Below are 230,686 nucleotides of genomic sequence, written 5' to 3'. Positions count from 1 at the left end.
TAAGCCCCGTCACGGCCAGACGCAGATGGCGGTCAACGCCACGGTTCACCAGTGAATTGATTTCGTTTTTAAGTCGCTTCATCGCCGTCCTTCGTTGCCTGGAAGCCTTGAATGCATGGCTTCAGAATACAATAAATGGGGGCAGATCGTTGATTATCAATTCTTATTTATTGCTATTGCCGTTTTCTCTCCAGTAAGATGAACGGCATTGCTGTCAGTCCGGAGTGAGTAAGGTGTATGTCACCCACCATCTATGATATCGCACGGGTTGCGGGCGTATCGAAATCAACCGTTTCCCGCGTTCTGAATAAACAAACGAATATTTCTCCCGAAGCGCGTGAAAAAGTGCTGAAGGCGATTGACGAATTAAATTATCAGCCCAACAAACTGGCCCGCGCCCTGACCTCTTCAGGCTTCGATGCCATTATGGTTATTTCGACCCGTTCAACCAAAACCACTGCCGGAAATCCTTTTTTCTCAGATGTCCTGCATGCCATTACGGCAAAAGCGGAAGAAGAAGGATTTGACGTTATTTTACAAACGTCAAAAAGCAGCGAAGACGATCTGCTGAAATGTGTGAGTAAAATAAAACAGAAGATGATCAAAGGGATCATTATGCTGAGCTCACCGGCAAATGAATCATTTTTCACCACGCTGGATGCGTATGGCGTACCGGTAGTAGTTATCGGCAAAGTCGAAGGTGAGTTTCAGAATATTTATTCCGTCGACACGGATAATTTCCATGACAGCGCCACGCTGACCGAAACCTTTATTAAAAACGGACGCCGTAAAATTGCCTGTCTGCATGCCCCGCTTGATTATCATGTTTCGATCGATCGTCTTGAGGGCTATAAAGCCAGTCTGGAAAAGTACCATATTGCCCTCAACCCGGACTGGATCAGGGATGGCGGTTATACCCATGAGAGTGCGCTTACGGCGGCGCTGGAATTGTTGTCTTCACCCACGCCGCCTGATGCAGTATTCGCTACCGACAGCATGAAGTTACTTAGCCTCTATCGCGCGGCGGATGAGTTGAACCTGATGATCCCGGAGCAGGTGGTCATCGCCGGATACAGTGACCCGATGCTGTCTCTCATTTTAACGCCCGCACCTGGCGGCTTCGATATCCCGACCCGAAAACTGGGCGAAGAGAGCTGCGATCTTCTTTTCAGGCGTATTGCGGGTCAGCCCGCACCGCAAAAAGTTCTCGTTGATACCCACTTTTTACTGGCGGCCTCGCTGCGCTAAAAGCAGGGGCTTAGCGCCCCTGGCGTGCCCTCGGTCAGAACGCGTAATTTACCCCAACGCCCGCATAGTGGAAGCGGTCGTTTTTACCCTCGTCATGGTTTTCCCATTCATAGGCGTATTCAAGCGTCATGGATAAACCGTTGTTGAAGTCATAGGCATACTGCATACCCAGGCGGTTGAAATCATGTCCTTCACGCTCAGGATCGTCCTGCCAGTCCCAGTTCGACCAGCGATCGAGCCCCAGTCGTGTATAAGGCGTTAAGGTCGTCTGGCCCAATGAAATAGGCAGATAGGCGCGAATTTCCTGGGTGGAGAATTCGCCGTTATTACGCGAACCGTTCATATTGAAACCGCGCTCTAAATAGTAATTCACTTTAGCCGCAAAGGTTTCGTTAATGGTCCAGGTAAAGCCCGTTTCGGTTTCAACGCGGCTATCAGAATAACCGGTTTTCTCCAGATCGTTGGCAAACTGATACATGGCAAACCAGCCGCCAAAGCGCCAGTCATCGGTTAATTTAATATCCCAGTCAGGTTGAACTTTGTAGCGCTGCATATTCGCGCTGCCGTCTTTGGCTCCGTGTTCATCTTTAAAGTGGTAGCCATAATTACGGAAACCACCGGTCAGACCGAAAGTAAAATCATCGGTTCCGATAAAGCGATAGCGTAATTCAAATTCAGGACGGTCGAAATAGGTTCCACGGGTCATACTGCTGTAATCAACCGGCCCCTCCTGATACATCGCCAGCGAAATAGTCCAGGCATCCCAGGTTGCATTAAACCACACGGAAGGTTCATATAATCCATCTTTATCGTCGCCCTGCCCCTCAACGTTTTCGATTTCATACATCGCGCCGATATTAAATTCCCACTGTTTCGCTGTTTCTGATGCTTGTGCACAGCTAACCCCTGCGCACAGCACGAGCGCAGCACTTCTTAGTAGAGTACTCATTTAATTTTCCCTTTATAAGTAACAAACAAAAAAACCGGAAATTTGCATTTCCGGCGAACACCTTTCTTATCTAATAGCCGCTTCAGTTTCAGCGTCGAAGAAATGGCACTTGTTCATATCGAACTGGATGTCGATATTATCCCCAGCGGCATAATCATTCGCCGCGCCAGCGCGCACAACCAGCTCATGGCCCCCAACGGTGGCGTAAAGCATGAACTCCGCGCCGGTCAGTTCGGCTACGCTGACTTTCGCCGCGATATTCTCACCTCGGCTCTGCAGCGTGAGAATATCTTCCGGGCGGATCCCAAAGACCACGGCTTTGCGCTGATACCCTGCGACATTCAGTGAAGCGAGCTTGTCCTCCGGGATCGCCAGACGCAGCGTTTCCGTAACAAAATAGCGATCGTCGATAGCGCCGCGAATAAAGTTCATGGCTGGCGATCCAATAAATCCTGCAACAAACATGTTTGCCGGTTCGTTGTACACCTGCTTCGGTGCACCGACCTGCTGAATAATGCCGTCTTTTAAGATCACGATGCGGGTCGCCATGGTCATGGCTTCCGTCTGATCGTGGGTCACGTAAATCATGGTGGTGTTGAGCTTCTGGTGCAGCTTGCTGATTTCAGCCCGCATCTGCACGCGAAGCTTGGCATCGAGGTTAGAGAGCGGTTCATCCATCAGGAACACCCCCGCCTCGCGCACGATCGCCCTGCCCAACGCCACGCGCTGACGCTGGCCGCCGGACAGCGCGCCGGGTTTGCGCTTGAGGTACTCGCGTAATCCGAGGATCTGTGCCGCCCAGTTAACGCGGTCTTCGATAACCGCAGGCGCAATTTTTTGCATCTTCAGGCCAAACGCCATGTTGTCGTAGACCGTCATATGCGGATAAAGCGCATAGTTCTGGAAGACCATCGCAATATCGCGAGACTTGGCGGGCACGTCATTCATGCATACCCCGCCAATAATCAGTTCACCGGCGCTGATCTCCTCCAGACCGGCAATCATTCGCAGCGTCGTGGATTTACCGCAGCCCGAAGGCCCAACGAAGACGATGAACTCCTTGTCTTCGATTTCGAGACTGAAATCCTTAACCACGTGGACCTGGTTATCATAGATTTTCTGAATGTGTTTCAGGGACAGTTGAGCCATTGTTAATTCCTTAGCAATACGTCCGGGATGCCCAAAACTCGGTCAGGCATTTCCAGGTCAGTTCCCGCGTAGAATGAAGTTGTAATCCCGAATGGTTCAGGCCAGCTCCAATCCCAACCGATAGCATTCCCGCCGCGTTGATCGCCTCAACGCCTGCAGGTGCATCTTCGATACCTATAGCCGCGTCAGGACGCACATTCAGGCCTGCACAGGCGGCGAGGAAGATCTCCGGGTCTGGTTTTGAGCGGCGAATACGGGAAGCATCGGCGCAAAAATCGAAGGCCTGATCAATGCCCAGCGCGTGCAGGATCCCCGGGGCATTCAGGGAAACGGAGGCGAGCCCAATTTTGACCTTCGCCGCACGGATATCCGCCAGCACGTCGCGAATACCGGGAAGCAGTGAATCCTCCGTCAGCGACGCCAGAGACTGGACATAGAGCGCGTTTTTCTTCGTCGCCAGCGCGAGGCACTGCTCATCGCTAAACGTCCCCTCTTTCCCGCCATGCTTCAGGATGCGCTGAAGGGAATCCATGCGGCTAATGCCCTTCAGCTGTTCGTTAAACGCTTCGTCGAAGGTGATGCCGATTTCATCCGCCACTGCACGCCAGGCCAGAAAATGGAGGAGTGCGGTATCGGTGATCACACCGTCCAGATCGAATACAACAGCCTTAAGCATCATGGCGCCTCTCCGTGGTAGCGGTCCCATTTTCAGATGCAAGAAAATCCTTATAAGCGCAAATTTTCCGCCCCGATACATGTAGCGTTTTGCCCCACAGCGTCAGCGTGGCAGGTGCCGAAGCTTCTATGGTTAACACCTCATTTTCATAGGTGAAGTGCAGCGTTGCGTTCCGCCAGCGAAGAGGGAATGTGAGTTTTTGCCAGTGAGCTGGCAGTTTCGGCGCAAGATGCAGCTCCCCTTCAACAATCTGCACACCGGCAAATCCCTGAATGACGCCGGACCAGATAGCGCCGGTCGCAGCGGCGTGAATTCCGTCATCGCAGCTGTGCGGGTCGTCCCCAAGATCAATGGCGACGCCATCGCGCCAGAAGGCGTAGGCACCCTCGACGTCACCACAGCGGGCAGTCACAATGCCGTGAATGGCCTTGCTCAGCGAAGAATCATGGATCGTGCGGGGCTCGTAGAACGCCAGATTGGCGGCGCACTGCTGCGGGGTAAACCGCTCCGGCAACAGGTAGGTAAGCATCACCACATCGGCCTGCTTAAGGATCTGCATGTCGTTGACTTCCGCGCGGGAATAATCGAGCAGAATGGTCTGCTTACCCGCTTTGGCTTTGTAGCGGCTCAGATCGATGGCAGGTTTTGCCATAAAGGTATCATCCTGCGGGATCACACCGTCTGAATTGGCCTCCGGCAGCCATAAGCGCGCCAGGAACCGTGTCGCTTTCTGCGTAAAACCTTCATCCTCGCGCCCAAACATCGTCATAAACTGACGAGCGCAGGCGACGTTGTGCCAGGCCAGATAGTTGGTATAAGCGTTGTTGTTCACATGCTCGGTGTATTCGTCAGGTCCGATAACGTCATGGATTTCGAGACGACCATTAATTTCCGTCGCGCGGCCCATCCAGAACGCAGCGGTTTCCATCAAGAGCGTCAGACCTTCATTCCGCATAAAGGTCTCATCGTGCGTCGCCTGCCAGTAAGCGACGACGGCCCAGGCGATGTCCGCCACGATGTGGTGTTCCGCCAGCGCGGAGGCCACCTTCTGACGCGTGCCGGTTCGGATGTTGATAGCCGCGAACTCCGGCGTCTCTTCCAGCCCGCTGGCGGCGCTTTCCCATGGAAACAACGCGCCGGGCCAGCCGTTGCGACGGGCTTTTTCCCGCGCCCCGGCCAGGTTGAGCCAACGATAGCGCAGCAGGCTACGGGCGGTCTGGGGACGCGTGAAGAGATGGAAAGGCAGCAGGAAAATTTCGGTATCCCAAAAGACGTGGCCTTTATACCCCTCTCCAGTCAGCCCTTTGGCGGCGATACTGCTTCGCTCATCATGGGCTGGCGTCATGGTCGTCAAATGCCAGACGGCGTAATCCAGCGCCATCTGATCCTGATGTTCCGTAGAATCAACCTCCACCCGAGCGTCACGCCAGACCTCTTGCCAGGCACAAGCCGAACTCTCAAGCAAGGCGTCGTAGCCTCTTGCCGCACAGACTTTGAGATCGGCCAGCGCGTTGCGGGCGAAAGAGGCCTGCGACAGTGCCTTATCACTGCGATGTGCAACCCAGACGATTTTTTCAAGCGTGACAGTGTCACCCTTCGCAATCGTCAGCGAATGATGAGCGCTGAGACGACGATTTTTTGCGGTGAAACAGCTGTCGCTCTTGGCTGAGAGCTGACAATACGCTGAAACAACAATCTCAGACGCGCGGTCCTGCGTTTCATACACGCCCTGCATGTATTCCTGATCGAACACTCTGACCGACACTTCATCCAGATGCTGTCTGCCGCTGTTCGTTTGCGTTGCGTCAATGCCGGTTTGCAGCACGGCGTGCGTGACGGCATCGAGCGGCGTGATGGAAAGCTGCATGGCCACTAAGGGCAACTGGACCAGCGACACAAAACGACGGCTCTCCAGACGATAGCGCTTCCCGTCAGACGAGCGCCAGACGACGCTGCGACGAAGTTCGCCATTGGCAAACGCCAGCTCGCGCTGCCACTCGAGGATTTCGCCTGACAGGAGCGTGAAATTGACGCCATCCAGCTCAACATCAATACCGATGATATCCGGCAGATTGACCAGCTCAGTGGTCTCGTTGCGACCAGCACGATGATAGAGACCCGCAAGATACATGCCTCTGGTTTGCTGGGTGTAATCTTCTTCGTGCGCAGCGCGGATACCCATGTAGCCATTACCACAGGCCATAATGGAGGCGTATTTATTCAGGCTGTGTGGACAAAAGCCTGGGTCGGTTAATACAGACACGTTTAGCATAACGTCACGCTTTCCCCTGTTTCTGCAGATTCATACAGCGCGGCGACAAGCTGCTGGATAACCAGCCCCTGCTCTGCATCAGCGATCATGACGGGCTCTCCCTGCACATGCCGCACAAAGGCATCCATACTGCGCATATGACGCCGATCGTCAGCCTCTTCACGCTGCGTGAGGGTGACTAAAGTCCCGGCTTCGTCGTTGTAGATGTGCGCCGGGAACAGCATGGCGCCCGCCTTTTCACCGCAAAATGCGACGTTCATGATGGATTGTTCACGGATATTGAGCGCAAACGACGTGTCCAGACGCAGAATGCCGCCGTTGCAAAATTCAATGGTGCCAAACAGGGCATCTTCAACGGTAAACTGCGTGGGATCCCACGCGCCAAACTGGCCGCTGCTTTTACGGTTTCCCAGCCTCTGGAAGCTGTGTGCCGTCACCTTTTTTACCGCCGGGAACCCCAGCACGTACATCGCGGCATCGAGCATATGGATGCCGATATCAATCAGCGGCCCACCGCCCTGTAGCGTTTTGTTGGTAAAGACGCCCCAGCCGGGAACCCCGCAGCGGCGTAGCGCCTGCGCAGTGGTGTAATAAATTTCTCCCAGCGCCCCCTTCATCACGGCCTCACGCAGCAGTTGCGTATCGAGAGCAAAGCGATGGTGAAAATCATACGCCAGCACTTTTCCCGCCTTGCGCGCGGCCATGCGCATCCGATCGGCCTCCTGCGGCGTCATAGCAGGTGGTTTTTCACACATCACGTGGCAGCCAGCTTCCAGCGCTGCCATGACGTGCTCGAAATGGAACCGGTTAGGCGAACAGACGCTCACCACATCCGGCTTAACCGCCTCGAGCATGTCTCGCGCATCCTGCCATACCGAGGAAATACCATGACGTTCCGCAAACGCCAGAGCCTGTTCAGGATGGCTGTCCATGACAGCCACCATCTGAACATCACTGCGCGTGGCGTAATACGAGGCATGCACTTTATCCGCGACCTGCCCGGCGCCAATGATGGCGACGCGCAGAGGCGAAGGTGTAGAAGCACTCATCACGCTCGTCATCCTTAGCATTCACGCAAGTAAGTGAGCGAATCCCGGTATGCCTGAGCCGGATCCTCGGCGCGAACACGGCACTCATACACCACGTAACCCTGGTAGTTATCGGCACGCAGCTGATCGAACAGGCTGGCAAAATCGAGGCTACCGCTGCCCGGCTGGTAGCGGTGGTTATCTGCAATGTGCACATGGCCCAGCAGATCGCGGTGCTGATGCAGCGCATCCGTCAGCGAGTCTTCTTCGATGTTCATATGATAGAAATCGCCGATGATCTGCACGTGCTTCAGACCGTTCTCTTCGATATAGCGACGCGCGTCAGCCAGGGTGTTGATCATGTGATCCTGATAGCGGTTCAGCGGCTCCAGGTAGACGGTTGTTCCGGTGCGCGCCGCCACCTCATCCAGCCAGCGCAGGGAGGCGCTTACGGCTTTGTGGTCACCGTCCAGGCTGCGTGGAGAGGTCATTGGTGGCAGACGGAAGGTAAACATCCCCCAGGCAGCAGGCACGATAATGCCCTTTCCGCCGACTTCAGCCAGCGCTTCCAGAATGCGTTCGATCTGCTGTAACCCGTTCAGACGGCGTTCTTCGATGAAATCACCGATCCAGCCATCGTATCCGCCACATGCTGTCGTCACCGGCAGACCGGTAGCTTTGATGGCCGCTTTCACTTCATCGAGGTTTTCCACCAGCAGGCGGCCGTCAATTTCGTAGCCATCAAAACCCATTGCTTTGATGTACTCGAATTTCTCCATGATGCTGGTCGGGAAAAAGGCCTGGTTTTGTGTTGCGATCTTCATGATTTGCTGTCCTTAGCTTAAAAAGTGACGCCCAGTTTGATACTGAGTTCCGGGTGCTGATCGACATACTTCATATAGCTTTCCGGGGTGGTGTCGAAGGTCACGACCGGGTCGATCAGATCTTCACAATTCAGATAACCGTTCATCAGCAATTCCCAGCAGGTCTCTTCAATACGCTTGCGGCTCCAGCGCGGGTAGTCCGGGTTGGGTTCGCTGCAGGCGCGGGAGAAGACAATCTTCGCGTTATTGAAATGCGCTTCGCGGCCGAGGTTAAAGCCTTCCGCGAACGGTTTTGCGAAAGCTACATAGGAGATGGTGCCGCCGTAGGCAAGTCCGCGCAGCGCGGACTGCAGCGCATCTGCAAAGCCGCTGGTTTCGATGATCGCGTCCGCGCCCTGCTTCCCGGTCAGCTTTTTGATTTCCAGACCGACATCAGTGCCTATTGGGTTCAGACAGTGGTCTGCCCCATGACGACGGGCGATCTCACAGCGGTGTTCGATTGGATCAACGCCGATAACCACTGACGCACCGGCTTTTTTCGCCAGCTGAATCGCAATCTGCCCAATGGCTCCCAGACCGACCACGACCACAAAGTCGCCCACGCGGACGTTGGCATCACGCACGCCGCTCATGGCGAACTGCGCCGGATCGTAGCAAACGGCGTTTTTCCAGGACGCACCCTGCGGCATTTTGCGCAGCTTGTAGTTGTTCACCGCGTTAACGATCACCGTTTCCTGCAGCGGGCCGTAGCAGCAGACGCTGTCGCCGATCTGATATTCCGTGACGTCATCACCGCATTCGATAATCTCGCCAACAATCATATTGCCCAGCTGAAACTTACCGAATTCGATCCCGCGGGGCGCCCCTTCTTCACGCGGCGTGAACATCTGCCACTCCGCGTTGAACTCTTCGTCAATAAACGGGCTTGCCGCGCGGAAATCCACGACTTCAGTGCCGTGCTTCGGCGCGCCAAAGCGTGAACGAATTTTCACTTCATGTGCTCCCACAGCACGATCTTCATATTCCACCAGCGCCGCCACGCGTGGCGCTGTCGCTACTAATTTTTTCATGACTGACTCCTTGTTAAAATTGGCCGCCTCAGCCCTTCACGCCACCGGCGGTCAAACCACTTTTAATAAAACGTTCAGACAGGGCGTACATGATGACCACCGGAAGCGCCGTCACCAGCGATGCCGCCATCATGCGACCCCAGATGTAATCTGGCGTGCTAAAGAGCGTGTTCAGCCCGACCGGCAAGGTGAAATTGCTGGCGCTGGACAGGAAAATGGACGCAAACAGATAGTCGTTCCACGCCACCATGAAGCAGTAGACAAACACCGATACGAGCCCGGAAATCGCCAGCGGCACGGTGATGCGGAAGATGATTTGCAGGCGGTTAAGGCCGTCCATCATCGCGGCTTCTTCGATTTCGTCCGGGATGGTGTCGAAATAGCTGCGCAGCATGAACACCGCTGTCGGTAACGTTTGGGTCACCATGGTGATAATCAGCGCCAGCTCGGTGTCGTAGATCCCAAGGGCAGTGATGATTTTGAACAGCGGCACCACCAGCAATATTCCGGAGAACATGTAGACGGTGTAAAAACTCGCGTTGATCGTCGTGCGGCCTTTAAAACGCAGTTTGGACAAGGCGTAAGCCCCCAGCGTGCCGAGAAACACGGCAATCACCGAGGAGATCAGCGACACCACCATGCTGTTTTTGAAATAGTCCACAAACGGGAAAATCAGCGGGTTAAAGATGTCGACGTAATGCTGCAGCGTCCACGCCTGCGGCAAAATGGTCGGGTTAAGCGATATGGCCTCTTTCGCGCTCTTGAATGACGTCATCAGCATCACGAAGAACGGGAATAGCGTGATGACCAGGAACACCGCCAGACCGAGATAAAAACCAATACGGCTCAGTACGCGTTTATTTGTTGCCATTGAGGTTTACCCTTTTTCTGGTCAGCAGAATCACCGCGAAGATGATCACGAACAGCACGACGGAGATCGCCGCAGCCTTACCCAAATCATTGAAAGCGAATGCGGTTTTGTAGAGGTAGACGCCCAAAATATCGACCTTGGTCGTCAACAGATAGACATCCGCAAACATGTAGAACATCCAGATAGTGCGGAGCGTCACTACCGTTGCCAGCACCGGCATAATCGCGGGCAGCGTAACGATTCGAAAACGCTGCCACGCATTCGCGCCGTCCATTTCCGCCGCTTCATACAGCGACTTATCAATGGTCTGCAAAATCGCGAGGAACGAAATGAACGCGTACGGGAAGTAGCGCCAGATGGCGAACAGCACCACCAGCACAAAGCTGCTGCCAGGATTGTCGAACCACAGGGGTGCCTGGTCATACAGATGCAGCAGGTCAACGCCCAGATAGTTCACAATGCCGTAGCCGTTGTTGAACATGTATTTCCATGCAAACACCAGCGAAATGGACGGGGTGACGTAGGACAAAATCACCAGTGAACGTGCCGTTTTCCGCAGACGGAATTCACGGTTAAAGAAGATCGCAACCGCCAGCCCCAACCCCGTGCTGCCGATCACCACCAGCGCGGTGTACCAGAACGTCATCCACAGCGAGTGCCAGAATGCTGCATCACTGAGAATGCGAATGTAATTATCCAGCCCGACAAACACAGCGCTAATGCGCGGGTTAAGCGGCAGACGTAAGAAACTGATTTCAATATTGGAAATCATTGGCCACGCCACCAGGCCCCCCAGCAAAATCAGGCTGGGGGCCAACAGCAGCATGGCGAAAGGCATATCTGAACGACCAGAAAACAACGTCTTCATAATTTCCTTCCGCAGAGCGCTCCTATCGTTGTGAAATCAGATCGGTCAGACGCTTCTGGCTGTTACTAAGCGTGTTGCTGAGATCTTTTTTCCCCACCGTGACGTTATGCACCATGGAACTGATGATGCCAGACCCGGTAACATCGCCCATGCGTGTGAAGTTTTTGTCCCCCACCGCGCCAAACACCTGCACATTCGGGAACTGCGCAATCAGTTCGTAAGGCAGTTGTCCAAACGCTTTAATCACATCGTTGTTTTTCCAGGTATCGGTGCCCACCACCAGCTTGTTCACCGGCAGTGCCGCGCCGGGCGACATCATGACCCAGTCGGTTGCGTTTTGAGCCTGCTCCATCCAGGTCACAAATTTCTCAGCCGCCTGAGTCTCATCTTCAGTTTGACCGGTGGTAATCGTCAGCGACGTGACCATGCCGTAAACAGCAGAAGAGGTTTCTGTTGGGACGACGAAGCCCAGATTGGCAGGTTTTCCGTCCTGGAATACCGCCGGCAGGATGTAGGTGGAGTAAACCGCCATCGGCGCAGAACCGTTCATGAAGGCATCTTTGATCTCCATGACGTCGTTTGAACCCGGCATGGTGGTCGCGGCCAGATCTTTATAAAACGCCAGGGCTTTTGCCATTTCAGGGGTATCGATGTCGACGTTCCCTTTGGCATCAAAAACGTTCGCGCCGCCGGAAAGCGCAAACTGGGAGAATGCCTGCTCCGTCATCACGCTTTCGGCGGTGGGCAGCGCAATGCCGTAATGTTTTTTAGCCGGGTCGTTGAGCCTCTGGCTGGCTTTCAGCAGCTGTTCCCAGTTATGCGGCTCCTGGATACCCGCCGCAGCAAGCGCATCTTTGTGATACCAGACGCCGGATAGCCAGGCGCTGACTGGCACTCCCGTCCAGGCAGAACCGTCTTCCGTACGAACAACACGCAAAATGCCGTCATAGAAGGTGTCCTCGCCTACCGCTTTAATGGCTTCGCCGATAGCTTTGCGCTCCAGCAGCTGTTCCTTGTCCATAACTTTCGCGTAGTCATGGCTGACCTCAATCACCTCTGGCAGCGCGCCCGTTCTGGCGAGCGTAATGACCTTGGTGTTGTAGGCATCCTCTTCGACCGGCACCTGTTTCACCGTGATGCCGGGGTTCTCTTTCTCGAACTTTTCGATAAGCTTCGTTATAACCGCCTGGCGCTCCTGCTCGACTGACGAGTGCATAAACTCAATAGTGACAGCAGTCTTTTTGTCGTCCTTGCAGCCTGATAACAAGGCGCACGAAACCAGTGCTGAAATCAGCACAATTCTGGGCATTTTCATTTTTAAGGTCCTTTTTAGTTTTCTTTAATCCACAACACCTGCCATGGATGTAGGGTCAGCTTTTTGTCTGTAATATCGTTTCCGGTGATCAAGTCATTTCCGGATTGAATATCGGATTCCGCCGTTTGAATGCCGTCACTGAAATTAAACAGCGCCGTTATTTTTTCACCACAACCCGCCACGCGAACGATTTTTAAAACATGTTCACCTGACGCGCTAAAATAAGCCTCACTGTCAGGGTGAAATGCTTTCTCCGCCCGACGCAGCGCGATTAACTGGCTTAACGAGCAATAGACCTGAGAACGCAGGCTATTTTTATCTTCAAGCTCGCTATCAATTTGCCCTGCCGTGTATTTCTCTCGATTAATCGCACGGTTGTATCCCAGGCGCTCAACACCTGCATAATCATTACGGGAACCGAGAATGCTCTGGATATAAACCGCAGGCACGCCGGGGAAGCTTAAAAGGACGGCATGCGCCAGAATAAAACGGGCAATCCGTTGGCTGTCAGGACTGTTACGCGTACTTAATGCATCCAGATAGGTCACATTAATTTCATAAGGACTGCGTGTGCCATCCGGGTTATTTTTCCAGTTAACCAACGCCCCTTCAGCCTGAAGTTTTTCCACAAGCGAGAGGATTTCCGGCTCGGGTAAAATTCCGCGTAACGGATTCAGACCAATCCCGTCATGCGAGGCCAGGAAGTTAAACCAGGTGGTTTTCGTGGAAGGCAACGTCAGCGACGCCGCCCACTGGCTCAGCGTCCGGACGTTCTGACAATGCACCGCATGCAGCACCAGCGGGGGCAAAGAGAACTGATAAACCATCTGCGCTTCATTTTCACCGTTACCAAAGTAAGCAACGTTATCTTTATGCGGAACGTTCGTCTCGGTGATAATCACCGTTCCCGGGGCGACAGCCTCGGTAATGGCGCGAAAAAGCTGGATGAGCTGATGGGTTTGCTCAAGGTGGATGCAGTTTGTTCCGGGTAGTTTCCACATGAAGCCTACAGCATCCAGACGAATGTATCGCGCCCCTTCAATCAGGTAATGCAGCAGCACGTCGACCATCGCGATCAGCACCTGCGGAGAGGCGAAATTGAGATCAACCTGGTCCTCGCTGAAGGTGGTCCACAGGTGTCGCACGCTGCCGTCATGCAGCGTGAAAGGCGTAAGAAGCGGTAAAGCACGCGGACGCGTCACCGCGGATAAATCTGTTTCAGGATCGACAGAAATAAAGAAATCGCTATATCCAGGAATTTGCTTCAGGTAATTAGCGAACCATTTACTTTTGGCTGACATATGGTTACAGACGAAATCAAACATTAAACTGGCTGACTGTTTTAATTCGGCAACGTCTCGCCACGTTCCGGTTTCCGGTGCAACCTCATGATAATCAATAACAGAAAACCCGTCGTCCGAAGACCATGGATAAAAAGGCAAGAGATGGACATGAGAAAAAGAATGAGAAAGCCACCTGTTATAAAAACGTGTAAAAACAGGCAGCGCCTTCTCCCCTTTCGCTGAAAACTGATCGGCATAGGTGATCAGGACAACGTCTTTTTCATCCCAACCCGTTTTACGTTTTTCCGTAATAACAGAAGCGGCCTTTGCGATATTTTCCAGCAGCACATTAAGATGGGCTTCAGAAAACGTTTCCCCGTAAACAAAATTAATGATCTCTTTAATTTTTGTATCCATTTCATTTTCCATGGTAGCGGTCCCACGAAGTGGCAATCTACTCCCATGAAAAATATCTGTCAACGGACCAGAAAGGAGAAAAAGGTGATTGCAAAGCAGCTCAGCGCAATATTGTGAGCTGCCGCAAAGAAAGAACGGGGAAAAGAGGAAATGCGGTTAACCGTCGCCAGTCCCTCCCCCGTCAGGGAAAGGGCTAACGCCAACGGGAATTATTGGGATAAGTAGCGGCGAGAAAGCCGTTTTGCCACCTTTTGCAACAGCGGTTCGAGCGCCACGGCCAGCACCATTCTGACCGGCTTGCGGGCAACGGATTTAATTGCCCAACCTGCCACACCTGCCGGGCCGAACCGTAACGCGGTCAGCAGGACCAGTTTACCTGCGATTTTCAGGCCGGGTTTTACCTTCTGACCGGCCTGTTGCCAGTGTTGTTTCATCTCATCTCTCTCTTAAAGCTGACGAAAGCGACTTCTCAGCGTAAAGGTATCCGACGTGACATAGCGTTCCATTTCCCGTAGCCGCTTCTCACCGGCGGCGAGTTGCTCATCAACGGCATTGAGAAGATCGCTGCTGGTCGGGGCTCCCTCCGCAGCCAGTTCTCCTTCCGGCATCGGGTCAAGAACAAACGACAGGACGATGTATGCCACCAGGGTAATAAACGCCAGGCCGAAGAAGATCGATAGCACCGCGACCACGCGGACAAGTTTAACCGGGACATCAAGATAGTGAGCCAGCCCGGCGCAAACGCCGCGCACCATGCCCTGCTGTGGAATTCGCCACAGCTTTTTGTTCAGATTCAGTCCAGACATTAACGGTCCCTCCAGTTTGGGTGCTCAGCATCCAGGATGGCTTCCAGCGCCTGAATGCGTTCGCGCATTTTGTTCGCCTCGTCGGAAAGCTGTACCAGACGCTGTTGTTCACTCTGGGAGAGTTCGCCCCGAGAAGAACGGTTGCTGTAGTGCAGCCATAGCCAAATCGGCAAAACGAACAGCACGAAAATTGTCAGGGGAATGGCCAGAAAAAGCGCGCTCATGTGTACTCCTTGTCTTATGATGCGGCACGCTCAGGTGCCGCAGGAATTATTATTGGTTGTCTTGCTTCATTTTGGCTTTCAGTGCCGCCAGCTGCTCGCTGATTTCATCATCAGCCTTCAGATCGGCGAACTGTTGATCCAGCGACTTCTGCTTGCCGATGCCGTGGCTTTCGGCTTCCGCTTCCATGTGGTCGATACGACGTTCAAACGATTCAAAACGCGCCATCGCTTCATCGAGCTTACCGCTGTCCAGCTGACGACGCACGTCGCGGGAGGAGCTTGCCGCCTGGTGACGCAGGGTCAGCGCCTGCTGACGCGCGCGGGTTTCGCTCAGTTTGTTTTCAAGCTCACCAATCTCTTTCTTCATACGGGTGAGCGTGTCGTCCACCAGCGTCACTTCATGCTCGAGCGTCGCGACCATATCGGCCAGCTTCTGTTTTTCGATCAGCGCCGCACGGGCCAGATCTTCTTTATCTTTGCGCAGCGCAAGTTCCGCTTTTTCCTGCCATTCGTTCAGCTGAGCGGTAGCTTGTTCAATGCGACGCGTAAGCTGTTTTTTCTCCGCCAGCGCGCGGGCGGAGGTTGAACGCACTTCAACCAGCGTGTCTTCCATCTCCTGAATCATCAGACGTACCAGCTTCTGCGGATCTTCCGCTTTCTCAAGCAGTGAGTTGATGTTGGCGTTCACGATGTCGGCAAAACGAGAAAAAATACCCATAATCTAATCCTCATAGTTCTGTTATCGGGCGATGCCCTGCTGTACTGATAATACAAACATCATGCCAGGTTTTTATCTTATTGATTTTACTAAGCATGATTGCTTTTTGCGCAGTGAAGAACTATTCTTCCCTGGTGAATATCGCTAAGGAGTGGTTAATTTCATCATGCCCGGATACAAAGACAATTTACTCGGCGAAGCAAACAGCTTTCTCGAAGTGCTGGAACAGGTCTCTCGCCTGGCGCCGCTCAATAAACCGGTGCTGATCATCGGTGAACGTGGAACGGGGAAAGAGCTGATAGCCAACCGTCTGCATTACCTGTCCGGGCGCTGGGATGGCCCATTTATTTCCCTTAACTGCGCGGCGCTGAATGAAAACCTGCTCGACACCGAGCTCTTCGGCCATGAAGCGGGCGCGTTTACCGGTGCCCAGAAACGCCATCCCGGACGCTTTGAGCGCGCCGACGGCGGTACGCTTTTTCTGGATGAGCTGGCCACCGCCCCCATGCTGGTGCAGGAAAAACTGCTGCGCGTGATTGAGTACGGCGAACTGGAGCGCGTCGGCGGTAGCCAGCCGCTGCAGGTTAACGTGCGCCTGGTGTGCGCCACTAACGCCAACCTGCCGGAGATGGTGACTGAGGAGAAATTCCGTGCCGACCTCCTTGACCGCCTGGCCTTTGACGTCGTTCAACTTCCTCCGCTGCGCGAGCGCAAAAGCGACATCATGCTGCTGGCAGACCAGTTTGCGATTCAGATGTGCCGCGAGCTCGGACTGCCGCTGTTCCCCGGCTTCAGCGATTATGCAAAGGAGACGCTGCTCGCTTACCACTGGCCGGGAAATATCCGCGAACTGAAAAACGTCGTGGAGCGTTCCGTCTATCGCCACGGCAGCAGCGAGACCGAACTGGACAACATCATTATCGATCCTTTTCAGCGCAGCGCGCCGTCGCTACCCACACCAACGTCTTCAGGCGATGCCCCTACTCTTCCCCTTGATTTACGCCAGTTCCAGAACGACCAGGAGAAACAGCTGCTGGATCAAAGCCTGAAGACGGCGAAATATAACCAGAAACGGGCGGCTGAACTGCTGGGTCTGACCTACCATCAGTTAAGGGCATTGCTCAAAAAGCATCAAATGCGCTGACAATATCAGCACTTACCCGCAGACATTTTTACGAAGCATGCGTAAGTGCGATACACTTTGCAGATCAAACCTAAAAACCTTAAAAATTATGCGTCTGGTTTTATCGTCCTTTTTTGCTCTCGGTCTGTTTAGCAGCCTGGCCTTTGCCGCGCCCGGGCTAACTCCGCAGCCTGACATTCGTGACAGCGGCTTCGTCTATTGCGTAAGCGGCCAGGTGGACACCTTCAACCCGCAAAAAGCGGGCAGCGGCCTGATCGTGGATACCCTGGCCGCGCAGCTTTACGACCGTCTGCTTGATGTTGATCCGTACACCTACCGTCTTGTGCCTGAGCTTGCGGAAAGCTGGGAAGTGCTGGATAACGGCGCAACCTACCGTTTTCATCTGCGCGATGACGTCGCATTTCAGCGCACGCCGTGGTTTACCCCCACGCGCAAGCTGAACGCAGATGACGTGGTCTTTACCTTCCAGCGCATCTTTAACCGCAACCACCCGTGGCATAACGTTAACGGCAGCAACTTCCCCTATTTCGACAGCCTGCAGTTTGCCGACACCGTCAAGAGCGTGCGCAAGCTGGACAACCGCACGGTTGAATTTACGCTGACGCGCCCGGATGCCTCCTTCCTCTGGCACCTGGCGACCCACTATGCGTCAGTCATGTCCGCTGAATACGCGGCGAACCTGACAAAAAAAGATCGTCAGGAGTTGCTCGATCGTCAGCCGGTTGGCACCGGTCCGTTCCAGCTCGCCGAATACCGCGCCGGGCAATATATTCGTCTGCAGCGTCATGAGCATTTCTGGCGCGGCACTCCGCTGATGCCGCAGGTGGTGGTCGATCTCGGTTCAGGTGGGACAGGACGTCTGTCAAAACTGCTCACCGGGGAGTGCGACGTACTCGCCTGGCCCGCGGCCAGCCAGCTCACCATTTTGCGCGACGATCCGCGCCTGCGCCTGACGTTACGCCCGGGCATGAATATCGCCTATCTGGCCTTTAACACGGATAAGCCGCCGTTGAATAACCCTGCCGTACGTCACGCTCTGGCGCTGGCGATTAACAACCAGCGTTTAATGCAGTCGATCTACTACGGCACGGCGGAAACCGCCGCCTCAATTTTACCGCGCGCCTCGTGGGCCTATGACGGTGAAGCTAAAATTACGGAATACAATCCGGCAAAAGCGCGTGAACAGCTGAAGGCGCTGGGGGCGGAAAACCTCACGTTGCAGCTTTGGGTGCCAACCAGCTCCCAGGCGTGGAACCCGAGCCCGCTCAAGACCGCCGAACTGCTGCAGGCAGATATGGCGCAGGTGGGCGTCAAAGTGATCATCGTACCGGTTGAGGGCCGTTTCCAGGAGGCGCGCCTGATGGACATGAATCATGATTTAACCCTGACCGGCTGGGCGACCGACAGTAACGATCCGGACAGCTTCTTCCGGCCGCTGTTAAGCTGTGCGGCGATAAATTCGCAGACCAACTACGCCCACTGGTGTAACCGGGAGTTTGACGCCGTGCTGCAAAAAGCGCTGGCTTCCCAGCAGCTGGCCTCACGCATCGACGCCTATGATGAAGCGCAGAAGATCCTTGCCCAGGAACTCCCGGTGCTGCCGCTGGCCTCTTCCCTGCGCCTTCAGGCCTATCGTTATGATATTAAAGGCCTGGTGCTGAGCCCGTTCGGCAACGCCTCGTTCGCCGGCGTGTCGCGTGAAAAAGAACAAGAGGTGAAAAAGCCATGATTATTTTTACCTTACGTCGGCTCCTTTTGCTGCTGGTGACGCTCTTTTTCCTGAACTTTGTCGGCTTCAGCCTGAGCTATTTCACGCCCCACGCCCCGCTCCAGGGGTCGTCGCTGTGGGATGCCTGGCTGTTCTGGTTTAACGGGCTGCTGCACTGGGATTTCGGCGTGTCCAGCATTAACGGGCAGCTGATTTCCCAGCAGCTGAAAGAGGTGTTCCCGGCCACGATGGAGCTGTGCATTCTGGCCTTCGGCTTTGCTCTGATGGTCGGAATCCCCGTGGGCATGCTGGCCGGGATCTATCGCAATAAATGGCAGGATAAGTTTATCAGCGCCCTCGCCCTGTTCGGCTTCTCCATCCCGGTTTTCTGGCTGGCGCTGCTGCTAACGCTGTTCTTCTCGCTGACGATGGGCTGGCTGCCGGTTTCGGGTCGCTTTGACCTGCTCTATACGGTTAAAACGGTGACGGGTTTTGCCATCATTGACGCGTGGCTGTCCGATTCGGTGTGGCGCCATGAGATGATCGTCAGCGCCCTGCGCCATATGGTATTGCCGGTACTGACGCTGGCGGTTGCGCCAACAACCGAAGTGATCCGCCTGATGCGCCTGAGCACCATTGAGGTATTTGACCAGAACTACGTCAAAGCCGCCGCCACGCGCGGGCTGTCGCGCCTGACCATCCTGCGCCGCAACGTCCTGCACAACGCGCTGCCGCCGGTAATTCCGCGTCTGGGATTACAGTTTTCCACCATGCTGACGCTGGCCATGATCACCGAGATGGTCTTTAGCTGGCCGGGCCTGGGGCGATGGCTGATTAACGCCATCCGCCAGCAGGACTACGCCGCTATTTCTGCCGGCGTGATGGTGATTGGTTCGCTGGTGATTATTGTTAACGTGTTGTCCGATATTCTGGGTGCCATGGCTAACCCATTGAAGCATAAGGAATGGTATGCCTTACGATAGCGTATACAGTGAAAAGCGCACGCCCGGCGTGCTGCGTACCGTGTGGCGTAAGTTCTACGGTGACACCACGGCTATGATCGGCCTTTACGGCTGCGCCGGCCTGGTGTTGCTTTGCGTCTTTGGCTCGTGGTTTGCGCCGTACGGCATCGACCAGCAGTTCCTTGGCTATCAGCTGCTGCCACCGTCCTGGTCGCGCTACGGTGAAGTCTCTTTCTTCCTGGGAACGGACGACCTCGGACGTGACGTGTTGAGCCGCCTGCTGAGCGGTGCAGCCCCGACGGTCGGCGGCGCATTTGTGGTGACGCTCGCGGCTACGATCTGCGGGCTGGCGCTCGGTATTTTTGCGGGATCCACCCATGGCCTGCGTTCGGCGGTGCTTAACCACATTCTGGATACCCTGCTGTCGATTCCGTCCCTGCTGCTGGCGATCATCGTTGTTGCCTTTGCCGGTCCGCACCTGTCGCACGCCATGTTCGCCGTCTGGCTGGCTATCCTGCCCCGCATCGTGCGCTCGGTTTACAGCATGGTGCATGATGAACTCGAAAAAGAGTACGTCGTTGCCGCGCGTCTGGACGGCGCGACGACCTTCAACATTCTGTGGTTTGCCGTACTGCCCAACATCGCCGCCGGGCTGGTCACAGAGATCACCCGCGCCCTGTCAATGGCGATCCTGGACATCGCGGCGCTCGGCTTCCTCGATCTCGGTGCACAGCTGCCGTCGCCCGAATGGGGTGCGATGCTCGGCGACGCGCTGGAGTTAATCTACGTGGCACCGTGGACGGTCATGCTGCCGGGTGCGGCCATTATGGTGAGCGTGCTGCTTATCAACCTGCTGGGCGACGGTATTCGCCGTGCAATTAACGCGGGGGTGCAATAATGCCGCTTCTTGATATTCGCAACCTCACCATCGAATTCAAAACCGGTGAAGGCTGGGTTAAAGCCGTCGATCGCATCAGTATCACCCTCGCGGAGGGTGAAATTCGCGGGCTGGTGGGGGAATCCGGCTCGGGAAAAAGCCTGATTGCCAAAGCTATATGCGGCGTGGCGAAAGACAACTGGCGCGTGACGGCAGACCGTATGCGTTTTGACGATATCGATCTGCTGCGCCTCTCCCCCCGCGAGCGGCGTAAGCTGGTTGGGCATAACGTCTCGATGATTTTCCAGGAGCCGCAGTCCTGTCTCGATCCGTCCGAACGCGTGGGTAAACAGCTCATGCAGAACATTCCCGGCTGGACCTATAAAGGCCGCTGGTGGCAACGCGTTGGCTGGCGCAAGCGCCGCGCCATCGAGCTTTTACACCGCGTCGGGATCAAAGATCACAAAGATGCGATGCGCAGCTTCCCTTATGAGCTGACCGACGGCGAATGTCAGAAAGTGATGATTGCCATCGCGCTGGCAAATCAGCCGCGTTTGCTGATTGCGGATGAGCCCACCAACGCGATGGAACCCACCACGCAGGCGCAAATTTTCCGGCTGCTGTCGCGTCTCAACCAGAATAACAACACCACCATTTTGCTGATCAGCCATGACCTGCAAATGCTCAGCAAATGGGCGGATAAAATTGACGTGATGTACTGCGGACAAACGGTCGAAACCGCGCCGAGTGAAGATCTTATCACCGCGCCGCACCACCCGTATACGCAGGCGCTTATTCGCGCCATTCCAGATTTTGGCAGCGCGATGCCGCATAAGAGTCGCCTGAATACCCTGCCGGGGGCGATTCCGCTGCTGGAATCCCTGCCGATAGGCTGTCGTCTGGGGCCGCGGTGTCCCTATGCTCAGCGTAAATGTATCGAGACACCACGCCTGACCGGGGCCAAAAATCATTTATACGCCTGTCATTTCCCGCTGAACATGGAGAGAGAGTGAAATGGTCGAAACCTTACTGGAAGTCCGCAACCTGAGTAAGACCTTTCGCTACCGCACGGGGCTGTTTCATCGTCAAACTGTCGACGCGGTGAAGCCGCTGAGCTTTACGCTGCGTGAAAAACAGACCCTGGCGATCATCGGCGAGAACGGTTCCGGGAAATCCACCCTGGCGAAAATGCTCGCTGGCATGGTTGAACCGACTGCAGGCGAAGTGCTGATTGACGATCATCCTCTGACGTTCGGCGACTACTCTTTCCGCAGCCAGCGCATCCGCATGATCTTCCAGGATCCGTCTACCTCGCTTAACCCGCGCCAGCGCATTTCTCAGATCCTCGATTTTCCGCTGCGTCTGAACACCGACCTGGAGCCAGAGGCGCGCCGTAAGCGCGTATTTGAAACCCTGCGTATGGTTGGGCTGTTGCCGGATCACGAAAGCTACTACCCGCATATGCTGGCACCAGGCCAGAAACAGCGTCTGGGTCTGGCGCGTGCGTTGATTTTGCGGCCAAAAGTGATCATTGCGGATGAAGCGCTTGCCTCGCTGGATATGTCGATGCGCTCGCAGCTGATTAACCTGATGCTGGAATTGCAGGAAAAACAGGGGATCTCGTATATCTACGTCACCCAGCATCTGGGAATGATGAAGCACATCAGCGATCAGGTGATGGTCATGCACCAGGGTGAAGTGGTAGAGCGCGGCAGCACGGCGGATGTGATGGCCTCTCCGCTTCATGAACTGACAAAACGGCTGATTGCCGGTCATTTCGGTGAAGCATTAACCGCCGATGCGTGGAGAAAGGACCGCTAAGCGCGACGCTTCACAAAAACTACCCCATTAAATTAAGGATTAAATAGTCTGCGTGCGCTATTTAATCCTTTAATTTTCGTCTCCATCCCTGCTCCATATTTTAAGCAATATCAATCAACAGTTCTTCTCCAGAATATCCGGACATTACGGAGGAGAAGAAATGAACACCGCCACTTACGTTTTAAAATACACAGAGTATCTCATCAGAAAATGCCGCTCATTTTTAGTGACGGACCTGCATTTTCATACCGTGAGGCTTAAAAAATCAACCGGGGAAACTCCTGACATTAACTCGCCCACGACGTTGAGTGAAAAAATATGTCATCGTCTGGTCTATGACCATAATAACTTCTACACGATGCTTGCGGATAAACTCGCCGTTCGGGCATACGTTTCCTCCAGAACAACGCGCGTGAAAACGGTGCCATTAATTGGCGTTTATACCCGGCCGTCGCAGATTGATTTTTCAATTCTTCCTGACAAATTCGTCCTTAAGTGCAACCATGACAGCGGCAGCACAATAATATGTACAAACAAAGCGCAATTTAATGAAAAAGAAGCGTGTAAAAAGCTGAGCCTCGCGTTAAAGAAAAATCTTTACTACACCACGCGCGAATGGCAGTACAAAAACATTACGCCGAGCATACTTTGCGAGCCGTTTGTCGATCTCTTCGACGATGCTGACAGAAACACAACGCCCGAAATGCTGAGGATCCACTGTTTTCATGGCGTTGCCCACTATGTAGAAGCAGATTTTACGGATGATAACGGCAAAGGGTTTATCAACGTTTATGACAGGCAGTGGAACTTACAACCCTTCCGGATGGAATATCCGAATACTTCAGCAACGCCTGGCGAACCGCTCTTGTTCCGTCAGGCACTGTTGGCCTCCCAGGAGCTGGCGGATGGAATTGACTACTGCCGCGTTGACCTTATGCTAAAAAAAGATGAAATCTATTTCAGCGAAATAACCTTAAGCCCAAGACGCGGTAAACTGACGATTACCCCGCAGGAATGGGATGCTAAGTTAGGAAAAATATGGCATTTATCGCCGGCAGGCAGATTTGACCTGCCGCTGAAGCTCACGAGTCGGGCCAGGTGAGCTTAAATATCGAGTGGTTTTGCGTCGATAAGGTATAGGAAACATCGCCACCATGAGCCAGCATGATGGCTTTTACTACCGACAAGCCCAAGCCACAGCCTTCCGGGTTCACATGTCTGGCGCCATTATCGCGCTGAAAGGGCTGAAACAGGAAATCATGAAACTCTCTGGGGATGCCCGGTCCCCCGTCCTGAATAAGGATATAATTGCCTTTATCAGAAACGCCATTTTTCACGATGAGCGTGCGCGAGGTTGAATAGTGTAAGGCATTATCAAATAAAACGGTCAGACACTGATTGATGCGTAATGGATCGAATACGCACTGCTGCTCCCTCAGGTCTGTATTAACGGTAAATTCCTTACGCCTGAACTCGGGCATGAACGTATCGAGTGCGTTCTGTATTGTCCCTTTTAGATCCGTTCTTGACTGGCATAACGTGTATCCCGCCCCGCCATCCGAACTGACAACCCGGAGATCTTCAATCAGGCGGGTTAACCCTTCCGTCTGTTTGAGAAGATTATTAAACAGCACCGGGTCCGGGGTAAAAACGCCGTCAACCAACCCCTGAAGCCGTCCGCGTAAGATCGTGACCGGGGTTCTCAGCTCATGCGCGATAGCGGCATTCCAGGATTTCCTCTGAATATCCAGCGTCTGTAATTTTTCCGCCATTTCATTGAAATCCGTCACCAGGTGATTGATCTCACCCAGCCGGGAACTGGCGCAAAATGCCCTGGCGTCCAGATCGCCCTGAGAAATCTTTTTCAGGCTGGACGCTACCGCGTTTAGCGGGGTGAGTATCCGCGATGAAAGTTTGACCGTGAAAAAGAGGGCAATAATCATACTGATCGTAGTCGCGGTCCCAATCCATGCCCAGTCCCACATCGTCATCTGCTCGTCATCGCCCGCAGCAGGGCCGCCCGGGAGGTGATCCAGAATAAAGGAGTAAAAAAACCAGGAGCCGAGTATGGCGATGGCAATGATCGTAAACGTCAGCAACAGCATATACGTTAAGATCTGACGACTCAGGACAGACTCTTTGTTCATTTCTTTTCCCCAAGCCGGTAGCCCATGCCTCTGATGCTCTCGGGAACACCGTAAAGGCCGGCCAGCTCCAGTTTTTTACGCAACTTGCTCATGTGGCTATCGACCGTTCTGTCGAGTGTATCCCCTTCCGGCAGACACGCGTTGAGTAGCTCTTCGCGTGAGCAGACCTTTCGCGGATATCTCACCAGGTATGTGAGCAATTTAAATTCGGTCGTCGTTAATACCGGGGAGACAACCTCTGCCCCCACGGTGACTTCCACGTAGAAGTCATCCGGGTAGACCGTAATAAATGGCGTTCTGAGCGGCTGGGAACCCGCCTGCTGAAGCGCGGGTTTTGTCCTGCGCAGCACCGCCTCAACCCGGGCGACGACTTCAGAAGGGTTGAAGGGTTTGATCACGTAATCATCCGCGCCCAGCCTCAGCCCCATGAGCTTATCGACATCCTGATCGAGAGCGGAAACCATAATGACGGGGACAGCGCTTTCCTGACGAAGCGTGGTAAGTACGCTCCAGCCGTCACATACGGGCAGGTGAATGTCCAGCAATATGAGATCCGGTTTATGGAGGCGATTGAGCGCTATGGCCTGTTCGCCCTGCCTGGCTCGGAGCGTTTTCATTCCCGAACGCTCTAAGTAGCTCATCAGTATATCGGCGATTTCGTCTTCATCTTCAACAATAAGGATCAGCGTATTTTTGTGCATTTTATCTCCGTGGGTGAAATCCCTTTGAGCACGCTATCAGATATCTTTAGCACAATAAGACACAGCCTCCGCGAAAAAGTGCCGTGGTCACGAAAATTTCCCGGTTGATTTAAATGCCCGGTTATTTCTCCACACAGCCTACACATTCAGTCAATAAAGACTCGACAATGTCCGCGCATAATCGCTATTGAGGCATAGTCCTTTGTGCATTGCGCGTTGCAAATTACCACTGTTTCTTAAAGATTTTATGAAGTTGGCTGAAATAATGAACATGGAACTTTCTAAATATTTCTCTCCTAAAAAACTGGGTATATACTCCCTGTTCCTGCTGCTGTCGTGGGGATTACTTTATACCTGGCTGGTACTGGTGCACAGAATGGATGAAAAAGTCGCCTCGACGCTGCTCTCTTCACCCATTATCTATGGCTGCATCGCATTATCAGTGGTCTCTCTGATGATCCAACATAAAGCCGGCGCGTTGACTGAGCTACTCGTCGTCGCCTTCTGGCTGATGATGATTTTTGTCTATCTCATTATTACGTTCACCGTACTGTTAAACGCGATGCCCGATATCGAAGATCTGATCTTTTACTACGAGTGTTATTTGATCATTTTTTTTGGCGGAGCACCGCTGTACCTCATTATGAGAATGATTTGAGCCGCTGCTCCACACGTCCTCCATAAACCGCCCATGTCCGCTAAACAGGCGCGCGGTAGAGTCTCTACTTCACTCTTTCACACAAAAATAACTCACTGAAAAGTCTGACATGACTTACCCATAATGATGAACCGTAATAATAATTTTCGTTCTTCTGAACCTGCCGGAGTGATGCACTCGCTAAAAAAACTCGCGATACGGCACCGGAAAAAACTGGCTGTCACTTTTTTCCTGGTGGTGGCCGAAAACGTGACGTTTTTACTTTATCCCGTTCTGGCTGGCATCGCGATAAATGCCATCCTCGCCGGTGAAACGCTTAACGCCGCGCTGTATGGCCTGATGGTGCTTTTCATGTGGTTCATCGGTGCGGCCAGACGAAGCGTAGACACGCGCACGTTTACACGCATTTATGCCGGACTCGCGGTTTCCGTCGTCCTGGCACAGCGCAAATACCAGCTTAACCATTCGGCGATCGCCGCCAGGGTAACGCTCTCGCGCGAATATGTGGATTTCTTTGAAATGCACCTTCCCCTGCTTATTACCTCGCTGAGCTCACTTTTTGGTGCCGCAATCATGTTGCTGTTTATTGAATTTTGGGCCGGCGTCATTTGCTTTGCGATTGTATTTATCCTGCTCGGATTTGTCTCAGGATATGCCCGTAAAAATGAATGGCTGTTCATGCGCCTGAATAATCGGCTGGAAAAAGAAGTGGATTATGTCCATAAGGCGGGCACGGCCACGCTTCACCGACATTACTCCACGCTGGCGCGTTTACGTATCGCATTATCTGACCGCGAGGCGTGGGGCTATTTGTGGGTTGGCGTGCTTGTTGCCGCGCTTTTTACGCTGACCATCGTCTGGATGACGCGCTCAACCGGCATCACCGCCGGACATATTTACTCGGTGATGACCTATATGTGGATGTTCGCAACGAGCCTCGATGACGCGCCGCAGCTTCTTGAGAAATTTTCGCAGCTCAGGGATATCGGCAAGCGCGTATCCACTGATGATGAAATTCACGTAACCGGACGTTAATTTAATGCCGCATTTTTTTATTGAACGCCCCGTTTTCGCCTGGGTAGTAGCGCTTTTTATCGTTCTGGCAGGACTCCTGTCTATTCCCCGTTTACCGGTTGCGCAGTATCCGGCGGTAGCACCGCCTGGAATCATTATTTCCGTCAGTTATCCGGGGGCCAGTCCCGATATCATGAACACGTCGGTGGTATCGTTAATCGAGCGCGAAATCTCTGGCGTAGATAATTTGCTCTACTTTGAATCATCCAGTGACACAACCGGTTCGGCATCGATTACCGTCACGTTTAAACCGGGCACGGACATCAAGCTGGCGCAGATGGATCTGCAAAATCAGATTAAGATCGTCGAGCCTCGTCTACCTCAGGCGGTAAGGCAAAACGGGATTAACGTCGAGGCCGCTAACTCTGGCTTTTTAATGATGGTGGGGCTTAAGTCCGCGACGGGTCAATTTGAGGAAGCCGATTTAAGCGACTATTTTGCCAGAAACGTCAGTGACGAGCTTCGTCGCGTGCCCGGCGTAGGGAAAGTTCAGCTGTTTGGCGGCGAAAAAGCGCTGCGCATCTGGTTGGAACCCATGAAGCTCCACGGCTACGGGCTTTCGGTAAGCGATGTTCTTACCGCCGTTGGCCAGCAAAATGCCCTGGTTTCGCCCGGCAAAACGGGAGATGAGCCCGCCGCTGCAGGACAAGGGGTGACGTATCCCATCACCGTGAAGGGACAGCTCTCCTCGGTAGAGGCGTTCAGGAATATCACCCTGAAATCTGACGCATCCGGCGCCCGCCTGAAACTGTCCGACATTGCGCGGATTGAATCTGGTCTGCAAAGCTACGCTTTTGGTATCCGCGAAAATGGCGTGCCCGCAACGGCGGCGGCAATCCAGCTCTCGCCTGGCGCCAACGCAATGAGTACGGCTTCCGGCGTACGGGCGCGCATCGACGAACTTTCCCGGGTGTTACCCGAAGGAATGGCGTTTACGATCCCCTTCGATACCGCGCCGTTTGTGAAACTTTCTATCATGAAGGTTGTTCAGGCATTTGTGGAAGCGATGGTCCTGGTCTTCCTGGTTATGCTGCTGTTTCTGCACAAGATACGCTGTACGCTTATCCCGGCGATTGTTGCTCCCGTCGCCCTTCTTGGCACCTTCACCGTGATGCTGTTGAGCGGCTACTCCATCAATATTCTGACGATGTTCGGCATGGTGCTGGCGATAGGGATTATCGTTGATGATGCCATTGTGGTCGTAGAAAACGTCGAACGGCTGATGGAGGAAAAAAGCCTGTCCCCGCGTGACGCCACGCGGCAAGCCATGCAGGAAATCACCCCGGCGATTATTGGCATCACGCTGGTGCTGACCGCCGTCTTTATCCCCATGGGGTTTGCTGAAGGATCCGTCGGGATTATCTACCGACAATTTTGTATTTCCATGGCGGTCTCCATACTGCTGTCCGCGTTTCTTGCCCTGACGCTGACGCCTGCCCTGTGCGCAACGTTACTCAAGCCGCATAAGGCAGGAAAGAGCGGAGGTGGAAGGTTCGCGGTCGGGTTTAACGCGCGCTTCCGTTCGCTCACCGTCTGCTACGAAGCCGGGCTGGGTGCCGTTCTGAAGCGAACCGGGCGTATGCTGCTCCTGTACGCTGCGCTTTGCGCTGCGCTGTTTTTGGGATTGTCTTCGCTACCGTCGTCTTTTCTGCCGGATGAAGATCAGGGCTACTTTATGTCCTCAATCCAGCTGCCTTCTGATGCCACGATGCAGCGCACCCTCAACGTGGTTAAAAAATTTGAAGAGGAAATTGCGGCCCGGCCGAATATTGAAAGCAACATTATGATCCTGGGCTTTGGATTTTCAGGTTCAGGGCCAAACTCGGCTATGGCCTTCACCACGCTGAAGGACTGGAAAGATCGGCAGGGCTCGACGGCCCAGGGGGAAGCCGACCTTATACAGGCCAGCATGGCGAACGTCTCTGATGCCGTCACGATGAGCCTGCTCCCGCCGGCCATTTCGGATATGGGCACCTCGTCGGGCTTCACCTGGTACGTGCAGGACAGAGCGGGACTGGGCTACGAGGCGTTAAAGCGCGCTGCCGACGCGCTGGTCCTGCAGGCCAACCAGCGCCCTGAACTGAGTGACGTGTATATAGACGGTCTGCCGGAAGGAACAAACCTTGCGCTCCAGGTGGACAGAGAAAAGGCGGAAGCAATGGGCGTCTCGTTTGATGAAATCAACCAGACGCTCTCCGTCACCCTGGGCTCAAATTACGTTAATGACTATACGAACAACGGCCGCGTTCAGCAGGTGATTGTTCAGGCCGATGCGCCCTACCGAATGCAGCCTGAGCAGATACTGACATTATCAGTGAAAAACCGGATGGGGCAGATGGTGCCGGTATCGACGTTTGCCACGCTTTCCTGGCACGTTGCGCCGCAGCAGTTGACGCGTTATCAGGGATATTCGGCTATTCGCATTACCGGAAATGCGGCGCCGGGAGCGTCCAGCGGCACCGCAATGAAGGTTATGGAGAGTTTGTCCAGAGATTTACCTCAGGGCATGGCGGGCGAGTGGGCAGGGAGTTCATTGCAGGAGAGAAAATCGGAATCTCAGCTTCCGGGCCTTATCGTCCTGTCGATACTGGTCGTGTTTATGGTGCTGGCCGCCCTGTATGAGAGCTGGTCTATTCCATTTGCGGTCATGCTGGTCGTTCCGCTGGGCCTTATCGGCGCGGTGATAGCGGTGTCCGTTGCCGACATGACGAATGACGTTTTCTTCAAGGTCGGCCTGATTACGCTTATCGGCCTGTCGGCCAAAAACGCCATTCTGATTGTTGAATTTGCGAGGCAGCTCCATCGCCAGGGGCAGCCCCTGCTGGCGGCAACCATTCATGCCGCCGGCCAGCGCCTGCGCCCTATTCTGATGACGTCGTTAGCCTTCACCTTAGGGGTTGTTCCGTTGATGCTGGCCCATGGGGCGAGCGATAGTACGCAGCATGCCATCGGTACCGGCGTATTTGGCGGGATGATTAGCGGTACGCTTCTCGCCATTTTCTTCGTACCGGTTTTCTTTATCGTCATCGCGCGCTTCATCGACAACCTCAGGAAAGCGTGAATACCCTCGCGGGATCGCGCTTCCTCGCTGGTTGGATGAGGCGAAGCTGTTGCCGGGTGATATACTGGACGAATGCTGAAATTTTGAGCCCCCGCGAGTCCGCGGCGCATTCTTCGGAGCAGGCGTCTTCGGAGAACAGCGAGAAATATCGTGACACAAGGGGCTGTGAGTGGGCTATAATTTCGAGCTAATTTCGAATGATTTTGAAATACTGCCTGTAACGCTATGAATTACAAGGCAAAATTAGCAATGAATATAAGGATTAAAGCTATGGGTTTTCTTTCCGGTAAGCGCATTCTGGTGACTGGCGTTGCCAGCAAACTGTCCATCGCATACGGCATCGCACAGGCAATGCATCGCGAAGGCGCTGAGCTGGCGTTCACCTACCAGAACGACAAGCTGAAAGGCCGTGTTGAAGAGTTTGCCGCGCAGCTGGGTTCCAGCATCGTTCTGGAATGTGACGTTGCACAAGACGAAAGCATCGACGGCATGTTTGCTGAACTGGCAAAAGCATGGCCGAAATTCGACGGTTTCGTTCACTCCATTGGCTTCGCTCCTGGCGACCAGCTGGACGGCGACTACGTGAACGCGGTTACCCGTGATGGCTTCAAAATCGCTCACGACATCAGCTCCTACAGCTTCGTTGCGATGGCGAAATCCTGCCGCGCGATGCTGAACCCGGGCGCAGCCCTGCTGACTCTGTCCTACCTGGGCGCTGAGCGTGCTATCCCTAACTACAACGTTATGGGCCTGGCGAAAGCCTCTCTGGAAGCCAACGTACGCTACATGGCGAACGCAATGGGTCCTGAAGGCGTGCGCGTTAACGCCATCTCTGCAGGTCCTATCCGCACCCTGGCAGCTTCCGGTATTAAAGATTTCCGTAAAATGCTGGCACACTGCGAAGCGGTTACCCCGATTCGTCGTACCGTTACCATTGAAGATGTGGGTAACTCTGCAGCATTCCTGTGCTCTGACCTTTCCGCTGGTATCTCCGGCGAAGTAGTTCACGTTGACGGCGGCTTCAACATCGCTGCAATGAACGAGCTGGAAATTAAATAAGCTGTGACTCTCTTCCCGCACGGGAAGAGAGTTTCCCCCCGCACCGCCCCTTCGTTATTCCGTTCTGCTATTTGTTATCACCTAACAATATTTTTCCCTTTATCTGCCTTACGCCAGGATATTGATCGCCATTTTGAGATCAAGGAACGCACATGGAACAACGCCGTTTTTCCGGCAAAGGCCACTGGTATCACGAGACCCAGTCGAACCACGCGCAGACAGATGTTCTGCCTCTGGTGCCCGAAGCCGCTAACGTCGACGATCGTTTTTTGCTCGATTTAGCCCTGCCTGATGAGATTGTCGCCGCCTGTTCTGGCTGGCTTACCCCTGCCAGAGCCTTGTGCCACCAGCTGTTTCCGCTCTCGATTCCCGTGAACCGCCTGCATACGCTCAGCGCCTACGATCGGCTCAGCACCGCGCTAACGGTCGCCCAGGCCTGTGGCGTTCAGCGGCTTTGTAACCATTACGCCGCCCTCCTCGCCCCGCTTCCCGGCCCGGACTCCTCGCGTGAAAGCAACCGACGTCTGGCGCAAATTACGCAGTATGCCCGCCAGCTCGCCAGCTCCCCTGATGTCATTGATGATAAAGCGCAGAACCAGCTTGATGAGGTTGGCCTGTCAATATATGACATTGTGGTGATTAACCAGATTATCGGGTTTATTGGTTTTCAGGCGCGCGTGGTCGCGGTTTTTCAGGCGCTGTTAGGACACCCCGTTCGCTGGTTGCCAGGCCATCATATTCAGCCGCACACGCTGCCCGCGAGCCACGCCGCCTGGGTGCCGCTGTTGCCCGTCGTCGAGCTGCGCTATGCGAGTGCGCATCAGCTTGAGTCGCTGTCCCGCTGGCAGGCAGAACCCGCGCTGGAGGCACTGACGCCGGTCCTTTGCCACGAGCCGTCGCTGCTCGACCTGACCGGAGAAATCCTGTTAAACACCCGCGAAGCGATCCCGCTGACGTCCCCCGCACTTTCGGCGGCGGTCGAACTGCTGACGCGCTCTCCGGACCGCTTCAGCGCCGCGCAGTTTACCCCTCTCACGGATCAAGGACTCCCCGGTGAACATGCCATCATGCTGCTTACCCGGAGCGCGTTTGATGGCTGGCTCACTCGTTTGAAAGTCGCGTTTGGTAAAGAGGAATAACCATACTAATTACCCAAAGAGCGCTTGCTGAGACAGTGAGAATCGCGTAAAACTGTCAGCCGCTCAATGGCTACGAAAATAGAACATTATGTTTCAGGACAACCCGCTGCTAGCGCAGCTTAAACAGCAACTGCATTCCCAGACGCCGCGTGCAGAAGGGGTCGTAAAAGCCACGGAAAAGGGCTTTGGCTTCCTTGAGGTTGACGCGCAGAAAAGCTACTTCATTCCGCCTCCGCAGATGAAGAAAGTGATGCATGGCGATCGCGTCATGGCCGTCATTCATACCGAGAAGGACCGCGAGTCTGCCGAGCCGGAAGAACTGATCGAACCGTTCCTGACCCGTTTTGTGGGTAAGGTGCAGAGAAAAGACGATCGTCTTGCTATCGTGCCGGATCATCCCCTGCTGAAAGATGCCATTCCCTGCCGCGCCGCCCGTGGCGTTGAGCATGATTTTAAAGAAGGTGACTGGGCCGTAGCAGAAATGCGCCGTCATCCCCTGAAAGGCGATCGCGGTTTTTATGCTGAACTGACCCAGTTCATCACCTTTGGCGCCGACCATTTCGTGCCATGGTGGGTCACGCTGGCACGCCATAATCTTGAAAAAGAAGCGCCGAACGGCGTAGCGACCGAGATGCAGGACGAAGGTCTGACGCGCCGCGATCTCACCGCACTGGAGTTTGTCACCATCGACAGCGCCAGCACGGAAGATATGGATGACGCGCTGTACGCTGAAGAAGGCGCCGATGGCAAACTCCATTTGACCGTCGCCATTGCCGATCCAACCGCCTGGATTGCCGAAGGCAGCAAGCTGGATGACGCCGCGAAAATCCGTGCATTCACCAACTATCTGCCGGGCTTCAACATTCCGATGCTGCCGCGCGAATTGTCAGACGATCTCTGCTCGCTGCGTCCAAATGAAGTGCGCCCGGTCCTTGCCTGCCGCATGACTATCGCCGCAGATGGCGCGATTGAAGACGATATCGAGTTCTTTGCCGCCACCATCGAATCGAAAGCCAAGCTGGCCTACGATAACGTCTCCGACTGGCTTGAAAATACCGGTAGCTGGAAACCTGAATCAGACGCCATTGCCGCGCAAATCCGTCTGCTGCATCGCATCTGCCTCAACCGCGGCGAGTGGCGTAAAACCCATGCGCTGGTGTTCAAAGACCGCCCGGACTATCGCTTTGTTCTGGGCGAGAAAGGCGAAGTGCTGGACATCGTGGCCGAACCGCGACGCATTGCGAACCGCATCGTTGAAGAGGCGATGATTTCCGCCAACATCTGCGCCGCACGCGTGCTGCGCGACAAGCTGGGCTTTGGCATTTACAACGTCCACACCGGTTTTGATCCGGCGAATACCGAAGCGCTGGCGGCCCTGCTGAAGACTCACGATGTGCACGTTGATCCGGAAGAAGTGCTGACGCTGCCGGGCTTCTGCAAGCTTCGCCGCGAACTGGACGCTCAGCCGTCGGGTTTCCTGGACAGCCGCATTCGTCGCTTCCAGTCCTTCGCGGAAATCAGCACCGAGCCTGGCCCGCACTTTGGTCTTGGCCTCGAAGCTTACGCCACCTGGACATCGCCGATCCGTAAGTATGGCGATATGGTCAACCACCGTCTGCTGAAAGCGATTATCAAAGGTGAAACCATTGCCCGTCCTCAGGAGGACACCACGCTGCAGATGGCCGATCGTCGCCGCCTGAACCGCATGGCGGAACGTGACGTTGGAGACTGGCTGTACGCACGCTTCCTGCAGGATAAAGCCGGTACGGATACCCGTTTCGCCGCAGAGATCATTGATATCAGCCGCGGAGGTATGCGCGTTCGCCTGGTCGATAACGGTGCTGTCGCGTTTATTCCTGCGCCGTTCCTGCATGCGGTTCGTGACGAAATGGTCTGTAGCCAGGAAAACGGCACCGTGCAAATTAAAGGTGAAACAGTTTACAAAGTCACCGACGTGATTGACGTTACTATCGCCGAAGTTCGCATGGAAACCCGCAGTATTATCGCGCGCCCTGTCGCCTGATAACCGGTTCAATTGTCGGCCATTTCCTTTCCGGAAGGGCCGACAATTTTTCTTTTTATCCCCGCCACAAAATCATTATTTTTCCTTACTATTTTCAGTATCCCTTCGCCCAAAATCGCCATAATTATCTACAGTAAAAGAGTGTTGTTATATTCGGTTACGTGAATTTCTATACGCTCAGTATCCTTTTTCACCTGGCTCGTTTTATTATAAGAAAGCAGGGAAAAACAACAGGTTCACTTCGGTTTTGCCGCTGTTTCTCAACGGAAAAGTCGACAGCAAATGAATAATTTGTGCGCTAATGAACAGCTGCAGGAGAAAACATGATGGACGATCTGGAGCAGAATTTGCTGTTTCGCTACATGGGGACTCACAGCCCGTGGTGGCGCCTGTCAGCTGACAGCAACGCTCTGCACCTTTCCACCAGCGAAAATGCCGATGTCACTCAGGTCGTGGCGCTGGACGATGAACAGGCCGATCTCATCCGTCATTTAACCGTTATTACCTCCAGCATTTCCATGTCGCTCTCCCTGTACGGGGAAGATGTCCCGGTTCATCTTGTCGGCCGTAAAATTACCCGCAACGAGTGGGCAGGCACCGCTTCCGCCTGGAATGATACGCCCTCCGTAGCGCGCGATCTGGCTCAGGGGCTCTCTTTTGCGGAACAGGTTGTCTCCGAGGCCAACTCCGTCATTGTTATCCTCGATCAGCACGGCAATATTCAGCGTTTTAACCGGCTTAGCGAAGAGTACACCGGCCTGAAAGAGCAAGAAGTCATTGGTCAGAACGTATTTAAGCTGTTTATGAGCCGCAGCGAAGCGGCAGCCTCAAAGCGCAATATTACCGGTTTTTTTCGCAACGGCAGCTCCTACGAAGTCGAACGCTGGATCAAAACGCGTAAAGGGCAGCGGCTGTTTCTGTTCAGAAACAAATTCGTGCACAGCGGCAGCGGTAAAAATGAAATTTTCCTCATCTGTTCCGGGACAGATATTACCGAGGAGCGCCGCGCTCAGGAGCGGCTGCGCGTGCTGGCCAATACCGATACCATCACAGGCCTGCCAAACCGCAATGCGATCCACGATCTCATTTCTGACGCCATCGACAACCGCGGCGACACGCAGGTGGGCGTGGTGTATCTCGATCTGGATAACTTTAAAAAGGTCAACGACGCTTACGGGCATATGTTTGGCGACCAGCTGTTGCAGGCTGTCGCCCTCGCCATTTTGAGCTGTCTGGATGAAGAACAGGTGCTGGCGCGTCTTGGCGGCGATGAGTTTATCGTCATGGCCACCAATACCTACCTCTCAGGGCTCTCTGGAGGCGATGGCGTCGCGCATTTTAACCCGTCTGCGCCAGCCGTTCCGAATCGGTCTGATTGAGATTTATACCGGCTGCTCTCTGGGTATCGCCCTCGCCCCGCAGCACGGGAACGACCGGGAAAGCGTTATTCGCAACGCCGATACCGCCATGTACACTGCCAAAGAGAACGGCCGGGGCAAGTTCTGCGTCTTCTCACCCGAGATGAACCAGCGCGTGTTTGAGTATCTCTGGCTGGATACCAACCTGCGCAAAGCCCTGGATAACGATCAGCTTCTGATCCACTATCAGCCGAAAATAACCTGGCGCGGAGAAGTCAGAAGCCTTGAAGCGCTGGTCCGCTGGCAATCACCAGAACGCGGCCTGATCCCGCCGCTGGAGTTTATCTCTTATGCCGAGGAGTCGGGGTTGATTGTGCCGCTGGGCCGCTGGGTGATGCTCGATGTGGTTCGCCAGGTGGCAAAATGGCGCGATAAGGGAATAAACCTGCGCGTGGCGGTGAACGTCTCTGCACGCCAGCTGGCCGACCAGACCATCTTCAGCGACTTAAAGCAGGCGCTGAAGGATCTGAATTTTGAATACTGCCCGGTCGACGTTGAGTTGACCGAAAGCTGTCTTATCGAAAATGAAGAGCTGGCGCTGTCCGTGATCCAGCAGTTCAGCCGACTCGGGGCGCAAATTCATCTGGATGATTTTGGCACCGGCTACTCTTCCCTTTCTCAGCTGGCCCGCTTCCCTATCGACGCCATTAAGCTCGATCAATCTTTCGTCAGGGATATTCATAAGCAGTCTATTTCCCAGTCGCTGGTGCGCGCTATCGTCGCGGTGGCGCAGGCGTTAAATCTGCAGGTGATTGCCGAGGGTGTGGAAAATGCAAAAGAAGACGCCTTTCTGACCAAGAACGGCGTCAACGAACGGCAGGGTTTTCTGTTTGCTAAGCCGATGCCCGCTGCCGCATTCGAGCGATGGCTAAAACGATATCAAGCGCGAAATCAACGTTAACTGGCTTTACGCAGGCCCGCCGCGTGATGGCGGTTTTGCAGCGTGGCCAGACGCTCCATGTAGGTGATATCTTTCGGCTCCAGGCAGAAAGCGGCATCAACCCAGTCTTCCGTGATGTCCATCAGTTCACTGCGGGGCAATTGCAGAACGCGCGTACGGGCGCGCAGCATCGCCCTTACGCCATTCAGTTTTGGCCGCAGCGTATCGATGAAGGTTCGGGTAGAGACATAGCTTTGCCCCGGTTCAAACAGGACATCCACCAGCCCGTGCTGTTCGTACCATTCAGCCGTATGGGATTCCCCTTTGTAGATGAGTTCCTCCGCCAGCTTCATGCCTGCACGGCGTGCAACCAGGGGATATCCTCCCATACCCGGAAACAGGTTGAAGGCAATTTCAGGGAAACCTAAACGGGCATCGCGCTGAGCCAGGACGAAATGGTGCGCCAGAGCGGCCTCAAACCCGCCCCCTAACGCACTGCCTTCGACCATTGCCAGAGTGATAGCCCCAGTATCAAACCCCCGCGAGGCCGCATGGACGCAATCAACGCAGGCGCGAGCGTACGCCCGTAACGCTTCCCGACGTCCGTTCTGAATGCACTCGACGAAGAACTGTAAATCACCGCCCGTATTGTACATCTCGGGAACCAGCGATCCGGTTACCCAAAAATCAACCGCAAACCCCGACTGGCGAACCAGCCATGAAAAGTTCATGATCTCCTCTATTAACGCATGGTTAAAGCAAGGACGTGGCTGAGCCCGCAGCATCATCCAGACCGTGTGACGCTCCGCCTCGTAATACCCTGACAGCTGCGTGAACCGTTCAGTATCGGTAAACAGTGTGCAGGTAGGCTGATTGATAACTGTCATAGTCTAATTCCTCTTATAAAAAAGCGCCTTGCGCGCAGTTTTAGACTAATCCACTCATTAAGCCTGCTGCATGAGGGGGAATAAATTTATCACTTACGTTTATGTAATTTAGTTATTGCATTTTTTCCCTTCTCTTTTGATCCTATTTTCTGCATCATTGAAAATATTAACTTTTCGCGCCTGGGGTGAGATTATGTCGACTATTGACGCACAAGCTGTAGCACAACGAATTGATACCGTGCTGGATATCCTGGTGGCGGGCGATTATCACTCTGCTATCCGTAATCTCGAGATCCTGAAGTCTGAACTTCTTGCTCAGAATGGTGCCGACAATGCGCCAGAAAACGGACAGCCAAAAGCGCCGTGGGAAGTTTAATCCCACCGTCTCCGACCTCGTTTCGCTTTATTAAATGGATGCTATGAATTCCCGACAACAACTCATTTTGCAGATGGTCATCGATCAGGGACGCGTAAGCGTAGTCGATCTCGCTAAAACCACTGGCGTGTCTGAGGTTACGATCCGTCAGGATCTTAATCTGCTGGAAAAACAGAGCTACCTTCGTCGCGCGCACGGATATGCTGTCCCGCTGGACAGTGATGACGTTGAGACGCGCATGATGAATAACTACGCGCTCAAACGTGAACTGGCGGAATTTGCCGCGTCACTGGTGAACAACGGCGAGACCGTCTTTATTGAAAACGGCAGCAGTAATGCCCTGCTGGCGCGCACGCTTGCCGATCAAAAAGACGTTACCATCATCACCGTCAGCAGCTATATCGCGCATTTGCTCAAAGAGACGCGCTGCGAGGTGATTCTGCTGGGCGGTATTTACCAGAAAAAAAGTGAAAGCATGGTTGGCCCGCTGACCCGTCAGTATGTTCAGCAGGTTCATTTCAGCAAGGCCTTTATCGGGATTGACGGCTGGCAGCCTGAGACAGGTTTTACCGGCCGGGATATGATGCGCTCTGACGTCGTGAATGCCGTGCTGGAAAAAGAGTGTGAAGCCATTGTATTGACCGACAGCTCTAAATTTGGCGCCGTTCACCCTTATACGATGGGCCCGGTTTCACGCTTTAGCCGCGTGATTACCGATGAACGGTTGAGCGACGCGCACCGTAATAAACTGGAAGATGACGGGCTGATCGTCAATATTATTAAAATGACCGCCTGAGTTCCCTCCGCGCCCGAATTTCGGGCGCATACGCCCTTCTTTCTCTGAGATGATTCCTGGTACTTCTTTAAGAGTTTTTACCTGTTTAACCTGCATTAAAGTCGTAAAATTAATGTTAGCGATATAACAGGAAGTGACTATCACCTGCGTGATTACGTAACGCCTGCGCGACCAGCTTTCACGGAGAACAGAATTAAGTATTCGATTCGTCTATACTTAACGTGTACATCTTTCCGTGAATCGATAATTCAGGAGAAAGTATTATGACCTTAACCAGCAAAAAATTAGCCGCCGCTGTTCTGGCAATCACTGTAGCAATGTCCCTGAGCGCGTGCTCTAACTGGTCTAAACGTGACCGTAACACCGCTATTGGTGCCGGTGCCGGTGCTCTCGGTGGTGCAGTATTAACGGATGGTAGTACGCTGGGTACATTAGGTGGCGCTGCTGTCGGTGGTATTATCGGTCACCAGGTTGGCAAATAATTATTATCTAAGCCTTCCCCGGTATTGCGATATTTGAACGTATTTCAGGTCTGACATACGCACGTATATAACACGAGCCACGGCATTTGCCGTGGCTCATTTATTTTAACCGCCTGCCAGTTTGACTTTCATGCCTTTGGCTTCCAGCAGAGATTTTATTAAATCGCGCTTATCTCCCTGGATTTCAATAATGCCGTCTTTCACGGCGCCGCCGCAGCCACATTTCTTTTTCAACTCGGCCGCCAGCTTTGCCAGTTCAGCATCATCCAGGTCAATGCCGGAGATAAGGCAAACCCCTTTCCCTTTTCGTCCACTGGTCTGGCGCTGGATCCGAACGATGCCGTCCCCCTTAGGACGTTCCACTTTCGCTTTCGGCTCGCCTATACGCCCGCTGTCGGTTGAATAGACCAGACGGCTGTTGGAATCGGTCATTATGCCCCCTTTTTCAGTGATGCGTTGATAGCCTTAAGCGTCTCAGCCGGGTTGGCAGACTGCGTTACCGGACGCCCGATGACCATGTAGTCAACGCCAGCAGCCAGCGCCTGCTCAGGCGTCATAATACGGCGCTGATCGCCCACTTCGCTGCCTGCAGGACGGATACCCGGCGTAACCAGTTTAAAATCCTGGCCCAGCGCTGATTTGAAACGTACCGCTTCCTGCGCGGAGCAGACGACGCCATCCAGGCCGCAATGCTGCGTCAGACGTGCGAGACGTTCGGCATGCTCGGCGGGTGACAACGTCACGCCCAGGTCGCGTAGATCGTTTTCGTCCATACTGGTCAGAACGGTGACCGCAATCAGCAACGGTGCATCTTTACCGAACGGCAGGAGCGCTTCACGGGCTGCCGTCATCATTCTTGCCCCACCCGATGCATGGACGTTGACCATCCATACGCCCAGCTCTGCGGCTGCGGCAACGGCGTGCGCCGTGGTATTCGGGATATCATGGAATTTCAGATCGAGGAAAACGTCAAAGCCGCGCTGCTGCAGATCGCGAACGATTTGCGGTCCAAACAGCGTGAACATCTCTTTGCCAACTTTCAGACGGCAGTCGCGAGGGTCGATGCCGTCGACAAACGCCAGTGCAGCGTCACGCTTATTGTAATCAAGCGCAACAACAACAGGAGAATCCGTAATTACGCGGGAAGTGGAGGATGTAACAGACGTCATGACCAGCCCTTTTCGTCTATGGGCGCGCAGCGGCGCGGAACAGATAAACGGCCAGCATTCTACCTGCCGACGCCGCAAATTGACAGGATCCATTTACGCGCCTGCCAGGCCGACAAACCGCACGGAGTTCAGGATGTGGGAAAAACGATCAGTATGTTGTAACTAAAGTGGAGTCTTTTAAAAAAATTACTGCCCGTCCAGACCACGGATTGGCTTAATGGTGGACCAGGCGCGGCAGGAAGGACAGTGCCAGTAGAGCGTATACGCGGTAAAACCACACTTCTGGCAACGATAGCGCGGCTTGCTGCGCACCTGTTCGCCAACCATGTCGCGCAGCACCATCAGGCTCTCTTTGGCGCGCCCTTCTTCAGCGTCGTTCAGGTGGTAATCCATCAGCTTATGGAACACCCGCATGGTCGGATGGCGCTGCAGCTGACGCGTAATATAAACCTGCGCGGTGTCGCTTCCCTCATACTGCTCAACGACGTCTGAGAGCATCAGTTCAGCGGTGGCACCGGTATTTTCTTCCACGCAGCGACGCAGGAAAGCTACCCACTCTTCCTGCTTGTCCAGCTGTTGATAGCAGGTTTGCAGCATTTCCAGCGTTTCACTGACCAGCTCTTTGTCCTGGTCGATAACCCGCAGCAGGCTTTCAACGGCTTTGGCGTAGTCGCCACTCGCCATAAAGACGCGCCCCATCATGATGGAGATTCGCGCGCTGTTGCGGTCCGCGGCGGCGCCTTTCTTCAGCAGCGCCATGGCTTTATCCATGTCGTCGTTGCCCATCTGCTGAAGAGCAAGTTCACAGTAGAAATGGGCGATCTCAACGCGCTGCTTATCTTTACCCAGCTTCACCAGACGTTCCGCGGTATCAATGGCTTTCTGCCAGTCGCTGGTGGCCTGATAAATCTGCAGGAGCTGCTGCAGCGCGCCGATGCGGAAATCTGTTTCGTCCACCAGCTGCGCGAACATATCTTCTGCGCGATCGTACAACCCTGCGGCCATGTAATCCCGCCCCAGCTGTTGCACCGCAAGGAGACGTTGATCGTAGGTCAGCGAGGCGCTTTCCATCAGGGTCTGGTGAATACGAATGGCACGATCGACCTCGCCGCGCGAGCGGAACAGGTTGCCCAGGGTGAGATGCGCTTCAACCGTCCCCGTATCCTCTTTCAGCATATCGAGGAACAGGTCTACCGCTTTGTCCTGCTGATTGCTCAGAAGGAAGTTCACCCCCGCAACGTAGTCGCGGGAGAGCCGGTTGGCCTCATCCTGTTTTGTTTGTTGCGCACTTCTGCGGCCCATATACCAGCCATAGGCTGCGGCTACAGGCAAAAGCAGAAACAACAACTCCAGCATAGTCGATTATTCCTTCACGACCGGCACACCAGAGCTTTCCGGGATGTCAGACGCAGGGGCAATGTTATTTTCGAGTCGCTTAATTTTACGTTCAGCGCGCGCAAGAGAAACACGGACTTTAAGCCAGAACAGACCGCAAACCAGCCAGCCAATGGCAAATCCGGCAGCAAATAAGACCGCCAGCAGGCTCGAGACGCGATACTCACCCTGAGCCAGCAGATAGTTAAACGTCACCTGCTGATCGTTTTGTGCACCCAACGTGACTGAAATGACAAAAATCGCCAATACCAGTAAGAAAATGAGTAAATATTTCACATTACTTCCCGTTATGTGGTTCAAGCGAATAAAGTGTGTTCAATTCACCGCAATCAGCCTTATAAACTACCATTTTAGCGACGAGCGCGAAACGGAAAAAGTGACGCGCAGGTCATGGATCTATGGGCAAAATGCGGAATATCAACCGTCAGGCGTCTGTCTGGTCCCTTTCGGCAATTTCTTCTTTCTCTTCTGGCGGTGGCGTTAGCGGGCCGCAGAATCGTTCAGTGAGCCAGGTCGCCAGCACGATCAGCAGCCATGAGATGAGCGTGGCGACGACCAGGTCGCGCGGCCAGTGCATCCCCAGCAGCAGGCGGCTGCCCATGACTCCCGTCGCCCAGACCAGTAAAATCACGATAGTGATCGTTCGGCGCCTTGGCCAAAGCAGCCCAACCCCCAGCAACGCCCAGCTGGCCGCAAACATGGTGTGACCGGAAGGAAACGCGAACCCGGTCTCTTTCTGCCAGTGTTTACGCAAGAATTTCGGGATATCCTGCTGTTCCGAAAGCTGTTCTTTCACCAGCGCGCCACGATCTTTTCGCTTTAAATTGTAGAACTCATCCACCGGAACATGATGCGTTTTTTCCAGCCAGACGACAAAAGGACGCGGTTCCTGAACGCGATCTTTAACCCAGGACTTTACGCCCTGGCCGACAAGGATAGCGCCCCCGAGGATCGCAAAGAGCATCAGCGCCGCGCGCAAACGAAAGCGCAGGCACCACAGGAACCAGGCGCAGAGGAGTACGTGGGTAATAATCCCCCACGGCTGGGTGACCGTTTCCGTTATCCAGTATAACGTTTTCAGCCACGTGGCATTATGCCCGGGCTGCCACATCCAGCCTGAAAGCCATACGGCCAGAGGCATAATCAGTAAAATGGCCGCACCTGCTGCCGTACGTCTGGCGATTGAAAGCATGTCTTCTCCTTTTTCGCTAAGCGTCACAATCATAACTGAAATTAATCATCCTGGTGGATATGTCGGATCGTGCGTTTAACGTTCATATAGCATGGTGCCCATTAGGCGAACCTGCTGAGCTTGTGGCAAAATGAACTGATACAGAAAGCAAAACAGGGCAAAGGCACGAAACGTGTCAGCCTACTCTGGAGAATCACATGCAGCTTAAACGTGTGGCAGAAGCCAAACTGCCAACCCCATGGGGCGATTTCCTGATGGTGGGTTTTGAAGAACTGGCAACCGGACAGGATCATGTCGCGCTGGTTTATGGTGACATTTCAGGGCAGACGCCGGTTCTGTCCCGCGTCCATTCAGAGTGTCTTACCGGCGACGCGCTGTTCAGCCTGCGCTGTGATTGTGGTTTCCAGCTGGAAGCCGCTCTGTCTCATATTGCAGAAGAAGGCCGCGGTGTGCTGCTTTATCACCGTCAGGAAGGTCGTAATATTGGTCTGCTGAATAAAATCCGCGCCTACGCGCTTCAGGACCAGGGCTACGATACGGTTGAAGCAAACCATCAGCTTGGCTTTGCCGCTGACGAACGCGACTTCACCTTATGCGCCGATATGTTCAAGCTGCTGGGCGTGGACGAAGTTCGCCTGCTGACCAATAACCCGAAAAAAGTGGAGATCCTGACCGAAGCGGGGATCAACATCGTCGAGCGCGTACCGCTGATTGTCGGCCGTAACCCGAAGAACGCCCACTACCTGGATACCAAAGCCGCCAAAATGGGTCACCTGCTGAAAGAGTAATGCTAAAAAGCCCGGCACGGGTGCCGGGCTCGTTTCATCAATCCAGCATCTTACGAATCACATAATGTAAAATGCCGTCGTTCTGGTAATAGGTCAGCTCGGTTGCCGTATCAATACGGCACCGGCAATCCAGCACCTCGATTTTCCCGTCTGCCCGCGTTAACTTCACCGGCACCGTTTTCCCCGGCTGCAGGTTTTGCAGACCGCTAATCTCAATCTGCTCTTCCCCGGTCAGTCCCAGCGTTTTACGCGTCACGCCCTGCGGAAACTCGAGCGGCAGGATCCCCATACCAATCAGATTCGAGCGGTGAATACGTTCGAACGATTCGGCGATGACCACGCGAACGCCAAGCAGACGCGGACCTTTCGCCGCCCAGTCGCGGCTGGAGCCGGAACCGTACTCTTTCCCGGCGATCACCGCCAGCGGCGTACCTTCCTGTTGATATTTGACCGCCGCATCATAAATCGAAACCACTTCCGTCCCCGGCAGATGGCGCGTCATGCCCCCTTCCACGCCCGGGACCATTTCGTTACGAATGCGGATGTTGGCAAAGGTCCCGCGCATCATGACCTCATGGTTGCCGCGACGCGAGCCGTAGGAGTTAAAATCGCGGCGTTCGACGCCCCGGCTCTGCAGATAACGTCCTGCCGGGCTATCGGCTTTAATACTCCCCGCCGGAGAGATGTGGTCCGTCGTGACGGAATCCCCCAGCATCGCCAGTATGCGCGCGCCGTGGATATCTTTAAGCGGTGCCGGCTCGGCCAGCATCTCATCAAAGAACGGCGACAGACGAATATAGGTCGAGTCATCCTGCCAGTCGTAGGTATCTGAGCCCACGACGTTGATGGTTTTCCACTCCGGCGTGCCTTCAAAGACCTCCGCATACTCTTTGCGGAACATCTCAGTTGAGACCTTTTCAACGGCCAGCGCGATTTCACGCGAAGATGGCCAGATATCTTTCAGGTAGACAGGGTCATTCTTGCGATCGTGCCCAATCGGATCGGTCGCCAGGTTGATATTCATGTTGCCTGCAAGGGCATACGCCACGACCAGCGGCGGCGAGGCAAGCCAGTTGGTTTTCACCAGCGGATGAATACGCCCTTCAAAGTTTCGGTTACCGGACAGGACCGCGCCTACCGTCAGGTCGCCCTGCTTAATCGCCGTTTCAATCGGTTCAGGCAGTGGACCGGAGTTACCAATGCAGGTCGTACAGCCGTAGCCCACGAGGTTAAAGCCCAGTTCGTCAAGGTACGGCGTCAGTTTGGCCTGCGCCAGATAATCCGATACCACTTTGGAACCCGGTGCCAGCGAGGCCTTGACCCATGGCTGAGGTTTTAGCCCAAGCTCTACCGCCTTTTTAGCCAGCAGGCCAGCCGCCATTAATACGCTGGGGTTCGAGGTGTTGGTGCAGGAGGTAATGGCCGCAATAACAACCGCGCCGTCCGGGAGCTGATACTGATGTCCGTTCAGAACATAGTCGACCGGACGATGATCTTTCTGCGCCACATTCACTTCCAGGGCATTGCTGGCGGCAAAGGCTTTTGGCACGTCACTCAGCGCAACCCGATCCTGTGGACGTTTCGGCCCGGCGAGGCTCGCCTCGACGCTTCCCATATCGAGTTCAAGCGTGCTGGTGAAGACAGGTTCATCGCCCGGGTTTCGCCACATGCCCTGCGTTTTGGTATAGGCCTCCACCAGCGCGACCTGCTCTTCGCTGCGCCCGCTAAGGCGCATGTATTCCAGCGTGACGTCATCGATGGGGAAAAAGCCGCAGGTTGCACCATATTCCGGCGCCATATTGGCAATGGTGGCACGGTCGGCAAGCGGCAGCGAATCCAGACCATCACCGTAGAATTCTACAAACTTGCCCACCACACCATGCTTACGCAGCATCTGGGTGACGGTGAGCACCAGATCGGTGGCGGTAATGCCTTCAGACAGCTTGCCGGTGAGCTTGAAGCCCACCACGTCAGGGATAAGCATGGACACCGGCTGGCCGAGCATGGCCGCTTCCGCTTCGATACCCCCGACGCCCCAGCCCAGCACGCCCAGACCGTTGATCATGGTGGTATGGGAGTCCGTGCCCACCAGCGTGTCCGGGTAGGCGACCCACTCTTTATCCTGCAATTCACTCCAGACGGCTTTACCCAGATATTCAAGGTTCACCTGGTGACAAATACCGGTACCCGGCGGGACCACGCTAAACCGGCTGAACGCCTGCTGCCCCCACTTAAGAAACACGTAGCGCTCGTGGTTGCGTTCCATCTCCAGACGCACGTTCTCGCCAAAGGCGTCGTCATCACCAAAGCGGTCAACGGTTACGGAGTGGTCAATGACGAGGTCAACGGGGGAAAGCGGATTCACTTTTGCCGTATCTCCGCCGAGACGCTTAACGGCCTCGCGCATCGCGGCTAAATCAACGACGGCCGGGACACCGGTAAAGTCCTGCATCAGCACCCTGGCCGGGCGGTAGGCGATTTCTCTGTCGGCATGGGCATTTTCCAGCCACCCTGCCAGCGCCTTGATATCATCGAGGGTGACAGAGTCACCGTCCTGCCAGCGCAATAGGTTTTCCAGTAAAACTTTCAATGACTTGGGTAAACGCGAAATGTCCCCAAGCGTTCTGGCAGCCAGCGGCAGGCTGTAGTAATGCCAGGTTTTATTTTCTGCCTGTAACGTATCCTTACTGGCTTCGCGTAGGGTTAACGACATAAGCTCCTCCTTAATCACAGAGATGCCCCGACAATCATCAGGGCCGTAATTAAAGATAACACAAAGATGTCGTAACGTTTTGATAACAACCCAAATTGATAAATTTAGGATTGGTCCAGAAAGGAAAAACAAAAAACCCCGCCGTAGCGAGGTTTTACAATTTAGTGGAGGGCCAACCAGATGAGCTGACTCCAGAACAGAATCGACACGGTAAAAACGCCGATCCATGACCAGTATTTGTGAGACGTCATGTTATTCATCATAGGGACACCAGGCATTATTTATTAAAAGTTCCGAGGTAAGTCCTCAGTGCTATATTGCTGATGTGTATTTATTAAAGAGTACGAAAGTGCAGAGTCGATATTCAGACTATTTGCATCATTACGCAATTAACTAACTTATTGTTTTTTGGGTTCGTCTTCTGCGAACACATCAATAAACGCTTGCTGCTGCGGCGTTAGTTTCCAGGACGCGGGTACAACAGTCGCAGGTGCTTTACGCCCTCTGTGGCCGTTGTCACGATGCTGACACATCTGTTTTACCGTTTCTGTACGTACCGTCACTGCCATATTTAACCCCAATATTTCCAGGCCAGGAGAGCAACCACCACCCAAAACAGGGTAGAGACGAGAAAGACCGCCAGCCAGGCTTTACGCTTGAGCGCAGGATCCCTTTGCGGTTCTTCACTTCCTGAAGGCATTGCTAACCTCATACAATCGACATCGCTTATCATTTAGGACCAAACAATTGGTACAATTAATCATCTGTTGAGATAAATCCTAAAGAAACTTTAGCCGAAAAGCCAGTGAATTTACGCACCGGAAGGTATGAAATATTCAATCTTTTGACCAGAAATAAATAATTGAAAAGAAAAATTTGCGAAGGCGTAAATTAGTTTCTACTTTTGTCGCCAATTCACGACATTATAACCTTACAGATTAAATGGATAATGACATTATATGACAGGGGGTGCGTAGATGATGATAATTCTAATTTAGCTTTGAGGCGTTATTTCGGTATCTTTCCCTAAGGGAAAGATACCGGGTGTGATTATTTTTCGGGGAGTTTGATGTCTTTAAACATCTCTTCAATATCTTCATTTGAGCGTAATGCAACGGCGGTATCAACCACGTCACGCGTTAAATGAGGGGCAAAGCGCTGAATAAAATCATACATATAGCTGCGCAGGAAGGTGCTGCGACGGAAGCCAATCTTTGTGGTGCTATGACTGAAAACATCATGCGCATCAAGACGCACCAGGTCAGGGTCTGACACTGGATCCACCGCCATGCTGGCAATAACGCCCACCCCCAGACCAAGCCGCACATAGGTTTTAATCACGTCGGCATCCGTCGCGGTAAAGACAATGCGCGGCGTCAACCCTGCCCGGTTAAAGGCCGTATCAAGCTCGGACCGTCCGGTAAAGCCAAACGTATACGTCACCAACGGATATTGAGCCAGCTCTTCGATAGTGACCGACCCTTTACCCGCCAGGGGGTGATCGGGGGTCACCACGATAGAACGGTTCCAGTGATAGCATGGAAGCATCACCAGATCGTCATACAGATGAAGCGCTTCGGTGGCGATGGCAAAGTCTGCATTCCCCTTGGATACGGCTTCAGCAATTTGCGTTGGCGAGCCCTGGTGCATATGCAAAGAGACGCGAGGATAACGCTCGATAAAGCCTTTGATCACACCGGGTAGCGCATAGCGCGCCTGGGTGTGCGTCGTGGCAATATACAGCGAACCTTTATCCGGCCAGGTGTGTTCACCCGCCACAGACTTAATTGCATCGACTTTAGAGAGGACTTCCCGCGCAATGCGGATGATTTCCTGCCCCGCAGGCGTCACCTGGGTGAGATGCTTACCGCTGCGGGCAAATATCTGGATACCTAACTCGTCCTCCAGCATACGAACTTGTTTGCTGATGCCCGGTTGCGAGGTATACAACCCCTCGGCGGTAGAAGAGACGTTAAGGTTATGATTCACCACCTCAACGATATAACGAAGCTGCTGTAATTTCATGCCAGACCATCCGATTTAGCGCATGCGGTCAATCGCTTAAGACGATTTAATAATAAGAAACAGGTTAACTATAACCACTATATCATTTATAGCCTGACTGTATAGTACGGAACAAAAAATAATAACAAGGTAATAAAAAAGGGCCGGAAATCCGGCCCTTTTACAGGTAAGTTACGGTAAGGGAAGATTATTTCTTGCCTTCAACCCATTTGCCATCGACAAAGAAGGCTGACCATCCGGTCGCTTTACCCTCTTTCTCTGCCGCAACATACTGCTGCTTAGTTTTACGGCTAAACCGTACCACGGTTTTGTTGCCTTCCGGATCCTGCTGTGGCGCATCGGCCAGATAACGCAGTTTCTCAGGCAGACGATCGCGGAAGCGATGCAGCTCTTCCACCAGCGGCGCGCGCGTTTCACGCGATTTCGGGAAGGTGTTGGCGGCCAGGAAGACACCTGCAGCACCATCACGCAGCACGAAGTACGCGTCTGATTTCTCGCACGGCAGTTCTGGCAGCGGAACCGGATCTTCCTTAGGAGGAGCCACTTCGCCGTTACGCAGAATTTTGCGCGTGTTTTTACACTCGTCGTTGGTACAGGCCATGTACTTACCGAAACGCCCCATTTTCAGGTGCATTTCAGAACCACACTTCTCGCATTCCACAATCGGGCCGTCATAGCCTTTAATGCGGAACTCGCCCTCTTCGATCTCATACCCGTCACACGTTGGGTTATTACCGCAAACGTGCAGCTTACGTTTTGGATCGATCAGGTAGCTGTCCATTGCCGTGCCGCATTTCTTGCAGCGGCGTTTGGCACGCAGAGCGTTAGTTTCCGCATCGTCACCCTCCAGCACGTTGAGAACTTCGTTCTCAGGCACCAGGTTGATGGTGGTTTTGCAGCGCTCTTTTGGTGAAAGCGCATAGCCGGAGCAGCCAAGGAACACGCCTGTGGTTGCGGTGCGGATCCCCATCTTGCGGCCGCAGGTTGGACAGTCGATGCTGGTCAGAACCATCTGGTTAGGCAGCATGCCGCCCTCTTCAGGGTCTTTCTCCGCTTTTTCAAGCTGGTCGGTAAAGTCGCTGAAGAAGCTGTCGAGTACCTTTTTCCATTCCGCCTGATGGCTGGCAACCTGGTCTAGGCTGTCTTCCATTTGCGCGGTGAAATCGTAGTTCATCAACTCGCGGAAGTTTGCTTCCAGACGGTCAGTGACGATCTCACCCATTTTTTCCGCATAGAAACGGCGGTTTTCAACGCGCACGTAGCCGCGGTCCTGAATGGTCGAGATGATGGACGCGTAGGTCGATGGACGACCAATACCGCGTTTTTCCAGCTCTTTCACCAGGGACGCTTCACTGAAGCGCGCAGGTGGCTTGGTGAAGTGCTGTGCCGGAACCAGATCGACAAGCGATAACTCGTCACCTTTATTAACCGCAGGCAGCGTTCTGTCTTCATCGCCTTTACGCAGCGCAGGCATCACCTTCGTCCAGCCGTCGAAGCGCAGAATACGACCGCGCGCCTTCAGGCGGAAATCACCCGCGCCGACGGTCAGCGTGGTGGAGTCGTACTGCGCCGGGGTCATCTGGCACGCCACGAACTGGCGCCAGATCAGCTGATACAGCTTCTGCGCGTCAGCTTCCATGTCTTTCAGCGATTCCGCTAACACCGAGACGTCAGAAGGACGAATCGCTTCGTGAGCTTCCTGAGAGTTCTCTTTGCTGGCGAACTGGTTAGCGCTTTCCGGCAGGTATTTCTTACCGAAATTGTCGCTGATGTAGCCGCGGACCATGTTGACCGCATCCTGGCTCAGGTTGGTTGAGTCGGTACGCATGTAGGTGATGTAGCCCGCTTCATACAGGCGCTGCGCCATCATCATGGTCTTCTTCACGCCATAACCCAGACGCGTGCTTGCAGCCTGCTGCAGCGTAGAGGTAATAAACGGCGCACCCGGCTTGCTGCTGGTCGGTTTGTCTTCACGTTCCAGCACCTGATAGCGTGCTTTTTCCAACAGCGCTACGGCGGCCATGGTCTGGTCGCGGTTTTCCGGACGGAAAGGCTTGTCGTTGTGATGGCTCACCTGCAGCAGCAGAGCGTCACCGCCCGGCGTGGTCACATTGGCATCGACTTCCCAGAACTCTTCCGGCACGAAGGCTTTAATTTCGCGCTCACGCTCAACGACCAGACGCACGGCGACGGACTGCACACGCCCTGCGGACAGGCCACGGGCAATCTTCTTCCACAGCAGTGGAGAGACCATGTAGCCCACAACGCGGTCCATAAAGCGACGTGCCTGCTGTGCGTTTACGCGGTCAATATTCAGCTCGCCCGGCTTCTCAAACGCCTGACGAATCGCATTCTTCGTAATTTCGTTAAACACTACACGGCTGTAGCGTTTGTCATCACCACCGATCACTTCCCGCAGGTGCCACGCAATGGCTTCCCCTTCGCGGTCAAGGTCGGTTGCGAGATAGATGTGGTCTGCTTTTTCAGCAAGCTGCTTCAGTTCGTTAACGACTTTTTCTTTACCGGGCAGCACTTCATATTGTGCATCCCAGTTATGCCATGGGTTAACACCCATGCGGTTGACAAGCGCGCTACGTTCATCCTTTTTAGGCTTTTTAGCCCCTTTGGTGGAGGTAGAGTCTGCGCTCTTTTTGCTGGCTGAGCCACTGGTCGGCAAATCGCGGATATGACCCACGCTGGACTTAACCACGTAGTCATTACCCAGATACTTATTGATCGTTTTGGCTTTTGCCGGGGACTCAACGATGACGAGAGCTTTACCCATATTCACCTTTACCTAATTTAATTCTTCCAGGAATACGCCGCACGTTGATTTCCCTTCCGCTGACGACGAGCCAATGATATTGCGACTGCGTCAGGAGATATCAACCCCTTTGTCTTACCGGACGTTAATGAGAAGACGCCCAGGTGATTGAGTTTTCGGGTATTTTTCTCACATCTCGTGTAATTCGTGACGAATTCCCGGTTGAATGTCAAGCAATTCTGTTGCCAGAATGACGAAAGCGCACACTCTACCTGATAAAATTCGTTACGCAACTTTATTAGCATGCAAAAGCAGATCCCGCCAGCCAGGACCCTGCACCTTATCCCCTCACATTACAGGGAAAATTTGCCCCCAAAGCGCCCTCGGCGTAGACTATTGTCACTGTTTAAGGAGTGGATTATGCAGAATACGACCCAACCTATTGACCGAGCCTCTCTGCTTATCGAAGCAAACAAGCTTATCCGTGACCATGAAGATACGCTGGCGGGCATTGAAGCCACCGGCGTAGAGCAGCGTAATGGCGTGCTGATTTTCAGCGGCGAATACTTCCTTGACGAACAGGGTTTACCGACCCCGAAAAGCACCGCCGTGTTTAACATGTTCAAATACCTGGCGCATACGCTTTCAGAGAAATATCACCTGGTCGATTAACGCAAAGCGCGAGGCATATGCCTCGCGTTTTTGTTTACAGCAGCGGTTTTTGTCCGCGCTGTAGCCAGCGCAGCAGCAGGCGGTCCGCGCTTTCTGCGGCACTGTTGGTAAAGCGGTCAAGGAGTCGCTTACGCTGGGTAAAGCGCACGCCCACCAGTTCCCGACCTTCCATCAGATTGAGCAGCAGATCGTCGCTGGTTCCGACTTCATCCACCAGCCCTTTCTCCTGCGCCTGGACGCCGTACCAGTGCTCGCCCGTCGCGACCTGTTCAATATCGAGCGTTGGGCGCATACGGTGTACAAAATCTTTAAAGAGATGATGCGTTTCATTGAGATCTTCGCGGAATTTTTGACGTCCTTCTTCCGTGTTTTCCCCCAGTAGCGTCAGAGTACGTTTGTACTGACCCGCTGTGTGAAGTTCGATATCGATCTCTTTATTTTTCAGGAAGCGGTTAAAGTTCGGAATCTGCGCGACCACGCCGATCGAGCCAATAATGGAGAACGGCGCGGCAACAATTTTGTCCGCCACGCAGGCCATCATGTAGCCACCGCTCGCCGCCACTTTATCCACGGCCACGGTCAGCGGGATCTGTTTTTCACGCAGGCGCTGCAGCTGTGAGGCGGCCAGTCCGTAACCGTGAACCACCCCGCCCGGGCTTTCAAGACGCACGACAACCTGATCCTGCGGTGTCGCCACGGCCAGAACGGCAGTCACTTCTTCCCGCAGAGAAGACACTTCATGCGCATCCATACTGCCTTTAAAATCGAGCACATAGACGAGCGGCGTGGCCTTATCCTGCGGCGCATTGAGCTTTGCTTTTGCCTTTGCCGCTTTGGCTTCCTGTTTATGCTTTTTCTTCTGCGCTTTCAGCCAGAGTTTCTGTTGATGACTATCAAGCAGCGCCAGAGACATCTCTTCCTGCATCTCTTTATACTGCTCGCTCAGGCGGGTGATGCGTAACTCCCCACGCTGACGCTTGCGCTGCGTCAGGTTGACAATCAGAACGGCTACCACCGCAATGGCAATCACCACCGTCGCGATTTTGGCCAAAAACAACCCATATTGAGAAAGTAATTCCACGCGTTCCACCTTGATTTAACCACGAATCTTTCACGGCAGTGTACAACAGCCCTGCCCATGCGTCTCGCTCGCGACATTACCTCTGCGAGGCGCCTTCAGGAATCCCCGGACCGGAGATTAAATATTTGCAAAATGTTAATTTTACAGTAATGCGTCCTGTAGACTGATTGAATTATCAGGCGAATTCGGGCATAAAGCCGAAAAGTCATTATAAAGGCACCATTGCGTCACCGGTCGCCTGAGGAGTCACCGTGCATTATCAACCGCAAAAAAATCTGCTGCACAACCGGATTATTCTTGTCACCGGTGCCAGCGACGGGATTGGCCGCGAGGCGGCCCTGACATACGCCGAATATGGCGCGAACGTCATTCTGATCGGCCGCAGCGAAGAAAAACTGCAAAACGTCGCTCAGGAGGTTGAGGCTAAATGCGGCACGCCTGCCCCGTGGTATACACTCGATTTACTGACCTGCACGCCCGCGGTGTGCCAGGAATTAGCCCAGCGCATCAGCGCTCACTATCCGAGACTTGACGGCGTGTTGCATAACGCCGGTTTGTTAGGCGAGGTTCGTCCTATGGATGAACAGGATCCTGATATCTGGCAGCAGGTGATGCAGGTCAACGTCAACGGCACGTTTTTCCTGACACAGGCATTGCTTCCTTTATTACTCAAATCCGAGTCCGGGTCCCTGGTCTTTACCTCGTCCAGCGTTGGCCGTGAAGGACGCGCAAACTGGGGAGCCTATGCCGTATCAAAATTCGCGACCGAAGGCATGATGCAGGTGCTGGCGGAGGAGTATCAGAGCCGCCATCTGCGCGTAAACTGCATTAACCCGGGCGGTACGCGCACCAAAATGCGCGCCAGCGCGTTCCCGAGCGAAGATCCGCAGAAGCTGAAAACCCCGGCAGACATTATGCCGCTCTATCTCTGGCTGATGGGCGACGACAGCCGCCGCAAAACCGGGATGACCTTTGACGCCCAGCCGGGACGTAAACCAGGAATTTCGCAATGAGTGAAGAACGTCATCAGCAGCGCCAGCAGCGTCTGAAAGAACAGGTCGATGCACGCGTTGCCGCAGCCCAGGACGAACGTGGGATCGTCATCGTTTTTACCGGCAACGGAAAAGGGAAAACCACCGCCGCATTCGGCACGGCGACACGCGCCGTCGGACACGGGCAAAAAGTGGGCGTCATCCAGTTTATCAAAGGCGAATGGCCCAACGGTGAGCGGAATTTGCTTGAGCCTCACGGCGTTGAGTTTCAGGTGATGGCGACAGGTTTTACGTGGGATACTCAGAATCGGGAAACGGACACCGCAGCCTGTCTCGCCGTCTGGGAGCATGCAAAGAGAATGCTGGCCGATCCCTCGCTGAATATGGTTCTACTGGATGAGATCACCTATATGGTCGCCTACGACTACCTGCCGCTGGAAGCCGTGCTGGATGCTCTGAAGAATCGTCCTGTACACCAGACGGTTATCGTCACGGGGCGCGGGTGTCATCGGGATATTCTGGAGATGGCCGATACCGTCAGCGAGCTGCGTCCGGTCAAACATGCGTTTGATGCAGGCATCAAAGCGCAAATTGGAATTGATTACTAAAGAAAAAAGCCCGGTGCGTTCACCGGGCTTTTATATTAACCGTTGTTGTTACGGCTGCCGGAGCGGCGGCTGCTGCTCACCTGGCTGTGGCGCTTCACCGCGCGACGGATCTGATTCGCCTTCATGCGACGACGATCTTTTTCCACCGCCACTTTTGAGGTGGTTTCCGGCGTCAGGCCAACCAGCTCGCGCAGGTAGTTGGTTTGGGTCAGATCCAGTTCGGTATAACCCCCGCGCGGCAGACCTTTCGGCAGCAGAATGTCGCCGTAACGGACGCGGATCAGACGGCTCACCTGGACGCCTACCGCTTCCCAGAGACGACGCACCTCGCGGTTACGGCCTTCGGTCAGGGTCACGTTGTACCACTGGTTAATGCCTTCCCCACCGGTAAATTTGATGGTTTTGAACGCCGCAGGACCGTCTTCAAGCTGAACGCCACGCGACAGATCGCGCAGTTTATTTTCGTCAACCTGGCCAAATACGCGCACTGCGTATTCACGTTCCACTTCACGGCTTGGGTGCATCAGACGGTTTGCCAGTTCACCATCGGTGGTGAACAGCAGCAGACCGCAGGTGTTCACGTCCAGACGACCGACGGCAATCCAGCGAGCGCCACGCAGTTTAGGCAGACGGTCAAACACCGTCGGACGACCTTCCGGGTCGTTGCGGGTGCACAGCTCGCCTTCCGGCTTGTAGTAAGCCAGCACGCGGCAGATCTGTTCAGCGGACTCTTTCACGGAGATGAGGTGACCGTCGATGCGGATCTTCAGCCCCGGTACGATTTCAACGCGGTCACCCAGCGTGGCGATTTTACCGTCCACACTCACGCGACCCGCTTCAATAATGGCTTCGATTTCACGGCGTGAGCCGTGGCCGGCGCGCGCCAGCACTTTCTGTAACTTCTCGCTCATTGAGCTTCCTCAGGTGTCGCCTTCACAGGCGTCGAATCAGGTCAAAAGAGGGCTGAGCCCTGCTTTGATGGCCGCGTAGTATATCTGCTTATACCTTTACAAGAAAGGCTTTACGTCACCCACGCCTTCACGAATCACTTCCGGTGCATCTTCGGTTAAGTCGACCACGGTGGTCGGCTGCTGGCCGAGATAGCCGCCGTGAATAATCAGCTCGACCACCTTCTCCAGACGATCTTTGATCTCTTCCGGATCGGACTCGGTAAACTCACTTCCGGGCAGCATCAGCGAGGTAGAAAGCATTGGTTCGCCGAGGGTTTCCAGCAGCGCCTGCGCAATCGGGTTCGACGGCACGCGCATACCGATGGTTTTGCGTTTCTCCTGCAGCAGACGACGTGGTACTTCCTTCGTGCCCTTCAGGATGAAGGTGTAGTTGCCCGGCGTGTTGTTCTTAATCAGGCGAAACGCCACGTTATCAACATACGCATAGGTCGACAGCTCAGAGAGATCGCGGCACATCAGAGTAAAGTTATGGCCGTCCGGCAGCTGGCGAATACGGCAAATGCGCTCCATTGCCCCTTTATCTTCAATTTTACAGCCCAGCGCATAGCCTGAATCGGTCGGGTAGACAATCACGCCACCTTTGCGGACGATCTCCACGGCCTGGTTGATCAGACGTGGCTGCGGGTTATCCGGATGGATATAGAAAAACTGACTCATACTTCCCTCTCTTCAATTTGCTGCGGCTGTTCCCAGAGCTGCCAGACCGGCTCAACGCCAGCGGGCAACCAGAGCTTGCGCCCCAGTTCGATCCACGCGCAGGGCTGATGGAAATCAGAGCCCTGTGACCCAAGCAGGCCGAACTGGCGGGCATAGGTCGCGAGCTGCGCGCGCTCGTTGGGCGCCTGCTGACACTGGGCGACTTCCATCGCCTCGCCACCGCATTCGGCAAAGTGTGCCAGCAGCCTTTTCAGCCATTTAGCAGAAAGATTATACCGCCCAGGATGGGCCAGCACGGCCTTACCGCCAGAATGATGAATCACATCAATAGCTTGTTTTATTGTACACCACTGTGGCGGAACGTATCCGGTTTTACCGCGTGCCAGATACTTTTTAAAGACGTCCGCCATGTTCGTCGCTTTGCCCGCGTCGACCAGAAAACGGGCGAAATGACCGCGGGTGACCGCCCCGCCGTTCGCCATCTTTTGCGCGCCTTCCAGCGCGCCCGGAATATGCGCCTTTTCCAGACGCTCGCCGATCATCTCTGCGCGCTGATTGCGGCGCGTTTTTTGTTCTTGCAAAAATGCCGTAAGTGCCGGATGGTCTATATCGATGTTCAGGCCAACAATATGAATCTCATGGTTTTCCCAGACGGTCGAGATCTCGACGCCGGACACCAGATTCAGCGCCAGCCCGCTGCGGGCAATCTCTGCGCGCGCCGCCGGAATGGCATCAGTGGTATCGTGATCGGTTATCGCCAGCGTGCCGACGCGCATTTCAACGGCGCGATGAACCAGGGCTTCGGGTGTCAGCAGGCCGTCAGAGGCCTGAGTATGGCTGTGTAAATCATAAATAATGGCGTAGGTGGTATCGCTCAAAGCACTTCCCATAACAGGTTGGAGACATCCGAAAGCACCATGATACCGACTTAACGCGAAATTCTGAAATCAAGGGTTGACAACTTGCCATCGAACTAGTTAACTAGTACGCAAGTTCACACGAGAAAGGTATCTGAAAATGACAGCACATTTCGCTCTTCACGGCTGGTGGCGCACTTCCTGATCTTCGGGCAGTGTCACGCGTCTGCGAAATGCAAACAGATACCCGCCCGCTACCCAGCGGGCTTTTTTTTGAACAAAATATGAGAACAACAACATGCAAACAGCCAAACCTCATCTCGAACTGCTGACCTGCGAGGCGGCCTATCGCCACAACCCGACCGCGCTGTTTCATCAGGTGTGCGGGGCACGTCCGGCAACGCTGCTGCTGGAATCGGCGGATATCGACAGCAAGGACGATCTCAAGAGCCTGCTGCTGGTCGACAGCGCGCTGCGCATTACCGCTTTAGGTGACACCGTCACCATCAAGGCATTATCAGACAATGGCGCATCGCTGCTGCCGCTGCTGGATGCCGCCCTGCCGTCGGGCATTGAAAATGAACGTCATCCAGAAATGCGCATTCTGCATTTCCCGCCGGTGAGCCAGCTGCTGGACGAAGACGCGCGCCTCTGCTCCCTGTCCGTTTTCGATGCCTTCCGCCTGCTGCAGAATCTGGTCACCGTGCCGGAAGACGAGCGTGAGGCGATGTTCTTCGGCGGGCTGTTTGCTTACGACCTGGTTGCCGGTTTTGAAGATTTGCCGGAAACCGAGCAGGGCAATCGCTGCCCGGATTATTGCTTCTATCTGGCTGAAACGCTGCTGGTGATCGACCACCAGAAGCAATACACCCGCATCCAGGCAAGCCTGTTCACGCCCTCTGCCGCTGAGAAAAACCGTCTTGAGCACCGCATCGCTCAGCTGCAGCAGCAGATGACGGAAGCACCACCCGCGCTGCCGGTGCAGCGCGTGGAGAAAATGACCTGCGACGTTAACCAGACTGACGATCAGTACGGCGCCGTGGTTCGCCAGATGCAAAAAGCGATTCGCGCCGGGGAAATTTTCCAGGTCGTGCCGTCCCGTCGCTTCTCGCTGCCCTGCCCGTCGCCGCTCGCAGCCTACGACGTGCTGAAAAAGAGTAACCCAAGCCCGTACATGTTCTTCATGCAGGACAACGAATTCACGCTGTTCGGCGCCTCGCCGGAAAGCTCGCTGAAATACGACGCCACCAGCCGTCAGATTGAGATCTACCCGATTGCCGGTACCCGTCCGCGCGGACGCCGCGCCGATGGCTCGCTGGACCGCGATCTGGACAGCCGCATCGAACTGGAGATGCGCACCGACCACAAAGAACTCTCCGAGCACCTGATGCTGGTTGACCTGGCGCGTAACGATCTGGCACGCATTTGTACTCCCGGCAGCCGCTACGTGGCGGACCTGACCAAAGTCGACCGCTATTCGTTCGTGATGCACCTGGTCTCCCGCGTGGTCGGCGAGCTGCGCCACGATCTCGACGTGCTGCACGCCTACCGCGCCTGCATGAACATGGGCACCCTCAGCGGCGCGCCGAAAGTACGCGCCATGCAGCTGATTGCTGCCGCCGAAGGACGCCGTCGCGGCAGCTACGGCGGCGCGGTGGGCTACTTCACCGCCCACGGTGACCTCGACACCTGCATCGTAATCCGCTCTGCCTACGTTGAAGACGGTATCGCCACCGTTCAGGCGGGTGCCGGGATTGTTCTTGATTCTGTTCCGCAGTCTGAAGCTGACGAAACGCGCAGTAAAGCCCGTGCGGTCCTTCGCGCCATTGCTACCGCACACCATGCACAGGAGATTTTCTGATGGCTGACATTCTGCTGCTCGATAATATCGACTCCTTTACCTATAACCTGGCAGATCAGCTGCGTGCGAATGGCCACAACGTCGTTATCTACCGCAACCACGTTCCGGCGCAGACCCTGATTGACCGTCTGGCCACCATGCAAAACCCGGTGCTGATGCTCTCCCCGGGGCCAGGCGCGCCGAGCGAAGCGGGCTGTATGCCAGAGCTGCTGACCCGCATGCGCGGGAAACTGCCGATCGTCGGCATCTGCCTTGGCCATCAGGCGATTGTTGAAGCCTACGGCGGCTACGTTGGCCAGGCGGGTGAGATCCTGCACGGTAAAGCGTCCAGCATTGAACATGACGGCCAGGCGATGTTTGCCGGGCTGCCGAACCCGCTCCCGGTCGCGCGCTATCATTCGCTGGTTGGCAGCAATATTCCCGCCGGGCTGACGATCAACGCCTCGTTTGAAGGCATGGTGATGGCGGTGCGCCACGATGCGGACCGCGTCTGCGGCCTGCAGTTCCACCCGGAATCGATCCTGACCTCCCACGGCGCCCGCCTGCTGGAGCAGACGCTCGACTGGGCGTTACAGAAGCTGGAGCAGACCAACACCCTGCAGCCGATTCTGGAAAAACTGTACCAGGCGCAGACCCTGAGCCAGCAGGAGAGCCATCAGCTCTTCTCCGCCGTGGTTCGCGGTGAGCTGAAGCCTGAGCAGCTGGCAGCCGCGCTGGTGAGCATGAAGGTGCGCGGCGAAAGCCCGCAGGAGATCGCCGGTGCCGCCACGGCACTGCTGGAAAATGCCGCCCCGTTCCCGCGCCCGGACTATCAGTTTGCGGATATTGTCGGTACCGGCGGTGACGGCAGTAACAGCATCAATATCTCCACCGCCAGCGCCTTCGTGGCGGCGGCGTGTGGTTTGAAGGTCGCGAAGCACGGCAACCGCAGCGTGTCCAGCCGGTCAGGTTCTTCCGATCTGCTCGCCGCATTCGGTATTAACCTCGATATGAACGCCGAGCGTTCCCGTGAAGCGCTGGATGACCTGGGCGTCTGCTTCCTGTTTGCGCCGAAGTATCACACCGGTTTCCGCCACGCGATGCCGGTTCGTCAGCAGCTTAAAACCCGCACGCTGTTTAACGTGCTCGGCCCGCTGATCAACCCGGCCCACCCGCCGCTGGCGCTGATTGGCGTTTACAGCCCGGAACTGGTTCTGCCGATTGCCGAGACGCTGCGCGTGCTGGGTTATCAGCGTGCCGCCGTGGTGCACAGCGGCGGTATGGATGAGGTTTCTCTTCATGCGCCAACGCTGGTGGCCGAACTGCGCGACGGTGAAATCCTGAGCTATCAGCTGGAGGCTGCCGACTTCGGCCTTGCGCCATACCATCAGGAAGCGCTGGCTGGCGGTACGCCGGAAGAAAACCGTGACATTCTGACGCGCTTATTACAAGGTAAAGGAGAGGTCGCCCATGAGGCCGCCGTTGCTGCCAACGTCGCCATGCTGATGCGTTTGCACGGTGACGAAGACCTGAAAGCCAACGTTCAAAAAGTTCTGGATGTACTGCGCTCCGGTGCAGCTTACGATCGCGTTACCGCACTTGCGGCAAGAGGGTAAAGAATGCAGACCGTTTTAGCGAAAATCGTTGCCGATAAGGCCATCTGGGTGGAAGCCCGCAAGCAACAGCAGCCGCTTGCCAGTTTCCAGAATGACGTCGTCCCGAGCAGCCGTCGTTTCTATGACGCCCTGCGGGGTACGCGCACCGCGTTTATTCTTGAGTGCAAAAAAGCGTCCCCCTCCAAAGGCGTTATTCGTGACGATTTCGACCCGGCACGTATTGCCGGCATTTATAAGCATCATGCTTCAGCCATCTCCGTGCTGACGGATGAGAAATATTTTCAGGGCAGCTTCGATTTTCTGCCCATCGTCAGCGGCATCGCGCCGCAGCCGATCCTGTGCAAAGACTTTATTATCGACCCGTATCAGATCTGGCTGGCACGTTTTTACCAGGCCGACGCCTGCCTGCTGATGCTCTCGGTGCTCGACGATGAGCAGTATCGCCAGCTTTCCGCCGTGGCGCACAGCCTGAATATGGGCGTGCTGACCGAAGTGAGCAACGAAGAGGAGCTGGAGCGCGCGATTGCGCTGGAAGCCAAAGTGGTCGGCATTAACAACCGCGATCTGCGCGACCTGTCCATTGACCTTAACCGTACGCGTCAGCTGGCGCCGCGTCTGGGGTCTGGCGTCACGGTGATCAGCGAATCCGGCATTAACAGCTACGCCCAGGTGCGCGAGCTGAGCCACTTCGCCAACGGTTTCCTGATTGGCTCCGCCATGATGGAACATGACGATCTCAATGCGGCTGTGCGTCGCGTGCTGCTGGGTGAAAACAAAGTCTGCGGCTTAACCCGCGAACAGGATGCTCAGGCCGCGTATGAAGCCGGGGCGATTTATGGCGGGCTGATCTTTGTGGATTCCTCTCCTCGCGCGGTCAGCGTAGAGCAGGCGCGTAAGGTCATCGCAGCGGCTCCGCTCAGCTACGTGGGCGTTTTCCGCAATGCAGATATTGCAGACGTTGCGGCAAAAGCCGACGCGTTATCCCTGAGCGCGGTGCAACTCCACGGCGATGAAGACCAGATCTATATCGACGCCCTGCGCGCCGCGCTGGCACCACAGGTGCAGATCTGGAAAGCGCAAAGCGTTGGCGATACGTTGCCCTCGCGTAACCTGAACCACGTGGATAAATACGTCCTCGATAACGGCCAGGGCGGTACCGGCCAGCGTTTTGACTGGTCGCTGCTGAACGGCGCAAAGCTGGACAACGTTCTGCTGGCGGGTGGATTAGGCCCGGATAACTGCGTAGAAGCCGCTAAAACCGGCTGCGCAGGCCTCGATTTCAATTCAGGCGTAGAGTCCCAGCCGGGTATCAAAGATGCCAGCAAGCTGGCCTCGGTTTTTAAAACTCTGCGTGCATATTAAGGAAGAGAAGATGACGACATTACTTAACCCGTATTTTGGTGAGTTCGGCGGGATGTACGTCCCGCAAATCCTGATGCCCGCGCTGCGCCAGCTGGAAGAAGCGTTTGTCAGCGCGCAGAAAGACCCGGCGTTTCAGGCTGAATTTACCGACCTGCTGAAAAATTACGCCGGTCGTCCGACCGCGCTGACCAAATGCCGCAACCTGACGGAAGGCACCAAAACCACGCTGTATCTGAAGCGTGAAGACCTGCTGCACGGCGGCGCGCATAAAACTAACCAGGTGCTGGGTCAGGCGCTGCTTGCGAAGCGTATGGGCAAAACCGAAATCATCGCCGAAACCGGTGCGGGTCAGCACGGCGTGGCCTCTGCGCTTGCCAGCGCACTGCTCGGCCTGAAATGCCGCATCTATATGGGAGCGAAAGACGTTGAGCGTCAGTCTCCGAACGTCTTTCGTATGCGTCTGATGGGAGCAGAAGTGATCCCGGTGCACAGCGGCTCCGCGACGTTGAAAGACGCCTGTAACGAAGCGCTGCGCGACTGGTCTGGCAGCTATGAAACCGCACACTATATGCTCGGTACCGCGGCGGGCCCGCACCCGTTCCCGACTATCGTGCGCGAATTCCAGCGCATGATCGGTGAAGAGACCAAAGCGCAGATCCTCGAAAAAGAGGGTCGCCTGCCGGATGCGGTGATCGCCTGCGTCGGCGGCGGCTCCAACGCCATCGGTATGTTCGCAGACTTTATCGACGACACCAGCGTGGGCCTGATTGGCGTAGAGCCTGCCGGTCACGGCATTGAATCGGGTGAACACGGCGCGCCGCTGAAGCATGGCCGCGTGGGGATCTACTTCGGGATGAAATCCCCGATGATGCAAACCGATGAGGGTCAGATTGAAGAGTCTTACTCTATTTCTGCCGGCCTCGACTTCCCGTCCGTCGGGCCGCAGCATGCGTATCTGAACAGCACCGGCCGCGCGGACTATGTCTCCATTACCGATGACGAAGCGCTGGAAGCCTTTAAAACGCTGTGCCGCAGCGAAGGGATCATCCCGGCGCTGGAGTCTTCGCACGCGCTGGCGCACGCGCTGAAAATGATGAAAGAAAACCCGGAAAAAGAGCAGCTGCTGGTGGTGAACCTTTCCGGACGCGGTGACAAAGATATCTTCACCGTTCACGATATTCTGAAAGCACGAGGGGAAATCTGATGGAACGCTACGATAACGTATTTGCAGAGCTGAAATCGCGCCAGGAAGGCGCGTTCGTTCCCTTCGTCACCCTGGGCGATCCGGGCCCGGAACAGTCGCTGAAGATTATCGACACCCTGATTGAAGCCGGGGCCGACGCGCTGGAGCTGGGTATTCCGTTCTCCGATCCGCTGGCGGATGGCCCGACCATCCAGAATGCGACGCTGCGCGCATTCGCCTCCGGTGTGACGCCAACCCAGTGCTTCGAGATGCTGGCGGCGATTCGCCAGAAGCACCCGACCATTCCGATCGGCCTGCTGATGTACGCCAACCTGGTCTTTAACCGCGGTATTGATGAGTTCTATGCCGAGTGCGCGCGCGTGGGCGTCGACTCCGTTCTGGTGGCAGACGTGCCGGTTGAGGAGTCTGCGCCATTCCGTCAGGCAGCGATGCGCCATAACGTCGCCCCGATTTTCATCTGCCCGCCGAACGCCGATGACGAACTGCTGCGCCAGATTGCCTCTTACGGACGCGGGTATACCTACCTGCTCTCCCGCGCGGGCGTGACCGGTGCCGAGAATAAAGCCGCCCTGCCGCTGCATCATCTGGTGGAGAAGCTGGCCGAGTACCATGCCGCGCCTCCGCTGCAGGGGTTCGGGATTTCATCCCCGGATCAGGTCACCGCAGCGATTGACGCGAAGGCGGCTGGTGCCATCTCCGGCTCCGCGATTGTGAAGATCATCGAAAAGAACGTGGACAAGCCCGAGCAGATGCTGGCCGAGCTGAAAGCGTTTGTGACCGCAATGAAAGCGGCGACGCGTAAAGCATAACCTCTCTACCGTCTGGCTTCCTGCCAGACGGTTCCCCTTCCTGGTTATCACTCTTCATGCTGCTGGCGTGCGGGCTGCTATTTAAGAACGCAATTGACAGGCCAGTAATGATGAATGCCTCAATTATGCTTTATTAATAACGTTTCCGGGGCGGGCATCGGGACTTACCAATTTGTAAAGTACCGGCAGCATGGACCAAATCAGCTAAAGTACGAACCTGCATTTTATCCATAACCCGACGTCGATGGACCTTCACGGTAATTTCTGATATGCCCAGTTCAGACGCAATTTGTTTGTTTTGCAGGCCATTAATCGCCAACTCAAAGGTCTGCTTCTCGCGCCGTGTCAATGCCTGATAGTTTTTACAAAGCTCGAATATTCTTTGCTGCTCTAAAAAATTATTAGTCGCTTCGATTAGCACATCTTTCACGACATTGATAAATTGTTCCGGTTCGACTGGCTTAGTCAAAAAGTCCCGAACACCTGCTTTCATCGCTTGTACGCAGAGTGGGATTGAGCTGGTCATAGTCAGGATAATTATCGGTATTGTACAGCCACGTTCCTTCAGGGCATCTATCACTTCGAAACCGTTAGTGTCTGGCGTGTTAATTTCCAGTATTAAGCATGAGGGATGATCAACTATGGGGCAGGAGAGAAATTCTTCGGCATTTTTGAAGTCAAAAGTTTGATAACCTTTCGCTATTAACAATTTAACCACAAACAGCCTATATGCATCATCATCATCGATAACATAAACAACATCTTCCATATCACTCTCTCCTCACCAGGCCTTCGACGTACATAATACGAACGGAGGCGTCCATTCACAAAAAATTTTAGAATTGCCAGCTTCTATGTCTGATATCGTTTAATAACCGGAAGTAACAAAATCAAAGACTAACAGTCCATATGCGAATATCCTAATTTAGCAAAGGTAATTAGCATGAGGATATTCTGAAAAAAAGATACATAAAAAGTCGTTTTTGAGCAGCGGTACTGTTAAAACTCTGCTTTCAAGCAAACCCTTTTGTATATATTTGACTCATATCGCGGGAATTATCTTAGCCATGTCGTTTTAAGGTGCAGTTTTTATATCTGTAAGGTGGTTAAGCTGAATAAGAGTGCGTTTTTGGTGTTAACGCCGATTCGGGATCCACCCGCACTCCAGCCAGAGTCTCTGTCAGAGCATCAGGTATATCAACGGCTCTTGCTGCTCTGAATTCCGCAGCCGTGCCGAGAATCCAAACGCAGCACGGTTTAATGACTGAGGTCATAAAAAGAGGCGGTATTTTGGAGAAAAGGTTTTGAGAGGTTTTGAGGCAAACGAAAAAGATATATATTCCAGTCCGTTAAATTCACTTACACCTTCTGAGTTCAGAGGCTTATTCATGTCATGGCACGCCTTCAAACAGACTTACCTGGTTAAGTTCTGGTCACCTGTTCCGGCCGTTATCGCGGCAGGCATTCTCTCTACCTACTATTTCGGCATCACCGGCACCTTCTGGGCCGTGACCGGCGAGTTCACCCGCTGGGGTGGTCAATTGCTACAGCTCGCTGGCGTGCATACCGAAGAGTGGGGTTACTTTAAACTCATTCATCTGGACGGCACGCCGCTCACCCGCATCGACGGGATGATGATCATCGGCATGTTCGGCGGCTGTTTCGCGGCGGCGCTGTGGGCAAACAACGTTAAGTTGCGGATGCCCAAAAGCCGCATTCGTATAATGCAGGCGGTAGTCGGCGGTATCATTGCCGGGTTTGGCGCCCGCCTGGCGATGGGCTGTAACCTGGCCGCTTTCTTTACGGGGATTCCTCAGTTTTCGCTTCACGCCTGGTTCTTTGCTGTCGCCACGGCCATCGGCTCTTACTTCGGTGCAAAATTCACCCTGCTACCGCTGTTCCGCATTCCGGTGAAAATGACAAAAGTCAGCGCAGCGTCTCCGTTAACCCAGAAGCCAGACCAGGCGCGTCGCCGTTTCCGCCTCGGTATGCTGGTCTTTTTGGCTATGGTCGCCTGGGCGCTTTGCACTGCAATGAATCAGCCCAAACTCGGCCTGGCGATGCTGTTCGGCGTGGGTTTTGGTCTGCTCATTGAACGCGCGCAGATCTGCTTTACCTCCGCGTTTCGCGATATGTGGATCACCGGCCGTACGATGATGGCAAAGGCGATTATCGCCGGGATGGCGGTCAGCGCCATCGGTATCTTCAGCTATGTTCAGCTCGGCGTCGAACCGAAAATCATGTGGGCCGGTCCTAACGCGGTCCTTGGCGGCCTGCTGTTCGGCTTCGGGATCGTGCTGGCTGGCGGGTGTGAAACCGGCTGGATGTACCGCGCCGTTGAAGGTCAGGTGCATTACTGGTGGGTGGGCCTGGGAAATGTTATCGGCTCGACGATCCTGGCTTACTTCTGGGACGATCTGTCTCCGGCGCTTGCCACGAGTTGGGACAAGGTAAACCTGTTGAACACCTTCGGGCCTCTCGGCGGCCTGCTGGTCACCTACGCCCTGCTGCTGGTCGCTTTTTTACTGGTTGTCGCGCAGGAGAAACGCTTCTTCCGTCGCGCGAGTGTTAAAACAGAAACCCAGGAGAATGCTGCATGAAAGAGATCGTGCCCGATTACCGTCTGGATATGGTCGGTGAACCCTGCCCTTATCCGGCTGTTGCCACGCTTGAAGCCCTACCGCAGCTCAAAAAAGGGGAAATTCTGGAAGTGGTCAGCGACTGTCCGCAGTCCATCAACAACATTCCGCTGGATGCGAAAAACCACGGCTACACGGTGCTGGATATCCAGCAGGATGGCCCGACCATTCGCTATTTGATTCAAAAATGATCGCTAAGGGCCTCGCGAGGGGCCTTTATCGTATTGAATTATAAGACATCTTGATCCACGGCAAAAACGCGTTTTTTGACTTAAGTAAAATCTCACTTCCCTTTTGAAGGAGGTTTTCGCGGTTTGATGTATTTACGAGCTTTACTGGTTTTCGCCTTATTGATTCCCTTCCATGCGCTGTCCCTGAATTTCTCTTCTACCTTCCTGCGCCTTAATTGTCCGCAAAGAGGACTTGTCGAGGTCATTCTGCACGTTTATGACCATACCCAGGAACGATGGCACGGCCATTTTGAAACCGGCGCGGGACATAAACGTGCAGGTGATACCGAAATCATCCCGTTTGCCAACGGCGATATTCTCTTTCATTCCCTGTCCAGCGACGCTTTCAGCTATTTATATGATGGAGAAAATATCCTGAGGCACTGCGTAAAGCTTGATGAGCGGCCGGTTTATCCGTCGTTTTGAAGTGAGCAAAGCAAACTGGCCACCCTGTGGCCAGTTTGACGGGGGATTAGAAACGATAACCCGCAGAGAACATAAACACCCACGGATCCAGGCGAGTATTGATACTTTGCTGCTGACCGCCCGCTTTGAAGCGTACGTCCGTATCAATATCCATGTACCAGACCGAGGCGTTAATCAGCCAGTCGCGGTTAATCAGATAATCCAGACCGACCTGCCCCGCCATACCCCATGAATCTTTCAGGCTAAGGTCAGTCAAGCCGGCCTCTTTACCGGTATCGTTAAACTTCTCGTCGAAGAAAGTGGTGTAGTTCACACCGGCGCCAATATAAGGACGCACCTTGCTGTTGGCATCACCAAAGTACCATTGCGCCATCAGCGTTGGCGGTAAATGGTGAACCGTAGCGATATCACCGGTTGCGCCCAGACCTACGCGATGACGGAACGGCGTTGCAGCCAGAAGCTCAACACCAACGTTTTCCGTCGCCATATAGGTGAACGTTAACCCTAACTGGGTGTTATTACTGACGTTAAAACCGCCCATACCCAGCACGTTATCCGATCCTTCAGTCGGGCGAACCGTAGCCGAACCGGCACGAATAAAGAATTCGCCTGCTTCATGCGCATACGCGCCGCCAGAGAGACTGCTTAATACAAGGGCTGCCACCGCTAATTTTTTCATATCCGCTCCATCGTTGTGGTTTTAATCGCGGATGAGAATATACTCACAAATGAGTAATAAGTGATCTGCTACAGATCACATTAAAACCAGTAACTTAACATTCATTGATCTGGATTAATTTTTTGTTGCACACCCAAAAGCGATAAGTTGTTTCCATGTCAATTTTTGGCATTTCACGGTTACAAAATTTTCCCTTTTCCCCCTCTTGCTCTTCCTCTGGCGGCTGGATAATTTATCGCTCTCACAAGTTGATTTGATGCGTTCTTCTTTAGCAGGTGTGCCATGAGTGATATCAACCCGTGCATGACGTGCGGAGCCTGTTGTGCGTATTTTCGAGTCTCTTTCTACTGGGCCGAAGCCAGCGATGGCGGCGGTACCGTTCCGGTTCATCTCACAGAGCCGCTAACGCCTTTTCTGCGCTGCATGAGCGGCACAAACCAAAAGCAGGCCCGCTGCGTGGCGCTACAGGGCGAGCCCGGGGTCTCTACCAAGTGTTCCATCTATGAGGATCGGCCCAGCCCGTGCCGGGAATTTGCCATGTCGGGGGAGGATGGGCAGGTCAACGAAGCCTGCAATCGCGCCCGGGCGCGCATTGGATTACCTCCGCTTTACAAAGATATGCTTTTCCATACAAGCCTTGATGCTGCCACAGCAGGTGCATCCGGTGTACAATTGCCGGCTAATTAACACCTGCAATACTCAAGGAGAGTGCATGTCTATCACGGCGAAGTCTGTCTACCGTGACACGGGAAACTTTTTCCGCAATCAGTTCATAACCTTTTTACTGATCGCGTTGCTATGTGCCTTTATCACGGTGGTGCTGGGCCATGCCTTCTCACCGAGTGATGAACAGATTGCCAGCCTGAGCCAGGGCGACCACCTCGCCGGAAGCGTGGGGCTGTTTGAACTGGTGCAAAACATGACGCCGGAGCAGCAGCAGATTCTGCTGCGGGCGTCTGCCGCGTCAACGTTCTCAGGCCTGATTGGTAATGCGGTTCTGGCGGGCGGCGTTTTGCTGATGATTCAGCTGGTCTCGGCGGGTCACCGGGTCAGCGCCTTACGGGCGATTGGTGCGAGTGCGCCAGTCTTACCTAAGCTGTTTATCCTGATCTTTTTAACCACCATGCTGGTGCAAATGGGGATTATGCTGGTCGTGGTGCCGGGCGTGTTACTGGCTATCGTGCTCTCATTTGCGCCTGTGATGGTGGTGCAGGATAAGATGGGGATTTTTACCGCGATGCGCAGCAGCATCAGACTGGCATGGGCGAATATGCGTCTGGTGGCTCCCGCCGTGATCGGCTGGCTGCTCGCCAAAACGCTCCTGCTGTTGTTTGCACCGAATTTTGCGGTATTAACGCCGAACGTTGGCGCGGTAGTGGCGAATACGCTGAGCAATCTGATTTCAGCGTTACTGCTGGTCTATCTGTTCCGCCTGTATATGTTAATTCGTCAGTAATCCTGAGGCGGGCGGCATCGCTGCCACCCGCCCCGTTCAGAAGATGGAATCACAGAATGAAGCAGTTTCTTGATTTTTTACCGCTCGTGGTCTTTTTTGCTTTTTATAAGCTGTATGACATTTATGCCGCGACCACTGCGCTGATCGTTGCAACGGCTGTTGTTCTGATCTACAGCTGGGTTCGCTATCGTAAAGTCGAAAAGATGGCGCTGATAACGTTCGTCCTGGTCGCCGTGTTCGGCGGGCTTACGCTGTTCTTCCACAATGATGAATTTATTAAGTGGAAAGTGACCGTCATTTATGCGCTGTTCGCTGGTGCATTGTTAATTAGCCAGTGGGTCATGAAAAAACCGCTGATCCAGCGCATGCTGGGCAAAGAGCTGACGCTGCCTCAGGAAGTCTGGTCCCGTTTGAATATCGCCTGGGCGGTCTTCTTTATTCTCTGTGGTCTTGCCAATATCTATATCGCCTTCTGGCTGCCGCAGAATATATGGGTCAACTTCAAGGTCTTTGGCCTGACTGCGCTGACCCTTATCTTCACGCTGTTAAGCGGCGTATACATCTATCGCCACATGCCGCAAGACGACAAGCACTGATTAATGACTGACCAGAACGTCAACGACAGGCGTTCTGGTCTATTCTCTCCACTGTAAAATCATAGTAGCATCCCGCCTGAAGTCTTCCGTTACGAGTTAAAACAATGACAACAACTAACGCCCCGCAGGGCGAACTGGTTTTACGCACACTGGCAATGCCCGCTGACACCAATGCCAATGGCGATATTTTTGGCGGCTGGCTGATGTCGCAGATGGATATGGGCGGCGCAATTCTGGCAAAAGAGATTGCCCACGGGCGCGTGGTGACTGTGCGAGTGGACGGCATGACCTTCCTGCGCCCGGTTGCGGTGGGAGATGTGGTTTGCTGCTACGCGCGCTGCGTCAAACGCGGCAACACCTCTATTTCAATCAACATCGAAGTATGGGTTAAGAAAGTCTCTTCTGAACCTATTGGGCAGCGTTATAAGGCCACCGAAGCGCTGTTTATTTATGTCGCAGTGGACAGCGAAGGCAAGCCTCGTCAAATTCCGCAGGCCTGATTGACAGGCAAAAAAAAGCCTCCATCAGGAGGCTTTTTTTATTCCATTTGCGCCCCGCCGTTCAGGCGGAAAACAATATTCACAATCAGTCCGTTGCCCGGTTTCCCGGCCTCATAGCGCCATCTGCGCATCGCCGATTTCACTTCGCGCTCAAACATATTAGAAGGCTGAGCGGACAAGATTTCCACGTTATCCACGCGGCCATCGGCAGTAACGTCAAATTTAACCCGTACGCGGCCTTCAATACGCAAGGCCTGCGCTCGCGCCGGATACTGAGGCTGGTTGCGACTCAGCGCGCGCGGACCCGCAGGGGCACTGATTGTCGGCTTAGGCGCGGCTACGGTGTTATTCATCACCGGACGCGAAGGCGCCGCATTCTCCACCGTCTGGGTCGCGCGCGGTTCAACCGGACGTTCCTCGCGTTTCGGACGCTCCTCGACCTTCTTCACCGGCTTTGGCTTCGGTTCAGGTTTGTGGATCACTACCGGGGCTTCCTTCGGTGGCTCCGGAACGGGCTCGGGTTCTGGCTCAGGCTCTGCCACCGGCTGCGGCGGTGGAGGGGCAACCTGCGGCGGCTCGAGATCCGCTGGCGATACCATCGTCACGGAAATCGGCTGCGCGGGCGCGGGCATTTCAATAACCTGATGAACCGAGGTATACAGCAAACCCGCCACAACGGCACCGTGAATCACGACAGAAAGCAGCGTCGGCCAGGGAAAGCGGCGAGGTAAATCAAGGGTCATCGAAGTCATATTCATCAACGTTAAAAAACCGAACCCTGATTTTAAATGCAAATAGCAATCATATTCAATAAGACACTTTGTTCTGGCGCAACTTTAGCGCCTGAGAGGCCAAAAAAGGCGCATTCAGATCAGGGTATTAACATTGTTTTTATTTTACATTGCAGTCGTTTGCCCTTTCACATAACGTAACTGACACTTTTACCGGTTAAGGAGCTTCGCCGTGTTTTACGTGATTTACTCTGAAGATGTTGCTGATTCGCTCGAAAAACGCCAGTCCGTGCGCCCTGCGCACCTTGCACGTTTGCAGCTGCTCCAGGATGAAGGCCGTTTACTGACCGCTGGCCCCATGCCCGCAGTAGACAGCAACGATCCGGGCGCCGCCGGTTTTGCCGGCTCCACTGTGATTGCTGAGTTTGAATCTCAGGAAAGCGCTCAGGCATGGGCTGACGCAGATCCGTATGTTGCCGCAGGTGTGTATGCGAAAGTAACGGTCAGACCGTATAAGAAAGTGTTCTGATACCAAAGCGGCTCCGAAAGGAGCCTTTTTCATAGTAGAGGTTACGCATCTCTGCGCCGGGTAAACTGTTGCTCCGTTATAAGGGTTCCCCACTGATCGCCCTCCCACTCTTTGGCGAGCGTAAATCCAAACGATTCGTATAAACGTCGTGCGGCGCTCAGCTTATTGAATGTCCAGAGTTGCACGGCAGAAAAACCCACGCTGTCGCAAAAGCGCATCGCTTCGGTCAGCAGTTTTTTCCCCACGCCGTGTCCCCGACAGCCATCATCAAGAATAAACCAGCGAAGATGGGCTTCACTCGGCGCCAGATCCTCGCCATCGATTGCCACCGAGCCGACAATTTTATCGTTGAGCACTGCCAGCCAAATCTGGTTACAGGGCTTCTCCAGTCTTTCACTGAACTCGGCCAGCCCTGAAGCCACTTTGGCCTCGAAGAAGCGACCAAAGTTATGTTCCCGCGAATAATAGCTGCCATGCATCTCCGCAATACGGCCAATCATGCCGGGGATATACCCCTGCACTATCTTCAGCTCGTCGGGCTGCATATCGTTGCCCGCCTCGCGGCATGCCAGCAGCGCGTTGGCATAAAGGGAGAGCCCCTCAGAGATGGTTTGCTGCTGGGCAGGAGCAAGACGCTTTATTGCTGTGACCACGCGCTCATTGCTGAAGGCATTAATTTTGCTGACCGTCTCGTGACCTTTCGCGGTCAGCCTGAGGCTCTTCGCTCTCGCATCTTCAGCTGAAATGACCTCCTCGAGCTCACCCGCGGCAATCAGACGAGCAAGCATACGGCTGACGCTGGACTTATCCAGCCCCAGCAGCTGCACCAGCTGACTCGCCGTCATCTCTTTGCGTAGGGCTATTTCGACCAGGGTATGGACGGCCGACGATGAGTAATTCGTTGAGGCCAGGGTAGACCCCATAAAACCTAACTCTCGCACCATCAGGCGCGAGGAACGTCGAATAACACTGACTACCGGGGTTTCGCTGTGCATGTTGTGTCCTCATCATTTAGTTGTACTATACAACTAAATGATGAGGGATTGTCAAACAGAATTAAAAAGGCTCCCTCAGGAGCCTTTCAAACCATCAATGCAGCGACGCTAGCCTCGCCGCAAACCCGACAAACAGCAGCCCTATGAGCCCGTTCCCCAGCTTTGCCAGTTTCTTTTTCGTTTTCAGATAACGCGTCACAAACGCACCGGAGAAGATCAGGAAGCTCATGTACATAAAGCTTATTAACTCCAGCGTCGTCGCGAGGATCAGGAAAGAAGTGCCGGTGCTCTGTGCATTCACGTCAATGAACTGAACGAAGAACGATACGTAGAACAGGATCGCTTTGGGATTGGTCAGGCTTAATACCAGCGAACGTTTCATGATCATACTGGCCGGTTCAGGGCCGCTCTCATGGGCATTTTTCTGGCGGTTCACCACTGACCAGAGCATTTTGCCGCCCAGCCAGAGCAGATAGAAGGCTCCGAGATAGCGCACGATATTAAACAGTACCGGCGTGGTCTGGATTAATGCCGCGACGCCCGCCCAAGCCAGAAACATCAGCACCGCATCGCCGATAAATACGCCCGTGGCGGCAAGATACCCTTTTTTAACGCCGTGACCGATCCCGGTTTTTAGCACAAACAGGGTATTCGGCCCTGGCACCAGCACGATAAAAAATGCGCCGACAACATACGTCCAGAAATTCAGTACGCCAAACTCCGCAAACACTCCTCCCTCCTTTTGCTAAACACAACAGGAATATCGCTGCAAATACGCTATTCCTAAAAAATCAGACGCTATAAAATCAGCGGGCACCCGTTACGGTGCCCTCATGGTTTCAGATATCCTGGACTGCGAACAGCAACGCATTGCGGTGCCTGGTCAATCCACATTTTCTGATGGCGTGAATACGCATATTGCGGCGGGATTGAGCTTCCAGCCAACGAGCCTTGCGACGACTCACCTGTCGCAACATGCGCCAGCGCCCTACTTCTGTTCTACTGCGCTTCATGTCTACAACTCTTTAACTAACAGAGTCGCCATTATAAACCCAACCCGGCAGCAAACCAGCGCTTTTACCTGGCGTTTTTATTTGCCAGATGAATCCTGATGCGTACACTCATAACAATACGCTTTCAAAAGGATTTTTTTACCTATGACAACCTTCTACACCGTGGTGAGTTGGCTGGTCATTTTGGGATACTGGCTGTTAATCGCGGGTGTGACATTACGCATCCTGATGAAGCGCAGAGCCGTACCCTCTGCCATGGCCTGGCTTCTGATCATTTATATCCTCCCGCTGGTGGGAATTATTGCCTATCTCTCTTTCGGCGAGCTTCATCTGGGTAAACGCCGCGCCGAGCGGGCCCGCGCCATGTGGCCCTCCACCGCGAAGTGGCTGAACGACCTTAAAGCCTGCAAACATATTTTTGCCGAGGAGAACAGCAGCGTCGCCTCCTCACTGTTTAAGCTGTGCGAGCGCCGTCAGGGGATTGGCGGCGTCAAGGGCAATCAACTGCAGCTGCTGACCTCGTCCGACGACGTCATGCAGGCGTTAATCCGCGATATTCAGCTGGCGCGTCATAATATCGAGATGGTTTTTTATATCTGGCAGCCCGGCGGGATGGCTGACCAGGTCGCTGAGTCGCTGATGGCCGCCGCGCGGCGCGGCATTCATTGCCGCCTGATGCTTGACTCCGCGGGTAGCGTGGCATTTTTCCGTAGCCCCTGGGCGGGCATGATGCGTAATGCCGGGATCGAAGTGGTTGAGGCGTTGAAAGTGAATCTCCTGCGCGTATTTCTGCGCCGGATGGATCTTCGTCAGCATCGCAAAATGATCATGATCGATAACTATATTGCCTACACCGGCAGCATGAATATGGTTGACCCGCGCTTCTTCAAACAGGACTCGGGCGTAGGTCAATGGGTTGATTTGATGGCGCGAATGGAGGGGCCGATTGCCACCTCGATGGGCATCGTTTATTCCTGCGACTGGGAAATAGAAACCGGCAAGCGTATTCTGCCGCCACCGCCGGACGGCAATATTATGCCGTTTGAAGAGGCCAGCGGTCACACCATTCATACCATTGCTTCCGGGCCGGGCTTCCCGGAAGACTTAATCCATCAGGCGCTGCTGACGGCAACCTACTCGGCGCGTGAATATCTGATCATGACGACGCCCTACTTTGTCCCCAGCGACGACCTCCTGCACGCGATCTGTACCGCCGCGCAGCGCGGTGTCGATGTGAGCATCATTTTGCCACGCAAAAATGACTCCCTACTGGTGGGCTGGGCCAGCCGGGCATTCTTTAGCGAACTGCTGGCCGCAGGGGTGAAAATTTACCAGTTTGAAGGCGGATTGCTCCACACCAAGAGCGTTCTTGTCGACGGTGAGCTGAGCCTGGTGGGAACGGTCAACCTGGATATGCGCAGCCTGTGGCTAAACTTTGAAATTACGCTGGTCATTGATGATGCCGGCTTTGGCGGCGACCTTGCGGCGGTGCAGGATGATTATATCTCCCGCTCGCGGCTGCTGGATGCCAGACTGTGGGTAAAACGTCCGATGTGGCAGAGAATTGCCGAACGACTGTTTTACTTCTTTAGTCCGTTGCTGTAAAACGTGCCCAACGATGTTAAACAGGTAGTCATCATGGAAATGGATCTGAACAATCGCCTGACCGAAGACGAAACGCTCGAGCAGGCCTATGACATTTTTCTCGAACTGGCGGTTGATAACCTCGATCCCGCAGACGTGATCCTCTTTAATCTGCAGTTCGAAGAGCGCGGCGGCGCTGAATTGTTCGACCCTTCAGAAGACTGGGCTGAGCATGTGGATTTCGACCTGAATCCTGACTTCTTTGCCGAAGTGGTGATTGGGCTGGCCGATGAAGACGGCGGCGAAATTAACGATATTTTCGCCCGCGTCCTGCTCTGTCGGGAAAAAGACCACAAGCTGTGCCATATTCTCTGGCGCGAATAATAAAAAAGGCTGCGATTGCAGCCTTTTTTATTTACTCCGGTAATTCACTGCCGCAGCGGTGACAAAACCGCGCGTCGTGTTCATGTTCACCCTTCTGGCAATGAGGACATTTGCGCTGTTGCTTGCGGCTCTGAAACGCGCTGCTCATGTGTGTGGTAATAAGTCCCGTCGGGATGGCAATAACCGAATAGCCAATCAAAATCAGCACGGACGCTACGATGCGCCCCAGTGGCGTATGGGGCGTAATATCACCGTAACCCACGGTCGTGACGGTCACAATGGCCCAGTAGACGGACGCATTGAGCGTCGTAAAGCCATATTTAGGCCCTTCTATTAAATACATCAGCGCGCCAAAAACAATCATGACGATGGCAATAAACGAGTAGAACAAAATAAGCTGATGGCGGGCGCTGACGATCGCACTCCAGAACACGCGTAATGATGGCATAAAACGCAGTAATTTCAGAATACGTAATACCCGAATCACGCGCATCGCTCGCCAGGCAAAGACATAACTCAGGCTAATCTCCGGCCACAGCCACATAACATAGAGCGGCAGGATGGTGGCTAAATCGATAAATCCCCAGAAGCTGAAAACATATCTGGCCGGGTTGGGCCAGGCTATTACCCGCAGGAGATATTCAGCGGTAAAAACCAGGGTAATCGCCAGCTCAAGCCAGACAAAGATATGCCATTCGTCAAACGTCAGGTGGTATTGCGTCCCGGCACCCGATTCAATAAAGATGACAACCACGCTGAGGAGCGCAAATAAACCGCACAGACCTTCAAAGCGTCGCCCGGAAACCGTTTCAGGATCGAACAAAAAATGATATAGCCGCCGACGGGCTAACGTGAATAAACGCGACACAGTTACCTCGCAAAAAATAAGGGCTGACATCATGTCAGCCCTTGCGATTATAACGGGTCTACTTTCAGGCAGGAAACCGCATGTCGGAAGCTGCCTTCGAGAACCGGTCGCGTTTGAGCACATTCCGGCCCGGCCATCGGGCAGCGCGTGCGGAAGACGCAGCCTGACGGCGGGTTAATCGGCGAAGGTAATTCCCCTTCCAGAAGCTGGATGGTTTTATTCTTTTCCAGATCCGGATCGGGGATCGGCACCGCGGACATCAGCGCTCTGGTGTATGGGTGCAATGGATTATGGTACACCTCGTCATAGGTGCCCAGCTCCACGGCATGCCCCAGATACATCACCAGCACGCGGTCAGAGATGTGTTTCACCACGGCCAGGTCATGCGCGATGAAGATCAGCGACAGCCCCATTTCGCGCTGCAGCTTCTGCAGCAGGTTAACCACCTGCGCCTGAATGGAAACGTCCAGTGCGGAAACCGGCTCATCGCAGATAATCAGCTTCGGTTCGAGGATCAGCGCACGGGCAATACCAATACGCTGGCACTGACCGCCGGAGAACTCATGCGGATAGCGGTTGATGAGGTTCGGCAACAGGCCGACTTTCATCATCATCGCCTTCACGCGGTCGCGCACTTCCTGACGAGACATCTTTGGATGATAGGTCCGCAGCGGCTCGGCAATAATCTCGCCGATGGTCATACGCGGGTTTAATGATGCCAGCGGATCCTGGAAAATCATCTGGATATCGCTGCGCACCTCGCGCCACTCGTCGGGCTTCATGCCCAGCAGATCTTTACCCAGCCAGGCCACTTTACCGTCGGTGGCTTTGACCAGACCGATAATGGCTCGCGCAAAGGTCGATTTACCGCAGCCGGACTCTCCCACCACGCCCAGGGTTTCCCCTTCGTACAGGCGCAGCGTGACGCCGTCCACCGCTTTAAGGGTCTTCGGTGGCTGCCAAAACCACTGTTTGCCGTCTTTGATGTCGAAATGCACTTTAAGATCGGCGATTTCGAGCAGCACGTTGCGTTTTTCATCTAAAGCGTTCATACCAGCTCCTCCTGCGGCTTAAAGCAGGCGCGCAGACGGCCTGGTGCAAACTCTTCCAGCGGCGGAGCGCTGTTACAGATTTCCATCGCGTGCGGGCAGCGCGGCTGGAACGGACAGCCTTTCGGCAGACGCAGCAGGTTTGGCGGGTTGCCCGGAATGGTGAGCAGGGATTCCCCTTCCGCATCAAGACGGGGTACCGCGTTCAGCAGACCAATGGAGTACGGGTGCGCAGGCTGATAGAAGACATCGCGCGCTTTGCCATATTCCATGGTACGACCGGCATACATCACCAGCACTTTGTCGCAGATGCCTGCCACCACGCCCAGGTCGTGGGTGATCATGATAATCGCCGTGTTGAACTCGCGCTTCAGCTCGTTCAACAGGGTCATGATTTGCGCCTGAACGGTAACGTCCAGCGCGGTGGTAGGTTCATCGGCAATCAGCAGCTTTGGCCGGCACAGCAACGCCATTGCAATCATCACGCGCTGACGCATACCGCCAGAAAACTCATGCGGGAACATGCGCATACGCTTACGCGCTTCCGGCATTTTCACCGCGTCCAGCATTTTGACCGACTCTTCAAAGGCTTCCGCTTTGCCAAGGCCTTTGTGCAGCATCAGGACTTCCATCAGCTGCTCGCCTACGCGCATGTACGGGTTCAGCGAGGTCATGGGATCCTGGAAAATCATCGAGATCTGCTCAGCGCGCAGCTTGTTCAGCTCGTGCTCCGGCAGGTTAAGGATTTCACGACCGTTGAATTTCGCAGAGCCGCCAATCACGCCGTTAGCAGCCAGCAGGCCCATCAGCGCAAAGGCAGTCTGGGATTTTCCGGAACCGGATTCCCCCACGATCCCCAGCGTTTCACCCGCGCGCAGGTTGAAGTTGGCTAAATTTGCCCAACGCGCCGAAAATGTAAAGTTAGCTTTATAACTAAGCTCTTGAGCTAAATTAAGCCACTGTTTTTTTTGTTTTTAATGTGGAATTTATCTGGTTACGCTCATTAACACTGAATTTAAGTCGTTACAGCTTACCGGATCATAGTTAATCTGATTTTGGTCCTTTGACTTTCAACGACCTGAACGGTATCCTTACCTAACTCTATATTGTGTTTCTGTATATAGCTAAAAATCAAAATTTTACTCATTTTACCTGTTGTAAGGATAATTTCTGTAATGAGCTTTAAGCCGCATTAGTTTAACCCCCTTCATTTTGGATCGCTCAGATCCGTTCGTAGTATCTACCCTTCGGTAGCTTTTGTTGTACCTCCATAAATCTAATATTGATTCGTCACGTTGACGAAAAAGCTCTTGTCTTTGCACATCTGTGTATATGGCTAGCGTTAGCTTTTGTTATTGATTTAATTTTAATCAGAGTGAGTAACATGATTCAAACCATGAAAAAAGAGTGGTTCTCCAATATACGCGGAGATCTGTTAGCCGGTATTGTGGTAGCGCTGGCGTTAATCCCTGAGGCAATTGCCTTTTCTATTATTGCAGGTGTCGATCCTAAGGTCGGCCTATATGCTTCATTCTGTATCGCTGTGGTTATTGCCTTTACTGGTGGCCGTCCTGGCATGATCTCTGCCGCAACAGGCGCGATGGCACTGTTAATGGTGACCTTAGTAAAGGAACATGGCCTTGAGTATTTACTCGCGGCGACCTTATTAACCGGTGTGCTGCAAATTGCTGCGGGTTACTTAAAACTCGGTAGCTTGATGCGTTTCGTCTCCCGCTCTGTGGTGACGGGTTTTGTGAATGCACTGGCGATTCTGATCTTTATGGCCCAGTTGCCCGAACTGACCAATGTGACTTGGCACGTATATGCGATGACGGTAGCTGGCCTCGGTATCATTTACCTATTCCCACTCATCCCTGTGATTGGTAAATCCGTACCTTCGCCTCTCGTGTGTATTGTCGGATTAACGCTTTTTGCGGTTTATATGGGGTTAGATATTCGTACTGTCGGCGACATGGGACAACTGCCTGATACTTTACCTATTTTCCTCTGGCCTGAAGTGCCCTTGACCCTTGAAACTCTGATGATCATCTTCCCTTACTCGGCCGGCCTTGCCGTGGTGGGCTTGCTGGAATCTATGATGACCGCCACCATAGTTGATGACTTAACCGATACCCAAAGCGATAAGAATCGCGAGTGTAAGGGCCAAGGTATTGCCAATATCGGCGCGGGTTTAATGGGCGGTATGGCTGGTTGCGCTATGATTGGTCAGTCGATCATCAACGTTAAATCGGGTGGTCGCGGACGTTTATCATCCTTCGCTGCAGGCGTTTTTTTACTTGTGATGGTGGTGTTTTTAGGAGAGTGGTTAAAGCTTATTCCTATGGCGGCACTGGTTGCCGTGATGATCATGGTGGCTATCGGTACATTCTCTTGGGATTCAATCCGTAATCTTAAGCATCATCCTATGTCAACCAACCTTGTGATGGTGGCGACGGTTGTGGTCGTGGTCGCTACCCATAACTTAGCAATTGGGGTATTTGTAGGTGTATTACTCGCGTCCCTATTTTTTGCTAATAAAGTGGGACGTTTTATGGTGGTTAAGAGTACAACGACTGCTGCTGACACTGGTCGCCATTATCAGGTTATTGGACAAGTCTTTTTTGCTTCATCAGATAAGTTCAGTAATTCATTCGATTTTAGGGAAGTGGTTGATAAAGTGACTATCGACTTATCTCAAGCACATTTTTGGGATATTACCGCGGTATCGGCCCTCGACAAGGTAGTGATTAAATTCCGCCGCGAGGGGACTGAGGTTGAGTTGATTGGCCTTAACGAAGCCAGTGCCACCATAGTCGATAAATTTGGGGTACACGATAAGCCAGAAGAAGTTGAAAAAATGATGTCTGGTCACTAAGCCATTAGCAACACAACAACAAAGGAATAAAACGATGACAAATGTGATTGCTTGTATTGACGGTTCAAATGTGACATCCGCTGTATGTGATGCCAGTGGCTGGGCCGCCTTTCAACTGAATGCCCCTGTAATCCTATTACATGTATTGGATAAGTCAGCCTATCCGATAGAGTCAGATCTGTCGGGAAATATTGGCCTAGGTACACGGGAGCACTTGCTCAATGAAATGGTTGAGCTCGAAGCGCGCCGGGGCAAGCTGGCACTCGAGCAGGGTAAGTATATGTTGCAAGATGCGCAAACGCGCATCGTGGAGGCACAACCTGCAGTCGTGGTTAAAACCTTGCAGCGTCACGGCGATTTAGTCGAAACCCTGTTAGAGCAAGAATCCCATGCCAGATTGGTGGTGATGGGGCGTCAAGGGGAGCAACATCAAGATCAAGCGCAGGCGATTGGCAGCCATCTAGAAAACGTCATTCGCACAGTTAAGCAGCCTATTTTAGTGGTGATGACAGAGTTTGAAGCACCGAAACGATTTATGATTGCCTACGATGGCAGCATTACTGCGAAAAAAGCCCTTAATCAAGTGCTAACAAGTCCACTCTTAAAAGGGCTTGAATGTCATTTGGTGATGGTGTCTGATGCTCAATCACAGGCGACAGCAGAACTGGCGTTGGTGACCGAATCTCTGATGGCGGCGAATTTCAATGTGGTTACCGCTGTTTGTCAGGGAGAAGTTCAAACGGCTCTTGAGATCTATCAACTTGAGCATCACATCGATCTTATGGTGATGGGGGCCTACGGCCATTCGCGGATAAGAGAGTTTTTTGTGGGAAGCAATACCACAAAGATGATCAGTAAAAGCCATATCCCATTATTATTATTGCGCTAACAGCTATTGATATTGCACTAATCAGTATCCAAGACGCTGGTTAGTGCATAGTAATAGAGATAGGTTCTGACGCTTAAGTTTGGAGGTGAAATGAACGAGCAGCTAAAGCAACAACTGCATTTACAGTTACAGCAAATGCTGGAAAGTTTGTTAGCGCAGATTGCAGCACAAACGAGTGATGTGCAAGTTGTCGAACTTGACCAATCACGACTCGGACGTCTTTCACGTATAGATGCATTGCAAGGACAGCAAATGGAATTAGAAACTGCGAGACGCAAGCAGCATCAGTTACAAGTTATTGAAGGTGCATTATTGCGCATAAATAGCGATGAATATGGCAGCTGTTTTGTCTGTGGTGAAGATATCGATTTGAATCGGCTTATGTTTGATCCTACCGTGACTCGCTGCATTAACTGTTCGTAGAAATATTAATGTTAGGCTAAGGCTCTTTAGATAAGGAAAATTTATCATACCTATTGATGTTACGTTAATACAGTAAGGCTAATTTTAAACGTCAATACATACAATAGTCAGTATCAATCACGTTTTATATTTTCCATAATCTCGCAGCTCTTTAACATCTATCGAGTAGGGGGAAACAATTGATTGCTTAACTGAATTTATTGCCCGATAAATAGAAGCTTCTCCAAGGTGATACTCCTTGGCAAGCTGACCAATAGTGGCCCCCTCAGCTCTTTTATCATAAATTGCTTGTTTTAAGGTGTCCGTAAGTTTTACAGGCCTACCAAATTTAACTCCATTTTCATGTGCTTTTGCGATACCTTCAGCTTGCCTCTCTGTCCGCAAGTCATTTTCAAACTCAGCAATAGCAGCCAACATATTGAACATGAGTCTCCCAGTCGAAGTGCTCGTATCAATGTTCTGATCGATAACGAGCAAATCAATACCTTCACTTTGAAAACGCGAAGCAATCTGGGCTAAGTGGACGACTGAGCGAGCAAGACGATCGAGTCGGGTTACCACTAGGGTATCCCCTTCACGTAAATAACTCATGCAAGATTGAAATTCAGACCGTTCAGCCGTCCTCCCACTGCGTTTTTCTTGATATATCTTATTGCACTCAGCTCGATGTAACTTGCCCAGTTGCACTTCTAAGCTTTGACCCGTGGAACTCACTCGAGCATAACCAACTTTGGACATAAATCACCATATCTCTTTAAAGGTTTTGATAATGCACTTATGATAGTAGTTTTGATAGGTAATAACCAGAGCTATCAAATAGTATACATTTTGATAGGGTGCATTTTTGACTTTTATCGCCCAACTGGTGTAAATTGAGCGAATCGAACGATTCGTTTAAAGGTGATAAATGAACACTCTTTCAGCCAATGAAGCAAAAATTCACTTTGGAGATTTGTTGCTCAAAGCTCAACAAGCTCCAATCCAAATTAATAAAAATGGCAAGCCTGTGGCCGTTGTTATTTCAGCTGATGCATACCAAAGTATCGAGACACTAAAATTACATTTGCTTCAATCCAAAGCGGTGAAAGCCATAACTGACATCAAAATGGGCAATTTGGTTGATGGTAATACCTTTTTTGATGAGCTGGCCGCAGGGCAGTATGACTAATGCCGGTAACTTATCATTTAACGCCCGATGCACAATCTGATCTGATAGGTATTCACCGCTTTACGTTAGCCCAATGGGGAACGACTCAGTCGAAGACCTATTTATCAGGACTTAGACAAACGATTCAACTGCTGGCTGAAACACCCACCCTTGGGAAAAATAGACCCGAGGTACGCATGAATGTGTTTAGCTTCCCTTATTCAAGTCATGTCATCTATTACATCCAACATGAGCATCAATTCGTTGTATTTGGGATCTTACATAAAAGTATGGTTCCACTTGCACATCTCGCGGAGCGGGAAATTATTTGATGTAGTGAAATAGGGAGGGCACCATGAAAAATGATGTTCGGCGGCTATCTATTTTGTCAACTGATGAAATAGATGAACTGTTTGGATTACCTCATTTCTCAGATGATGATCGTCGATTATATTTTGACTTAAGTGCTAAAGAGCGCGAGCTATTCGACAATACCCGAACGTTTTCTGTGGCAGCCCATTTAGTATTGCAACTGGGCTATTTCAAAGCCAAACGGCAGTTTTTCAGTTATGAACAAGAATCGTCAGTACTAAATGACTTGGATTACATTGCCGCGCTGTACTTTCCCACCAAAACGCTTTCAAGACTGAAAAGTCCCTCAAGACCGATTAGGGCTGAACAACAACGAGCAATTCTTGATTTATTCCAGTATAAACAATGTGATAATGAGGTAAAAGTTGATTTGGAAGATAAAGCACAGCGGGTTGCGATGTTATCGACACAACCTATCTTTATCTTTCGTGAATTAACCCAATACTTAGCATTACACCGTATTGTCATGCCCAGTTATCGGTATATGCAAGAGATGATTGGTAGAGTGGTGGCTTATGAACGCACCCGTATTGCTCGATTACTTAGCACTTGCATGACTTCACTTATCGATCAGCAATTAGCGGCTTTGCTTCGGGCTGAGTCAGGAGTATTTCGCGTCAGCGCATTAAAACATGAAGCTAAAGATTTCAGTTATAAAGAATTGCGACATGAAGTCGCACGGCGGCAGTTTTTCCAGCCTCTACATGAGTTTGCCAAGCAGTTCCTCATAACAGCGGGGATCTCCAATGAAAGCGGCAAGTATTATGCTTCTATGGTTAAGTTTTATACCACTTATAAACTTCAACGCATGAAAAAAGAGACTGCACAGTTATATCTGCTGTTTTTTGCTTTTCATCGGTTTCAGCAAATTAATGACAACTTAATTGAAGCATTGCTCCATTGGGTCGATCAATACGAGAAACAGGCCAAGCGTGCCGCTGAAGAAGCAATGAATAATGCGGTTACCAATGCAGCGAAAAATTTACAGGCTGCGGGTCATGTATTGAGCCTGTTTACGGATGACACCATCACCGATGACACACCTTTTTCCATTATTAAAGAAAAAGCCTATGCATTGCTTGAACAAGAGAGATTCCCATTAGTTGCTGATTACTTACGCAATATTGCTTTCGACAAAACGGCATTTGAATGGTCACATTACACAAAATTATCCGCCACATTCAAACGTAACTTAAGGCAACTTTTTACTGATCTGGATTTTGCCGGACGTGTAGAAGACTCTCCTTTGCTTGAAGCTATCGCGTTTTTACAAAACTTATTGCGCACAGAAAAATCACCAAGGCAAACTGACCCTAATTCATTTCCGACTGAGATTATTCCTAAAGGTTTACGCCGATATTTGTTTAGTAAAGAGGGCAAAACATTTAAAACGCTTGATGTAGATCGCTATGAGTTTTTGGTCTATCGCCTACTACGCAACTCACTGGAAGCGGGTGATGTGTACGTTAAACATAGTAATGAATTTCGCCGCTTTGAAGATGACTTAATAAGCGATCTTAGATGGCAGGATAAAGAACGAGTATTGCAAGATATTGGTGCACCCATTTTATTGGCCCCTATCCAAGATACTCTGGCTGTATTTCATACTATGCTAGCAGCACGTTATAGTGCGATTAACCAACATATTTCTGATGGGGTCAACAAACATATTAAAGTAATTGGGGCTGCCGAAAAGCGTCGTTGGAAGCTGCTTTATCCGAGCAGTGATGAATCCGTTAATAGCGATTTTTACAGCCAGTTACCAGGAATTGGTATTGCGGATCTACTGTGGTTTGTTGCGGGTAATACTGGATTTTTAAATGCATTTACCCATGTATTAGATCGTTATGTAAAGCATGAAGCTGATCCCCGTGAAATTTTCGCCTGTATTGTTGCGATGGGAACAAACATGGGGTTAGCAAAAATGGCTGAGGTTTCAGGCCTTAGCTCAGCATCAATGGCGGGGACATCAAGAAATTATCTACGCTTGGAGACATTACGAGCGGCTAATGATGCGATTAGTAATGCGACCAGCCAGCTACCCGCATTTCATCTCTATGATATTCAGGACACACTTCATTCAAGTAGCGATGGTCAGCGGATAGAAACGCAAATTAACACCCTTAACGCTCGATATTCTCCCAAGTATTTTGGTTTACAGAAAGGTGTCAGCGCCTACACGTTGGTTGCAAATCATGTTCCTATAAATGCAAAGATTATTGGGACTCACGAACATGAAAGCCATTACGTTTTCGATTTATTGCATAACAATACCTCTGATATAAAGCCAGAACGGCATTCCACTGACACCCATGGCACCAATCAGGTTAATTTTTGGATTTTGCATGCATTTGGATATCATTTTGCACCTCGTTATCGTGATTTGCATAAGAAAATGGATACGTTAGTCGGCTCACAACATCCCAATGAGTGTGGTGACTGGCTAATAAAGCCTGCCCGAAAAACCAACGATGAATTGATTGAACGTGAATGGCCCAATATTCAACGGATCATGGCATCGCTAGCTCAAAAAGATGTTACTCAAGCCACGATTGTTCGCAAACTCTCGAGCTATTCGCGTCAGAATCAGACCAAGAAAGCATTATGGGAGTTGGAAAACATATGCCGAACGCTATACATTCTCGACTTTGTCGACGATGTTGGCTTACGTCAATGTGTACAAAAAGCATTAAATCGTGGCGAAGCCTATCATCGTCTTAGACGAGCAGTTGCATTTGTTAACGGTGGAAAATTCAGAGTAAAAACAGAAGAGGAGCAGCAAATATGGAATGAATGCTCTCGGCTCATCACCAACGCGGTCATTTACTACAACACAGTGCTGCTATCTCGTGTCTATGAACAGAAGCAAACAGTAGGAGATCAAAATGCACTGGCTCAGCTTCACAGTATTTCGCCCGTTGCATGGCAGCACATCAATATGTATGGCAATTTTGAGTTTAGTCCATCAACCTCAAAAATAGATATCGATGCATTGGTTGCTCGATATGCTGAACCAGAATATTGGAAGCAAGCGCTGATTGAGAACGAGAATTCAAGTGAGTGATTTTAGAATTTAAAGCTAACTTTACATTTTTGGCGCGTTGGGCAAATTTAGCCAAGTTGAGATCGTTGACGGCGGTAACATCCCCGTCCGGCGTTTTAAAGGTCACGCGGAGGTCTTTCACATCCAGCAAAAGGTTATTCTGCTGTTGCGCCTGTGGCGCAGTGGCCGTTTCAATAATTGTCATGACGGCGCTCCTTAACGGTCTTTCGGGTCGAGGGCATCACGCAGGCCATCGCCGATAAAGTTAAAACAAAACAGGGTAACGACCAGGAAACCCGCCGGATAAAGCAGCAGCCACGGTGAAACTTCCATCGAGTTTGCGCCATCGCTCAGCAGCGCGCCCCAGCTGCTCAGAGGCTCTTGTGTGCCGAGACCCAGGAAGCTCAGGAAAGATTCAAACAGGATCATGCTTGGTACCAGCAGTGAGGCATATACCACCACCACGCCCAGCACGTTAGGAACGATATGGCGAACCACGATATTCCCGGTGGACACACCGCCTACCTGCGCGGCTTCGATAAACTCTTTGCGTTTGAGGCTCAGCGTCTGGCCGCGAACAATACGCGCCATATCCAGCCAGGACACCATCCCGATGGCCACGAAGATCAGCAGGATATTCTGGCCGAAGAAGGTCACCAGCAGGATGACGAAGAACATAAACGGGAAGGAGTTCAGGATTTCCAGCAGACGCATCATTACCGAGTCTATTTTGCCGCCGAGGTAGCCGGAAAGTGAGCCATAGAGCGTACCCACGATCACCGCGACCAGCGCGGCAGCAATACCGACCATCAGCGAGATACGGCCACCGATAGCGACACGCACCAGCAGGTCGCGTCCAGAGGAGTCCGTGCCAAAATAGTGGCCTGATTCCATATCCGGCGCGCTGGACATCATGCCCCAGTCAGTGTCGAAATAGGTAAATTGCGACAGCATCGGCGCCAGGGTTACAAACAGCGCGATGATCACCAGAACAACCAGACTGGCAACCGCTGCACGGTTGTGCATAAAGCGACGGCGCGCGTCCTGCCAGAGGCTACGACCTTCTACTTCCAGTTTTTCACTGAAGTTTTCCAGCGCCTCGCTGTTTTTCTTACTCAACATCATGGCGTGCTCCAGCGTTAGTAACGAATTTTCGGGTCGATGACGGCATACAGCACATCGACGATAGCGTTAAAGAGAATGGTCAGCGCACCGACGAGAATCGTCAGGCTCAGCACCAGCGAATAGTCGCGGTTGAGCGCACCGTTAACGAACAGCTGACCAATGCCAGGCAGGCCGTAGATTGTTTCGATAACCATAGAGCCGGTGATGATCCCGACGAATGCCGGTCCCATGTAGGAGAGCACGGGCAACAGCGCCGGTTTGAGCGCGTGGCGGAAGATAATCCGACGCATCGGCAGCCCTTTAGCGCGCGCGGTACGAATGAAGTTCGAGTGCAGCACTTCGATCATTGAACCACGGGTGATACGCGCGATGCTGGCGATGTACGCCAGAGATAATGCCACCATCGGCAATATCATGAACTTCAATGCCCCGCCGTTCCAGCCGCCGCCAGGCAGCCACTTCAGCGTGATGGCAAATATCATCACCAGTAATGGCGCGACAACGAAGCTGGGTATTACTACCCCGGTCATTGCCACCCCCATTACGGCATAATCCCATTTGGTATTTTGTCTGAGCGCGGCGATAACGCCTGCGGTGACACCGAAAACGATGGCCAGAATGAATGCCGCAGCACCCAACTTAGCCGAAACCGGGAAGCTGGACGCGACCAGGTCGTTAACGGAATAGTCTTTATATTTAAATGACGGTCCAAAATCGCCGTGGGCCAGCTGCTTCAGATAATTGAAGTACTGGGTGGAGATAGGATCGTTCAAGTGGTATTTCGCTTCGATATTCGCCATGACTTCAGGCGGCAGCGTACGCTCACCGGTAAATGGACTTCCCGGCGCAAGGCGCATCATGAAGAAGGAAATCGTGATGAGAATAAATAGCGTTGGAATCGCTTCAAGACAGCGACGTAGGATAAATTTCAACATTGCCCGTACCTTCTGGCGTGTGCCTATATTATGTGACGTTGGTTAGACACCGTGGGGCGAGCACGCCCGCCCCACTCATTGCCATTAATGCTTGATAATATACAAGTTTTTAACGTAGATATTATCCATCGGGTCTTTACCGGTATACCCACCTACCCACGGTTTCACCAGACGGGCGTTAACGTAGTAGTAAACCGGAACGATCGCGGAATCTTTATCCAGCTGCTGCTCGGCTTGAGAGTACAGTTCTTTACGCTGTGCTTCGTCAGTGGTTTTCAGCGTGTCGCCAATCAGCTTGTCGAACGCCGGGCTCTTATAGTGAGCGGTGTTGTTCGAGCTGTCGCTCAGCATGGTGTTCAGGAAGGAGGTCGGTTCGTTATAGTCCGCACACCAGCCAGCACGAGCTACATCAAAGGTGCCCTGATGACGGCTGTCGAGGAAGGTTTTCCACTCCTGGTTCTCCAGCTTGACGTTCGCGCCCAGGTTCTTTTTCCAGATTGAGGCAACGGCGATAGCCAGTTTTTTGTGCAGATCGGAAGTGTTGTAGAGCAGGCTGAAGGTCAGCGGCTTATCTGCGGTGTAGCCCGCTTCGGCCAGCAGTTTCTTCGCTTCCGCGTTACGCTGTTCCTGAGTCTGTTTGAACCACTCTGGCTCGGTCAGTTTTGCGCCATCGGTGTATGGAGGGGTATAGCTGTACGCCGGCAGATCGCCCTGGTTTTTCACTTTGTTCACGATGATATCGCGATCCAGAGCCAGTTTCAGCGCGGTACGAACACGTACGTCGGTAAACGGTGCTTTCTGGTTGTTGATTTCATAGTAATAGGTGCACAGGTACGGATCGACGTGAACTTCTTTAGGGATCTCTTTTTTCAGTTTCTGGAACAGTTCAATCGGCATGTTGTTATAGGTCATGTCGATTTCACCGCTGCGGTAGCGGTTAACGTCAGTCACTTCGGACGAAATTGGCAGGTAGGTAACCTGATTAATAACGGTCTTAGCGTTGTCCCAGTATTGTGGGTTACGCTCAAGCACCATACGCTCGTTGACCACCCAGTCTTTCAGCTTATAGGCACCATTGGTGACGATATTGGCAGGCTGCGTCCATTTCTCACCAAATTTTTCCACGGCGGATTTTGGTACCGGAGAAACGGACGGGTGAACCAGCAGCTTATAGAAGTACGGAACAGGTTCGCTCAACGTCACTTCAAAGGTATTGGCATCGATCGCTTTTACGCCCAGGTCGGTAACAGGTTTTTTGCCCGCGATGATGTCATCAATATTGGCAATATGGCCATATTGCAGGTAGCTCGCATACGGAGAGGCGGTATTTGGATTCGCCAGACGCTGCCAGCTATAAACGAAATCTTCGGCCGTAACCGGTGTACCATCGGACCATTTCGCATCTTTACGCAGATGGAATGTCCAGACTTTGAAATCTTTGTTTTCCCATTTTTCTGCTACACCCGGTGCCGGGTGGCCGTCTACGTCTGTCACCAGCAGGCCTTCGAACAGGTCGCGGTTAACGTTAGACTCAGGAACACCTTCAATTTTGTGCGGGTCAAGAGACTGAACTTCCGCACCGTTGTTACGCACCAGCGTCTGTTTCTCCGCCAGTTGAACACCTGCAGGAACGTCCGCAGCCATTGCAGCGTTGCCCGCGATTAGCGCAGTTAAAATCCCCGCCGCTACCAGATTTTTTTTTGTGATGATGGACATTGTGTTGGTACTCCACTCATTATAATGACTGGCCTTCGCCAGCTGTGTAATCCCCTGTTGGGGCCTGTACAGCGCAGGAGTTTTTTTTGCTGCTGTCAGGTTCTTCTTTTACTGCTTGCTATCACCGACTTTTTTATTACTGACCGCTCGTATGGCCGTCTTGCGTCGATTCGTTACAGGCCTCCCCTGTTTGAGACCTGCGCTGGATATCTGAGAAGAGAACCATATGAAAATAATTCTCATCTGCTTGTTTTATGCTGCAAAATATTAGGCCGGAAAGTATCAAATGGCGTAAACGCGCGCCAATACATTTTGCAAATTTGTTAAGCAATTCTCTTTTACGGTGAGTACCGCATCGTTGAGGGCAGCCTTGCCGGACATCGAATTTCAATAAAAAAATATGATATTCAATAAGATAGAGAAAATTTTCTCTACAAGCGCGTCGCTGCGCTATCATCGAGTGATTTTGTACAAAAATTTAACAACTGGTTATTATTTAGCACATTCATCTAGGGGAATGTTGAATTTACTAATATCATTTCGGTTATCTCTCAGCAAGCCCCAGAGTATCATGTGATTAAAATAACAGTTCGATCGAAGGTTTTCTGCGCAGGCGGGTTTGGCGGGAATTAATAACTCATTGAAATACAAGCAATGAACATTATTAGTAGAATTTATTATGATATGTGAGCATTTCAACTTTAGTTATAGGATTTACTGATAATGACGTAAAAAAACGGAGCCGTGGCTCCGTTCTTTCATACGAAATATCAGTGCAGCAAACCGGGGAAAATGCTTTTAATTCCTGTAACGATGAATTCAATCCCTAACGCCATCAACAGCAGGCCCATAATACGCGTTATGACGTTAATGCCCGTCTGCCCCAACAGTCGCACCAGCCAGGGTGCCATGCGGAATACTCCCCAACAGCACAGCGCGAAAAGTGCAATGGCAACGGAAAAGCCAATCAGGTGCATCAGACTATGGTAACGCGTGCCCCAGACAATGGTTGAACTAATGGCGCCAGGGCCAGCCATGAGCGGTAAGGCCAGCGGCACCACGCCAATACTTTCGCGGATGGCAGTTTCTGACTTCTCCTGCTTGTTTTGTTTATCCTCGCCCAGCTTACCGCTGATCATTGACATGGCGATGGTCACGACCAGGATCCCACCCGCTATGCGGAACGAGTCAATCGAAATCCCGAAGAGCTGGAGAATGGCGTCACCCAGGAAAAGGGAGGTGAGCAAGATGATAGCTACTGACAGGTTAGCGGTGAGGTTGGTCTTATTCCTGGCCGCCGCCGTCTGATAACTCGTCATACTAATGAAGACAGGAATGATCCCCACCGGGTTGACCAGGGCAAACAAACCAATAAAAAATTTAAAATACGTTGGAAAATCAAAGAGCGTTTGAATCACGTTTTGCTCCGCTTATACACATGCCCGGGACTGACAATTTGTCATGAGAAATCGCGCTGAAGATACCCTTTTTATTAGCATACTTCACTCGAAATCTGCGGCAAAACGTTACCATTTCAGGATGTTAAATATATGTATAATCAATGACAGCGCCACTTCCATTACTTACGTAATTATTTAACACTTGAAAAACCTCAACGAAATAACCCTGCTGAAAGGTATCAGCTTGGGGGAAAATTGACGCAGATCATGATTTCCGTACTCAGAAGTGAGTAATCTTGGTTACGCCCCCAGGGAGATCACCTGACAAAAAGGGATGATGCTAAGGTAAGGCTCTTTTAGTAAATTAGTGTGCTGACGCAGAAAGTAACTCTTTGTTTTACTTTGTGTTACGCAAGTCGTATCGGCTCTGTCTATACTGTGTGACGTATCGAGCGCTGGTTTACTAAAAGAGTTTAAACATTATCAGGAGAGCATTATGGCTGTTACTAATATCGCTGAACTGAACGCCCTCGTCGAGCGCGTTAAAAAAGCCCAGCGTGAATATGCCAATTTCACCCAAGAACAGGTTGATAAAATCTTCCGCGCGGCCGCACTGGCTGCTGCAGATGCTCGAATCCCTCTCGCTAAAATGGCCGTCGCCGAATCCGGCATGGGCATCGTGGAAGATAAAGTGATTAAAAACCACTTTGCTTCCGAGTATATCTACAACGCCTATAAAGATGAGAAAACCTGTGGCGTGCTGTCCGAAGACGACACCTTCGGTACCATCACCATCGCTGAACCTATCGGCATCATCTGCGGTATTGTTCCGACAACTAACCCAACGTCTACAGCTATCTTCAAATCACTGATTAGCCTGAAGACTCGTAACGCAATCATCTTCTCTCCACACCCACGTGCGAAAGACGCGACTAACAAAGCTGCAGATATCGTCCTGCAGGCGGCGATTGCTGCTGGCGCACCAAAAGATCTGATCGGCTGGATCGACCAACCTTCCGTTGAGCTCTCCAATGCGCTGATGCATCACCCGGACATTAACCTGATCCTGGCGACCGGTGGTCCAGGCATGGTTAAAGCCGCATACAGCTCCGGTAAACCTGCTATCGGCGTGGGCGCGGGTAACACCCCTGTTGTTATCGATGAAACCGCTGATATCAAACGTGCCGTTGCGTCTGTGCTGATGTCTAAAACCTTCGATAACGGCGTGATCTGTGCATCTGAACAATCTGTTGTTGTTGTCGATTCCGTGTACGACGCTGTTCGTGAACGTTTCGCCAGCCACGGCGGCTACCTGCTGCAGGGCAAAGAGCTAAAAGCCGTTCAGGACATTATCCTGAAAAATGGCGCGCTGAACGCCGCTATCGTGGGTCAGCCAGCCTACAAAATTGCTGAACTCGCAGGCTTTACCGTTCCGGCAACAACCAAAATCCTGATCGGTGAAGTGAAAGTTGTTGATGAAAGCGAGCCGTTTGCTCACGAAAAACTGTCTCCAACGCTTGCCATGTACCGTGCGAAAGATTTCGAAGACGCGGTAGAGAAAGCCGAGAAACTGGTTGCCATGGGCGGTATCGGTCACACTTCTTGTCTGTACACCGACCAGGACAACCAGCCAGAACGCGTTGCCCACTTCGGTCAGATGATGAAAACTGCACGTATCCTGATTAACACCCCTGCTTCTCAGGGTGGTATCGGTGATCTGTACAACTTTAAACTCGCACCTTCCCTGACTCTGGGTTGTGGTTCCTGGGGTGGTAACTCCATCTCTGAAAACGTTGGTCCAAAACACCTGATCAACAAGAAAACCGTTGCTAAGCGAGCTGAAAACATGTTGTGGCACAAACTTCCGAAATCTATCTACTTCCGCCGTGGCTCACTGCCAATCGCGCTGGATGAAGTGATTACTGATGGCCACAAACGTGCGCTCATCGTGACTGACCGTTTCCTGTTCAACAACGGCTACGCTGACCAGATCACCTCTGTACTGAAAGCGGCTGGCGTTGAAACTGAAGTGTTCTTTGAAGTTGAAGCTGACCCTACCCTGAGCGTTGTGCGTAAAGGTGCTGAACTGGCTAACTCCTTCAAACCAGATGTGATTATCGCACTGGGTGGTGGTTCCCCAATGGACGCCGCGAAAATCATGTGGGTCATGTATGAGCATCCTGAAACCCACTTCGAAGAACTGGCGCTGCGCTTTATGGACATCCGTAAACGTATCTACAAGTTCCCGAAAATGGGCGTAAAAGCGAAAATGATCGCGGTAACCACCACTTCCGGTACCGGTTCAGAAGTTACGCCATTCGCAGTAGTAACGGACGATGCAACAGGTCAGAAATATCCACTGGCTGACTATGCACTGACCCCAGACATGGCTATCGTTGATGCGAACCTGGTCATGGAGATGCCGAAATCACTGTGTGCGTTCGGTGGTCTGGATGCGGTAACTCACGCCCTGGAAGCTTACGTTTCTGTGCTGGCATCTGAGTTCTCTGACGGTCAGGCTCTGCAGGCTCTGAAACTGCTGAAAGAAAACCTGCCAGCGTCCTACAACGAAGGGTCTAAAAACCCGGTAGCACGTGAACGAGTTCACAGTGCAGCTACCATCGCCGGTATCGCGTTTGCGAACGCCTTCCTGGGTGTTTGCCACTCTATGGCGCACAAACTGGGTTCTCAGTTCCACATTCCTCACGGTCTGGCGAACGCCCTGTTGATCAGCAACGTTATCCGTTATAACGCTAACGACAACCCAACCAAGCAGACTGCTTTCAGCCAGTACGACCGTCCGCAAGCGCGTCGTCGTTACGCTGAAATCGCAGACCACCTTGGTCTGAGCGCACCGGGCGACCGTACTGCTGCGAAGATTGAGAAACTGCTGGCATGGCTGGAAAGCCTGAAAGCTGAGCTGGGTATTCCTAAATCTATCCGTGAAGCAGGCGTTCAGGAAGCTGACTTCCTCGCTCATGTAGATAAGCTGTCTGAAGATGCATTCGATGACCAGTGTACTGGTGCTAACCCGCGCTACCCACTGATCTCCGAGCTGAAGCAGATTCTGCTGGATACCTACTACGGTCGTGAATTCAAAGAAGGTGACGTTGCCGCTGTGAAAACAGAAGTTCCTGTCATCAAAGCGGACAAGAAAGCGAAGAAAAGCGCTTAATTGACCGCAGCAGATGAAAAACCCGCCTTATGGCGGGTTTTTTTTATGCCTGAATAATGAGGCAGATGTTATTTTCGGTTGTCGTGCTGAATCGCCGTCAGCGAGCCTACAACTAACGCTTCTTTATAATGCTTACGACAGACCGAAACATAGCGTTCATTACCGCCTATCACCACCTGCTCACCATCTGCATAAGGTTTTCCGGCCTGGTCGAGGCGAAGCACCATACTGGCTTTGCGACCGCAGAAGCAGATTGTTTTCAATTCGACAAGCTTATCCGACCAGGCGAGCAAATACTGGCTACCGGCAAAGAGCTCACCGCGGAAATCAGTACGCAGGCCGTAACACAGCACGGGAATATCAAGCTCATCGACCACCTCTGAAAGGGCATGAACCTGTTCACGCGTCAGAAACTGGCTTTCATCTACCAGAACACAGTGAATGGGCTGCAAAGCATGTTCTGTACGAATGTCCTCAAACAGATCGGTTTTCGGGTTAAACAGTCTGGCAGGCGACGAGAGCCCTATTCTTGAGCTCACCTTCCCTGCGCCAAAGCGATCGTCAATTTCAGCCGTATAAACAACGGTACGCATCCCACGCTCCTGGTAATTGTACGAGGATTGCAGCAACGCGGTGGATTTCCCGGCATTCATTGCCGAATAGTAGAAATAAAGTTGTGCCATTGGCCGTAAAACCCTATTCAATGTGTAATATTCCCGATGATTCATTGTACCATAATTTGTCTGGTCATCAGCGATGCAGCACACAGAAGAAGCGTTTCAGCGTGGAGTTCACAACCTTCTTTTCATGAAAATAGCCCGTTAAAACATGAAGTAAACTCCTTCTGCCCGGCCAATATGTTATATGTTCAGCCAAACATAACACTGCTTTTTATAGTGGAATCCCTGTTCTTTAAAATTCACTATTTATTAACTATTACAGTCTTAACATCACGGTGGGGAACTAATACAAAAGGCTGATATTTCTCCGCCGCAACTATAATTCCTGCGGTAAATGTCACAAAAAAAAGATGCAATCGACCGGGTCCAGCCGGGTTAGCTGATAACAAACGAGACTGTTGGGTGATGAAATTTAAGTTAGCGTAATTAATAATAGCGGCATTATTTAGTATTTTTTGAATTCCTTACATTCCTGGCTATTGCACAACTGAATTTATGGCTCTATTATTAGGTCAACAAACCACCCCCCATTATAAGTTTGAGATTACTACAATGAGCGAAGCACTTAAAATTCTGAACAACATCCGTACTCTTCGTGCGCAGGCAAGAGAATGCACCCTCGAAACGCTTGAAGAAATGCTGGAAAAATTAGAAGTTGTAGTTAATGAACGTCGTGAAGAAGAAAGCGCAGCTGCTGCTGAAATCGAAGAACGTACTCGTAAACTGCAGCAATATCGTGAAATGCTGATTGCTGATGGTATCGATCCAAATGAATTGCTGAACAGCATGGCTGCAGCTAAAACCGGTACTAAAGCCAAGCGTGCTGCTCGTCCTGCTAAATATAGCTACGTTGACGAGAACGACGAAACTAAAACCTGGACTGGCCAGGGCCGCACTCCTGCTGTTATCAAGAAAGCCATGGACGAACAAGGCAAACAGCTGGACGACTTCCTGATCAAGGATTAATCCAACCGTATTCAGAAAAATCCCGCGTAATGCGGGATTTTTTTTAACCTAAATTTGTCGCAAACAACCCCTTACACTCTGTCATAAAGCATTATTTGGCAATTTTAATAACTGTACTTAGAGACAGGTTTCAGAAGTGTTTAGGGCATAAAAAAACCGGTGGGCAGCGCCTCACCGGTTTCGGACATATGTAACCGTGGCTTATTTCTTAATACCTACGCTCTCTTTGAGCCAGGTTTTAAATTCTTCACCAAGAGTATTGTGGCGAATACCATATTCAACGAACGCCTGCATATAACCAAGCTTATTACCGCAGTCATGGCTCTTACCTTTCATATGGTAAGCCTCAACGGTCTCTTTCTCGATCAGCATATCAATGGCATCCGTCAGCTGAATCTCATCCCCCGCTCCTGGAGGCGTTTTCGCCAGCAGAGGCCAGATTTCAGCGCTCAGGACATAGCGACCTACAACGGCCAGGTTTGAAGGCGCTACGTCGGCTTTAGGCTTCTCTACCACGCCAACCATTGGCACGCTTTCGCCCGGTTCAAGGTTAACGCCTTTGCAGTCAACCACACCGTATGCCGTCACGTCTTCAACAGGCTCAACCATGATCTGGCTGCTGCCGGTTTCGTCGAAACGTTTGATCATCTCAGCAAGGTTATCCTGAGAAAGATCGGATTCGTATTCGTCCAGAATTACGTCAGGCAGAATTACCGCTACAGGCTCATCACCTACAACAGGATGTGCGCACATCACAGCGTGGCCCAGACCTTTAGCCAGGCCCTGACGAACCTGCATAATGGTAACGTGCGGCGGGCAAATAGACTGAACTTCTTCTAACAGCTGACGCTTAACACGCTTTTCCAGCATGGCTTCAAGTTCAAAGCTTGTATCGAAATGGTTTTCGATAGAGTTTTTTGATGAATGCGTAACCAGCACAATTTCAGTGATGCCGGCTGCGATACATTCATTAACGACATACTGGATTAATGGCTTATCAACCAGAGGCAGCATCTCTTTAGGAATTGCCTTAGTTGCTGGTAACATCCTGGTCCCCAATCCCGCTACCGGGATGACGGCCTTTCTGACTTTCGAATTTAGGGCAGCCATTCAAATTCTCCTGAGCTGTTCAAGTTTTGAACTTTTATGCAATAAATAACGCGTTGAGTATATCAGCCTCGTCCCGCAGTTCGGGTCTGAAAAGAACGCGTTGCCGATCAATTAGGATAAATACGCATGAAACTGGGCAGCGATAGTAGCACTCCCCGTAAAACACAGGTAAAGCAATCTTAAAATTAAGATCCAATTGCTTATTCCGTGGACAACATTAAGCGCAGCCGTCCCCCGGCGCCCCAAATTTGGCACTGCCAGGAGGAACAGCGGTGGCTAATTTGATTAAGATACGCCGTACCCAATGTCCCAAGCGGCACACCGTTACTCACCTCAATATGATGTTCACCGGTATTCAGTGAAGCGTTGAGACCCGCTGAGACGAGGATCAGATTCTTTAAACCGCTGTGGTAATAACCGACCAGCAGCGGGAACTGTCCGGGCAAATTAGCCTGACGAAAAAGCTGGTTTACCTGTTTAAGCAAACTGCCTAACTCCGGCAGCCGTTGTCCCTGATGCGATAACTGTTCCTGCAGCAAACCATTAAATAGCGCGCGAAGAAGCAACGCGGCTAATACGCCATTATCCCCCGCACGGGTGACATCCAGAGAATAAAACGCAAGGTCGGAATCAGATAATGGTGCGATATCCAGCACCAGTCCCGGCTGGTCAGCCGCCACCAGCTGGCGATAATTTACGCGGCAGTGCGAAATAGTTTGCTGTACGGGCGGCTGAAGTTCTTGCAACAGTTTCGCCGCAGCAGGAGGATCACTCACCAGTGCATCCCAGTCCTGGAAAAGACGCTCCTCTTCCTCTACCCGGGAATTAAACATATTCGGATAAAGGCACGCTAAGACCGTTTCTCGCAGCCGGTTCAGATCCTTGACCGGCTTAAGCAGAATATCCTGGACGCCAAGACGCAATGCTTTGGCGATATCCGCCATATTCTCTGTGGCAGAGATCACCAGAATCGGCGTCTGGTTGCCTTCGTTACGCAGATGTTCAACCAGCTTCAGTCCATTCATGCGCGGCATCTCAATGTCGCAAATCATCAAATCGGGCGTAATGCTGATCATTTTTTCCAGGGCGTCGATACCATCTTCAGCGAGTGAAGTGATTGCTCCCAGCGAGGATAACCACGAATCCAGTAGCGATCGGAAAACGGGCTCGTCTTCTACAATCAAAATGTGTTTTCCGGCCAATGGCTGCGTCATGGTTCCTCCCCTGGCTGACAGTAACTAAATAGTGGCATGCGATCGGCACTATCGCCTGTCAGATTTTGCTGAAGTAGTCAAAAAAAGGTGCTTAACGTGCTGTTTGCACAAAAGGCAACAATTCGTCCATTTTCTTTTCGACGGCTAACGAGCCCGCTGCGATGGCGGCCTCAGCCCGATGGAAATCAAGAGTAGAGATTTGCGGACAGTAAGGCTGAATAAGAATATCTGGCGGATCGCCTGCCATACGATTGCGCTTAAGGCGGTTCTCCAGAACCTGGATTGACGTGGTCATGATTTCTATCGCCGTCGGCGCGGCAACCGAGCGTCGCGCGGCCATGCGCCCGATTCTGCCGCGCAGGCGCTCATGCCAGGCCAGTTTCTCGCCCTCGGCATCTTCGCTCTGGAGATTGACCGGCATGAGGTCCTGTTGCATCAGGTGGGCGTCGTGCTGGAGGTCGACGGCAATTACGATATCCGCCCCCATTGCACGGGTCAGAGAGATGGGAACCGGGTTCACGACGCCACCGTCGACAAGCCAGTAACCGTTGTGTGGGACAGGCGCCATGAGCCCCGGCATGCTGCAGGAGGCGCGCACGGCAAGATGGATATCCCCTTCGGTTAGCCAAAGCTCGCGTCCCGTGCTGAGGTTCGTCGCGACGGCGCCGAAGGGCATCTGACAATCAGTAAAGTCTTCGAGAGGCATCACCTGGCGGAACTGGTTAAAGACGCGTTCGCCGCGCAACAGCCCACCCCGCTGCCACGAAAGGTCCATCAGACGCAGGACGTCCCAGTAGCTGAAGGAACGCACCCAGGTCTCGAGTTCCGGAAGCTTCCCGCACGCGTAAGCGGAGCCGACAAGCGATCCTATTGAACAACCTGCGACAATATCTACGTTAATGCCCATCTTGTTTAAGGCATTAATCACGCCGATGTGCGACCATCCCCGGGCTGCACCTGAGCCCAGCGCCAGTCCAATTTTAACCTTTCTCATTAGCCCTGTTTTACTTCCCCTGGATTCCTGACATAGCGTCAACGCAACAGCTCAGTTAACATAGTGCTACCCGAAGCGTTTTACGCCTTTATTATTTGTTCCAGGAAGAGAATCGTGTCTCAACTCTGCCCTTGTGGTAGCGCTCTGGAGTATAGCCTATGTTGCCAGCGATATCTGTCTGGCGATCAGGTTGCACCAGACCCGTCACACCTCATGCGTTCACGTTACACTGCTTTTGTGATCAAAGACGCAGACTACCTGATTAAAACCTGGCATCCCTCCTGCCAGGCTGCCGAATTCAGACAGGACATCGAAGCCGGCTTCGCGAACACGCAGTGGCTCGGCCTTACCGTCTATGAATCCTCAACGGGCAGCCATGTTGATGAAGGTTACGTCAGCTTTGTTGCTCGTTTTACCGAGAATAATAAACCTGGCGCCATTATCGAGCGTTCCCGGTTCTTAAAGGAAAGCGGGCAGTGGTATTATATTGACGGAACGCGCCCACAGTTTGGTCGTAACGATCCCTGCCCGTGTGGTTCAGGTAAAAAATTTAAAAAGTGTTGCGGGCAGTAATGCCTGACAACCCAGACTTCGCAAATACAAACAGGATTTCCCGGCGATGCAATCATTACAACGTAAAGTTCTGCGCACCATCTGTCCCGATCAAAAAGGACTGATCGCACGAATTACCAACATTTGCTACAAACATGAACTGAATATCGTGCAGAACAACGAGTTCGTTGACCACCGTACCGGCCGCTTCTTTATGCGTACCGAACTCGAAGGTATTTTCAACGACACCACCCTGCTTGCCGATCTCGACAGCGCGCTTCCGGAAGGTTCCGTACGCGAGCTGACCCCAGCCGGTCGACGCCGCATCGTGATCCTGGTGACAAAAGAAGCACACTGTCTGGGCGACCTGCTGATGAAAGCAAACTACGGCGGTCTGGACGTGGAAATAGCTGCCGTTATTGGCAACCATGAGACGCTGCGCACGCTGGTCGAGCGTTTTGATATTCCGTTTGAGCTGGTTAGCCACGAAGGTCATACCCGTGAAGAACACGACGATCTGATGGCCCAGGCCATTGAAGCGCATAACCCGGACTACGTGGTGCTGGCGAAATACATGCGCGTGTTAACGCCATCCTTCGTGGCGCGTTTCCCGAACAAGATCATCAACATTCACCACTCGTTCCTGCCAGCCTTTATTGGCGCGCGTCCCTACCACCAGGCGTACGAGCGCGGCGTGAAGATCATCGGTGCAACCGCACACTACGTGAATGACAACCTGGACGAAGGTCCAATCATCATGCAGGACGTGATTCACGTGGATCACACCTACACGGCCGAGGACATGATGCGTGCAGGGCGTGACGTTGAGAAGAACGTGCTGAGCCGTGCGCTGTATCAGGTACTGGCGCAGCGTGTCTTTGTCTACGGCAACAGAACCATCATTCTTTAATCTTTCGGAAAATGAATTGATTAGCTTTGCGCCTTTACGGATAAAAAGCAGGCAAACAGCTTCATTTCCCTAAAGGAATGCTTTACAGGGGCGCCTCATTTGATATGATGCGCCCCGCTTCCAGCAGGAAGCAGGCCAGTAAAAAGCATTACCCCGTGGTGGGGTTCCCGAGCGGCCAAAGGGAGCAGACTGTAAATCTGCCGTCATCGACTTCGAAGGTTCGAATCCTTCCCCCACCACCATCTCTCAGCATGACCTCAAAATTTGAATTACCCCTGGTGGGGTTCCCGAGCGGCCAAAGGGAGCAGACTGTAAATCTGCCGTCATCGACTTCGAAGGTTCGAATCCTTCCCCCACCACCATCACTTTCAAATGACTCTGAATCTCCTTTTTGCACCAGGCATCATGCATTTCCGTAACGGGGAAGGATGAGAAGCTTCGACTAAGGTTCGATTCGAGCGTAGCGAGAAAGCGTTGCCGCAGGCAACGACCCGAAGGGCGAGGCGCAACGCGCCGAGTAATCCTTCCCCCACCACCATCACTTTCAAATAACTCCAAACTTTCTGTTCGCACCACGCATCATGCATTTCCGTAACGGGGAAGGATGAGAAGCTTCGATTAAGGTTCGATTCGAGCGTAGCGAGAAAGCGTTGCCGCAGGCAACGACCCGAAGGGCGAGGCGCAACGCGCCGAGTAATCCTTCCCCCACCACCATCACTTTCAAATAACTCCAAACTTTCTGTTCGCACCACGCATCATGCATTTCTGTAACGAGGAAGCCTTTGTAGTCCGGGTAAGGCGCAGCCGCCACCCGGAAACAGAAACCAGAAGCCTACATCGGCGGCAAACGACGCTTCACCGGCGAACTCTTCACAATCGACGTATTGCACTGGGCATGCTCCGCCAGGCCGTCCAGCAACACATCCAGCTGCTCTATCGATCGCACCACCAGCCTAATCACAAAGCAATCTTCCCCGGTGACTTTGTCGCTCTCAATACACTCCGGCATCGCCTGAATGTATTTATCCACCTTATGCAACAACCCCGGCAAAGGCCGCACGCGCACCAGCGCCTGCAGCGTATACCCCAGCGCCGCCAGATTCACCCGTGCGCCATACCCCTGAATCACACCGCGCTCTTCCAGCCTTTTCAGGCGTTCTGCCGTGCTGGGGGAAGTCAGACCGATGCGTCCGCTGAGCACCTTCAAAGACATGCGCGCATCTTCGACCAGACAGGCTAAAATTTGTCGGTCGATATCATCGAGAAGGTATTCCATCCTTTTCACCTAATTTTAAAAAGCCATCACTGCATTTCACCTTATCTCACCCCTGTAAAACCCGACAGCTATTTTCGACAATAGCGTCATACAATCAGGAGGTGGATGATGCGTGATTTCCATAAAGGCGTCTGGCAAATGAGCCTGGCGATGTTAATTTCCGGCTCTATCGGTGCGTTTGTTTTACTCAGCGGTCTGCCGGTGACGGAAGTGGTGTTCTGGCGCTGTCTTATCGGGGCAATGGCGCTTTTTATTTTTATCCGGGTAAGTCAAAAGCCCTTCAGTCCCCTCACCCGCACCACGCTCCTGCTGGCCATTATCGGTGGCGTAGCGCTCGTGGTGAACTGGTTGCTGCTCTTCGCAGCCTATGAGCGGATCTCCATTGGTCTTTCGACGGTGGTCTATAACACCCAGCCGTTTATGCTGGTCCTGATGGGAATGTTTTTAGGTGAACGCGTCAGCCTCGTGAAATGGGGCTGGCTGTTCCTCGCCTTCGGCGGCGTGGTGATCTTGCTCTCCAGCGAGCTGACCGGCGCGCACGGCAGTGAATGGCTCGCCGGAATCGGCCTGGCGATGGCCGCAGCTTTCTTCTATGCGGTCACGGCCATTATTGCCCGCAAGCTCAAATCCGTTGCGCCGCAGCATATTGCCTTTATCCAGGTGCTGACGGGCGTCGTGATGCTTTTGCCGTTTGCCAGCATGCCGTCATTTTCCGGTGATTTCCCCTGGTCGATCCTGCTGATGCTGGGCATCGTCCATACCGGCATTATGTACCAGCTGCTCTACAGCGCGATCCAGAAGCTGCCTACGCCCATTACCGGCTCCCTGTCGTTTATCTATCCCGTAGTGGCGATCGTTGTCGATAATCTGGTGTTCGGACACTCGCTGAACCTGACGCAGCTCGCTGGCGGCGCGCTGATCCTGTTAGCTGCAGCGGGCAACAACCTGGGCTGGGGCGAAAAAAAACCCCGCGAGTGCGGGGTGAGTGTCAAAACGGTGAATTAGCGACGGGCGCGCACAATCTGGTATTTGCGCGTCAGGTACTCCACCGGCGCGCTCCAGATATGCACCAGACGAGAGAACGGGAACAGCACAAACAGCGTCATCCCCAGCACCAGGTGAACGCGGAAGATAAACGCCACGCCGTCCAGGTGCGCGGATGCTCCGCCGTGGAAGGTCACCACGGACTGCGCCCAGCCGACCAGCTTCATCATTTCGCTGCCGTCCATGTGCTGCGCCGAGAATGGAATGGTCAGCAGGCCCAGCGCGCACTGCACCATCAGCAGGGAGAGGATCAGGATGTCCGCTGCGGTGGTAGTGGCACGCACGCGCGGGCTGAACAGACGACGTTTCAGCAGCAGCAGGCCACCGACCAGAGTCATCACGCCGCAGGCACCGCCGGCGATCATCGCCATCTTCTGCTTCACCTCAATCGGCAGCCACGCTTCATACATCCAGTGCGGCGTCAGCATCCCCAGGAAGTGACCGGCAAAAATCCCCAGAATACCGATGTGGAACAGGTTAGAGCCCACATGCATCCCTTTGCGATCCAGCATCTGGCTGGAGGCCGCACGCCAGGTGTACTGGCCGTAGTCGTAACGCAGCCAGCTTCCCACCAGGAACACGGTGCCCGCGATATACGGGTAAATGTCAAAGAAGAACATATTCAGGAAGTGCATTAGTGCCGTCCTCCGTTAGAGATATTCAAATATTGCGGGGCAACCGCGCCGGCAAAACGACGCTGGTGAGCGGAGATTTCAGACTCGCCGCAGTTCTGGTCAGCAAAGAATTTCACCTGCTCTTCTTCCCAGACCGCATCCAGCGCTTGTGGCGTATCATCGCGGGCTTCATCCGCAATTTTCTCCGCCACTTTTTCACTGTCGACCGAGGCGTTGGCCAGCTTCACCAGCAGATCGAACAGCACCGCATAGCGGCTCTCCCGCTGCTGAAGACGCGCGCCGAGCAGCGCCAGGATCGGCGCGATATCCTGCAGACCGCCCAGCGCCTCTTCTTTCGGCAACTGCGCCAGGTACTCCAGATACAGCGGCAGATGATCCGGCAGCTCGCGGCTGTCGAGCTGCAGGCCGTGCTGTTCGTACTGGGCCATCAGGTCCACCATCGCCTGACCGCGGTCACGGGATTCACCGTGAACGTGTTCAAACAGCAGCAGCGAGGTCGCGCGCCCGCGGTCAAACAACTGGCTGTAGTCCGCCTGCGCGTCCAGAAGGTCGCGCGCCAGCAGATCGCGGAGGAAAACACCAAGCCGCTGGGCATCGTCTTTATCCAGGTTTTCAGATGACGCGAGTGCATCAAAGAGTTCCTGCTGATGCTGCGCAAGCGCAGCATCCGGGTACTCGAGCAGACGCGAAACAATGACGAGTTCAATCATTGGCGCGGCTCCGTTTTGCTGGTCACATCCATGGCATCGATGCGGCGGCTGTTGAACAGGTTGAATTTGCTGTCTGACCCGTGGCAGCCGTCGCCAAAGGTAAAGCCACAGCCATTTTTTTCCGGGAAGGCTTCGCGGGCCAGCTCGCGGTGGCTGCTCGGCACCACGAAACGGTCTTCGTAGTTGGCAATCGCCAGATAGCGGTACATCTCCTGCGCCTGCGCTTCGGTCAGACCGACCTCTTCCAGCGCGCGGGTATCGGCCACACCGTCTACGGTTTCCGCGCGTTTGAAGTGACGCATCGCCAGCATACGCTTCAGCGCGAGCAGTACCGGCTGGGTGTCCCCTGCGGTCAACAGGTTCGCCAGGTACTGAACCGGAATACGCAGGCTTTCCACGTCCGGCAGGATGCCGTTGCTGCCCAGTTCGCCCGCGTCAGCCGCGGACTGAATTGGCGACAGCGGCGGCACGTACCAGACCATCGGCAGGGTGCGGTATTCCGGATGCAGCGGCAGCGCGAGCTTCCAGTCCATCGCCATTTTGTACACCGGTGACTGCTGCGCCGCGTCAATCACGCTCTGCGGCACGCCGTCTTTCAGCGCCTGCTCAATCACCTTCGGATCGTTCGGATCGAGGAACACGTCCAGCTGACGCTGATACAGATCTTTCTCGTGCTCGGTGCTCGCGGCGTTTTCAATCGCGTCCGCGTCATACAGCAGCACGCCGAGGTAGCGAATACGGCCTACGCAGCTTTCTGAGCAGACGGTCGGCATTCCGGCTTCAATACGCGGGTAGCAGAAGATGCACTTCTCAGATTTACCGCTCTTCCAGTTGAAGTAGATTTTTTTGTACGGGCAGCCGGTGATGCACATGCGCCAGCCGCGGCACTTGTCCTGGTCAATAAGCACAATGCCGTCTTCTTCACGCTTGTAGATGGCGCCGCTCGGGCAGGTCGCCACGCACGCCGGGTTGAGGCAGTGCTCGCACAGGCGCGGCAGATACATCATGAAGGTATTTTCGAACTGGCCGTACATCGCCTTCTGCATGTTCTCGAAGTTCTGGTCTTTGGCGCGTTTTTCGAACTCGCCGCCCAGAATCTCTTCCCAGTTTGGACCGCTGGTAATTTTGTCCATGCGCTGACCGGTGATCAGCGAGCGAGGACGGGCGATCGGCTGGTGCTTGCTTTCCGGCGCGTTGTGCAGGTTCTGGTAGTCGTAGTCAAACGGCTCGTAGTAATCGTCGATGCCCGGCAGATGCGGGTTAGCGAAGATTTTTCCCAGAAGCCAAGCGCGGTTGCCCATGCGCGGCTGCAGCTTGCCGTTGATTTTGCGGATCCAGCCGCCCTTCCACTTCTCCTGGTTTTCCCAGTCGGTCGGGAAGCCGGTGCCCGGCTTGCTTTCCACGTTGTTGAACCAGGCGTATTCCATACCTTCGCGGCTGGTCCAGACGTTTTTACAGGTGACCGAGCAGGTATGACAGCCGATGCATTTATCCAGATTCAGCACCATGCCGACTTGTGAACGAATTTTCATTTTACGCTCTCCTGTACCTGGTCATTACCTTCGCCGTCTAACCAGTTAATATTCTTCATCTTACGTACCACCACGAACTCATCGCGGTTCGATCCTACGGTGCCGTAGTAGTTAAAGCCGTAGGCCAGCTGCGCATAGCCACCGATCATGTGGGTTGGCTTCGGCGTAATACGGGTCACGGAGTTGTGGATCCCGCCGCGCTGCTCGGTGATCTCTGACCCCGGCAGGTTAACGATACGTTCCTGAGCGTGGTACATCATGGTCATCCCGGCCGGTACGCGCTGGCTCACCACCGCACGCGCCGTCAGGGCACCGTTGCTGTTGAACACTTCGATCCAGTCGTTATCTTCAATGCCCAGATCTTTGGCATCCGTTTCGCTCATCCAGACAATCGGACCGCCGCGCGACAGCGTCAGCATCAGCAGGTTGTCGCTGTAGGTGGAGTGGATACCCCACTTCTGGTGCGGCGTCAGGAAGTTCAGCGCCTTCTCAGGGTTACCGTTCGATTTCGCGCCCATAACTGCGGTTACGGAGCGGGTGTCGATTGGCGGACGGTAGACCAGCAGGCTTTCACCGAAGTCGCGCATCCACTGGTGATCCTGATACAGCGACTGACGACCGGACAGGGTGCGCCATGGGATCAGCTCGTGAACGTTGGTGTAGCCCGCGTTATAGGACACATGCTCATCTTCCAGGCCGGACCAGGTCGGGCTGGAGATAATCTTGCGCGGCTGGGCCTGAATATCGCGGAAGCGGATTTTCTCTTCCTCTTTATTCTTCGCCAGGTGCGTGTGATCGCGTCCGGTAAACTCGCTCAGCGCCGCCCAGGCTTTGACGGCAACGTGGCCGTTGGTTTCCGGAGCCAGGGTCAGGATCATCTCTGCCGCATCAATCGCCGTGTTCAGCATAGGCTGGCCTTTCGCCGGGCCGTCCGCTTTGGTGTAGTTGAGCTTGCGCAGCAGATCCATTTCGCTCTGGGTGTTCCAGGCGATCCCTTTTCCGCCGTTACCGATTTTTTCCATCAGCGGGCCGATAGAGGTAAAGCGCTCGTAGGTTGCCGGGTAGTCGCGTTCAACCGGAATAATGTGCGGCGCGGTCACGCCCGGGATCAGGTCGCATTCCCCTTTTTTCCAGTCCTTCACGTCCAGCGGCTGCGCCAGCTCGGCGGCGGAGTCGTGCTGGATTGGCAGCGTCACCACGTCGGTCTCTTTGCCCAGGTGCCCCACGCAGACTTCGGAGAATTTCTTCGCGATGTCTTTGTAGATATCCCAGTCGCTTTTTGATTCCCACGCCGGGTCAACGGCCGCAGACAGCGGATGAATAAACGGATGCATATCCGAGGTATTCATGTCGTCTTTTTCGTACCAGGTCGCGGTTGGCAGCACGATATCGGAGTACAGGCAGGTGCTGGACAGACGGAAGTCGAGCGTCACCACCAGATCCAGCTTGCCGTCGAGACCGTTGTCTTTCCACTCCACCTCTTCCGGCTTCACGCCGCCCTGCTTGCCAAGATCTTTCCCCTGGATGCCGTTTTCGGTACCGAGCAGGTATTTCAGCATGTACTCGTGGCCTTTACCGGACGAGCCCAGCAGGTTGGAGCGCCAGATGAACAGGTTGCGCGGGTGGTTTTTACCGTTCTCCGGCTGTTCCGCCGCGAAGCGGATTGAGCCATCCTTCAGCGATTTCACGGTGTAATCCACCGGAGACATGCCCTCCTGCTTCGCCGCTTCCGCAATGCGCAGCGGGTTAGTGCCCAGCTGCGGCGCCGACGGCAGCCAGCCCATGCGTTCCGCACGCACGTTGAAGTCAATCAGGTGGCCGCTGTAGCGGGATTTATCCGCCATCGGCGAGAGCAGCTCCTGCGCGGTGACCGTTTCGTAGCGCCACTGGCTGGAGTGGTTATAGAAATAGGAGGTGCTGTTCATGTGGCGTGCCGGACGCTGCCAGTCGAGGGCAAACGCCAGAGGCTGCCAGCCGGTCTGCGGACGCAGTTTCTCCTGGCCGACGTAGTGCGCCCAGCCGCCGCCGCTCTGACCGACGCAGCCGCAGAAGATCAGCATGTTGATCAGGCCACGGTAGTTCATATCGAGGTGATACCAGTGGTTCAGACCCGCACCGACGATGATCATCGAACGACCGTGGGTCTTGTCCGCGTTTTCTGCAAACTCACGTGCGATACGGGTAATGTGCGCGCGAGGCACGCCGGTAATCTGTTCCGCCCAGGCCGGGGTGTAGGCCTTCACGTCATCATAGCCGGTTGCGCAGTTTTCATCGCCCAGACCGCGCTCCAGACCGTAGTTCGCCATGGTCAGGTCATAAACGGTGGTGACCAGCGCGGTAGAGCCGTCGGCCAACTGCAGGCGCTTAACCGGCAGCTTGTGCATCAGTACGTTTTTCAGTTCAACCTTGTTGAAGTTCTCGGAACCTTCGCCGCCGAAGTACGGGAACCCGACCTCGGCGATCTCATCCTGGCTGCCCAGCATGCTGAGGCGCAGCTCAGTCTCTTCGCCGGTCGTGCCGTTACGTTGCTCAAGGTTCCACTTGCCCTTCTCGCCCCAGCGGAAGCCGATAGAGCCGTTTGGCACTACCAGCTCGCCGTTGCTGTTATACGCAACGGTTTTCCACTCAGGATTATTTTCCTGGCCCAGCGAATCCACCAGATCGGCTGCGCGCAGCGTACGTCCTGCGGCATAGTACCCGTCACGCTCTTCCAGCATGACCAGCATTGGCATGTCGGTGTAGCGGCGGACGTAGTCGGTGAAGTACTGGCTTGGCTTATCAAGATGGAATTCGCGCAGCATGACGTGCCCCATCGCCATCGCCATCGCGGCATCGGTACCCTGTTTCGGTGCCAGCCACAGATCGCAGAGCTTGGCAATTTCCGCGTAGTCAGGGGTTACCGCCACGGTTTTGGTGCCTTTGTAACGGACTTCAGTAAAGAAGTGCGCGTCCGGCGTACGGGTCTGAGGAACGTTTGAACCCCAGGCGATGATGTAGCTGGAGTTGTACCAGTCCGCGGATTCCGGCACGTCGGTCTGCTCGCCCCAGGTCTGCGGAGACGCCGGCGGCAGGTCGCAGTACCAGTCGTAGAAGCTCAGGCAGGTCCCGCCGATAAGTGACAGATAGCGCGCGCCGGAAGCGTAAGAGACCATCGACATCGCCGGGATCGGCGAGAAGCCAGCCACGCGGTCAGGACCGTAGGTTTTAACGGTGTAGACGTTGGAGGCGGCAATCAGCTCGTTCACTTCTTTCCATGAGGAACGCACAAAGCCGCCGCGGCCGCGAGCCTGCTTGAAGCTTTTCGCTTTATCAGCGTCTTCGATAATAGACGCCCAGGCATCCACCGGATCGCTGTGCTGCACTTTCGCCTCGCGCCACATTTTCATCAGGCGTTTGCGCATCAGCGGGTATTTCAGGCGGTTAGCGCTGTAGAGATACCAGGAGTAGCTGGCACCGCGCGGGCAGCCGCGCGGTTCATGGTTTGGCATATCCGGGCGGGTGCGCGGGTAGTCGGTCTGCTGCATTTCCCAGGTCACCAGACCGTTTTTAACGAAAATCTTCCAGCTGCATGAACCGGTACAGTTCACGCCGTGGGTCGAACGGACGACTTTGTCATGCTGCCAGCGCTGGCGGTAACCGTCTTCCCAGTCCCGGTTGGTATCCAGAACCTGGCCGTGCCCATCGGCAAAAGTTTCACCCTTCTGTTTGAAGTAGCGAAACCGGTCCAAAAATTTGCTCATCGGGTATCTCCTGTATGGAGCCTGTGGCTCTCTAAATCGACATTGCTGATTTGCAGCGAAGGTAACGCCCTGAAAGAGGGGGAGAATTGATAACGATCAAGACGAGGAGGGACTTTTCGGGGAGGGGTTATACCAAATACCACCAAAGCGGTATCTTCAAAAAATTTATATCAATATGAAATATATAGTTATTTTTAATTTATAGTACAAAAAGCCAGTCAACATTTAACCTCTCAGGTATTAAGGGGTAGACCCACCTGCAAAGCGATGGCGATCACAGTGCCGCCGCAGGCGTCTGCCGTAAAAGCCGTAAGTATGTTGTAACTATTATGCTGAAAAAAAAACGCGGCCCGAAGGCCGCGTAAACGGATAATCACACTTACTTATTTTTCTTGGTATTACGGCCATATACCAGCCACGTAATCACGACGCAGGCGATATAGAAGACGAGGAAAACTTTCATGGCGCCGGCCGGTGAGCCGGTCAGATCCAGAGAGATACCGAACGCTTTCGGGATAAAGAAGCCGCCAATCGCGCCGATGGCAGAGATAAAGCCCAGCGCTGCGGCCGTATCCGTCGCCGCTTCGCGCATGGCCTGCTCTTCGCTCCCGCCCTGCGCCTTCACGCGATCCATGGTCAGCTTACGGAAGATCACGGAGATCATCTGGAAGGTGGATGCACTCCCCAGCCCGGCCGTCAGGAACAGCACCATAAATACGCCGAAGAAGGCGATGAAGTTACCACCCTGTCCGTCGGCGGGCAGCGTCAGGAACAGCAGCGCGCAGAAGACTGCCATCACGACGAAGTTGACCAGCGTCACGCGGGTACCGCCCAGGCGGTCAGAGACCATGCCGCCCAACGAGCGAGCAAGGGCGCCAATAAATGGACCGAAGAAGGCGAACTGCAGGATCTGCACGTCCGGGAACTGCGTTTTCGACAGCATCGCGAAGCCCGCCGAGAAGCCGATAAACGAACCGAAGGTTGCCAGATACAGCAGCGCCATCACCCAGAGGTGTCCACGCTTCAGCACCGGAAGCTGCTCGCTCAGAGACGCTTTCGACGCGGACAGGTCATTCATAAAGAACCAGGCTGCGAGGGTGAAGATCACCAGGAACGGCACCCAAATCCACGCTGCGTTTTGCAGGTACAGATAAGAACCATTCGCCTGCTCAACGCCACCGCCGCCAAAGGCCGCAAAAATAGAGACCGAGATCGCCAGCGGGGCAATGAGCTGCATCACGCTAACGCCCATATTCCCCAGGCCGCCGTTAATACCCAGCGCGCCGCCCTGCTTCGCTTTCGGGAAGAAGAAGCTGATGTTCGCCATGCTGGAGGCGAAGTTCGCGCCCGCAAAACCGCACAACAGGGAGATAATCACAAATACGCTGAACGGCGTAGAGGTATCCTGCACCGCGAAGCCGAGCCACACGCAGGGGACGATCATGATGCCCGTACTGAACGCAGTCCAGCGACGACCGCCAAACACCGGCACCATAAACGCGTAAGGTACACGCAGCAGCGCGCCGGACAGCGACGGCAGCGCGGTCAGCATGAACAGCTGATCGGTCGTAAACGTGAAGCCGACTTTCGGCAGGTTTACCGCCACCGCGCTAAACAACATCCATACGCAAAACGCTAATAACAAGCACGGCACGGAAATCCACAGATTCCGGCTGGCTACACGATGGCCGCGCTGTTGCCAGAACGCCGGATCCTCTGGACGCCAGTCAGTAATAACGGCACCATTTTCCCTTTCGGGAGCGGATGAGTGACTCATAGACACCTCTGATTCTCGAATGATGCTGCAAACATTAGGGTTTTAGGGCGGCGGTAAGTTGATATAAATCAAAGGAAAAGTGGGAGGATTTGCGGCGCAAAAAAAGGTCTTATCCTTAGTGAGTAGGCAAATTCGGTAAAAAAGACGTGGTTTTTCACGGCACTGAAGGTTCCTGGCTACCTCCACCTCCTTCCCCCTACTCCGTTGGCAATTTAGGGGTAATCCTTTATTGGTATGGGTATACTCCAGGGTATGCACCAGAATAGCGCCATTCCTGCAAGCAGGCCACGTCAGGAGCACGCCCACTCTATGTTAAAAAGATGTTTATCTCCGCTGACGCTCGTGAATCAGCTCGCTCTGATTGTTTTGCTGTCCACCGCCATCGGCGTGACCGGCATGGCGATCTCCGGCTGGCTGGTACAGGGCGTACAGGGTAATGCGCATGCCATCAACGAGGCAGGCTCGCTACGCATGCAGAGTTATCGCCTGCTGGCGTCGGTCCCCCTGACGCAGGACGATCGGCCCCTGATTGATGAAATGGAGCGCACGGTCTTCAGCCCCGAGCTGGAAAACGCCGCCATCCGCGCCGGTCAGCAATCCCAGCTTAACGCCCTTCAGGGCTACTGGCACACCCAACTGCAGCCCGGGCTGAAACAGGCGAGCAGCACCGAAACCGTTGCGCAAGACGTCGCGGGGTTCGTCTCACGTATTGATGCGCTGGTCTCCGCTTTTGACCAGACAACCGAATTACGCATCGACCGGGTGGTGATGGTGCACCGCGCAATGGCGCTGTTTATGGGGCTACTGCTGATCTTCACCATCGTCTGGCTGCGCGCGCGGCTGCTGAACCCGTGGAAACAGCTGCTTGCAATGGCCCGCGCGGTGACCGCACGCGATTTTACCCAGCGCACGCACATCAGCGGGCGCAACGAGATGGCCATGCTCGGCCAGGCGCTCAACACCATGTCGGCAGAGCTCTCCGAGAGCTACGCGGTGCTGGAACAGCGCGTTCAGGAAAAAACGGCCGGACTGGAGCAGAAAAACGAGATCCTCTCCTTCCTGTGGCAGGCCAACCGTCGTCTGCACATGCAGGTGCCGCTCTGCGAGCGCCTCTCTCCGGTGCTGAACGGCCTGCAAAATCTGACCCTGCTGCACGACCTTGAGCTGCGCGTCTACGACGTGGAAGACGAAGATAACCATCAGGAATTTACCTGTCAGTCGGATATGTCCTGCGATGACAAAGGCTGCCATCTTTGCCCTCGCGGCCTGCCGCCGCTGACGTCCGGCGGCACCACCCTGAAGTGGCGCCTGACCGACAGCCACACCCAGTACGGTATTCTGCTGGCAACGCTGCCAGCCGGGCGTCACCTGAGCCACGACCAGCAGCAGCTGGTTGATACGCTGGTCGAACAGCTCACGGCCACGCTGGCGCTCGACAGGCATCAGGAAAAGCAGCAGCAGCTGATCGTCATGGAAGAGCGCGCGACCATCGCCCGCGAGCTTCACGACTCGATTGCCCAGTCGCTTTCCTGTATGAAAATGCAGGTGAGCTGCCTGCAGATGCAGGATGCGGAGATGCCGGAAAGCAACAAGCAGCTGCTGAGCCAGATCCGCAACGAGCTGAACACCTCCTGGATACAGCTGCGCGAGCTGCTGACTACCTTCCGTCTGCAGCTGACCGAGCCGGGGCTGCGCCCGGCGCTGGAATCCAGCTGCCAGGAATTTAGCGCCCGGCTGGGCTTCCCGGTGAAGCTGGATTACCAGCTGCCGCCGCGGCTTGTCCCTTCCCATCAGGCGATTCATCTGCTGCAGATCGCCCGCGAAGCGCTGAGCAACGTGCTTAAACACGCTGAAGCAACAGCGGTCACGGTCACCGTCAGCCAGCACGACAATCAGGTCAAACTGACGGTTCACGACAACGGCTGCGGTGTGCCGGAAAATGCCGAACGCACTAACCACTATGGTTTAATTATTATGCGAGACCGCGCCCAAAGCCTGCGCGGTGATTGCCAGGTTCGCCGGAGAGAGACGGGCGGCACGGAAGTTGTCGTCACCTTTATTCCCGAGAAACCGCTTACAACTGCTCAAGGAGAAACCCATGACTAATCAGGAACCGGCATCCATCCTGCTGATCGACGACCATCCGATGCTGCGTACTGGCGTGAAACAGCTGGTCAGCATGGCGCCCGATATCACCGTGGTGGGCGAAGCCAGCAACGGTGAACAGGGCATTGAGCTTGCCGAATCCCTCGATCCCGATCTGATCCTGCTCGATCTAAATATGCCCGGCATGAACGGTCTGGAAACCCTCGACAAGCTGCGGGAAAAATCGCTTTCCGGGCGCATCGTCGTCTTTAGCGTGTCGAACCATGAAGAGGATGTGGTCACGGCGCTGAAGCGCGGGGCGGATGGTTATCTGCTGAAGGACATGGAGCCGGAAGACTTGCTTAAGGCGCTGCAGCAGGCCGCGGCGGGCGAGATGGTTCTCAGCGAAGCCTTAACGCCGGTGCTGGCCGCCAGCCTGCGCGCCAATCGCGCCACCTCTGACCGCGACGTCAGCCAGTTAACCCCGCGCGAGCGCGATATTCTCAAACTCATTGCCCAGGGGCTGCCGAACAAAATGATCGCCCGCCGCCTGGACATTACCGAAAGCACGGTCAAAGTGCACGTGAAGCATATGCTGAAGAAAATGAAGCTAAAATCCCGCGTTGAAGCCGCGGTGTGGGTGCATCAGGAACGCATTTTTTAAGGATTACTCCTCCGGCAGAAGCTTCCAGCGCGGGTCGTTGTCGGGCAATGCGACCAGCGGCAGCACGACGGTCAGCACGATCTCATTGGACGAGACGCGCTGGCCTTTCTCATCTTCCACCACCGCCGACAGGTGCCAGCGGTTTGTTGCCCCTTCACCGTCATTCCAGGCAGGCATAATCACACTCCAGCCGTCGCTGCTGTTGCTTTTGGCCGGCGACGTCAGGCTCAGCGCCTGCGTATCCCCCTGCCAGTGGATCTGACGAATGCCGTTCGCGCTGCGAACCTGAAGCTTCAGCATAACGGTCTCGCCCCCTTTCAGATCCCACGGCGGCGTTGCCAGCCAGACGGACAGCGTTTTACGCTGGCGGAACTCCATCACCGGCAGGCTATTGCGCTCCGGCGAGTCGTAGCGGCTTCCGCGCAGGGAGCGCGTGGCGGCGACTTCACCGGCGGAAAGCTGCTTCACCAGCGGCACGCCAAAGCGATAGTTGAGCTTCAACCCGAGGTTATTCTGGCTCTCGCCACTTTCGCCCTGCTTGTGCGCGGCGGTCAGGGTGACCAGCGGAACGGGGGTATAGTTAAGCCCCAGATTCACCGCCACCGGATTGTGATAGCCCGTTCCGCTGTTGAAGAGGTCGACGTTATCACCAAAGTATTGCTCGAAGCTCACGCTGGTATTGAGATGATGGAACCACGGCAGCCAGGCTTTAGCGGTGACGTCATATCCGCGCGCCATACGCTGCTCCTGGACGTCGGAGCGGTCGCGCCAGCCGGCAAAGGGCTGATAATAGTTCGCTGACAGGCGCAGATTTTCCCCCCACGCTTCCGCGCCCAGCCCGGCACGCTGCAGATTTTCATCCAGGAGGTTATCGTAAAAGGTGTTGTAACCCAGCAGCCATTTCCCGGCGATCCAGCGCTGACCAATTCCTGCGTTACTGACCAGGCCATCCGTCTGCTGGGTCAGGCCAAGCTGGCTCCAGCTCAGATAACGGTTGTTATCGTTCCAGGGGATAAACCAGCTCCCGCTGCTGCCGTTAAATTTGCCATCGTTATCCACCAGTAGGTTCACGCTGGCGTTCCCCCAGGGCGAAAGCCAGGACTCAATCTGCTGGTTCACTTCGCCGCTCACCGCGTCGCGCACCTGACCAAACGCAAACTGACGCGCCTGCTCGCCCGTTGTCAGGCCGTTGTCGGTCATGCTGGCTTCACCAAAGGCTTTCGCCATTTCGGCCAGGTGTTTTTCCCCCTCCCCGGTTGGGGCGGCCATACCGAGGTCGGGCAGATTATCCCCGTCATTATCAAAGGGATTTTGTGCCTTCTGGATAAAGGAATTCGGCGCACCGTGAACGGCTCCGACCGTAAGAAGGGGGAGTAAAAACAGCAAACGAATGCGGGACGATACAGCCATCAACGTCGTCAATAAGAACCTGTGTTTATGAATAAACTCTTATTATGTTAACGCGATAAGCCCTGAAATGCAGTCCTGGCGGACATTTCAGGATTATCCTGAAACAGCCCTTTCAGCTCCGGCACGCAGGAACCACAGTTCGTACCACAGCGCAGCTTCGCCCCCAGCGCGGTGACGGAATCACACCCGCCAACGATCGCCTCCCGTATCGTATTCTCCCCGACGCTGAAACAGCTGCAGATGATGCGTCCCGGATCCGCTTCCTTCCCGACGCTCTGTCCGTTCAGCAAGGCGTGACGTTCTGAGGCCAGCACGGGTGGGGATTGAAAAGCGGCTTCAATCACCGTATGCGCCAGCGCCGGTAACGCGGTGCCCTCCCAGAAGCCCAGCATCAGCAGGCCTTCATGCCAGGCCAGCACGCTGCTGCGTTCGCCGGTTTGCGCAACCTGCAGCTGCCAGCCCCGGTCGCTGGCGTAATCCATTACCCACGACAGCAGCGGTTGATCGCCCGCCACCGTCAGGCGTGAGGCTTTGCGCCACCAGTAAGCCGAAGAGGGCATTTCCGGCCATTCCCGGGCATAGAGTTCCCCCTGCCAGGCGGGCTGCCAGGGCAGGATCCTGACGGCGGTTTGTTTACTCTCCGGCTGGCCAGAAACCGGATCGCAGCGCCCTTCCACCAGCGCATTCACCTTTCCCTGGCGGGAAAACTCAGCGTTCCAGTGCATCGGGGCAAACGCCTCGCCTTCCCGTATCCCGTCATTGATTCGTACTCTGACGACCATCACGCCGCGCGGCGAGCTGATGCGCGCCAGCTGGCCGTCGCACAGGGAAAACCGAACCGCGTCTGCGGGGCAAACCTCAACAAACGGTTCGGCGATATGCTGCATCAGTCTGGCCACGTATCCCGTTCGGGTCATGGTATGCCACTGATCGCGTATGCGCCCCGAGTTGAGAATCAGCGGGTATAACGCGCTGACCGTCGCGCCGTGCAACAGAGGGTTAACGGGAACGATGTTTCGGCGCGGGAAATCCCCCGTCGGCCACTGATAAGGCTCAAGCTGATCCCACTCCTCACGGGTTAGCGCAGCCAGGTCATGAAGATTCAATGCCCGCGCGCCGTCATTTTCAAAAGCCGTCAGCGCCGCATGTTCGCAAAAAATCTCGTGCGGATGTTGCCAGGCAAAGGCCTCGCCGTAGCCCAGCCGTTTCGCCATCTGCGCGACGATCCACCAGTCCGGCTTCGCCTCGCCCGGCGCGGGCAGAAACGCGCGCTGGCGTGAAATGCGCCGCTCGGAATTGGTCACCGTCCCGTCCTTCTCTCCCCAGCCCAGCGCCGGAAAACGGATATGGGCGAACCGGCTGGTATCTGTATCGTTCATCACCTCAGAGACCATCACCAGCGGGCAGCCCGCCAGCGCCTGACACACCGCGTGGCTGTCCGGAAGCGACACGGCAGGGTTGGTGCCCATGATCCACACCGCCTTCACCTCACCGCGGGCAATGGCGTCAAACAGCTCCACCGCCATCAGGCCCGGCGTCTGCGCCAGCCGTTCCGTTCCCCAGAAACGCGCCACCCGCGAGAGATCGTCCGGCTCAAAGTTCATGTGTGCCGCCAGCTGGTTCGCCAGTCCGCCCACCTCCCTTCCGCCCATCGCGTTTGGCTGTCCGGTCAGCGAAAACGGGCCGCAGCCCGGACGGTTGAACTTCCCGCTGGCAAGATGAACGTTAATGATGGCGTTACACTTGTCGCTGCCGCTGGCGGACTGGTTGATACCCATGGTGTAGAGCGTAATTGCGCGAGGCGCGGTGATAAACCAGTCGTAAAAGGTGCCAATATCCTGCGGCGAGAGGCCGCAAAACGCCGCCACGCGCTCAACGGGCCACTCATCCGTTCCCTGAATCACATTAAGCAGACCGACAAACAGCCCGGCGTCGCTGCCGGGGGCGAGCGCCAGATGCAGGTCAGCAATATCACAGGTGGCGGTTCTGCGCGGATCGATTACCACCACCTTCATCTGAGGGTTGTTGCGCTTCGCCTGCACCAGCCGCTGATAGAGCACAGGATGCGTCCAGGCCGCGTTTGAACCCACCAGCACCACCAGATCGCTGTTTTCGACGTCATCGTAGCTGCACGGCACCACGTCTTCGCCGAAGGCGCGCTTGTAGCCCACCACCGCCGAAGACATGCAGAGCCGGGAGTTGGTATCGATGTTTGCCGCACCGATAAACCCTTTCATCAGCTTGTTGGCGGCGTAGTAGTCCTCGGTAAGCAATTGTCCGGAGGCGTAAAACGCCACCGCCTGCGGTCCCCATGTGTCGATAATCTCCCGCAGACGCTCCCCCGCCGCGTTCAGCGCCTGCGCCCAGTCCACCTCAAGTCCGTCAACAGCGGGGCGCAGCAATCGCCCCTGTAACCCCGTCGTTTCCCCCAGGGCCGATCCTTTCACGCACAGGCGACCCAGGTTCGCAGGATGGGTTTCATCTCCCCGAACGCTGACCGCTTCACCTTCCACGCTGGCAACTACGCCGCAGCCGACCCCGCAGTAGGGGCACGTTGTCCGGGTTTCCGTCATGAGGCCTCCGCACGCATTACCAGGGCGTCGCTGCCAACCCACACCTTGCCGTTTTCAATTTTCACCGGCCAGGCGCGCACCGCGGGTTCGCCGTTCTCTGCCTGACAGCCGTCGCGCAGGCGAATGCGCTGCTTATACAGCGGTGAAATCACCACCGGCTCGCCCGACGCATCGCCAAGAATGCCGCGTGAAAGCACGTTCGCATTACCGCCCGGTTCCCGATCGTCGAGGGCGTAAACGGTTTTGCCAAAGCGGAACAGCGCAATCGGCTTACGTCCAAGCCGCGCGCCGATGCCCGCCTGCTCGGGGATATCGTCGATGCCGCAAATTTCCTGCCAGCGCTTGCTTTCATCCGGCGTGGTGTCGTTCACCGTCGTGCGGAACAGCGCCAGGCGGTTGGGATCGCTGAGCGTGGTTTGCCATTCGCACTGGTAGGTTTCCACCACCCGGGCCATCTCCTGCTCCAGCTCGTGGGCGATACCCAGGCTGTCGTTGAGGATCACCTCCCGCAGGTAGTCGAGACCGCCCTCAAGGTTGTCCATCCAGGTGCTGGTGCGCTGCAGGCGATCCGCCGTGCGGATGTAAAACATCAGGAAACGGTCGACGGTGCGGATCAGCGTTTCGTCGTCCAGATCGCTGGCGAAGAGATCCGCGTGGCGCGGCTTCATCCCGCCGTTGCCGCACAGATAGAGGTTCCAGCCTTTATCGGTGGCAATCACCCCCACGTCTTTGCTCTGCGCCTCCGCGCACTCGCGGGTGCAGCCAGAGACCGCCATTTTGATTTTGTGCGGCGCGCGCAGCCCCTTGTAGCGGTGCTCAAGCCTGACCGCGAGGCCGGTGGAGTCCTGCACCCCGTAGCGGCACCAGGTTGAACCGACGCAGGATTTCACCGTGCGCAGGGATTTCCCGTAAGCGTGCCCGGTTTCAAACCCGGCCTCGACCAGCGCCTGCCAGATCTCAGGCAGCTGTTCCAGAGTGGCGCCGAAAAGGTCGATTCGCTGTCCGCCGGTAATTTTGCTGTACAGGCTGTAGCGTTTCGCAATCTGGCCGATGGCGATCAGCCCGTCGGCGGTCACTTCCCCTGCGGGCATGCGCGGCACGATGGAGTAGGTGCCGTCCTTCTGGATGTTGGCGAAGTAGCGGTCGTTGGTGTCCTGCAGCGGCAGGTGTGCCGGTTTCAGCAGATACTCGTTCCAGCAGGAGGCGAGCACCGATCCCACCAGCGGCTTGCAGATCTCACATCCGTGCCCCTGTCCGTAGCGGCTTATAAGCTGGTCAAAGGTGCGGATATGGTTGACGCGCACGAGGTGGTAAATCTCCTGGCGCGAGTACGGGAAGTGCTCGCAGATGTCCTTTTTCACCTCCACGCCCTGCTCCGCCAGCTGGAACTCCATCACCTGCTTCACCAGCGCGCTACATCCCCCGCAGCCGGTCGCCGCTTTGGTGCACTGCTTAACGGCGCCGATATCCGCCGCGCCCGAGCTCACCGCCCGGCAGATATCGCCTTTGCTGACGTTATGACACGAACAGATCTGCGCGATTTCCGGCAGCGCCGCCACGCCGAGCGCTTTCGGCGCGCTGCCTGACGACGCGGGTAAAATGAGCGTTTCCGGCTCTTTCGGCAGGCTGATGCCGTTAAGCATCATCTGCACCAGCGTGGCGTATTCGCTGGCGTCACCCACCAGCACGCCGCCGAGCAGCGTTTTGCCGTCGTGGCTGACCAGGATTTTCTTGTAAATTTGCTGCGGGCCGTGCGTCCACTGGTAGCTCAGCGCCCCCGGCGTGCGCCCGTGGGCGTCGCCGAACGAGGCCACGTCAACGCCCAGCAGCTTGAGCTTAGTACTCATATCCGCGCCGGTGAAGGTTTTATCCTCTCCCGCCAGCGCGGCGGCGGCCACCCGCGCCATCTGATAGCCGGGCGCAACCAGCCCGAAGATTTTCCCCTCCCACAGGGCGCATTCACCAATGGCCAGCACGTCCGGATCGGAGGTGCGACAGCCGTCGTCAATGCAGATCCCGCCGCGTTCGCCGATAGCCAGCCCGCTGCTGCGCGCCAGCGCGTCCTGCGGACGAATGCCGGCAGAAAAGACCACCATGTCCGTTTCAAGCTGTTCGCCATCGGCAAAGCGCAGCACCAGCCCGCTGTCCGCCGTGGCGATCTCCGTTGTCGCTTTACTGGTGTGAACGCCGACGCCCAGCGCCTCAATTTTCTTGCGCAGCATCGCCGCGCCGTCGTTGTCGAGCTGGACCGCCATCAGGTTGGGCGCAAACTCCACCACGTGGGTTTCCAGCCCGAGCTGCTTCAGGGCATTCGCCGCCTCCAGCCCGAGCAGGCCGCCGCCAATCACCACGCCGCGGCGCGAGCCCGCCGCATGTGCAGCAATGTTGTCCAGGTCGTCAAGGGTGCGGTAGACAAAACAGCCCGGCAAATCGTTGCCCGGCACGGGTGGAACGAACGGGTATGAGCCTGTCGCCAGCACCAGCTTGTCCCAGTGGGTTTCGTGCCCGCTGGCGGTGCGCACCACGCGCGCGTCGCGATCGATAGCGACGACCTGCTGCGACAGGCGCAGCTCAATGCCGTTGTCGGCAAAGAAATCCCCCTCCACCAGCGAAAGCGACGCCGCGCTGCGGCCGCCAAAATATTCCGACAGATGCACGCGGTCGTAGGCGGCATAGCGCTCCTCGCCAAAGACAACGATCTGATACTGCTGATGCAGATTGCGGTTCACGCAATCTTCGAGGAAATGATGGCCGACCATACCGTGCCCAACCACCACCAGAGTAGGTTTTGTCATAGCATTGTGTCCTGCAACCTGCGGTTGCGTAGTGAAACGATCGAACAGCCAGTCCGCGTGGGCGGGCGCAGCCGTTGCCAGTAAATCGGTAAATGTTGCCGCGCTGCGGCAGTCGCCCATCAGCAGTACGCCAGCCATCGCTCCTTGATTGATCAGTAAACGGCGATAGTGACGGGTCAGCGGATCCCATGCGCTCCAGACCACGTCGCCCTCCTGCTCTGCCGCGCGACCGAGACTGAACAGCTCCACGCCGGTCACCTTGAGGCGCATCCCGCTGTCGGTCAGGGTAAACGGCGCGGTGACGTCCCCGGCCAGCCGGGCGGCAAGGATATCCGCCTGCGCCAGACAGGGGGCGACCAGGCCAAACGTCTGGCCGTCAATTTCGCAGCACTCGCCAATGGCGTAGACGTCCGGCTCGGAGGTTTGCATCTGGTGATCCACCACGATGCCGCGCGCGCAGCGTATGCCGCTGGCCTGCGCCAGCGTGACGCTGGGCTGCACGCCGGTCGCCAGCACCACGCGCGCGGCGGCGATACTGCGTCCGTTAAGCAGCGTCACGCTATCTCCGTTCACCGCTGCGATGCCAGAGACGAGCTCACAGCGCACGCCCCGCGCCGCCAGCGCCTCTTCCAGCAGCATTCCCGCCTGCTCATCCAGCTGCTGCTCCATCAGCCACGGACCGCGATGAACAAGCGTGACCTCGTCTCCTGAGCGCGCCAGCGCTGCCGCCGTCTCAACCCCGAGCACGCCGCCGCCCAGCACTACCGCCGGACCGGCGATCGCCCCTATGGCCCGGATATCTGCCAGGGTACGGAACGTGAAGACATGCGGCGCATCGCAGCCGGGAATTGGCGGAATAGAGGGCGTTGATCCGGTGGCAAACACCAGCGCATCCCAGCCCAGCGTGCGGGCGGCGGTTTGCACTTCCCGCGCGTCCACGTTCACGGCGAGCGCCTTTTCGCCCCGCAGCACCGTCACGCCCCGTTCCTGGTACCAGTCGTCATTCTGAAGACTGATGCCCACCGCCGTTTTTTCACCGCCCAGCACCGGCGAAAGCTGGATGCGGTTATAGGCATGCTCCGGCTCATCACCGATGACGGTAATTGCGAAACGATCGGCAGCACGCCCGGTGAGCGAGGCAATCAGCCGCGTAGCCGCCATGCCATTTCCGATAATGACCAGTCGCATCAAAGCCCCCTCGCTACGCCGCTTTCGGCTGCTTTTCATAGAGGAAATGCAGGATCTGCTGGCGCATGTGGTGATAGCGGCTGTCGTCAGCCAGCTGCACCCGGTTACGCGGGCGCGGCAGGTCAACGTGCAGGATCTCCCCGACGGTCGCCGCCGGGCCGTTGGTCATCATCAGCACGCGATCGGAGAGCAGCACCGCCTCGTCCACGTCGTGGGTAATCAGCACAATGGTGGTGTTCAGCGCCTGCTGGATCTGCATCACCGAGTCCTGCAGATGGGCGCGCGTCAGCGCATCCAGCGCGCCGAAGGGTTCATCCATCAGCAGGACTTTCGGCTTCATCGCCAGCGCGCGTGCAATCCCGACGCGCTGCTTCATGCCGCCGGAGATCTCCCCCGGGCGCTTGTGCAGGGCGTGCCCCATCTGCACGCGGTCGAGGTTGTGCTCAATCCACTCCCGGCGCTCCGCCTTGCTCATGCTGTGGCGAAAAACGTGATCGACCGCCAGGGCCACGTTGTCGAAGCAGGTGAGCCACGGCAGCAGCGAATGGTTCTGGAATACCACCGCGCGCTCCGGACCCGGCCCGGCAATTTCGCGGTTGTCGCAAATCAGCCCGCCTTCCGTCGGCAGCGTGATCCCAGCGATAAGGTTAAGCAGCGTCGATTTACCGCAGCCGGAGTGCCCAATCAGGCTGACGGTTTCGCCCTCATGGATATCAAAGGAGACGTTCTGCAGCGCCAGAAATTCGCCGCTGGCGGTGGAAAAACGCTGGCTCACGGCCTGGACCTGGATTAATGGTTTCATGTTCGCTCCTTATTTTTCCTGCCAGCTAAAGCGACGGGCGATCAGCATCAGCCCCTGCTCCAGCAGCAGCCCGACCACGCCAATGATGACGATGGCGATGAGAATGTTTTCGACGTTGAGGTTGTTCCACTCGTTCCAGATCCAGAAGCCGATCCCTAAACCGCCGGTCAGCATCTCGGCGGCGACAATCACCAGCCAGGCGATGCCGATGGAGAGGCGCACCCCGGTCAGCACCGCGGGCAGCACCGCCGGGAAGAGAATGCGGCGCATGATGGTCCACTCGGAAAGCTGCAGCACCCGGGCGACGTTAAGGTAGTCCTGCGGAATGCGGCGCACGCCTTCGGCGGTGTTGATCACCATCGGCCAGATGGAGCAGATAAAAATGGTCCAGCTCGACGCGGGCTCCGCTTTCTGGAACAGCAGCAGGCCGATGGGAAGCCAGGCCAGCGGGCTAACCGGGCGTAACAGCGCGATCAGCGGGCCGAACATGCGAGAGAAAAAGGTGAAGCGACCAATCAGGAAGCCGAGCGGGATCCCGGCGAGCGCGGCCAGGCCAAACCCCACCGCCACGCGCTGTAATGAGGCGAGCACGTTCCAGCCGATGCCCATGTCGTTTGGCCCGTCGCGATAAAACGGATCGGCAAACAGGGTGATGGCGGAATCGAGCGTGCTGAGCGGCGTCGGGAAACCTTTGCTGTTAATCGCCGCCAGCTGCCAGAGCACCACCAGAAGTCCCAGACCGAGAAACGCCGGGATGATGCGCTGAAGGATCGCATTAATCCGACGCGCAAACGTCGGCGTACGGCGGCGAACCTGCACCGGAGGCAGGAGAATCACCTCTCCACTCTCCGGCGTCTCGTGTGAATTCGTCTTTTGCAGATGCTGCATAATCAGGCCCCTTTACGGTGAATAGCGAAACGGCTGGCGTATCCTTCCGGATCGGTACCGTTCCAGACGGTGCCGTCCATCAATGTGCTGCTGCGTAATGGTGAAGTCGGTGTGCTGATGCCCCCCACCGCCGTGGCGGCATCCTGCCAGACCGCGGTCTGGTTAATGCGCTGTGCAATACCCGCGTAGTCCGGCGCGGATTTGAGCAAGCCCCAGCGGCGGAACTGGGTTAAGAACCACATGCCGTCTGAGAGATACGGGTAGCTGACGGCCCCCTCGTTGAAGAAGCGGATCGGGTGCGCGTCCTGCCAGCGCTGGCCCAGGCCGTTGTCGTACTCGCCGAGCATGCGTCCGGTGAGATACTGTTCCTTGCAGTTGAGCCACGCCCGGCGGGAGAGGATCTGCGCGGTCTCGCGTTTGTTTTCCGGGGAGGCTTCGATCCAGCGCGCCGCCTCCAGTACCGCGCTCACCAGCGCCCGCGCGGTGTGCGGGTTTTTCTCCACCCAGTCGCGACGCGTGCCGAGGATTTTTTCCGGATGATCGGCCCAGATGGACTGCGACGTGGCGGCGGTAAAACCGATGCGGTCGTTGATGGCACGTGCGTTCCACGGCTCGCCGACGCAAAAGCCGACCATGTTGCCAATGCGCATGTTCATCACCATCTGCGGCGGCGGCACCACTACCGTGCGCACGTCGTCAAAGGGGTTAATGCCCGCGCTGGCCAGCCAGTAGTACAGCCACATGGCGTGCGTCCCGGTCGGGAAGGTGTGCGCGAAGGTATAAGTGCCAGGCGCCTGCTGCCCAATCAGCTTTTTCAGCCCATCGAGATCGCGAACGCCCTTCTCCGCCAGATCGCTGGAGAGCGTGATGGCCTGACCGTTCTGATTAAGCGTCATCAGGTTTGCCATCTGCTGCGGCTTGCCGGCAATGCCCAGCTCCAGGCCGTACAGCAGGCCGTAGAGAATGTGCGCGGCATCAAGCTCGCCCGCCACCAGCTTGTCGCGCACCGCCGCCCAGCTCGCCTCTTTGGTGGGCACGATGGTAATACCGTATTTTTTATCAAAGCCTTTCAGCGCTGCGATAACCACCGGGGCGCAGTCGGTCAGCGGGATAAACCCGACGCGCACCGTTTCCTGCTCCGGTTTATCCGAGCCTGCCGCCCATGCGGCCTGCATGATACCCGGTAACAGCATTGCACCACTGGCCAGCATGCTGGCCTGCAAAAAACGCCGTCTCGACAAATCCGCCATGACCACTCCTGAATAAAAACCAAAAAAAAGCGCCCACGATGCCGAAGCACCAGTGGACGCCTTTATCCCGAAGACGCATGCACCGCCGTTGGCGCATCGTCAAAAATGGTTAATCTGATAATGCAAAGTGAATGCCAGGTTTTAACCCGCTTTTTCCGGGGCGCTAACCGAACTCCCCTCGCCTGCACGCACCTTAATCAGGCATAAAATGCCCACTGACCGTGCAGCTACTCCTTTGGTATTATCTGCCATAAATTCTTCACCATCAGCAGCGCGCGGGCGATATCCACCATCCTTTGGTTCTTGTCCATCGCCATTTTGCGCAGCGCCGTCCAGGCCTGTTCCTCACTCATATTCTGGTGGGTCATCAGCAGGCTCTTCGCTTTATCAATGACTTTGCGCTCTTCAAGCGTGTCGCGCAGCGATGCAAGCTGGCGCGAGAGCTGTTCTATCTCGCGCGCCTGCTGGCGCACCAGGGTGAGCAACGGTTTTTCCGGATACTGTATCAGCGGATCGTCCTGCTCATCGGCGGGAGGCACGTACTCATCGTTACGGTAAATACGCTCGTCCACCGCCGTCATCAGATCGGCGATGAGCGTCTCCTCCAGCGTGCGCAGATGCTCAAGGCGCGCGGTTTGCAGAGCAAACCAGGCCAGAGCGGTAAGGCCATCATCCGCGGCAGGCTGGCGGGTGCAGGCCACGCGCCGGAGTTGCTCCGTTTCACGATCGGGCTGACAGTGCAGAGAAAAGGTGGTCTGGACGTCAGCGGAGCTGTGTGAGAGAAAAATTTCAAAGCAGGCCTGCTGCCCGTCGATGCGGTCAACCAGCCTCTGGCGAGTCACATCATCGAAAAAGCCCTGCGTGAAGCCAATCGCTCCCAGGGCCCGTTCCTGTCCCGCCAGCTCTTTCCCCTGCATCAGGCTATACAGGGCGACAAAACGCCCGGCTATTTGCGGATCGTCAATGCTGTCATTGAGCTGCGGCACGATACTGAGCAGATGGCGAAGCATGCGGGAGTAGTGTTCCATCGCCTGCGGCGCCGTTACCGTTTGCTGAATAACACCGTCGCGCAGCGCGGGAAGCATATCAAGGCTCAGGAGCGCGCCGCCGATACGTTCACAGACCGTACTTCCCGGGATCGGCGACTGTTTTTCAAGAATGTCATAAAGTGCAGCGAGGTTTTCATCCACCAGCGCCCGGCTGGCTTTGCATTCAGGAGCGTAGAGCTTACCCTGTGAACAGAGCCAGACGTTGGACGCCCCACGCTCGCACTGTAACATATGCACCAGTTGGCTAATGCCGTGCACAAGCACGCCAAGCTGTGCCAGCTTGCTGAGCTGCTCCCGGCGCATCATCCTTGCGCGCTCGAGCCATTCGCCAGCGCCTGGCGAAATGCCAGCCATTAATGTCATGCTTACTCTCCAGAACAGCGAAACTTGGAAAAGCTAAGCAATATTCGTGCCTTTATAAGAACAGGAGTCAACATGCAAAAGATTGTGATCGTCGCCAACGGTGCGGCTTACGGCAGCGAATCCCTTTTCAACAGTCTGCGCCTGGCGATTGCGCTGCGTGAAAAAGAGAGCGACCTGGCGTTACGACTCTTTTTAATGTCGGACGCGGTCACCGCGGGGCTGAAGGGTCAAAAACCGGCAGAGGGCTATAACATTCAGCAGATGCTGGAGATCCTCACCGCGCAAAACGTGCCGGTGAAGCTGTGCAAGACCTGCACCGACGGCCGCGGCATTACCGCTCTGCCGCTGATTGATGGCGTAGAGATTGGTACGCTGGCTGAGCTGGCCGAGTGGACGCTGTCCTCCGATAAAGTATTAACTTTTTAATAATAAACCCGTAAAAATATTATTTTCTTATGGACGCGGTTTCAGCATCAAGTTTACCTGCGGGGTTGCCGATAGGCATGGAAACAACACAGCAGGTATTTCACTTATGTTCAGATCGATTCGTGCACGCATCATCGCGGCGACGGCAGGCTGTCTGGTCGTCGCCCTTCTCCTTAATACCGTTATCAACTTCCAGGTCACGCGCCAGGATAACCAGCAGTCCCAGCGCGATATCCTGACCAGCACCAGCGCCAGCCATAACATGGCGATTGCCGACTGGGTAAAAAGCAAGATGACGGTGATCGCCTCCGCGCAGACCGTTGCGCTGAGTGACGACCCGGTTCCGGTGTTTAAACAGCTTGCTCAGGCGGGTGGATTCACCAACGTCTATGTTGGCTACGCCAGCAAAACGGCGAAATTCTCTGAACCGGCGGGCGTTCCGGCGGACTATGACCCGACTATTCGCCCGTGGTATCAGCAGGTGGTCAGCACGGACGGTCCGGTTGTCACCGCGCCCTACGTTGACGCGGGGACCGGTAAACTGGTGGTTACCTTCGCCGTGCCGGTGAAAGAAAATGGCACGCTCAAAGCGGTCGTGGCGGGCGATGTAGCGATGGACAGCGTGGTGGCTAACGTGCGCGGGATCCATCCAACCCCGGCCAGCAGCGGGTTGCTTCTGAACAGTGACGGCAGCGTGATTGCCGCTAACGATCCTGCCCTCACGCTGAAACCGTTTGCTGAGACAATCAAGGGCATTGATTTTGCTGCGCTGAAAAGCGGTAACCCCGTCGACGGAATGCTAAACGACGCTGAAAAAACCTTCGTGGCGACAGCCGTGCCGGGCACAAACTGGCTGTTAGTCGTCGCGCTCGACAGCGGTGACGCCACCTCCGGCATGCGTTCCCTGCTTAAAGCCTCGGGGATTTCGCTGGTGATCCTCGCACTGCTGAGCGCCGCCATTGTGCATTTCCTGATTGCCCGCCTGCTCAAGCGTTTGTCCGACATTCGCGACGCGATGCACAACATTGCTAACGGCACTAACGATCTGTCCCAGCGCCTGCCGGACAGCGGCGAGGACGAGGTCGCGCAAATTGCCCAGGCCTTTAACGCCTTCAGCGATAAACTGTCGGTGGTGATGGTGCAGCTCCGGGATGCCAGTGAATCGGTGAAAAACGCGGCGCAGGAGATAGCCGCAGGTAACCAGGATCTTTCCGGACGTACCGAGCAGGCGGCATCCAGCCTGCGCGAGACGGCCAGCGCCGTGGAGCAGATCACCGCCTCCGTGACGCAGTCGAATGAATCGGCGGCAGAAGCCAACGACCAGGCGAGCAAGGCCTCAGCGGCCGCGGCGCGCGGCGGCGAGGTGGTATCGCAGGCGATCAGCACCATGCAGTCTATTGAAGTCGCGTCGGCAAAAATTGGCGATATCACCAGCGTGATTGACGGCATCGCGTTCCAGACCAACATTCTGGCGCTGAACGCCTCCGTCGAGGCGGCGCGTGCCGGTGAGCAGGGGCGCGGGTTTGCCGTCGTAGCAGGCGAAGTGCGTAACCTGGCGAGCCGTAGCGCTCAGGCGGCGAAAGAGATCAAATCCCTGATTGACTCCACCACCGACAGCGTGGCAACAGGCTCCCGCTACGTACATCTGGCGGGGGAAAGCATGGATGAGATCCGCTCCAGCATCGGCAGCGTCTCTGGCATCATGCGCGAAATCTCCATCGCCACCAGCGAGCAGATGAAAGGGATTCATGAGATCAACCACGCGGTGACCCATCTTGACAGAATGGTTCAGCAGAACGCCGAGCTGGTGGTGGAATCCGCCGCCGCCGCGGGTGCCCTGCAGAGCCAGGCGGGCGACCTTGCTGAAACAGCCGGGCATTTCCGCATTTAATCTTCTTCCGGCGCGCGTTTAGCGGGTAAAACGCGCGCCAGCCTAAATTTTGAGGAATTTTGTCATTTTTGTTTAATCGTTATGCCATTTTTTGATCAAAATCAGCATCCCACCCCCTCCCCTTTGGTGTTATGCCATGAGTGAATTGTGAACAACATCACGCTCGGATATGGCAGCAGGGAGAGCGTTGTTTAAGACTACGGGGTAAAAAAATGGCACTGGTAAAAACAAGTTTGAAACTGTTTGGCGGGGATACGGTAGTGGTGCGTTGCTCAGAACGCTGTCGTATTCATCTGATGAGTTCGAAAGCACAAAAACAGTCCCAGACGGATATTCTCACCGTACAGGACGATAAGGCCTGGCTTACCGTGCCGTATACCGGCACGTGGGATGTGCTGATTGACAGCCACAGCCAGTCGCTGGAGCATTCCGTCAGCTACGTGGCAGCATAAGTTTAAACGCCCGGCAAGCCGGGCGTATTGTCAGGCAAAACCCTGTCGCAGCGTGCTGTTAAGCGGGTTCCCTTCCAGCAGCGCCTTCACCTTCACCACCAGCTCATTCAGACAATCGTCCTTCATGCCGAGGCGTGTCAGCTCCTGATCGAGGGAGAACAGATACTGCGCGTTGGTGCCCAGCGGCCCGCTGGCGGCGGCAATCAACGGGGCAATCACCTGCGTGCGGGTATCCGCTTCATACAGCGGATGGCGCGGATCCATAATAAACACCAGCGCGTTGACGGTGCGTCCGTCGTCCAGTTCCAGCTTGCACCAGCTCGGCATATAGCAGCCGGTGATCATCTCGCGCTTCCAGAGCAGCGTGAGCTCCTCTTCCAGCGTGGCATCCGGCAGGCGATACGCCACGCCCGTGGTGCGCCCGCCCTCTTTCAGTGCAAGCATGCGCCCGGGCTGGCACGCGCTGCCGCGTCCGGCCGTCAGGCGCAGGCAAAATGCGCGATGCCAGCCAGGCAGCGTTCCCGTTGCCGATTCGACAAATTCCAGAGCCGGGTTCCACATCAGGGAGCCGTAGCCAAAAATCCATACCGGGCCATCATCCGGGCGGCAGGCAAGCGTGGCAGCGAGTGACGCCGCACGTTGTTCAGCTGACCAGAGAAGCGATTCCTCAATAGCACCAAATGCCGTCTTACAATCTGCCTTCATTAAGAAATCACGCGTTAACACTTTCCACCTCCGCCACTGCATGCTTCCTTGCGACATCTGTAATTCGCCTTCCCGGCATTCTGTGCTGGTCATTTTGCCAGCATTCGAATAACGATAAGCAATTAGCGGACCAGTTGCAATACAACGGAAGTTCAACCGCCTGAAAAGTCAAAATGAAGGCAGCGAATCATTTCACGACTATTTCTTTTTATGCCATTTATCGTCGTCTCCTTTCTCATATTCATGTTTTACTGCGGCCCAGGCGACTTTGTGGGCCGTCTCTTCACGGCTGGCATCATCCCGGCGATCGTCCTTGTCTTTGTACTGATCCCAGGCGCTGTTGAACGCCTCTTTGTAGATATCCTGCGCGTGGGCGGGCAGCACGTTTTGCACGTTATCCGGTAATTCACGTTTCGCTTTATAGGGCATCACTAACCTCTCTTTTGGTTAAAGAGATAAGTGTGGACGACGATACGCCATGGTGCCACCCGACAATGATTTATGAGTGCATTATATTTTTAATTGACTGTTATTTAATGGGTATTAAACAAAAACACGGCATTATGGACATCAGAAATGAAAATAATGAAAAAGGGTAAAATTAAGTAAAAAATAAAGGGTATTTAACAGAGTTCTGTTAATTTAATGACCTCAAAAATCTATCTATAATTACAAGCACCTGCATTGATGGAGAAGCACATGACAGCAACACACGAGGCGGTAAAGACCCGCCACAAGGAGACGTCACTCATTTTCCCGGTTCTGGCACTGGCTGTGCTGCTCTTCTGGGGAAGCAGTCAGTCACTGCCAGTGGTGGTTGGTATCAATATTCTTGCCCTGGTCGGCATCTTAACCAGCGCATTTAGCGTCGTTCGCCACGCGGACGTATTAGCCCACCGTCTGGGCGAGCCTTACGGATCGTTAATTCTCAGCCTTTCCGTTGTTATTCTCGAAGTCAGCCTGATTTCCGCCCTTATGGCGACCGGCGATGCCGCGCCGACGCTGATGCGCGACACGCTCTATTCGATCATTATGATTGTAACGGGCGGCCTGGTAGGCTTCTCTCTGCTGCTGGGCGGGCGCAAATTTGCGACCCAGTATATGAACCTGTTCGGCATTAAACAGTATTTGATCGCCCTCTTCCCGCTGGCGATTATCGTGCTGGTCTTCCCGATGGCGCTGCCGGGCGCAAATTTTTCCACCGGGCAGGCGCTGCTGGTCGCACTGATTTCCGCCGCCATGTACGGCGTGTTCCTGTTGATTCAGACCAAAACGCACCAGAGCCTGTTTGTGTACGAGCATGAAGATGACGGAGACGATGATGACCCGCACCACGGCAAGCCGTCTGCCCACAGCAGCGCGTGGCATACGGTTTGGCTGATCGTGCATCTGATTGCGGTGATTGCCGTCACCAAGATGAACGCTAACCCGCTGGAGACGCTGTTAACCGAGCTGAACGCGCCGGTGGCGTTTACCGGCTTCCTGGTGGCGCTGCTGATCCTGTCGCCGGAAGGGCTGGGCGCGCTGAAAGCGGTGTTGAATAATCAGGTGCAGCGCGCAATGAACCTGTTCTTCGGCTCCGTACTGGCGACGATTTCACTAACCGTACCGGTGGTGACGCTGATTGCCTTTATGACCGGCAACGAGCTGCAGTTTGCGCTGGGCGCGCCGGAGATGATTGTGATGGTCGCCTCGTTGCTGCTGTGCCAGATTTCGTTCTCAACCGGGCGTACCAACGTGCTTAACGGCGCGGCGCATATGGCCTTGTTTATTGCGTATCTGATGACGATATTTGCGTAATTTTATCCGGTGCGGGCTGATGCCCTCACCCCAACCCTCTCCCCCAGGGAGAGGGTGAAAGCATAAAAAAAACCCGCCGAAGCGGGTTTTTTTATTATTTGCTGGTATCCAGCTCGTCGAAGCTTTTCACCAGATCGTCAATCGCTTTGATCTGCTTCAGGAACGGCTCCAGCTTGTCCAGCGGCAGCGCGGATGGGCCGTCGCATTTTGCGTTATCCGGATCCGGGTGCGCTTCAATGAACAGGCCGGCCAGACCGGTTGCCATGCCGGCGCGCGCCAGCTCGGTCACCTGGGCACGACGGCCACCGGACGCGGCGCCGAACGGGTCGCGGCACTGCAGGGCGTGGGTCACGTCGAAAATCACCGGAGACTGGCCGGAGACATTTTTCATCACGCTGAAGCCCAGCATGTCGACAACCAGGTTGTCGTAGCCGAAGTTTGCGCCACGGTCACACAGAATGACCTGATCGTTGCCGCCTTCGATAAATTTATCGACGATGTTGCCCATCTGCCCAGGGCTGACGAACTGTGGTTTCTTCACGTTGATAACGGCACCGGTTTTCGCCATCGCCGCAACCAGGTCGGTCTGGCGAGCCAGGAATGCCGGGAGCTGAATCACATCCACCACGTCTGCCACCGGCTGCGCCTGAGAGGCTTCATGCACGTCGGTGATCACTTTTACGCCAAAGGTCTGCTTCAGCTCCTGGAAAATTTTCATTCCCTCTTCCAGGCCCGGGCCACGGTAAGAGTTGATGGAGGAGCGGTTGGCTTTGTCAAAAGAGGCCTTAAACACGTACGGGATGCCCAGCTTCTGGGTCACGGTCACGTAGTGTTCGCAGATACGCATGGCGAGATCGCGGGATTCCAGCACGTTCATGCCGCCAAACAGTACGAACGGCAGGTCGTTTGCTACCTTGATATCACCAATGCTAACCACTTTTTGTTTCATAGGATCGCCTTATTCAGGTGTGAATCGGAATTAAGATTAATGCAGTGTAATTTGTTTGTGCGCGATCGCGTTGATCTGCGCACGAATCATTTCGCTAATGGGGTCTTCCGGACACTGCTCGACGAAATAATTCAAATCATTCAGCGCCACGTGTTCACAGTCGAGCTGCGCGTAGATCAGCCCGCGATCGCGAATTTCGTACGGATCTTCCGGGTTGAACTGCAGCAGCACTTCGCTGGCTCGCAACGCCAGCTCCATCTGACGCTCTTCCATTAACGCAGACTTCAGCGTATCCAGCAGCTTGCGGATCACTTCTGCGTTATCCGCCTCGTCGAGATCTTCGTTGAAGAGTTCAGCCACCGGGCTGATGTTGCCTTTCAGCCACACGTCCAGCGTATGTTCATCCAGCGTGTCGCCGTTGAAGGGATTAATGAGCCACATTTCACCGTCCAGCCACTCAGCGCGCAGGATCATCTGCGTCGGGAAAATGACCGGGACTAGCGGAATATCCAGACGGTGCGCGACCCACAGCAAAATAGAACCCAGCGCCACGGCGCTGCCCTGACGATTTTTTAAGACCTGGTCCAGCCATAACGCGTCAGACAGGCGATACACGCCCCGCGTGTCGCAGAAACCCCATTCGCCGTAGAAAAGCTCCAGCAGCTTCTCTAATTGCAAGTCTTGCGGGCGGGCCTGATTAATCTCTTCACGCGCCAGGCTGACCAGATTCTCCAGCTCATCGTAGACAAACTGCGACGTAAAATCGTCGCGAATCATCTCAGAAATCAGGATCATGCCATCGCAAAGCGGCACTTTATTAAATTCGAAATCGGCTAAGGACCTCATGACTTACCCCAGTAACGGTATTCTTGTGGTGGCGAGTTTAATGATGATGTACAGCACCACCAGACCCAGCAGAAAGGCGATAAACCCGACCTGCTGGCTGCGCGGACGACGACGCCCAAGCGCGATAAAACCCAAAACGATGTAGATGATAACGCCAAACAGCTTTTCAGTCAGCCATGCACCTTTATCAGTAAATGGCAGATAGCCGGTCTTCCACATGAGCCCGGCACCGGAAAGGAGCAATAGCGTGTCGATGCAGTGCGGCGCGATACGCACCCAGCGGGCATCCGTCAGCGGATTGTTGCTGTAGCGCCACCAGTAACGGACGATGAAAAAGCTGATGGTCAGCGCAACGGAAATGAGGTGGACGGTAATGAGCACGGTAAAGAGGCTCATAGCCACTGCCCCAGCGTCAGACGTTCGTTGCTGCCGTAGTCGCGGCAGGTTTCGACAGCGGCGTAGCCAGCTTGCGTAAACAGTGCCCGCACGGCTTCTCCCTGCGTCCAGCCATGTTCCACGAGCAGCCAGCCGCCGGGGAGCAAATGTTTTCGTGACGTTGTCACAATGTGATCGAGATCGGCTAATCCCGCGTTGCCGGCCACGAGCGCCGTCAGCGGTTCGAAGCGCACGTCTCCCTGCGCAAGGTGCGGGTCATGTTCGTCGATGTAGGGAGGATTGCTGACAACCATCGCAAATGAGCGATTCTCCAGCGCGGCAAACCAGCTGCTTTGCAGCACCGTCACGTTGCGAAGCCCGAGACGTTCCACGTTACGCTGCGCCAGCGCCACCGCATCGGGCATTACATCCACCGCCGTCACCGCGCAGTCGGGCCGCTCGGTAGCGAGCGCCAGCGCGATAGCCCCTGTCCCGGTACCGAGATCGAGAATACTGCAGGCCGCCGCCGGTAAACGCGCCAGCGCCTGCTCTACAAGACACTCGGTGTCCGGACGCGGGATCAGCGTCGCCGCCGAGACGTAAAGCGGTAACGACCAGAACTCACGCTCACCGACAAGGTGCGCCACCGGCTCGCCGGTTTTACGGCGGGCAAGCAGCGCGGCGAGCTGCGCTTCCTGTTCCGCGGTCAGTTCGGTTTCGCCAAAAGCCAGCAGATACGTGCGGGCTTTACCCGTCACATGCTCAAGCAAAATTTCGGCGTCGCGTTTCGGGCTTTCGCTTTCTGAAAGCTCACCGGCCGCCTCACGTAACCAGCGCTGAAAATCCATTATTCCTGCTCGGACAGCGCCGCCAGCTGGTCGGCCTGGTATTCCTGCACGATAGGCTCGATCAGCATATCCAGCTTCCCTTCCATCACCTCGTCCAGACGGTACAGCGTCAGGTTGATGCGGTGGTCGGTTACGCGCCCCTGAGGGAAGTTATAGGTGCGGTTACGGTCGCTGCGATCGCCGCTGCCCAGAAGGTTACGGCGCGTAGAGGCTTCCGCCTGCTGGCGTTTCGCCATTTCGGCTGCGTGGATACGCGCGCCCAGCACGGACAACGCTTTGGCTTTGTTTTTGTGCTGTGAACGCTCGTCCTGACATTCAACGACGATGCCGGTCGGCAGGTGGGTAATACGGATGGCGGAATCGGTGGTGTTAACGTGCTGACCGCCCGCGCCAGAGGAGCGGAACGTATCAATACGCAGGTCCGCCGGATTGATATCCGGCAGTTCAGCCTCCGGCAGCTCCGGCATCACCGCAACCGTACAGGCGGAGGTATGAATGCGGCCCTGAGATTCGGTGGCCGGTACGCGCTGCACGCGGTGACCGCCGGATTCAAACTTGAGACGACCGTACACGCCGTCGCCGCTGATCTTGGCGATAACCTCTTTGTAGCCCCCATGTTCGCCTTCGTTGGCGCTCATGATCTCCACTCGCCAGCGACGCGATTCGGCGTAGCGGCTGTACATGCGGAACAGATCCCCGGCAAACAGAGCCGCTTCGTCACCGCCGGTACCGGCGCGCACTTCCACAAACGCGTTACGCTCATCGTCCGGATCTTTCGGCAGCAGAAGCACCTGAAGCTGCTGCTCCATCTCTTCAGAACGCGCTTTCGCATCCTGCAACTCTTCCTGCGCCATCTCGCGCATTTCAGGATCGTCGAGCATCATCTGCGCGGTTTCGATATCTTCCTGAACCTGTCGCCAGTCGGTAAAGCATTTAGAAACATCACTTAACTGCGCGTATTCACGCGAGAGCGCGCGAAAACGTTCCTGGTCCGCAATGGTCCCGGCATCCCCGAGCAGCGCCTGTACTTCTTCATGGCGCTCGTGCAGAGCTTCCAGTTTAGCGACGATAGAAGGCTTCATAGGCGTAAGTGCACCTTGTCTTAGAAAATGGGTATAGGGCGCTATTCCAGCCCGAGGCTGTTGCGCAGAATAGTCAGGCGTTCATCATCCCCGTCACGGGCAGCCTGCTGAAGAGATTTGGTTGGTGCATGGATCAGGCGGTTGGTCAGTTTCCACGCCAGATCCTGCATAATCGCATTTGCGTCGCCGCCCTGTTCAAGGGCTGCTAACGCTTTGGCAGTCAGGTCATCACGCACCTGCTCCGCCTGCCCGCGGTACTCGCGGATGGTCTCGCTGGCGCTTTGCGCGCGCAGCCAGGCCATAAACTCACTGGTTTCCTGCTCGACGATGGTTTCCGCCTGAACCGCCGCCGCTTTACGCTGGGCAAGGTTGTGCGAAATGATGCTTTGCAGGTCATCCACACTGTAGAGATAGGCGTTAGGCAGCTTGCCCACTTCCGGCTCAACATCGCGCGGGACGGCGATATCCACCAGCAGCATCGGCTGATTACGGCGGGACTTCAGCGCACGCTCCACCATCCCTTTTCCGATAATCGGCAGCGGGCTGGCGGTTGAGCTGATGATAATGTCCGCCTCTTTCAGGCGTTCATCGATGTCGCTCAGGGCAACCACCTCTGCACCCACTTCATCCGCCAGCACCTGCGCGCGTTCGCGGGTGCGGTTTGCGATAATCATCTTTTTCACTTTATGCTCGCGCAGATGGCGCGCCACAAGTTCGATGGTTTCGCCCGCGCCCACCAGCATCACGGTAACGGTAGAAAGGGATTCAAAGATTTGGCGTGCAAGGGTGCAGGCCGCGAAAGCAACAGAAACCGCACTGGCACCAATGTCGGTTTCGGTTCGCACACGCTTCGCCACGGAGAACGACTTCTGGAACATGCGCTCCAGCTCGCTGGCCTTAAGATGCCCTTTTTGCGAATCCGCAAACGCTTTTTTCACCTGCCCCAGAATTTGCGGCTCGCCCAGCACCAGTGAATCCAGCCCGCTGGCGACGCGCATCAGATGGCTGACGGCATCGTTGTCCTGATGCCAGTACAGGCTGTTGCGCAGCTCGTCTTCATTGAGATTGTGGTAGTCGCATAGCCAGCGGATCAGCGCTTCGTGCAGGTTGTCCTGCTCTTCCACGCTTAAATACAGCTCGGTACGGTTGCACGTCGAGAGCACCACGCCACCCTGCACCATAGGCTGTGCAAGCAGGCTGTCCAGCGCCAGGTCAAGCGTATCCGGCGAAAACGTCACGCGTTCTCGCAGCGAAACCGGAGCCGTTTTGTGGTTGATGCCGAGTGCTAATAGGGTCATGTTGAGCGGGAGTAGTACCAGCGTTAATAAGGTTAGCAGAACGCATCATACAGGATGCGCGAGATCAATAAAAGGGACTGCCCCCTTTCGGAGTAATAGGTTACACAACCCTTTGAGATAATTTGAACGTAGACGGTAGCCCCCTTCGACGCTAGCATTAACAGTTATAACTGCAACGTATCTCAAGGATTTGTCCTCATTATGACCCGACTGATTCGCCTGCTGCCGCTGGCAGCACTGGTTCTGACCGCGTGTACCGTCACCCAACCAAAAGGCCCGGGCAAAAGCCCTGATTCACCGCAGTGGCGTCAGCACCAGCAGGACGTCCGTAATTTGAACCAGTACCAGACCCGCGGCGCTTTCGCTTATCTCTCTGACGAACAAAAGGTTTATGCCCGCTTCTTCTGGCAGCAGACGGGGCAGGACAACTACCGCCTGCTGCTGCTGAACCCGCTGGGCAGCACCGAACTGGAGCTTATCGCCAAGCCGGGCGAAGCGCAGATCACCGATAACAAAGGCCAGCACTATACCGCGACCGATGCCGAAGAGATGATTGGCAAGCTGACCGGGATGCCAATCCCGCTCAACAGCCTGCGCCAGTGGATCCTTGGCCTGCCGGGTGAGGCAACTGACTACACCCTTGACGACCAGTACCGTCTGAGCCAGGTGAACTACACCCAGAACGGCAAAACCTGGAAAGTGGTGTACAGCGCCTATGACAGCAAGAGTAAACCGTCGCTGCCATCAAACATGGAGCTGACCCAGGGCAGCCAGCGAATCAAGCTTAAAATGGACAACTGGATCGTTAAATGATGACCCACTGGCCCTCTCCGGCAAAGCTGAACCTGTTTTTATACATTACCGGCCAGCGAGCTGACGGTTATCACACCCTGCAGACGCTGTTTCAGTTTATTGACTATGGCGACACGATCTCCATTGAACTGCGCCAGGACGGGCAGATTTGCCTGCTAACGCCGGTCGAAGGCGTGGCGCATGAGGACAACCTGATCGTGCGCGCCGCGCGTCTGCTGATGAAAGCCGCGGCGAAATCGGGCCGTCTGCCCGCGGGAAGCGGTGCGGATATCCGTATCGAGAAACGCCTGCCGATGGGCGGCGGTCTGGGCGGTGGATCATCCAACGCCGCCACCGTGCTGGTTGCGCTGAATCACCTCTGGGGCTGCGGGCTGTCGAAGGACGAACTGGCAGCCCTGGGCCTGACGCTGGGGGCGGATGTCCCGGTGTTTGTGCGCGGTCATGCGGCCTTTGCTGAAGGCGTGGGTGAGATTCTCTCCCCGGCTGAACCGCCGGAGAAGTGGTATCTGGTTGCCCACCCTGGCGTGAGTATTCCGACCCCGGTCATCTTTAAAGATCCTGACCTGAAAAGGAATACCCCGGTTCGGTCAATAGAAACGTTATTAAATTGTGAATTCAGCAACGATTGCGAGGATATCGCAAGAAAACGTTTTCGCGAGGTTGATGCGGTGCTTTCCTGGCTGTTAGAATACGCGCCGTCGCGCCTGACTGGTACAGGGGCCTGTGTCTTTGCTGAATTTGACACCGAATCCGCCGCTCGTCAGGTGCTTGAGCAAGCGCCGGTTTGGCTGCATGGTTTTGTAGCACGTGGGATGAACACCTCCCCCCTACAGCAGACCATTCTGGCGCAGACTGAGTTTCGGTGACAACGTCACCCTGTTCCAGACGTTGCATCGCGCTCTTTAATACACCGCCTGGATAGCCTTCGCCTGGCCCGCACAGTTTGCGGCGAACGCTATCCACCACTGGACGCATGCCTGAGGTTCTTCTCGTGCCTGATATGAAGCTTTTTGCTGGTAACGCCACCCCGGAACTAGCACAACGTATTGCCAACCGCCTGTACACTTCCCTCGGCGACGCCGCCGTAGGTCGCTTTAGCGACGGCGAAGTCAGCGTACAAATTAACGAAAATGTACGCGGTGGTGATATTTTCATCATCCAGTCCACCTGTGCTCCAACGAACGACAACCTGATGGAACTGGTTGTTATGGTCGACGCCCTGCGTCGCGCTTCCGCAGGCCGTATCACTGCTGTAATCCCTTACTTCGGCTATGCCCGTCAGGACCGTCGCGTCCGTTCCGCGCGTGTGCCAATTACCGCTAAAGTTGTCGCTGACTTCCTGTCCAGCGTCGGCGTTGACCGCGTACTGACCGTTGACCTGCACGCAGAGCAGATCCAGGGCTTCTTCGACGTTCCGGTTGATAACGTATTCGGCAGCCCAATCCTGCTGGAAGACATGCTGCAGCTGAACCTGGATAACCCAATCGTGGTTTCTCCGGACATCGGCGGCGTGGTACGTGCCCGTGCTATCGCTAAGCTGTTGAACGATACCGACATGGCTATCATCGACAAACGCCGTCCGCGCGCAAACGTTTCTCAGGTGATGCACATCATCGGTGACGTTGCTGGCCGTGACTGCGTGCTGGTTGACGACATGATCGATACCGGCGGTACGCTGTGTAAAGCAGCTGAAGCGCTGAAAGAGCGTGGTGCCAAGCGCGTGTTCGCTTACGCGACTCACCCGATCTTCTCCGGTAATGCGGTAAACAACCTGCGCAACTCCGTTATTGACGAAGTGGTGGTATGCGATACCATCCCACTGAGCGACGAGATCAAAGCACTGCCAAACGTGCGTACGTTGACCCTGTCCGGGATGCTGGCCGAAGCGATTCGTCGTATCAGCAACGAAGAATCCATCTCAGCAATGTTCGAACACTAATCGAACACGGCCGAAAAACCCGCTGCGGCGGGTTTTTTTGTCTCCGGGTTTTATTTGTATGATTAATGCCTCCTTCACCTGCCATTCATATGACAGATGATGCGCATACGGATGATAGATAATTGTGAAAAACGTAGCCTCCTCACATGTTCTGCCCTTTCGCGCCCTCATCGACGCCTGCTGGAAAGAGAAGTACACCTCGTCACGCTTTGTCCGTGACCTGATTGCCGGGATCACCGTCGGCATCATCGCCATCCCGCTGGCGATGGCGCTGGCGATTGGCAGCGGCGTTGCGCCGCAGTACGGTCTGTACACCTCGGCCGTTGCCGGGATCGTCATTGCCCTGACGGGCGGTTCGCGCTTCAGCGTCTCCGGCCCGACCGCCGCCTTCGTGGTGATCCTCTACCCGGTTTCGCAGCAGTTTGGTCTGGCAGGCCTGCTGGTAGCCACCCTGATGTCCGGCGTCTTTTTGATTTTGTTTGGTCTGGCCCGCTTTGGTCGCCTGATTGAATATATTCCCCTTTCCGTGACGCTGGGGTTCACCTCGGGGATTGGTATTACCATCGGAACCATGCAGATCAAAGATTTCCTCGGCCTGCAGATGCCCCACGTACCGGAGCACTATCTGCAAAAAGTGGGGGCGCTGTTTATGGCGCTGCCGACGGCCAACCTGGGCGACGCCGCCATCGGGATTGTGACGCTGGGCACGCTGATCGTCTGGCCTCGCCTCGGTATTCGTCTGCCGGGCCATCTGCCCGCGCTGCTGCTGGGCTGCGCGGTGATGGCGATCGTCAATATGCTCGGTGGTCACGTCGCGACTATCGGCTCGCAGTTCCACTATGTTCTGGCGGACGGTTCACAGGGTAGCGGTATTCCGCAACTGCTACCGCAGCTGGTGCTGCCGTGGGACATGCCCGGCTCCAGCTTCACCCTAAGCTGGGATTCCCTGCGAGCCCTGCTTCCCGCCGCGTTCTCTATGGCAATGCTGGGGGCGATTGAATCCCTGCTCTGCGCCGTCGTTCTGGACGGCATGACCGGCACCAAACATAAAGCCAACAGCGAGCTGGTTGGTCAGGGATTAGGCAACCTCGTCGCGCCGTTCTTCGGCGGTATTACCGCAACGGCAGCCATCGCCCGTTCTGCGGCCAACGTGCGCGCGGGTGCAACCTCACCGGTTTCGGCGGTTATCCACTCCATGCTGGTGATCCTCGCCCTGCTGATCCTCGCCCCGCTGCTCTCCTGGCTACCGCTTTCCGCCATGGCTGCCCTGCTGCTGATGGTGGCCTGGAACATGAGCGAGGCGCACAAGGTGGTGAACCTACTGCGTCGCGCGCCGAAAGACGACATCATCGTGATGCTGATCTGCATGTCGCTGACCGTGCTGTTCGATATGGTTATCGCCATCAGCGTCGGGATCGTGCTGGCTTCCCTGCTGTTTATGCGCCGTATCGCGCAGATGACGCGTCTTTCCCCGGTTAACGTCGAGGTGCCTGACGATGTGCTGGTGCTGCGCGTGATTGGCCCGCTATTCTTCGCCGCGGCGGAAGGTCTGTTCAGCGATCTGGAGTCCCGCATCGCGGGCAAACGGGTTGTGGTGCTGAAATGGGATGCCGTACCGGTGCTGGATGCAGGCGGCCTGGATGCCTTCCAGCGCTTTGTGGCACGTCTGCCGGAAGGCTGCGAGCTGCGGGTGAGTAACCTGGAGTTTCAGCCGCTGCGCACCATGGCGCGCGCGGGCGTGCAGCCTATCCCTGGCCGACTCTCCTTCTACCCTAACCGTGAAGCCGCGTTAGCGGATCTGTGAGTCTCATGATGCAGAGAAACGTCTCTGCATCATCACCCCGATCGCCTGCTGGAGCCATGCAAGCACGGCAGGCGTCATCCAGGTTCCTTTCATCAGGTGCGGCTCCTGCTGCATGGCTGCGCGAAACTTTTGCTGAGTTTCCGGGCTGGTGCCCGCGTAAGACTGGAACAATGCCAGCCAGTTTTCAGCCAGCTTTTGCGCCTCCTCCGAGGCAGGATCGATATTATCCCGCTGCGCCTGATGCAGTTTCGCCACCAGCGGCGGCCACTCCATCATGCGGTCAAAGTAGTGTGCCCGGGTAAAGGCCATCTCTTCGGCAGTGAGATACTTCTCCCATATGCAGAGCTTAGACTCAGCAAACGCGCGCGTGATGTAATCCGTCATCTCCGGCGTGATGCCGGTCTGCGCCTGCATCTGCGGTTCAACGCTGTGCATCTCGTTCAGCCGGGTGAGAAACTCCGGCTTGCCCGCCGTGTCCTGCTCCAGGCGTTCCATCCAGCGCGTCGCCAGATCCATCGCCCGCGCGTCAGTCGCGGATATATGTTGCTCCAGAAGCGTCTTAGCCTCTGCAACCAGCCCTGACCAGATAGCCGCCAGCGCATCCTTCTGCACCGCAAACGGCAGCTGCTGTAATTCTTCTTTGCTAAACCAGCGATCGTACATATTCATTAACTCCAGAGTCTGTAGCCAGGATTCCAGATCCGGCGTCGCATCGTCGAGAAGCCCGGTCCGCAGATCCACCAGCCGGTCGCGCAGCGTATGTATGCTGCGCAGCTGTTTATCCAGCAGCGTGATTTGCGCATCGAGTAACTCGGTTAACGACAGCGACTCCTGTTCCAGGAAATCCCTGATTTCAGCAAGTTCCAGCCCCGCTTTTGCCAGCGCCTGGATCATGTGCAGACGCTGGACATCCGCCAGGTTGTAAAGCCGGTAACCTGCCGCGCTTCTGGCAGAAGGCAGCAACAACCCTGTTTGCTCATAGTGGTGCAATGTCCGCACGGTGATCCCGGCGCGTTTCGCCAGCTCACCCACCTGAATCAACATAACTGCTCCTTTTTCTTTGCCAGTGGCGCCACTCTGGAGCCTTACGTTACGTGAGGGTCAACCCTTGATGCAAAAAAAAACGACTCCCGCGGGAGCCGTTTCGGCGTTCTTTATCACAGCACTAGCTGTGCTTATGCTGGTCGCGACGACAGCGTTTATCGTAGTGGCGCACCCACCAGTATTTATCGCAGACCTCCTCATGCCCGCTCACGCGCGCGCCGGCGAGCCACAATACCGCACCAACGAAGATGCTCAATATCGCGCCGTGCGCGAAGTATTGCGGGAGGTCAATCTGAGGTAACTGGTTTAAAATGGAATAACCTACGCCGGCTACCATCACGAACAGCCCCAACCCCATCAGCACGTTACCGAGTAACGAAGCGTTTTTGCGTTTCATGTGTCACCTCCGGAACTTTGGGTTGTCAGGGGAAAAGCCCCTAATCCTTGTGTGTAAAGTATAGACAACGCCCCTTTTATGAGTTGCGTGAATGATCACAATTACAGATAAGTCCCAAACAAAAGTTTACAAATAAGGCTTTGAACAGCTTGAAATTCTAATTGTTCAAATCAGAAATTATTCGTATTTCGCCGAGAAGATCGCAGAATTTTGTCAAGCGGCGCGCCAGACAGTAAACTACGCGCCAGATCTGGAACCCATTAGGAATTGAATCGTGACGATTAAACTGATTGTCGGCCTCGCCAACCCGGGCGCAGAATATGCGGCCACCCGCCATAACGCCGGGGCATGGTACGTCGATCTGCTGGCCGAGCGGTTACGTGCTCCCCTGCGTGAAGAACCTAAATTCTTCGGGTATACCTCACGTATCAACCTTGCTGGCGCGGATGTTCGCTTACTGGTGCCCACCACCTTTATGAACCTGAGCGGTAAAGCGGTGGCAGCAATGGCAACGTTTTATCGCATCAATCCGGATGAAATTCTGGTCGCACACGATGAGCTGGATCTCCCGCCTGGCGTAGCAAAATTCAAGCTGGGCGGCGGGCACGGCGGCCACAATGGCCTTAAAGACATCATCAGCAAGCTGGGCAATAACCCGAATTTCCACCGTTTGCGCGTAGGAATCGGCCATCCGGGCGATAAAAACAAAGTTGTCGGTTTCGTACTCGGTAAGCCCCCGGTTTCTGAGCAGAAACTGATTGACGAGGCGGTAGACGAAGCGGCGCGCTGCACCGAAATCTGGCTGCAAGACGGCTTAACCAAAGCGACAAACCGCTTACACGCTTTCAAAGCGCAATAATCCACCCATCCGGCTTTTTTACCGCGCGTCATGCGGGTTACGTGTATAATAGGCGTAGTTATTTACTTTTCATCAGTCGGTTATCGTTAACAGATTGATTATCAAGATATTAAGGTGATTTAGAAATGGGATTCAAATGCGGTATCGTCGGTCTGCCAAACGTGGGCAAATCCACCCTGTTTAACGCGCTTACCAAAGCGGGTATCGAAGCGGCGAACTTCCCGTTCTGTACCATCGAACCAAACACCGGCGTTGTGCCAATGCCGGACCCGCGTCTGGACCAGCTTGCGGAAATCGTTAAGCCGCAGCGCATTCTGCCAACCACCATGGAATTCGTGGACATCGCGGGCCTGGTAAAAGGCGCGTCCAAAGGTGAAGGCCTGGGTAACCAGTTTCTGACCAACATTCGTGAAACCGAAGCGATCGGCCACGTTGTGCGCTGCTTCGAGAACGACAATATCATCCACGTTAACAACAAAGTGGATCCGGCTGACGACATCGACGTCATCAACACCGAGCTGGCGCTTTCTGACCTCGACACCTGCGAACGCGCGATTCATCGCGTGCAGAAGAAAGCCAAAGGCGGCGACAAGGACGCGAAAGTGGAACTGGCTGCGCTGGAAAAATGTCTGCCGCAGCTGGAAAACGCGGGCATGCTGCGCGCGCTGAAAAACCTGACTGAAGAAGACAAGGCGGCGATCAAATACCTGAGCTTCCTGACCCTGAAGCCAACCATGTACATCGCCAACGTTAACGAAGACGGTTTCGAGAACAACCCGTACCTGGACAAAGTGCGCGAAATCGCAGCAGCTGAAGGTTCTGTGGTTGTGGCGGTTTGCGCTGCCGTTGAATCCGACATCGCCGAGCTGGACGACGCTGACCGTGAAGAGTTCATGGCCGAGCTGGGTCTGGAAGAGCCGGGCCTGAACCGAGTAATTCGCGCAGGCTATGAGCTGCTGAACCTGCAGACCTACTTCACCGCTGGCGTGAAAGAAGTGCGTGCGTGGACCATTCCTGTAGGTGCGACTGCACCTCAGGCGGCCGGTAAGATCCACACAGACTTTGAGAAAGGCTTTATTCGTGCGCAGACTATCGCGTTTGAAGACTTTATCACCTACAAGGGTGAGCAAGGCGCGAAAGAAGCAGGCAAGATGCGTGCGGAAGGGAAAGATTACATCGTTAAAGATGGCGATGTGATGAACTTCCTGTTTAACGTTTGATTTGTTTTGAATGAAAAAAATCCACGCTTTGGCGTGGATTTTTTTTCCGAGATAAATTTCCCAGATAGTATTAAATTTAAAAAATACCTTCTTTGAGAGGGTGGTCTTTTATTCCTCCCCAAGGGTCATCTAGCAAAAACTTAGCATCAATAGCTTCTTTTGCCGGTACAAGAGTGAAATTATAGTAAATTTCATCTCCTTCACAGATCTCATAAAAGAGTGAATAAACTTTATCGTTCACATCTATATTTAAATCAAATTTCTCAGTTGCAGAAGCGATTTGCAGCTTATCTTTATCCGTAATGAAAAATGGCACAACAATACAGCGCTGAGCATTTTCATCCATTTTGAAAGCATTCTCTTTTTTGATATTGACGTTTGCTCCAAACGCGTCCTCTGGTAATGGATCGAATATAACATAATCCTTGTGTAGAACAGCACCTTGAGAAACATTGCCTTTTCCCCACTGACTCAGCTTTTCGTCATAATCTCGGGATCGTAACAATATTTGACTATGCGAAATAAGTAGATCTACTGTTTGCATGCTCTTATCACTCATTATATTACCTCGACTTTTATTCTTGTTCCATCTGGCAGTTCTGATAAAACATTACCAATACTTGAACCTGCACCACGGTTGTCACTAGGATCTATATATCTTACGCTAGCGCCATCACCGCCTTCTTTAAACATCGCCATAGGCCATTCATCACGATCATAACCAGGCTTTGTTTTGATATTTTTTAGACTCGTTTTCCTGTTAGCTTTCGCAGTGCCTCGTTGAATTGTTACAACCTTTGCATGTCCTAAATCGATCGCGTCTGATATGTGACCAAACGTTGCAGGATATTCAGAACGTTTCAATTTCAAAACGTATTCGTAATTTTTTGACTTCGATTTTGTTAAAGTGCAACCAGCTAAACCCAGAGGATCTATCCAGGTAAGTGGGTTAACAGTATATTTATATAAGTTAATCCCCCCCGCCAGCCCTATCGGGTCCTGCTGCGTAAACCGTCCGCAGTCTGGGTCGTAATACCGGAACAGATTGTAGTGCAGCCCTGTCTCACGGTCCAGGTATTGCCCCTGCATGCGCAGGTTCTGAGAATATCCTGATACCTGCGTCTCGCTTTCCCGCAGCAGCTTGCCCCAGGCGCTGTTCACCCCTTCCCAGCGCACCTGCCCTTCGATATCCGTCATCCGCTCCGGCGTGCCGTTCGGCTGGCAGTGGAACCAGAAAATCTCCGGCGCTTCCACGCCGTCAATACGCGCCAGCGGGTCGTAGCTGTCCTGATCGCTGTAGACGTAAGTGAGCGGCACATCCCCGTGCACTTCCTGCAGCAGCCGGAACCCTTCCCAGACAAATCGGGTTGTCACCGGCTTGCCGGTTGGCTGTCCGCCCAGCATCTGGCGTCGCGTTTTGCTGATGCGGCGACCGAGCGGATCGTAGCGGAAGCTGACCTGCGTCTGCGGTTTATTGCGGTCCCGCGGCTGGCTGATGACCTCCGTCAGGCGATGTTCGCCGTCGTAGCGGTAGTGCCAGCGGGTCTGGCCGTTATCTTTCTCCACGGTGCGGCCGTGGATGTCATAGCGCCAGCGAATGCCGTTCAGCTGCGTCAGGCGGTTGTGCGTGACCTTCTCAGCAGATCCTTCCAGCGGGTTACCGGCCGCATCCCAGCGCCACTGCTCCTGGCCGGGCAGCGTGCCGTCCTGAACCAGCAGGCGCCCGGCGCTGTCGTACTGCCAGCGGTACCAGCTGAACGGGTTATCGTCCCGCTCTTCCCGCACCAGGTTATTGCGGTAATCGTAATCCCAGCGGCGGGACCAGCGGCGCGGCGACGGGCGCTGCGCATTGCCGGTAAAGACGTCCCGGCGGTGCAGTCGGCCGAGGCGGTCGTACTCGCTGCGGGTGGTCAACAACCCCTGGGTGCGGCTAGTCTCACGGTGGAGCTCGTCGCGGGTAAAATCAGAGACCGACAGCTTATCAAGAGCAATGCTGAGCAGATGCCCGCTGCCGTAGTAGAACTGCTTCAGCTCGCGGCCGTCGGGAAGCGTGACGGAGGTGCGGTTGCCCAGCGCGTCATACTCCCACGCCAGCTCGCCGAGCTCGCCCGCTTCGCGCGTGACGCGACCGAGCGCGTCATACTCAAAGGCAAGCTCCTGCTCTGCCTCGGTGGTCCACGCGTCGGCTGCAAGCGCAGGATGCAGCCCAATCCGGCTTAACAGCCCGGACGGCGTGTAGTGATAGCGGGTCTGCCCCTCCGGCGTGGTGCGGGCGACCAGCTGGCCGCTCGCACTCCAGGCGAAGGCGTGGGTGATGGCCTCCGGATGACCGGCGGCAAACGTGCGTGCTATCGTGCGCCCGCATGCGTCGTAGCGATACTGCGAGACTACGCCATCGAGCCCCACCTCTTCCAGCAGCAGCGAGTCCGCGCCCCATCGGAACTGATACGCTTCGCCGTTTTCGTTTTCCAGGGCAATCAGACGCCCGCGGCTGTCCCAGCGGCGACGGACCTCTTCACCCTGAGGATTACGGGTGGCGGTTAAGCGCCCCGCCTTATCGTATATGAACTCGCTCTCTTTACCGTCGGCGCCCGCATGCTTCACCGGCAGGCCACGTTCGTTCCATTTGAGCGATTCCGTCCAGCCTTCCGGGCGGTCGAGCTGCACCGGACGCCCTGCGGCGTCGTAGCGATATCGCGTCTCTTCCCCGTCGGCGCCAGTCTCGGCCACCAGCCAGCCCAGCGGATGGTAGCGGTAGCGGGTAATACGCCCGGAACAGTCCGTCGAACGAACGATCTGCCCGGCCTCGTTGTACTCCTGGTAGCGGCTGTTTCCGGCGGCATCAACCTCTTCAACGACCTGGCCGAACGCGTCCCGGCGCAGCTGCGTCGTCTGCCCCATCGGGTCCACCACGCGCTTAAGGCCGTGATGTTCGTCGTACCAGAACCGGGTGGCGCTGCCGTCGGCTTCGATAATGGCCGCAGGAAGCGCGCGGTGCTCCAGCCAGGTGGTAGTGCGGGTATTGCCGTCGGGGTCGATCTCCTGAACCCGGTTGCCCATGTCGTCGTAGACGAAGGTAACGGCATTGCCGAGCGGATCGATGCGACGCGTCAGAAGCTCGTTCTCGTCCCACTCGTAGAGCCAGTTTTCACCGCGCTCGTCAACGTAGCGGACAATCAGGTTTTGCGCGTTCCAGTAGTGGCGGCGCGTCTGGCCGTCGTAGTGCTCAACGGTCGTCAGCCCGGCGGCTAAATCGTAGCTAAAGCGGCACCCGTCGCCGGTGCTGGTGCGGTTTTCCACCACGCGCCAGTGGTCGAATTTTTTCCAGCGGTATTCGCTCTCCAGACCGCCCGGCATCCGGTGCCAGACCATCAGCCCGTGCTCGTTATAGCGGTATTCACGCGTCACCACGCCGGAGGCATCCGTCGCGCTCGCCAGCTGGCCGCGCGCGTCGTAGCCCCACTGCATCAGCGGCCATGTATGGCTGCCGTCGAAATGGCTGGCAGCGGTAACGCGCTGCGGGAAACGTTCATCGTCATAGCGCAGGGTGACGTCTATCGCCCGCGGCTCGTCGTGAAGACCAACCAGCCTGCCGTGCTCGTCCCACTCCGTCAGCAGCGCGTTGCCGTATTCGTCGCTGAGGGAGGCCAGACGCAGGATAGATGGATTCGCCCGGGTCGGTTTATACAGACGCCATACAGCACCGTCATCGTCGGCAATCGCCACGTCGCCGTTCTCATTGCGGCGGATGATAATGCCTTCGCTGATGCTGTAAAACGCGCGGTCGACAGGGGGCAGCTCGAAGCTCAGCTCGCGCCCGGTTTCGTCGAACCAGGTGGCGTTGTTGTCCTCCAGCGTGAGATAGCTGTCAAAGGTCGTTGCCCAACCCAGACCGAACAGCCCTTCGCGGGTGGTCAGGCTGTTGTAGCTGCGCTGCCAGCGAAGCGGAAAGCGCCCCGGCAGCGAGAAGTCGAGCTCGTCGTCGTCATTCAGCACCTTCACGCCGGTGGCGGCGTGAACCGGGTGCGAGGAGCCAAACACGGCATTCACCGCCATATCGGCCAGCATCCCGCCGCCGGCTGCCGCCAGCGCGCAGGGCATGTTTTTCAGGATCTTGCCCGGACGCCCGCGCAGCAGGGAGAGCGCAATCATCCCCAGCGCCAGACCCGGCGTTTTACCGCTTTTGATATCGCGGACCGTGAGCGTGTCGCCGCCGATGATCACGTTCGGGGAGACGTCGTCGGAAACTGTGCCTTCGCAGGTGGTGCGATCTTTGGCACGCACCGCAGGCTGCCCGTTGATAAAGACGCTTTTAGAGCCTTCCGCCAGATACTGCGGTCCGGAGTGCTTTTCACACGCCACCTTGTCTTCTTCCAGCGGCGAGGTTCCCGCGGCGGCAGAGGCCACGCTCGGCTGCCACATTTCGCTACCAAACTGTCCGGCGGCGGATAGCAGCATGCCCGCGTAATCGGCAAAACTGCCCGGCGACTGCGGCTCAGGAGACGGCGTATCGGCGGGCGTCAGCGTGCCTGCCGCGCGCGCGGCGGGGATTGCGTTGGTGAGAACGTTACTGGAACCGGTAGTGATTTTACCCGCAGGCGAAGGCGGGAAAAGCGCATTGCCTAACCCCTCAGCGGCGTTGCTAATATCGTCGGTAATACCCGCCACGTTCGCCAGCACGCCACCGATAATCCCGCTTAACAGACAGCTGGATCCTATTGCCGCCACGCCCGCTGCGGCCGCCCCTGCGCCCAGCAATGGCGCCGCTACGGTTGCAGCTGCGCCTACCGCCGCGCCGATCACAGCATAGGCGGCACCTTCCGCCACAATGCTGGTGATGTCAGCAAAAATGCTGGAGTGAATAATCTCGTCGCCCTTACGGGCCGCGTTGTTATCGCTCATGCCTTACACATTCCGGTTGTCGTTTAGCGTCAGACTCTGCTTAAGCGCGCTCCAGCGCACCTCGTCCTCTTCGGTAAAGGCTCTGAGTGCCGAGAGGGTAAAAATCATCAATACCGGTTTGCCCGGCGTTTGAACGGCCAGCTGTTTTTGCCACAGGCGCTGCCCGTTACGGTCAAAGGTGGTCTCAACTTCCAGCCCGTTAATTTTTCCGTCAGGCCCGGCTTTTACGTTCCGGAATTCGCTCTGGGCAATTTCACCCATCTGAGGACGCAGCACATCCCACTGGCGGTGAAACTCTTGTTCGTAGTCGCTGCCATCGGGAATCACGCCGCGGCTGACCACCACGGACAGCCCGCTTTCGTCATCGCGAATAATATTCATGCTGTTATCCTGCCAGGCAGCAGGAAAAAGGGAAAACGAACCTTCCTGGAGTGTGTATTTCATAAGTGAACTCGGGATGATTAATATTGTGAGAAACAAAAAGGCCAATCCATGCTGGCCCTTTGGCTGGCTGTTTTATTATTTACGCCATTGACCTGACTGTTCGACTAAAACCTGGCTGCCTTTGCTGACAACCAATTTCGCGGGCTCATACGTCACGGTATAAACGATCTCGCCATTCTTGTACGTTGAGCCGATTATTTTACCTGCGGAATCGTGCAACGTTTTTCCCTTTAAGGAGATCGTACTGTTATCACTTTTGCGCACGCCGAGATAAACCATCTGGTCACATTCACCCTCGAAACGCCCGCACTTGTTTATCAGAGAGATAGTGAACTTTTCGGTGTCCAGTTTTCTGGTTTCAGCGTGATGAACCGAAGCGGCTTTACGTAACGTATAACGCAGCGGAGTATAATCATTTCCTTTTTGTGAAGGCGTTACCAGACGCCATTCCATTTCACTCCCCTTTATTGCCAGAACAGCACGTCCGCCTGGGCCGCCAAACGATGAGTTGAATTCAATATTGGCACGATTGCCAGCGATAGTACCGGTAAGATTACGCTCATCATCTTCCGGGCAATCTATGCGGTTTCCTTTCTGGGATATATAGCAATAAGACCCGGTGATACGGTTGCCTGATTCAGCTAACCGCAGGGTTAACGTCGAGTCGCTCCCGGATTCTCCAGCCCACTCCCCGTCAAACGCGAGGCCTGATTGGCTGCTTTTTGCAAACTGCATCGTATTGAATCTGGCGGCCCATTGCTGAATATCGGCATGAATAACCGGGCTATTATCAGATGACCGATATTGTATAACGTCCGACTCCGGAACCACCCAGGCCGCAAAGATTTTGCCGTCAGGATTGATGACCAGCGCTGACGCATTCTCCTGGTAGAGATCCTTTAGCCAGCCTTCAACAAACAATCCGCCGCCTGCCGCGGTATGCGGTTCACCGAAGACATCAAAGTTATCAATAAAGGTCTGGTAATGATTTCCCAGCAGCGTCCTGAGACTGTCTGTCACTTCGCTGTCGTTAACGATGCGGCTAACCGTATCGAGCTTATTGTATTGCGATAATTCAAGCGCCGATGACGTTTCAACAACGCCTGTCAATAAAGCGGTGAACAATACGGCTGCCAGATACTTTTTGGTCATAAATTATTCTGAAGAGCCATTGTTGTAATTCATGGTTATTTTCAAAACGTTGCCGTCTTTCATCTCAAACGAGAGCGCTTTTTTACCCAACTCGTAGGTAATCCACTGTTCCCCCGAATCATTGTCGACCTGACCGGTACCGTATGCGCTGTTCAATTCCTCTCTCGTTGAACCCATATGGATACCACGCGGCGTTGCGAAGCCTTCGGCAGTCACCGTAATTTGAGACACGATATAATCATCAACGCTTCTTTCCGCTTTATCCCACCAGAGATTAGAACTGAATATTTCTAACCCAGCCCTTTGATGCTGGAAGAATTTATAATTAGTTCCGTCAAAAGGAACCTCACCGGTAAAACTGCCTTCCACCGGCACGTCAAATTTAAGCGCGATATTAGAAGCCCATCTGTCGCCCAGGGCGATGGACTGGTCTTTGACCTTCACGGAAAAATCCTGTTTTGTCAGAACGGGCGGCATAGCCTCTGCCAAAACCACAATGCTACTCAGACAACTAAACATCAGGGAAAAACAAAGAAATATAGGCGTGTGTTTTTTCACGTTTATCGTCACTAACTTGATGTAAATTACGCTTTTCACGAATACTGCAAACCGGCAGCGAAATACCCGTGCCGGCATGAAAACACAACACTTATTAACGATCGTAACGCGACATAACGACTCTATTTAGGCATTCCTGGTTCATTACCGGAAAACTAAATGCCCATGCAAGTCCTCTCTCATCAGCAACGGTTCGGTATCCAACTGATTGTCCTGCGGTATTCCCACGAGGAATGTTAGAAATTTTAACATCAGGGAAATGAGTTTTGACTTGTTCGAGCGTAATGCAAGGCTGCTCGATTACAAACGAGACAAGTGAAACACTATTATCTCCGTTTCCCCATAAACGAACATCTAAATCGCTGATACGTGTTCCATCAGATAATGTGAATGGAACTGACGTATAACGGTCTTTCACTTCTGGATTTTTTTGGACCAGTGGTTGATGGAAAAGTTTACTGACATCCTCGGTCTGTTTTCCCCAGACTGTTTTGAGTTCTTTAACAATATGCCATAACGAATCTTGGTTCATGTTTGTTTGTCCTGCGTAAGAAAAAGATGAAAATAGTGGGAGCAAAAGGAGGATGGTATTTTTTGTCATTCTACTTACCATAGAAGCCCCCGTAATAATCGCTGTAATTGAGATCGGTACCCGAAGCTATTTCGCCTTTACCGTAGACTTTACCTATAGCTTTTGCAGCGTCAACCCGCGACAGCTCTCCATTTACCATTTTATCATAGGCTGCATTGTAAGCTTTGAGATTTTCCGGGCTTCCTGCTATATCAATATCAATACCGCCATTTCCCAGAATTTCACGCTGTATTTTGATATTATTCAAGGTTGCACCACCTTCATCCATAAGCTGGCTGTTAACGAAATTTTCTTTACTAGAATAGTCCGCTGCAACAGGATATGTTGCATGCCCTGCTTCATGAGCCAGTGTTTGTACTGTATTGGCCGTGTCTTCCATGTGTTCGGGATCCATAACGATCAGTTTATTATCCGAATCAGTATAACTTCCCCCTCCAGTCGCACCTGGTTGAATCGCCCATCCCTTGTCTTTCAAATCTTTTAGCTGAGTTTGAAGGGTCGGTGACTTGTTGATTTGTTTAACAACATCATCATTGAAAGGCATAACGTCTGAGCTATTCGGATTATTTTTATAAACATAATTCCCTTTCAAAGGCGGGGCTGTTGTTGACGCCGAAGCTGGAGCAGGTTTCGATTGGCCTGCTGCTGGAGCCGCAGCAGGGGCAGGACGACTAGCGCTCTCTTGCGGTGAAAACTTCGCCTGCACCGCCGCATCAATATCCCCTTTATGCCCTGATCCCGGCGCCGTTGTGCCCGGCTTGGTGCCAGAGGTATTCAGATGCAGCTTACCGCCCGTGGTGATATACCCATCCCCTTCCACGAAGAAGTTAAACTCTTTGCCGATCAGGTTAATCTTGCCGTTAGCATTCAGCTCAATAGCGCTCTCACCGGAGACCAGCCGCAGCTTCGTCCCGGAAGCAATAACGTACTGCTCCACCGCCGCGTCCAGCTTGCCTTTCCCCGTCAGGATCTCGGTTCCACCTTTCACGGCCTGAGTCTGGTTCGCTTCCACGCGATGCAGTTCATTTTTCTTCACGTAATGGCTGCGCGCCCCGCCGACGCTGTGCGTTTCATCGTTCTTAACGCTGGTGTCCATGTTGCGCTCGGCCTGGATCCACACCTGCTCTGCGCCCGCCTTGTCCTCAAAGCGCAGGGCGTTGGCGTTGTCGACGGAACCGTCTTTCGTGCGGCTCATAAAGCCCATCTGCGTCGCCGCGGCCGGTAGCGCCCACGGCGGCATGCTCGCGTCGTTGTACACGCGACCGGTAATAATCGGACGGTCCGGATCTCCGTTGATAAAGTCCACCACCACCTCGTCGCCGACGCGCGGGATTTGCACCCCGCCGTAGCCCTGGCCCGCCCACGCGCTCGACACGCGCACCCAGCAGGAGCTGGTGTCGTCCCCCTTCGCCAGGCGGTCCCAGTGGAACTTCACCTTCACGCGGCCGTATTTGTCCGTCCAGATACTCTCACCGTTCGGCCCCACCACCTTCGCGGTCTGCGGGCCGTAGGTGCGCGGCCACGCCGTGGTCTGCGCCGGACGGTACACCACCGCCGACGGGATGACCGTAAAATCGGTTCGGTGAATGGTTTCCCCCTCGCCGCTGGCGTAGCGGTTCTCTTCGAAGTGGTAACCCGCCGCCGTCACCAGATACTCGCCGTTGTCGCTGAAGAACGGCGCGTTGGTTAAGGTGAAGGTGTGGCCCGGCGCAATCCCCGCCGCCGTGGCGGTGGCCTGAATCTGCTGATGCTCAACCTGCCAGCGCTCCTGGCGGATACGGGCATAGAACTCCCCGTGGCCTTTGTCCACAAAGCGCCCCGGCCAGTCGTACACGTCAATGCTGCCCGGCTTCGGCGACGCCGGGTTCTGCTGGGCCTGGAACAGCCACGCGTTCGGCTTGCGGAAGTCATAGTCGTCGAGGCTGTAAATCCCCGGCGTTACGCTGTCCTCCAGCGCCCACTGGCTGATGCCCTCTTCGTCCGTACTGCCGCCGGACGGCGTCTGGTGGTAAGGAATGACCTCATAGCCGCTGAACGGCTGATGCTGCGTGGCAGCGTCGGTCAGTACCAGGGTGTGTTTGTCTGCCTCGTGGCGGAAGTGATAGGCAATCCCCTCCAGCTCCATCAGGCGGCTGATGAAGTCCAGGCTCGACTCCTGATACTGCACGCAGTAGTCCCACACCCGGTAGCTGCCGGTGAGTTTATCCTCAACGTTGACCTGATGCTCACCCAGCAGGGTTTTCACAATCTGCGGCACCGTCTGCCCCTGGAAGATACGCAGGTTACGGTCGCGCTTCATCGGCCACAGGTCCGGCTCCACCGTCAGCTGGTACACCGCATAGCGGGTGCCCGTCAGCTCGACGGCGCTGACCGCCACGCGGGTAATCTTGCCGTTAATATAGCGGGACGTCAGCAGGCTCTGCGTCGGGATGGTCACCGTGACCGGCTGGCCCAGCAGCTTACTGCGGTCGATGCGCGCGTCCGTGCCGAGCACGGTCAGCGTCAGCGCAAACGACTCGGACATCGCCTCGCGGCCCGTCAGTTTCCAGAACAGAAGCCCCTCCACCGGGAGCTGAACGGTAATTCGGTTGAGCATAATCTTTATTCCATCTAGCTTATGCGATGCAGAAAAGAGGTTCGCATCTGTGACTGAGCGTAATTCTAAGGGTTCACCAGCCAGGTGCCCGGTTTGGTGATATCCAGCGTCTGGCCACGCGTTCTTCCGTTGCCCTGCAGTTCAATCTTCACCTCACCGGCCGGCAGCTTGAGCGATGCATAGCCGTTGGTCGCCGGACGCAGCGCTTTTGGCTCGCCGTTCACTTTCAGCGTTTCGCCGTCGAGGATGCGGATATAGACCAGCGCAACAGGGCTCTCGACAGGCGGCGGAGTCTGCTGGGCCGTCGCCTGCTCGTTAACCTTCGCCGTTTCCGGCTTCACGTCCGGCGTGTTAGCGGCGGTTTCAGTCGGACGCGTCTCTGCCGGTGGCTGTGCAGCCTGCTCGGGAGCATCATTACCGCTGCTGAACAGCATCGCCCCGGCGACAACGCCGACCAACACGCCTGCGGCAACCATGCCCGGGATCTTGTAGCGGCGCCAGTCGAGCAGCGAAGCCGGCTGTTCCTCTTCCACCGGTACCAGCATCGTGCCGGGCTTTTTCGCCGTCAGCACGTCGTTGATACCGGCGACCGGCATCTCAATCAGCGCGGCGAACTCGTCGATGGACTGCGGACGGTCCTCCATGTGCAGCGCCAGCGCGCGGTCGATGGCCTGGAGCAGCGGAATGGAATAGCCCTGCGGCATGATTTCCACCAGCGGTTTGCAGGTATCCTGAATTGAGCGCACCACGCTGACCGGCGGCGGAGAGCCCACAATCAGGGTACGCAGCACCGCGCCGAGGGCGTAAATATCCGTCCACGGGCCCTGCTCGCTTTCGTTGTCGTCGGTGTACTGCTCGATCGGCGCAAAGCCCGGGCGCAGCATGGTTTCCGTTTCGTCGGAGAGGTTACCGATGGTGCGGCGCGCGGAGCCGAAATCAAGCAGCACCGGCAGGCCGTTATCCTGAATCTGAATGTTATCCAGAGAGATGTCGCGGTGCAGATAGCCTTCGTTGTGGATGGTCTTGATCGCACCGAACAGCATCGGCAGCGTGCGGCGGATCCAGGCCTCGTTGATCAGCTCCGGCTTTTCTTCACGAAGGCGCGACAGCGTGGTGCCGCTGTAAAACAGCGTCCCCATGTAGGCCGTGTCGTTTTGCACCCAGAAACGCAGGACGTGCAGCAGGTTCGGGTGGTTAAAGCGCGCCAGCAGACGGGCTTCCTGAATAAAGCTGTTCAGGCCTGCGGAAAACGCTTTGCCAAAGCGCTCGCTGCGCAGCACAAGGGTCATGTCGTCTCCGCGCACGGCGAGCGAGGAAGGCATAAATTCTTTGATAGCGATAGTGCGTTCGAGCTGGTGATCCCACGCGCGATAGACGATGCCAAAACCGCCGCCGCCGATCACCTCTTTGATTTCAAACTCGTTGAAGCGGTACCCGACCGGGAGCGCGTTTGGGACAGTCCGATTGTTATCATTATCCGTCATCTTTTACAGTTCTCTTGATGATTATTACGCGGCAAACTGACAGTGAAACTCGCCCTGCTCGCAGGTGACGTGCAGACGTCGGTACTGCTCGTCGCTGCGGCTGGCGGTAAGTAAGATCTGGCTCATCTGAGGCAGCAGGGTGTTGGTCAGAATAGCATCCACCATGCGGCCGCCGGACTCCACCTCGGTACAGCGCTGAACAATCTGTTCCACCACGCTGTCGTCAAACTCAGAAATAATGCTGTGATTCTCTTCCAGACGACGCTGAATGCGCCTGAGCTGCAGGCGAACAATCTGCCCCAGCATCTCGTCGCTGAGCGGGTAGTACGGCACCACCAGAAGGCGGCCCAGCAGCGCCGGTGGGAAGACCTCCAGCAGCGGCTGGCGCAGGGCGCCGCTTAACGCGTCAGGCTCCGGCATCAGCTCCGGATCGGCGCACATGGCGCTAATCAGTTCGGTGCCGACGTTGGAGGTCAGGATAATAATGGTGTTACGGAAATCGATGTGGCGCCCCTCGCCGTCTTCCATCCAGCCTTTATCAAAGACCTGGAAGAAGATCTCGTGGACGTCCGGGTGCGCTTTTTCAATTTCGTCCAGCAGCACCACGCTGTACGGACGGCGGCGGACGGCCTCGGTCAACACGCCACCTTCACCATACCCTACGTACCCCGGAGGCGCACCTTTTAAGGTGGAAACGGTGTGCGCTTCCTGGAACTCGCTCATGTTGATGGTGATAACGTTCTGCTCGCCGCCGTACAGAGACTCGGCGAGCGCCAGCGCGGTTTCAGTTTTACCGACCCCGGACGGGCCGCACAGCATAAAGACGCCCACCGGTTTGTTGGGATCGTCCAGCTTCGCACGCGAGGTTTTCACGCGGCGGGCAATGAGGTCCAGACCATGACGCTGGCCGATAACGCGCTGGTTGAGCGTGTCGGCGAGGTTGAGCACCGCGTCGATCTCATTTTTCACCATCCGGCCCAGCGGGATCCCGGTCCAGTCAGAGACCACCGCGGCAACGACGTTTTCATCCACCGCCGCAAACAGCAGCGGCTCGTCACCCTGCAGGGCGTTCAGCGCCTGCTGCCGTTCCGCCAGCTGGCTACGCAGCTCAGCGCTATCCTCATCGCCCGCCGCGAACAGCGCCGCGCGCAGGCGGATAATCTCCTGCACCAGGCTGCGCTCTTCTTCCCAGCGCCGGGCCAGGGCTTCGCGTTTTGTTTCACACGCGTCACGTTCGGCGAGTAAAGCGGTCGCACGATCGGCGTCACCGGCTCCCACGCGCGCCTCGCGCTCAGCAATCTCAATCTCAACGTCCAGCGCGGCAAGATGGCGCAGGCAGTCTTCCAGCTGCGCAGGCGGCGCGCTCTGGCTGACCGCGACGCGGGCGCAGGCGGTGTCGAGCAGCGCAACGGCTTTATCCGGCAGCTGACGCGCCGGGATGTAACGATGCGACAGCTTCACCGCTGCGCTGACCGCTTCGTCGAGCAGCAGCACCTGGTGGTGCGTCTCCAGCGGCGACACGGTGCTGCGCAGCATCAGAATGGCTTTCGCTTCGTCCGGCTCGTGGACCTGCACCGTCTGGAAACGACGGGTCAGCGCCGGGTCTTTCTCGATGTACTTTTTGTATTCCGCCCAGGTGGTAGCGCCGATGGTGCGCAGCTGTCCGCGCGCCAGGGCAGGCTTCAGCAGGTTCGCCGCATCGCCGGTCCCCTGCTGGCCACCTGCGCCAATCAGGGTGTGGATCTCATCGATGAATAGAATGATTGGCGTGGCGCTGGACTGGACTTCATTAATGAGCGCCTGCAGACGGGCCTCGAACTCGCCTTTCATGCCTGCGCCAGCCTGCAGCATGCCGATATCCAGCAGCCACAGCTGAATATTTTGCAGCGGCTCCGGGACGTCGCCGTCGGCGATACGCAGCGCCAGCCCTTCCACCACCGCCGTTTTCCCGACCCCGGCTTCTCCGGTCAGCAGCGGGTTGTTCTGACGGCGACGCATCAGGATATCCACCATCTGGCGGATCTCCTCGTCGCGCCCGACAACCGGGTCAATCTTCCCTTCGCGGGCGCGGGCCGTCAGGTCCTGGCCGTACTGGGCCAGAGTCCCCTGCGCCGCCGGTACCGTACCCGCCGGTGCGTCTGCGGCGGCAGCGGCCTGCTGCGTCTCTTTGCTGTTGGCGCAGATAGCGTCGAACTGCTCAATCAGCACCTCGACGTTAAGGCGGGTGAACTGCGACGAGATGCTTTTCAGCACGTTGGCCAGGTTCCAGGTTTTCAGCATGCCGATCAGCAAATGGCCGCCGCGAATACGGCTGACGCCAAACTTCAGCGATCCAAAAACCCAGGCGCGCTCCACGGCGCTGTCGATATGTTCAGAAAGATCGGAAACGGAACTCGCCCCGCGCGGAAGGACGTCCAGCGCGGCAACGATATCGCGCGTCAGCTGCTGTTCATCAAGGGCAAAGTGGCGGATGACCTGCTGCAGATCGCCATCCTGCTGCTGCATCAGCTGATGCAGCCAGTGCACCAGCTCAACGTACGGGTTGCCGCGCAGCTTGCAGAACGCAGTGGCGCTTTCCAGAGAGGTAAATAACAGCGTATCCAGTTTGCCGAAAAGCACGGCACGGCTAATTTCTGACATGTTAGTTTCCATTAACAATGATTCGGTATACGGAAGGATTACCGCTCTGCGCGATACACCAGATCGCCACGCGGGACAGGCTGCGGCTGAAGGCCCAGCCAGGTGTTATAGCCTAATCGCCCATTGCTGCCGAGCGTGGTGCCCTGCACCGCGTCTTCACGCAGGATCACCCGCGTTTCCCATTCAAATTCAATCCCGGCGTACTGGCGCACCCAGTCGCGCAGCTCGGTGACCCACGCTTCACCCGGCAGAAAGCGGTTGTACTCCTCCGCGCTTAGCGGGCCAATTTCGATGCGAAACTTGTGCTGCACGTCGCGGACGGCGACGCCGAGAAACGCGGACTCCCCCATGCGCGGCATGCGGCGTCCTGCGCCAAGCTGCGCCTGCTCGCGCTCGGAAAGCGGCATCCACTGCGGCACGTTGCTCACCAGCTTAACCGGCGCTTTAAAATAGCTGCGCAGGATCTTCTCCAGCCCCTCCGGATCCCGCCCGTGACGGGTCAGGTGTCCGGCGTGGGTAAATCGCGCATGCGAGCTCAGGCTGCCTTTGTTCATCTGCCCCGGCTGGCCCATGCCAATCAGCGATGCCAGATACCCCTCAAAGCGCCTGTTGTCGGCGCGGTCCAGAGAGACGGCCGGCTGCGCATCCGCCCAGGCGCGGTAAAACAGCAGCGCAAGGCGGTGATGGAACAGATCGGCAAACGCGCTGAGGCTGGTGTCCTGATGATGATAAATACGCTCGCGGGCGTATTCGGTCATGTGGACCGGCAGCGGGCCGTTCGGGCCAAACAGACCGAAGCTGAGGATAGACACCTCGTGCAGCCCGCTTTCTTCGCGCTGGCGTACCTGAGCCAGCGTCGACGGCGCAAAACTCATCGACGGCTGCTGGCCGATGCGCAGCGGCTCAAATTTCGGCAGCGGCGCGCGTCCCAGCGGGTAGCGCTCGCCGCCCTGGGCATCAATGCGCCTTAACAGCTGAAACAGATCGTAGCGCCAGGGCGTCTCGCGAACCCCTTGCCAGAACGCGTCCGGCAGCCGGGTCAGGCGATGCACGCGCAGCGGTGCAGTGGCAGCGTCACTCATATCAGCGCCCTTTTACCCATGCGCGGCGCCCAGTAGCCAATCTCGCCGCGCTGCTGACTTTTCAGGGTGAACTCCGTAAAGCTATTGATGGATACCAGGCGGGCAAAGAGGCGCTCCATCACGCTGCCGAAAAGCCACGGGCTGGCGCCGGAAAAGGCTCGCTCATCCACCGTCAGGGTGATGCCGATCCCGCGGGCGAAAACGACCGGGCCGGGTTCAGGCACGCGGCGGTGAACCGGCTCCAGCACGCAGTGGCGTACCCCCTCCACCTGACGCGCAACGGGCGTTTCTGCCAGGTTGGCGTACAGCCCTAACAGCTGGCGCAGCGCGGCCGCGCCGTCTTCGTTTTCGCTGTCCATCAGGCTGAGGTAGTTCATCTGCAGCTGGCTGATGAGCCGCCAGGTGCTGAACCCTTCCGCCAGCGCCGGGCGCGGCGGCGTCGGGCCTTTGCGCAGGGTGAGGGATTTCACCGGCATAGAATCGGCCATAATGAACTGCCCGAGCTCCTGCTGCAGCATCAGCGGCAGGTCGCGGCTGGTGCAGAGCACCTCGGCAGAGATATAGCGCAGGTTTTCCTGCCACGGGGCGTGCTGTTCATCCACCAGCGAAACAAACACCTCTGAACCGATATAGCCGGTACGGGTGCCGTAGCGCAGGGCGTGCTCGGACAGCACGCGCTGTTCGCGGCGCAGGGAAAAATAGGCCCCGTAGTTGCCCGCATCACCGCTCCAGGTGCTCCAGAATGGACGAAACGTCTGGTCATCGCGCTGGCCGTCCGCGCTGCCATAGATTTTTTTGACCGCGTAAATTTCATAATCCAGAGGACGAATGTTATCGACCACCAGATGGTATTCATGCTGGCCTTCATTCAGCTTCTGACGCGCCGCGACCTTTGGGAAAAGGTTGATGACCGGGGTACAGTGCAGCGCCAGATGGCTGGCATCGACCACGCGCTCCAGCTGTTCATCCGACTTATCCAGCAGAATGAAGATGTCGAAGGCTTTTTCGCCTTCACAGCGTTCGATAAGCGTGCCCAGACCGCTCAGGCTGATGAAGCGGAAGCGGGCCGGAAAGGCGAAATACTCCTGCAGCAGGCGGTAGCCGTCAAAGTTGCGCAGATCGTCGGGAAGCAGAGCCTGGTCAGGCTCAAAGCCCTCCTGGCGCAGCGCGTCCGACGCCAGCAGCTGTCGCTGCGGCTGCGGGCTGACCGTCTGGCAGACGATCCCGGCGTGATGCTCCATCACCAGCTCCAGCAGCTTCAGCGCTTCAATATCCGGACCGCCGAGGAAAAATTCCAGGCGGTCGAAATCCAGGTGTCCGAGGTTTTGCGGGCCGTCGCAGGCGATGCGGATCCTTAAGGCGCTGCCGATCTGCCGCTGGCTCAGCCCCAGCTGCGCCAGCGGCAGATCGGCGGGCACGCCGCCCAGCTCGACCTTGTCGATTTTCAGCGGCAGCAGGTTGACCTCGTGCGCCGTGGTATAGCTGCAGGTCACGCCGGTTTTTTTCAGCGCCAGGCTGTCCATCATGGTGCCGCGCGGCACAATGAAGCCCTTGCTCAGATCGCCCCGGCTGCTGTCGGGCTCAATCTCCGCGATAGCCATCGACGGCGTGGGCGCGAGATAGTTAGGGGCAATCATCTCCAGCAGACGCTGGGAGAAGCGCGGAAACTCCGCGTCCATTTTCATCTGCACGCGGGAGGTCAGGAAGGCGAAGCCCTCCATCAGACGTTCGGTATACGGGTCCGCCACTTCGATGCCGCGCATGCCCAGCCGTCCGGCGACTTTTGGGTAGCGTTCGGCAAACTCGGCCCCCATTTCGCGCAGATAGGCCAGCTCGCGGTTGTAATATTCGAGCAGTTTACTTTCCATGATTACCCCGCATCTTTCAGTTCAAAATGGCCGTTTTCCAGATCGACATCGGTACGAAACAGAAACTCCAGCGGGTACGGCACACACCACAGACGCCCTTTGATCTCGATGGAAAGCACGTTGTGCAGATCCAGCGAGGAGGTATCCGACACGCAGCGGACCTGCAGCCCCTGCGGCAAAATGCGCGGCTCAAAATTGATGATGGCCTCGGTGAGCTTGCGCTGAATGTCGTGCCATTCGATATCCGACATCCTTTTCCCGGCCAGCGGCGCGACGCCGAAGTTGACCACCGAGCGCCTCACGTGCGGCAAGGCGCTCAAGTCGCCGGAGGCATCGTGGTTGATGGTGTTAAACAGCCACTGCAGATCGCGCAGGACGTTGCGGCGCAGGGCGGCGTGGGTGATCAGATTGCTGTTGGCCGACTCGCGTTTTTTTTCCGGGTCGTTATCGGTGAGACGATCCAGCAGCGAGGGCTGCATTTTGTCACGCGCCCCCACCTTCTCCTGCCTGCTGCGGGCTTGCCAGCCGCTGCGCAGCAGATCGCCTTCGCCAGCGGGATTACTCATCGGCTCCATCCGTCGCAAACGTCACGAGGCTTAATGACAGCAGCGGGTATTCGCTTTGCTCGCTCAGCCAGGCCTTCTGGCCCCTGCCTTCGTAAAGAGTGCCGTCTTCGTCGAGCGGCTGCCATTCGGTGGTGCGGCCTAATTTGACCGCATCAGTGGCATCGGCAGCAAACGGGTAACGCGCCGGGATCTGACACACCTGCTCCGTACCGTCGGTCAGGCGCACCAGCGCGTGACGCCAGACCAGATCGGTCACGCTGGCGGGTGCCTGGAAACGGATCTCCGCGATGGCGCTGAACGGCAGCCAGAAATAACGGCCGTTCACGATGGTTTCGCAGACCGGGCCGAGACGGGCATCACCGTCCATCAGCCAGTCAAACGCCTGCGTCTCCTCGTTTTCGAGGATAATCTGGCCGGCGCTGGCCTCAGCCCGATCGAGGGCTTCGAGACGCAGCGCCCGGGCGCGCTCGCCCTCCTCGCTCAGCGCCGAGGCCAGGGTCGTCAGCCACGGCCACTGGGTTTCAGGCATAGCCGGACGCGCCTGTCCCGCCATCACCTGCGCGCGCTGCAGTTCGCCCTGAATGGATTGCTCCAGCAGCGTGACGGTGGGCTTCGCCTGAGGCTTCAGCGCCAGCCAGCTTTTCAGCTGGGTCAGCGCGCGCGTCCAGTTGCCGCTGAGGGTTAAAAACTGCACGAACGCGGCGCGGAGGTCGGCATCTGCCGGACGGGCTTTGATTTCAGCTTCAAGGCGCGCCAGCGCATCGCTGAGCGACTCGCCCGCCAGGTGTTGATAGAGCGTATTCATAGACACTCCTTAATTCGCCGCGCGCCATGCGCCGACGGCCGGGTCGCGCAGCTGAGGACGCAGGGTGTCAATCAGAACGATATTCAGCGGAGTGCCGGGTGCAACCCAGGCGCTCCAGGTTTTTTTCACCGCCGCAATACGCGCCTGCAGTTTTGCATCGTCGCTGGCAATTTCACGGGAGATCTCCACCGCTACGGTGCCATTGCTTTTCCAGCTGTTCAGGGCGCTATCGTAAGGCAGAATCATCCAGCTCTGGTCGCTGTTTGGCGTGCTGAATACCATGCGCTCTTTGTTGACGGAGGTGATCAGCGCGTTTTCCGGATCGGCGCTTTGATTCAGACCCGTCACCGGGAAGCCATGAATGTAGGTCACCGCCATCTCTTTCTGTCCGCCGTTGCGGGACTGCGAAACCACGGTGTGTCCGCTCAGCCAGCTGCCGTTACCGCAGCGGGTGGTGTCAGAATCCGGAATAAAGAGCGCCGGAGCGGAAGCGCCCCCTTCCCAGAAGGTGCGCAGGTGGCAGCCGTCCTGCAGGGTAAATTCCTGCCACGGCGTGCGGTCAGCCGCGACGGTGCGGGAAGCCACGTTCTGGTCCGGCGGCAGCAGCGCGCCGCTGGCTGGGGTTGCGGTGACGGTCGCAGCAGGCGCGGCCTGCTCCTGTTTCACCACCAGCGCCCAGTCCTGCGCTTTGCCTGCCGTACCCTGCGCCAGCGTGGTACCCGCCGGATCGTTGAGCGTCCAGCTAAGCTTATTCACTTTGCTGCACTGGTGTTCCAGCAGGGAGCCAAGACGCGGCACAAAGTTCTCCAGCACGGAGACGTCTTTCTTACCATTCGCCACAATGCGCAGCGCCACCTCTGGCTTACACCAGCTCTGCGGCGTGTTGTCTTTGATGTTGTCGATCCAGATATCCAGCTTCTGCGCAGGAGACTGCACGATGCGGAAATTCTCAGCCTGCGCGGTGGAGGTGACCGCCAGAAGTGCCAAACCCGATAGCCAAAGTTTCATATCGTTCCTTGTGTGTCTAATCAGTTCCGCAGGGAAGAAATTGTGCTGCGTCAGAGAGGGTGTGCAGCAAAGTGGTGTCCTGAGGGTTGCCCATCCATACCGCCAGGGCAGTATAGTTATCCTGAGCATTCCCCTCCTGTTCGCCATTCTTTTGAATGATTTGGTTCATTAAGGTCAGCCACTCCTGCGGCGTATTGACCATATGCAGCGACTGCTTCATTTGCTCTTCGCTAACGCCGTGCCAGAACCCGTCGGTGCAGAGTAAGAATGCATCGCCGTCTTCAACCTGCACCACGTCGCTGTAGCTCGCTTCCGGCCCGCCGTTTTCAATCCCCAGCGCGAGGTACAGCAGATTGCTGTTGAGATCGTCGGTCTGGTGCCCGGCGTCTTTCATCTGCTGCACCAGGCTGTGGTCGGTGGTCACATGCCACAGCCATCCCCGGCGAAACAGGTACAGGCGGCTGTCTCCGGCGTGCGCCCAGTAGGCCAGACCGTAATCACGGTCAATGAACAGGCTGACCAGCGTCGTGCCCATCCGGCGATAGTCCTGAACGGCCTGCTGTTCGCTGAGGATGGTGCGGTTCGCCGTCTGCACGTAGTCGCGGATATGCTGCGCATTAAGATGTTTGTCGCCATCGAAGCGGGAGATAATGCTGTTGCGGGCCAGCTCTGCAGCCACCTCACCGCCCGGCAGGCCCGCGATGCCGTCGCAGACGACAAAGCAGGCCGAACGTTCCCCTATGGTTTCTCCCGTCTGATCCTGGTTGCTGGCGCGCGTCCCCTGGCGGGAGAGAGAAGCCGTTGCGATATTCATTTGTCTTCCGATCCGCTCTGTGAGTCTTTGTACTGATTCACCTCCATGTCGTAGGCATGAAGGAAGGCTTCGCCGAACAGGGTGTGGAAGTCATCCTCAATCTCGCCCGCCGTCTCGCCATAGCTGCGAACAAAATAGTCCCACAGGGCGGCTTTGCGGCTGCCCGGCAGCGCCAGACGAGAGGTCATCCCGTTCTGCTTCGCCTGCTCTTCCAGCTGTTCCGGGTTAAAGGACTGCAGCATCGCGGCAATGATGGCGCGGATACCGGAGATCATGCCCAGCTGGTGCGCCTGAAGATCGATCAGCGCGTCGCGCACGGATTTGGTCGGCGGCATAAAGCCCGGCATCGGGGTGCCGAACATCTGGATCAGCACGGTTTTGCCGGTCGGCAACAGCTTGAACGGGTTGTTGGCATCGTCCAGCACCATGGTCATATCGGCCTTCACGCCACGCTTGAGAATGGAACGCGAGGAGAGCAGCGCCACGGTCCCCTGAGAGAACATACCGAGGATTTGCCCGAGCTGACGCATATTTTCCCGGTCAAACTGCGGGACGGGCTGCATTTCGCTCAGACCCATGCCTTCCAGCAGCGCCTCCAGCAGCTCGCCCTGCAGCACTTCGCCCTTCTCACCGCTGTTCGCCGTAGCGGTTGGGGCGGCGGCGTTATTGACCGGGTCGATGCGCAGACGGCCCTTCGGGGCCTGAGCGCTGCTGCGCGCAACGGCCTGTGGCGTAGGCATGGTGAAGCCTGCGTAATCCGGTCGCGCGGGCTCTTCTTCAGCACGCGGTTCTTCCTGCGGCTCAGGGGCGAACAGCGGAGAATCGGCCAGCACGTCCTCTTCCTGCTCGGGTTCCGGCACTGGCGCAGGCTTTTCGGTAAGAATGTCATCCGGATGGGTTAATGGGGCGCCGCCCATCAGCCCGAGCGGGTCGTCATTACGCGCGGCTGGCGCGCTGGCCTTACCGCCAAACAGGGCCAGCGGATCGAGTTCGTCCGTCGCCTCGTCTTCTTGCTTAGCGGGGGTCGTCTCGCCCGGCGGCACCAGCGTTGACGGGGTGACGTCGTCAAAAATACTCTCTTTTTTGAACAACGCTTCGTCGCTGAACAGCGTGTCCGGGTCAACGTTCTTACGCTCGAGCTTTGGATCGCTGTCGTTGAACATCGCCAGCGGATCTTCAGCGTTACGCTCCGGGGCCGAAGGCTGGGAGAACGGATCGTGCGATGCAGCAGGCTGCGGTTTTGTACGGTTGCTGGAGATGCTGTCGGAGATGGAGAACTCCTGCATCAGGCTATCCCAGATCTCCGTTGGCACGGCGGTTGGCTCGGCCTTCCCGCGCGGTGCGGCGCTCGCCGGCTTCGGTTGCGCAGCGGGCGCGGGTGCGGCTGCCGGACGCGCCTGCTGATGCATGCTGGCCGCCATACGGCTCACGGGCTGCGTATCGTGGATCAGTTCGGACACTTCGATACGGTAGTCATCAATACCGAGAATGTCGCCATCCTGCAGCTCAACCTGACGCCCTCGCTCCAGCGGAATGTCATTTAATACCACGCGGGTGACGCTGCCACGGTTGGTCACGCGGCATTCGCCCTGGGCGTCAACGTGAACAATCGCCTGCAGACGAGAGATGGTGCGGTCATTATCCGGCAACACCAGATTGTTATCCGTACCGCGCCCAATGGTGCCGCCCGGGGCGTAAAAATCACAGCTGCTTTGCGGCGGCTGATGACCGGGTTTCGTAGAAATAATCGTGAATCGCATGGCGTATTCCTGCTGGTATGATTAGCGCTCAAACGCTGCCGCTCTCGGGGCGAGAACGGCGGCGTTTGGGGGCGATTCCATTGCTTCTATTTTGCGGTTTTGAGCGGACGAATCGCGTCGCTGTTGGCGATTAAGCTGCACTTTAAAACCTGATATTGACCCGGTTCGGTACCGCCTACTTTCTCTTTCAGTAAAGAAACAATCACCTTGTCAGCTTTTTCAAAATTCTCAGCAGGGAGATTGCTTGCTTCCAGCCATGCGGCTGCACTGGCCTCTGCATCATCTTTGAGACTTTTACTGTCCGCAATCTTACTGATGCATCGATTTTGCACCCAGTTTTCAAAGATTTGTTGCTGAGAAAAAGCGCTAACATCAGGCAGGGTTTGGGCATAAACAGCAGGGGCATTTATAGCCAGGATCAGCAGTAATAAACGTTTCATTTCAGGCTCCAGAATGTTGCGTTGGTCGGAATAAATGAACCATTACCCGGTGAGCCCAGAAAATGGCAATCATCAGAGCAAATATTTCCATTCCAGAGTGTGACATGCCCGGTAGCGTCGCTCCAGCCGTGCCCGGTGAAGATGATAATGCCCTGTTTGCCTGCAAATTGCGCAGGAGTAGGAGAAGAGACAGACATATCGGCATTGCCCAGTACCGTGGGTAGAAATGCAATCATATCTTTAACGCGGAACATATAGCGCTTTTTGTCGTTTCCGGTCACTGTCGCATATTTACTGTTAGAAGGAATCGGAATGCCACAGTAATTTAAAACGTAGCTCATACGAATTGGGCAGGCATTTTTAAAAATACCGGCGTCGATATTATGCTGAACTTTTCCACCCAACAATTTGCCAACCTGTTCTACGCTTATGTTCACTTCTCTGAATCTGTTCCAGGCGGCACCAAAAGCAGGACGCATTTGAGACATCTTGTTTCTCCTTGATAAGAAGCTCAGGATAAAGTGAGCCCTTTCGGGCCCACTATTATTATGCTTCTTTGTTTTCTTTGATGTTCCAGCCAGCGCTGCTTTCAGCGCCTTTACCACCAGACGTGGTCTGCTCCCAGTACTGCTGTTTCACTTTCGCAGCCTGGAACGCATAGGTCACACCAACGGTATCGCCGTTGTCAGCACCGGTGTACTGAACAGAGGTGACCAGCACATCTTCCAGCGTGATGCGGGAGTATTCCACCTGCTGGCCGCCGGCTTTACAGACGGACAGCTCAACTTTGGTCAGGTGTTTACCGCTGGCGCAGTGTTTCAGGATAGCTGTGGTGGACTTGTCGATCAGCGCGTTAACGTGCAGGTCGTTAAAGTTAACTTTACCGGCACCGCCGCCACCGCCAACGCTCATATTACCTGGCTGGGAAGCGCCCCAGGAGAAGGAGGTAATATCAGTCCAGCCGGTGTGGTTAGAATCTTTAGATTCGCCCGTAACACCCTCGACCTTCAGAAACATATCAATAGCCATAATATCTACTCTTCGTGGATGAACAATATTGCTTTCGAAAAAGCACTTATATGGCAAACAGGAAAGCATGGGGCTGAATAAAACCGTCCATATTTTACCTCTGCCTCATATCAAATGACCCGTGTCATTTGACAGTCTTACATTCCTTCGAAATAACGGAAGGAATGTGAAGTCATTATTACCGTGCGTTATTCTGGAACCGAATAAGCCCGGCATTACCGGGGATTAATTTTTGAATTCTTACGGACAGTGATGTTTGAGGAAAACTGAATAACCACCGCAGCGGTATTTTCCCCCTCACCCCCGCCCTCTCCCTCAAGGGAGGGGGGGCGTCCGTGTCTTCATCACGCGTCTTTCGTCTTCAGCGACGGCAGTTTAGAAACCAGACGCAGGGAAACGGTCAGACCTTCCAGCTGGTAGTGAGGACGCAGGAAGAACTTCGCGGCGTAGTAGCCCGGGTTATCTTCAATCTCCTGCACCTGCACTTCTGCAGCGGCCAGCGGTTTACGGGACTTGGTCTCCTGAGAGGAGTTCGCCGGGTCACCGTCGACGTAGTTCATGACCCAGTCGTTCAGCCAGCGCTCCATCTCTTCGCGCTCGCGGAAGGAGCCGATTTTGTCGCGCACGATGCACTTTAGGTAGTGGGCAAAGCGGCAGCAGGCGAACAGGTACGGCAGACGAGAGGCCAGACGCGCGTTGGCGGTGGCATCCGGGTCGTGGTACTCGGCCGGCTTCTGCAGCGACTGCGCGCCGATGAAGGCGGCAAAGTCGGAGTTTTTGCGGTGAACCAGCGGCATAAAGCCGTTTTTCGCCAGCTCGGCTTCACGACGATCGCTGATGGCGATCTCGGTCGGGCACTTCATGTCCACGCCGCCGTCATCGCTCGGGAAGGTGTGGCACGGCAGGTTTTCCACCGCCCCGCCGGACTCCACGCCGCGAATCGAGGTGCACCAGCCGTACTCTTTGAAAGAGCGGTTGATGTTGGCAGCCATCGCATAGGCGGCGTTCGCCCAGGAGTAGCTGTTGTGGTTCGCGCCGTCGGTCTGCTCTTCAAAGTCAAAGCTGTCGACCGGGTTGGTGCGAATGCCGTACGGCAGGCGCGACAGGAAGCGCGGCATCACCAGGCCCAGATAGCGGGCATCTTCGGATTCACGCAGCGAACGCCAGGCGGCGTATTCGGTGTTCTGGAAGATCTTGGTCAGGTCGCGCGGGTTAGCCAGCTCCTGCCAGGACTCCATCTGCATCACGCCCGGTGCGGTACCGGTGATAAACGGACAGTGCGCCGCAGAGCCGATGCGCGCCATTTCACCCAGCAGCTCAACGTCCTGCGGGCTGTGGTCGAAGTAGTAGTCGCCGACGATGCAGCCAAACGGCTCGCCGCCGAACTGACCGTACTCCTGCTCGTAGATTTTCTTGAAGATCGGGCTCTGGTCCCAGCCCACGCCCTTGAAGCGCTTCAGGGTGCGGCCCAGCTCCTGCTTGGAGATACTCATAAAGCGGATCTTCAGCATCTCGTCAGTTTCAGTGTTGTTCACCAGGTAGCTCAGACCGCGCCAGGCGCTCTCCAGCTTCTGAAACTCGTCGTGGTGAATGATCTGATTCACCTGCTGCGACAGCTGCTCGTCAATACCGGCGATCAGGTTCTGAATGGTGCGGTAGGTGTCGTTGGAGAAAGTGACGGTGTTTTCCAGCGCCTGCTGCGCCAGAGTTTTAACCGCGCTTTCTACGGCAGAACGGGCCTGATCGGTTTTTGGGCGGAACTCTTTGTTCAGCAGCGCGCTGAATTCATCCTGGCTGAACGCCTGACCCGCCTGCTGCTCGTGTTGTTGAGTCTGGTTGCTCATCGATTATTCCTCACTACCTTTCGCGCTTTCGTCATTTTTCGGCAACTGGCTCAGGGATTTGAGCAGCGTCGGATCCTGCAGAATTTTAGCGATCAGCTCTTCCGCACCGTTTTTGCCGTCCATATAGGTCAGCAGGTTGGAGAGCTGGGTACGCGCTTCCAGCAGCTTATTCAGCGGCTCGACCTTGCGGGCCACCGCATCCGGCAGGAAGTCGTCCATGCTGTCAAAGGTCAGATCCACGTTGAGCTTGCCTTCGCCGGTCAGGGTGTTATCCACCTGGAACGCCACGCGCGGCTTAAGCGCCTTCATGCGTTCGTCAAAGTTGTCGATGTCGATTTCGAGGAATTTACGCTCGTCGACGGCCGGCAGATTTTCAACCGGTTTGCCGACCAGATCGGCCATGACGCCCATCACAAACGGCAGCTGAATCTTACGTTCTGCACCGTAGATCTCTACGTCGTACTCGATCTGCACGCGGGGGGCACGGTTACGTGCGATGAATTTCTGCCCACTGTTACTCATTGCCATGATGTTCTCCATCAAAGATGCGCGGTGAAGGTGAAACGGCAGGCTCCATGCCTGTCGTCATAATGCCTGGACGCGTTATTCGCGGCGCCCAAAGATGTTTTCAAGTTGGTTAACGCCGTCTGGCGCCAGGTCGCGAATAATGTCCATAAAGTTAAGTTCTGACAGCCGCTGCACCCGTTCAATCATCAGCGGTGCGGGGTGGCTCGGTTCGTACTGCGCAAAATACTGCTTCGCTTTTTCCAGCATCAGCTGCGCGTCGGCGCGGCTGGTGACCTGCACGCTGCGCCAGTCGGTGACCGGCTGAACGGGCTGCGCTGCCGCCGACTGCTGCTCGGCCTGGGGTTCTGCCTGCGCCTCGCGGTTCGGCAGCAGCTTGCTGATGTCGGTTACCTGACACGCGCTGGCGACCAGTCCGACGGTTTTCAGCAGCTGTTCCATCTCGGGCACGCCGCTTTCACCGAGATGCCCGGTGAGAAGCTCGCGAATCGCCATCAGACGTTCGTTAATGACGATAACCGCGGCGGTGCCGGGCTGGTCGCCGCGGGCCAGCTCGTCAATCAGCCGTGGACGGCCGCCGGGATAGTCCGGACATTCCGTCTTGCTGCCGTCCAGCAGGGCCTGGGCATCCCGGAGCGAAATTTCATCGCCGTTTGAACGCAGAAGCGAGGCGTTTCGCACGGCGACGGTGAGGTCGGATTTATCGCTCAACCCTGCCAGGGCGTTAATGCGATAGAACGGATCGGTTTCGCCATACTCTTCCAGCAGCGGATAGAGCGTCTCCCAGTAACGGGCGATCGCCTCCTGCACCAGCAATAATCCGTCCGCGTAGCCCGCAAGCCCGCGGCGGCGCGTCCAGGCATGGGTTAACGCCAGCAGTACGCGAAGATCTTTGGTGCGGGTCAGCAGGCTGGTGGCGTATTTTTCCACCGTGTTCCAGTCAGCGGGCTCTGCCGGGATAATGGTGTCGCCAAACTGCTGTTCCGCTTTCCCAAGACTTGCCTGATTCATGATCTGGAAGTCGGCGTCGTACTCCAGGTTTTCGCCGCAGGGTTTTTCGGGGCTTATTGGCGCGAGAAATTCTTCGATATTCATGAGATCCCTGCTTATTCAAACATGGGCGGATAAAGACCGTGACGCCCCGGACGGGCGCCCCCTGCCGGGTCGAACAGCAGGGTGAAAAGCTGCCCGGTAAAGTTACCGCTGTGCACGTGGGTGTACAGCGGGTAGCCGTCGCAGCGGTTGGTCCACCAGTAGCTGGTCTGGCGCAGCGGATCAAAACACTCAGCCGCCTGAGGCCAGCCCAGCGTGCTCTGGCCGTCCTCGTCATAGCCAATCACATCAAGGATGTCGGAACGCTTTTGCGGCTCGACGGGCTGCGGCGCCGGGATGGTCATCAGCATCTCATCCAGCTGCGAGGCGGAAAAACTGTTGCGCACCGCGTGCAGCCCCAGGCGCCCAATCTGCTGGTACCAGCTTTCGGCCTGGCTGAGCAGGCTGGTCGACCACTCTGACGGGGCGAAGCTCAGCTGAAGGCAAACCGGGTACTGGCGGCCAACGCTGTCGCGGCCCGGCAGCAGGCAGCCCATCTGGATCATCTGGCTGCCCAGCATGGGCGGTACCACAAAATTCCAGACTGGCGCTTTGTGAAACTGGCGCTCGCCGCTGCGCTGCTCTTCCTGCTGCCAGGCCAGCAGACCGACCTGGAACCAGTGTGACCACTGGCGCTGTAAAGTGTCAGGAAAGCGACGCTGCAAAAAATCTCCGGCGCTGGGTAACTTGCCATACCAGCTGTAGCGGTTCATCGCAGGGGTATTCGTCATACGGCTGTCCTTGCGGTTATGGGCATGAGAAACGGGGAAGCTGGAACGGGTTACGAATGCTGTTAGGCGCAAACTCCAGCGTGACCTGATGTCCGTCGACGTTGAAGGTGGCCTGACGGCTCAGGCTACCCGCGCCCGGGCTGGTGCTCGCTTTATCAAAGAAGCGGTTGAGCGCCCAGGCGCCGTTGGTGACCAGCGTCGCCGTGCTGCCGTTCGCCAGCCCCAGCTGCATGCGTACCTGGTTGGTGCCGCCCGGCCCCGGCCAGTTCATGATCTGCACGGCCTGCGGGCCGTGGCTGTAGCGCAGCAGCTGGCCGTCGACGTCCAGCGTCAGGTTCAGAATGGAGTTATCCATTCGCACGGTGCGAACCGTCACCTTGAAGGACGGCGTCGTGGCGCCATTAGCAAAGAAAGCGTCGCGAATCGACTGGGCCTGCTGGAACGGTCTCAGCAGCCCTTCACTTCCCGGCAGCGTTTTACCGTCGATGCCCGGCATAAAGCGCCAGTTTGCCTGCGTGGTATCCACTTTATTGGTCAGATTGTCGCGGAAGAAAGCGTCCATCAGCCCGGTTCCCGGCGCAAACATGCGCGCGAGATCGTCAGGGGTGACCTCGGTGCTGGCGCTGCGCACCAGCGGGTAGCGACCGGCGATCGCCTGACGGCAGAATCCTCCCACCTCAACGTTAATACGCTTCCGCACGTTTTCGAGGTCGCGGCGCTGGGTATCGCTGCTGGCGCCCACCGCCATATTGCTGAACATAGTTTGTAGCCCGCCCGGCAGGCGACCGGCGCTGGCCTGCAGGCGGCTGATCGCCTCTCCGCCCGGTGCCGGCATGCCGCTGTTGGCCGCGTCCTGAACCGCGGTCAGGTAGCGATAGAGTTCATCCACCTGCTTGAGAAAATCATCAAACACGATGGTCTTCCCGCCCTTCTCCAGCGGCTGCGCCAGCTCAATCATCGGCGCGTAGTGGTCGGTGACCAGCTGTTCCGGCGCCTGGGTGACCACGGCGGCCTGGGTCGGCGCAGCGTCATTGTTGCTGAACAGCGCTTCCAGCGTGCGGGTGGCGCGGTTGCTCTGCGCCTGCGCTTTATCCGCATCTTCCGGCGCTGGCGCATTACGCGACAGCGTCAGGACCTGGCTCAGGTTCTGCACCAGGCGGCGCAGCGGCGAGTTTGCGCCGGAGAGCAGGCGCGCGGTGTTGATGCGCTGGGAGAGATCGGCGCTGTTATTGAGCTGAATGTCGGCGAGGAAGCGATCCCAGTTCGCGATAAAATCGCGCATGTAGAGCTGGCGCACGGCGTTATCGATCTGCTGTTTATCCTCCTGCGCCGTCGCGGCCCCCAGCACCCAGGCGTCGTCCTCGTGCAGAGCGGTGGTTACGCTGTCAATCTGGCCGTTAAAACTTTTCCAGTAGCCGTCCGGCGTATAGAGCCCCGGTACGCCTTCGCTGACCGGCTTGCCGCTTTTGCGGGAAAATACCAGCTCGCTCTGCGGCCCGCCCAGGTCGGAAAGGGAAACCGGCTTCAGGTTTTCATCATGCTCCAGCAGGCGCTTGAGACGACCGTACACCCGCGTGGAGAGCGGCTGCTGGCCGATCATCGCCCTTTCGCGGGCAACCAGCGATTCGTCCTGCGCGTACGGCGAGGCCTGAATTTTCGGCTCCAGCAGCTGCGTCAGGTGCCATTCAAGCTGCTGCAGCTGCGCCTTCGTGACGTTCTGCGGCAGATTCCGCTGCAGGTTGAGCATCACCCACGAATGCAGGAATTTGCCGTCGTAGTGCTTCGGCTGATACAGCATCTGATAGGCTTTCAGCGCTTCATAGCTGTATTCCACGTCGCTACCGTTGTCGTTGCGCAGCCAGGTGGTGATGTGCATGGCAACGGCAGGCAACAGCATCTGATCCAGCGCTTTCTGGTACAGCGACTGCGAGGCATCGCTGACGTCATCTCCGCGGTAGAGCCCCATACGGCGGGATACGGGCGGATCGTTCACATCAAACGCGTCGCTTTTCGGCAGATCCACCAGACCGTTCAGCAGCGGCAGCAGATCGAACAGGTCACGCTGGGTCTGGTTCTGCAACGCCTTGCTCTGCTGGTCCAGCAGCGGCACCTTCGCATCCACCTCTTCCAGATAGGCCTTGTTTTTGGCATAGCTGGTCAGCCACAGACCGCCGAGGATCACCAGCAGGGCCAGCAGCGCCGCGTAGCCGGACCAGATCACCGCCCGGTTGCGCAGCTCCCACCAGCGGTTTTCGCCCGCGATCCCGGCTTCCTGGAAGATGACGTTTTGCAGGAGGTTCTTAATGAAGAAACTCTGACCTTTTGCCCCCGGGATCGGCGCTTCTTTGCTGACCGAATCCCAGTTATCCGCCTCTCCCCCTTCCGGCAGCGACAGCGCGCGGTTCAGTTCGCCCATCACGCGGTCGAACGGCATGCCTTCCTGAGTCCCGCTGGCGAAGTAGATCCCGCGCGGAGAGAACTCGGTTTCGAAGTTGGAGCGGGCGAAGACCGTGCTCAGGTAGTCCGCCAGTAGCGGACGCAGCGCGGCGAACTCCTGCGGGAAGAGATACGCTTCGGCGCGGGTTTTCGCGTCGTGCTCTTTCAGCATGGTTTCCGGCAGCCCGGCATCGAGGCGCTGCTGCAGCAGAGAAAACTCCTGCTGGAAGTTGCCCATCAGGTCGTAATCGGCGTGTTTGGTTTGCTCCCACGGCAGGGTAAAGCCCCAGATCTGGTCGCGCTGCGCTTTGTCGTAGTCGGCAAACCAGGCGCGGAAGCCTTTAAGCAGGTCGGCCTTGGTCACCATCACGTAGACAGGGAAGCGAATACCCAGCTGTTCATGCAGCTCGGACAGACGCTGGCGCAGGTTCACCGCCTGCTGACGGGACGCCTCGGCGGACTGGGTGAGCAGGTCAGAAATGCTGATGGTGATGATGACGCCGTTGATCGGCTGGCGGCGGCGATACTTACGCAACAGGTTGATGAACTCCAGCCATTCGCCGGCGTCCTGTACCTGCTCGCTCTCCTGGGTGGTATAGCGGCCCGCCGTGTCCAGCAGCACCGCCTCATTGGTAAACCACCAGTCGCAGTTACGCGTGCCGCCAATGCCCCGCAGCGCGGTCTTACCGAAGCGATCGGCCAGCGGGAACTGTAGCCCGGAGTTAACCAGCGCCGTGGTTTTACCGGAGCCCGGCGCGCCGATAATGACGTACCACGGCAGCTGATAGAGATATTGCGTGCTGAAGCGCTGCGTCCACTGGGCGCCCTGGCCCGCTTTGCTGAAGTGCGCTTTTTTCAGCATCTGCGCGGCTTCATCAAAGCGGCTGGCGAGGATCTGCTCCTCGCTGTTCAGCCGCTTCTGCGGGTCCGCCGCTTCCGGGCTGGCGGTGTTCTCCTTGAGCTTGTCCATCAGCTTGCGGTTAAGCCAGGCATTGTACAGGCGCGGCAGAATGTGTCCCTGCGCCCAGAGCAGATAGACCACGGCGATGCTGATAATGCGGTTCTGTTCAGACTCAAGCGGTCGGGTGTCCACGATGGACAACAGGGGACCAATCATCCAGATCACCGCCGCAAGCGCCGTTACGCCGAGGAAGCTCCACAGAATGCGGTTGGTCAAGATGGAAAGAAGTGTAGTCAGCATCCTTAGTTTCCTTGCGGCAATCCGTTCAGCTCGGCCTGAGTGTTTTCAGGCGACACCAGCAGAGTAATTTCCACACGGCGGTTACGGGCGCGGTTTTCAGGCGTCGTGTTCGGCGCCACCGGGTTAATCTCGCCCCGCCCTTCAGCTTTCACGCGGCCAGGCTGAGAGAGGCTTCCCTGCAGCATTTTCTGTACCGAGCGGGCGCGTTCCAGAGAGAGTTCATAGTTCGAGGCAAAGCGCGCGCTGCGGATCGGCACGTTGTCGCTGTAGCCCACCACCAGAATTTTGCCGCTGACGTTATTCATCGCCTGCGCAATGCGGTTGATGACCGGTTCATAGCGGTCACGCACGACGGTAGAGGCAGAGGCAAACAGCCCGTCGCCCTTCAGGATAACGACGCTGCGATCCGCTTCGTCTTTCACCGCGACCAGGCCAGCCTCGATTTCAGGCTTCAGGAAGCCGCGCAGGTTCAGCACCGCTGGTAGCTGACGGGCCTGCTGCTGAATAGTGGTTTCCGGCAGCTGGGACTGGTAAATCTTCGCCAGCACCGGGTTGGTGTTATCGCCAAGGCGCCAGTTAAGCACGATATAAAACAGACAGGCGATAAACCCGGCCAGCGCCACACAGGCCCACAGGGGAACCATCGGCCGCCAGAGCTTGCGCAGCACCGGACGATCTTCCGGATGGGGAGAAAGCGGCGGCGGATAGCTGCCGCGCACGCCGCGGATCATCTGCCACAGCCGCTGCTTGATGGTTTCAAGCTGCGTGCGGCCATTATCCAGTACCCGATAGCGTCCTTCGAAGCCCAGCAGCAGGCAGTAGTTGATCATCTCCAGCAGCAGAATATGCTCGCGCGGGTTCTGCGACAGGCGCGCCAGCAGCTGGAAGAACTTCTCACCGCCCCAGGTTTCGTTATGGAAGGTCACCAGCAGACCGTTGCTTGACCAGACGCCGCTGCTGCCCCAGGGGGTGAGCGCGGCGGCCTCATCGAGCGCCGTACACAGGCAGTAACGCGCCCCGACGATCACTTCGTAGGGCAGCCCCGCCTGCTGGCAGCGGACTTCGAAACGGCGAATCTCATCGATCAGGCGCTGGCGTAGTGCCACCTGATCGTCATGGGAGACCGAATGACGGATCTGCGGAATCGCGTTGAGCAGCGGATTGGCGGCCGCCACCAGCTGATTGTTGCTACTGGCCCCGGTAAACGCGGCATCACTGCCGGTGTCCTGTCGTTCCTGCATATTAAGCGCTCGCTTTATTATTCTGTCGGGCTACGGATGGCCCAAAACTCCATATCCAGCCCCGGGAACTCCCCTGCAAGATGCAGGGCGAATGCGCCGGACTTATCCATCTCGTGCCACAGCTCGCTGCCCTTCTCCAGTTCAAAGTAGCTGTAGCCGGCATGCCACGGGATCTGCGGCGGCGCGACCGGCATGGCGCGCAGCATAATGCCCGGCAGCTGAAGCTGAACCAGATCGCGGATTTTCGAGACCGGCGCGACCTTCATCTGCGCCGGGAAATGGGTTTGCAGGTGTTCGCCTGGCACATTGGCTTTTACCGCCAGCACGAAGCCGAACTCGCGCACCATGCTGGTTTCAGGCACCGTAGCGATGTTCAGGCCATGGGAGCGTTCGTTCAGCGGCAGCTGAATCGCGTGGTCTTCCATCACCAGCGACAGCCCCTGACGCAGCATCAGCATCAGTTTGCTGAAGCAGTTTGCCAGATCGTCATGATCGTAAATCGGCAGCACGCTTTCGGCGGTACGCTGCGACGTCCAGGTGGCTAGCTCGGTCGCAAACGGCAGCCAGCTGCGCCAGAGCGTTTCCGGATGCAGCAGCGGGAGGGTTTTTAAATGAGATACTTCGCCCAGATGACGGTTAACCAGCGACAGCAGCGTGAACTCAATCAGTTCGGAGGTGTTAAAGCGGCCAGGCTGGCGCAGACGACCGCCAATTTGCTGGCTGCGCTGGACCAGCAGACCGTGCAGATCGTTGATCATGCTGTAGATCTGCGGGCTGTTGTTGGCGTTGAGCATCGGCGGGATGTAGCTGTTGTCGAGCCGCACGTGGTTGTCGTTACGTTTCTCTGTCACAAACGCCACGCCGATGGCGGTCCATTCCGCCGTGAGGTCTTTTTCCAGCATCAGGGTCAGACGCAGGCGGCCAAACTGGACGGTAGCATCCCCCACCGACATGGCGTTATCGTCCTCCACCTCCTGCTCGAACGCGATAAAGCGCGCCAGCGAGGATGGCTCTTCGCTGAAAATCACCTCTTCTCTCTCGCCACGACGAACCGGCAGTGCGAGCACCACCTTTTCGTTGGAGAGGTTGTCAGGAATTTTCAGCGGTACAGGACCGTTGCGCCCGTTGCGCACCTGGAAAAAGGTGCCGTCCGGCAGCAGCCCACTGCAGTAGCTCAGGGCAATGCATCCCTGACGAAGCATCGCTTCATCCAGTTCAACGTCGAGAAAGCCCCAGAGATACGATCGCTGCAGCGCGCCCCATTCACGAACATGGTTGAGCAGATAGCTTTCAGTCCGCTGAAAATGGTGTGGACGCAGGAACATGCCTTCGGTCCAGACGACCTTTTCTGCTTTCGTCATGATGATGTGTTTCCTGTTTAGAAGCGCGTTACTGGCTGATGACCCGAATGCCGTTCACGTCGAGAAAAACGTTGGCCTGAAGTTCATCGGCGGACCATTTCCAGAACTGGTAGATATGATTTTCGCCAGGCACGGGCAGAGGGAGTGAAACGCGCCATTTTTTGCCATCCAGCACCTGGTACTCCGCCATCACGCCGATGTAGCGGGCCTCCGGCGAGCTTTGCCCGCTGAGAGTTTTGGACAGCTGTCCCGGCATCAGGAAGAACACATCGCTGTTCAGCAGATTCGCGCCAAGCGTGGCTGACGCGTTGTTCTGCAGGGAGTAGAAGTCGCTGGACATGAAATCCGCATCGGATTTCAGCAGCAGCACCCGAACCTTAAGCGGCGCAGATTCGTTGATTTGTGGATGAGCCTGAAACTGCAGATTGTAGCGGGAGGGGTCGCTGTGTGAAGACGACGTACAACCACTGACCAGGGCGAAAATCACCGCGTAAAAGAATAACCACAGCTTATGAAAATTTTTATTATTCATAAAAATGCGCTCATGCAAGCCGTTTAGTTCAGGATCCAGGTACCGTTAGCGCTGTCTTTGCAGGCTTTGCTGTTGCCATCGACGTCGACACAGGTCGCTTTTTTACGCGCCTTCGGACGAATGGCCTGTTTACGCACGGCGGCGTCGTACAGGTCGGCCTTGATCACGGCGCGCATCGGGACGTAACCAATCAGCTGATCGTTACCTTCATCGGCAAGCGCCATCCAGTAGTGTTCAACCTGCCCCAGCACCACGTAGGTTTTTCCGGTGTCGAGAGTACGGATAACTTTGCCGCCGAAGTCAGGACGGCTCATCAGGGAGGCCGGATACATGGCGCGATACGGTTCGTTGACCGGGTTGAACTCCGCAGGCGGCGCCACAGCGTGACGGTGGGTTAAGGTCACGCCGTTGACCTGGCTGGTCTCGATCGTATCGTCGTTGATCACAGGTTTCTGCGGCGCTTTACAGCCCGCCACCGCCATTACAAACAGAAGTGAAAACAGTACGCGCATTTTCATATGCTTTTCCGTAGCGATATTTCGATGATGAAGATAAGGGGGTGAAGTTTGACTTAGGTGCTATTGTTAAAATAGCCAGGATATTTTCGGGGCGTTACTATTTTAAGGGCATAGCTACCGCACGAGCCCTTCAGAATAAGGCCCAGTGTCTTCCTGACATATTTTGACAAACGGTAAACAAGTTTACATGAGCTTCGTCTCAATTCAATATTTACCGGTACGTAACTGTTGGTAAATGAAGCAGTCGGAAAATTATAGGATTAATCCTATGAAAAAACCCGATACGACCTACGCCCTTTTATTTTTTAGCCACACAACATTACAACCACATGTTTTATATATGGAAAATACAAAAGAGAACCACTTTCATTAACGCAATACGGCTATTATCGCCACTACCATAATTAGTAGAATTCGCGTATTGGTGAGGTCAGCAGAATATATGAACCATGAATTATTTGTTGCACTAAAAGGGTATCTTTAATATTGAATGCACGCGACAACGTGAAGGTAACTATTTCACTTATGTTGCACGACGTTAATTTCACGACTCAAAATAACTTTATATTTCGCGTTGCGACAATTACCCCGTCAGGCCTGAATTTTAATCGTCAATCATTAAGCCTGAGTTAACCATCCTGACATTACCGCAGCCGAAAATGCTCGCAATAGCCCCGCCAGCTGCGAACATTCTTTATTGCTGCCGCTCAAAGGCTTCATTCGAAATTTTATTGCTGCTACATCCTCTCCTGCTCGCCCCATCTATCTTGCCTACCGCTTGATAGATAAGATTTATTATTAAAATGATAAAATTTCGTTATAATTTCTTTAAATATTTCAACGTCAGACCCTATAAACAACTGTAATAAAAAGAATTTAAGTTAAAGCATCTTTTCGTGCCGCACGCGCGTCACCATCCGGTCGTCATTGCATTCACTTATCGTTCTTTGCAGCGCTTTTAGGGGTTCAGACGTTGTGTGACCGAACAAATCAGGAGTGGGTATGAACAAGAAAAGACGCTCGGTGCCGGGTATCAGACACTATGACGGTCCTGCCGGCGGCTGGGGCGCATTGAAAGCGACGGCCATTGCAGTACGTACCCAAATGGATACCCTTGATGCCCCCGCGACGCTGCTGCGCACCAACCAGCCTGACGGTTTTGACTGCCCGGGCTGCGCGTGGCCGGATAAAGAACACAAGTCGACGTTCCAGTTCTGTGAGAACGGCGCCAAAGCCGTGACCTGGGAAGCCACCAGCAAACGCGTTACCCCCGCGTTTCTGGCTGAGAACAGCGTCTCCTCGCTGCTGGCGAGATCGGACTTTGAACTGGAAGGCTACGGTCGGCTGACGCATCCCCTGCGCTATGACCGGGCAAGCGATACCTTCCGGCCCGTCGACTGGGAAGAGGCGTTTCAACGCATCGGCGAAATATTGCGCGGGCTCGAGCCGGACCAGGTCGAGTTCTATACCTCCGGACGCGCCTCTAACGAAGCGGCGTATCTTTTCCAGCTCTTCGCCCGCGAATACGGCACCAATAACTTCCCCGACTGCTCGAATATGTGTCACGAGGCCACCAGCGTCGGTTTGCCGCGTTCGATTGGCATCGGGAAAGGCACAGTCTCGCTGGACGACTTCGATAAGACCGAGCTGGTGATCTCCATCGGCCACAACCCCGGCACCAACCATCCGCGAATGATGGGGACTCTCCATGAGCTGGCCCGTCGCAACGTGCCGATTATCGTCTTTAACCCGCTGCGCGAGCGCGCCCTCGAACGCTTCGCCGACCCGCAAAGCGTGATTGAAATGGCGACCTACGGCTCAACGGATATCGCCTCGACCTATTTCCAGGTGAAGGCCGGGGGCGATGCCGCCGCGCTGAAAGGCATTGCCAAACACCTGCTGGAAATGGAGGCCGAACGCGGTGACGTGCTCGACCATGCGTTTATTGCCGAACACACCCAGGGCATTGAGGACTTCACCGCCGATATCGCGCAAACCCGCTGGGACGAGATCGAGCGCGAGTCAGGCCTGAGCCAGGCGGCGCTCCAAAAGGTGGCCGACGCCTATGCGAAATCAAATGCCACCATCATTACCTACGGGATGGGCATTACCCAGCACAATAAAGGTACGGCAAACGTCCGCCTGATCGCCGACCTGCTGCTGCTGCGCGGGAATATCGGCAAGCCCGGCGCGGGTATCTGCCCCCTGCGCGGCCACTCTAACGTTCAGGGAAACCGCACCGTCGGGATTAGCGAGAAGCCTACCCCGGTCTTCCTGAACCGTCTGAAGGACGTTTTCGGCTTTGAGCCGCCGTCTCACCACGGACACGATGCGGTGCAGGCCACGCAGGCGATGATCGACGGCCGCGCGAAGGCGCTCATCTGCCTTGGGGGTAATTTTGCCGTCGCGATGCCCGATCACGAGCGGGGTTTTCCGGCGATGGGTAACCTGGATTTGAGCGTGCACGTCGGGACCAAGCTCAACCGTACCCATCTGCTGGTGGGCAAAGAGACCTTTATCTTTCCGTGTCTCGGCCGCACCGAGCTGGATCTCCAGGCCACCGGCCGTCAGTCCATTACCGTCGAAGACTCCATGTCGATGGTGCATGCCTCGTCCGGCAAGCTGAAGCCCGCCTCGCCGTTGCTCCTCTCGGAACCTGCTATCGTCGCCGGCATGGCGAAAGCCACGCTGCCGGAAACCCGCGTGGACTGGCTAACGCTGGTTGAGGATTACGACCGCATCCGCGATCTGATCGAGCAGACCATTCCGGGCTTTGAGAACTACAACGCGCGGATCCGCGTTCCCGGCGGCTTTCGCATGCCGCTGCCGCCAACGCAGCGCATCTGGCCAACGGCGACGGGGAAAGCGATGTTCTCGGTGTTCGACGGCGTTCACGAGAACGCCAGCGGCGAAGGTGAGCACGTTCTGCGCCTGATCACGCTGCGCAGCCACGACCAGTACAACACCACCATTTACGCTCTGGACGACCGCTACCGCGGCGTGTTTGGCCGCCGCGACGTGCTATTTATGAACGAAGACGATATGGCGCAGTCAGGCCTGGAACACGGCGACCGCGTGGATATCGAAACCGCCCTCCCCGGCAGCGTTCAGCGTCTGAAAGACATTACCGTGGTGGCGTATAACATCGCGCCGGGCACCGTCGGCGCCTATTACCCGGAGGCCAACGTGCTGGTGCCGCTTGATTATCTGGATAAGGACAGCGGTACGCCGTCGTATAAATCCGTTCCGGTTCGCATCACCCTGCGCTCGAAAGAGATCCGCATGCTGTAAGGCTGCTCGCGCAGAAAATAAGATGGATATTAAACAGTTAAAATATTTAATCGCGCTCGACGAGACCCGCCACTTTGGTAAAGCGGCCTCGCAGTGCAACGTCACCCAGCCGACCCTCTCCATGCGCATCCGCAGCCTGGAAGAGGAGCTGGGGCTGGTGCTGATCGTGCGCGGGCAGCGCTTTGAAGGGTTTACGCCGGAGGGTGAACGCATCCTCGCGTGGGCCCGTGCCCTGCTGGCCGCGCACGACGGGTTACAGGCGGAAGCCGCGCTGTGTAAAGGCCAGGTGGTGGGCGAATTACGTCTGGGGATGGTGCCGCTGGCGAGCGTGGATCCGATGATCTTTATTCGCCTGCAGACGCGAAAATACCCGGAGCTGAGCTACAGCCTCTATTCCATGTCCTCAGCGCAGATTGCCGACGGCGTCAGCCGCAATCAGCTTGAGCTGGGAATTTGCTACCTCAACAGCATCGACACCAGCCTGTTTGACGTTATCCAGCTGCCAAAAACCAAGATGGGCCTGCTGCACGACGTCCGCCATTTTCAGCTCGGCCAGGCAACGCTGACGTGGCACGACCTGACGGATTTTCCGCTGGGGTTCCTGACCAAAGGGATGCATTACCGGGCGCATATGGAGGCCAGCTTTAAATCTGCAGGCATCGAACCGACGTCCGTTTTCGAGAGCGACTCGACGTTCCAGATCATTCAGGCGGTTCAGAGCGGCGTGTGCTGCGCCGTCATGCCGCTGAACAACGGGCTGGAGGCGCTGAACAGCAACTTCAGGATTGTCCCCATCGCCGACGCGAACATTGAGGCTCCCGTCGGCCTGATTATGCGCAGGCAGAAGCCGGTCTCCTCGCTGGCGCTGCGCTGCTTTACCGACGCGCAGGAGATTTATCACGCGGACAATGAGGCGTAGGCCTCGCGCGTCACCTCGCTAAAACCGTCGATCAACACCGCGTCGCGCACCTCCCGGTATTCCGGCGCATCCACCAGCTCGTGAAGCGCATCGCGAATAGCGTTAAGCGTTTCAGGTGAGGTGTTATGCGAGGTGATCAGCGGCAGTCCGGGCGTCAGCGGTGTGCGGTCAATGACTGCCAGTCCCGCAAGGCGTTCCGGCTCATGGCGCTGCAGCAGTGCCCAGGTCACGCAGTCGATGGCCGCGATATCCCCCGCCCCGCGTTTCACATCAATCAGCGACTGGCGATGGCTGCCGCTGAAGGACGTTTGCGCGAAAAAGAGACCGTCGCTCGCAAGGGGAGCCACTTTTTTTCGCAGCGCATTGTAGCCGGACTGGGAATCCGGGGAATTACAGACCGCCCGACGTCCGCGAAAATCCGCCAGCGTGAGGTGCCGATCTTCCTCGCGCACCGCCAGAAAGCTGCGGTACTGGATCCCTTCGCAGCCCGGTGCCGCGTAGTGAAAACAGCCGACCACCTGCACGTCCGGGAGCTGCGTGACCAGCGGATAACCGCAGGTCTGGCTGAGGATAAGCGCAGGCTGTTGCCAGTGGGTCAGCAGGTCGGACTCCGGCCAGCCGGGATCGCGATCGACGGTCACACCGCGCGCGGCCAGCAGCCCCTTTACCGCCACCCAGAGCGCGCGGGTATTGGCGCGATCCACGGCATACATGGGAAACGCCAGCAGGTTACTCATACCCTTCCCCCTGTTGTTTTGCGGGATGAACGGTGACGTCAACGGGCCTGACCCAGAACTGACGCAGCCATTCACCATAGCCTCTGACGAGAAAACCGTGGTTTCGCTGCTGGTACGCCTCCCGGTTTTGCTGGTAGATGGCCTTCAGCCCGTACCAGGGAACGCCCGGCAGATCGTGATGCACTGAATGGTAGTTGAGATTCAAAAACAGCACCCGCCAGAAAAGCCCGGCCTCGTTAATGACGGAGCGCGCCAGCGGGTCGTCCGCCGCGCGATGTTCGAAAAACGATCGGACCTTGGTCAGCGCCAGCGCCGGATAGCTGACGGCCAGCACAAACCAGACGGGTGAAAGACCGGTACGCGTCATCCAGGCGAAGAGCGCCACCAGCAGCAAAACGTGAACCAGCCACATCGCCATCGCCCTCAGGTGAAGGTGGCGAAATGCCGCCACGGCGCTGCCCAGCGTCTGCAGGATATCCAGTAGCGGGGCCAGTACCAGCCGCCCGGCGAAGGTATTCCGGGCGCGGATCGTACGCTTCTGCCAGGGGGAAAAGCGCGCCCAGCTCTCGTCGGTAAAATAGTATGACTCCGGGTCATCCACCGGATGGGTCAGGCTATGGTGCCGATGATGGGCAAGATGGGAGTCCCGGTACAAGCCATACGGATACCAGACCGCCAGCGGGAGCGTGCCGAACAGCTGGTTAAGCCAGGCAAAACGCGTGGGGTGCCCGTGGATCAGCTCATGCTGCAGGGACATGTACCAGGCGGTAAACCCGATGAGCAGCAGCGTGGCGGGCAGCAGGCCGAGCGTTTGCCAGAACGCCAGCGTGGCAAACCAGCCGGCATAAATCGTGATAATCAACAGCCACGTGGGCAGTTCGCTTCGCCATAAAAAACCCGATGCAAGGTGGCGGATTTGTTCGCGTTGTTGCGGATGTAAATAGAGGGAGCTTCGTTGACTCATTCCTTCAGACGCCGTTTCGCCAGAGATAATTCTCTGACGATCGGGGATAACGCCTGAAATAACAAAGAACTTAAATCGCATTGCTTTGCCAGAAACGTGGAGCACACGCGCTGCTTGACTTATTCTGTGATAAAGGTACTTTTCAGGACATGAAGAAGATCCTGATTATTGTTCCCGACGGCGGCATGCTGTTTGAAGCCGCCGGTATCGCCGACATTCTGATGCAGGCCAACCGGCTGCATCCGGAAGGGCTGGCGCATCCCCGCTACCGGATTATCATCGCCACCACCCAGCCTCACCAGGTGATCCACGGCCAGTCCGGCCTGAATCTGCTGGCGGACTATCGCCTGCCGGAGCTGGATCCGCGTGAACCGCTGGACACCATTATTATCACCGGACGCGGCATGAACGAGCAGGAGAGCACGGCGGTGGTGGACTGGCTGCACCTCGCTGCGCCGCACGCCCGGCGGGTAGCCTCTATCTGCGGCGGCGCGATGCTGCTGGCCCAGACCGGCCTGCTGGACGGTCGCAGGGCGACCACCCACTGGCGGCTGCTGGAGACGATGCAAGCCCAGTATCCGGCTATCCACGTCGAAGGCGGTCCGCTGTATATTCAGGATGGCCCCATCTGGACCTCCGGCGGCGTGAGTTCCGGGTTCGATCTGACCCTGGCGCTGGTGGAAGACGACTACGGATTTACCCTCGCCCGCGACGTGGCGCAGGATATGGTGATGTATCTGCGCCGTCCCGGCGGCCAGCTGCAGTTCAGCCGTTACAGCCTGAAGCAGCCCGGCACATCCGGTCCGATAAGCGAGCTGCAAACCTGGATCCTGCAAAACCTCACCGCCGACCTGTGCGTGGAAAATCTGGCCGAGAAAGCGGCAATGAGCCCGCGTAATTTCACCCGCGTGTTTACCCGCGACGCGGGAGTTTCTCCGGCCCGCTACGTGACCGAAGCGCGTCTGGCCGCGGCCCGCCAGCTGCTTGAGCAGACCCATGACTCCCTTGAGCGCGTTGCCGAGCAAAGCGGGTTTGGTACCAGCATTAACCTGCGCCGCATCTTTGAGAAACAGCTTCACCTCACGCCCGGCGAGTACCGCCAGCGCTTCCACTGCCGCAAGATGGCGTAATCTGATCCTTTTTTGTCGTTTACGCCAACCGGCCCGACGCCTACAGTGGCTCCAGACAACAGAGATAAGGAGTGCACCATGGTTAAGGTCGGTATTAACGGTTTCGGCCGTATCGGACGTAATTTCCTGCGCGCGGCGCTGGGCAACCCGGATCTGCAGATTGTGGCCATTAACGATCTGACGGACAGTAAAACCCTCGCCCATCTGCTGAAGCATGATTCCCTTCTGGGCAAACTGCCCGCGCCCGTTGAAGCGGCTGACGGCGCGCTGCAGGTAGACGGGCAGCGAATCGCCGTATTTAGCGAACGCGATCCGGCGAATATCCCTTGGCGTGACGTCGGCGTTGACGTGGTGATTGAGGCCACCGGCTTCTTTACCGAGCGGGAAAAAGCGGCGGTGCATATCACCCACGGCGGCGCCAAGCGCGTCATCATTTCCGCCCCCGGGAAGAACGACGACCTGACGATTGTGATGGGGGTTAATCACGAGCAGTACGATCCAGCCCGTCACGCGGTGGTGAGTAACGGGAGTTGCACCACGAACGGCCTGGCGCCTGCCGCTCAGGTGCTGCATCAGCAGTTCGGGATTGAGCATGGCCTGATGAACACCACGCATGCCTACACCAATAGCCAGGCGCTGCACGATCAGCCGGAGAAAGATCTGCGCGGCGCGCGCGCGGCGGCGCTGTCGATTGTGCCTTACTCCAGCGGCGCGGCAAAAGCGCTGGGGAAAGTGATCCCATCCCTTGACGGCAAACTGACCGGGTACTCCCTGCGCGTACCGGTGCCGGTGGTGTCGATTGTAGATTTAACGGTAACGCTGAGCCGTAACGTGACCGCCGAAGAGGTGAACGAAGCGTTCCGCAACGCGGCCGCCAGCGGGCCGCTGAAAGGTATTCTGGGCTATAGCGATGAACCGCTGGTCTCCAGCGATTACCAGGGCGACCCACGCTCCTCGATTATCGACGGGCTTTCCACGCTGGTGATTGGCGGGAACATGGTGAAGATCCTGGCGTGGTACGACAACGAGTGGGGCTTCTCTAACCGTCTGGTTGATCTGGCAGTGTGGATGGATAAGAAAGGGCTGTAAGTCTTACCGTGATGCCGGGTGGCGCTTGCGCTCACCCGGCAAATAATTCACTCCGCCTTCACTTTTACTCCCATAAACACAATTACCATCGCCGTTACCAGCAAAAGACCGCTTCCCGCGAATACGCCGCTGGCGCCGTTAAGATCAAACACTGCCCCACCTCCGGCCGCACCGGCGCTTATCGCCAGCTGAATTGAGGCCACCAGCAGCCCGCCTGCACTTTCGGCTTCATCCGGTACGGTGGTAGCAAGCCAGGTTGACCAGCCCACCGGAACCAGACCAAATGCAAAGCCCCACAGCGCGACCAGGAACCCGTCCAGCATCGCCAGATGACCAAACGCCACCATCGTGAGCGCGAGAACGCCCATCGCGAACGGCACCAGCGCCAGCGTCAGGCGCAGATTGCGTGCCAGCAGATGCCCGGCAACGGAGGTGCCGACAAAGTTGGCGAGCCCAAAGCCGAGCAGGATCAGCGAAATGGTCTCAACGCTCGCCTGCCCCACCGTTTCCAGGAACGGGCGCAGGTAGGTAAAGAAGGCGAAATGGCCGCTGAAGATCAGGATGGTCGCCAGCATGCCGCCGATCATCCCCGGATGACGCAGCACGCGGAACAGCGTACTCAGGCTGCCGCTGCTCTCCGGCTTCATGGACGGCAGGACCCAGAGCTGCCACAGCAGCGCCAGCATGCTCGGCAGAATGCAGAGAACAAAGACGTTGCGCCAGCCGATCAGGCTGCCCAGATAGCTGCCGAGCGGCGCCGCGACCACCGTGGCTATCGATACGCTGGAAAATATCACCGCCAGCGCCTTCGGCACTTTATCCGCCGGAACCAGACGCATCGTGGTCGCCGTCGACATCGCCCAGAATCCCCCGATGGCGATCCCCAGCAGCAGGCGGCCCATCAGCAGGACGTGCAGGTTGGGCGCAAAGGCAACCAGCAGGCTGGAGATAATTTGCAGCACCGAGAAAAACATCAGCACCCAGCGGCGGTCGATGCTTTTGGTCGCCGGCGTAATCAGCAGTCCGGTCACCAGCGCCACCAGCGCGGTGGCGGTGACGGCCTGTCCGGCCATTCCCTCACTCACGCCCAGGCTCGCGGCCATCGGCGTTAACAGGCTGGCGGGCAGAAATTCTGCCGTAATCAACCCAAACACCCCCAGCCCCAGTGAATAGACGGCCCGCCAGGCGGGTTTTGCAGGCGCTACCGCCTCGCTCGCCGCGACACATGAATTCATCTGTTTTTCTCCCGTTATAAAAATGTGACAACTGTCGCAAAAGCATAGAAGGTTCACCCTGGACGATCTATGACATATAATCTCCACTTATTGATTATTCGTCCGGAGTTGCGCCATGACCGTACAGTCACCCGATCTGATCAGCGAACTTTTACGCGGCATGCGTCTGTCAGGGGTGAAATACCGGCGGATCCAGGCCAGCGCGCCGTTTGGCGTCGCCTTCCATCAGGCGCCCGGTAGGGCGCAGTTTCATTTCGTGAGCCACGGCAGCGCCCTGCTGCGAATGGAGAGCGGTGCGGCCTTTCAGCTGAGCAGCGGAGACGCCCTCTTTATTCCAGGCGGCAATTCCCATGCCCTGCTCTCCGACGAGCGGGCCACCATTACCCCGGTCAGCGACTTTCCCAGCGAGCCTATCTGCAGCTCGGTGTGTGCCATCACCTGCGAGCCCTGCCCGGAAAGCGAGAACACCATCATCTTTAGCGGGTGCATGGATTTTGAGCTGGGCGGGATGCAGCCGCTGATCAAGGCGATGCCGGAAGTGATGATGGTCAGTCGGCTGATGTCCACCTGGCCGGAGATCCACCCGCTGCTGGCGGCGATGGAGCGGGAATCCGTGGCGCGTCAGGCCGGGTACGCCGGGATCCTTGCGCGTCTGGCCGACGTGGTGGCGGCGTTAATCGTGCGCGGCTGGGTTGAAGGCGGGTGTGGTAAAGCCACCGGCTGGGTGCAGGTTCTGCGTGACCCGCGCCTGAGCCGGGCCATTTACGCCATGCACCAGCAGCCCGGCCTGAACTGGAGCGTGGCGGATCTGGCAAAAGAAGCGGGCACGTCCCGTTCCGTGTTCGCCGAACGGTTCCTGGCCGCGACGGGAACCACCCCGGCAAAATATCTCAGCGAGTTGAGGATGCGACTGGCCATCCAGTACATTCGCCACGAAAATCAGCCGATTGAAACCGTCGCGCTGCGGCTGGGGTACGGCTCTCTGGCGGCGTTTAGCCGGGCATTTAAGCGCATCATTGGACATGCGCCGGGCACGCTGCGGGAAGCCAGCCAGACGCCGGAAGAGGTCTGACGGGCAGGCAATTATTAACGCGAAGCGGGCAATATTCGTCTAAGGTTTTCAGGTGATTGACAACAGCGGTCACGCTGTTTAGTGAAGACAGGAGACGAACTGATGATAAGACCTCGTACACTACGCCCCGCATTCTTGCCCCTTGCGTTAGGAGGCGCGCTGCTCGGCGTCACGACTTTCGGTTATGCCGACGATAGCCCCGCAGCCCAGACAACCTCACCCGATATTTTGCTGGGCCCTCTGTTTAACGATGTGCAAAGCGCCAAACTGTTTCCCGATCAGAAAACCTTCGCGGATGCCGTGCCCAAAAGCGACCCGCTAATGATTCTGGCGGATTACCGGATGCAGCACACGCAGTCCAGCTTTGACTTACGCCACTTTGTCGAGATGAACTTTACGCTCCCTGCGGAAGGGGAAAAATATGTTCCGCCTGCTGGACAAAGTTTACGTGAGCACATCGACGATCTCTGGCCCGTGCTGACGCGCACCACGGATAAAGCCAGCAACAAATGGGATTCCCTGCTGCCGTTACCCAAACCTTACGTTGTGCCCGGTGGACGTTTCCGCGAGGTCTACTACTGGGACAGCTATTTCACCATGCTGGGCCTGGCAGAGAGCGATCACTGGGACAAAATCAGCGACATGGTGGATAACTTTGCGTATGAGATTGATACCTTCGGCCACATTCCCAACGGCAACCGCAGCTATTACCTGAGCCGCTCCCAGCCGCCGTTTTTCTCAATGATGGTTGAACTGCTGGCGACCCACGACAGCGATGCGCTGAAGAAGTACCGCCCGCAGATGGAGAAAGAGTATGCCTACTGGATGGACGGCGTCGACGCCCTTCAGCCGGGGCAGGCTAACAAACGCGTGGTGAAACTGGACGACGGCGCTATCCTCAACCGCTACTGGGACGACCGCGACACCCCGCGCCCGGAGTCCTGGCTTGACGACGTGAATACCGCCAAAAGTAACCCTAACCGGCCTGCGACCGAGATCTACCGTGATTTGCGTTCCGCTGCGGCCTCGGGCTGGGACTTTAGCTCCCGCTGGATGGACGATCCGCAAAAGCTCGGCACCATCCGAACCACCAGCATTGTCCCCGTGGACCTGAACGCCCTGATGTTCAAGATGGAAAAACTGCTGGCGCGGGCAAGCCAGGAGAGTGGCGACGCCGCCAGCGCAAGCAAATACGAGGCGCAGGCGACGGCGCGTCAGAAAGCCATCGAGAGCCACCTGTGGAATGATAAAGAGGGCTGGTACGCGGATTACGATCTGAAAAGCAAGAAGGTACGCAATCAGCTCACGGCAGCAGCCCTGTTCCCGCTTTACGTGAAGGCGGCGGCGCAGGATCGGGCCGATAAAGTCGCCGCGGCAACTTCATCGCGCCTGTTGAAGCCGGGCGGTATTGCGACCACCACCGTCAATAGCGGCCAGCAGTGGGATGCGCCAAACGGCTGGGCCCCGCTGCAGTGGGTGGCCGCGGAAGGGCTGCAGAATTACGGACAGGAGAAGGTCTCAATGGACGTGACCTGGCGCTTCCTGAAGAACGTTCAGCATACTTACGACCGCGAAAAGAAACTGGTCGAGAAGTATGACGTGTCGACAACCGGTACGGGCGGCGGCGGCGGTGAGTATCCGCTGCAGGACGGCTTCGGCTGGAGCAACGGCGTGACGCTGAAAATGCTGGATCGGGTCTGTCCGAAAGCAAAACCGTGCGACAGCGTGCCGGAGAATCAGCCTGCGGCGAATGATGAGGCTGCGCCGGTGAAAGCTGCTGCACAGTGAGGGTATTGCCGGGTGTCGGCTACGCCTTACCCGGCCTGCGCGTGCTGGCTCTCTCCCTCCGGGAGAAGGTTAGCCAGTAAGTTTTGAGCAGAAGCAATAACGTTGTTTCAGAACGCCTGAACGCTTTCAGCGATGCCATGGTCCGGCTGTAAATCGCTGAGGCATTTCCTTCCGGCCGGGGCGAGGCGCATGGATGCGCCGAGAGGGCGGGCTTTACAGGGATGTTACCTCCGCCCGTCCCCGATAAGCCGGAAGGAATACGCCGAGGGCACCGCGAAGCGGCGATTTACCGCCGGGAGCCCGGGTTGCCAGGGTGGCGGCGACTGAGCCACCCTGGCACGTTCACCGGTCACATCGTTACAGAGTAGCAAGGAACATAAAGTGAACGGAATGACCACCACAGCCGTATGTTCCCCCTCACCCCAGCCCTCTCCCTCAAGGGAGAGGGGGCAGTCCGATTGCGCATTTTTGACGGGGTTTCCCTGGTTCCTTAGAAACTATAACTCGCCCCTAACTGATACGTCCTGTCACGTCCAATCCAGCAGTTGGTCGCGTCGTAGCAGGTCAGCGTCTCTTTGTTGGTGATATTCTGCGCGCTGGCTTTGAGCGTTAACCCTGCCAGCGAGGGCAGGATTTCGCCCATCCGGTACGAGGCCGCCAGATCGTACTGCGTAGTGCCGCCCAGTTTTCCCGCATCGTTTGCCGGAGAGATTTCCATCGGCCCGGTGTAGCGTGCGCCCGCTCCCAGCATCAGTCCTTTCAGCGGCGTATTTTCAAAGGTGTAATCCCCCCAGAGGTTGAAGGCATTCTCCGGGACCTGCGTTGGACGTTTACCTTTGTACTTGTCATCTTCCCGGTTTATCGCGTGGGTGTACGCATAGTTGGCAATCAGCGTCAGGTTGTCCGTCGGACGGCTGATGGCGGACAGCTCTGCCCCTTTGGATTCCACTTCCCCGGTCTGACGATAGTTCAGGAAGCCCGGATCGGAGGTGACGACATTTTTCTGCCGGATGTTAAACACCGAGGCGGTAAAGGTGGTGGCGTAGTCGGCCAGCAGATATTTCACCCCGCCCTCCACCTGCTTGCTGGTGGTCGGTTTGACGTCTTTCGCCACGAGCGTGCCCTGCGGTGATACCGGCGCAAAACCTTCTGAATAGCTGATAAACGGCGACAGACCGTTATCGAAGGCGTAAAGCGCGCCCAGGCGTTTGGTGACGCGATCCTGCGACACCCAGGCTTTATCACCGTTTTGCAGGTAGTTGGTGGTGACGGAGCGGTAATCGTCGTAGCGCAGGCTGCCCAGCAGGTTGAGGCCGCCAAATTCAACCTGATCCTGCAGGTAGTAACCGTTTTGCTGGTAGCTGAGACGGTTTTTCTGGGCGGTATAGAGCCCCAGCGCGCTTTCCTGGATCTGCGAATAGTCAGGATACCGCATATCGATACCCGGCGTGGCCGACGCGTAGCGATAGTGGAAATGGGAGTTCAGCTTCTGATAGTCAAACCCGGCCAGCAGATGGTGTTTCCACTCGCCCAGCGCAACGGTTTTGGTCACCTGGTTGTCGATGTTGAAGCTCTTAAGGTCTTCATCGGTGGTGTAGGCAAAGCGGTTGAGCTGATACACCTCGCTTCCCGTCCCTGTCGCGTAGACGCTGCGCTGGTGGGTATCGACGTCGAAATAGCGCGCCTTCTGGTTAAAGCCCCAGCCGCTGTCAAACTCATGTTCAAAGCTGTAGCCCAGCATCCACTGACGCTGCTTAAACCCGCTCCACTCATCTCCGGCGTAATCGCGCTTGCCCGCATATTTCGAGCGCAGGTAGGCGAGCGGCAGCGGGTTAGACGGCGTCAGGCTCGGGGTGTTTTGCGCCAGCGCGTCCAGGGTGAGTCGGGTTTTGCTGTCCGGCTGCCAGGTGACGGACGGAGCAACCAGGTAGTTTTCATACCGGGTGGTGTGCGGCTGATCGTCGTTTTCCGTGGCTTTGCCCAGCAGACGGTAGTTCCAGTCGCTGTCGGCAATCTGCCCGGTTGAATCGAGATAGCCCTCTTTCAGATTACGGTTTCCGGTATTAACGCCGATCTCCGTCCGCGCTTCCCGCTGCGGTTTTTTACTTTGAATATTCACCAGCCCACCCGGCGAACCGCCGCCGTAAAGGACCGATGAGGGGCCTTTCAGGATATCAACGCTGTCGATCAGCAGCGGATCGATGCGCGCTTTGGTATTGCCGGTGACGTTATAGGGCAGCTGCAGCCCGTTGTAGAACTCCTGGTCAACGGTAAAGCCACGAATTTTATATTCGCTCATGTAGGAGGTATTTCCCCGCACCTCGGTTGAGACGCCCGGGGCATAGCGCAGGATTTCATTCACCGAATTCGCGTGACGCTTTTCAATTTCCGGCGCAGAGAGGGTCGTGATGACCTGCGGCGTTTTACTTTCGGCAACGGCCGATTTCGTGGCGCTGTTCGTCCAGGCCGGCAGCGCGCTGCCCTGCTCTGAACCTGTGACGACGATGGTGGATTCTTCGGCGAACGCCGGGACCTGCAATGCCAGCGTGACGGCCCCTGCCAGGGCGCAAAGCGTAAAACGTGAGGTATTCATAATGTCGTCTTGTTGTTAGATGCAATACGGAACGACAATTATTATCATTTAGATTAACAAATCAATACTCCGGCAAAAAAACGGCCCTCCGCAGAGAGCCGTTCATGTCAATTTATGCTCGTCGCAGTAACCTGAATATGCCCAGCACCACAATGGCACCCACGACAGCGACCAGAAAACTGTGCAGGTCGAAACCACTTATGTTGCCTCCAAAGCCAAACATCGTCGCCAGCCAGCCGCCCACAACCGCACCAACGACCCCGAGTACACAGGTCAAAATAAAGCCGCCGCCATCGTTTCCCGGCATGATCAGTTTAGCGATAGCGCCAGCAATAAGACCAAAGATAATCCAGGCGATGATACCCATAGCGATGCCCTCTTGCAGGTTTAACGCGTGCGCAGAAAACCTTCTGCACAGCTAACTTAAGTATAGGTCATCGCCGGAAAACCATTTTCATCTCACCGACTTATCTTTGCTTAAACAGGCAAAAAAAACTCACCGGTTTGTATTAAGTTTCATTGCAGATTGCCGATAACGCTAAGACAGTCCGTCATCTATCAAGGAGCCATCCGGCGTGAGTCATTACAGTGAGCAGTTCCTCAAGCAAAATCCGCTGGCTGTATTAGGGGTATTACGCGACCTGCAAAAAGGTGAAGTGCCGCTGCGCATCAGCTGGTCGAATAATCAGTTCATCAGCAAGATCCTTGACGCCTCGCAGGATCGGCTGGTGATTGATTTAGGCAGTCAGGAGTATGAAAACCGCGCGGCGCTAAAAGCGGAGAATATCGCGGTGATGGCCGAAACGCAGGGCGCCAAAGTAGAATTTGTCCTGTCGCGGCTGGAACTGAGCGAATATCAGGGACTGCCGGCTTTTGTTACCCCGCTTCCGACCAATCTCTGGTTTGTTCAGCGTCGTGAATATTTCCGCATCAGCGCCCCGCTTCACCCCGCCTATTTTTGTAAGGCCAAAATGCCGGACAAAAAAGAGATCCGCTTCCGCCTCTTCGATCTGTCGCTCGGCGGCATGGGCGCGCTGATGGATACGCCGAAACCGGACGGGCTGGTAGAGGGCATGCGGTTTACGCAAATTGAACTGGATATGGGGGGCTGGGGTCGCTTTTATTTCGATGCGCAGCTGATTGCCATCAGCGACCGCACCGTCGTGGACAGCAAAAATGAAACTATCACCACGCCGCGTCTGAGCTTCCGTTTCCTCAACGTCGGGCCCGGCGCAGAGCGTGAGCTTCAGCGTATTATCTATTCCCTGGAGCGGGAGGCGCGGGAACGCGCAAATAAAGTTCTGTGAAGAAATCGGGCAGCGTGACCGCCGCCCGTCTGCGGCATTACATGGCATCCATCGCTTTCTGTACTTTCCAGATATAACGAGGCGCCTGTGGTGCCGGGTGATTTTTCGCCACATGCTCAAAGAATTCGTCTTTGTCCATGTCGTTAATCTCTTCTATCGCCTCTTTGCGGTCAGAGGAGAAGGTTCTGAGCAACGCGCCGGCACCGTTAACGTAAGACACCACCAGCGCGTACTGCATCACCTCCGGATCCTTAATCCCCTTCAGCACGCCATGCTCCATAATGCTCAGATAGGCCGTGCCCATTGAAATGTTGCGTTCCGGGTTTTTCAGCTCGCTGGTCGACGGCTGGCCGCTCCAGCCCATGTAGCGATAAACCTCTCTCCCCGCCGTTGACGCTTTAAGCTGCATCAGCCCCACCGCGTTGGATTTGCTGACAAGCGTGGGATTACCGCCGGACTCCACCGCAATGATCGCCGTGATGAGACGCGGGCTTACGCCCCAGGCCTTCCCGGCTTGCTCACTGATCGGCATCCACTGCATGGCCCGTTTCACCGGCACTTCCGGGTTCCAGGGCGGGTTTTGATAATCATGTTTTGAACTACAGCCAGCGAGCAACACAATCAAAAAAGCAAACCATCTCAATTTCACGTCATCTATCCTTATAGCCGGTCATCGCGGTGCGCCGCCTCTTGAAGCAGGCAGCGTATAAGCGGCATGATATAGACAATTAGTTTCTCATTCAGCAAGGAATTGCCATGTCTCAGTTTCATCTTATCGCGCCGTCGGGCTACTGCATTAACCAGGACGCGGCGCAGCGGGGCGTTCAGCGTTTGCTGGAATCTGGCCATCAGGTAGAAAATCAGACGATTATCCTCCGCCGCCAGCAGCGTTTTGCCGGTACCGAAGCGCAGAGGCTGAATGATATCAATAGTCTGGTGAACCTGACGGGCGAAAACCGGATTGTGCTTGCGGTGCGCGGCGGATACGGTGCGAGCCGGCTGCTGGAGAGCATTGACTGGCAGGGGCTGGCGCTGCGCCAGCAGCAGGATCCGCTGCTGATCTGCGGCCACAGCGATTTCACCGTCATCCAGCTCGGGCTGCTGGCTCTGCATAACGTCATCACGTTTAGCGGCCCGATGCTGGCCGGTAACTTCGGCGCACCGGAGCTGGACGCGTTCACCGTGGAACATTTCTGGCGCGCGCTGCGTAACCCTACCTACAGCGTGGAGTGGCAAGGCAATGGACCGCACTGGGAGTGTGAAGGCCAGCTCTGGGGGGGTAACCTGGCGATGCTGGTCTCGCTCATCGGCACGCCGTGGATGCCGCAAATCGAGGACGGCATTCTGGTGCTGGAAGATATCAACGAACATCCGTTCCGCGTCGAGCGCATGCTATTGCAGCTTTATCATGCCGGTATTCTTGAACGCCAGTCCGCGGTTGTGCTGGGCAGCTTCAGCGGCTCTGCCCCGAATGACTATGACGCGGGTTACTCCCTTGAGACCATGGTCGACTTCGTTCGCTCGCGGCTGGATATTCCGGTCATCACCGGTCTCGATTTCGGCCACGAGCAGCAAACCGTGACCCTGGCGCTGGGGGCGCACGCCACCCTGATCCACAATGATTCCGGCAGTCGGCTGACCATCAGCGGTCATCCTGTCATAAAGGCATAAAAAAGCCGTTATACCCCCTTAATAAAACGCTGTTGCCGTTGTTAATATGTTAGGATTTTAGTAACAGCGTTAACATTGAGGTGGGAGTAAGAGAACATTGGATGCCGCAGCGATAATCAGCCTTTTCATTTTGGGTTCCGTCCTTGTAACCAGCAGTATTTTATTAAGTTCATTTTCATCGCGTCTCGGCATACCTATTCTTGTCATTTTCCTCGCCATCGGCATGCTGGCCGGCATTGATGGCATTGGCGGTATCCCTTTCGATAACTACCCCTTCGCCTACATGGTGAGTAACCTCGCGCTGGCGGTGATCCTGCTGGACGGCGGGATGCGCACCCAGGCAAGCTCCTTCCGCGTGGCCTTAGGGCCTGCGCTGTCGCTCGCCACGGTCGGCGTGTTGATTACCTCCGGCCTCACCGGAATGATGGCCGCGTGGCTTTTCCATCTCAATATCATGGAAGGTTTGCTGATTGGCGCCATCGTGGGCTCAACCGATGCGGCAGCGGTGTTTTCCCTGCTCGGCGGAAAAGGGCTTAACGAACGCGTTGGCTCCACGCTTGAGATTGAATCCGGCAGTAACGATCCGATGGCGGTATTTCTCACCATTACGCTTATCGAGATGATTCAGCAGCATGAAAGCGGGCTGAGCTGGATGTTTGCGTTACATATCCTGCAGCAGTTCGGTCTGGGGATCGTCATCGGCCTGGCGGGGGGATACCTCTTACAGCAGACGATCAACCGCATCTCGCTGCCCGCGGGGCTTTACCCCCTGCTGGCGCTGAGCGGCGGCATTCTCATTTTTGCCGTCACCACCGCAGTGGACGGCAGCGGTATTCTCGCGGTCTATCTCTGCGGGTTCCTGATGGGCAACCGCCCTATTCGCAACCGGCATGCCATTTTGCAGAACTTCGACGGTCTGGCGTGGCTGGCGCAAATCGGCATGTTTCTGGTGCTGGGCCTGCTGGTTACGCCATCGGACCTGCTGCCGATCGCCGTTCCGGCGCTGCTGCTGTCCGCGTGGATGATCTTCTTCGCCCGTCCGCTGTCGGTATTTGCAGGCCTGCTGCCGTTTCGCGGCTTCAACCTGCGCGAGCGGGTGTTTATCAGCTGGGTGGGCCTGCGCGGCGCGGTGCCGATTATCCTTGCGGTGTTCCCGATGATGGCCGGTCTGGATAACGCGCGGCTGTTCTTTAACGTGGCGTTCTTCGTGGTGCTGATTTCCCTGCTGTTCCAGGGAACCTCGCTCGGGTGGGCGGCGAAAAAAGCCAAAGTGGTGGTCCCGCCCGTGGGCTGGCCGGTCTCCCGCGTGGGGCTCGATATTCATCCGGAGAACCCGTGGGAACAGTTTGTCTATCAGCTGAGCGCCGACAAATGGTGCGTGGGAGCCTCGCTGCGCGATTTGCACATGCCGACCGAAACGCGCATTGCCGCCCTGTTCCGCGATAATGTCCTGCTGCACCCTACCGGCAGCACCCGCCTGCGCGAGGGGGATATTCTTTGCGTGATTGGTCGCGAGCGTGACCTGCCGGCGCTGGGCAAGCTGTTCAGCCAGTCGCCTCCGGTGGCGCTGGACCAGCGCTTCTTCGGCGATTTTATTCTGGAAGCCAGCGCCAAATTTGCGGATGTCGCGCTGATTTACGGCCTGGATGAAGGTGCTGAAGACGGTGATAACCCGCAAACGCTGGGCGAAATCATCCAGCAGCGGCTTGGCGCTGCCCCGGTCGTGGGGGATCAGGTAGAGTTTGCCGGGATGATCTGGACCGTTGCCGAAAAAGAAGATAACGCGGTGCGGAAAGTCGGTTTGAGGCCGATGGAAGAGGAAGCGGAGTAGTTTTTTTGCCGGGTGGCGGCTTCGCCTTACCCGGCTTACAAAACCCTCGAACGTAGGCCGGGTAAGGGTTAGCGCCACCCGGCTAACATAAGTTACACCGTCACAACCGGCACTCTTGGTGCCAGCGCGCACATCAATTCATACCCCACCGTGCCCGCCGCGGCAGCAACGTCGTCAATCTTAACTTCGTTACCCCACAGCTCGACGGGTGAGCCAATGCCCGCCTGCGGGCATGGCGTCAGGTCAACGGCCAGCATATCCATAGATACGGTGCCCACCGTTCCCGTGCGGACCCCATCGACCCAGACCGGCGTGCCGGTCGGCGCGATGCGCGGGTAGCCGTCGGCATAACCGCCCGCCACGATGCCAATCCGCTGCTCGCCCTTTGCCCGGTAGCGGCTGCCGTAGCCCACCGTGTCCCCGGCCTTCAGCGTCTGCACGCCAATGATTTCACTGCGCAGGGTCATGACCGGCTTAAGGCCGCTGTTGGCGATATCCTGCCACTGACCAGAGGGAGACGCACCGTACAGAACGATCCCCGGACGCACCCAGTTATAGTGCGCCTCGGGATGCCACAGCGTGGCCGCCGAGTTCGACAGCGAGCGCGGGCAATCCAGCCCTTCTGCCGCCTGCTCAATGCGGACCATGGCATCGGCAATACCGTCGGGTTTTTCCGCGTCGGCAAAATGCGCCATCAGCGTCATTTCGCCCACGTTTTTCATGGCGCGCAGCTGCTGCCAGACCGTATGCACCCGCTCAGGCTGAAAGCCCAGGCGGTTCATGCCGCTGTTCACCTTGAGGTAGATATCCAGCGGAGCATGGAGCTTCGCATCCTGGATCGCCTTAATCTGCCAGTTGCTGTGAACGCTGGTGGTCAGACGGTACTTGTCCAGCAGCGGCAGATCGTCCGCGTGGAAGAAGCCTTCCAGCAGTAGAATCGGCCCTTTCCAGCCGCGCTCGCGCAGCAGAATGGCCTCTTCCAGATTCAGAAGCGCAAAGCCGTCGGTTGCGCTCAGCGCGCTCCAGATACGGTCGATACCATGGCCGTAGGCATTCGCTTTCACCACCGACCAGACGCGCGAACCCGGTGCCGCCCGACGAACAATTTGCAGATTATCCTTCAGGGCCTGCAGGTTCAGCTGGGCCAGAACAGGACGGGACATGACAACTCCTTAGCTATGCGCGCCGTGCAGGTGCTGTGGACGCGAAGGCGTAAACCCCGATTGATAGCGTGCGGCGCTTAAATCGTCAAACGGAATTGCCGGCGTGCGCCCGGAAATCAGGTCGCTCAGCAGCTGGCCCGATCCGCAGGCCATCGTCCAGCCGAGCGTGCCGTGTCCGGTATTGGTCCACAGGTTTTTGAACGGCGTGCGGCCTACGATCGGCGTGCCGTCCGGGGTCATCGGACGCAGGCCGGTCCAGAACGTCGCCTGCTCAACAAAACCGCCGCGCGGGAAGAGATCGCCCACGACCATCTCCAGCGTTTCACGACGCGGCTTCAGCAGCTCGGTGTTGAAGCCGACAATTTCCGCCATGCCGCCTACGCGAATGCGGTTGTCGAAGCGGGTAATGGCGATTTTGTAGGTTTCATCCAGAATGGTCGATACAGGTGCGCCACTCTCTTCTTTCACCGGAATGGTCAGCGAGTAGCCCTTCAGCGGATAAACCGGAATGTCGAGAATGCCTTTCAGCATGGCGGTGGAGTACGAACCAAACGCCATCACGTAGGCATCGGCTTTGATCACCTCGTCGCCGCACTTCACGCCGTAAATTTTTTCGCCTTCCGACAGCAGCTTGTCGACGGAGGTGTTAAAGCGGAACTTCACTCCCGCCTGCTCGCACATTTGCGCCAGACGTTGCGTAAAGAGCTGGCAGTCGCCGGTTTCGTCATTCGGCAGGCGCAGGCCGCCGGTCAGCTTGTGCGCCACTTCCGCCAGCGCCGGTTCAACCTGGCCAAGCTGGCTGGCTTCAAGGAGCTGGTACGGTACGCCCGCATCTTCCAGCACGGCGATATCGCGGGTGGCATTCTCGTACTGTTGCTCGGTGCGGAACAGCTGCAGCGTCCCGCCCTGACGGCCTTCGTACTCAATCCCCGTCGACGCGCGCAGCGCTTTCAGACAGTCGCGGCTGTATTCCGCCAGGCGCACCATGCGCCCTTTGTTCTCCATGTAGTGGCGGGTGTCGCAGTTGCGCAGCATCTGCCACATCCACTTCAGCTGGAACTGCGTGCCGTCAAGGCTGATGGCCAGCGGCGCATGGCGCTGGAACATCCATTTAATCGCTTTCAACGGAACGCCCGGCGCAGCCCACGGCGCCGCATACCCCGGAGAGATTTGCCCGGCGTTCGCCGCGCTGGTTTCAAGCGCGGGACCGGATTCACGATCGATAACGGTTACGTCATGTCCCGCCTGACTTAAATACCAGGCGCTGGTTACCCCAACGACACCACTTCCCAGTATGACAACACGCATAGCCACTCCATTATGTGCAAAAGAACAATCTTCTAATTACAGATTGATAACCTAGTTGAAAATATTATTCAACATACGACTTTTTTATGGTGACTTACCTCACACATCCCCCAGCATCAGGGGATAGTGCTAATTTGGGATCTCCTGCTGCGCGTTATTTTTAACCAGCATAATATGCTGAGGCATACCGTTTTTTTGCCGTATCAAAAACGCGAAATCGCAAAGAAAAAATTTCTGCCCCAGCACGCTTTTTAACACGTTGATCTATGCTTGAAAGGAGGCTCTCCAGACAGAGAGAGCACCCACAACGAGGGCGCGCTAATGGCTACTATTGATTCCCTGAACAAGGACAACACACGTCTGAGCGATGGACCCGACTGGACCTTCGAGCTGCTGGATGTTTACCTCGCCGAAATCGACCGGGTCGCAAAGCTGTATCGTCTGGATACCTATCCCCATCAGATTGAAGTCATTACGTCCGAACAGATGATGGACGCCTACTCCAGCGTCGGGATGCCGATTAACTATCCGCACTGGTCGTTTGGTAAAAAATTTATTGAAACGGAACGGCTGTATAAGCACGGCCAGCAGGGGCTGGCGTATGAGATTGTGATTAACTCCAATCCGTGTATTGCCTATTTAATGGAAGAGAACACCATTACCATGCAGGCGCTGGTGATGGCGCATGCCTGCTACGGGCATAACTCATTTTTCAAGAATAACTACCTGTTCCGCAGCTGGACGGACGCCAGCTCCATCGTCGATTACCTGATCTTCGCCCGCAAATACATTACCGACTGCGAAGAGCGCTACGGCGTGGACGAAGTGGAAAAACTGCTCGACTCCTGCCACGCGCTGATGAACTACGGCGTGGACCGCTATAAACGCCCGCAGAAAATCTCCCTGCAGGAGGAGAAAGCCCGACAGAAAAGCCGCGAAGAGTACCTGCAAAGCCAGGTGAACATGCTGTGGCGTACCCTGCCGAAGCGTGAGGAGGAAAAAACGATCGCCGAAGCACGTCGTTACCCGTCCGAGCCGCAGGAAAACCTGCTCTATTTTATGGAGAAGAACGCCCCGCTGCTGGAGCCGTGGCAGCGTGAGATCCTGCGCATCGTGCGCAAGGTGAGCCAGTATTTTTACCCGCAAAAGCAGACGCAGGTCATGAACGAAGGCTGGGCGACCTTCTGGCACTACACCATTCTTAACCATCTGTACGACGAGGGAAAAGTGACCGAGCGGTTCATGATGGAATTCCTCCACAGCCATACCAACGTGGTGTTCCAGCCGCCCTACAACAGCCCGTGGTACAGCGGGATTAACCCGTATGCGCTTGGCTTCGCCATGTTCCAGGATATTAAGCGCATCTGCCAGTCGCCGACGGAAGAAGACAAGTACTGGTTCCCGGATATCGCCGGTTCTGACTGGCTGGAAACGCTGCACTTTGCGATGCGCGACTTTAAGGACGAGAGCTTCATCAGCCAGTTTATGTCGCCGAAGATCATGCGTGATTTCCGCTTCTTCACCGTGCTGGACGACGACCGCAACAACTATCTGGAGATCTCCGCAATCCACAACGAAGAGGGGTACCGTGAGATCCGCTCTCGCCTCTCTTCCCAGTACAACCTGAGCAACCTTGAGCCGAATATTCAGGTGTGGAACGTCGATTTGCGCGGCGACCGCTCCCTGACGCTGCGCTATATCCCGCACAATCGCGCGCCGCTGGATAAAGGGCGTAAAGAGGTGCTGAAGCACGTGCATCGCCTGTGGGGTTTTGACGTGCAGCTGGAGCAGCAGAATGAAGACGGGAGCGTCGAGCTGCTGGAACGTTGCCCGGCGCGGTTGAATACGCTGTAGCGCCACCGGGCGAAAAAAAACCTCTCGTATGAGAGGTTTTTCTTTTAGCGGGTCTGAATCGCTAAATCACCCGGCAGCGTTTTCTGCATACGGTGCCAGATTTCACCGGAATCGTGACCGTAGCGGCGCACCGTCTCATAAACCTGATCGTGCAGGCCTTCGGTACAGAGCTTGCTCAGCTTATGGTAGAAGCCCAGCGCCAGGCTACGCGCTTCCGGATTGGCAAAGTAGTGGCGGCCAATGCGGGTATAAAGCCCTTTCATACCGTTGAGGATCAGGCCATACACCGGGTTGCCGGAGGCAAACGCCAGGCCGCGAAACACGTTGTAATCGAGGGTGGCAAAAGCATCGGCGTGATCTTCCACCTCGTTCGCTGTGGCAAGCACCGCAAGGGCGTCTTCCGGATGCTGACGGAAAGCGGTACGAATAAAGATCGTCGCGATGTTGGTGCGAACGGAGAGCAGATTATCAATGAGCTGCGGCACGCTTTCATGGTCGAGACGCGCCAGCGTTTCAAGAATGTTCAGCCCGGACGTTTCCCAAAAGTTGTTCACTTTCGTAGGCTTACCGTGCTGGATCGTCAACCAGCCATCGCGCGCCAGCCGCTGAAGCACTTCACGCAGCGTGGTGCGAGTGACGCCAATCAGTTCAGAGAGTTCGCGTTCAGCCGGAAGAATGGACCCCGCAGGGAAACGATTATTCCAGATGCTTTCAATGATGTACTCTTCCGCGAAACCCGCCGGGCTCTGCGCCTTAATGACCATAGTGAGATTTCCATTACACAGCTTTAGCAAATTGGACTCATCATACCAGAGGCACGCAGTAGCAGGTAGCGCGGCAAAGAGAGAAAAGAGGGATCGCCGTTTCATTTTTGTGAAATTTACAATGCAGCCTTATCCGCCTCCAGGCCGTGATTTTTGCGTATACTGATGTTTTGTCTTACTTGACGGGAAGGACGTCTGTTGTGGAAATTTCTTTTGGGCGCGCGCTATGGCGCAATTTTTTAGGCCAGTCTCCTGACTGGTATAAACTGATACTGTTGGTTTTCCTGGTCGTTAATCCCATCATTTTTAGCGTGAATCCCTTTATCGCCGGCTGGCTGCTGGTGGCGGAGTTTATCTTCACCCTGGCCATGGCGCTGAAATGTTATCCCCTGCTGCCGGGTGGATTGCTGGCGTTTGAAGCCGTCGTCATCGGTATGACCAGCGCCGAGCATGTCAAAGCAGAGCTGGCGTCTAATCTCGAAGTGCTTCTGCTGCTGATCTTTATGGTGGCGGGTATCTACTTTATGAAACAGCTGCTGCTGTTCATCTTCACGCGCCTGCTGCTCAGCATTCCGTCGAAAATGTTCCTCTCGCTGGCGTTTTGCCTTGCCGCCGCCTTCCTGTCAGCCTTCCTGGATGCGCTGACGGTCGTCGCGGTAGTGATCAGCGTCGCGGTTGGGTTTTACGGTATTTATCACCGCGTGGCCTCCTCTCGCCCAAATGAGGACCTGCAGGATGACAGCCACGTCGAGGCGCATAACCGTGACGTGCTGGAACAGTTCCGCGCGTTTCTGCGCAGCCTGATGATGCATGCCGGCGTGGGTACCGCCCTGGGCGGCGTGATGACCATGGTGGGCGAGCCGCAAAACCTGATCATTGCCAAAGCGGCGGGCTGGCACTTCGGTGATTTTTTCCTGAGAATGGCCCCGGTGAGCGTACCGGTGCTGATCTGCGGGCTGGCGACCTGTCTGCTGGTGGAAAAATTTCGCCTCTTTGGCTATGGGGCCCAACTCCCGGAGCCGGTACGTCAGGAACTGCATAAATTCGATCTGCAGAGCCGACGCCAGCGGACCCGCCAGGAGACGCTGCGCCTGATTGCTCAGGGGATCATCGGCGTCTGGCTTATCGCCGCGCTGGCGTTTCATCTTGCCGAAGTGGGGCTGATAGGCCTGTCAGTCATTATTCTCGCCACCACCTTTACTGGCGTGACGGACGAACATGCCATCGGTAAAGCGTTTACCGAAGCCCTGCCGTTTACCGCCCTGCTGGCGGTGTTCTTTGCGGTCGTGGCGGTGATTATCGACCAGCATCTCTTCGCGCCGATTATTGCCTTTGTATTACAGGCATCACCGGATGCTCAGCTGTCGCTGTTTTACCTGTTTAACGGCCTGCTCTCGTCAATCTCAGATAACGTCTTTGTCGGGACGGTCTACATCAACGAGGCCAAAGCCGCTATGGAGCAAGGCGTTATCAGCGCCGGACAGTTTGAGCTACTGGCCGTGGCGATCAATACCGGCACCAACCTTCCGTCGGTGGCGACGCCAAACGGCCAGGCCGCCTTCCTGTTCCTGCTGACCTCCGCTCTCGCGCCGCTCATACGTCTTTCTTATGGCCGGATGGTGTGGATGGCGCTGCCCTACACGCTGGTGCTCACGATCGTGGGATTGCTTTGCGTCAAAATTACCCTCATTCCCTGTACGCAATGGCTGGTACAAGCGGGTATACTTGCGGCGCAGTAAACTATGCATCTCGGGCAGTTCGCTGCCCGTTTGCCTTTTCGCACGATAAACATCCAATTACGTTTTATTTCGCCAGGTACAGGTGGCGCGATAAACGAATTCGTTTACACTGCGCTTTCTAAGCATGTTCCAGGGAAATGATTATGTTGAGATTTTTAAACCAGTGCTCCCGCGGTCGCGGAGCGTGGTTGTTAATGGCCCTGACCGCCTTTGCGCTGGAAATGGTCGCGCTGTGGTTCCAGCACGTAATGGGACTGAAACCTTGCGTGCTTTGTATTTACGAACGCTGCGCGCTGTTCGGCATTATGGGGGCGGGCCTGGTGGGCGCGATTGCGCCGAAGTCGCCGCTTCGCTATGCCGCTATCGCGATCTGGCTGTACAGCGCCTGGAAAGGGATTGAACTCTCCTGGCAGCACACCATGATGCAGCTGCATCCGTCGCCGTTTATGACCTGCGATTTTGCCGCCCGCTTCCCGAGCTGGCTGCCGCTGGATAAATGGCTGCCGCAGGTGTTTGTCGCATCCGGTGACTGCTCCGTTCGTCAGTGGGAATTCCTGACGCTGGAGATGCCGCAGTGGCTGGTAGGCATTTTTGCCGCCTACTTCATCGTGGCGCTGCTGGTGCTGATCGCTCAGCCGTTCAAACCGAAGAAACGCGACCTCTTTGGGCGCTAAGTTGCCCGGCGGCACTTCGCTTGCGCGGGCCTACGGTTTTGTAGGTCGGGTAAGCGCAGCGCCACCCGACACAACCGCGCATAATAAAAAACCCGCTTCGGCGGGTTTTTTAATCTCAACGGGTCGGGTGATTCATGATGTGATCTTCCCAGTCCCGCACCTCGGACTCTTTCACCGCAATGTGGCGCACAGAGATACGCTCGCCGTGCATCGCCGCTTTTGAACCGGTTAACAACGGATGCCAGTCAGGCAGACCTTTCCCTTCCGCCAGCAGGCGATACGCGCAGGTATGCGGCAGCCATTCAAACGTCGGCAGATTATCCCGGGTTAACTTTATGCAGTCCGGCTCAAATTCAAACCGGCGCTCATAGTTGCGGCACTGGCAGGTTTTAATGTTTAGCTGCTTGCAGGCAACGTTGGTGAAGTAGATTTCATCCGTATCTTCATCCATCAGCTTGTGCAGGCAGCACTGCCCGCAGCCGTCGCACAATGATTCCCATTCCGCGTCAGTCATGTCGTCGAGAGTTTTGCTTTGCCAGAAAGGGATGTCGTTCATCAGGATGTCCACACGTCAAAAGAAAGCGCACCTTATAACGAGTCTGGCACGTTGTTGCAAGTTTTGCCGCCCTCTTCAGGCGGCAAGATGGGATTACAGCACGCGGGTTTTCAGCGACAGACCGTTAAAACCGACCTCCAGCTCGTCACCGCTCACGAGCGGGCCAACGCCTTCCGGCGTGCCGGTCAGGATCACATCACCCGGTTTCAGGGTAAAGAAGCGGCTCATGTAGGCGATCAGGGGCACAATCTTATGGATCATGTCTGCCGTGGTGCCCTGCTGGCGGATCTCGCCGTTAACCTTCAGGCTGAGCGGCGTGTCCTGCGGATCGCCGGTAAATTCGCTCACCGGCACAAACGCCGAAATCGGGCAGGAATTATCAAACCCTTTGGCTTTTTCCCACGGCTGCCCTGCTTTCTTCATTTTGCCTTGAACGTCACGCAGGGTCAGATCCAGCGCCACGCCGTATCCGGCAATCGCTTTTTTAACATGTTCTTCTGAGGCCTGGCGCAGCGTCGCGCCGATCAGCACGGCAAGTTCAACTTCGTGATGCACCGAACCCAGCCCCTGGGGCAGCGCCAGCGGCTGGCGGATATCGCAAAGCGCCGTTTCAGGCTTAATAAACAGGACCGGCTCTTCTGGCGTCGCGCTGCCCATCTCCTGAATATGTTTTGCGTAGTTGCTGCCCACGCAAACCACTTTGCTGACGGGATAATCCAGTAATGCACCTTGCCAGTTATGATGTTGATACATGGTCGACCCCTAAACGGTTGATGTGTTGTGCCCAAAAACAGTTGAGACTATTTTTTACCGTTCGCCTCAAGATGCTGTTTTAATAAATTCTCGGGTGGCGGTGGAAGCTGTAAATAATAGCCTTGCTCGGATAAGGCCGTTTTCACTTTATCCAGATCGGCGTTAATCAGTTTCTTACGACCATCGAGCGGCAGCAGCATCGCCAGCTGTGGTCGGCCAAAGTTCTTCATTAATTCTTCAGGCACGCGTGAAAAATCGTCTTTCTTTTCGACATAAAGATAGGTCTGGTCACGGCTTGTACTTCTGTAGATCACACAAAACATGTTTTTACTCTGAATTAATGGGTGGTTGCTTGCCTCAATATACTCCTGACTATAACATGCCTGATACTCTTCGGAATATCGCAGCGAGTGGTTGCGGTTAATAGCAAATTGAGTAAGGCCAGGATGTCAAACACGCCCATCGAGCTTAAAGGCAGTAGCTTCACCTTATCAGTGGTACATTTGCATGATGCAAAACCCGAGGTTATTCGTCAGGCGTTAGAAGACAAAATCGCCCAGGCTCCCGCCTTTCTGAAGCACGCCCCTGTTGTTATCAACGTCAGCGGTCTTGAGGCTCCGGTTAACTGGAAACTTCTCCAGCAGGCCGTCTCCTCGACCGGACTGCGTATCGTGGGCATCAGCGGCTGCAAAGATACTGAGCTGAAAGCGGAAATTGAGCGTGCGGGGCTGCCTCTTCTGAATGAGGGCAAAGAAAAAGCCTCGCGTGCGGCACCCGTTGCCGTGCAAACGCCCCCTCCTGCGGTGCAAAACGTTACTACCGTCACAAAAACGCGAATGATTGATGTGCCGGTTCGTTCCGGTCAACGCATTTATGCACCAAACTGTGATCTGATTGTTACAAGCCACGTCAGTGCTGGCGCTGAGCTGATTGCAGATGGCAATATTCACGTATACGGTATGATGCGTGGACGTGCGCTCGCCGGTGCAAGTGGCGATCGAGATGCGCAAATATTTTGTACTCACCTGACGGCGGAACTGGTGTCCATCGCAGGTGAATATTGGCTGAGCGACAAGATCCCAGCCGAATTTTATGGCAAAGCGGCTCGCCTGCTTCTGGCAGACGACGCGTTGACCGTTCAACCGTTGAATTGATCCCTTTTTAACAAGGAATTTCTATGGCACGCATTATTGTTGTTACTTCGGGTAAAGGAGGCGTTGGCAAGACCACCTCCAGCGCGGCCATCGCTACTGGTTTGGCCCAGAAGGGAAAGAAAACCATCGTTATCGACTTCGATATCGGTCTGCGTAACCTCGACCTCATCATGGGATGTGAGCGTCGCGTCGTGTATGACTTCGTGAACGTCATTCAGGGCGATGCCACGCTTAACCAGGCGATGATCAAAGACAAGCGCACCGAGAACCTCTACATTCTCCCGGCTTCTCAGACGCGTGACAAAGACGCCCTGACCCGTGAAGGCGTGGAAAAGGTGCTCGACGATCTGAAAAAAATGGATTTCGACTTCATTGTCTGCGACTCCCCTGCCGGCATCGAAACCGGTGCCCTGATGGCGCTCTACTTCGCGGATGAAGCGATCATCACCACCAACCCTGAAGTTTCATCCGTGCGTGACTCAGACCGCATTCTGGGCATCCTCGCCTCAAAATCCCGTCGTGCGGAAAATGGCGAAGACCCGATTAAAGAACACCTGCTGCTCACCCGCTACAATCCGGGCCGCGTGAACAAAGGTGACATGCTGAGCATGGAAGACGTGCTGGAGATCCTGCGCATTAAGCTGGTGGGCGTTATCCCGGAAGATCAGTCCGTGTTACGCGCCTCTAACCAGGGCGAGCCAGTGATCCTTGATACAATGGCAGATGCAGGTAAAGCTTACGCCGATACCGTTGACCGTCTGCTGGGAGAAGAACGTCCTTTCCGCTTCATTGAAGAAGAGAAGAAAGGTTTCCTCAAACGCCTGTTCGGAGGATAAGTTATGGCATTACTGGACTTTTTTCTCTCGCGGAAAAAGAACACCGCCAACATCGCAAAAGAACGTCTGCAAATTATCGTTGCGGAGCGTCGCCGTAGCGACGCCGAGCCTCACTACCTGCCGCAGCTGCGCAAGGACATCCTGGAAGTGATCTGTAAGTATGTGCAGATTGACCCGGAGATGGTCACGGTGCAGCTGGAACAAAAAGACGGGGATATTTCGATTCTGGAGCTGAACGTTACGCTCCCGGAAGCGGAAGAGTCGCGTCCGTAGGTTTGTGTTTTCGTCGCCCCGGTAAGCGCAGCGCCACCGGGGAAATATGCCGGGTATATCGCCCGGCATATTTTTTATCGCGGATAACCTTCCAGCAGCGTATTCAGGCGATCGGCCATCAATTCCCCGCGCCAGCCTGCCATCATCTCCGGCACGCCATTCTGCGGCTTCAGCTTCCAGTGCCAGTTCAGCAGCTGGTTAATCTGACGACGTGAGGCGAGCAGTTCCGCACTCAGCTTGCTTTCCGTTGCAACTGCCTGCACCAGCGCTTTGATATCCTTAAACGCTTTGCGATAGCCCGGCATGTCCATCAGGTTCAGCAGCGGTTCCGGTAGCGCATCTTCCGGCAGCTCCTGCGCTTTGGCGACCAGCGCCAGCAGGGTTTTACCGTGGAAGCGGATCTCGCTGCCCGAAAGGCCAATACTGTCCAGCTCGCCCAGGCTACCCGGCATATAGCGCGCGACTGCCCAGAGATGCTCTTCGCGAACCACAAAGTTAACGGCCAGATCGCGCTCGCGCGCTTTACGCAAGCGCCAGTCTGCCAGCAGCTGCAGGCATGCCAGCTGACGCGTACGCAGCTGCCAGGCGTTGCTGATATCGCGCCAGGCCTCTTTCGGGTCAACCACTTCCTGACGACGCTGCTGGGTCATACGGCATTCGTCCAGCGCAGCAGCGAGCCAGCCGGAGGCTTCCGCCTCTTTCATCAGCTGCCCGGCGATCGGCAGCAGGTAAAACACATCTGCCGCCGCGTATTCCAGCTGACGCTCGGTAAGCGGGCGCGCCAGCCAGTCGGTACGGGATTCGCTTTTATCCAGCGTCAGGCCCGTATACTCCTCCACCATGGCAGCAAAGCCCCATGAGAGCGGACGATTGCTGAATGCCGCGAGGATCTGCGTGTCAATCAGCGGCTGGGGCATGATGCCAAAGGTGTTCAGAAAGACTTCCAGATCTTCACTGCCTGCGTGCAGGTATTTCGTCACGGCGGTATCGAGCAGCAGGTCACGCATCGGCGTCCAGTCGGTAATGCCGAGAGGGTCAATCAGCGACACGTGTTTACCGTCGTACATCTGAATCAAACCCAGCTGCGGATAATAGGTCCGGGTACGGACAAACTCGGTATCCAGGGCAATGGCAGGAAAGTCGCGCGTCACTTCGCACAGCGAAGCCAGCTCGTCGTTGGTCGTGATCATCTGGTAATTCAAAACGGGTTCTCTTTTGTTTGCGCCCATAAAAAACGCCGGCGTAACCGGCGTCTGGGCGATTAGCGTGAAGCTCAGGCCTTATTGTCTACTTTGCCACGGGCTTCGTCACGTAATTCTCGTCGTAATATCTTTCCGACGTTGGATTTCGGCAGCTCGTCGCGGAATTCAACCAGCTTCGGCACCTTGTAGCCCGTTAGCTGACGACGGCAAAACGTTACCAGCGCTTCCTCGGTGAGTGAAGGATCTTTCTTGACCACAAATATCTTCACCGCTTCACCGCTGCTGCCGGAAGGGACGCCGACCGCCGCCACTTCGAGTACGCCGCTGTGCTGCATGACCACGTCTTCGATCTCATTCGGATAGACGTTGAAGCCGGAGACCAGGATCATGTCTTTCTTGCGATCGACGATGCGCAGGAAGCCCTCGTCATCCATTACCGCAATATCACCGGTGTGCAGCCAGCCGTCTTTGATGATTTCGTCGGTCGCATCGGGACGCTGCCAGTAACCCAGCATCACCTGCGGACCTCTGACGCAAAGCTCACCCGGCTCGCCCGGCGCGACTTCGTTATCGTTATCATCGACCAGTTTGGCCTCTGTCGAAGGAACCGGCAGACCAATGCTTCCACTGTGATAGTCGATATCGTGTGGGTTCACGCTGACCAGCGGAGCACATTCCGTCAGCCCATAGCCTTCCAGCAAATACTGGCCGGTGAGCTTCACCCAGCGCTCGGCGACCGCCTGCTGAACCGGCATGCCGCCGCCCGCAGAGAGATGCAGCGTGGAGAAATCCAGCTGCTGGAACTCTTTGTTATTAAGCAGCGCGTTAAACAGGGTATTAACCCCGGTCATGGCGGTGAACGGATATTTCGCCAGCTCTTTCACCAGGCCCGGGATATCGCGCGGGTTGGTGATGAGGATGTTCTGACCACCCAGTTCAATAAACAGCAGGCAGTTCATGGTCAGCGCAAAGATGTGATACAGCGGAAGCGCGGTGATCACCACCTCTTTGCCCGGATGCAGCAGCGGCCCGTAGGTGGCGTTCACCTGTTCAAGGTTTGCCAGCATATTGCGGTGAGTAAGCATGGCCCCTTTGGCGACGCCGGTGGTCCCGCCCGTGTATTGCAGAAACGCAAGATCTTCCGCCACCACTTCGGGTTTCACATACTGCATACGGTAGCCCGCATGCAGCGCGCGGCGGAAGGAGATGGCGTCCGGCAGGTGGTATTTTGGCACCAGGCGCTTGACGTATTTCACGACAAAGTTAACCAGCGTGCCTTTGGCGGTGGAGAGCTGATCTCCCATGCGCGTCAGGATGACGTGTTTAACCTGGGTTTTGTCGACCACTTTTTCCAGCGTATGGGCGAAGTTGGACACAATGACAATCGCGGCCGCGCCGCTGTCGTTCAGCTGATGCTCCAGCTCACGCGGGGTGTACAGGGGGTTGACGTTGACGACAATCATCCCGGCTCGCAGGATACCGAACAGCGCCACCGGGTATTGCAGCAGGTTCGGCATCATCAGCGCGACGCGGTCCCCTTTTTGCAGCCCCAGCCCTTCCTGCAGATACGCCGCAAACGCGCGGCTACGCTCCTCAAGCTTACGGAACGTCATGACCTCGCCCATATTCACGAATGCGGGCTGGTCCGCGTAGCGCCTTACCGAGTGCTCAAATAATTCCACCAGGGATTGATAACGGTCAGGATTGATCTCAGCAGGAACATCTGCGGGATAACGGTTAAGCCAAACCTTCTTCAATGCATCACCTCTGAAATGAGTGTTCGTCGTCATCACAACCCCGATAATAAACAGTTTGTTAACATTATATTAACTCAGCGTACCAGTTTATTAATTGTTCACATTTAAGGTTGCGAAGCGCGTCACTCTTTTTTTTCGTTTTATCCGTAAAAAAACAGAGACAGCGGCTGAGCCGCTGTCTCTTTTCTAACAATAACAGTAAGTTACTCAGTAACGATCGTCTGAACCTGTGCAGGGCCCGGGTTATACCAGCCCCAGCCCGGGTAGCCGTAACGATAAGGATGTGGACCCCACATCCACGGATCCATCGGCTGAGGCGGCATGATCACCTGCTGTGCCAGCCGCCAGCGTTTATACCCGTTGACCTGCATGGTCATAAATTTATACGGCGTGCTGCCGATTTTGCCCTGCACGGCGCCGGTAATCGGCCCGACGACGGTCACCAGCTGCCCGCGAAAATCGACCGGATCGAGGAAACCGCTGACGTCCGCATAGATACGCCCGCGGGAGGCCTCACCCAGTACCGGCCGCGCGCCGCTGTCCAGCGGAACGGTCGCGATCTCCAGACGGGTTTTCCCCTGCTGGTTTTGTACGTCGATGACCTTACCGCCAAAGCGCGCTTCCTGGCCGACGTAAAGCTCAGGCGCATTCATCACTCGCACCAGATCCTGCTGTGGCGTCGGGCTGCTGCCCTTAATCGCATCAGGAACGGAAACGCATCCGCTCAGTGCTATGGCAACCGCGCCTGCCATAATAAGGCGTACTACTTTAGTCTGAACCGCCATGATGCGACTCCTTTTTCTCAGTTCCTGTTACTGAGATTCACTCGCGGCCCGGAAGTTTCTTCCACGCGACGGTGTTTCGCAAATAAACCGGCTCCGCGTGTTCAACGGCAACGGTTTTTCCTGCTGCGAGCAGCTGGCAGGCAATCGGAAGCATATCTTCCGCAGCCGGCAGCAGCATGTTGCCGTCCACCAGCGTCACCCCGGTGTCGTTTGCCATGTCAGGCCACGCCTGCCAGCCGGTGCCGACGGTTGCCCACTCACCGGAGAGCTGCTGCAGTCGTTCAGTGACCGCTTCCGGCTTGAGCACGGCTTCCGTCTCTTCGCCGTGCCACACGCCCTGCTCGTCGCGGGTGTATTCGGCCCAGTAAACTTCGCCCATGCGTGCATCAATCGCGGCCAGCACGCGCGTTGCCCCGGTCATGCGCCATGCGCCCTGCGCCATCGTGGCGAGGGTAGAGACGCCGATCATCGGCAGTTCGGCGCCCAGCGCCAGCCCCTGCGCAATGCCGATCCCGATACGTACGCCCGTAAAGCTGCCGGGGCCGCGGCCAAAGGCCAGCGCATCGAGGTCGGTTAAGGAGGTGTTGCCCTGGGTTAAAATGGCTTTTACCAGGGGCAGAATGCGTTGGGTGTGTTCCCGTGGGCACTCTTCGAAATGAGCAGAAACAGCACCGTCGTTCAACAAAGCGACAGAGCAAGCCTCTGTCGCGGTATCAATAGCCAGAATTCGCATCAGTCGTCGCGCTCTCGCAAGGGTCAGTCACAAAATGGCGCGCATCTTAGCACACTCCGGGGTAAATTACTCCGCCGTTGGATTTGCCAGGAAACGCACCGCGCGTTTTATGTCCCGCGTCCGCGGCGCGGGCGGCAGGCTTGCAAGGAAGGTCGCCCCGTAAGGGCGCATCACCAGCCGGTTATCGCAAATGACCAGCACTCCGCGATCGGTGACGTCGCGGATTAATCGCCCTACCCCCTGCTTGAGGGTTATCACCGCGTCCGGGAGCTGTACCTCGTCAAACGGATCGCCCCCGCGCAGACGGCAGTCTTCCATGCGCGCCTTCAGCAGCGGATCGTCCGGAGAGGTAAACGGCAGCTTATCAATGATCACCAGCGAGAGCGTATCCCCCCGCACATCGACCCCTTCCCAGAAGCTGCTGGTTGCTACCAGCAGGGCATTGCCGGCGCTGACAAACTGCTGTAACAGCTGGCCTTTGCTGGTTTCTCCCTGCAGCAGCACCGGTAGCGTCATGGTGGCGCGGAACTGCTCGGCGAGATCGCGCATCATGGCGTGAGAGGTGCAGAGCATAAAGCAGCGGCCGTTATTGGCCTCTATCATCGGTTTTAACATCGCGGCCAGATGACGCGCCGCACCCGGCTGGTTCGGCAGCGGCAGATTACGGGGAACGCAGAGCAGCGCCTGTTTTTCGTAATCGAACGGGCTCGGCAGGAGCAGCGATTCTGCATCCTCAATGCCGAGACGTTCCGTGAAGTGATGCAGATCGTCATTCACCGACAGGGTTGCCGAGGTGAAGATCCAGCTTCCCGGTTTTTGCGCCATCACCTCTTTAAATTTATCCGCCACCGTCAACGGCGTGAGCGCCAGCGTGAAGTGCCGCGAAGTGCACTCATACCAGTAGCTGAACCCCGGCTGGTTAATCTCTTTCAGCCGTTTGAGCCGCCCGCGATACAGCGTGGCGCGTTCGAAGGCCGCGTCCAGCAGCGCGGAACGGCCGAGGGACAGTTTTGCCACGTCGTAGCAGAGTTCGAGGGCATCATCGAGCAGCAGCAGCGCGCGCTGGATGTTTTTGTCCGCCAGAAGCTCGCGCAGGTTACCGCGATAGCCCGGCTCGCCGAGCTGTAAGCGGAAATCCTGCGCGCTTTGCGCCAGACGGTCGGCGCACTTCTGCAGCTGCTGGGTATCTTTGAGTTCAGTCCGGTAAGCGATGGTGAAATCTTTCGCCAGGTCCTGCAGCTGGCGGCTGGAAAGCGACTGGCCGAAGTACTGGCTGGCAATGTCCGGAAGCTGATGGGCTTCGTCGAAGATCATCACGTCCGCCTCCGGGATCAGCTCGCCGAAACCGCTGTCCTTGACAACCATATCCGCGAGGAACAGATGGTGGTTCACCACCACCACATCCGCGTCCATCGCCGTTTTGCGCGCTTTCACCACAAAGCAGTCTTTATAAAGCGGACAGTCGCTGCCGAGGCAGTTGTCGTTGGTGCTGGTCACCAGCGGCCAGGCAGGCGAGTCTTCCGGCACGCTCGCGCAGGTGCTGATATCACCCTCTTCGGTCTGGTTCGCCCAGGCGCGAAGGATAATAACGTCGCTGAGGGTTTGCACCGGCAGGTCGCCGCCCGCCAGCGCCTGCTGCTCAAGACGTTCCAGGCAGAGATAGTTAGAGCGCCCCTTCAGCAGGGCCAGACGCCCCTTATATTTCAGCGCTTTCGCCACCGTGGGCAAATCGCGGCTGTAGAGCTGATCCTGCAGCGCCTTCGAACCGGTGGAAATAATCACCTTCTTCTTAGCGCGCAGCGCCGGAGCAAGGTAAGCATACGTTTTACCCGTGCCGGTTCCGGCTTCGACCACCAGCGGCTGAGCCTTATCGATGGCGCGTGCAACGGCGTGCGCCATCTGGCGCTGAGGCTCACGGGGCTTGAAGCCGGGAATAGCCTGCGCTAATTGACCTTCAGGGGAAAAATCGTCTGCCACGGTGCTCTCTCACTGTATTTTTGCACAGGGATTATGTCAGCCCATCCTCTCCTGTGCCACCCCAAATAGTGACGACAGGAGAACAATATGGCAGTCTTGCCGCCTGACGACGAAAAATAACGAGGAAACGTTTATGACAATTGTGCGCATTGATGCCGAAGCCCGCTGGTCTGATGTGGTGATCCATAATCAGACGCTCTACTACACCGGCGTACCGGCTAACCTGGACGCGGATGCGTTCGAGCAGACGGCTAACACCCTGGCGCAGATTGATGCGGTGCTGGAAAAACAGGGCAGCGACAAATCCCGCATTCTGGATGCAACGATTTTCCTGGCAAACAAAGAGGATTTCGCGGCGATGAACAAAGCCTGGGATGCATGGGTAGTGGCGGGTCACGCGCCTGTACGCTGTACCGTACAGGCCACGCTGATGAAGCCGGAATATAAGGTAGAGATTAAGATTATCGCGGCGGTGTAGGCCCGATTACTCTTCTGGATCTTCATCTTCATCTTCGAAACGCGCCACGATCCGCTCGCCGGAATGACTGGCGCGAATCTCCTCTGCGACAACGGTAATCGCCTGTCCGCTACTCATCCCCTGGGACATCAGTTCCTGAATTCGCTCAACCGCTTTCTGCTGCTGTTCATGGCTCAGAGAAGGTAAACCTGCAAACATCGTCAACTCCTGCTAAATTATTCGCGCTAATTATTTCACGCTGCCCGGTAGTATGCCACACATGAACATGCGCTTCCCCACTGTTATTACCTTGCCCTGGCGTGCAGACGTCGCTGAATTCTGGTTTGCCCGCCTGAGCCATCTTCCGTTTGCGATGCTGCTGCATTCCGGCCATGCGGACCATCCCTATAGCCGCTTCGACATTCTGGTGGCCGATCCGCTAAAGACGCTGACAACCGATGACCTGTCGTTAACGGACGATCCCCTGAAGCAACTGCAGCAGGCCATTAACGCGCTGGGCTTATCTGCCGCGCCGAACCCGGATCTCCCTTTTCAGGGGGGCGCGCTGGGCCTGTTTGGTTACGATCTGGGTCGCCGTTTCGAAACGCTGCCGGAGCATGCGCAGGCTGATATTTCCATGCCAGACATGGCCGTGGGGCTGTATGACTGGGCGTTAATAGTCGATCACCAGAAAAAAACGGTTTCCCTGTTGAGCCATCATGACGTGCAGGCGCGTCTGGCGTGGCTTGAGGCGCAACAGCCTGCACCGGCACAGACGTTTACGTTGACCTCAGGCTGGCGCTCAAATATGAGCGCAGCGGAGTACGCCGAAAAATTTGCGCGCGTTCAGGCGTATCTGCAAAGCGGTGACTGCTATCAGGTTAACCTCGCCCAGCGCTTCCAGGCGACGTACCGGGGAGATGAGTGGCAGGCGTTTACCCGTCTCAACGCCAGCAATAAGGCGCCGTTCAGCGCGTTTGTGCGTCTGGCACAGGGGGCCATCCTCAGCCTGTCACCCGAGCGCTTTATTCATCTGGCCGAGGGCACGATTCAAACCCGTCCGATTAAAGGCACTCTGCCGCGTCTTGCCGATCCCGACGCCGATCGCCAGCAGGCGGAAAAACTCGCCGCCTCTCCGAAAGACCGCGCCGAGAACCTGATGATTGTCGATCTGATGCGTAACGACATTGGCCGCGTCGCCGAACCGGGCAGCGTGCGCGTGCCGGAACTGTTTGTCGTCGAGCCTTTCCCGGCGGTGCATCATCTGGTCAGTACCATTACCGCGCGTCTACCCGCCTCTCGCACCGCCTGCGATCTGCTCCGCGCCGCGTTCCCGGGCGGCTCCATCACCGGCGCGCCAAAGGTGCGGGCGATGGAGATCATTGATGAGCTGGAGCCCCACCGCCGCAACGCCTGGTGCGGCAGCATTGGCTATATCAGTCTGTGCGGCACCATGGATACCAGCATTACCATTCGCACGCTGACGGCCTGCGACGGAAATCTTTACTGTTCGGCCGGGGGCGGCATTGTTGCCGACAGTCAGGTCGATGCGGAATATCAGGAAACCTTTGATAAAGTTAACCGTATCCTGAAACAACTGGAGTAATCACGGGTGGAAAAAGAGAACCTGACGCTGGACGATTTTTTATCTCGCTTTCAGCTATTACGACCGCAGGTCAACCGCGAAGCGCTGAACCAGCGTCAGGCGGCCGTGCTGATCCCGGTCGTGCGTCGCGCGCAGCCGGGCCTGCTGCTCACCCAGCGTTCTCCCCATTTACGTAAGCACGCGGGTCAGGTCGCCTTTCCGGGTGGCGCGGTTGACAGCTCCGACGCCTCGCTGATTGCCGCCGCGCTGCGGGAAGCGCAGGAAGAGGTTGCCATTCCGCCGGAGGCTGTGGAGGTCATCGGCGTGCTGCCGCCCGTCGACAGCGTCACCGGTTTTCAGGTCACGCCGGTGGTGGGCATTATCCCGCCTGGCCTGCAGTATCACGCCAGCGTCGATGAAGTTTCAGCGGTGTTTGAAATGCCGCTCGAAGAGGCGCTTCGGCTAAGCCGTTATCATCCGCTGGATATCCATCGTCGCGGGCATGACCATCGGGTCTGGTTGTCCTGGTATCAGCATTATTTTGTCTGGGGCATGACGGCGGGCATCATTCGTGAGCTGGCGCTGCAAATCGGCCTGAAACCTTGACTATACTTTACATTCCACCCTTTTTCGCAGGTTTGCGATCCGCGTCGCGCTATTAGCAAAACCCATCGTTAACCATTAGTTTAATTCATGTGAATAGTTAAGCCGAGGTCGGTGTTCCCTCTTACACTATGCGCAGTTATAACATCGTTACTGGAACCCCGGTAACCCTGTCAGGAGTGTGAAAGTGATTAGTATATTCGACATGTTCAAAGTGGGAATTGGCCCTTCGTCTTCCCATACTGTTGGCCCGATGAAGGCCGGTAAACAGTTCGTCGATGATCTGGTCGAAAAAGGATTACTGGAAAGCGTTACCCGTGTCGCCGTGGATGTTTACGGCTCGCTGTCATTAACGGGTAAAGGCCACCACACCGATATCGCCATTATTATGGGTCTGGCAGGCAATATGCCGGATACCGTAGATATTGATGCCATCCCGGCATTCATCCGCGACGTGGAAACACGCGGCCGCCTGCTGCTGGCAAACGGTCAGCAGGAAGTCGATTTCCCGCAGGATGACGGCATGCGTTTTCGCAGCGACAACCTGCCGCTGCACGAAAACGGCATGACCATTCACGCTTACAGCGGTGAAAAAGAGATTTACAGCAAAACGTACTACTCCATCGGCGGTGGCTTCATCGTGGATGAAGAGCATTTTGGCAAAGACAGCGTCGGCGACGTCAGCGTACCGTACCCGTTCAAATCGGCTACCGAGATGCTGGGCTACTGCAAAGAGACCGGTCTTTCACTGTCCGGCATGGTGATGCAGAACGAACTGGCCCTGCACAGCAAAAAAGAGATTGAAGACTATTTTGCGAACGTCTGGCAAACCATGCGCGCCTGTATCGACCGCGGGATGAACACCGAAGGCGTTCTGCCGGGCCCACTGCGCGTACCGCGTCGTGCCTCTGCCCTGCGCCGTATGCTGGTGACCACGGACAAGTTCTCCAACGACCCGATGAACGTGGTTGACTGGGTAAACATGTTTGCCCTGGCGGTTAACGAAGAGAACGCCGCCGGTGGCCGCGTCGTGACGGCGCCAACCAACGGTGCGTGCGGTATCGTTCCGGCAGTACTGGCATACTACGAGCACTTTATTGAGCCCGTGACGCCGGACATCTATATCCGCTATTTCCTGGCGGCAGGTGCCATTGGTGCGCTGTACAAAATGAACGCCTCCATCTCCGGTGCGGAAGTGGGCTGTCAGGGTGAAGTGGGCGTTGCCTGCTCCATGGCGGCGGCCGGTCTGGCAGAGCTGCTGGGCGCAAGCCCTGAGCAGGTCTGCGTGGCGGCGGAAATCGGTATGGAACATAACCTCGGTCTGACCTGTGACCCGGTCGCGGGCCAGGTTCAGGTGCCGTGCATCGAGCGTAACGCGATTGCCTCGGTGAAAGCCATCAACGCCTCACGGATGGCGATGCGCCGTACCAGCGAACCTCGCGTATCGCTGGATAAGGTGATTGAAACCATGTACGAAACCGGCAAGGACATGAACGCGAAATACCGCGAGACGTCCCGCGGTGGCCTGGCCATTAAGGTGCAGTGCGACTAATACTGCCTTTCGCCCATCTGCAACGGATGGGCGAATTTCCCTCTTCTTTCTCGTCTCCTTCTGCTTTCCCCACTACACTTTTACTGTTGCGTCCGGCTTTTGTGGCTGGTGGCTTATCAGGCGACCGTTCATGCAAACTGCACAAACGATCATTAAAAACTATCGCCGAAAACGCGCTATCGTCTGTGTGACGGTTGCGCTCCTCACGCTCATCCTGACGTTAGGCATTCGCTTTATTTCACAGCGCAATGTTAACCAACAGCGGATCCTCGATTTTACAAGCCACACCGTTCGCGCCCTTGATAACGTCCTGCTTTCTTTAGAGAACCGCCGCAGCGTGCTGCAGCCCCTGGTGGGGCAGCCCTGCCCGCAGGCGCACCTGGCGCTGCGAAAGCAGGCCGCCATTTTGCAGACGGTACGCTCCATCGCCCTGATTAACGACGGTGTCCTGTATTGCTCAAGTATTTTCGGGAGCCGCAATGTGCCCGTTCGCGACTTCCTGAAAGAATTACCCGCCAGCACGGCGAAGCTGATTTTATCGAGCGATCAGTGGCTGCTTAAGGGTAGCCCGATATTGATCCAGTGGTATCCCGTCTCTCAGGACGGTGAAGCTGGCGTTATCGAGATCATCAATATCGATCTGATCGCCAAAATGATCCTGGAGCCCCAGCGCCCGCTCATCAATGACGTGGCGCTGACCGTGGGCGATCGCTTTCTGCGCTATGGACAACGCGTCAGCGACAGCCTGACCTTCGACGAGGAGGGCTCTCTTTTCCAGCAATCTTCAGCCCGAAATCCTTTCACCATTACAGTTAGCGGGCCAGGCCCTGGAGAATTAGCCTTAAAAAGCCTGCCAGCCCAGCTGCCTCTCGGGCTCATGCTCAGCCTGCTGCTGGGTTATCTCGCCTGGCTGGCAACGGCAAACCGGATGAGCTTTACGTGGGAGATCGATATGGGGATTGCGGGGCGGGAATTTGAGCTTTTCTGTCAGCCGCTGGTGAATGCCCGTACCCAGGCCTGCACCGGCGTGGAGATCCTGTTGCGCTGGAATAACCCCCGTCAGGGTTGGATCTCCCCGGAGGTGTTTATCCCTCTGGCAGAAGAACATAACCTGATTGTCCCCCTGACCCGCTACGTCATCGCCGAAACGGTGCGCCAGATAGGCTACTTCCCCGCCAGCGCTGGTTTTCACATCGGTATTAACGTCGCCGCCAGCCATTTTCGTCACGCGGCGTTGATACAGGACCTGAACCATCTCTGGTTCAGCGCCCGTCCGCGCCAGCAGCTGGTGATTGAACTTACGGAACGGGATGCGCTGCTGGATGCGGATTATCGCATCGTTCGCGAACTGCATCGCAAAGGGGTGAAGCTGGCCATCGACGATTTTGGTACCGGGAACAGCTCCCTCTCCTGGCTTGAAAAGCTTCACCCGGACGTGCTGAAAATCGACCAGTCGTTTACCACCGCCATCGGCACCGACGCCGTGAACTCGACGGTGACGGATATGATTATTGCGCTGGGACAGCGGCTGAATATTGAACTGGTGGCTGAAGGGGTCGAGACGGAGGAGCAGGCGCGCTATTTGCGCCGCCATGGCGTGCCTGTCCTGCAGGGGTTTTTCTATGCGCGGCCCATGCCGCTACGGGATTTTCCGAAGTGGCTGGCGGGAAGTTCGTCCCCGCCAGCGCATCATAATGGGCACATCGTGCCCTTAATGCCGCTGCGCTAAGCCGGCTTACTCATCTTCGTCGTGGGCTGATTGTTCTTTAACAATGCGAACCATATCAACGCGATAGTCGTTTGCTTCAACGATCGTAATGTGCAGCGGTGCCAGCTCGATAACATCTCCGACGCGCGGGATTTGCCCGTTAACCGCGATAACCAGACCGGCAACGGTCGCGATGTCTTCTTCATCGTTGATGACGTTTTCCAGGCCCAGCGTGTGCGAGAGCGCGTGCAGGTCGGTGGTACCTTTAACCAGCCAGCCTTCACCGTCGGCAACGATCTCTGGCGTTTCGTCTTCATCCGGGAATTCACCGGCAATCGCTTCCAGCACGTCCAGCGGCGTGACCAGCCCCTGCACCACGCCAAACTCGTTGGTGACGATAACAAAGCTACCGCGAGCGCGGCGCAGCACCCCGAGCAGGTTGATAGGATCCAGCGTTTCCGGCACGACAATCGCAGGCGACGCGGCGGCAACGGCTTCCACGTTGACGCCCTCTTCCAGGGCCACCAGCATCTCTTTTGCCCGCACCACGCCGATGATCTCATCCAGCTCTCCGCGACACACCGGGAACAGGCTGTGCGGAGAAGAGAGCAGCTGCTGGCGAATTTCATCGACGCTCAGGTTTGCATCAACCCAGCTGATTTCCCCACGCGGCGTCATGATGCCGCGCAGCGAACGGGAGGCCAGGGAGAGCACGCCGTTAATCATGTAGCGCTCTTGTTCCACAAACGCCCCTTCAGGGACCGGAACCGGGTTATGGTTTTCGGAATCAGACTGGACGTTCACCTGACGATGACCGCCCATCAGGCGCAGTATCGCGTCTGCGGTACGGGCGCGCAGCGGCTGATTCGACTGCTGCTTAATAAAGTTACGGCGCGCAATCTGGTTGAACAGCTCGATCAGAATCGAGAAGCCAATTGCGGCGTACAGGTAGCCTTTCGGAATATGGAAGCCAAAACCTTCCGCCACCAAGCTCAGACCAATCATCAGCAGGAAGCTCAGACACAGAACGACTACCGTTGGATGCTGGTTGACGAAGCGCGTCAGCGGCTTCGAGGCCAGCAGCATGACCGCCATCGCAATAACGACAGCCGCCATCATTACCGGCAGATGATTCACCATGCCGACCGCCGTGATCACCGCATCCAGCGAGAAGACCGCATCAAGCACCACGATCTGCAGCACCACCACCCAGAAGCTGGCATAGCCTTTGCCGTGTCCATCATCGTGCTGACGGTTTTCCAGCCGCTCGTGTAGCTCCGTCGTCGCTTTGAAAAGCAGGAATATCCCCCCAATCAGCATGATTAAATCACGCCCGGAGAAGGTGTAGTCCATGACAGAGAACAGCGGTTTAGTCAACGTGACCATCCAGGAGATGACGGAGAGCAGCCCCAGTCGCATAACCAGCGCCAGCGAGAGACCAATCAGACGCGCTTTATCACGCTGTTTTGGCGGCAGTTTGTCCGCAAGGATGGCGATAAACACCAGGTTATCAATGCCGAGAACAATCTCCAGCACCACCAGCGTGAGCAATCCCACCCAGATTGACGGGTCCATTAAGAATTCCATGACAAGCTCCTGCTAAAGGAATGACGAAACGGTGCCCCACTCAACGTGGGCAAAACTGAGGCAAACAGAGTCGATACGTGGCGAGGATCGCCGGTGAATAAGGCGCGAAATGGCCTGGCAGATGACTGACGTCGGTGACGGTCCATATAGTGGGCTGTAACCCTATACTCCTGAACGATTAAACGGAGGCTAAACATATCAGAGACACTGTGTTTTTAGCAAAGATTTACGTTCCTTTGCAAAGTTCTGTAACACAGCGGCTTTACGCTACAGATAAATCTGTCACGCGTGGCTAAATTACGGATCTTCATCACATAAATTATTTTTTCACTATCTAAAATAATTCGCGGAAGTCTTAGTTTTTTTGAACTCTAACCCTTATCTGAATCGATTCGGTTCGCCAATACGATTCTCAGTACGGCTGCCTGGCAGGCGTATTAATGATAATAAAAGGAGGTAGCAAGTGACCATTGCTATTGTCATAGGCACACATGGTTGGGCTGCTGAGCAGCTACTCAAAACGGCAGAGATGCTGTTGGGCGAGCAGGAAAACGTCGGCTGGATCGATTTCGTTCCCGGTGAAAACGCCGAGACGCTGATAGAGAAGTACAACGCTCAACTCGCGAAGCTGGATACCAGCAAAGGCGTGCTGTTTCTCGTTGATACATGGGGCGGCAGCCCGTTCAATGCCGCCAGCCGCATTGTCGTCGATAAAGAGCACTATGAAGTTGTCGCCGGGGTTAATATTCCCATGCTGGTGGAAACCTTCATGGCGCGCGACGACAATCCGGCGTTTGATGAGCTGGTGGCGCTGGCCGTTGAAACCGGTCGCGAAGGGGTAAAAGCCCTGAAGGCGCAGCCGGTTGAAAAACCTGCCCCTGCGCCTGCAGCGGCACCAAAAGCGGCAGCACCGACAAAACCGATGGGCCCGAACGATTACATGGTCATCGGCCTGGCGCGTATTGATGACCGCTTAATCCACGGCCAGGTCGCGACGCGCTGGACCAAAGAGACCAACGTTCGACGCATTATCGTGGTCAGCGATGAAGTTGCCGCCGATACCGTACGTAAAACCCTTCTGACTCAGGTTGCTCCTCCTGGCGTTACCGCGCACGTCGTGGATGTCGCCAAGATGATCCGCGTTTACAACAACCCGAAATATGCGGGTGAACGCGTAATGCTCCTGTTCACTAACCCGACAGACGTTGAGCGCATTGTTGAAGGCGGCGTGAAAATCACCTCCGTGAACATCGGTGGTATGGCATTCCGTCAGGGCAAAACGCAGGTCAACAACGCCATTTCAGTCGATGCGAAAGATATCGAGGCATTCAACAAGCTGAATGCGCGCGGTATTGAACTGGAAGCCCGTAAGGTTTCTACGGATCAAAAACTGAAAATGATGGATTTGATCGGCAAAGTTGGGAAATAAGCCCGCGCCGGTTCTCATATAAAGTTTATGTAATAGGAGAAGTGCAATGGAGATTACCACTCTTCAGATTGTGCTGGTGTTCGTCGTCGCATGTATTGCGGGTATGGAATCCGTACTTGATGAATTTCAGTTCCACCGCCCTCTGGTGGCCTGTACGCTGATTGGGGCCGTTCTGGGTGACATGAAAACCGGTATCATCATCGGTGGTACCCTGGAAATGATCGCCCTGGGCTGGATGAACATCGGCGCGGCGGTTGCGCCCGATGCCGCGCTGGCCTCTATCATTTCGACCGTTCTGGTTATTGCTGGTCACCAGAGTATTGGTGCCGGTATCGCGCTGGCGATCCCGCTGGCTGCAGCTGGCCAGGTTCTGACCATCATCGTTCGTACTATCACCGTTGCCTTCCAGCATGCGGCGGATAAGGCGGCCGAAAACGGCAACCTCACGGCACTGTCGTGGATCCACGTTTCATCCCTGTTCCTGCAGGCGATGCGTATCGCGATCCCGGCGGTTATCGTGGCGATCTCTGTTGGTACCAGTGAAGTGCAGAGCATGCTGAACGCCATTCCAGAAGTGGTCACCGGCGGTCTGAACATCGCGGGCGGCATGATCGTGGTCGTCGGTTATGCGATGGTCATCAACATGATGCGCGCAGGCTATCTGATGCCGTTCTTCTACCTCGGCTTCGTGACCGCTGCCTTCACCAACTTCAACCTGGTTGCACTGGGTGTGATTGGTGCGGTAATGGCGATTCTCTACATCCAGCTCAGCCCGAAATATAACCGCGTCGCGGGTGCCCCAGCGCAGGCTGCTGGTAACAACGATCTCGATAACGAACTGGACTAGCAGGTGAGCGAAATGGTTGATATGACAAAAACTACCACCGAGAAAAAACTCACTCCGGGTGATATTCGTGGCGTGTTCATCCGTTCTAACCTGTTTCAGGGTTCATGGAACTTCGAACGTATGCAGGCGCTGGGCTTCTGCTTCTCTATGGTGCCGGCGATCAAACGCCTGTACCCGGAAAACAACGAAGCGCGCCGTCAGGCGATCAAGCGTCACCTGGAATTCTTTAACACCCATCCTTACGTAGCGGCTCCGGTTCTGGGCGTAACGCTGGCGATGGAAGAACAGCGTGCGAACGGCGCAGAGATTGACGACGGTGCCATCAACGGTATCAAAGTCGGCCTGATGGGCCCGCTGGCCGGTGTCGGTGACCCAATCTTCTGGGGTACCGTGCGTCCGGTCTTCGCGGCGCTGGGTGCCGGTATCGCGATGAGCGGCAGCCTGCTTGGCCCGCTGCTGTTCTTCATCCTGTTCAACGCCGTGCGCCTGCTGACCCGTTACTACGGCGTGGCCTACGGCTACCGTAAAGGGGTGGACATCGTTAAGGACATGGGCGGCGGCTTCCTGCAAAAACTGACTGAGGGGGCGTCAATCCTCGGCCTGTTTGTCATGGGGGCGCTGGTTAACAAGTGGACGCACGTGAACATCCCGCTGGTGGTATCGACCATCACCGGTCAGGATGGTCAGACCCGCGTCACCACCGTGCAGACGATTCTGGACCAGCTGATGCCTGGCCTGGTACCGCTGCTGTTGACCTTTGCCTGCATGTGGCTGCTGCGTAAGAAAGTGAACCCGCTGTGGATTATCGTTGGCTTCTTCGTCATCGGTATCGCGGGCTACGCTGTCGGCCTGCTGGGTCTGTAAGTTTCAATGCTATAGGCCGGGGGCTTGCCCCCGGTTTTTTTATCTGGAGGATGAATGACTGTCACGGACATCGTACTGGTTTTATTTATTGCTGCCCTTCTGGCTTACGCGATCTATGACGAATTCATCATGCCCCGCCGTCACGGCGAGACGCTGCTCTCCCTTCCCCTTCTGCGACGCGGACGCGTGGATGCGTTTATCTTCGCGGGTCTCATCGTTATTCTTATTTACAATAACGTCACCAGCCATGGTGCAATATTAACCACATGGTTATTATGTGCGCTGGCATTAATGGCGGTTTATCTGTTCTGGATCCGCACGCCGAAAATCATTTTTAAATCCCGCGGATTTTTCTTCGCCAATGTGTGGATAGAATATAACCGTATTAAAGAGATGAATTTATCCGAAGACGGTGTGCTGGTGATGCAATTAGAACAACGCCGCCTGCTTATTCGGGTGAAGAATATTGACGACCTGGAAAAGATATACAAGTTACTTGTTAAAACTCAATGAGTTAAATATATAGCAATGGCTATATTCTGTGTTTATCTTGCGCAAGAAATATAGCCAAAGCTATATCCCTTTCGTTAATTTGTTCTCTATTTGTTAACGATATTTTCACGCTTAAAGACAAATGAAAATCGTTATCACCAAGCATTTTAAATAATGCCTCTTCGTTGTTGTTTTATATTCTCAAAATATGTTAAGGTTGCGCCCGTCGTTGGGGAGTAGCCGATTTCCTGCTCGCAGGAAATGTACGTGTCAACATACTCGTTGAAAAACGTGGCGCGTACGGATCGCTGACAGCACATCTTATGTGCGGCGCGATCAGGCGAGACCATAGATACATCAACTGCTGTTTACTGGGGGCAGTGATGTGTCATATGGATATCCCCGGTCTGGACGCTGTTATGAATATCTCCGCTACGATCCTCCTCGCTTTTGGCATGTCCATGGACGCTTTTGCGGCTTCCATCGGAAAAGGCGCCACGCTCCACAAACCTAAGTTCTCAGAAGCCCTGCGTACCGGCCTCATTTTTGGCGCTATCGAAACGCTGACGCCGCTTATCGGTTGGGGACTTGGCATGCTCGCCAGCCAGTTCGTGCTGGAGTGGAACCACTGGATTGCCTTCGTACTGCTGGTGTTTCTCGGTGGCCGAATGGTGATAGAAGGTTTTCGCGGCGGTGATGATGAAGACGAGGAGCCGCAGCACCGCCACGGGTTCTGGCTGCTGGTCACCACGGCGATTGCCACCAGCCTTGATGCGATGGCCGTCGGCGTCGGTCTGGCATTCCTGCAGGTCAATATTATCGCCACCGCGCTGGCCATCGGCTGCGCAACGCTGATTATGTCCACGCTGGGCATGATGGTTGGACGGTTTATCGGCCCGCTGCTGGGTAAACGCGCCGAGATCCTGGGAGGAATTGTGCTGATTGGCATTGGTGCCCAGATCCTCTGGGCACACTTCGCCGGTTAATCTTCGCGCTGCCAGACGTGGATACTGAAATCCGTCTGGCAGTTAAATATTGATTGTAGAGCTAACGCTTCCCACACTTCCGGTTTTGCCCGCCACGCGAACGGCGTCATCTGCAGCAGCGCGGTTGCTTCTTCCCCTTTAAGCGTCATTTCATACGCTACGGTTTGCTCCTGCTTCAGGGTAAAACCGGCCAGCTGTTCAGAATGAGGGGCATGCAGTCGCACCTCGTCGTAGATCAGGCCTTTCAGCTCCATCAGATGACGCGGGCCCGGCGTCACGGTGACGACCCATCCGCCCGGTTTCACCACGCGAGCCAGCTCTTCCGCCTTGCAGGGCGCGTAAATGCGGATAACCGCATCCATGCTGGCATCGTCAAACGGCAGCCGGTGGCTGGATGCCACGCAGAACGTCACGTCCGCGTAACGCTTTGCCGCCGCGCGAATGGCCACTTTCGACACGTCCAGACCGAATGTCAACGCGCCCTTCTCGCGTGCGATCCCGGCAAACCGTGCGGTGTGGTATCCTTCCCCGCAGCCGATATCGAGCATGGCGGTGGCTGAACCCGGCAGGATGTCATTCAGCATCTGCGCGACGGTCTCCCGCAGCGGCAGATAGTGCCCGGCATCCAGAAACGCACGACGCGCCTGCATCATCTCTGCACTGTCGCCTGGATCGCGGGAGCGCTTATGCTGCACCGGCAGAAGATTCACGTAGCCTTCTTTTGCCATATCAAACTGATGCCCCTGCGGACAGGTATAGCTTTTATCTGAATGCGTCAGGGGGGCGTGGCAAAGGGGGCAGCTGAAGGACATGGTGACTC

The 230,686-nt window shown here is 55.7% G+C and carries 208 protein-coding genes, 2 tRNA genes, 2 other RNA genes, 4 pseudogenes and 1 other annotated feature (1 of these 217 running past the window's edge); of the genes and pseudogenes, 91 read left to right on the top strand and 125 right to left on the bottom strand.

Going from position 1 to position 230,686, the window contains the following annotated elements; genetic code table 11:
* Positions 1 to 82, bottom strand: partial view of a YcjX family protein gene (locus WM95_RS13580; RefSeq protein WP_023312030.1) — the 5' end (the start) only. It extends 1,316 nt beyond the left edge of the window; only the first 82 of its 1,398 coding nucleotides appear in the window; the start codon lies at positions 80 to 82; its stop codon lies off the left edge, out of view.
* A 155-nt stretch (positions 83 to 237) separates the two neighbouring features.
* On the opposite strand from WM95_RS13580, the gene WM95_RS13575 reads away from it, so the two are divergent.
* The gene (locus WM95_RS13575) at positions 238 to 1,248 is read left to right on the top strand and encodes a LacI family DNA-binding transcriptional regulator (protein WP_063409177.1); all 1,011 of its coding nucleotides are present in this window, start codon (positions 238 to 240) and stop codon (positions 1,246 to 1,248) included.
* Positions 1,249 to 1,282: 34 nt separating this feature from the next.
* Here WM95_RS13575 and WM95_RS13570 read toward each other — a convergent pair whose 3' ends face one another.
* From WM95_RS13570 to pspA, 15 genes are all read right to left on the bottom strand, one after another.
* A complete protein-coding gene (locus tag WM95_RS13570; protein ID WP_023312032.1) occupies positions 1,283 to 2,197 on the bottom strand; it encodes an OmpG family monomeric porin in 915 nt (304 codons plus the stop codon).
* 66 nt (positions 2,198 to 2,263) lie between these two features.
* Positions 2,264 to 3,346 (bottom strand): ABC transporter ATP-binding protein, encoded by a 1,083-nt coding sequence (locus WM95_RS13565; protein ID WP_063409178.1) that lies wholly within the window; start codon positions 3,344 to 3,346, stop codon positions 2,264 to 2,266.
* Positions 3,347 to 3,356: 10 nt separating this feature from the next.
* Positions 3,357 to 4,025 carry a beta-phosphoglucomutase gene (pgmB, locus tag WM95_RS13560; protein WP_063409179.1) on the bottom strand — a complete coding sequence of 223 codons (669 nt, stop codon included), beginning with the start codon at positions 4,023 to 4,025 and terminating at the stop codon, positions 3,357 to 3,359.
* Positions 4,015 to 6,294 carry a glycoside hydrolase family 65 protein gene (locus WM95_RS13555; RefSeq protein ID WP_063409180.1) on the bottom strand — a complete coding sequence of 760 codons (2,280 nt, stop codon included), beginning with the start codon at positions 6,292 to 6,294 and terminating at the stop codon, positions 4,015 to 4,017. Before WM95_RS13555 ends, pgmB begins: the two co-directional genes overlap by 11 nt.
* On the bottom strand, positions 6,288 to 7,346 hold the full coding sequence (locus WM95_RS13550) for a Gfo/Idh/MocA family protein (RefSeq protein WP_088545041.1): 1,059 nt from the start codon (positions 7,344 to 7,346) through the stop codon (positions 6,288 to 6,290). The genes WM95_RS13555 and WM95_RS13550 overlap by 7 nt, the downstream gene beginning before the upstream one ends.
* Positions 7,347 to 7,357: 11 nt before the next feature.
* The gene (locus tag WM95_RS13545; protein WP_063409181.1) at positions 7,358 to 8,146 is read right to left on the bottom strand and encodes a sugar phosphate isomerase/epimerase family protein; all 789 of its coding nucleotides are present in this window, start codon (positions 8,144 to 8,146) and stop codon (positions 7,358 to 7,360) included.
* 17 nt (positions 8,147 to 8,163) lie between these two features.
* Complete coding sequence (locus tag WM95_RS13540) at positions 8,164 to 9,216, bottom strand: zinc-dependent alcohol dehydrogenase (RefSeq protein ID WP_063409182.1); 1,053 nt, start codon at positions 9,214 to 9,216, stop codon at positions 8,164 to 8,166.
* Between the two features lie 28 nt (positions 9,217 to 9,244).
* The gene (locus WM95_RS13535) at positions 9,245 to 10,087 is read right to left on the bottom strand and encodes a carbohydrate ABC transporter permease (protein WP_045400139.1); all 843 of its coding nucleotides are present in this window, start codon (positions 10,085 to 10,087) and stop codon (positions 9,245 to 9,247) included.
* The gene (locus tag WM95_RS13530; protein ID WP_023312040.1) at positions 10,074 to 10,955 is read right to left on the bottom strand and encodes a carbohydrate ABC transporter permease; all 882 of its coding nucleotides are present in this window, start codon (positions 10,953 to 10,955) and stop codon (positions 10,074 to 10,076) included. The genes WM95_RS13535 and WM95_RS13530 overlap by 14 nt, the downstream gene beginning before the upstream one ends.
* A 22-nt stretch (positions 10,956 to 10,977) precedes the next feature.
* On the bottom strand, positions 10,978 to 12,270 hold the full coding sequence (locus WM95_RS13525; RefSeq protein ID WP_063409183.1) for an ABC transporter substrate-binding protein: 1,293 nt from the start codon (positions 12,268 to 12,270) through the stop codon (positions 10,978 to 10,980).
* A gap of 14 nt (positions 12,271 to 12,284) precedes the next feature.
* Positions 12,285 to 13,982: a sugar phosphorylase gene (locus WM95_RS13520; RefSeq protein WP_063409184.1), complete on the bottom strand. Its 1,698-nt coding sequence runs from the start codon at positions 13,980 to 13,982 to the stop codon at positions 12,285 to 12,287.
* Between the two features lie 197 nt (positions 13,983 to 14,179).
* On the bottom strand, positions 14,180 to 14,404 hold the full coding sequence (gene pspD / locus WM95_RS13515) for a phage shock protein PspD (protein WP_023312043.1): 225 nt from the start codon (positions 14,402 to 14,404) through the stop codon (positions 14,180 to 14,182).
* Positions 14,405 to 14,416: 12 nt separating this feature from the next.
* On the bottom strand, positions 14,417 to 14,776 hold the full coding sequence (pspC, locus tag WM95_RS13510; protein ID WP_023312044.1) for an envelope stress response membrane protein PspC: 360 nt from the start codon (positions 14,774 to 14,776) through the stop codon (positions 14,417 to 14,419).
* Positions 14,776 to 15,000 (bottom strand): envelope stress response membrane protein PspB, encoded by a 225-nt coding sequence (gene pspB, locus WM95_RS13505; RefSeq protein WP_023312045.1) that lies wholly within the window; start codon positions 14,998 to 15,000, stop codon positions 14,776 to 14,778. Before pspB ends, pspC begins: the two co-directional genes overlap by 1 nt.
* Positions 15,001 to 15,049: 49 nt before the next feature.
* A complete protein-coding gene (pspA, locus tag WM95_RS13500) occupies positions 15,050 to 15,718 on the bottom strand; it encodes a phage shock protein PspA (RefSeq protein ID WP_029740507.1) in 669 nt (222 codons plus the stop codon).
* Positions 15,719 to 15,884: 166 nt separating this feature from the next.
* Between pspA and pspF the strand changes: the two genes are divergently transcribed.
* From pspF to WM95_RS13465, 7 genes are all read left to right on the top strand, one after another.
* Positions 15,885 to 16,862, top strand: a complete 978-nt coding sequence (pspF, locus tag WM95_RS13495; RefSeq protein ID WP_063409185.1) for a phage shock protein operon transcriptional activator — start codon at positions 15,885 to 15,887, stop codon at positions 16,860 to 16,862.
* 88 nt (positions 16,863 to 16,950) lie between these two features.
* On the top strand, positions 16,951 to 18,591 hold the full coding sequence (gene sapA, locus WM95_RS13490) for an ABC transporter substrate-binding protein SapA (RefSeq protein ID WP_023312048.1): 1,641 nt from the start codon (positions 16,951 to 16,953) through the stop codon (positions 18,589 to 18,591).
* A complete protein-coding gene (gene sapB, locus WM95_RS13485; RefSeq protein WP_024907137.1) occupies positions 18,588 to 19,553 on the top strand; it encodes a putrescine export ABC transporter permease SapB in 966 nt (321 codons plus the stop codon). Before sapA ends, sapB begins: the two co-directional genes overlap by 4 nt.
* Positions 19,540 to 20,430, top strand: a complete 891-nt coding sequence (sapC, locus tag WM95_RS13480) for a putrescine export ABC transporter permease SapC (RefSeq protein ID WP_032656751.1) — start codon at positions 19,540 to 19,542, stop codon at positions 20,428 to 20,430. The genes sapB and sapC overlap by 14 nt, the downstream gene beginning before the upstream one ends.
* Entirely contained in the window at positions 20,430 to 21,422 is a 993-nt protein-coding gene (sapD, locus tag WM95_RS13475) for a putrescine export ABC transporter ATP-binding protein SapD (RefSeq protein WP_008501228.1), read from the top strand. The genes sapC and sapD overlap by 1 nt, the downstream gene beginning before the upstream one ends.
* 1 nt (position 21,423) lies before the next feature.
* Positions 21,424 to 22,230 carry a putrescine export ABC transporter ATP-binding protein SapF gene (gene sapF / locus WM95_RS13470; protein WP_023312051.1) on the top strand — a complete coding sequence of 269 codons (807 nt, stop codon included), beginning with the start codon at positions 21,424 to 21,426 and terminating at the stop codon, positions 22,228 to 22,230.
* A 160-nt stretch (positions 22,231 to 22,390) separates the two neighbouring features.
* Positions 22,391 to 23,332 carry an ATP-grasp fold amidoligase family protein gene (locus tag WM95_RS13465; protein ID WP_063409186.1) on the top strand — a complete coding sequence of 314 codons (942 nt, stop codon included), beginning with the start codon at positions 22,391 to 22,393 and terminating at the stop codon, positions 23,330 to 23,332.
* Here the strand turns inward: WM95_RS13465 and WM95_RS13460 are convergent.
* Together WM95_RS13460 and WM95_RS13455 are read right to left on the bottom strand one after the other, a co-directional pair.
* Positions 23,313 to 24,377 (bottom strand): ATP-binding protein, encoded by a 1,065-nt coding sequence (locus WM95_RS13460; protein ID WP_047741789.1) that lies wholly within the window; start codon positions 24,375 to 24,377, stop codon positions 23,313 to 23,315. The two genes, WM95_RS13465 and WM95_RS13460, sit on opposite strands and share 20 nt — an antisense overlap.
* Complete coding sequence (locus WM95_RS13455) at positions 24,374 to 25,078, bottom strand: response regulator (protein WP_047741788.1); 705 nt, start codon at positions 25,076 to 25,078, stop codon at positions 24,374 to 24,376. Before WM95_RS13455 ends, WM95_RS13460 begins: the two co-directional genes overlap by 4 nt.
* 271 nt (positions 25,079 to 25,349) lie before the next feature.
* Here WM95_RS13455 and crrC point away from each other — a divergent pair, with 271 nt between their 5' ends.
* From crrC to pdeR, 7 genes and pseudogenes are all read left to right on the top strand, one after another.
* On the top strand, positions 25,350 to 25,736 hold the full coding sequence (gene crrC, locus WM95_RS13450; protein ID WP_063409188.1) for a colistin resistant protein CrrC: 387 nt from the start codon (positions 25,350 to 25,352) through the stop codon (positions 25,734 to 25,736).
* A gap of 123 nt (positions 25,737 to 25,859) precedes the next feature.
* Complete coding sequence (locus tag WM95_RS13445) at positions 25,860 to 26,771, top strand: ABC transporter six-transmembrane domain-containing protein (protein WP_176600601.1); 912 nt, start codon at positions 25,860 to 25,862, stop codon at positions 26,769 to 26,771.
* Between the two features lie 4 nt (positions 26,772 to 26,775).
* A complete protein-coding gene (locus WM95_RS13440; protein WP_063409187.1) occupies positions 26,776 to 29,871 on the top strand; it encodes a multidrug efflux RND transporter permease subunit in 3,096 nt (1,031 codons plus the stop codon).
* A 270-nt stretch (positions 29,872 to 30,141) separates the two neighbouring features.
* On the top strand, positions 30,142 to 30,930 hold the full coding sequence (gene fabI / locus WM95_RS13435; protein WP_003856831.1) for an enoyl-ACP reductase FabI: 789 nt from the start codon (positions 30,142 to 30,144) through the stop codon (positions 30,928 to 30,930).
* Between the two features lie 152 nt (positions 30,931 to 31,082).
* On the top strand, positions 31,083 to 32,069 hold the full coding sequence (locus tag WM95_RS13430) for a CMD domain-containing protein (RefSeq protein ID WP_059446729.1): 987 nt from the start codon (positions 31,083 to 31,085) through the stop codon (positions 32,067 to 32,069).
* A gap of 88 nt (positions 32,070 to 32,157) precedes the next feature.
* A complete protein-coding gene (locus tag WM95_RS13425; RefSeq protein WP_045355886.1) occupies positions 32,158 to 34,092 on the top strand; it encodes an exoribonuclease II in 1,935 nt (644 codons plus the stop codon).
* 323 nt (positions 34,093 to 34,415) lie between these two features.
* Positions 34,416 to 36,411: pseudogene (gene pdeR, locus WM95_RS13420) on the top strand (cyclic di-GMP phosphodiesterase).
* Here pdeR and WM95_RS13415 read toward each other — a convergent pair.
* On the bottom strand, positions 36,408 to 37,277 hold the full coding sequence (locus tag WM95_RS13415) for a crotonase/enoyl-CoA hydratase family protein (protein ID WP_088544801.1): 870 nt from the start codon (positions 37,275 to 37,277) through the stop codon (positions 36,408 to 36,410). The pseudogene pdeR and the gene WM95_RS13415 sit on opposite strands and share 4 nt — an antisense overlap.
* A gap of 193 nt (positions 37,278 to 37,470) precedes the next feature.
* Here WM95_RS13415 and WM95_RS13410 point away from each other — a divergent pair, with 193 nt between their 5' ends.
* The 3 genes from WM95_RS13410 to osmB all read left to right on the top strand — a co-directional run bounded on the left by WM95_RS13410 (position 37,471) and on the right by osmB (position 38,931).
* Positions 37,471 to 37,653, top strand: coding sequence for a YciZ family protein (locus WM95_RS13410; protein WP_029740522.1), 183 nt, complete (start codon positions 37,471 to 37,473; stop codon positions 37,651 to 37,653).
* Between the two features lie 43 nt (positions 37,654 to 37,696).
* Positions 37,697 to 38,449, top strand: coding sequence for a DNA-binding transcriptional regulator YciT (gene yciT / locus WM95_RS13405; RefSeq protein WP_063409339.1), 753 nt, complete (start codon positions 37,697 to 37,699; stop codon positions 38,447 to 38,449).
* Positions 38,450 to 38,712: 263 nt separating this feature from the next.
* The gene (gene osmB / locus WM95_RS13400; protein WP_008501216.1) at positions 38,713 to 38,931 is read left to right on the top strand and encodes an osmotically-inducible lipoprotein OsmB; all 219 of its coding nucleotides are present in this window, start codon (positions 38,713 to 38,715) and stop codon (positions 38,929 to 38,931) included.
* Positions 38,932 to 39,036: 105 nt separating this feature from the next.
* Here the strand turns inward: osmB and yciH are convergent, their stop codons facing one another.
* The 5 genes from yciH to pgpB form a co-directional block, all read right to left on the bottom strand.
* Positions 39,037 to 39,363 (bottom strand): stress response translation initiation inhibitor YciH, encoded by a 327-nt coding sequence (yciH, locus tag WM95_RS13395; protein ID WP_063409340.1) that lies wholly within the window; start codon positions 39,361 to 39,363, stop codon positions 39,037 to 39,039.
* On the bottom strand, positions 39,363 to 40,100 hold the full coding sequence (pyrF, locus tag WM95_RS13390; protein ID WP_045355906.1) for an orotidine-5'-phosphate decarboxylase: 738 nt from the start codon (positions 40,098 to 40,100) through the stop codon (positions 39,363 to 39,365). The genes yciH and pyrF overlap by 1 nt, the downstream gene beginning before the upstream one ends.
* 186 nt (positions 40,101 to 40,286) lie before the next feature.
* On the bottom strand, positions 40,287 to 41,456 hold the full coding sequence (gene lapB / locus WM95_RS13385; protein ID WP_023312066.1) for a lipopolysaccharide assembly protein LapB: 1,170 nt from the start codon (positions 41,454 to 41,456) through the stop codon (positions 40,287 to 40,289).
* A 6-nt stretch (positions 41,457 to 41,462) separates the two neighbouring features.
* Positions 41,463 to 41,771 (bottom strand): LapA family protein, encoded by a 309-nt coding sequence (locus tag WM95_RS13380; RefSeq protein ID WP_023312067.1) that lies wholly within the window; start codon positions 41,769 to 41,771, stop codon positions 41,463 to 41,465.
* Positions 41,772 to 41,919: 148 nt separating this feature from the next.
* Entirely contained in the window at positions 41,920 to 42,687 is a 768-nt protein-coding gene (gene pgpB / locus WM95_RS13370) for a phosphatidylglycerophosphatase B (RefSeq protein ID WP_023312068.1), read from the bottom strand.
* A gap of 197 nt (positions 42,688 to 42,884) precedes the next feature.
* On the opposite strand from pgpB, the gene ribA reads away from it, so the two are divergent.
* Positions 42,885 to 43,475 (top strand): GTP cyclohydrolase II, encoded by a 591-nt coding sequence (gene ribA / locus WM95_RS13365; protein ID WP_008501210.1) that lies wholly within the window; start codon positions 42,885 to 42,887, stop codon positions 43,473 to 43,475.
* A gap of 37 nt (positions 43,476 to 43,512) precedes the next feature.
* Here ribA and acnA read toward each other — a convergent pair whose 3' ends face one another.
* The 5 genes from acnA to topA form a co-directional block, all read right to left on the bottom strand.
* On the bottom strand, positions 43,513 to 46,188 hold the full coding sequence (gene acnA / locus WM95_RS13360; RefSeq protein ID WP_063409341.1) for an aconitate hydratase AcnA: 2,676 nt from the start codon (positions 46,186 to 46,188) through the stop codon (positions 43,513 to 43,515).
* A gap of 161 nt (positions 46,189 to 46,349) precedes the next feature.
* Positions 46,350 to 46,448 carry a small membrane protein YmiC gene (gene ymiC, locus WM95_RS27615; RefSeq protein WP_032623144.1) on the bottom strand — a complete coding sequence of 33 codons (99 nt, stop codon included), beginning with the start codon at positions 46,446 to 46,448 and terminating at the stop codon, positions 46,350 to 46,352.
* A gap of 311 nt (positions 46,449 to 46,759) precedes the next feature.
* The gene (locus WM95_RS13350; protein ID WP_213327741.1) at positions 46,760 to 46,900 is read right to left on the bottom strand and encodes a YmiA family putative membrane protein; all 141 of its coding nucleotides are present in this window, start codon (positions 46,898 to 46,900) and stop codon (positions 46,760 to 46,762) included.
* Between the two features lie 338 nt (positions 46,901 to 47,238).
* Complete coding sequence (cysB, locus tag WM95_RS13345) at positions 47,239 to 48,213, bottom strand: HTH-type transcriptional regulator CysB (protein WP_008502814.1); 975 nt, start codon at positions 48,211 to 48,213, stop codon at positions 47,239 to 47,241.
* Positions 48,214 to 48,400: 187 nt separating this feature from the next.
* Entirely contained in the window at positions 48,401 to 50,998 is a 2,598-nt protein-coding gene (gene topA / locus WM95_RS13340; protein WP_063409342.1) for a type I DNA topoisomerase, read from the bottom strand.
* A 399-nt stretch (positions 50,999 to 51,397) separates the two neighbouring features.
* On the opposite strand from topA, the gene WM95_RS13335 reads away from it, so the two are divergent.
* Positions 51,398 to 51,649, top strand: a complete 252-nt coding sequence (locus WM95_RS13335; RefSeq protein WP_023312072.1) for a YciN family protein — start codon at positions 51,398 to 51,400, stop codon at positions 51,647 to 51,649.
* A 34-nt stretch (positions 51,650 to 51,683) separates the two neighbouring features.
* On the opposite strand, the gene sohB is transcribed toward WM95_RS13335, so the two are convergent.
* On the bottom strand, positions 51,684 to 52,730 hold the full coding sequence (gene sohB, locus WM95_RS13330; RefSeq protein WP_045355890.1) for a protease SohB: 1,047 nt from the start codon (positions 52,728 to 52,730) through the stop codon (positions 51,684 to 51,686).
* Positions 52,731 to 52,981: 251 nt separating this feature from the next.
* Here sohB and WM95_RS13325 point away from each other — a divergent pair, with 251 nt between their 5' ends.
* Both WM95_RS13325 and cobO read left to right on the top strand, forming a co-directional pair.
* On the top strand, positions 52,982 to 53,743 hold the full coding sequence (locus WM95_RS13325) for a YciK family oxidoreductase (RefSeq protein WP_063409343.1): 762 nt from the start codon (positions 52,982 to 52,984) through the stop codon (positions 53,741 to 53,743).
* Positions 53,740 to 54,330, top strand: coding sequence for a cob(I)yrinic acid a,c-diamide adenosyltransferase (cobO, locus tag WM95_RS13320; protein ID WP_023312075.1), 591 nt, complete (start codon positions 53,740 to 53,742; stop codon positions 54,328 to 54,330). The genes WM95_RS13325 and cobO overlap by 4 nt, the downstream gene beginning before the upstream one ends.
* A gap of 35 nt (positions 54,331 to 54,365) precedes the next feature.
* Here the strand turns inward: cobO and rluB are convergent, their stop codons facing one another.
* The 3 genes from rluB to rnm all read right to left on the bottom strand — a co-directional run bounded on the left by rluB (position 54,366) and on the right by rnm (position 56,836).
* Positions 54,366 to 55,241 (bottom strand): 23S rRNA pseudouridine(2605) synthase RluB, encoded by an 876-nt coding sequence (rluB, locus tag WM95_RS13315; protein ID WP_023312076.1) that lies wholly within the window; start codon positions 55,239 to 55,241, stop codon positions 54,366 to 54,368.
* Positions 55,242 to 55,337: 96 nt separating this feature from the next.
* A complete protein-coding gene (locus WM95_RS13310; RefSeq protein ID WP_003856793.1) occupies positions 55,338 to 55,958 on the bottom strand; it encodes an L-threonylcarbamoyladenylate synthase in 621 nt (206 codons plus the stop codon).
* Positions 55,955 to 56,836 (bottom strand): RNase RNM, encoded by an 882-nt coding sequence (rnm, locus tag WM95_RS13305; protein WP_029740530.1) that lies wholly within the window; start codon positions 56,834 to 56,836, stop codon positions 55,955 to 55,957. Before rnm ends, WM95_RS13310 begins: the two co-directional genes overlap by 4 nt.
* A gap of 139 nt (positions 56,837 to 56,975) precedes the next feature.
* Between rnm and trpL the strand changes: the two genes are divergently transcribed.
* From trpL to WM95_RS27865, 7 genes are all read left to right on the top strand, one after another.
* Positions 56,976 to 57,020 carry a trp operon leader peptide gene (gene trpL / locus WM95_RS27195; protein WP_071524153.1) on the top strand — a complete coding sequence of 15 codons (45 nt, stop codon included), beginning with the start codon at positions 56,976 to 56,978 and terminating at the stop codon, positions 57,018 to 57,020.
* Positions 56,997 to 57,090: a sequence feature (Trp leader region), on the top strand. Its footprint overlaps the gene before it by 24 nt.
* A gap of 23 nt (positions 57,091 to 57,113) precedes the next feature.
* Positions 57,114 to 58,676: an anthranilate synthase component 1 gene (locus WM95_RS13300; RefSeq protein WP_047174183.1), complete on the top strand. Its 1,563-nt coding sequence runs from the start codon at positions 57,114 to 57,116 to the stop codon at positions 58,674 to 58,676.
* Positions 58,676 to 60,271 (top strand): bifunctional anthranilate synthase glutamate amidotransferase component TrpG/anthranilate phosphoribosyltransferase TrpD, encoded by a 1,596-nt coding sequence (gene trpD, locus WM95_RS13295; protein ID WP_063409344.1) that lies wholly within the window; start codon positions 58,676 to 58,678, stop codon positions 60,269 to 60,271. Before WM95_RS13300 ends, trpD begins: the two co-directional genes overlap by 1 nt.
* Positions 60,272 to 60,274: 3 nt before the next feature.
* A complete protein-coding gene (gene trpCF / locus WM95_RS13290; RefSeq protein ID WP_045355895.1) occupies positions 60,275 to 61,633 on the top strand; it encodes a bifunctional indole-3-glycerol-phosphate synthase TrpC/phosphoribosylanthranilate isomerase TrpF in 1,359 nt (452 codons plus the stop codon).
* A gap of 10 nt (positions 61,634 to 61,643) precedes the next feature.
* Positions 61,644 to 62,837, top strand: coding sequence for a tryptophan synthase subunit beta (trpB, locus tag WM95_RS13285; protein ID WP_023312081.1), 1,194 nt, complete (start codon positions 61,644 to 61,646; stop codon positions 62,835 to 62,837).
* Positions 62,837 to 63,646 (top strand): tryptophan synthase subunit alpha, encoded by an 810-nt coding sequence (gene trpA, locus WM95_RS13280; RefSeq protein ID WP_023312082.1) that lies wholly within the window; start codon positions 62,837 to 62,839, stop codon positions 63,644 to 63,646. Before trpB ends, trpA begins: the two co-directional genes overlap by 1 nt.
* A complete protein-coding gene (locus WM95_RS27865) occupies positions 63,643 to 63,783 on the top strand; it encodes a GlyGly-CTERM sorting domain-containing protein (RefSeq protein WP_081247952.1) in 141 nt (46 codons plus the stop codon). Before trpA ends, WM95_RS27865 begins: the two co-directional genes overlap by 4 nt.
* On the opposite strand, the gene WM95_RS13270 is transcribed toward WM95_RS27865, so the two are convergent.
* Positions 63,780 to 64,415 (bottom strand): response regulator transcription factor, encoded by a 636-nt coding sequence (locus WM95_RS13270; protein WP_063409345.1) that lies wholly within the window; start codon positions 64,413 to 64,415, stop codon positions 63,780 to 63,782. The two genes, WM95_RS27865 and WM95_RS13270, sit on opposite strands and share 4 nt — an antisense overlap.
* A 619-nt stretch (positions 64,416 to 65,034) precedes the next feature.
* Here WM95_RS13270 and yedE point away from each other — a divergent pair.
* From yedE to WM95_RS13255, 3 genes are all read left to right on the top strand, one after another.
* Positions 65,035 to 66,246, top strand: a complete 1,212-nt coding sequence (gene yedE, locus WM95_RS13265) for a selenium metabolism membrane protein YedE/FdhT (protein WP_063409346.1) — start codon at positions 65,035 to 65,037, stop codon at positions 66,244 to 66,246.
* A complete protein-coding gene (gene yedF / locus WM95_RS13260; protein WP_003856774.1) occupies positions 66,243 to 66,476 on the top strand; it encodes a sulfurtransferase-like selenium metabolism protein YedF in 234 nt (77 codons plus the stop codon). Before yedE ends, yedF begins: the two co-directional genes overlap by 4 nt.
* A 126-nt stretch (positions 66,477 to 66,602) precedes the next feature.
* Entirely contained in the window at positions 66,603 to 66,941 is a 339-nt protein-coding gene (locus tag WM95_RS13255; RefSeq protein ID WP_047174179.1) for a hypothetical protein, read from the top strand.
* Positions 66,942 to 66,987: 46 nt separating this feature from the next.
* Here the strand turns inward: WM95_RS13255 and ompW are convergent, their stop codons facing one another.
* Entirely contained in the window at positions 66,988 to 67,620 is a 633-nt protein-coding gene (ompW, locus tag WM95_RS13250) for an outer membrane protein OmpW (protein WP_063409347.1), read from the bottom strand.
* A 282-nt stretch (positions 67,621 to 67,902) separates the two neighbouring features.
* Here ompW and WM95_RS13245 point away from each other — a divergent pair, with 282 nt between their 5' ends.
* From WM95_RS13245 to yciA, 4 genes are all read left to right on the top strand, one after another.
* Positions 67,903 to 68,307, top strand: coding sequence for a YkgJ family cysteine cluster protein (locus WM95_RS13245; protein WP_063409348.1), 405 nt, complete (start codon positions 67,903 to 67,905; stop codon positions 68,305 to 68,307).
* A gap of 25 nt (positions 68,308 to 68,332) precedes the next feature.
* A complete protein-coding gene (locus tag WM95_RS13240; RefSeq protein WP_063409349.1) occupies positions 68,333 to 69,076 on the top strand; it encodes a YciC family protein in 744 nt (247 codons plus the stop codon).
* A gap of 56 nt (positions 69,077 to 69,132) precedes the next feature.
* Positions 69,133 to 69,672: a septation protein A gene (locus WM95_RS13235; protein ID WP_023312088.1), complete on the top strand. Its 540-nt coding sequence runs from the start codon at positions 69,133 to 69,135 to the stop codon at positions 69,670 to 69,672.
* A gap of 104 nt (positions 69,673 to 69,776) precedes the next feature.
* Positions 69,777 to 70,172: an acyl-CoA thioester hydrolase YciA gene (yciA, locus tag WM95_RS13230; RefSeq protein ID WP_063409350.1), complete on the top strand. Its 396-nt coding sequence runs from the start codon at positions 69,777 to 69,779 to the stop codon at positions 70,170 to 70,172.
* 38 nt (positions 70,173 to 70,210) lie between these two features.
* Here the strand turns inward: yciA and tonB are convergent, their stop codons facing one another.
* Positions 70,211 to 70,915, bottom strand: a complete 705-nt coding sequence (tonB, locus tag WM95_RS13225) for a TonB system transport protein TonB (RefSeq protein WP_063409351.1) — start codon at positions 70,913 to 70,915, stop codon at positions 70,211 to 70,213.
* Positions 70,916 to 71,135: 220 nt separating this feature from the next.
* Here tonB and WM95_RS13220 point away from each other — a divergent pair, with 220 nt between their 5' ends.
* Positions 71,136 to 71,432: a YciI family protein gene (locus WM95_RS13220; protein ID WP_023312090.1), complete on the top strand. Its 297-nt coding sequence runs from the start codon at positions 71,136 to 71,138 to the stop codon at positions 71,430 to 71,432.
* A gap of 41 nt (positions 71,433 to 71,473) precedes the next feature.
* On the opposite strand, the gene WM95_RS13215 is transcribed toward WM95_RS13220, so the two are convergent.
* From WM95_RS13215 to WM95_RS13205, 3 genes are all read right to left on the bottom strand, one after another.
* Complete coding sequence (locus WM95_RS13215; protein WP_063409352.1) at positions 71,474 to 72,427, bottom strand: helix-turn-helix domain-containing GNAT family N-acetyltransferase; 954 nt, start codon at positions 72,425 to 72,427, stop codon at positions 71,474 to 71,476.
* 94 nt (positions 72,428 to 72,521) lie between these two features.
* Complete coding sequence (gene leuE / locus WM95_RS13210) at positions 72,522 to 73,157, bottom strand: leucine efflux protein LeuE (RefSeq protein ID WP_023312092.1); 636 nt, start codon at positions 73,155 to 73,157, stop codon at positions 72,522 to 72,524.
* A 109-nt stretch (positions 73,158 to 73,266) separates the two neighbouring features.
* Positions 73,267 to 73,440, bottom strand: coding sequence for a YciY family protein (locus WM95_RS13205; protein ID WP_086379783.1), 174 nt, complete (start codon positions 73,438 to 73,440; stop codon positions 73,267 to 73,269).
* Positions 73,441 to 73,584: 144 nt separating this feature from the next.
* Here WM95_RS13205 and cls point away from each other — a divergent pair, with 144 nt between their 5' ends.
* Entirely contained in the window at positions 73,585 to 75,045 is a 1,461-nt protein-coding gene (cls, locus tag WM95_RS13200) for a cardiolipin synthase (protein WP_029741729.1), read from the top strand.
* A gap of 33 nt (positions 75,046 to 75,078) precedes the next feature.
* Positions 75,079 to 75,408, top strand: a complete 330-nt coding sequence (locus tag WM95_RS13195; RefSeq protein ID WP_006810881.1) for an HI1450 family dsDNA-mimic protein — start codon at positions 75,079 to 75,081, stop codon at positions 75,406 to 75,408.
* A gap of 31 nt (positions 75,409 to 75,439) precedes the next feature.
* On the opposite strand, the gene WM95_RS13190 is transcribed toward WM95_RS13195, so the two are convergent.
* From WM95_RS13190 to WM95_RS13180, 3 genes and pseudogenes are all read right to left on the bottom strand, one after another.
* The gene (locus WM95_RS13190; RefSeq protein ID WP_047741773.1) at positions 75,440 to 76,309 is read right to left on the bottom strand and encodes an ion transporter; all 870 of its coding nucleotides are present in this window, start codon (positions 76,307 to 76,309) and stop codon (positions 75,440 to 75,442) included.
* Between the two features lie 14 nt (positions 76,310 to 76,323).
* On the bottom strand, positions 76,324 to 77,328 hold the full coding sequence (gene oppF, locus WM95_RS13185; RefSeq protein WP_045355902.1) for a murein tripeptide/oligopeptide ABC transporter ATP-binding protein OppF: 1,005 nt from the start codon (positions 77,326 to 77,328) through the stop codon (positions 76,324 to 76,326).
* Positions 77,325 to 78,221: pseudogene (locus WM95_RS13180) on the bottom strand (ABC transporter ATP-binding protein); the annotation flags it as partial. The gene oppF and the pseudogene WM95_RS13180, both read right to left, overlap by 4 nt.
* Positions 78,222 to 78,709: 488 nt before the next feature.
* On the opposite strand from WM95_RS13180, the gene WM95_RS13175 reads away from it, so the two are divergent.
* From WM95_RS13175 to WM95_RS13165, 3 genes are all read left to right on the top strand, one after another.
* Positions 78,710 to 80,200: a SulP family inorganic anion transporter gene (locus tag WM95_RS13175; RefSeq protein ID WP_011787801.1), complete on the top strand. Its 1,491-nt coding sequence runs from the start codon at positions 78,710 to 78,712 to the stop codon at positions 80,198 to 80,200.
* A 34-nt stretch (positions 80,201 to 80,234) separates the two neighbouring features.
* Positions 80,235 to 81,089 (top strand): universal stress protein, encoded by an 855-nt coding sequence (locus WM95_RS13170; RefSeq protein ID WP_011787802.1) that lies wholly within the window; start codon positions 80,235 to 80,237, stop codon positions 81,087 to 81,089.
* 90 nt (positions 81,090 to 81,179) lie between these two features.
* Positions 81,180 to 81,512 carry a TraR/DksA family transcriptional regulator gene (locus tag WM95_RS13165; RefSeq protein ID WP_011787803.1) on the top strand — a complete coding sequence of 111 codons (333 nt, stop codon included), beginning with the start codon at positions 81,180 to 81,182 and terminating at the stop codon, positions 81,510 to 81,512.
* Positions 81,513 to 81,629: 117 nt separating this feature from the next.
* Here the strand turns inward: WM95_RS13165 and WM95_RS13160 are convergent, their stop codons facing one another.
* Positions 81,630 to 82,250, bottom strand: a complete 621-nt coding sequence (locus WM95_RS13160) for a recombinase family protein (protein WP_011787804.1) — start codon at positions 82,248 to 82,250, stop codon at positions 81,630 to 81,632.
* Between the two features lie 169 nt (positions 82,251 to 82,419).
* Between WM95_RS13160 and WM95_RS13155 the strand changes: the two genes are divergently transcribed.
* From WM95_RS13155 to WM95_RS13145, 3 genes are read left to right on the top strand one after another with little or no spacing between them, the layout of a single operon-like run.
* A complete protein-coding gene (locus tag WM95_RS13155) occupies positions 82,420 to 82,680 on the top strand; it encodes a type II toxin-antitoxin system Phd/YefM family antitoxin (RefSeq protein WP_011787805.1) in 261 nt (86 codons plus the stop codon).
* On the top strand, positions 82,680 to 82,991 hold the full coding sequence (locus WM95_RS13150; protein ID WP_011918375.1) for a type II toxin-antitoxin system RelE/ParE family toxin: 312 nt from the start codon (positions 82,680 to 82,682) through the stop codon (positions 82,989 to 82,991). The genes WM95_RS13155 and WM95_RS13150 overlap by 1 nt, the downstream gene beginning before the upstream one ends.
* Before the next feature lie 23 nt (positions 82,992 to 83,014).
* Complete coding sequence (locus tag WM95_RS13145; RefSeq protein ID WP_011787830.1) at positions 83,015 to 86,095, top strand: Tn3 family transposase; 3,081 nt, start codon at positions 83,015 to 83,017, stop codon at positions 86,093 to 86,095.
* Positions 86,096 to 86,144: 49 nt separating this feature from the next.
* Here WM95_RS13145 and oppD read toward each other — a convergent pair.
* From oppD to WM95_RS13120, 5 genes and pseudogenes are all read right to left on the bottom strand, one after another.
* A pseudogene (gene oppD / locus WM95_RS27190) lies at positions 86,145 to 86,279 on the bottom strand (oligopeptide ABC transporter ATP-binding protein OppD); the annotation flags it as partial.
* An 11-nt stretch (positions 86,280 to 86,290) separates the two neighbouring features.
* Positions 86,291 to 87,199, bottom strand: a complete 909-nt coding sequence (oppC, locus tag WM95_RS13135) for an oligopeptide ABC transporter permease OppC (RefSeq protein WP_023312096.1) — start codon at positions 87,197 to 87,199, stop codon at positions 86,291 to 86,293.
* 14 nt (positions 87,200 to 87,213) lie between these two features.
* Positions 87,214 to 88,134 carry an oligopeptide ABC transporter permease OppB gene (gene oppB, locus WM95_RS13130; RefSeq protein WP_008502786.1) on the bottom strand — a complete coding sequence of 307 codons (921 nt, stop codon included), beginning with the start codon at positions 88,132 to 88,134 and terminating at the stop codon, positions 87,214 to 87,216.
* Between the two features lie 84 nt (positions 88,135 to 88,218).
* Entirely contained in the window at positions 88,219 to 89,850 is a 1,632-nt protein-coding gene (oppA, locus tag WM95_RS13125; RefSeq protein ID WP_059446808.1) for an oligopeptide ABC transporter substrate-binding protein OppA, read from the bottom strand.
* A gap of 770 nt (positions 89,851 to 90,620) precedes the next feature.
* On the bottom strand, positions 90,621 to 91,268 hold the full coding sequence (locus tag WM95_RS13120; RefSeq protein ID WP_023312098.1) for a YchE family NAAT transporter: 648 nt from the start codon (positions 91,266 to 91,268) through the stop codon (positions 90,621 to 90,623).
* Positions 91,269 to 91,746: 478 nt separating this feature from the next.
* On the opposite strand from WM95_RS13120, the gene adhE reads away from it, so the two are divergent.
* Complete coding sequence (gene adhE / locus WM95_RS13115) at positions 91,747 to 94,425, top strand: bifunctional acetaldehyde-CoA/alcohol dehydrogenase (protein WP_059446810.1); 2,679 nt, start codon at positions 91,747 to 91,749, stop codon at positions 94,423 to 94,425.
* Positions 94,426 to 94,493: 68 nt separating this feature from the next.
* On the opposite strand, the gene tdk is transcribed toward adhE, so the two are convergent.
* The gene (gene tdk / locus WM95_RS13110) at positions 94,494 to 95,108 is read right to left on the bottom strand and encodes a thymidine kinase (RefSeq protein ID WP_063409353.1); all 615 of its coding nucleotides are present in this window, start codon (positions 95,106 to 95,108) and stop codon (positions 94,494 to 94,496) included.
* Between the two features lie 549 nt (positions 95,109 to 95,657).
* On the opposite strand from tdk, the gene hns reads away from it, so the two are divergent.
* Positions 95,658 to 96,071, top strand: coding sequence for a histone-like nucleoid-structuring protein H-NS (hns, locus tag WM95_RS13105; protein ID WP_088544799.1), 414 nt, complete (start codon positions 95,658 to 95,660; stop codon positions 96,069 to 96,071).
* A 201-nt stretch (positions 96,072 to 96,272) separates the two neighbouring features.
* On the opposite strand, the gene galU is transcribed toward hns, so the two are convergent.
* The 3 genes from galU to rssA form a co-directional block, all read right to left on the bottom strand.
* Complete coding sequence (gene galU, locus WM95_RS13100; protein WP_008502780.1) at positions 96,273 to 97,181, bottom strand: UTP--glucose-1-phosphate uridylyltransferase GalU; 909 nt, start codon at positions 97,179 to 97,181, stop codon at positions 96,273 to 96,275.
* 200 nt (positions 97,182 to 97,381) lie between these two features.
* Positions 97,382 to 98,395, bottom strand: a complete 1,014-nt coding sequence (gene rssB, locus WM95_RS13095; RefSeq protein ID WP_023312101.1) for a two-component system response regulator RssB — start codon at positions 98,393 to 98,395, stop codon at positions 97,382 to 97,384.
* Between the two features lie 91 nt (positions 98,396 to 98,486).
* Positions 98,487 to 99,389: a patatin-like phospholipase RssA gene (gene rssA / locus WM95_RS13090; protein WP_023312102.1), complete on the bottom strand. Its 903-nt coding sequence runs from the start codon at positions 99,387 to 99,389 to the stop codon at positions 98,487 to 98,489.
* A 114-nt stretch (positions 99,390 to 99,503) separates the two neighbouring features.
* On the opposite strand from rssA, the gene WM95_RS13085 reads away from it, so the two are divergent.
* From WM95_RS13085 to WM95_RS13060, 6 genes are all read left to right on the top strand, one after another.
* Positions 99,504 to 99,962 (top strand): YchJ family protein, encoded by a 459-nt coding sequence (locus tag WM95_RS13085; protein WP_032656686.1) that lies wholly within the window; start codon positions 99,504 to 99,506, stop codon positions 99,960 to 99,962.
* Positions 99,963 to 100,008: 46 nt separating this feature from the next.
* Positions 100,009 to 100,851, top strand: coding sequence for a formyltetrahydrofolate deformylase (gene purU / locus WM95_RS13080; RefSeq protein ID WP_023312104.1), 843 nt, complete (start codon positions 100,009 to 100,011; stop codon positions 100,849 to 100,851).
* 157 nt (positions 100,852 to 101,008) lie between these two features.
* Positions 101,009 to 101,093, top strand: a tRNA-Tyr gene (locus tag WM95_RS13075).
* 35 nt (positions 101,094 to 101,128) lie between these two features.
* A tRNA-Tyr gene (locus tag WM95_RS13070) sits at positions 101,129 to 101,213 on the top strand.
* A gap of 45 nt (positions 101,214 to 101,258) precedes the next feature.
* A non-coding RNA gene (locus WM95_RS13065) (RtT sRNA) lies at positions 101,259 to 101,389 on the top strand.
* A 45-nt stretch (positions 101,390 to 101,434) separates the two neighbouring features.
* A non-coding RNA gene (locus tag WM95_RS13060) (RtT sRNA) lies at positions 101,435 to 101,565 on the top strand.
* A 118-nt stretch (positions 101,566 to 101,683) separates the two neighbouring features.
* On the opposite strand, the gene WM95_RS13055 is transcribed toward WM95_RS13060, so the two are convergent.
* Positions 101,684 to 102,127, bottom strand: a complete 444-nt coding sequence (locus WM95_RS13055; protein ID WP_029740417.1) for an Lrp/AsnC family transcriptional regulator — start codon at positions 102,125 to 102,127, stop codon at positions 101,684 to 101,686.
* A 108-nt stretch (positions 102,128 to 102,235) separates the two neighbouring features.
* Between WM95_RS13055 and WM95_RS13050 the strand changes: the two genes are divergently transcribed.
* Positions 102,236 to 103,132 carry a DMT family transporter gene (locus WM95_RS13050; RefSeq protein WP_063409354.1) on the top strand — a complete coding sequence of 299 codons (897 nt, stop codon included), beginning with the start codon at positions 102,236 to 102,238 and terminating at the stop codon, positions 103,130 to 103,132.
* Here WM95_RS13050 and narI read toward each other — a convergent pair.
* The 5 genes from narI to WM95_RS13025 form a co-directional block, all read right to left on the bottom strand.
* The gene (gene narI / locus WM95_RS13045) at positions 103,129 to 103,806 is read right to left on the bottom strand and encodes a respiratory nitrate reductase subunit gamma (RefSeq protein WP_023312107.1); all 678 of its coding nucleotides are present in this window, start codon (positions 103,804 to 103,806) and stop codon (positions 103,129 to 103,131) included. The two genes, WM95_RS13050 and narI, sit on opposite strands and share 4 nt — an antisense overlap.
* Positions 103,806 to 104,516, bottom strand: coding sequence for a nitrate reductase molybdenum cofactor assembly chaperone (gene narJ, locus WM95_RS13040; protein WP_047741766.1), 711 nt, complete (start codon positions 104,514 to 104,516; stop codon positions 103,806 to 103,808). Before narJ ends, narI begins: the two co-directional genes overlap by 1 nt.
* Positions 104,513 to 106,048: a nitrate reductase subunit beta gene (gene narH / locus WM95_RS13035; RefSeq protein ID WP_063409355.1), complete on the bottom strand. Its 1,536-nt coding sequence runs from the start codon at positions 106,046 to 106,048 to the stop codon at positions 104,513 to 104,515. Before narH ends, narJ begins: the two co-directional genes overlap by 4 nt.
* A complete protein-coding gene (locus WM95_RS13030; protein ID WP_063409356.1) occupies positions 106,045 to 109,788 on the bottom strand; it encodes a nitrate reductase subunit alpha in 3,744 nt (1,247 codons plus the stop codon). Before WM95_RS13030 ends, narH begins: the two co-directional genes overlap by 4 nt.
* 379 nt (positions 109,789 to 110,167) lie before the next feature.
* Positions 110,168 to 111,565, bottom strand: coding sequence for a NarK family nitrate/nitrite MFS transporter (locus WM95_RS13025; protein WP_047741763.1), 1,398 nt, complete (start codon positions 111,563 to 111,565; stop codon positions 110,168 to 110,170).
* 309 nt (positions 111,566 to 111,874) lie between these two features.
* Between WM95_RS13025 and narX the strand changes: the two genes are divergently transcribed.
* Together narX and narL are read left to right on the top strand one after the other, a co-directional pair.
* Entirely contained in the window at positions 111,875 to 113,671 is a 1,797-nt protein-coding gene (narX, locus tag WM95_RS13020; protein WP_063409357.1) for a nitrate/nitrite two-component system sensor histidine kinase NarX, read from the top strand.
* Entirely contained in the window at positions 113,664 to 114,314 is a 651-nt protein-coding gene (narL, locus tag WM95_RS13015) for a two-component system response regulator NarL (RefSeq protein WP_008499531.1), read from the top strand. The genes narX and narL overlap by 8 nt, the downstream gene beginning before the upstream one ends.
* A gap of 3 nt (positions 114,315 to 114,317) precedes the next feature.
* Here the strand turns inward: narL and WM95_RS13010 are convergent, their stop codons facing one another.
* The 7 genes from WM95_RS13010 to nasR form a co-directional block, all read right to left on the bottom strand.
* Positions 114,318 to 115,724 (bottom strand): YchO/YchP family invasin, encoded by a 1,407-nt coding sequence (locus WM95_RS13010; protein ID WP_063409358.1) that lies wholly within the window; start codon positions 115,722 to 115,724, stop codon positions 114,318 to 114,320.
* Positions 115,725 to 115,771: 47 nt separating this feature from the next.
* Positions 115,772 to 118,297 (bottom strand): nitrate reductase, encoded by a 2,526-nt coding sequence (locus WM95_RS13005; RefSeq protein WP_063409359.1) that lies wholly within the window; start codon positions 118,295 to 118,297, stop codon positions 115,772 to 115,774.
* Positions 118,294 to 122,280 (bottom strand): nitrite reductase large subunit NirB, encoded by a 3,987-nt coding sequence (nirB, locus tag WM95_RS13000; protein WP_088544798.1) that lies wholly within the window; start codon positions 122,278 to 122,280, stop codon positions 118,294 to 118,296. The genes WM95_RS13005 and nirB overlap by 4 nt, the downstream gene beginning before the upstream one ends.
* 13 nt (positions 122,281 to 122,293) lie before the next feature.
* Entirely contained in the window at positions 122,294 to 123,082 is a 789-nt protein-coding gene (locus WM95_RS12995) for an ABC transporter ATP-binding protein (protein ID WP_021240347.1), read from the bottom strand.
* A 9-nt stretch (positions 123,083 to 123,091) separates the two neighbouring features.
* Positions 123,092 to 123,970, bottom strand: coding sequence for a nitrate ABC transporter permease (gene ntrB / locus WM95_RS12990; protein ID WP_047741759.1), 879 nt, complete (start codon positions 123,968 to 123,970; stop codon positions 123,092 to 123,094).
* Positions 123,971 to 123,972: 2 nt separating this feature from the next.
* The gene (locus WM95_RS12985) at positions 123,973 to 125,220 is read right to left on the bottom strand and encodes a CmpA/NrtA family ABC transporter substrate-binding protein (protein WP_063409360.1); all 1,248 of its coding nucleotides are present in this window, start codon (positions 125,218 to 125,220) and stop codon (positions 123,973 to 123,975) included.
* Positions 125,221 to 125,447: 227 nt separating this feature from the next.
* Complete coding sequence (nasR, locus tag WM95_RS12980; RefSeq protein ID WP_059446822.1) at positions 125,448 to 126,632, bottom strand: nitrate regulatory protein NasR; 1,185 nt, start codon at positions 126,630 to 126,632, stop codon at positions 125,448 to 125,450.
* Positions 126,633 to 126,704: 72 nt separating this feature from the next.
* On the opposite strand from nasR, the gene WM95_RS12975 reads away from it, so the two are divergent.
* The 3 genes from WM95_RS12975 (at position 126,705) to WM95_RS12965 (ending at position 129,401) form a co-directional block, all read left to right on the top strand.
* Positions 126,705 to 127,058: a DsrE/DsrF/TusD sulfur relay family protein gene (locus tag WM95_RS12975; RefSeq protein ID WP_063409361.1), complete on the top strand. Its 354-nt coding sequence runs from the start codon at positions 126,705 to 126,707 to the stop codon at positions 127,056 to 127,058.
* A gap of 106 nt (positions 127,059 to 127,164) precedes the next feature.
* Positions 127,165 to 128,949 (top strand): methyl-accepting chemotaxis protein, encoded by a 1,785-nt coding sequence (locus WM95_RS12970; RefSeq protein WP_063409362.1) that lies wholly within the window; start codon positions 127,165 to 127,167, stop codon positions 128,947 to 128,949.
* 212 nt (positions 128,950 to 129,161) lie between these two features.
* Positions 129,162 to 129,401: a DUF1883 domain-containing protein gene (locus WM95_RS12965; RefSeq protein ID WP_014884189.1), complete on the top strand. Its 240-nt coding sequence runs from the start codon at positions 129,162 to 129,164 to the stop codon at positions 129,399 to 129,401.
* Between the two features lie 30 nt (positions 129,402 to 129,431).
* Here the strand turns inward: WM95_RS12965 and WM95_RS12960 are convergent, their stop codons facing one another.
* A complete protein-coding gene (locus tag WM95_RS12960) occupies positions 129,432 to 130,127 on the bottom strand; it encodes a gamma-glutamylcyclotransferase (RefSeq protein WP_023312120.1) in 696 nt (231 codons plus the stop codon).
* Between the two features lie 177 nt (positions 130,128 to 130,304).
* Positions 130,305 to 130,535 carry a putative cation transport regulator ChaB gene (gene chaB / locus WM95_RS12955; protein ID WP_023312121.1) on the bottom strand — a complete coding sequence of 77 codons (231 nt, stop codon included), beginning with the start codon at positions 130,533 to 130,535 and terminating at the stop codon, positions 130,305 to 130,307.
* A gap of 270 nt (positions 130,536 to 130,805) precedes the next feature.
* On the opposite strand from chaB, the gene chaA reads away from it, so the two are divergent.
* Positions 130,806 to 131,906 (top strand): sodium-potassium/proton antiporter ChaA, encoded by a 1,101-nt coding sequence (gene chaA / locus WM95_RS12950; RefSeq protein WP_023312122.1) that lies wholly within the window; start codon positions 130,806 to 130,808, stop codon positions 131,904 to 131,906.
* Between the two features lie 94 nt (positions 131,907 to 132,000).
* Here the strand turns inward: chaA and kdsA are convergent, their stop codons facing one another.
* Genes kdsA through hemA form a run of 6 tightly spaced genes read right to left on the bottom strand, consistent with a single transcriptional unit; the run spans position 132,001 to position 137,304 of the window.
* Positions 132,001 to 132,855, bottom strand: coding sequence for a 3-deoxy-8-phosphooctulonate synthase (kdsA, locus tag WM95_RS12945; protein ID WP_023312123.1), 855 nt, complete (start codon positions 132,853 to 132,855; stop codon positions 132,001 to 132,003).
* A gap of 36 nt (positions 132,856 to 132,891) precedes the next feature.
* Complete coding sequence (gene sirB1 / locus WM95_RS12940; protein ID WP_063409363.1) at positions 132,892 to 133,701, bottom strand: invasion regulator SirB1; 810 nt, start codon at positions 133,699 to 133,701, stop codon at positions 132,892 to 132,894.
* 3 nt (positions 133,702 to 133,704) lie between these two features.
* The gene (sirB2, locus tag WM95_RS12935; protein WP_023312125.1) at positions 133,705 to 134,097 is read right to left on the bottom strand and encodes an invasion regulator SirB2; all 393 of its coding nucleotides are present in this window, start codon (positions 134,095 to 134,097) and stop codon (positions 133,705 to 133,707) included.
* Positions 134,094 to 134,924: a peptide chain release factor N(5)-glutamine methyltransferase gene (gene prmC / locus WM95_RS12930; RefSeq protein ID WP_063409364.1), complete on the bottom strand. Its 831-nt coding sequence runs from the start codon at positions 134,922 to 134,924 to the stop codon at positions 134,094 to 134,096. The genes sirB2 and prmC overlap by 4 nt, the downstream gene beginning before the upstream one ends.
* Positions 134,924 to 136,006 carry a peptide chain release factor 1 gene (gene prfA, locus WM95_RS12925; protein WP_021240360.1) on the bottom strand — a complete coding sequence of 361 codons (1,083 nt, stop codon included), beginning with the start codon at positions 136,004 to 136,006 and terminating at the stop codon, positions 134,924 to 134,926. Before prfA ends, prmC begins: the two co-directional genes overlap by 1 nt.
* 41 nt (positions 136,007 to 136,047) lie before the next feature.
* Positions 136,048 to 137,304, bottom strand: a complete 1,257-nt coding sequence (hemA, locus tag WM95_RS12920) for a glutamyl-tRNA reductase (protein ID WP_023312127.1) — start codon at positions 137,302 to 137,304, stop codon at positions 136,048 to 136,050.
* Positions 137,305 to 137,505: 201 nt separating this feature from the next.
* On the opposite strand from hemA, the gene lolB reads away from it, so the two are divergent.
* The 4 genes from lolB to dauA all read left to right on the top strand — a co-directional run bounded on the left by lolB (position 137,506) and on the right by dauA (position 141,860).
* Positions 137,506 to 138,117: a lipoprotein insertase outer membrane protein LolB gene (gene lolB, locus WM95_RS12915; protein WP_023312128.1), complete on the top strand. Its 612-nt coding sequence runs from the start codon at positions 137,506 to 137,508 to the stop codon at positions 138,115 to 138,117.
* The gene (gene ispE, locus WM95_RS12910) at positions 138,114 to 138,983 is read left to right on the top strand and encodes a 4-(cytidine 5'-diphospho)-2-C-methyl-D-erythritol kinase (protein WP_063409365.1); all 870 of its coding nucleotides are present in this window, start codon (positions 138,114 to 138,116) and stop codon (positions 138,981 to 138,983) included. The genes lolB and ispE overlap by 4 nt, the downstream gene beginning before the upstream one ends.
* A 125-nt stretch (positions 138,984 to 139,108) precedes the next feature.
* Positions 139,109 to 140,056 (top strand): ribose-phosphate diphosphokinase, encoded by a 948-nt coding sequence (prs, locus tag WM95_RS12900; RefSeq protein ID WP_003856663.1) that lies wholly within the window; start codon positions 139,109 to 139,111, stop codon positions 140,054 to 140,056.
* A gap of 124 nt (positions 140,057 to 140,180) precedes the next feature.
* Positions 140,181 to 141,860: a C4-dicarboxylic acid transporter DauA gene (gene dauA / locus WM95_RS12895; RefSeq protein ID WP_063409366.1), complete on the top strand. Its 1,680-nt coding sequence runs from the start codon at positions 140,181 to 140,183 to the stop codon at positions 141,858 to 141,860.
* A 3-nt stretch (positions 141,861 to 141,863) separates the two neighbouring features.
* Here the strand turns inward: dauA and WM95_RS12890 are convergent, their stop codons facing one another.
* Positions 141,864 to 142,904 (bottom strand): MerR family transcriptional regulator, encoded by a 1,041-nt coding sequence (locus WM95_RS12890; protein ID WP_023312131.1) that lies wholly within the window; start codon positions 142,902 to 142,904, stop codon positions 141,864 to 141,866.
* Positions 142,905 to 143,025: 121 nt separating this feature from the next.
* On the bottom strand, positions 143,026 to 143,301 hold the full coding sequence (gene ychH / locus WM95_RS12885; RefSeq protein ID WP_023312132.1) for a stress-induced protein YchH: 276 nt from the start codon (positions 143,299 to 143,301) through the stop codon (positions 143,026 to 143,028).
* Between the two features lie 274 nt (positions 143,302 to 143,575).
* Here ychH and pth point away from each other — a divergent pair, with 274 nt between their 5' ends.
* Both pth and ychF read left to right on the top strand, forming a co-directional pair.
* Complete coding sequence (gene pth / locus WM95_RS12880) at positions 143,576 to 144,160, top strand: aminoacyl-tRNA hydrolase (RefSeq protein WP_008499504.1); 585 nt, start codon at positions 143,576 to 143,578, stop codon at positions 144,158 to 144,160.
* A 125-nt stretch (positions 144,161 to 144,285) separates the two neighbouring features.
* A complete protein-coding gene (ychF, locus tag WM95_RS12875) occupies positions 144,286 to 145,380 on the top strand; it encodes a redox-regulated ATPase YchF (protein ID WP_063409367.1) in 1,095 nt (364 codons plus the stop codon).
* Positions 145,381 to 145,456: 76 nt separating this feature from the next.
* Here the strand turns inward: ychF and comJ are convergent, their stop codons facing one another.
* From comJ to WM95_RS12735, 28 genes are all read right to left on the bottom strand, one after another.
* Complete coding sequence (comJ, locus tag WM95_RS12870) at positions 145,457 to 145,939, bottom strand: competence protein ComJ (RefSeq protein WP_032652283.1); 483 nt, start codon at positions 145,937 to 145,939, stop codon at positions 145,457 to 145,459.
* Positions 145,939 to 150,282 (bottom strand): RHS repeat-associated core domain-containing protein, encoded by a 4,344-nt coding sequence (locus WM95_RS12865; RefSeq protein ID WP_236901063.1) that lies wholly within the window; start codon positions 150,280 to 150,282, stop codon positions 145,939 to 145,941. Before WM95_RS12865 ends, comJ begins: the two co-directional genes overlap by 1 nt.
* A 3-nt stretch (positions 150,283 to 150,285) precedes the next feature.
* Positions 150,286 to 150,726 (bottom strand): DcrB-related protein, encoded by a 441-nt coding sequence (locus WM95_RS12860; RefSeq protein WP_023330599.1) that lies wholly within the window; start codon positions 150,724 to 150,726, stop codon positions 150,286 to 150,288.
* A 75-nt stretch (positions 150,727 to 150,801) separates the two neighbouring features.
* Positions 150,802 to 151,878: a hypothetical protein gene (locus WM95_RS12855; protein ID WP_063409838.1), complete on the bottom strand. Its 1,077-nt coding sequence runs from the start codon at positions 151,876 to 151,878 to the stop codon at positions 150,802 to 150,804.
* Positions 151,879 to 151,881: 3 nt separating this feature from the next.
* Entirely contained in the window at positions 151,882 to 152,322 is a 441-nt protein-coding gene (locus tag WM95_RS12850) for a hypothetical protein (RefSeq protein ID WP_231106854.1), read from the bottom strand.
* 208 nt (positions 152,323 to 152,530) lie between these two features.
* Positions 152,531 to 153,037: a hypothetical protein gene (locus tag WM95_RS12845; protein WP_231106853.1), complete on the bottom strand. Its 507-nt coding sequence runs from the start codon at positions 153,035 to 153,037 to the stop codon at positions 152,531 to 152,533.
* Position 153,038: 1 nt separating this feature from the next.
* Entirely contained in the window at positions 153,039 to 155,624 is a 2,586-nt protein-coding gene (locus tag WM95_RS12840) for a type VI secretion system Vgr family protein (RefSeq protein WP_045355833.1), read from the bottom strand.
* 65 nt (positions 155,625 to 155,689) lie between these two features.
* Positions 155,690 to 157,108, bottom strand: a complete 1,419-nt coding sequence (locus tag WM95_RS12835; protein WP_047741747.1) for a serine/threonine protein kinase — start codon at positions 157,106 to 157,108, stop codon at positions 155,690 to 155,692.
* Between the two features lie 24 nt (positions 157,109 to 157,132).
* A complete protein-coding gene (tssH, locus tag WM95_RS12830) occupies positions 157,133 to 159,748 on the bottom strand; it encodes a type VI secretion system ATPase TssH (protein WP_063409837.1) in 2,616 nt (871 codons plus the stop codon).
* 38 nt (positions 159,749 to 159,786) lie between these two features.
* A complete protein-coding gene (tssG, locus tag WM95_RS12825) occupies positions 159,787 to 160,830 on the bottom strand; it encodes a type VI secretion system baseplate subunit TssG (RefSeq protein WP_088544797.1) in 1,044 nt (347 codons plus the stop codon).
* Positions 160,827 to 162,698 carry a type VI secretion system baseplate subunit TssF gene (tssF, locus tag WM95_RS12820; protein WP_023312147.1) on the bottom strand — a complete coding sequence of 624 codons (1,872 nt, stop codon included), beginning with the start codon at positions 162,696 to 162,698 and terminating at the stop codon, positions 160,827 to 160,829. The genes tssG and tssF overlap by 4 nt, the downstream gene beginning before the upstream one ends.
* Before the next feature lie 2 nt (positions 162,699 to 162,700).
* Positions 162,701 to 163,264: a type VI secretion system baseplate subunit TssE gene (tssE, locus tag WM95_RS12815; RefSeq protein WP_063408119.1), complete on the bottom strand. Its 564-nt coding sequence runs from the start codon at positions 163,262 to 163,264 to the stop codon at positions 162,701 to 162,703.
* Positions 163,257 to 164,069, bottom strand: coding sequence for a type VI secretion system accessory protein TagJ (locus WM95_RS12810; RefSeq protein WP_063408118.1), 813 nt, complete (start codon positions 164,067 to 164,069; stop codon positions 163,257 to 163,259). The genes tssE and WM95_RS12810 overlap by 8 nt, the downstream gene beginning before the upstream one ends.
* 9 nt (positions 164,070 to 164,078) lie before the next feature.
* Positions 164,079 to 165,077 carry a hypothetical protein gene (locus tag WM95_RS12805; protein WP_063408117.1) on the bottom strand — a complete coding sequence of 333 codons (999 nt, stop codon included), beginning with the start codon at positions 165,075 to 165,077 and terminating at the stop codon, positions 164,079 to 164,081.
* Between the two features lie 16 nt (positions 165,078 to 165,093).
* A complete protein-coding gene (locus tag WM95_RS12800) occupies positions 165,094 to 165,891 on the bottom strand; it encodes a PP2C family protein-serine/threonine phosphatase (protein ID WP_023336024.1) in 798 nt (265 codons plus the stop codon).
* Positions 165,888 to 167,651 carry a type VI secretion system-associated FHA domain protein TagH gene (gene tagH, locus WM95_RS12795; protein WP_088544796.1) on the bottom strand — a complete coding sequence of 588 codons (1,764 nt, stop codon included), beginning with the start codon at positions 167,649 to 167,651 and terminating at the stop codon, positions 165,888 to 165,890. Before tagH ends, WM95_RS12800 begins: the two co-directional genes overlap by 4 nt.
* A gap of 86 nt (positions 167,652 to 167,737) precedes the next feature.
* The gene (locus WM95_RS12790; RefSeq protein ID WP_045908268.1) at positions 167,738 to 168,091 is read right to left on the bottom strand and encodes a T6SS amidase immunity protein Tai4 family protein; all 354 of its coding nucleotides are present in this window, start codon (positions 168,089 to 168,091) and stop codon (positions 167,738 to 167,740) included.
* Positions 168,088 to 168,579 (bottom strand): type VI secretion system amidase effector protein Tae4, encoded by a 492-nt coding sequence (locus WM95_RS12785; RefSeq protein WP_045355841.1) that lies wholly within the window; start codon positions 168,577 to 168,579, stop codon positions 168,088 to 168,090. The genes WM95_RS12790 and WM95_RS12785 overlap by 4 nt, the downstream gene beginning before the upstream one ends.
* Positions 168,580 to 168,637: 58 nt before the next feature.
* The gene (locus tag WM95_RS12780; RefSeq protein ID WP_008502640.1) at positions 168,638 to 169,120 is read right to left on the bottom strand and encodes an Hcp family type VI secretion system effector; all 483 of its coding nucleotides are present in this window, start codon (positions 169,118 to 169,120) and stop codon (positions 168,638 to 168,640) included.
* A gap of 344 nt (positions 169,121 to 169,464) precedes the next feature.
* Positions 169,465 to 170,964 (bottom strand): type VI secretion system contractile sheath large subunit, encoded by a 1,500-nt coding sequence (gene tssC, locus WM95_RS12775; protein WP_023336028.1) that lies wholly within the window; start codon positions 170,962 to 170,964, stop codon positions 169,465 to 169,467.
* A gap of 3 nt (positions 170,965 to 170,967) precedes the next feature.
* On the bottom strand, positions 170,968 to 171,492 hold the full coding sequence (gene tssB / locus WM95_RS12770) for a type VI secretion system contractile sheath small subunit (protein WP_008502644.1): 525 nt from the start codon (positions 171,490 to 171,492) through the stop codon (positions 170,968 to 170,970).
* Positions 171,493 to 171,567: 75 nt separating this feature from the next.
* Positions 171,568 to 172,584: a type VI secretion system protein TssA gene (gene tssA / locus WM95_RS12765; protein WP_088544795.1), complete on the bottom strand. Its 1,017-nt coding sequence runs from the start codon at positions 172,582 to 172,584 to the stop codon at positions 171,568 to 171,570.
* Positions 172,585 to 172,595: 11 nt separating this feature from the next.
* Positions 172,596 to 173,312, bottom strand: coding sequence for a type VI secretion system-associated protein TagF (gene tagF / locus WM95_RS12760; RefSeq protein ID WP_023312158.1), 717 nt, complete (start codon positions 173,310 to 173,312; stop codon positions 172,596 to 172,598).
* Between the two features lie 16 nt (positions 173,313 to 173,328).
* Positions 173,329 to 176,949 (bottom strand): type VI secretion system membrane subunit TssM, encoded by a 3,621-nt coding sequence (tssM, locus tag WM95_RS12755; protein WP_063409827.1) that lies wholly within the window; start codon positions 176,947 to 176,949, stop codon positions 173,329 to 173,331.
* A 2-nt stretch (positions 176,950 to 176,951) separates the two neighbouring features.
* Positions 176,952 to 178,190, bottom strand: coding sequence for a DotU family type VI secretion system protein (locus WM95_RS12750; protein WP_088544794.1), 1,239 nt, complete (start codon positions 178,188 to 178,190; stop codon positions 176,952 to 176,954).
* A gap of 17 nt (positions 178,191 to 178,207) precedes the next feature.
* The gene (gene tssK / locus WM95_RS12745; RefSeq protein WP_063409828.1) at positions 178,208 to 179,551 is read right to left on the bottom strand and encodes a type VI secretion system baseplate subunit TssK; all 1,344 of its coding nucleotides are present in this window, start codon (positions 179,549 to 179,551) and stop codon (positions 178,208 to 178,210) included.
* 28 nt (positions 179,552 to 179,579) lie between these two features.
* Positions 179,580 to 180,083, bottom strand: a complete 504-nt coding sequence (gene tssJ, locus WM95_RS12740; protein WP_047652274.1) for a type VI secretion system lipoprotein TssJ — start codon at positions 180,081 to 180,083, stop codon at positions 179,580 to 179,582.
* Positions 180,084 to 180,106: 23 nt separating this feature from the next.
* Positions 180,107 to 180,601: a hypothetical protein gene (locus WM95_RS12735; RefSeq protein WP_023312163.1), complete on the bottom strand. Its 495-nt coding sequence runs from the start codon at positions 180,599 to 180,601 to the stop codon at positions 180,107 to 180,109.
* Between the two features lie 1,002 nt (positions 180,602 to 181,603).
* Between WM95_RS12735 and WM95_RS12730 the strand changes: the two genes are divergently transcribed.
* Together WM95_RS12730 and WM95_RS12725 are read left to right on the top strand one after the other, a co-directional pair.
* Entirely contained in the window at positions 181,604 to 183,892 is a 2,289-nt protein-coding gene (locus tag WM95_RS12730; RefSeq protein ID WP_063409829.1) for an FdhF/YdeP family oxidoreductase, read from the top strand.
* 22 nt (positions 183,893 to 183,914) lie between these two features.
* Entirely contained in the window at positions 183,915 to 184,811 is an 897-nt protein-coding gene (locus WM95_RS12725) for a LysR family transcriptional regulator (RefSeq protein WP_063409830.1), read from the top strand.
* Here WM95_RS12725 and WM95_RS12720 read toward each other — a convergent pair.
* Together WM95_RS12720 and WM95_RS12715 are read right to left on the bottom strand one after the other, a co-directional pair.
* Positions 184,790 to 185,548, bottom strand: a complete 759-nt coding sequence (locus WM95_RS12720; RefSeq protein WP_088544793.1) for a phosphate/phosphite/phosphonate ABC transporter substrate-binding protein — start codon at positions 185,546 to 185,548, stop codon at positions 184,790 to 184,792. The genes WM95_RS12725 and WM95_RS12720 overlap by 22 nt on opposite strands.
* A complete protein-coding gene (locus WM95_RS12715) occupies positions 185,541 to 186,512 on the bottom strand; it encodes a fatty acid desaturase (RefSeq protein WP_063408607.1) in 972 nt (323 codons plus the stop codon). Before WM95_RS12715 ends, WM95_RS12720 begins: the two co-directional genes overlap by 8 nt.
* A gap of 149 nt (positions 186,513 to 186,661) precedes the next feature.
* Between WM95_RS12715 and WM95_RS12710 the strand changes: the two genes are divergently transcribed.
* Both WM95_RS12710 and gap read left to right on the top strand, forming a co-directional pair.
* On the top strand, positions 186,662 to 187,642 hold the full coding sequence (locus WM95_RS12710) for a GlxA family transcriptional regulator (protein ID WP_063408586.1): 981 nt from the start codon (positions 186,662 to 186,664) through the stop codon (positions 187,640 to 187,642).
* A gap of 78 nt (positions 187,643 to 187,720) precedes the next feature.
* Positions 187,721 to 188,731: a type I glyceraldehyde-3-phosphate dehydrogenase gene (gene gap / locus WM95_RS12705; protein ID WP_063408587.1), complete on the top strand. Its 1,011-nt coding sequence runs from the start codon at positions 187,721 to 187,723 to the stop codon at positions 188,729 to 188,731.
* A 47-nt stretch (positions 188,732 to 188,778) separates the two neighbouring features.
* Here gap and WM95_RS12700 read toward each other — a convergent pair whose 3' ends face one another.
* On the bottom strand, positions 188,779 to 189,966 hold the full coding sequence (locus tag WM95_RS12700; protein WP_063408588.1) for an MFS transporter: 1,188 nt from the start codon (positions 189,964 to 189,966) through the stop codon (positions 188,779 to 188,781).
* A 115-nt stretch (positions 189,967 to 190,081) separates the two neighbouring features.
* On the opposite strand from WM95_RS12700, the gene WM95_RS12695 reads away from it, so the two are divergent.
* Both WM95_RS12695 and WM95_RS12690 read left to right on the top strand, forming a co-directional pair.
* On the top strand, positions 190,082 to 191,038 hold the full coding sequence (locus WM95_RS12695; protein WP_063408589.1) for an AraC family transcriptional regulator: 957 nt from the start codon (positions 190,082 to 190,084) through the stop codon (positions 191,036 to 191,038).
* Between the two features lie 102 nt (positions 191,039 to 191,140).
* Positions 191,141 to 192,826: an alpha,alpha-trehalase gene (locus WM95_RS12690; RefSeq protein WP_088544792.1), complete on the top strand. Its 1,686-nt coding sequence runs from the start codon at positions 191,141 to 191,143 to the stop codon at positions 192,824 to 192,826.
* 490 nt (positions 192,827 to 193,316) lie between these two features.
* Here the strand turns inward: WM95_RS12690 and WM95_RS12685 are convergent, their stop codons facing one another.
* Both WM95_RS12685 and WM95_RS12680 read right to left on the bottom strand, forming a co-directional pair.
* A complete protein-coding gene (locus WM95_RS12685; RefSeq protein WP_088544791.1) occupies positions 193,317 to 195,419 on the bottom strand; it encodes a TonB-dependent siderophore receptor in 2,103 nt (700 codons plus the stop codon).
* 112 nt (positions 195,420 to 195,531) lie between these two features.
* The gene (locus WM95_RS12680) at positions 195,532 to 195,786 is read right to left on the bottom strand and encodes a GlsB/YeaQ/YmgE family stress response membrane protein (protein WP_008502662.1); all 255 of its coding nucleotides are present in this window, start codon (positions 195,784 to 195,786) and stop codon (positions 195,532 to 195,534) included.
* 208 nt (positions 195,787 to 195,994) lie between these two features.
* Here WM95_RS12680 and ycgR point away from each other — a divergent pair, with 208 nt between their 5' ends.
* Positions 195,995 to 196,726, top strand: coding sequence for a flagellar brake protein YcgR (ycgR, locus tag WM95_RS12675; RefSeq protein ID WP_023312174.1), 732 nt, complete (start codon positions 195,995 to 195,997; stop codon positions 196,724 to 196,726).
* Between the two features lie 37 nt (positions 196,727 to 196,763).
* On the opposite strand, the gene emtA is transcribed toward ycgR, so the two are convergent.
* Complete coding sequence (gene emtA / locus WM95_RS12670; protein WP_023312175.1) at positions 196,764 to 197,375, bottom strand: membrane-bound lytic murein transglycosylase EmtA; 612 nt, start codon at positions 197,373 to 197,375, stop codon at positions 196,764 to 196,766.
* Positions 197,376 to 197,482: 107 nt separating this feature from the next.
* Here emtA and ldcA point away from each other — a divergent pair, with 107 nt between their 5' ends.
* Both ldcA and WM95_RS12660 read left to right on the top strand, forming a co-directional pair.
* Positions 197,483 to 198,397, top strand: a complete 915-nt coding sequence (gene ldcA, locus WM95_RS12665; RefSeq protein ID WP_063408591.1) for a muramoyltetrapeptide carboxypeptidase — start codon at positions 197,483 to 197,485, stop codon at positions 198,395 to 198,397.
* 97 nt (positions 198,398 to 198,494) lie between these two features.
* A complete protein-coding gene (locus tag WM95_RS12660; protein ID WP_023312177.1) occupies positions 198,495 to 200,228 on the top strand; it encodes a potassium/proton antiporter in 1,734 nt (577 codons plus the stop codon).
* On the opposite strand, the pseudogene WM95_RS27860 reads toward WM95_RS12660, so the two are convergent.
* The 3 genes and pseudogenes from WM95_RS27860 to WM95_RS12650 form a co-directional block, all read right to left on the bottom strand.
* A pseudogene (locus WM95_RS27860) lies at positions 200,163 to 200,306 on the bottom strand (hypothetical protein); the annotation flags it as partial. The gene WM95_RS12660 and the pseudogene WM95_RS27860 overlap by 66 nt on opposite strands.
* 14 nt (positions 200,307 to 200,320) lie before the next feature.
* Positions 200,321 to 201,391: a catabolic alanine racemase DadX gene (gene dadX / locus WM95_RS12655; protein ID WP_045356004.1), complete on the bottom strand. Its 1,071-nt coding sequence runs from the start codon at positions 201,389 to 201,391 to the stop codon at positions 200,321 to 200,323.
* Between the two features lie 9 nt (positions 201,392 to 201,400).
* Positions 201,401 to 202,699, bottom strand: coding sequence for a D-amino acid dehydrogenase (locus tag WM95_RS12650; RefSeq protein WP_023312179.1), 1,299 nt, complete (start codon positions 202,697 to 202,699; stop codon positions 201,401 to 201,403).
* 321 nt (positions 202,700 to 203,020) lie between these two features.
* Between WM95_RS12650 and WM95_RS12645 the strand changes: the two genes are divergently transcribed.
* Positions 203,021 to 204,553 (top strand): SpoVR family protein, encoded by a 1,533-nt coding sequence (locus WM95_RS12645; RefSeq protein WP_023293929.1) that lies wholly within the window; start codon positions 203,021 to 203,023, stop codon positions 204,551 to 204,553.
* 44 nt (positions 204,554 to 204,597) lie between these two features.
* On the opposite strand, the gene fadR is transcribed toward WM95_RS12645, so the two are convergent.
* Positions 204,598 to 205,317, bottom strand: coding sequence for a fatty acid metabolism transcriptional regulator FadR (gene fadR / locus WM95_RS12640; protein WP_023312180.1), 720 nt, complete (start codon positions 205,315 to 205,317; stop codon positions 204,598 to 204,600).
* Between the two features lie 200 nt (positions 205,318 to 205,517).
* Between fadR and nhaB the strand changes: the two genes are divergently transcribed.
* Both nhaB and dsbB read left to right on the top strand, forming a co-directional pair.
* Entirely contained in the window at positions 205,518 to 207,056 is a 1,539-nt protein-coding gene (gene nhaB / locus WM95_RS12635; protein WP_063408592.1) for a Na(+)/H(+) antiporter NhaB, read from the top strand.
* Between the two features lie 143 nt (positions 207,057 to 207,199).
* Positions 207,200 to 207,730: a disulfide bond formation protein DsbB gene (gene dsbB, locus WM95_RS12630; RefSeq protein WP_063408593.1), complete on the top strand. Its 531-nt coding sequence runs from the start codon at positions 207,200 to 207,202 to the stop codon at positions 207,728 to 207,730.
* A gap of 115 nt (positions 207,731 to 207,845) precedes the next feature.
* Here dsbB and WM95_RS12625 read toward each other — a convergent pair whose 3' ends face one another.
* From WM95_RS12625 to WM95_RS12615, 3 genes are all read right to left on the bottom strand, one after another.
* Positions 207,846 to 208,286, bottom strand: coding sequence for a YcgN family cysteine cluster protein (locus tag WM95_RS12625; protein WP_024909872.1), 441 nt, complete (start codon positions 208,284 to 208,286; stop codon positions 207,846 to 207,848).
* A 93-nt stretch (positions 208,287 to 208,379) separates the two neighbouring features.
* The gene (locus tag WM95_RS12620) at positions 208,380 to 209,039 is read right to left on the bottom strand and encodes a fumarylacetoacetate hydrolase family protein (protein WP_063408594.1); all 660 of its coding nucleotides are present in this window, start codon (positions 209,037 to 209,039) and stop codon (positions 208,380 to 208,382) included.
* A gap of 47 nt (positions 209,040 to 209,086) precedes the next feature.
* A complete protein-coding gene (locus tag WM95_RS12615; RefSeq protein WP_023312185.1) occupies positions 209,087 to 209,362 on the bottom strand; it encodes a YcgL domain-containing protein in 276 nt (91 codons plus the stop codon).
* A 123-nt stretch (positions 209,363 to 209,485) separates the two neighbouring features.
* On the opposite strand from WM95_RS12615, the gene minC reads away from it, so the two are divergent.
* Genes minC through minE form a run of 3 tightly spaced genes read left to right on the top strand, consistent with a single transcriptional unit; the run spans position 209,486 to position 211,302 of the window.
* The gene (minC, locus tag WM95_RS12610) at positions 209,486 to 210,193 is read left to right on the top strand and encodes a septum site-determining protein MinC (protein WP_023312186.1); all 708 of its coding nucleotides are present in this window, start codon (positions 209,486 to 209,488) and stop codon (positions 210,191 to 210,193) included.
* Positions 210,194 to 210,216: 23 nt separating this feature from the next.
* On the top strand, positions 210,217 to 211,029 hold the full coding sequence (gene minD / locus WM95_RS12605; protein WP_023312187.1) for a septum site-determining protein MinD: 813 nt from the start codon (positions 210,217 to 210,219) through the stop codon (positions 211,027 to 211,029).
* A 3-nt stretch (positions 211,030 to 211,032) separates the two neighbouring features.
* Entirely contained in the window at positions 211,033 to 211,302 is a 270-nt protein-coding gene (gene minE, locus WM95_RS12600; RefSeq protein WP_008500504.1) for a cell division topological specificity factor MinE, read from the top strand.
* Between the two features lie 74 nt (positions 211,303 to 211,376).
* On the opposite strand, the gene rnd is transcribed toward minE, so the two are convergent.
* The 5 genes from rnd to WM95_RS12575 all read right to left on the bottom strand — a co-directional run bounded on the left by rnd (position 211,377) and on the right by WM95_RS12575 (position 217,756).
* On the bottom strand, positions 211,377 to 212,504 hold the full coding sequence (gene rnd, locus WM95_RS12595) for a ribonuclease D (protein ID WP_088545039.1): 1,128 nt from the start codon (positions 212,502 to 212,504) through the stop codon (positions 211,377 to 211,379).
* Positions 212,505 to 212,575: 71 nt separating this feature from the next.
* Positions 212,576 to 214,261, bottom strand: coding sequence for a long-chain-fatty-acid--CoA ligase FadD (gene fadD / locus WM95_RS12590; RefSeq protein ID WP_023312189.1), 1,686 nt, complete (start codon positions 214,259 to 214,261; stop codon positions 212,576 to 212,578).
* Between the two features lie 203 nt (positions 214,262 to 214,464).
* Positions 214,465 to 215,046 carry a Slp family lipoprotein gene (locus tag WM95_RS12585; RefSeq protein ID WP_032658483.1) on the bottom strand — a complete coding sequence of 194 codons (582 nt, stop codon included), beginning with the start codon at positions 215,044 to 215,046 and terminating at the stop codon, positions 214,465 to 214,467.
* Between the two features lie 37 nt (positions 215,047 to 215,083).
* On the bottom strand, positions 215,084 to 215,779 hold the full coding sequence (gene tsaB, locus WM95_RS12580) for a tRNA (adenosine(37)-N6)-threonylcarbamoyltransferase complex dimerization subunit type 1 TsaB (protein ID WP_045404354.1): 696 nt from the start codon (positions 215,777 to 215,779) through the stop codon (positions 215,084 to 215,086).
* 66 nt (positions 215,780 to 215,845) lie between these two features.
* Positions 215,846 to 217,756: an ATP-dependent DNA helicase gene (locus WM95_RS12575; protein WP_039263631.1), complete on the bottom strand. Its 1,911-nt coding sequence runs from the start codon at positions 217,754 to 217,756 to the stop codon at positions 215,846 to 215,848.
* Positions 217,757 to 217,889: 133 nt separating this feature from the next.
* Between WM95_RS12575 and WM95_RS12570 the strand changes: the two genes are divergently transcribed.
* Positions 217,890 to 218,234 (top strand): RidA family protein, encoded by a 345-nt coding sequence (locus WM95_RS12570; protein WP_023312193.1) that lies wholly within the window; start codon positions 217,890 to 217,892, stop codon positions 218,232 to 218,234.
* Positions 218,235 to 218,240: 6 nt separating this feature from the next.
* Here WM95_RS12570 and WM95_RS12565 read toward each other — a convergent pair whose 3' ends face one another.
* Positions 218,241 to 218,432, bottom strand: coding sequence for a YoaH family protein (locus tag WM95_RS12565; RefSeq protein WP_033145823.1), 192 nt, complete (start codon positions 218,430 to 218,432; stop codon positions 218,241 to 218,243).
* A gap of 61 nt (positions 218,433 to 218,493) precedes the next feature.
* Between WM95_RS12565 and pabB the strand changes: the two genes are divergently transcribed.
* From pabB to WM95_RS12545, 4 genes are all read left to right on the top strand, one after another.
* Positions 218,494 to 219,819, top strand: a complete 1,326-nt coding sequence (pabB, locus tag WM95_RS12560) for an aminodeoxychorismate synthase component 1 (protein ID WP_063408596.1) — start codon at positions 218,494 to 218,496, stop codon at positions 219,817 to 219,819.
* Between the two features lie 6 nt (positions 219,820 to 219,825).
* Positions 219,826 to 220,404, top strand: a complete 579-nt coding sequence (locus tag WM95_RS12555) for a CoA pyrophosphatase (protein WP_023312196.1) — start codon at positions 219,826 to 219,828, stop codon at positions 220,402 to 220,404.
* A 184-nt stretch (positions 220,405 to 220,588) separates the two neighbouring features.
* The gene (gene sdaA / locus WM95_RS12550) at positions 220,589 to 221,953 is read left to right on the top strand and encodes an L-serine ammonia-lyase (RefSeq protein ID WP_063408597.1); all 1,365 of its coding nucleotides are present in this window, start codon (positions 220,589 to 220,591) and stop codon (positions 221,951 to 221,953) included.
* 130 nt (positions 221,954 to 222,083) lie between these two features.
* Positions 222,084 to 223,682, top strand: a complete 1,599-nt coding sequence (locus WM95_RS12545) for an EAL domain-containing protein (protein WP_063408598.1) — start codon at positions 222,084 to 222,086, stop codon at positions 223,680 to 223,682.
* Between the two features lie 6 nt (positions 223,683 to 223,688).
* Here WM95_RS12545 and yoaE read toward each other — a convergent pair whose 3' ends face one another.
* Both yoaE and WM95_RS27855 read right to left on the bottom strand, forming a co-directional pair.
* Positions 223,689 to 225,248: a CNNM family cation transport protein YoaE gene (gene yoaE, locus WM95_RS12540; RefSeq protein ID WP_063408599.1), complete on the bottom strand. Its 1,560-nt coding sequence runs from the start codon at positions 225,246 to 225,248 to the stop codon at positions 223,689 to 223,691.
* Positions 225,236 to 225,394, bottom strand: coding sequence for a protein YoaL (locus WM95_RS27855; RefSeq protein ID WP_371874322.1), 159 nt, complete (start codon positions 225,392 to 225,394; stop codon positions 225,236 to 225,238). Before WM95_RS27855 ends, yoaE begins: the two co-directional genes overlap by 13 nt.
* A gap of 317 nt (positions 225,395 to 225,711) precedes the next feature.
* Between WM95_RS27855 and manX the strand changes: the two genes are divergently transcribed.
* The 5 genes from manX (at position 225,712) to mntP (ending at position 229,866) form a co-directional block, all read left to right on the top strand.
* A complete protein-coding gene (gene manX, locus WM95_RS12530; RefSeq protein ID WP_023312200.1) occupies positions 225,712 to 226,677 on the top strand; it encodes a PTS mannose transporter subunit IIAB in 966 nt (321 codons plus the stop codon).
* Between the two features lie 46 nt (positions 226,678 to 226,723).
* Entirely contained in the window at positions 226,724 to 227,524 is an 801-nt protein-coding gene (manY, locus tag WM95_RS12525; RefSeq protein WP_008500490.1) for a PTS mannose transporter subunit IIC, read from the top strand.
* A gap of 12 nt (positions 227,525 to 227,536) precedes the next feature.
* On the top strand, positions 227,537 to 228,388 hold the full coding sequence (locus tag WM95_RS12520; protein WP_006810994.1) for a PTS mannose transporter subunit IID: 852 nt from the start codon (positions 227,537 to 227,539) through the stop codon (positions 228,386 to 228,388).
* Between the two features lie 54 nt (positions 228,389 to 228,442).
* Positions 228,443 to 228,901 carry a DUF986 family protein gene (locus tag WM95_RS12515; protein ID WP_045404374.1) on the top strand — a complete coding sequence of 153 codons (459 nt, stop codon included), beginning with the start codon at positions 228,443 to 228,445 and terminating at the stop codon, positions 228,899 to 228,901.
* A 398-nt stretch (positions 228,902 to 229,299) separates the two neighbouring features.
* On the top strand, positions 229,300 to 229,866 hold the full coding sequence (gene mntP, locus WM95_RS12505) for a manganese efflux pump MntP (protein ID WP_029741998.1): 567 nt from the start codon (positions 229,300 to 229,302) through the stop codon (positions 229,864 to 229,866).
* On the opposite strand, the gene rlmA is transcribed toward mntP, so the two are convergent.
* Positions 229,863 to 230,678: a 23S rRNA (guanine(745)-N(1))-methyltransferase gene (gene rlmA / locus WM95_RS12500; RefSeq protein WP_063408600.1), complete on the bottom strand. Its 816-nt coding sequence runs from the start codon at positions 230,676 to 230,678 to the stop codon at positions 229,863 to 229,865. The genes mntP and rlmA overlap by 4 nt on opposite strands.
* Positions 230,679 to 230,686: the final 8 nt, after the last annotated feature.

The sequence above is a fragment of the Enterobacter cloacae complex sp. ECNIH7 genome (genome assembly GCF_002208095.1).
In the GTDB taxonomy this organism is placed as follows: Bacteria; Pseudomonadota; Gammaproteobacteria; order Enterobacterales; family Enterobacteriaceae; genus Enterobacter; species Enterobacter cloacae_M.
Note: the sequence above shows the minus strand (reverse complement) of the source record. Positions and strands in the feature narration are given on the sequence as shown.

Excerpts from the sequence above, each read along its gene's own strand:
- WM95_RS13575 (WP_063409177.1), top strand. The coding sequence starts at position 238 with ATGTCACCCACCATCTATGATATCGCACGGGTTGCGGGCGTATCGAAA.
- WM95_RS13570 (WP_023312032.1), bottom strand. The coding sequence starts at position 2,197 with ATGAGTACTCTACTAAGAAGTGCTGCGCTCGTGCTGTGCGCAGGGGTT.
- WM95_RS13565 (WP_063409178.1), bottom strand. The coding sequence starts at position 3,346 with ATGGCTCAACTGTCCCTGAAACACATTCAGAAAATCTATGATAACCAG.
- pgmB (WP_063409179.1), bottom strand. The coding sequence starts at position 4,025 with ATGATGCTTAAGGCTGTTGTATTCGATCTGGACGGTGTGATCACCGAT.
- WM95_RS13555 (WP_063409180.1), bottom strand. The coding sequence starts at position 6,294 with ATGCTAAACGTGTCTGTATTAACCGACCCAGGCTTTTGTCCACACAGC.
- WM95_RS13545 (WP_063409181.1), bottom strand. The coding sequence starts at position 8,146 with ATGAAGATCGCAACACAAAACCAGGCCTTTTTCCCGACCAGCATCATG.
- WM95_RS13540 (WP_063409182.1), bottom strand. The coding sequence starts at position 9,216 with ATGAAAAAATTAGTAGCGACAGCGCCACGCGTGGCGGCGCTGGTGGAA.
- WM95_RS13535 (WP_045400139.1), bottom strand. The coding sequence starts at position 10,087 with ATGGCAACAAATAAACGCGTACTGAGCCGTATTGGTTTTTATCTCGGT.
- WM95_RS13530 (WP_023312040.1), bottom strand. The coding sequence starts at position 10,955 with ATGAAGACGTTGTTTTCTGGTCGTTCAGATATGCCTTTCGCCATGCTG.
- WM95_RS13525 (WP_063409183.1), bottom strand. The coding sequence starts at position 12,270 with ATGAAAATGCCCAGAATTGTGCTGATTTCAGCACTGGTTTCGTGCGCC.
- WM95_RS13520 (WP_063409184.1), bottom strand. The coding sequence starts at position 13,982 with ATGGAAAATGAAATGGATACAAAAATTAAAGAGATCATTAATTTTGTT.
- pspD (WP_023312043.1), bottom strand. The coding sequence starts at position 14,404 with ATGAAACAACACTGGCAACAGGCCGGTCAGAAGGTAAAACCCGGCCTG.
- pspC (WP_023312044.1), bottom strand. The coding sequence starts at position 14,776 with ATGTCTGGACTGAATCTGAACAAAAAGCTGTGGCGAATTCCACAGCAG.
- pspB (WP_023312045.1), bottom strand. The coding sequence starts at position 15,000 with ATGAGCGCGCTTTTTCTGGCCATTCCCCTGACAATTTTCGTGCTGTTC.
- pspA (WP_029740507.1), bottom strand. The coding sequence starts at position 15,718 with ATGGGTATTTTTTCTCGTTTTGCCGACATCGTGAACGCCAACATCAAC.
- pspF (WP_063409185.1), top strand. The coding sequence starts at position 15,885 with ATGCCCGGATACAAAGACAATTTACTCGGCGAAGCAAACAGCTTTCTC.
- sapA (WP_023312048.1), top strand. The coding sequence starts at position 16,951 with ATGCGTCTGGTTTTATCGTCCTTTTTTGCTCTCGGTCTGTTTAGCAGC.
- sapB (WP_024907137.1), top strand. The coding sequence starts at position 18,588 with ATGATTATTTTTACCTTACGTCGGCTCCTTTTGCTGCTGGTGACGCTC.
- sapC (WP_032656751.1), top strand. The coding sequence starts at position 19,540 with ATGCCTTACGATAGCGTATACAGTGAAAAGCGCACGCCCGGCGTGCTG.
- sapD (WP_008501228.1), top strand. The coding sequence starts at position 20,430 with ATGCCGCTTCTTGATATTCGCAACCTCACCATCGAATTCAAAACCGGT.
- sapF (WP_023312051.1), top strand. The coding sequence starts at position 21,424 with ATGGTCGAAACCTTACTGGAAGTCCGCAACCTGAGTAAGACCTTTCGC.
- WM95_RS13465 (WP_063409186.1), top strand. The coding sequence starts at position 22,391 with ATGAACACCGCCACTTACGTTTTAAAATACACAGAGTATCTCATCAGA.
- WM95_RS13460 (WP_047741789.1), bottom strand. The coding sequence starts at position 24,377 with ATGAACAAAGAGTCTGTCCTGAGTCGTCAGATCTTAACGTATATGCTG.
- WM95_RS13455 (WP_047741788.1), bottom strand. The coding sequence starts at position 25,078 with ATGCACAAAAATACGCTGATCCTTATTGTTGAAGATGAAGACGAAATC.
- crrC (WP_063409188.1), top strand. The coding sequence starts at position 25,350 with ATGGAACTTTCTAAATATTTCTCTCCTAAAAAACTGGGTATATACTCC.
- WM95_RS13445 (WP_176600601.1), top strand. The coding sequence starts at position 25,860 with ATGATGAACCGTAATAATAATTTTCGTTCTTCTGAACCTGCCGGAGTG.
- WM95_RS13440 (WP_063409187.1), top strand. The coding sequence starts at position 26,776 with ATGCCGCATTTTTTTATTGAACGCCCCGTTTTCGCCTGGGTAGTAGCG.
- fabI (WP_003856831.1), top strand. The coding sequence starts at position 30,142 with ATGGGTTTTCTTTCCGGTAAGCGCATTCTGGTGACTGGCGTTGCCAGC.
- WM95_RS13430 (WP_059446729.1), top strand. The coding sequence starts at position 31,083 with ATGGAACAACGCCGTTTTTCCGGCAAAGGCCACTGGTATCACGAGACC.
- WM95_RS13425 (WP_045355886.1), top strand. The coding sequence starts at position 32,158 with ATGTTTCAGGACAACCCGCTGCTAGCGCAGCTTAAACAGCAACTGCAT.
- WM95_RS13415 (WP_088544801.1), bottom strand. The coding sequence starts at position 37,277 with ATGACAGTTATCAATCAGCCTACCTGCACACTGTTTACCGATACTGAA.
- WM95_RS13410 (WP_029740522.1), top strand. The coding sequence starts at position 37,471 with ATGTCGACTATTGACGCACAAGCTGTAGCACAACGAATTGATACCGTG.
- yciT (WP_063409339.1), top strand. The coding sequence starts at position 37,697 with ATGAATTCCCGACAACAACTCATTTTGCAGATGGTCATCGATCAGGGA.
- osmB (WP_008501216.1), top strand. The coding sequence starts at position 38,713 with ATGACCTTAACCAGCAAAAAATTAGCCGCCGCTGTTCTGGCAATCACT.
- yciH (WP_063409340.1), bottom strand. The coding sequence starts at position 39,363 with ATGACCGATTCCAACAGCCGTCTGGTCTATTCAACCGACAGCGGGCGT.
- pyrF (WP_045355906.1), bottom strand. The coding sequence starts at position 40,100 with ATGACGTCTGTTACATCCTCCACTTCCCGCGTAATTACGGATTCTCCT.
- lapB (WP_023312066.1), bottom strand. The coding sequence starts at position 41,456 with ATGCTGGAGTTGTTGTTTCTGCTTTTGCCTGTAGCCGCAGCCTATGGC.
- pgpB (WP_023312068.1), bottom strand. The coding sequence starts at position 42,687 with ATGCTTTCAATCGCCAGACGTACGGCAGCAGGTGCGGCCATTTTACTG.
- ribA (WP_008501210.1), top strand. The coding sequence starts at position 42,885 with ATGCAGCTTAAACGTGTGGCAGAAGCCAAACTGCCAACCCCATGGGGC.
- acnA (WP_063409341.1), bottom strand. The coding sequence starts at position 46,188 with ATGTCGTTAACCCTACGCGAAGCCAGTAAGGATACGTTACAGGCAGAA.
- ymiC (WP_032623144.1), bottom strand. The coding sequence starts at position 46,448 with ATGAATAACATGACGTCTCACAAATACTGGTCATGGATCGGCGTTTTT.
- WM95_RS13350 (WP_213327741.1), bottom strand. The coding sequence starts at position 46,900 with ATGAGGTTAGCAATGCCTTCAGGAAGTGAAGAACCGCAAAGGGATCCT.
- cysB (WP_008502814.1), bottom strand. The coding sequence starts at position 48,213 with ATGAAATTACAGCAGCTTCGTTATATCGTTGAGGTGGTGAATCATAAC.
- topA (WP_063409342.1), bottom strand. The coding sequence starts at position 50,998 with ATGGGTAAAGCTCTCGTCATCGTTGAGTCCCCGGCAAAAGCCAAAACG.
- WM95_RS13335 (WP_023312072.1), top strand. The coding sequence starts at position 51,398 with ATGCAGAATACGACCCAACCTATTGACCGAGCCTCTCTGCTTATCGAA.
- cobO (WP_023312075.1), top strand. The coding sequence starts at position 53,740 with ATGAGTGAAGAACGTCATCAGCAGCGCCAGCAGCGTCTGAAAGAACAG.
- rluB (WP_023312076.1), bottom strand. The coding sequence starts at position 55,241 with ATGAGCGAGAAGTTACAGAAAGTGCTGGCGCGCGCCGGCCACGGCTCA.
- WM95_RS13310 (WP_003856793.1), bottom strand. The coding sequence starts at position 55,958 with ATGAGTCAGTTTTTCTATATCCATCCGGATAACCCGCAGCCACGTCTG.
- WM95_RS13300 (WP_047174183.1), top strand. The coding sequence starts at position 57,114 with ATGCAAACAGCCAAACCTCATCTCGAACTGCTGACCTGCGAGGCGGCC.
- trpD (WP_063409344.1), top strand. The coding sequence starts at position 58,676 with ATGGCTGACATTCTGCTGCTCGATAATATCGACTCCTTTACCTATAAC.
- trpCF (WP_045355895.1), top strand. The coding sequence starts at position 60,275 with ATGCAGACCGTTTTAGCGAAAATCGTTGCCGATAAGGCCATCTGGGTG.
- trpB (WP_023312081.1), top strand. The coding sequence starts at position 61,644 with ATGACGACATTACTTAACCCGTATTTTGGTGAGTTCGGCGGGATGTAC.
- trpA (WP_023312082.1), top strand. The coding sequence starts at position 62,837 with ATGGAACGCTACGATAACGTATTTGCAGAGCTGAAATCGCGCCAGGAA.
- WM95_RS13270 (WP_063409345.1), bottom strand. The coding sequence starts at position 64,415 with ATGGAAGATGTTGTTTATGTTATCGATGATGATGATGCATATAGGCTG.
- yedE (WP_063409346.1), top strand. The coding sequence starts at position 65,035 with ATGTCATGGCACGCCTTCAAACAGACTTACCTGGTTAAGTTCTGGTCA.
- yedF (WP_003856774.1), top strand. The coding sequence starts at position 66,243 with ATGAAAGAGATCGTGCCCGATTACCGTCTGGATATGGTCGGTGAACCC.
- WM95_RS13255 (WP_047174179.1), top strand. The coding sequence starts at position 66,603 with ATGTATTTACGAGCTTTACTGGTTTTCGCCTTATTGATTCCCTTCCAT.
- ompW (WP_063409347.1), bottom strand. The coding sequence starts at position 67,620 with ATGAAAAAATTAGCGGTGGCAGCCCTTGTATTAAGCAGTCTCTCTGGC.
- WM95_RS13245 (WP_063409348.1), top strand. The coding sequence starts at position 67,903 with ATGAGTGATATCAACCCGTGCATGACGTGCGGAGCCTGTTGTGCGTAT.
- WM95_RS13240 (WP_063409349.1), top strand. The coding sequence starts at position 68,333 with ATGTCTATCACGGCGAAGTCTGTCTACCGTGACACGGGAAACTTTTTC.
- WM95_RS13235 (WP_023312088.1), top strand. The coding sequence starts at position 69,133 with ATGAAGCAGTTTCTTGATTTTTTACCGCTCGTGGTCTTTTTTGCTTTT.
- yciA (WP_063409350.1), top strand. The coding sequence starts at position 69,777 with ATGACAACAACTAACGCCCCGCAGGGCGAACTGGTTTTACGCACACTG.
- tonB (WP_063409351.1), bottom strand. The coding sequence starts at position 70,915 with ATGACCCTTGATTTACCTCGCCGCTTTCCCTGGCCGACGCTGCTTTCT.
- WM95_RS13215 (WP_063409352.1), bottom strand. The coding sequence starts at position 72,427 with ATGCACAGCGAAACCCCGGTAGTCAGTGTTATTCGACGTTCCTCGCGC.
- WM95_RS13205 (WP_086379783.1), bottom strand. The coding sequence starts at position 73,440 with ATGAAGCGCAGTAGAACAGAAGTAGGGCGCTGGCGCATGTTGCGACAG.
- cls (WP_029741729.1), top strand. The coding sequence starts at position 73,585 with ATGACAACCTTCTACACCGTGGTGAGTTGGCTGGTCATTTTGGGATAC.
- WM95_RS13195 (WP_006810881.1), top strand. The coding sequence starts at position 75,079 with ATGGAAATGGATCTGAACAATCGCCTGACCGAAGACGAAACGCTCGAG.
- WM95_RS13190 (WP_047741773.1), bottom strand. The coding sequence starts at position 76,309 with ATGATGTCAGCCCTTATTTTTTGCGAGGTAACTGTGTCGCGTTTATTC.
- oppF (WP_045355902.1), bottom strand. The coding sequence starts at position 77,328 with ATGAACGCTTTAGATGAAAAACGCAACGTGCTGCTCGAAATCGCCGAT.
- WM95_RS13175 (WP_011787801.1), top strand. The coding sequence starts at position 78,710 with ATGATTCAAACCATGAAAAAAGAGTGGTTCTCCAATATACGCGGAGAT.
- WM95_RS13170 (WP_011787802.1), top strand. The coding sequence starts at position 80,235 with ATGACAAATGTGATTGCTTGTATTGACGGTTCAAATGTGACATCCGCT.
- WM95_RS13165 (WP_011787803.1), top strand. The coding sequence starts at position 81,180 with ATGAACGAGCAGCTAAAGCAACAACTGCATTTACAGTTACAGCAAATG.
- WM95_RS13160 (WP_011787804.1), bottom strand. The coding sequence starts at position 82,250 with ATGTCCAAAGTTGGTTATGCTCGAGTGAGTTCCACGGGTCAAAGCTTA.
- WM95_RS13155 (WP_011787805.1), top strand. The coding sequence starts at position 82,420 with ATGAACACTCTTTCAGCCAATGAAGCAAAAATTCACTTTGGAGATTTG.
- WM95_RS13150 (WP_011918375.1), top strand. The coding sequence starts at position 82,680 with ATGCCGGTAACTTATCATTTAACGCCCGATGCACAATCTGATCTGATA.
- WM95_RS13145 (WP_011787830.1), top strand. The coding sequence starts at position 83,015 with ATGAAAAATGATGTTCGGCGGCTATCTATTTTGTCAACTGATGAAATA.
- oppC (WP_023312096.1), bottom strand. The coding sequence starts at position 87,199 with ATGATGTTGAGTAAGAAAAACAGCGAGGCGCTGGAAAACTTCAGTGAA.
- oppB (WP_008502786.1), bottom strand. The coding sequence starts at position 88,134 with ATGTTGAAATTTATCCTACGTCGCTGTCTTGAAGCGATTCCAACGCTA.
- oppA (WP_059446808.1), bottom strand. The coding sequence starts at position 89,850 with ATGTCCATCATCACAAAAAAAAATCTGGTAGCGGCGGGGATTTTAACT.
- adhE (WP_059446810.1), top strand. The coding sequence starts at position 91,747 with ATGGCTGTTACTAATATCGCTGAACTGAACGCCCTCGTCGAGCGCGTT.
- tdk (WP_063409353.1), bottom strand. The coding sequence starts at position 95,108 with ATGGCACAACTTTATTTCTACTATTCGGCAATGAATGCCGGGAAATCC.
- hns (WP_088544799.1), top strand. The coding sequence starts at position 95,658 with ATGAGCGAAGCACTTAAAATTCTGAACAACATCCGTACTCTTCGTGCG.
- galU (WP_008502780.1), bottom strand. The coding sequence starts at position 97,181 with ATGGCTGCCCTAAATTCGAAAGTCAGAAAGGCCGTCATCCCGGTAGCG.
- rssB (WP_023312101.1), bottom strand. The coding sequence starts at position 98,395 with ATGACGCAGCCATTGGCCGGAAAACACATTTTGATTGTAGAAGACGAG.
- rssA (WP_023312102.1), bottom strand. The coding sequence starts at position 99,389 with ATGAGAAAGGTTAAAATTGGACTGGCGCTGGGCTCAGGTGCAGCCCGG.
- purU (WP_023312104.1), top strand. The coding sequence starts at position 100,009 with ATGCAATCATTACAACGTAAAGTTCTGCGCACCATCTGTCCCGATCAA.
- WM95_RS13055 (WP_029740417.1), bottom strand. The coding sequence starts at position 102,127 with ATGGAATACCTTCTCGATGATATCGACCGACAAATTTTAGCCTGTCTG.
- WM95_RS13050 (WP_063409354.1), top strand. The coding sequence starts at position 102,236 with ATGCGTGATTTCCATAAAGGCGTCTGGCAAATGAGCCTGGCGATGTTA.
- narI (WP_023312107.1), bottom strand. The coding sequence starts at position 103,806 with ATGCACTTCCTGAATATGTTCTTCTTTGACATTTACCCGTATATCGCG.
- narJ (WP_047741766.1), bottom strand. The coding sequence starts at position 104,516 with ATGATTGAACTCGTCATTGTTTCGCGTCTGCTCGAGTACCCGGATGCT.
- narH (WP_063409355.1), bottom strand. The coding sequence starts at position 106,048 with ATGAAAATTCGTTCACAAGTCGGCATGGTGCTGAATCTGGATAAATGC.
- WM95_RS13030 (WP_063409356.1), bottom strand. The coding sequence starts at position 109,788 with ATGAGCAAATTTTTGGACCGGTTTCGCTACTTCAAACAGAAGGGTGAA.
- WM95_RS13025 (WP_047741763.1), bottom strand. The coding sequence starts at position 111,565 with ATGAGTCACTCATCCGCTCCCGAAAGGGAAAATGGTGCCGTTATTACT.
- narX (WP_063409357.1), top strand. The coding sequence starts at position 111,875 with ATGTTAAAAAGATGTTTATCTCCGCTGACGCTCGTGAATCAGCTCGCT.
- narL (WP_008499531.1), top strand. The coding sequence starts at position 113,664 with ATGACTAATCAGGAACCGGCATCCATCCTGCTGATCGACGACCATCCG.
- WM95_RS13010 (WP_063409358.1), bottom strand. The coding sequence starts at position 115,724 with ATGGCTGTATCGTCCCGCATTCGTTTGCTGTTTTTACTCCCCCTTCTT.
- WM95_RS13005 (WP_063409359.1), bottom strand. The coding sequence starts at position 118,297 with ATGACGGAAACCCGGACAACGTGCCCCTACTGCGGGGTCGGCTGCGGC.
- nirB (WP_088544798.1), bottom strand. The coding sequence starts at position 122,280 with ATGCGACTGGTCATTATCGGAAATGGCATGGCGGCTACGCGGCTGATT.
- WM95_RS12995 (WP_021240347.1), bottom strand. The coding sequence starts at position 123,082 with ATGAAACCATTAATCCAGGTCCAGGCCGTGAGCCAGCGTTTTTCCACC.
- ntrB (WP_047741759.1), bottom strand. The coding sequence starts at position 123,970 with ATGCAGCATCTGCAAAAGACGAATTCACACGAGACGCCGGAGAGTGGA.
- WM95_RS12985 (WP_063409360.1), bottom strand. The coding sequence starts at position 125,220 with ATGGCGGATTTGTCGAGACGGCGTTTTTTGCAGGCCAGCATGCTGGCC.
- nasR (WP_059446822.1), bottom strand. The coding sequence starts at position 126,632 with ATGACATTAATGGCTGGCATTTCGCCAGGCGCTGGCGAATGGCTCGAG.
- WM95_RS12975 (WP_063409361.1), top strand. The coding sequence starts at position 126,705 with ATGCAAAAGATTGTGATCGTCGCCAACGGTGCGGCTTACGGCAGCGAA.
- WM95_RS12970 (WP_063409362.1), top strand. The coding sequence starts at position 127,165 with ATGTTCAGATCGATTCGTGCACGCATCATCGCGGCGACGGCAGGCTGT.
- WM95_RS12965 (WP_014884189.1), top strand. The coding sequence starts at position 129,162 with ATGGCACTGGTAAAAACAAGTTTGAAACTGTTTGGCGGGGATACGGTA.
- chaB (WP_023312121.1), bottom strand. The coding sequence starts at position 130,535 with ATGCCCTATAAAGCGAAACGTGAATTACCGGATAACGTGCAAAACGTG.
- chaA (WP_023312122.1), top strand. The coding sequence starts at position 130,806 with ATGACAGCAACACACGAGGCGGTAAAGACCCGCCACAAGGAGACGTCA.
- kdsA (WP_023312123.1), bottom strand. The coding sequence starts at position 132,855 with ATGAAACAAAAAGTGGTTAGCATTGGTGATATCAAGGTAGCAAACGAC.
- sirB1 (WP_063409363.1), bottom strand. The coding sequence starts at position 133,701 with ATGAGGTCCTTAGCCGATTTCGAATTTAATAAAGTGCCGCTTTGCGAT.
- sirB2 (WP_023312125.1), bottom strand. The coding sequence starts at position 134,097 with ATGAGCCTCTTTACCGTGCTCATTACCGTCCACCTCATTTCCGTTGCG.
- prmC (WP_063409364.1), bottom strand. The coding sequence starts at position 134,924 with ATGGATTTTCAGCGCTGGTTACGTGAGGCGGCCGGTGAGCTTTCAGAA.
- prfA (WP_021240360.1), bottom strand. The coding sequence starts at position 136,006 with ATGAAGCCTTCTATCGTCGCTAAACTGGAAGCTCTGCACGAGCGCCAT.
- hemA (WP_023312127.1), bottom strand. The coding sequence starts at position 137,304 with ATGACCCTATTAGCACTCGGCATCAACCACAAAACGGCTCCGGTTTCG.
- lolB (WP_023312128.1), top strand. The coding sequence starts at position 137,506 with ATGACCCGACTGATTCGCCTGCTGCCGCTGGCAGCACTGGTTCTGACC.
- ispE (WP_063409365.1), top strand. The coding sequence starts at position 138,114 with ATGATGACCCACTGGCCCTCTCCGGCAAAGCTGAACCTGTTTTTATAC.
- WM95_RS12890 (WP_023312131.1), bottom strand. The coding sequence starts at position 142,904 with ATGTTGATTCAGGTGGGTGAGCTGGCGAAACGCGCCGGGATCACCGTG.
- ychH (WP_023312132.1), bottom strand. The coding sequence starts at position 143,301 with ATGAAACGCAAAAACGCTTCGTTACTCGGTAACGTGCTGATGGGGTTG.
- ychF (WP_063409367.1), top strand. The coding sequence starts at position 144,286 with ATGGGATTCAAATGCGGTATCGTCGGTCTGCCAAACGTGGGCAAATCC.
- comJ (WP_032652283.1), bottom strand. The coding sequence starts at position 145,939 with ATGAGTGATAAGAGCATGCAAACAGTAGATCTACTTATTTCGCATAGT.
- WM95_RS12865 (WP_236901063.1), bottom strand. The coding sequence starts at position 150,282 with ATGAGCGATAACAACGCGGCCCGTAAGGGCGACGAGATTATTCACTCC.
- WM95_RS12860 (WP_023330599.1), bottom strand. The coding sequence starts at position 150,726 with ATGAAATACACACTCCAGGAAGGTTCGTTTTCCCTTTTTCCTGCTGCC.
- WM95_RS12855 (WP_063409838.1), bottom strand. The coding sequence starts at position 151,878 with ATGACCAAAAAGTATCTGGCAGCCGTATTGTTCACCGCTTTATTGACA.
- WM95_RS12845 (WP_231106853.1), bottom strand. The coding sequence starts at position 153,037 with ATGACAAAAAATACCATCCTCCTTTTGCTCCCACTATTTTCATCTTTT.
- WM95_RS12840 (WP_045355833.1), bottom strand. The coding sequence starts at position 155,624 with ATGCTCAACCGAATTACCGTTCAGCTCCCGGTGGAGGGGCTTCTGTTC.
- WM95_RS12835 (WP_047741747.1), bottom strand. The coding sequence starts at position 157,108 with ATGACGGATAATGATAACAATCGGACTGTCCCAAACGCGCTCCCGGTC.
- tssH (WP_063409837.1), bottom strand. The coding sequence starts at position 159,748 with ATGTCAGAAATTAGCCGTGCCGTGCTTTTCGGCAAACTGGATACGCTG.
- tssG (WP_088544797.1), bottom strand. The coding sequence starts at position 160,830 with ATGAGTGACGCTGCCACTGCACCGCTGCGCGTGCATCGCCTGACCCGG.
- tssF (WP_023312147.1), bottom strand. The coding sequence starts at position 162,698 with ATGGAAAGTAAACTGCTCGAATATTACAACCGCGAGCTGGCCTATCTG.
- tssE (WP_063408119.1), bottom strand. The coding sequence starts at position 163,264 with ATGAGTAATCCCGCTGGCGAAGGCGATCTGCTGCGCAGCGGCTGGCAA.
- WM95_RS12810 (WP_063408118.1), bottom strand. The coding sequence starts at position 164,069 with ATGAATACGCTCTATCAACACCTGGCGGGCGAGTCGCTCAGCGATGCG.
- WM95_RS12805 (WP_063408117.1), bottom strand. The coding sequence starts at position 165,077 with ATGAAACTTTGGCTATCGGGTTTGGCACTTCTGGCGGTCACCTCCACC.
- WM95_RS12800 (WP_023336024.1), bottom strand. The coding sequence starts at position 165,891 with ATGAATATCGCAACGGCTTCTCTCTCCCGCCAGGGGACGCGCGCCAGC.
- tagH (WP_088544796.1), bottom strand. The coding sequence starts at position 167,651 with ATGCGATTCACGATTATTTCTACGAAACCCGGTCATCAGCCGCCGCAA.
- WM95_RS12790 (WP_045908268.1), bottom strand. The coding sequence starts at position 168,091 with ATGAAACGTTTATTACTGCTGATCCTGGCTATAAATGCCCCTGCTGTT.
- WM95_RS12785 (WP_045355841.1), bottom strand. The coding sequence starts at position 168,579 with ATGTCTCAAATGCGTCCTGCTTTTGGTGCCGCCTGGAACAGATTCAGA.
- WM95_RS12780 (WP_008502640.1), bottom strand. The coding sequence starts at position 169,120 with ATGGCTATTGATATGTTTCTGAAGGTCGAGGGTGTTACGGGCGAATCT.
- tssC (WP_023336028.1), bottom strand. The coding sequence starts at position 170,964 with ATGAGCAACCAGACTCAACAACACGAGCAGCAGGCGGGTCAGGCGTTC.
- tssB (WP_008502644.1), bottom strand. The coding sequence starts at position 171,492 with ATGGCAATGAGTAACAGTGGGCAGAAATTCATCGCACGTAACCGTGCC.
- tssA (WP_088544795.1), bottom strand. The coding sequence starts at position 172,584 with ATGAATATCGAAGAATTTCTCGCGCCAATAAGCCCCGAAAAACCCTGC.
- tagF (WP_023312158.1), bottom strand. The coding sequence starts at position 173,312 with ATGACGAATACCCCTGCGATGAACCGCTACAGCTGGTATGGCAAGTTA.
- tssM (WP_063409827.1), bottom strand. The coding sequence starts at position 176,949 with ATGCTGACTACACTTCTTTCCATCTTGACCAACCGCATTCTGTGGAGC.
- WM95_RS12750 (WP_088544794.1), bottom strand. The coding sequence starts at position 178,190 with ATGCAGGAACGACAGGACACCGGCAGTGATGCCGCGTTTACCGGGGCC.
- tssK (WP_063409828.1), bottom strand. The coding sequence starts at position 179,551 with ATGACGAAAGCAGAAAAGGTCGTCTGGACCGAAGGCATGTTCCTGCGT.
- tssJ (WP_047652274.1), bottom strand. The coding sequence starts at position 180,083 with ATGAATAATAAAAATTTTCATAAGCTGTGGTTATTCTTTTACGCGGTG.
- WM95_RS12735 (WP_023312163.1), bottom strand. The coding sequence starts at position 180,601 with ATGAAAATGCGCGTACTGTTTTCACTTCTGTTTGTAATGGCGGTGGCG.
- WM95_RS12730 (WP_063409829.1), top strand. The coding sequence starts at position 181,604 with ATGAACAAGAAAAGACGCTCGGTGCCGGGTATCAGACACTATGACGGT.
- WM95_RS12725 (WP_063409830.1), top strand. The coding sequence starts at position 183,915 with ATGGATATTAAACAGTTAAAATATTTAATCGCGCTCGACGAGACCCGC.
- WM95_RS12720 (WP_088544793.1), bottom strand. The coding sequence starts at position 185,548 with ATGAGTAACCTGCTGGCGTTTCCCATGTATGCCGTGGATCGCGCCAAT.
- WM95_RS12715 (WP_063408607.1), bottom strand. The coding sequence starts at position 186,512 with ATGAGTCAACGAAGCTCCCTCTATTTACATCCGCAACAACGCGAACAA.
- WM95_RS12710 (WP_063408586.1), top strand. The coding sequence starts at position 186,662 with ATGAAGAAGATCCTGATTATTGTTCCCGACGGCGGCATGCTGTTTGAA.
- gap (WP_063408587.1), top strand. The coding sequence starts at position 187,721 with ATGGTTAAGGTCGGTATTAACGGTTTCGGCCGTATCGGACGTAATTTC.
- WM95_RS12700 (WP_063408588.1), bottom strand. The coding sequence starts at position 189,966 with ATGAATTCATGTGTCGCGGCGAGCGAGGCGGTAGCGCCTGCAAAACCC.
- WM95_RS12695 (WP_063408589.1), top strand. The coding sequence starts at position 190,082 with ATGACCGTACAGTCACCCGATCTGATCAGCGAACTTTTACGCGGCATG.
- WM95_RS12690 (WP_088544792.1), top strand. The coding sequence starts at position 191,141 with ATGATAAGACCTCGTACACTACGCCCCGCATTCTTGCCCCTTGCGTTA.
- WM95_RS12685 (WP_088544791.1), bottom strand. The coding sequence starts at position 195,419 with ATGAATACCTCACGTTTTACGCTTTGCGCCCTGGCAGGGGCCGTCACG.
- WM95_RS12680 (WP_008502662.1), bottom strand. The coding sequence starts at position 195,786 with ATGGGTATCATCGCCTGGATTATCTTTGGTCTTATTGCTGGCGCTATC.
- ldcA (WP_063408591.1), top strand. The coding sequence starts at position 197,483 with ATGTCTCAGTTTCATCTTATCGCGCCGTCGGGCTACTGCATTAACCAG.
- dadX (WP_045356004.1), bottom strand. The coding sequence starts at position 201,391 with ATGTCCCGTCCTGTTCTGGCCCAGCTGAACCTGCAGGCCCTGAAGGAT.
- WM95_RS12650 (WP_023312179.1), bottom strand. The coding sequence starts at position 202,699 with ATGCGTGTTGTCATACTGGGAAGTGGTGTCGTTGGGGTAACCAGCGCC.
- WM95_RS12645 (WP_023293929.1), top strand. The coding sequence starts at position 203,021 with ATGGCTACTATTGATTCCCTGAACAAGGACAACACACGTCTGAGCGAT.
- fadR (WP_023312180.1), bottom strand. The coding sequence starts at position 205,317 with ATGGTCATTAAGGCGCAGAGCCCGGCGGGTTTCGCGGAAGAGTACATC.
- dsbB (WP_063408593.1), top strand. The coding sequence starts at position 207,200 with ATGTTGAGATTTTTAAACCAGTGCTCCCGCGGTCGCGGAGCGTGGTTG.
- WM95_RS12625 (WP_024909872.1), bottom strand. The coding sequence starts at position 208,286 with ATGAACGACATCCCTTTCTGGCAAAGCAAAACTCTCGACGACATGACT.
- WM95_RS12620 (WP_063408594.1), bottom strand. The coding sequence starts at position 209,039 with ATGTATCAACATCATAACTGGCAAGGTGCATTACTGGATTATCCCGTC.
- WM95_RS12615 (WP_023312185.1), bottom strand. The coding sequence starts at position 209,362 with ATGTTTTGTGTGATCTACAGAAGTACAAGCCGTGACCAGACCTATCTT.
- minC (WP_023312186.1), top strand. The coding sequence starts at position 209,486 with ATGTCAAACACGCCCATCGAGCTTAAAGGCAGTAGCTTCACCTTATCA.
- minD (WP_023312187.1), top strand. The coding sequence starts at position 210,217 with ATGGCACGCATTATTGTTGTTACTTCGGGTAAAGGAGGCGTTGGCAAG.
- minE (WP_008500504.1), top strand. The coding sequence starts at position 211,033 with ATGGCATTACTGGACTTTTTTCTCTCGCGGAAAAAGAACACCGCCAAC.
- WM95_RS12585 (WP_032658483.1), bottom strand. The coding sequence starts at position 215,046 with ATGGCGGTTCAGACTAAAGTAGTACGCCTTATTATGGCAGGCGCGGTT.
- tsaB (WP_045404354.1), bottom strand. The coding sequence starts at position 215,779 with ATGCGAATTCTGGCTATTGATACCGCGACAGAGGCTTGCTCTGTCGCT.
- WM95_RS12570 (WP_023312193.1), top strand. The coding sequence starts at position 217,890 with ATGACAATTGTGCGCATTGATGCCGAAGCCCGCTGGTCTGATGTGGTG.
- WM95_RS12565 (WP_033145823.1), bottom strand. The coding sequence starts at position 218,432 with ATGTTTGCAGGTTTACCTTCTCTGAGCCATGAACAGCAGCAGAAAGCG.
- pabB (WP_063408596.1), top strand. The coding sequence starts at position 218,494 with ATGAACATGCGCTTCCCCACTGTTATTACCTTGCCCTGGCGTGCAGAC.
- WM95_RS12545 (WP_063408598.1), top strand. The coding sequence starts at position 222,084 with ATGCAAACTGCACAAACGATCATTAAAAACTATCGCCGAAAACGCGCT.
- yoaE (WP_063408599.1), bottom strand. The coding sequence starts at position 225,248 with ATGGAATTCTTAATGGACCCGTCAATCTGGGTGGGATTGCTCACGCTG.
- WM95_RS27855 (WP_371874322.1), bottom strand. The coding sequence starts at position 225,394 with ATGGACCGTCACCGACGTCAGTCATCTGCCAGGCCATTTCGCGCCTTA.
- manY (WP_008500490.1), top strand. The coding sequence starts at position 226,724 with ATGGAGATTACCACTCTTCAGATTGTGCTGGTGTTCGTCGTCGCATGT.
- WM95_RS12520 (WP_006810994.1), top strand. The coding sequence starts at position 227,537 with ATGGTTGATATGACAAAAACTACCACCGAGAAAAAACTCACTCCGGGT.
- WM95_RS12515 (WP_045404374.1), top strand. The coding sequence starts at position 228,443 with ATGACTGTCACGGACATCGTACTGGTTTTATTTATTGCTGCCCTTCTG.
- mntP (WP_029741998.1), top strand. The coding sequence starts at position 229,300 with ATGAATATCTCCGCTACGATCCTCCTCGCTTTTGGCATGTCCATGGAC.
- rlmA (WP_063408600.1), bottom strand. The coding sequence starts at position 230,678 with ATGTCCTTCAGCTGCCCCCTTTGCCACGCCCCCCTGACGCATTCAGAT.